The sequence below is a fragment of the Candidatus Peribacteraceae bacterium genome (genome assembly GCA_041661065.1).
Taxonomy (GTDB): Bacteria; Patescibacteriota; Gracilibacteria; order Peribacterales; family Peribacteraceae; genus CAIKAD01.
Window position 1 is genome coordinate 1 of record JBAZVD010000001.1, and the last position, 230686, is coordinate 230686.

At 60.2% G+C, this 230686-nt stretch carries 170 protein-coding genes and 5 tRNA genes (1 of these 175 cut by a window edge); 74 read left to right on the plus strand and 101 right to left on the minus strand.

Going from position 1 to position 230686, the window contains the following annotated elements; translation table 11 throughout:
- The coding region (locus WC698_00005; protein ID MFA6038637.1) for a hypothetical protein at positions 1–501 on the plus strand (501 nt) is incomplete at its 5' end.
- Between the two features lie 22 nt (positions 502–523).
- Here the strand turns inward: WC698_00005 and WC698_00010 are convergent.
- Positions 524–1813: a hypothetical protein gene (locus WC698_00010; GenBank protein ID MFA6038638.1), complete on the minus strand. Its 1290-nt coding sequence runs from the start codon at positions 1811–1813 to the stop codon at positions 524–526.
- Positions 1806–2285 carry a hypothetical protein gene (locus tag WC698_00015; protein ID MFA6038639.1) on the minus strand — a complete coding sequence of 160 codons (480 nt, stop codon included), beginning with the start codon at positions 2283–2285 and terminating at the stop codon, positions 1806–1808. Before WC698_00015 ends, WC698_00010 begins: the two co-directional genes overlap by 8 nt.
- A 208-nt stretch (positions 2286–2493) precedes the next feature.
- On the opposite strand from WC698_00015, the gene WC698_00020 reads away from it, so the two are divergent.
- Positions 2494–3054, plus strand: coding sequence for a GNAT family N-acetyltransferase (locus WC698_00020; GenBank protein ID MFA6038640.1), 561 nt, complete (start codon positions 2494–2496; stop codon positions 3052–3054).
- 381 nt (positions 3055–3435) lie between these two features.
- Here the strand turns inward: WC698_00020 and WC698_00025 are convergent.
- Positions 3436–3510 (minus strand) — tRNA-Glu (locus tag WC698_00025).
- A 219-nt stretch (positions 3511–3729) separates the two neighbouring features.
- Between WC698_00025 and WC698_00030 the strand changes: the two genes are divergently transcribed.
- Positions 3730–3894, plus strand: a complete 165-nt coding sequence (locus tag WC698_00030; protein ID MFA6038641.1) for a hypothetical protein — start codon at positions 3730–3732, stop codon at positions 3892–3894.
- A gap of 64 nt (positions 3895–3958) precedes the next feature.
- Here WC698_00030 and WC698_00035 read toward each other — a convergent pair whose 3' ends face one another.
- The 4 genes from WC698_00035 to WC698_00050 form a co-directional block, all read right to left on the minus strand.
- The gene (locus WC698_00035) at positions 3959–4255 is read right to left on the minus strand and encodes a hypothetical protein (GenBank protein MFA6038642.1); all 297 of its coding nucleotides are present in this window, start codon (positions 4253–4255) and stop codon (positions 3959–3961) included.
- Between the two features lie 369 nt (positions 4256–4624).
- Entirely contained in the window at positions 4625–5020 is a 396-nt protein-coding gene (locus tag WC698_00040) for a metallopeptidase family protein (GenBank protein MFA6038643.1), read from the minus strand.
- Positions 5021–5083: 63 nt separating this feature from the next.
- On the minus strand, positions 5084–6046 hold the full coding sequence (locus WC698_00045) for a hypothetical protein (GenBank protein ID MFA6038644.1): 963 nt from the start codon (positions 6044–6046) through the stop codon (positions 5084–5086).
- Entirely contained in the window at positions 6033–6485 is a 453-nt protein-coding gene (locus tag WC698_00050; protein ID MFA6038645.1) for a hypothetical protein, read from the minus strand. Before WC698_00050 ends, WC698_00045 begins: the two co-directional genes overlap by 14 nt.
- 99 nt (positions 6486–6584) lie before the next feature.
- Here WC698_00050 and WC698_00055 point away from each other — a divergent pair, with 99 nt between their 5' ends.
- Together WC698_00055 and WC698_00060 are read left to right on the plus strand one after the other, a co-directional pair.
- Positions 6585–7940, plus strand: coding sequence for a mechanosensitive ion channel domain-containing protein (locus WC698_00055; GenBank protein ID MFA6038646.1), 1356 nt, complete (start codon positions 6585–6587; stop codon positions 7938–7940).
- A 129-nt stretch (positions 7941–8069) separates the two neighbouring features.
- Positions 8070–9068, plus strand: coding sequence for a calcium/sodium antiporter (locus WC698_00060; protein MFA6038647.1), 999 nt, complete (start codon positions 8070–8072; stop codon positions 9066–9068).
- A gap of 649 nt (positions 9069–9717) precedes the next feature.
- On the opposite strand, the gene WC698_00065 is transcribed toward WC698_00060, so the two are convergent.
- From WC698_00065 to WC698_00075, 3 genes are all read right to left on the minus strand, one after another.
- Positions 9718–10371: a queuosine precursor transporter gene (locus WC698_00065; protein ID MFA6038648.1), complete on the minus strand. Its 654-nt coding sequence runs from the start codon at positions 10369–10371 to the stop codon at positions 9718–9720.
- Positions 10372–10501: 130 nt separating this feature from the next.
- Complete coding sequence (locus tag WC698_00070; GenBank protein ID MFA6038649.1) at positions 10502–10714, minus strand: DUF378 domain-containing protein; 213 nt, start codon at positions 10712–10714, stop codon at positions 10502–10504.
- 591 nt (positions 10715–11305) lie between these two features.
- A complete protein-coding gene (locus WC698_00075; GenBank protein MFA6038650.1) occupies positions 11306–12421 on the minus strand; it encodes a Fic family protein in 1116 nt (371 codons plus the stop codon).
- Between the two features lie 569 nt (positions 12422–12990).
- Here WC698_00075 and WC698_00080 point away from each other — a divergent pair.
- On the plus strand, positions 12991–13806 hold the full coding sequence (locus tag WC698_00080; GenBank protein ID MFA6038651.1) for an ATP-binding cassette domain-containing protein: 816 nt from the start codon (positions 12991–12993) through the stop codon (positions 13804–13806).
- Between the two features lie 13 nt (positions 13807–13819).
- On the plus strand, positions 13820–14566 hold the full coding sequence (locus WC698_00085; protein ID MFA6038652.1) for an ABC transporter permease: 747 nt from the start codon (positions 13820–13822) through the stop codon (positions 14564–14566).
- Between the two features lie 205 nt (positions 14567–14771).
- Here the strand turns inward: WC698_00085 and WC698_00090 are convergent, their stop codons facing one another.
- Positions 14772–15953: a class I SAM-dependent rRNA methyltransferase gene (locus tag WC698_00090; GenBank protein ID MFA6038653.1), complete on the minus strand. Its 1182-nt coding sequence runs from the start codon at positions 15951–15953 to the stop codon at positions 14772–14774.
- Positions 15954–15958: 5 nt separating this feature from the next.
- On the opposite strand from WC698_00090, the gene WC698_00095 reads away from it, so the two are divergent.
- A complete protein-coding gene (locus WC698_00095; GenBank protein ID MFA6038654.1) occupies positions 15959–16207 on the plus strand; it encodes a hypothetical protein in 249 nt (82 codons plus the stop codon).
- 15 nt (positions 16208–16222) lie between these two features.
- Here WC698_00095 and WC698_00100 read toward each other — a convergent pair whose 3' ends face one another.
- The 5 genes from WC698_00100 to WC698_00120 form a co-directional block, all read right to left on the minus strand.
- Positions 16223–19435 (minus strand): S-layer homology domain-containing protein, encoded by a 3213-nt coding sequence (locus WC698_00100; protein MFA6038655.1) that lies wholly within the window; start codon positions 19433–19435, stop codon positions 16223–16225.
- A 95-nt stretch (positions 19436–19530) separates the two neighbouring features.
- On the minus strand, positions 19531–20688 hold the full coding sequence (locus tag WC698_00105) for an MFS transporter (protein ID MFA6038656.1): 1158 nt from the start codon (positions 20686–20688) through the stop codon (positions 19531–19533).
- 135 nt (positions 20689–20823) lie between these two features.
- Positions 20824–21633 carry a hypothetical protein gene (locus tag WC698_00110; protein MFA6038657.1) on the minus strand — a complete coding sequence of 270 codons (810 nt, stop codon included), beginning with the start codon at positions 21631–21633 and terminating at the stop codon, positions 20824–20826.
- Between the two features lie 160 nt (positions 21634–21793).
- Positions 21794–22756, minus strand: a complete 963-nt coding sequence (locus WC698_00115) for a metallophosphoesterase (GenBank protein ID MFA6038658.1) — start codon at positions 22754–22756, stop codon at positions 21794–21796.
- Positions 22757–22856: 100 nt separating this feature from the next.
- Positions 22857–23015, minus strand: a complete 159-nt coding sequence (locus WC698_00120) for a hypothetical protein (protein ID MFA6038659.1) — start codon at positions 23013–23015, stop codon at positions 22857–22859.
- 258 nt (positions 23016–23273) lie between these two features.
- Here WC698_00120 and WC698_00125 point away from each other — a divergent pair, with 258 nt between their 5' ends.
- The 5 genes from WC698_00125 to WC698_00145 all read left to right on the plus strand — a co-directional run bounded on the left by WC698_00125 (position 23274) and on the right by WC698_00145 (position 28667).
- Positions 23274–24263 (plus strand): AI-2E family transporter, encoded by a 990-nt coding sequence (locus WC698_00125; GenBank protein ID MFA6038660.1) that lies wholly within the window; start codon positions 23274–23276, stop codon positions 24261–24263.
- A 139-nt stretch (positions 24264–24402) separates the two neighbouring features.
- Positions 24403–25392: an ABC transporter substrate-binding protein gene (locus tag WC698_00130; protein MFA6038661.1), complete on the plus strand. Its 990-nt coding sequence runs from the start codon at positions 24403–24405 to the stop codon at positions 25390–25392.
- On the plus strand, positions 25389–27257 hold the full coding sequence (locus WC698_00135; GenBank protein MFA6038662.1) for an ATP-binding protein: 1869 nt from the start codon (positions 25389–25391) through the stop codon (positions 27255–27257). Before WC698_00130 ends, WC698_00135 begins: the two co-directional genes overlap by 4 nt.
- Before the next feature lie 47 nt (positions 27258–27304).
- Complete coding sequence (locus tag WC698_00140) at positions 27305–27676, plus strand: response regulator (GenBank protein ID MFA6038663.1); 372 nt, start codon at positions 27305–27307, stop codon at positions 27674–27676.
- A 52-nt stretch (positions 27677–27728) separates the two neighbouring features.
- Complete coding sequence (locus tag WC698_00145) at positions 27729–28667, plus strand: matrixin family metalloprotease (protein MFA6038664.1); 939 nt, start codon at positions 27729–27731, stop codon at positions 28665–28667.
- A 77-nt stretch (positions 28668–28744) separates the two neighbouring features.
- On the opposite strand, the gene WC698_00150 is transcribed toward WC698_00145, so the two are convergent.
- Complete coding sequence (locus WC698_00150; GenBank protein MFA6038665.1) at positions 28745–30028, minus strand: aminoacyl--tRNA ligase-related protein; 1284 nt, start codon at positions 30026–30028, stop codon at positions 28745–28747.
- 79 nt (positions 30029–30107) lie between these two features.
- On the opposite strand from WC698_00150, the gene WC698_00155 reads away from it, so the two are divergent.
- A complete protein-coding gene (locus tag WC698_00155) occupies positions 30108–30848 on the plus strand; it encodes a VIT1/CCC1 transporter family protein (GenBank protein ID MFA6038666.1) in 741 nt (246 codons plus the stop codon).
- Between the two features lie 480 nt (positions 30849–31328).
- Here the strand turns inward: WC698_00155 and WC698_00160 are convergent, their stop codons facing one another.
- Positions 31329–31745 (minus strand): divergent PAP2 family protein, encoded by a 417-nt coding sequence (locus tag WC698_00160; GenBank protein ID MFA6038667.1) that lies wholly within the window; start codon positions 31743–31745, stop codon positions 31329–31331.
- Positions 31746–31775: 30 nt separating this feature from the next.
- Positions 31776–32753 (minus strand): hypothetical protein, encoded by a 978-nt coding sequence (locus tag WC698_00165; protein MFA6038668.1) that lies wholly within the window; start codon positions 32751–32753, stop codon positions 31776–31778.
- A 180-nt stretch (positions 32754–32933) separates the two neighbouring features.
- Between WC698_00165 and WC698_00170 the strand changes: the two genes are divergently transcribed.
- Genes WC698_00170 through WC698_00180 form a run of 3 tightly spaced genes read left to right on the plus strand, consistent with a single transcriptional unit; the run spans position 32934 to position 37261 of the window.
- The gene (locus tag WC698_00170) at positions 32934–33320 is read left to right on the plus strand and encodes an HPF/RaiA family ribosome-associated protein (protein MFA6038669.1); all 387 of its coding nucleotides are present in this window, start codon (positions 32934–32936) and stop codon (positions 33318–33320) included.
- Positions 33317–34867 (plus strand): 7TM domain-containing protein, encoded by a 1551-nt coding sequence (locus WC698_00175; protein ID MFA6038670.1) that lies wholly within the window; start codon positions 33317–33319, stop codon positions 34865–34867. The genes WC698_00170 and WC698_00175 overlap by 4 nt, the downstream gene beginning before the upstream one ends.
- 18 nt (positions 34868–34885) lie before the next feature.
- Positions 34886–37261: a tyrosine/phenylalanine carboxypeptidase domain-containing protein gene (locus WC698_00180; GenBank protein ID MFA6038671.1), complete on the plus strand. Its 2376-nt coding sequence runs from the start codon at positions 34886–34888 to the stop codon at positions 37259–37261.
- 65 nt (positions 37262–37326) lie between these two features.
- Here the strand turns inward: WC698_00180 and WC698_00185 are convergent, their stop codons facing one another.
- The 3 genes from WC698_00185 to WC698_00195 form a co-directional block, all read right to left on the minus strand.
- Entirely contained in the window at positions 37327–38022 is a 696-nt protein-coding gene (locus WC698_00185) for a 50S ribosomal protein L25 (GenBank protein ID MFA6038672.1), read from the minus strand.
- A 203-nt stretch (positions 38023–38225) separates the two neighbouring features.
- The gene (locus WC698_00190) at positions 38226–39077 is read right to left on the minus strand and encodes a glycosyltransferase family 2 protein (GenBank protein MFA6038673.1); all 852 of its coding nucleotides are present in this window, start codon (positions 39075–39077) and stop codon (positions 38226–38228) included.
- 270 nt (positions 39078–39347) lie between these two features.
- A complete protein-coding gene (locus tag WC698_00195) occupies positions 39348–41426 on the minus strand; it encodes a sodium-translocating pyrophosphatase (GenBank protein ID MFA6038674.1) in 2079 nt (692 codons plus the stop codon).
- A 432-nt stretch (positions 41427–41858) separates the two neighbouring features.
- Between WC698_00195 and WC698_00200 the strand changes: the two genes are divergently transcribed.
- Together WC698_00200 and WC698_00205 are read left to right on the plus strand one after the other, a co-directional pair.
- A complete protein-coding gene (locus WC698_00200) occupies positions 41859–44255 on the plus strand; it encodes a GNAT family N-acetyltransferase (protein ID MFA6038675.1) in 2397 nt (798 codons plus the stop codon).
- 116 nt (positions 44256–44371) lie between these two features.
- Positions 44372–44731, plus strand: coding sequence for a hypothetical protein (locus WC698_00205; protein MFA6038676.1), 360 nt, complete (start codon positions 44372–44374; stop codon positions 44729–44731).
- An 11-nt stretch (positions 44732–44742) separates the two neighbouring features.
- Here the strand turns inward: WC698_00205 and WC698_00210 are convergent, their stop codons facing one another.
- Genes WC698_00210 through WC698_00220 form a run of 3 tightly spaced genes read right to left on the minus strand, consistent with a single transcriptional unit; the run spans position 44743 to position 48143 of the window.
- Positions 44743–45951 carry a hypothetical protein gene (locus WC698_00210; protein MFA6038677.1) on the minus strand — a complete coding sequence of 403 codons (1209 nt, stop codon included), beginning with the start codon at positions 45949–45951 and terminating at the stop codon, positions 44743–44745.
- Positions 45952–45957: 6 nt separating this feature from the next.
- Complete coding sequence (locus tag WC698_00215; protein MFA6038678.1) at positions 45958–46737, minus strand: hypothetical protein; 780 nt, start codon at positions 46735–46737, stop codon at positions 45958–45960.
- 2 nt (positions 46738–46739) lie between these two features.
- Complete coding sequence (locus tag WC698_00220; protein ID MFA6038679.1) at positions 46740–48143, minus strand: pyrimidine/purine nucleotide monophosphate nucleosidase domain-containing protein; 1404 nt, start codon at positions 48141–48143, stop codon at positions 46740–46742.
- Positions 48144–48294: 151 nt separating this feature from the next.
- On the opposite strand from WC698_00220, the gene WC698_00225 reads away from it, so the two are divergent.
- Positions 48295–49998, plus strand: coding sequence for a CTP synthase (locus tag WC698_00225; GenBank protein MFA6038680.1), 1704 nt, complete (start codon positions 48295–48297; stop codon positions 49996–49998).
- A gap of 120 nt (positions 49999–50118) precedes the next feature.
- Here WC698_00225 and WC698_00230 read toward each other — a convergent pair whose 3' ends face one another.
- Together WC698_00230 and WC698_00235 are read right to left on the minus strand one after the other, a co-directional pair.
- The gene (locus tag WC698_00230) at positions 50119–50547 is read right to left on the minus strand and encodes a hypothetical protein (GenBank protein MFA6038681.1); all 429 of its coding nucleotides are present in this window, start codon (positions 50545–50547) and stop codon (positions 50119–50121) included.
- A gap of 41 nt (positions 50548–50588) precedes the next feature.
- Positions 50589–51137 (minus strand): hypothetical protein, encoded by a 549-nt coding sequence (locus WC698_00235; GenBank protein MFA6038682.1) that lies wholly within the window; start codon positions 51135–51137, stop codon positions 50589–50591.
- Between the two features lie 169 nt (positions 51138–51306).
- Between WC698_00235 and WC698_00240 the strand changes: the two genes are divergently transcribed.
- Positions 51307–52251, plus strand: coding sequence for a dihydroorotate dehydrogenase (locus WC698_00240; GenBank protein ID MFA6038683.1), 945 nt, complete (start codon positions 51307–51309; stop codon positions 52249–52251).
- A gap of 325 nt (positions 52252–52576) precedes the next feature.
- On the plus strand, positions 52577–53404 hold the full coding sequence (locus tag WC698_00245; GenBank protein MFA6038684.1) for a dihydroorotate dehydrogenase electron transfer subunit: 828 nt from the start codon (positions 52577–52579) through the stop codon (positions 53402–53404).
- A 324-nt stretch (positions 53405–53728) separates the two neighbouring features.
- On the opposite strand, the gene WC698_00250 is transcribed toward WC698_00245, so the two are convergent.
- Positions 53729–54142 (minus strand): hypothetical protein, encoded by a 414-nt coding sequence (locus WC698_00250; protein MFA6038685.1) that lies wholly within the window; start codon positions 54140–54142, stop codon positions 53729–53731.
- An 88-nt stretch (positions 54143–54230) separates the two neighbouring features.
- On the opposite strand from WC698_00250, the gene WC698_00255 reads away from it, so the two are divergent.
- Together WC698_00255 and WC698_00260 are read left to right on the plus strand one after the other, a co-directional pair.
- Positions 54231–54305: transfer RNA gene (locus WC698_00255), tRNA-Glu, on the plus strand.
- A gap of 189 nt (positions 54306–54494) precedes the next feature.
- Positions 54495–55175, plus strand: coding sequence for a hypothetical protein (locus tag WC698_00260; protein ID MFA6038686.1), 681 nt, complete (start codon positions 54495–54497; stop codon positions 55173–55175).
- Between the two features lie 55 nt (positions 55176–55230).
- On the opposite strand, the gene WC698_00265 is transcribed toward WC698_00260, so the two are convergent.
- The 4 genes from WC698_00265 to WC698_00280 form a co-directional block, all read right to left on the minus strand.
- Positions 55231–56205, minus strand: coding sequence for a caspase family protein (locus tag WC698_00265; protein MFA6038687.1), 975 nt, complete (start codon positions 56203–56205; stop codon positions 55231–55233).
- 2 nt (positions 56206–56207) lie between these two features.
- A complete protein-coding gene (locus tag WC698_00270) occupies positions 56208–56579 on the minus strand; it encodes a hypothetical protein (GenBank protein ID MFA6038688.1) in 372 nt (123 codons plus the stop codon).
- Between the two features lie 132 nt (positions 56580–56711).
- Positions 56712–57326, minus strand: coding sequence for a hypothetical protein (locus tag WC698_00275; protein ID MFA6038689.1), 615 nt, complete (start codon positions 57324–57326; stop codon positions 56712–56714).
- Positions 57327–57413: 87 nt separating this feature from the next.
- On the minus strand, positions 57414–57632 hold the full coding sequence (locus WC698_00280) for a hypothetical protein (protein ID MFA6038690.1): 219 nt from the start codon (positions 57630–57632) through the stop codon (positions 57414–57416).
- A gap of 111 nt (positions 57633–57743) precedes the next feature.
- On the opposite strand from WC698_00280, the gene WC698_00285 reads away from it, so the two are divergent.
- Positions 57744–59156: a GNAT family N-acetyltransferase gene (locus WC698_00285; GenBank protein MFA6038691.1), complete on the plus strand. Its 1413-nt coding sequence runs from the start codon at positions 57744–57746 to the stop codon at positions 59154–59156.
- Complete coding sequence (locus WC698_00290; protein ID MFA6038692.1) at positions 59153–59563, plus strand: hypothetical protein; 411 nt, start codon at positions 59153–59155, stop codon at positions 59561–59563. Before WC698_00285 ends, WC698_00290 begins: the two co-directional genes overlap by 4 nt.
- A 1-nt stretch (position 59564) precedes the next feature.
- Here WC698_00290 and WC698_00295 read toward each other — a convergent pair whose 3' ends face one another.
- The 4 genes from WC698_00295 to WC698_00310 form a co-directional block, all read right to left on the minus strand.
- Positions 59565–60764 carry a restriction endonuclease subunit S gene (locus tag WC698_00295; protein ID MFA6038693.1) on the minus strand — a complete coding sequence of 400 codons (1200 nt, stop codon included), beginning with the start codon at positions 60762–60764 and terminating at the stop codon, positions 59565–59567.
- Positions 60751–62274: a class I SAM-dependent DNA methyltransferase gene (locus WC698_00300; GenBank protein ID MFA6038694.1), complete on the minus strand. Its 1524-nt coding sequence runs from the start codon at positions 62272–62274 to the stop codon at positions 60751–60753. Before WC698_00300 ends, WC698_00295 begins: the two co-directional genes overlap by 14 nt.
- Positions 62267–65068, minus strand: coding sequence for a DEAD/DEAH box helicase family protein (locus WC698_00305; GenBank protein ID MFA6038695.1), 2802 nt, complete (start codon positions 65066–65068; stop codon positions 62267–62269). The genes WC698_00300 and WC698_00305 overlap by 8 nt, the downstream gene beginning before the upstream one ends.
- Positions 65069–65142: 74 nt before the next feature.
- On the minus strand, positions 65143–65769 hold the full coding sequence (locus WC698_00310) for a S24 family peptidase (protein MFA6038696.1): 627 nt from the start codon (positions 65767–65769) through the stop codon (positions 65143–65145).
- A 105-nt stretch (positions 65770–65874) separates the two neighbouring features.
- Here WC698_00310 and WC698_00315 point away from each other — a divergent pair, with 105 nt between their 5' ends.
- Entirely contained in the window at positions 65875–66081 is a 207-nt protein-coding gene (locus WC698_00315) for a hypothetical protein (GenBank protein MFA6038697.1), read from the plus strand.
- 160 nt (positions 66082–66241) lie between these two features.
- The gene (locus WC698_00320; GenBank protein ID MFA6038698.1) at positions 66242–67378 is read left to right on the plus strand and encodes a DUF4062 domain-containing protein; all 1137 of its coding nucleotides are present in this window, start codon (positions 66242–66244) and stop codon (positions 67376–67378) included.
- Between the two features lie 111 nt (positions 67379–67489).
- Here WC698_00320 and WC698_00325 read toward each other — a convergent pair whose 3' ends face one another.
- The 8 genes from WC698_00325 to WC698_00360 all read right to left on the minus strand — a co-directional run bounded on the left by WC698_00325 (position 67490) and on the right by WC698_00360 (position 76653).
- Positions 67490–68869 (minus strand): recombinase family protein, encoded by a 1380-nt coding sequence (locus tag WC698_00325; GenBank protein MFA6038699.1) that lies wholly within the window; start codon positions 68867–68869, stop codon positions 67490–67492.
- A 354-nt stretch (positions 68870–69223) separates the two neighbouring features.
- The gene (locus tag WC698_00330) at positions 69224–69772 is read right to left on the minus strand and encodes a hypothetical protein (protein ID MFA6038700.1); all 549 of its coding nucleotides are present in this window, start codon (positions 69770–69772) and stop codon (positions 69224–69226) included.
- A 69-nt stretch (positions 69773–69841) separates the two neighbouring features.
- Positions 69842–71305: a hypothetical protein gene (locus WC698_00335; protein ID MFA6038701.1), complete on the minus strand. Its 1464-nt coding sequence runs from the start codon at positions 71303–71305 to the stop codon at positions 69842–69844.
- A 1-nt stretch (position 71306) separates the two neighbouring features.
- Entirely contained in the window at positions 71307–72869 is a 1563-nt protein-coding gene (locus tag WC698_00340; GenBank protein MFA6038702.1) for a hypothetical protein, read from the minus strand.
- On the minus strand, positions 72838–73329 hold the full coding sequence (locus WC698_00345; GenBank protein MFA6038703.1) for a phBC6A51 family helix-turn-helix protein: 492 nt from the start codon (positions 73327–73329) through the stop codon (positions 72838–72840). Before WC698_00345 ends, WC698_00340 begins: the two co-directional genes overlap by 32 nt.
- The gene (locus tag WC698_00350; protein MFA6038704.1) at positions 73326–74099 is read right to left on the minus strand and encodes a site-specific DNA-methyltransferase; all 774 of its coding nucleotides are present in this window, start codon (positions 74097–74099) and stop codon (positions 73326–73328) included. The genes WC698_00345 and WC698_00350 overlap by 4 nt, the downstream gene beginning before the upstream one ends.
- Positions 74096–75418, minus strand: coding sequence for a DNA modification methylase (locus WC698_00355; GenBank protein ID MFA6038705.1), 1323 nt, complete (start codon positions 75416–75418; stop codon positions 74096–74098). The genes WC698_00350 and WC698_00355 overlap by 4 nt, the downstream gene beginning before the upstream one ends.
- Before the next feature lie 167 nt (positions 75419–75585).
- Entirely contained in the window at positions 75586–76653 is a 1068-nt protein-coding gene (locus WC698_00360; GenBank protein MFA6038706.1) for a hypothetical protein, read from the minus strand.
- A 106-nt stretch (positions 76654–76759) separates the two neighbouring features.
- On the opposite strand from WC698_00360, the gene WC698_00365 reads away from it, so the two are divergent.
- From WC698_00365 to WC698_00395, 7 genes are all read left to right on the plus strand, one after another.
- Positions 76760–77212, plus strand: coding sequence for an EamA family transporter (locus tag WC698_00365; protein MFA6038707.1), 453 nt, complete (start codon positions 76760–76762; stop codon positions 77210–77212).
- Between the two features lie 231 nt (positions 77213–77443).
- Entirely contained in the window at positions 77444–78358 is a 915-nt protein-coding gene (locus WC698_00370; GenBank protein MFA6038708.1) for a methyltransferase domain-containing protein, read from the plus strand.
- Positions 78276–78761 (plus strand): SET domain-containing protein, encoded by a 486-nt coding sequence (locus tag WC698_00375; protein MFA6038709.1) that lies wholly within the window; start codon positions 78276–78278, stop codon positions 78759–78761. Before WC698_00370 ends, WC698_00375 begins: the two co-directional genes overlap by 83 nt.
- Before the next feature lie 31 nt (positions 78762–78792).
- Positions 78793–80247: a HAMP domain-containing sensor histidine kinase gene (locus WC698_00380; protein MFA6038710.1), complete on the plus strand. Its 1455-nt coding sequence runs from the start codon at positions 78793–78795 to the stop codon at positions 80245–80247.
- 70 nt (positions 80248–80317) lie between these two features.
- Complete coding sequence (locus WC698_00385; GenBank protein MFA6038711.1) at positions 80318–80701, plus strand: response regulator; 384 nt, start codon at positions 80318–80320, stop codon at positions 80699–80701.
- 58 nt (positions 80702–80759) lie between these two features.
- Positions 80760–81143: a response regulator gene (locus tag WC698_00390; GenBank protein ID MFA6038712.1), complete on the plus strand. Its 384-nt coding sequence runs from the start codon at positions 80760–80762 to the stop codon at positions 81141–81143.
- Between the two features lie 85 nt (positions 81144–81228).
- A complete protein-coding gene (locus WC698_00395; GenBank protein ID MFA6038713.1) occupies positions 81229–81408 on the plus strand; it encodes a hypothetical protein in 180 nt (59 codons plus the stop codon).
- Positions 81409–81416: 8 nt separating this feature from the next.
- On the opposite strand, the gene WC698_00400 is transcribed toward WC698_00395, so the two are convergent.
- From WC698_00400 to WC698_00430, 7 genes are all read right to left on the minus strand, one after another.
- Positions 81417–81830 carry a response regulator gene (locus WC698_00400; GenBank protein MFA6038714.1) on the minus strand — a complete coding sequence of 138 codons (414 nt, stop codon included), beginning with the start codon at positions 81828–81830 and terminating at the stop codon, positions 81417–81419.
- A gap of 72 nt (positions 81831–81902) precedes the next feature.
- A complete protein-coding gene (locus WC698_00405; GenBank protein MFA6038715.1) occupies positions 81903–82574 on the minus strand; it encodes an HAD family phosphatase in 672 nt (223 codons plus the stop codon).
- Positions 82575–82606: 32 nt separating this feature from the next.
- The gene (locus tag WC698_00410) at positions 82607–83389 is read right to left on the minus strand and encodes a class I SAM-dependent methyltransferase (protein MFA6038716.1); all 783 of its coding nucleotides are present in this window, start codon (positions 83387–83389) and stop codon (positions 82607–82609) included.
- 15 nt (positions 83390–83404) lie between these two features.
- The gene (locus WC698_00415; protein MFA6038717.1) at positions 83405–84472 is read right to left on the minus strand and encodes a hypothetical protein; all 1068 of its coding nucleotides are present in this window, start codon (positions 84470–84472) and stop codon (positions 83405–83407) included.
- Positions 84465–85292 carry a hypothetical protein gene (locus WC698_00420; protein ID MFA6038718.1) on the minus strand — a complete coding sequence of 276 codons (828 nt, stop codon included), beginning with the start codon at positions 85290–85292 and terminating at the stop codon, positions 84465–84467. Before WC698_00420 ends, WC698_00415 begins: the two co-directional genes overlap by 8 nt.
- A gap of 1 nt (position 85293) precedes the next feature.
- Positions 85294–86775: an aminotransferase class III-fold pyridoxal phosphate-dependent enzyme gene (locus WC698_00425; protein MFA6038719.1), complete on the minus strand. Its 1482-nt coding sequence runs from the start codon at positions 86773–86775 to the stop codon at positions 85294–85296.
- Between the two features lie 194 nt (positions 86776–86969).
- Positions 86970–88475 (minus strand): helix-turn-helix domain-containing protein, encoded by a 1506-nt coding sequence (locus tag WC698_00430; protein MFA6038720.1) that lies wholly within the window; start codon positions 88473–88475, stop codon positions 86970–86972.
- A gap of 187 nt (positions 88476–88662) precedes the next feature.
- Between WC698_00430 and WC698_00435 the strand changes: the two genes are divergently transcribed.
- Positions 88663–89538: a helix-turn-helix domain-containing protein gene (locus WC698_00435; protein MFA6038721.1), complete on the plus strand. Its 876-nt coding sequence runs from the start codon at positions 88663–88665 to the stop codon at positions 89536–89538.
- A 277-nt stretch (positions 89539–89815) separates the two neighbouring features.
- A complete protein-coding gene (locus WC698_00440) occupies positions 89816–90088 on the plus strand; it encodes a GlsB/YeaQ/YmgE family stress response membrane protein (protein ID MFA6038722.1) in 273 nt (90 codons plus the stop codon).
- A gap of 4 nt (positions 90089–90092) precedes the next feature.
- On the opposite strand, the gene WC698_00445 is transcribed toward WC698_00440, so the two are convergent.
- The 6 genes from WC698_00445 to WC698_00470 form a co-directional block, all read right to left on the minus strand.
- Positions 90093–90503, minus strand: a complete 411-nt coding sequence (locus WC698_00445; protein ID MFA6038723.1) for a hypothetical protein — start codon at positions 90501–90503, stop codon at positions 90093–90095.
- Positions 90504–90604: 101 nt separating this feature from the next.
- The gene (locus WC698_00450) at positions 90605–143086 is read right to left on the minus strand and encodes a DUF2341 domain-containing protein (protein MFA6038724.1); all 52482 of its coding nucleotides are present in this window, start codon (positions 143084–143086) and stop codon (positions 90605–90607) included.
- Positions 143087–143401: 315 nt separating this feature from the next.
- Positions 143402–145405, minus strand: a complete 2004-nt coding sequence (locus WC698_00455) for a [Fe-Fe] hydrogenase large subunit C-terminal domain-containing protein (protein MFA6038725.1) — start codon at positions 145403–145405, stop codon at positions 143402–143404.
- Positions 145386–146363: an NADH-ubiquinone oxidoreductase-F iron-sulfur binding region domain-containing protein gene (locus WC698_00460; protein MFA6038726.1), complete on the minus strand. Its 978-nt coding sequence runs from the start codon at positions 146361–146363 to the stop codon at positions 145386–145388. Before WC698_00460 ends, WC698_00455 begins: the two co-directional genes overlap by 20 nt.
- A 127-nt stretch (positions 146364–146490) precedes the next feature.
- Positions 146491–147018, minus strand: a complete 528-nt coding sequence (locus WC698_00465; protein ID MFA6038727.1) for a hypothetical protein — start codon at positions 147016–147018, stop codon at positions 146491–146493.
- 86 nt (positions 147019–147104) lie between these two features.
- The gene (locus tag WC698_00470; GenBank protein ID MFA6038728.1) at positions 147105–149186 is read right to left on the minus strand and encodes an acetate--CoA ligase family protein; all 2082 of its coding nucleotides are present in this window, start codon (positions 149184–149186) and stop codon (positions 147105–147107) included.
- Positions 149187–149336: 150 nt separating this feature from the next.
- Here WC698_00470 and WC698_00475 point away from each other — a divergent pair, with 150 nt between their 5' ends.
- The 3 genes from WC698_00475 (at position 149337) to WC698_00485 (ending at position 151757) form a co-directional block, all read left to right on the plus strand.
- Positions 149337–149807, plus strand: coding sequence for a flavodoxin family protein (locus WC698_00475; GenBank protein MFA6038729.1), 471 nt, complete (start codon positions 149337–149339; stop codon positions 149805–149807).
- A gap of 129 nt (positions 149808–149936) precedes the next feature.
- Positions 149937–151181 (plus strand): trypsin-like peptidase domain-containing protein, encoded by a 1245-nt coding sequence (locus WC698_00480; protein ID MFA6038730.1) that lies wholly within the window; start codon positions 149937–149939, stop codon positions 151179–151181.
- Between the two features lie 240 nt (positions 151182–151421).
- Positions 151422–151757 (plus strand): hypothetical protein, encoded by a 336-nt coding sequence (locus WC698_00485; GenBank protein ID MFA6038731.1) that lies wholly within the window; start codon positions 151422–151424, stop codon positions 151755–151757.
- Between the two features lie 313 nt (positions 151758–152070).
- Here WC698_00485 and WC698_00490 read toward each other — a convergent pair whose 3' ends face one another.
- From WC698_00490 to WC698_00505, 4 genes are all read right to left on the minus strand, one after another.
- Entirely contained in the window at positions 152071–153606 is a 1536-nt protein-coding gene (locus tag WC698_00490) for a ComEC/Rec2 family competence protein (GenBank protein MFA6038732.1), read from the minus strand.
- Positions 153607–153732: 126 nt separating this feature from the next.
- Positions 153733–154545, minus strand: a complete 813-nt coding sequence (rsmA, locus tag WC698_00495; GenBank protein MFA6038733.1) for a 16S rRNA (adenine(1518)-N(6)/adenine(1519)-N(6))-dimethyltransferase RsmA — start codon at positions 154543–154545, stop codon at positions 153733–153735.
- 103 nt (positions 154546–154648) lie between these two features.
- A complete protein-coding gene (locus WC698_00500) occupies positions 154649–156931 on the minus strand; it encodes a UvrD-helicase domain-containing protein (protein MFA6038734.1) in 2283 nt (760 codons plus the stop codon).
- A 102-nt stretch (positions 156932–157033) separates the two neighbouring features.
- Positions 157034–158149 carry a DNA recombination protein RmuC gene (locus tag WC698_00505; GenBank protein MFA6038735.1) on the minus strand — a complete coding sequence of 372 codons (1116 nt, stop codon included), beginning with the start codon at positions 158147–158149 and terminating at the stop codon, positions 157034–157036.
- 234 nt (positions 158150–158383) lie between these two features.
- Here WC698_00505 and rpsO point away from each other — a divergent pair, with 234 nt between their 5' ends.
- The 5 genes from rpsO to WC698_00530 all read left to right on the plus strand — a co-directional run bounded on the left by rpsO (position 158384) and on the right by WC698_00530 (position 164017).
- Positions 158384–158653, plus strand: a complete 270-nt coding sequence (gene rpsO / locus WC698_00510) for a 30S ribosomal protein S15 (GenBank protein MFA6038736.1) — start codon at positions 158384–158386, stop codon at positions 158651–158653.
- Between the two features lie 40 nt (positions 158654–158693).
- Positions 158694–159362, plus strand: coding sequence for a hypothetical protein (locus tag WC698_00515; protein ID MFA6038737.1), 669 nt, complete (start codon positions 158694–158696; stop codon positions 159360–159362).
- A gap of 238 nt (positions 159363–159600) precedes the next feature.
- Positions 159601–161850: a polyribonucleotide nucleotidyltransferase gene (locus WC698_00520; protein ID MFA6038738.1), complete on the plus strand. Its 2250-nt coding sequence runs from the start codon at positions 159601–159603 to the stop codon at positions 161848–161850.
- 155 nt (positions 161851–162005) lie between these two features.
- Complete coding sequence (locus tag WC698_00525) at positions 162006–163040, plus strand: DUF4215 domain-containing protein (protein MFA6038739.1); 1035 nt, start codon at positions 162006–162008, stop codon at positions 163038–163040.
- Complete coding sequence (locus WC698_00530; protein ID MFA6038740.1) at positions 163040–164017, plus strand: DUF4215 domain-containing protein; 978 nt, start codon at positions 163040–163042, stop codon at positions 164015–164017. Before WC698_00525 ends, WC698_00530 begins: the two co-directional genes overlap by 1 nt.
- Here the strand turns inward: WC698_00530 and WC698_00535 are convergent, their stop codons facing one another.
- Both WC698_00535 and WC698_00540 read right to left on the minus strand, forming a co-directional pair.
- A complete protein-coding gene (locus WC698_00535; protein MFA6038741.1) occupies positions 164018–164329 on the minus strand; it encodes a zinc ribbon domain-containing protein in 312 nt (103 codons plus the stop codon).
- 105 nt (positions 164330–164434) lie between these two features.
- Entirely contained in the window at positions 164435–164857 is a 423-nt protein-coding gene (locus WC698_00540) for a hypothetical protein (GenBank protein ID MFA6038742.1), read from the minus strand.
- Between the two features lie 1013 nt (positions 164858–165870).
- Between WC698_00540 and WC698_00545 the strand changes: the two genes are divergently transcribed.
- Complete coding sequence (locus WC698_00545; protein ID MFA6038743.1) at positions 165871–168555, plus strand: valine--tRNA ligase; 2685 nt, start codon at positions 165871–165873, stop codon at positions 168553–168555.
- Positions 168556–168766: 211 nt separating this feature from the next.
- On the opposite strand, the gene WC698_00550 is transcribed toward WC698_00545, so the two are convergent.
- The 3 genes from WC698_00550 to WC698_00560 all read right to left on the minus strand — a co-directional run bounded on the left by WC698_00550 (position 168767) and on the right by WC698_00560 (position 171081).
- Positions 168767–170026, minus strand: coding sequence for a hypothetical protein (locus WC698_00550; GenBank protein MFA6038744.1), 1260 nt, complete (start codon positions 170024–170026; stop codon positions 168767–168769).
- A 107-nt stretch (positions 170027–170133) separates the two neighbouring features.
- Positions 170134–170736: a transcriptional repressor LexA gene (gene lexA / locus WC698_00555; GenBank protein MFA6038745.1), complete on the minus strand. Its 603-nt coding sequence runs from the start codon at positions 170734–170736 to the stop codon at positions 170134–170136.
- Positions 170737–170853: 117 nt separating this feature from the next.
- Positions 170854–171081: a hypothetical protein gene (locus WC698_00560; GenBank protein ID MFA6038746.1), complete on the minus strand. Its 228-nt coding sequence runs from the start codon at positions 171079–171081 to the stop codon at positions 170854–170856.
- A gap of 231 nt (positions 171082–171312) precedes the next feature.
- Here WC698_00560 and WC698_00565 point away from each other — a divergent pair, with 231 nt between their 5' ends.
- Positions 171313–171615, plus strand: coding sequence for a hypothetical protein (locus WC698_00565; protein MFA6038747.1), 303 nt, complete (start codon positions 171313–171315; stop codon positions 171613–171615).
- 31 nt (positions 171616–171646) lie between these two features.
- On the plus strand, positions 171647–172204 hold the full coding sequence (locus WC698_00570) for a hypothetical protein (protein ID MFA6038748.1): 558 nt from the start codon (positions 171647–171649) through the stop codon (positions 172202–172204).
- A gap of 72 nt (positions 172205–172276) precedes the next feature.
- Here the strand turns inward: WC698_00570 and WC698_00575 are convergent, their stop codons facing one another.
- From WC698_00575 to rplJ, 9 genes are all read right to left on the minus strand, one after another.
- Complete coding sequence (locus WC698_00575) at positions 172277–173182, minus strand: hypothetical protein (protein ID MFA6038749.1); 906 nt, start codon at positions 173180–173182, stop codon at positions 172277–172279.
- A gap of 152 nt (positions 173183–173334) precedes the next feature.
- A complete protein-coding gene (locus WC698_00580) occupies positions 173335–174903 on the minus strand; it encodes an LCP family protein (GenBank protein MFA6038750.1) in 1569 nt (522 codons plus the stop codon).
- A gap of 220 nt (positions 174904–175123) precedes the next feature.
- Positions 175124–175384: a hypothetical protein gene (locus WC698_00585; protein MFA6038751.1), complete on the minus strand. Its 261-nt coding sequence runs from the start codon at positions 175382–175384 to the stop codon at positions 175124–175126.
- 69 nt (positions 175385–175453) lie between these two features.
- Positions 175454–175990 (minus strand): hypothetical protein, encoded by a 537-nt coding sequence (locus tag WC698_00590; protein ID MFA6038752.1) that lies wholly within the window; start codon positions 175988–175990, stop codon positions 175454–175456.
- Between the two features lie 29 nt (positions 175991–176019).
- Positions 176020–176289, minus strand: a complete 270-nt coding sequence (locus tag WC698_00595) for a hypothetical protein (protein ID MFA6038753.1) — start codon at positions 176287–176289, stop codon at positions 176020–176022.
- Between the two features lie 31 nt (positions 176290–176320).
- The gene (locus WC698_00600; GenBank protein MFA6038754.1) at positions 176321–177064 is read right to left on the minus strand and encodes a heparan-alpha-glucosaminide N-acetyltransferase; all 744 of its coding nucleotides are present in this window, start codon (positions 177062–177064) and stop codon (positions 176321–176323) included.
- A gap of 153 nt (positions 177065–177217) precedes the next feature.
- Complete coding sequence (locus tag WC698_00605) at positions 177218–177508, minus strand: zinc-ribbon domain containing protein (protein ID MFA6038755.1); 291 nt, start codon at positions 177506–177508, stop codon at positions 177218–177220.
- Between the two features lie 224 nt (positions 177509–177732).
- Positions 177733–178137: a 50S ribosomal protein L7/L12 gene (rplL, locus tag WC698_00610; protein MFA6038756.1), complete on the minus strand. Its 405-nt coding sequence runs from the start codon at positions 178135–178137 to the stop codon at positions 177733–177735.
- Between the two features lie 53 nt (positions 178138–178190).
- The gene (gene rplJ, locus WC698_00615; GenBank protein ID MFA6038757.1) at positions 178191–178730 is read right to left on the minus strand and encodes a 50S ribosomal protein L10; all 540 of its coding nucleotides are present in this window, start codon (positions 178728–178730) and stop codon (positions 178191–178193) included.
- A 262-nt stretch (positions 178731–178992) separates the two neighbouring features.
- Here rplJ and dtd point away from each other — a divergent pair, with 262 nt between their 5' ends.
- The 3 genes from dtd to WC698_00630 all read left to right on the plus strand — a co-directional run bounded on the left by dtd (position 178993) and on the right by WC698_00630 (position 183229).
- Complete coding sequence (gene dtd, locus WC698_00620; protein ID MFA6038758.1) at positions 178993–179442, plus strand: D-aminoacyl-tRNA deacylase; 450 nt, start codon at positions 178993–178995, stop codon at positions 179440–179442.
- Between the two features lie 152 nt (positions 179443–179594).
- A complete protein-coding gene (locus WC698_00625) occupies positions 179595–181547 on the plus strand; it encodes an HD domain-containing protein (protein ID MFA6038759.1) in 1953 nt (650 codons plus the stop codon).
- 23 nt (positions 181548–181570) lie between these two features.
- Positions 181571–183229: a tetratricopeptide repeat protein gene (locus WC698_00630; protein ID MFA6038760.1), complete on the plus strand. Its 1659-nt coding sequence runs from the start codon at positions 181571–181573 to the stop codon at positions 183227–183229.
- A gap of 21 nt (positions 183230–183250) precedes the next feature.
- Here the strand turns inward: WC698_00630 and WC698_00635 are convergent, their stop codons facing one another.
- From WC698_00635 to WC698_00670, 8 genes are all read right to left on the minus strand, one after another.
- Entirely contained in the window at positions 183251–183760 is a 510-nt protein-coding gene (locus tag WC698_00635; GenBank protein ID MFA6038761.1) for a CARDB domain-containing protein, read from the minus strand.
- A 12-nt stretch (positions 183761–183772) separates the two neighbouring features.
- Positions 183773–185038, minus strand: coding sequence for a trigger factor (gene tig / locus WC698_00640; protein MFA6038762.1), 1266 nt, complete (start codon positions 185036–185038; stop codon positions 183773–183775).
- Positions 185029–185931, minus strand: coding sequence for a protein translocase subunit SecF (gene secF / locus WC698_00645; protein ID MFA6038763.1), 903 nt, complete (start codon positions 185929–185931; stop codon positions 185029–185031). The genes tig and secF overlap by 10 nt, the downstream gene beginning before the upstream one ends.
- A 163-nt stretch (positions 185932–186094) precedes the next feature.
- A complete protein-coding gene (locus WC698_00650) occupies positions 186095–187495 on the minus strand; it encodes a hypothetical protein (GenBank protein MFA6038764.1) in 1401 nt (466 codons plus the stop codon).
- A gap of 777 nt (positions 187496–188272) precedes the next feature.
- Entirely contained in the window at positions 188273–189568 is a 1296-nt protein-coding gene (locus tag WC698_00655; GenBank protein MFA6038765.1) for a tetratricopeptide repeat protein, read from the minus strand.
- A 142-nt stretch (positions 189569–189710) separates the two neighbouring features.
- Positions 189711–190328: a hypothetical protein gene (locus tag WC698_00660; GenBank protein MFA6038766.1), complete on the minus strand. Its 618-nt coding sequence runs from the start codon at positions 190326–190328 to the stop codon at positions 189711–189713.
- 21 nt (positions 190329–190349) lie between these two features.
- The gene (locus WC698_00665) at positions 190350–191357 is read right to left on the minus strand and encodes a carbohydrate kinase family protein (GenBank protein MFA6038767.1); all 1008 of its coding nucleotides are present in this window, start codon (positions 191355–191357) and stop codon (positions 190350–190352) included.
- A 115-nt stretch (positions 191358–191472) separates the two neighbouring features.
- The gene (locus WC698_00670; GenBank protein ID MFA6038768.1) at positions 191473–193869 is read right to left on the minus strand and encodes an Ig-like domain-containing protein; all 2397 of its coding nucleotides are present in this window, start codon (positions 193867–193869) and stop codon (positions 191473–191475) included.
- Between the two features lie 147 nt (positions 193870–194016).
- Here WC698_00670 and WC698_00675 point away from each other — a divergent pair, with 147 nt between their 5' ends.
- Entirely contained in the window at positions 194017–194607 is a 591-nt protein-coding gene (locus WC698_00675) for a hypothetical protein (GenBank protein MFA6038769.1), read from the plus strand.
- A gap of 136 nt (positions 194608–194743) precedes the next feature.
- On the opposite strand, the gene WC698_00680 is transcribed toward WC698_00675, so the two are convergent.
- Positions 194744–194818 (minus strand) — tRNA-Cys (locus WC698_00680).
- Positions 194819–195194: 376 nt separating this feature from the next.
- Between WC698_00680 and WC698_00685 the strand changes: the two genes are divergently transcribed.
- From WC698_00685 to WC698_00710, 6 genes are all read left to right on the plus strand, one after another.
- Positions 195195–195608: a hypothetical protein gene (locus tag WC698_00685; GenBank protein ID MFA6038770.1), complete on the plus strand. Its 414-nt coding sequence runs from the start codon at positions 195195–195197 to the stop codon at positions 195606–195608.
- Between the two features lie 118 nt (positions 195609–195726).
- Positions 195727–196308, plus strand: coding sequence for a hypothetical protein (locus WC698_00690; GenBank protein ID MFA6038771.1), 582 nt, complete (start codon positions 195727–195729; stop codon positions 196306–196308).
- A 145-nt stretch (positions 196309–196453) separates the two neighbouring features.
- Positions 196454–197521, plus strand: a complete 1068-nt coding sequence (locus WC698_00695; GenBank protein MFA6038772.1) for a formate--phosphoribosylaminoimidazolecarboxamide ligase — start codon at positions 196454–196456, stop codon at positions 197519–197521.
- A gap of 368 nt (positions 197522–197889) precedes the next feature.
- On the plus strand, positions 197890–199035 hold the full coding sequence (locus tag WC698_00700) for a DUF1297 domain-containing protein (protein ID MFA6038773.1): 1146 nt from the start codon (positions 197890–197892) through the stop codon (positions 199033–199035).
- A gap of 94 nt (positions 199036–199129) precedes the next feature.
- Positions 199130–199205, plus strand: a tRNA-Ala gene (locus WC698_00705).
- A 302-nt stretch (positions 199206–199507) separates the two neighbouring features.
- A complete protein-coding gene (locus tag WC698_00710) occupies positions 199508–199780 on the plus strand; it encodes a hypothetical protein (GenBank protein ID MFA6038774.1) in 273 nt (90 codons plus the stop codon).
- Positions 199781–199783: 3 nt separating this feature from the next.
- Here the strand turns inward: WC698_00710 and WC698_00715 are convergent, their stop codons facing one another.
- The 4 genes from WC698_00715 to ruvA form a co-directional block, all read right to left on the minus strand.
- Complete coding sequence (locus WC698_00715) at positions 199784–200044, minus strand: hypothetical protein (protein ID MFA6038775.1); 261 nt, start codon at positions 200042–200044, stop codon at positions 199784–199786.
- A gap of 43 nt (positions 200045–200087) precedes the next feature.
- Entirely contained in the window at positions 200088–200408 is a 321-nt protein-coding gene (gene trxA / locus WC698_00720) for a thioredoxin (protein ID MFA6038776.1), read from the minus strand.
- 150 nt (positions 200409–200558) lie between these two features.
- Entirely contained in the window at positions 200559–201842 is a 1284-nt protein-coding gene (locus WC698_00725) for a hypothetical protein (protein ID MFA6038777.1), read from the minus strand.
- A gap of 88 nt (positions 201843–201930) precedes the next feature.
- A complete protein-coding gene (gene ruvA, locus WC698_00730) occupies positions 201931–202509 on the minus strand; it encodes a Holliday junction branch migration protein RuvA (protein ID MFA6038778.1) in 579 nt (192 codons plus the stop codon).
- A 208-nt stretch (positions 202510–202717) separates the two neighbouring features.
- Between ruvA and WC698_00735 the strand changes: the two genes are divergently transcribed.
- Both WC698_00735 and WC698_00740 read left to right on the plus strand, forming a co-directional pair.
- Positions 202718–204013, plus strand: a complete 1296-nt coding sequence (locus tag WC698_00735) for a peptidoglycan DD-metalloendopeptidase family protein (protein MFA6038779.1) — start codon at positions 202718–202720, stop codon at positions 204011–204013.
- 88 nt (positions 204014–204101) lie between these two features.
- Positions 204102–204392 carry a hypothetical protein gene (locus tag WC698_00740; protein ID MFA6038780.1) on the plus strand — a complete coding sequence of 97 codons (291 nt, stop codon included), beginning with the start codon at positions 204102–204104 and terminating at the stop codon, positions 204390–204392.
- 29 nt (positions 204393–204421) lie between these two features.
- Here WC698_00740 and rsmI read toward each other — a convergent pair whose 3' ends face one another.
- Positions 204422–205177, minus strand: a complete 756-nt coding sequence (gene rsmI / locus WC698_00745; GenBank protein MFA6038781.1) for a 16S rRNA (cytidine(1402)-2'-O)-methyltransferase — start codon at positions 205175–205177, stop codon at positions 204422–204424.
- Positions 205178–205333: 156 nt separating this feature from the next.
- Here rsmI and gyrA point away from each other — a divergent pair, with 156 nt between their 5' ends.
- The 7 genes from gyrA (at position 205334) to WC698_00780 (ending at position 214643) form a co-directional block, all read left to right on the plus strand.
- Positions 205334–207970 (plus strand): DNA gyrase subunit A, encoded by a 2637-nt coding sequence (gene gyrA / locus WC698_00750; protein MFA6038782.1) that lies wholly within the window; start codon positions 205334–205336, stop codon positions 207968–207970.
- Between the two features lie 94 nt (positions 207971–208064).
- The gene (rpmE, locus tag WC698_00755; GenBank protein ID MFA6038783.1) at positions 208065–208310 is read left to right on the plus strand and encodes a 50S ribosomal protein L31; all 246 of its coding nucleotides are present in this window, start codon (positions 208065–208067) and stop codon (positions 208308–208310) included.
- Between the two features lie 81 nt (positions 208311–208391).
- Positions 208392–209900 (plus strand): RDD family protein, encoded by a 1509-nt coding sequence (locus WC698_00760; GenBank protein ID MFA6038784.1) that lies wholly within the window; start codon positions 208392–208394, stop codon positions 209898–209900.
- A 74-nt stretch (positions 209901–209974) separates the two neighbouring features.
- Positions 209975–210490: a DUF11 domain-containing protein gene (locus WC698_00765; protein ID MFA6038785.1), complete on the plus strand. Its 516-nt coding sequence runs from the start codon at positions 209975–209977 to the stop codon at positions 210488–210490.
- A 73-nt stretch (positions 210491–210563) separates the two neighbouring features.
- Entirely contained in the window at positions 210564–211277 is a 714-nt protein-coding gene (locus WC698_00770) for a hypothetical protein (GenBank protein MFA6038786.1), read from the plus strand.
- Positions 211278–211335: 58 nt separating this feature from the next.
- Complete coding sequence (locus WC698_00775; GenBank protein ID MFA6038787.1) at positions 211336–214023, plus strand: type IV secretion system DNA-binding domain-containing protein; 2688 nt, start codon at positions 211336–211338, stop codon at positions 214021–214023.
- Positions 214024–214139: 116 nt separating this feature from the next.
- A complete protein-coding gene (locus WC698_00780) occupies positions 214140–214643 on the plus strand; it encodes a hypothetical protein (GenBank protein ID MFA6038788.1) in 504 nt (167 codons plus the stop codon).
- A gap of 89 nt (positions 214644–214732) precedes the next feature.
- Here the strand turns inward: WC698_00780 and WC698_00785 are convergent, their stop codons facing one another.
- The 6 genes from WC698_00785 to dnaX form a co-directional block, all read right to left on the minus strand.
- Positions 214733–214927 carry a hypothetical protein gene (locus WC698_00785; GenBank protein ID MFA6038789.1) on the minus strand — a complete coding sequence of 65 codons (195 nt, stop codon included), beginning with the start codon at positions 214925–214927 and terminating at the stop codon, positions 214733–214735.
- Between the two features lie 61 nt (positions 214928–214988).
- Positions 214989–215150: a hypothetical protein gene (locus WC698_00790; protein MFA6038790.1), complete on the minus strand. Its 162-nt coding sequence runs from the start codon at positions 215148–215150 to the stop codon at positions 214989–214991.
- An 806-nt stretch (positions 215151–215956) separates the two neighbouring features.
- Positions 215957–216514, minus strand: a complete 558-nt coding sequence (locus WC698_00795; protein ID MFA6038791.1) for a thioredoxin family protein — start codon at positions 216512–216514, stop codon at positions 215957–215959.
- A 48-nt stretch (positions 216515–216562) separates the two neighbouring features.
- A complete protein-coding gene (glyA, locus tag WC698_00800) occupies positions 216563–217831 on the minus strand; it encodes a serine hydroxymethyltransferase (protein ID MFA6038792.1) in 1269 nt (422 codons plus the stop codon).
- Between the two features lie 94 nt (positions 217832–217925).
- Positions 217926–218582: a 5-formyltetrahydrofolate cyclo-ligase gene (locus tag WC698_00805; GenBank protein ID MFA6038793.1), complete on the minus strand. Its 657-nt coding sequence runs from the start codon at positions 218580–218582 to the stop codon at positions 217926–217928.
- The gene (gene dnaX, locus WC698_00810; protein MFA6038794.1) at positions 218569–220089 is read right to left on the minus strand and encodes a DNA polymerase III subunit gamma/tau; all 1521 of its coding nucleotides are present in this window, start codon (positions 220087–220089) and stop codon (positions 218569–218571) included. The genes WC698_00805 and dnaX overlap by 14 nt, the downstream gene beginning before the upstream one ends.
- Positions 220090–220216: 127 nt before the next feature.
- On the opposite strand from dnaX, the gene WC698_00815 reads away from it, so the two are divergent.
- On the plus strand, positions 220217–220840 hold the full coding sequence (locus WC698_00815; GenBank protein ID MFA6038795.1) for a thioredoxin domain-containing protein: 624 nt from the start codon (positions 220217–220219) through the stop codon (positions 220838–220840).
- Here WC698_00815 and WC698_00820 read toward each other — a convergent pair whose 3' ends face one another.
- Both WC698_00820 and WC698_00825 read right to left on the minus strand, forming a co-directional pair.
- Entirely contained in the window at positions 220841–221431 is a 591-nt protein-coding gene (locus WC698_00820) for a DM13 domain-containing protein (GenBank protein MFA6038796.1), read from the minus strand.
- Positions 221432–221492: 61 nt separating this feature from the next.
- Positions 221493–223337 carry a hypothetical protein gene (locus tag WC698_00825; protein MFA6038797.1) on the minus strand — a complete coding sequence of 615 codons (1845 nt, stop codon included), beginning with the start codon at positions 223335–223337 and terminating at the stop codon, positions 221493–221495.
- An 87-nt stretch (positions 223338–223424) separates the two neighbouring features.
- Here WC698_00825 and dcd point away from each other — a divergent pair, with 87 nt between their 5' ends.
- A complete protein-coding gene (gene dcd / locus WC698_00830; protein ID MFA6038798.1) occupies positions 223425–224003 on the plus strand; it encodes a dCTP deaminase in 579 nt (192 codons plus the stop codon).
- 6 nt (positions 224004–224009) lie between these two features.
- Here dcd and WC698_00835 read toward each other — a convergent pair whose 3' ends face one another.
- The 3 genes from WC698_00835 to WC698_00845 form a co-directional block, all read right to left on the minus strand.
- Positions 224010–224363, minus strand: coding sequence for a type II toxin-antitoxin system YafQ family toxin (locus WC698_00835; GenBank protein ID MFA6038799.1), 354 nt, complete (start codon positions 224361–224363; stop codon positions 224010–224012).
- Positions 224294–224566, minus strand: a complete 273-nt coding sequence (locus WC698_00840; GenBank protein ID MFA6038800.1) for a type II toxin-antitoxin system RelB/DinJ family antitoxin — start codon at positions 224564–224566, stop codon at positions 224294–224296. Before WC698_00840 ends, WC698_00835 begins: the two co-directional genes overlap by 70 nt.
- Before the next feature lie 80 nt (positions 224567–224646).
- Positions 224647–225768, minus strand: a complete 1122-nt coding sequence (locus tag WC698_00845) for a PDZ domain-containing protein (GenBank protein ID MFA6038801.1) — start codon at positions 225766–225768, stop codon at positions 224647–224649.
- A gap of 161 nt (positions 225769–225929) precedes the next feature.
- On the opposite strand from WC698_00845, the gene WC698_00850 reads away from it, so the two are divergent.
- From WC698_00850 to WC698_00860, 3 genes are all read left to right on the plus strand, one after another.
- A tRNA-Val gene (locus WC698_00850) sits at positions 225930–226006 on the plus strand.
- 444 nt (positions 226007–226450) lie between these two features.
- A complete protein-coding gene (locus WC698_00855; GenBank protein ID MFA6038802.1) occupies positions 226451–226627 on the plus strand; it encodes a hypothetical protein in 177 nt (58 codons plus the stop codon).
- A gap of 306 nt (positions 226628–226933) precedes the next feature.
- A complete protein-coding gene (locus tag WC698_00860; GenBank protein ID MFA6038803.1) occupies positions 226934–227290 on the plus strand; it encodes a hypothetical protein in 357 nt (118 codons plus the stop codon).
- 31 nt (positions 227291–227321) lie between these two features.
- On the opposite strand, the gene WC698_00865 is transcribed toward WC698_00860, so the two are convergent.
- A complete protein-coding gene (locus WC698_00865) occupies positions 227322–227789 on the minus strand; it encodes a hypothetical protein (GenBank protein ID MFA6038804.1) in 468 nt (155 codons plus the stop codon).
- A 140-nt stretch (positions 227790–227929) separates the two neighbouring features.
- Between WC698_00865 and WC698_00870 the strand changes: the two genes are divergently transcribed.
- Positions 227930–230305 (plus strand): PAS domain S-box protein, encoded by a 2376-nt coding sequence (locus WC698_00870; GenBank protein ID MFA6038805.1) that lies wholly within the window; start codon positions 227930–227932, stop codon positions 230303–230305.
- A gap of 167 nt (positions 230306–230472) precedes the next feature.
- A protein-coding gene (locus WC698_00875) for a hypothetical protein (protein ID MFA6038806.1) crosses the window boundary here: on the plus strand, positions 230473–230686 show its beginning. Its footprint extends 1133 nt past the window's final position; only the first 214 of its 1347 coding nucleotides appear in the window; its start codon is at positions 230473–230475; its stop codon lies off the right edge, out of view.

Genomic DNA, 230686 nt, shown 5'->3' on the forward strand with positions numbered 1-230686 from the left:
CCTACCCCCTCCCCCCCCATGGACACCGCAATCCCCGTTGCCGCAGAACAGAAGATGGCTGCGCTGGAAAAATGGATGGCGCCGCTCTTCGCCAAGTTCCCGCACTTGCCCGAGAGCGCCCGGCAGACGATCGCCAATATTGCGCCCTGGATCGCCCTCATTTTCGGCGCCCTCGGCCTCCTCGCGCTCCTCTCCGCCGGGGCGATGGCCACCCTCTTCTCCTTCGCTTCCGTCGTTCTGCTGGCCAATGGCATCACGCCGCTCGTCCTCCTCATCACGGTCATCGCGGGCATCATCGCCTGCGCCCTGGAGCTGCTCGCGTTCAAACCGCTCGGCGCGCGGCGGAAGAAGGGATGGAACTATCTCTTCTACGGCACCGTGCTCACCACGGCGGCCACTCTCCTCAATATGGCTGTCGGTTACGGTTCACTGGGCAGCCTGGTGGGCTCCCTCATCGGCTTCTGGCTGCTGTTCGAAGTGCGGGGCTTGTACCACTCCTGATAGGCGGAAAGAGGTGTAGCACTCAGTACGCCGAAATGCCGTCGGTATCGCAGTGCTCGGGATCTTCGATGCACTTGTCCAGCGCCGTGGTCCGCTCGGCGCGCTTGGTGGCGAACTTCACCGTGGCGTCGAAGGTCTCCTTGCTGATCGTGGATATGGTGCTGCCGAACACGGGGACGTAGGAAGTGGCGTACTCCAGTCCCTTGCCCAAGTAGACGGCGCCGTGGAGGACCTTCGCCCTCTTCACGTCAATTCTCCCCTCGGCGACCAGCTTGTTGATCGCCTCGATCTTCCGGTACACCTCTGCGGCCTCGTCGTAGACCTTCTGCAGCTTCTCGATCTGTTCGGAGACCGCTTCGTACTGCTCCGATGCCGCGTCGTACTTCCCCTTGAGCCACTCCAGGTGCTCTATCCCCCGCTTGAGCTCCTTGCCCCCCTTCTCTTCCAGGTACTTCATGCCCCTCTTGGCCATCTCTTCCTTGTACTCCTCGATGTCGTCCCCGTAGAGGTCGTCCATGGTGTCGCTTGCGAAGTCGCCCGCCCCGTCTTTGATCTGGTCCATGAGGGTGTTGGCGTACTCGTCGAGGCGCTTGGAGGTTTCCTGCTGGTCCCGTATTTCCTCCATCTTCGCCAGTTGCTGGTTGATGTCCATGCCGGGGTTCTGCCCGCGGTAGGCGATGAATATCTTGGAGATCTCCGACTTCACGTCTTCATCCTCCACGTCCGCCATGATCTCCTCCCGCGCGGCCTTCATGAATTGCGACTGGGCGGCCGGGGAAGCGAACTCGAAGAGGTCCTTCTGCTTGGCGAGGAGGGCCGCCAGCTTCTCCTTTGCGCCTGCGTCCTCCGGGTCGGCGCCGGCGGCGCTCTTGGCCGCTTCCACCTCGTCCGTGATTTCCTTCAGCTTGTCCGCGGAAATGCCTCCCGCCACCTGTTCCTTGCACTGCCGGAAGGCGCTGCCCGAGAGCTTTTTGCACCCCGCCGGGTCCTCGTTCTTCACCGCTGCGCCCATGATGCACTCCTCCCGCGTGTAGGACAGGGGGCCGCCGCGGATCTGGTCGCAGGCGCCGTAATCCCCCGTGTTCTCCGCGATCATCAGGTAGCACTTGTCGCGGGGCGGGTTGCTGCCCTTGAACCCCTCCCCCTCGATCTTCTCGCACTCCTCCACCCGTCCCTGCTGCACGGCGGCGGACTGGTAACAGTGGTCGCCATCGGGGACGAAATCGCACACTACGGCCATCAGCTCGCCGATGCAGCCCGTGAGGGCCAGGGGGAGAAGGAGCAGGAGGAAACGGGAACAAGCCTTACGCATGGGATGGTGGGGAAGGGCGGCGGATGAAGGTCCAGGCGAGCCACGCCAGGGCGAGGGCGCCGACGATGAGGGAAGAGAGGAGCAACGGCATGGCCAGCGTGCCGATGATGCCGCGTGCGATGTCCGTGTACGGCTTCTCCCGGTACGCGAGCTGGTACCCGAGCGCCAGGAACGGGAGCATCACCAGGAGCACCACCACCGGATTGAGGAAGCGGAACCGCCGCAACCCCGCGAGGCGCTTGATGCCCGCCAGTAGGTACATGGCAGCCATGCACAGGAGCGCGAAGACGGGGCCAGCCGCCGGGCCGTACGTGGCGAAGATGCCCTTGATCGTCTCATTCCCTATCACGAGCGTCGAAGGCTTTTGCATAAAGAAGACCGCGGTGAACGCCGCGAGGAAGAGGAGGGACCACAGCAGCGGGCCCGCGGGCGAATGCAGGATGCCGCGCTTGGGTTGGGTGTTCTCCGTCATGGGGGCAGGGGGAAGAGGGATCCCTCCGGGGGGTCAACGGAAAGCCTACACCGTGCAAAAGCCGGGGGGAATCTCTGTTAAGTGGATGCCGCTTATCGTACGTCAAAACCATCATCTTCCCTTTGCACAGCCTTGATCACCCCGAAGCGTTTAACTGGGAAATTCTCGCTTTCCTTGATCGTCAAACTGGTAAAATAGACGTCCAGGCATGAATCCCTCCATTCACATCGTTCCGGCCTCTCTGAAGGACATCCTGCTGCTTGTTGAACAAGTTGAGGAATTCGCCGAAGCGGGTGAGCGGACAGAAGAGGAATACCGAAACAAGATCGGAAACGCCAAGTTTCTATGTCTCATTGGATACCTCAATAAGAAACCTGCAGGCTTCTTCATAGGCTATGACCGCTATCAAGATGGCTCTTTCTACTGTTGGAGGGTGGGAGTGCTTCCCGCTTTTCGTCGCAAAGGTCTTCTGAGGTCATTGATGCATTACGCCGAGAAATGGTCCGTGGATCAGGGTTTTCAGAAAATAAAACTCATCACGCGCAATTCTCGAAGGCCGATGCTGTCATATTTAATAACAGAAAATTATCATTTCACTGAAATCATTTTGAAAGAGACCATCGACGATAATCGGATCAGAGCTGAGAAACAAATCATTGCCGAGTCGCATAACCGAACGTTGGAAGCTACTCTTGTGGCTCAAACAGTTAAACGAGCGACAGCAATGACAGCAATAGATAGGAAGGAGAAGTATTCAGTTGCTCACTGACAAGAACATTGTAGATAAGATGTGACGCCTTTCTTCTCGTTACTTCGCTCACTAGAATGAGGCTGTGAATAGCTCTGTTGATAACATAAGGACTTCTCGGCACATTCTCCTTCTCGCCGATACCGATTCCTCCCAGTCGGAGCTCCTCCGGCAGTTCGTGAACAAACGTGCTGACATAGATATCCGCCTTGCCCATGGAACGCAGCAGGGGAAATCCTGCCATTCGTTCGTGATGAAATTCGCCAACATCGTAGTGTATTCCGTCGGAGGGAACAGTGTGCCGAAGAGGTCGACCCAACCGGGTCTGGAACCGCAATTCTGGGTCTCACGGATGCCGACTTTTTGGCTTAGGCAAGCGGGTCTAAAAGCACGCGCACGTAGTGGCAGCCCCACGGGGAATCGAACCCCGGTTACAGGAATGAGAATCCTGTGTCCTAACCGCTAGACGATGGGGCCCCGTACCAGACGTTCACTGCGTTCGCGTCGGTGCGGGGCAAGCCCCGTTCCAACGCGGGAGAGTGAACGAAGGGAAAGAACACTGTCACGTAACCGAGACAGGGCAAAGGAAGTATACGGAGGGGCAAGGGCTCTGCAAAGGGAAGATCCGGAGAAGAAAGACGCAAACCGGCGGAACCACGGAGCGTTCGCCTTGCCCGATCCTGTATCATTACCCCCATGCAGAAGATCAAGATCGAGCAGCACACGTTCACGGGCGGCCTGTGGTTCGCCCTTTGGCTCTTCACCATCGGCTTCCTCAAGCTGGGCTTTTGGAAGGGCGTCCTCGCGCTCCTCCTGTGGCCGTACTTCCTGGGGGTGGCGCTGAGCGGGCTCCTGGGATAGGGCGGAAGGGGCAATAAAAAACCGGCAGCGGATTGCTCCGCTACCGGTCTGTTCCTGAGAATCCTCAGGACGCTTGTTCTGTCTTGTGGCGTTTCTTCCACACCAATCCCTTGAGGTTGGGGACGTTGTATGTGTCCATCATCAAGTTTGCAAACACGATGACATAGACGATTCGAAACATCCACGTGTCCATCAAGGACTGGAGAAAAGCCGTCGGATCCGTGTTCGCGATGATCCCGATGGGGATAGACGCGAACATCAAGACCAAGGCCAGCACAATGCAGATCATCCCTGAGAGGAAGAGCGCAATGAGCCCGTTCACTGCCACGGAAACCAACAAATCGAACAATTTTCCAAACATGATTGGAATCCTTTCTGTCCCGTAGGACACAAAAAAACAAAGAACAAGGCGCCAGTGTAATTCTTTTCACTCCCGGGGCAAGGGCATTTTCATCCGTCACGCTCCACATCTTTTCCTCCATCCGTCAGTCTGCCTGCAGTGCGGACCGCGGCATCCTTCCCCTTCCCCTCTCAGGGGGCGCCCTTCCGTCTCCTCTTCCTCCACCGCTCCTCCATCGCGTGGATCTTGTCATGGTCCAGACCGAAGTAGTGGCCGATCTCGTGCCACCCGGCTGCGCGGCATGGGAGTAGAGGGGCATGGTGGGGGTTGCCGGTGTATCAGAAACGGCGATACCGCTTCGCCGCGGTGGCATCTTGTTCATAGATGGCGTCATTTTCTGTCATTCCGTCTGTCCTTCCTCCAACGTTTTTCCATTTCATGAATTTTTTCATGTCCGAGACCGAAGTAGTGGCCGATCTCGTGCCACAGGGTTTCGCGGATAAGGGAGGGGACATCCTCCGGCGATCCGGCCACAAGCTCGATGGATTCCCGGAAGAGGGTGATCTTGTCCGGCAGCTTGCCGCTGAACTCCCTCCCCCACGCCGTGCGCGGCACGCCTTCATAGAGGCCCAGGAGCACTTGTCCGCGCCGGATGGGCACGGCGCCCGGGCGGCGCATCGGCCGCTCCTCCACCACGACCACCACATCCTTCACTTCTTCGCGGATGTGCGCGGGGAGGGCTTCCATCGCTTCGCCGATGACGGTGTTGTAGAGGTCCTGTTCCATGCAGAAGAACGCACAGTATACGGTTCCCTGCGCGGAACGGCCACCGTTTGGGCATCGAAAGCGTCACACGCCCCGCGCCATCCCTTTCCGCGGCAGCGAGATGAAGAGTGTGTGTTCGGGGTCCTTGTGCTTGGTCCAGAATCGCCCCTGCGCGGCACTGAGGATTTCCCAAGAAACCGTGAGGTCCAAATCCCCCACATGGGGGGGCAGGTTGGGGAAGGCGTGCCGGGCTTCCGCGTCCGCGTCCTTCTTCAGCAGCATCGGCTGCCCCGTGTAGGTGATGCCGATGGTGATGTCGTCCTTCTCCAGCGGCTCGGCGTGCAGCACCACGGTGGTGTTCAGGTCACCCAGGCGCACGGCGGCGCCCAGGAGCGCGGCCAAGAGGTGGCGGATGAGCGGCTCATCCAGCCAAATGTCCACGTCCGTGGAAATCTGGCCGAAGCCGATGCGCTGGAGCTTGGCGGACGCCACCGCGTTCATGTCCCCCGCCGACCTCTTGAGGAGGGCGGTGAGATCCGCGGCCGTGGGGTTGTAGTGCACCAAGCCCCCGGACATCCGCATCACCTTGAGCAGCTCGTCCAGCAGGTTGATCAAGCGGCGGATGGCCGCGTCCATGTTCACGATGCTCTCCTTCTGTGCGCCGGAAATTGCCCCGAATTCCCCGGAGAGAAAGAGTTCGGTGAGCCACCGCAGCCCCGTGACGGGCGTGCGGATGGTATCCGTGGCCATGCGCACGAAGACGGATTTTTCCCGGTCGTTCTTGAGGTGCACGGCGATGATGTGGAAGTACACGGCCTGCACGGTGAACGTGGCCGTGAGGAGCACGATGAGGATGATGATGAAGACCGTGAGGGGGAGGAGGGGGTTTTCGCCCGGTGTCAGCTCCACCAACGCGCGCGAGGCGCCCGTGAGCAGGATGGAAGCCGCCATGGCCAGGAGGATGCCAGCGAGGAGGGGGCCGAGCACCGACTTGCGGAGGATGTGCTTCCAGGGGTGGCCGGCGGAGAGCGGGTCATTGTTCTTCATGGTCTTGGGGGGCGGCGGGGGCGTCCATGAATTCGTCCAGGCCCGGCAACGCGGTGACGTCGAATGGGGCGGTGGTGGGGGCGGCGATGCTCCAGATGCCCGCGATGAGGATGCTGCAGCCGCAGAGGAGCGGGACGAGGGGCGGGAGGTCGGTCAGGATGGCGAGCAGGAGCATGCTCACGCCGAAGAATGCGAAGAAAAGGGGGGAGAAGTCGCGGTGGCGGAAGAAGCTCTCCACCAGGCTGTACCCCAGCAGGAGCGTGAGCAGGAGGACGGCGGGGATGAGGAAGGGCGTGCGCAGGAGGGAAGCGATGCCGATGCTCGAAAGCAGCCGCAGCGACGTTTCCGCGGGAAGCCAGAGGATGAAGGCGAGGAGCGCGAGCAGGAGCGTCCCCGCAGCCGTGGTGAATGTTTCCCGGCGGGAGGCGTGCGGCTTCATCGGCAGACAGTGTGCCTCCGGGGAGAGCGGCGAGTAAATGGAAAATGCGGAGTGACCGTTTTGCATTTTGCATTCCTTCCCCGCTACACTCGTCACCTCATGAACCCCCGCGTCCTCTCTTTCGCCAGCATCTTCCTCGTGGCGCTGTGCTGCGCCGTTCCCCTTGCCTCCGCGGCGCAACCCGAGGTGGATATCACGCGCCTCAAGAACTACTACACGGAATACGTCAAGAATGAGCGCAACCGGAAGGTCTACGAGCCTTCCATCGCCACGGAACGCACCCGCATCCGTTCCCTCCTGGAGAAGGATCTTAACACCCTCATCCAGCCCACGGAAACGCCGGAGGGCGAGGAGGTGGAGGAAGGGAAGGCTTTGGAACGGCAGCGGCAGATCGTGGAAGACCTCACGAGCCGCCTCAACGAGAGCACGGTGGACCTCAACCTCCTCAACGACGAGGAGCGGTTCTATAAGGAGGGAGGGACCGGCGGCTCGGGCGTGTTCATGATCACCAAAAGTTATCCGGAACTGCTGGCCCGCAGGGTGGTGCTGGAGGAGGGCATCGACCTGTTCACTCCCGCCCTTTCGGCACAGCAGACGCGCCTCGGGAAGCTGCTCCTGGAGCAGCGCAACGCCAATATGACGCTCTTCTTGGGCATCCTGTGGTACCTGGGCGCGGTGCTGGCGGTGATCTGGGTGGAGCACTTCCTGCGCACCTTCGTCATCCTGCGCATCCCGCAACGCAAGATCCGCTACGCCTTGGCCAAGATCTTCACCACCGTGGTGTACCTGAGCCTGTTCTTCTGGATCTTCCAGCGCATCTACGCCGAGTTTCCGGGCTTCACCACCGTCTTCGCGGTCATCGGCGCGGCGCTCATCTTCATGCTCCAGGACCTCATCAAGTCCTTCCTGGGATGGCTCACGTACAAGGGGGCGCTCAAGCTGGGCGACCGCGTGACCATGGGCGAGGTGACGGGCGACGTGTTGGACATCGGCGTCATCCACACCACGCTCCTCGCATCCCGCGCGCCGAACCTGGGAGACGTCTCCCGGGCCGGGAAGGTCGTCCGCCTGCCCAATTCCCTCCTTCTCACGGGCAACTTGGTGAACTACCACAGCACCTCCGACTTCGAGAATGTGGAGATCCCCCTCTACCTTGCCGATGCCAAGCAGGGCCGGCAGGCCACGGACATCCTGGAGGAGATGCTGGAAGAGGAGACGAGCAAGTACACCCAGGACGCCATGCGCCAGATGGACCGGCGCATGCGCGGTTTCTACTTCTCCCAGGTCTCCCCCGCGCAGCGCGTGCACATGGAAATGACGGACAAGCGCGAACTGAAGCTTCTCCTCTGCTTCCCGGCGCCCATCGGGCAGCGGCGGACGGTCACCACACGCATTCTCCGCGAGGCGCTCGAGCGCCTGGAAAAGGAAGGAGTGCAACTGGCGAAGCCGGCGTGAGGCCGAAGCTGCGGGTCGATCCTTCGGCTTCGCTCAGGACAGGCGACCCGTGCGCATTCTAAGATGATGCGTCCGGGCAGCGCTCCTCCGGCCTTTTCGTCCATCGCCGGCTCGCGCTATGCTCTGTCCATGCTTCTCTCCATCCTGTTCATCGTCCTCGGCCTCCTTCTCCTCATCAAGGGGGCGGATTGGCTGGTGGAGGGCGCGGCGTCCATCGCCACGGCTTTGCGCGTCTCGCAGCTCACGATAGGGCTCACCATCGTGGCGTTCGGCACGTCCCTGCCCGAGCTCACGGTGAACCTGTTCAGCAGCTTCAGCGGCGCCAACGACATCGCCATTGGGAACGTGGTGGGGAGCAATATCTGCAACATCCTCCTCATTCTGGGCATTTCCTCCATCCTCGCGCCCCTTGCCGTGCAGACCTCCACGGTGTGGAAGGAAATTCCGCTCTCGCTCCTGGCTGCGGGCATCCTGTTCGCACAGGCGAACGACATCCTCATCGACGGCGCGGATGCCTCCATCCTCTCGCGCACGGACGGGCTCACCTTCCTTGCGTTCTTCGTCATCTTCCTGTGGTACATCGCGGGCATGCGCAGGCTGGATCCCGCTGATGACAAGGATGAAGGGGAGCACCACAGCGGCTTCTGGACGTCCTGCGGCTTCATCGCCCTGGGCTTGGTCCTTCTCATCGGCGGGGGAAGGCTCACCGTCATGGGAGCGACGGCGATCGCGGAGCTCCTGGGCGTATCGCAGGCGCTCATCGGGCTCACCATCGTGGCGGTGGGGACGTCGCTCCCGGAACTCGCCACGTCCACTGTCGCGGCCGTGAAGGGCAAGGCGGACCTGGCCGTGGGGAATGTGGTGGGGAGCAACATCTTCAATATCTTCTGGATTCTGGGTGTGAGCTCGCTCATCAATCCGCTGCGGTTCGAGCCGGCCATGAACGTCGATTTGCTCATGGTGGTCATCGCCACCCTCATGCTCTTCCTGTTCACCCATACGGGGTGGCTGCACAGGCGTCTCCTCTTCTGGCGGCAGCGCAAAGGCCACGTGATCACACGGTCGGAAGGCTGGACGATGTTGGCATCGTATGCGCTCTACGTGGGGTATTTGGTGTGGAGGGGGTGATGACGAGGAATGGCTGCCAGTTGCGGGTCGATCCTTCGGCTTCGCTCAGGACAGGCGACCCGCGCTCTCCAAAAAAACGCCTCCTCGTTCCGGGGGAAGAGGCGTTGGGGGTACAGAGAGATGAGGGTTAGGCGGGGAAAGCGGCCAGGGCTTCTTCTCTGTTCGCATGGATGGGTACCGTTCTGTCGATGTGCGTAGCCGTACAAGTGATACGAGTTTTGTCATTCATCCCGAAGACTCGGAACTCGATTGCCGCTTGTTGGCATTGTTGTGACATCCATTCAAAAGCTCTGATGAGCTCTGCGCTATTCACTCGAACGTGACTGACATCCAGAAGCACTTTTCCCCGTAATTGAGGAAGGAGTTGGAGAAATCCTTCCTGGAGTAACCTCCTGTCTTCCTCGAAGAGGATCTCCTGTTTCACAATGGAAATCACATCGACGCCCTGGTGGTCTTCGAGGAAAAAATTTTCCGTTTGTCCACGAGTACACATGACGAGCCCCCTTTGCAAAAGATCGAGTGATCGAATAAATCTGTACCTAAGTAGATCGTACAATTCTCTTACGTCTTGTCCACTTCCGGGGAAGGAAGGGGAAGATAAGCTCTTCCCGTTGCGGAAAAGTCACAGCAGGGTTCCGTGTCTCCGGGATCACTTCTCCCCTTTCTTCAGCCATTTGACGCCCGCGTACACGAAGGGTGTTTCGATCACGGACATGGCGCACTTGAGGAGCCAGTACGGTACGAGGAGGCCCACGATGAACGAGAAGTTCTCGCCGAATCCCTTATCGAAGGCGTAGAACGCGGCGAACATGAAGATCACCGTATCCAGGAACTGCGCCACGAAGTTGCTCGCGTTGTTGCGCAGCCACAGCGACCCGCTCCCCAACGCCTGGCGGATCTTGACGAAGATGAAGAGGTCCGTGAATTCGGCGATGGCGAAGGCGAGGAGGCTCGCGAACGACATGCGGGCGGAGAAGCGGAAGACGGTGTCGTACGCCTCTTCCGTGGGTGCGAAGCGGGCGGAGGGCGGAAGGACGGTGGCAAGGAGGGAGAACAAGAAGAGGAGGGCCACCACCACAAGCCCGGCGCGGATCACACTGCGGGTGCGTTCACGTCCGTACACTTCCGTGATGACGTCGTTGATGGTGAAGACGAGGGGAATGGTGAAGATGGCCACGCTGGCGTTCACCTTCAGCCAGTCGAGTTGGAGCAGCGGAAACGTCTTGGCTCCCATGAGTTCCGACACCGCGATGCAGAACATGTAGAGGGCGATGAGCAGATCCATCTTCCGGATATTCTTCATGGGAAAAGGGGGGAGAGAAAACGCAGCGCACGGCGCCCGCACGCCGAACCAGCGTAGCTTTCCTATCCGTTAGGGCAAGACAAACCAAAACAGGCGCAACGGAAGCGTTTTTTTCATACGATGGAAGGGGTCAGGCCTTCGGACCGGCCATTTTGGCCACCCATCCGATGACGATGTACACCGCGGCGAGGCCCACCAGGCCGTAGACGACGCGCGAGACCACCGACATGGCGCCGAACAGGGCGGCTACGACGTCATACTCCATGACGGAGATGAGGCCCCAATTAAGGCCGCCGACCACGAGGAGCACCAAAGCCAACATCCCGAGTGTTCTTTTGTTCATAAGGGTGGGGGAAGAGGGAACCCAAGACGGGTTAACCTTACATTCTCCCCCGCCTGTGCCCCTTTGCAATACCGTCCGGCCGGAGTTGGGATGGAATAACACTTTCGTCACACGGCGGATCGTCTGTTTCTCATGTGAATGGCGCTCACATATGACGATAAATATGTTAAAAATACTGTATGAGATTAACATATGTAGTTGTGAGTGTTTACTGCTGACAACTTTCCCCTTTCTTTTGTCAGGGCGACAAAAGAAAGGGGGAAAGAAAAGCGCTCCGCCGCCGAACTCCCCACCGCCCGGCCCTGTGCCTCCTCGTCAGCCCCTCCAAGGTTTCGGGGCTGCCTCGTCGGCTGCCGTATCGAAACAGGGCCTTCCCCGTCACCCCCCGCGGCGGCGGTACCTCTCCAGTTTTTTCTTGAAGATAGCTCCGCGGCCAGCCAGCGGGGCGCGGCTCCGGCCGTTGTTTGTTTCTGTTTTGTTTGCGGCGGCGGTACCTCTCCAGTTATTTCTTGAAGATAGCTCCGCGGCCAGCCTGCGGGGCGCGGCTCCGGCTAATGTAGGTGTATGTTTTTTTCTGTAGCAATGAGGCATTCACGAGAGCGCCTTGAGGAACTCCGTGGAGTAGAAGACCTTCTGCCTCCCCTCTTTCTTCTCCTGCAGCATGCCCATCTTCGCAAGGGTCAGGAGGTACTTGGAGGCCGTTTGGCGCGCGGAGAGGCCCAGGGATTCCTGCACGAAGTCGATGGTGAGGAGAGGGCGAGAGAACATGCAGAGGATCAAATCGTGGGCGTTGGGGAACTTCTTCTTGAGCGCCTGTTCCGTCTTCTGCATCAGCGCTTCTATGTTGCTCACGGTATTGGCCGTCTCCGCCGCCTGTTCCTCCACGCCCTTGAGCATGAAGAGCACGAACGGCCCGAAGTCCTGCGTCTTGGTGGTCTGGCGGAAGAGGCGGTAGTACTCGTTCTTGTGCCGCTCGATGTAGCCGCTGAGGAAGAGCACGGGCGCCCGCACGCGGCGCTTGAGGATCAAATACAGGATCATCAGAATGCGTCCCACGCGGCCGTTGCCATCCAAAAACGGGTGGATGGATTCGAACTGGTAGTGGACCACGGCCATCTTGATGAGCGGGTCCACGTCCTCCCAATCCTCATTGATGTACTTCTCCAGGTTCGCGAGCAACAAGGTGGCCGTCTTCCCCTCCGGGGGCGTGTAGAACACCTCCTTGGTGTTCTCGTTCCACAGATGCACGCCCTTCTCGCGCAACCCTTCCTTCTTGGGTTCGATGAGCTTCTGGATCTCCAGGATGTGGTGTGCGCTCAGGCGGCCTTTGGCCACGTACTCCAGTCCCTTGAGCATCGCCTCGCGGTAGTGGAGCACTTCCTTGGCCGGCCCCTTCTGCTGCTTCTCCGGCAGCACCTCCGCCTCGAACACCTCGCGCACGGTGGTGTTGATGTTCTCGATCCCCGCACTCGCCACCGATTCGCGGACGAGCAGGGGGTGCATCAACAGGAAGAGGTTGGGGAGCTTGGTGGCGAGCGCATCCAGCTTGGAGAGCGCGATGTTGCTCAGGTTCACCTGCTTGAGGAGGGCGACCTGGTCGAAATCGTACTTGGGGGGGAGGTGGGGGAGGGCGTTGAACGGCTTGCGGGGATCGAACGTCGATGCACCCGAAACGGTGCGGGAACGGTGGAGGAGCGGAATTTTCATGGAAGAAGGGGGGTTCTGCCACATGTTACCTTCTGTAACATGAGACTTATAATATGTTAATATTAACAGTTTGAATTAACATATGAAAGAGGACATGTGCATCCCGTTCACATATCCCCTTGCGCAGTTTCAAGAGTCATTATGCCGCGTTCAATGCTTTCCGGACGTACTCCATCGTTATTCGCTTCGCGTTTATCATCATAGGGAGTTGGTTGTTCTCGAGGATTGAAGTGTGACAGCCCCCCTTTCTTTTGTCAGGGCGACAAAAGAAAGGGGCAAAGAAAAGCGCTCCGCCGCCGAAGCTCCCCCGCCCGGCCCTGTGCCTCCTCGTCAGCCCCTCCAAGGTTTCGGGGCTGACTCGTCGGCAGGCCATGTCGAAGCAGGGCCTTCCCCTTCACCCCCCGCGGCGGCGGATGCCTTCCGGCTGTCTCTCTATGGGGGGGGTCTGTTGCGTGTCTCTGGAGCATAGATCCCCCCATGTTTGTAGATTGTTTGTTTCTGTTCAAGTGAGGGAGAAAGAGGGTGTTGATGATTGTTCGATCACCTAAGCATCTGTATGCTCATTGCCCATGACGGAGCAGACGACGCAGAATGCCATCATCGAGGCGAAGGAGCTGACGAAGAAGTTCGGCACGCTGACGGCGGTGGACAATGTGTCGTTCTCGGTCAAAGCCGGGGAAATCTTTGCGTTCCTCGGCCCCAACGGGGCGGGGAAGACCACCACCATCAAGATGCTCACCACCTTGCTCCATCCCACGAGCGGCGAGATACAGCTGAACGGCTTCGATCCCCGTTATCAGCAGGATGCGGTGCGCAAGTCCTTCGGCATCGTGTTCCAAGATCCCAGCCTCGATGACGAACTGACGGCGTGGGAGAATCTGGAGCTCCACGGCGTCCTCTACGGCGTGCCGAAGGGGTTGCGGCGGGAGAGGATGGGTCAGCTCCTGAGGATCGTGGAGTTGGAAGACCGGCGCAACGACCAGGTGAAACACTTCTCGGGCGGGATGCGGCGGCGGCTGGAAATAGCGCGGGGCCTCCTTCATCATCCCAAAATCCTCTTCCTGGACGAGCCGACCATCGGGCTGGACCCCCAGACCCGGAACCACCTGTGGTCCTATGTCATGGGGCTCAACCGCACCGAGGGCATAACGGTTTTCCTCACCACCCATTATATGGAGGAGGCGGAGAAGGTGGCGGGGCGCATCGCGGTGATCGACCACGGGAAGATCGTGGCGCTGGGGACTTCCGCCGAGCTCAAGACGCAGACCGGGCAGCCCACGCTGGAGGATGCGTTCCTCGCCCTCACCGGCAGCGCGATCCGCGAGGAAGAAGCGGGGGCCTTGGACCAGTTGCGCATGCACCGGCGCATCATGGGCAGAAAGTAACCATCCCATCCTCATGAGAACCATGTACATCCTCTGGCTCAGGCAAATAAAGCGGTACAGCCGCTCGCGCTCCCGTATTGTCGGATCACTGGGACAGCCGCTCCTCTTCCTGGTGGCGCTCGGCTTCGGCTTCGGGCCCGTTTTCGAAAAAGCGGGGGGCGGCAATTACGTCCAATTCCTCGCGCCGGGGATCATCGCCATGAGCATCCTCTTCACGGCCATGTTCTCCGGGGTGGAGATCATCTGGGACCGGCAGTTCGGGTTCCTTAAGGAGACGCTCGTCGCTCCCGTGCCGCGCCTGCACATCATGATCGGCCGCACGCTGGGCAGCGCCACCGTGGCGTTCCTGCAGGGGATCGTGGTGTTCCTCATCGCCATGGTCGTGGGGTTCCGGCCCGATCAATGGGCCTTGCTGCCCGTTACCCTGCTTACGATGTTTCTCCTCGCGTTGCTCTTCACGGCGTTCGGGACGGCTCTTGCCTCGCTTATGGAGGATTTCCACGGCTTCCAGTTGATCATGAACTTCCTCGTGATGCCGCTCTTCTTCCTTTCCGGAGCGCTCTTTCCCCTGGAGGACCTGCCCCCCCTCCTCGATGTCCTCACCAGGATCGATCCCCTCACGTATGGCATCGATGCGCTGCGCGGGTCCCTCATCGGCATGGGGCACTACCCGTTGGTGTTGGATATGGGAATCCTGACGCTTCTCGTCGTCGCCCTCATGATCACAGGGAGTTGGTTGTTCTCGAGGATTGAAGTGTGATCCTCTCTTTCTTTGTCGCGACAAAGAAAGGGGGCAAGAAAACGCCCGCGCCCCGAAGGGAACGGCACGGATCTGTTTACGTAGCGATGCCTGAGCCGCACCGGCTGGAAGAGAAAAAGGGGTATCCGCTAACCTGTTCTTTTCTTCTCGTTCCGCGGCCAGCCTGCGGGGCGCGGCTCCGGCCACTGTTTGTGTTTGTTGTTTGTCACTCCACCCACAGCAACAATGATTTCAGATAGTCAGTCTCCGGGTGGAAAATGTTGATCGGATGGTCGAAGGCGTGGCGGTGCTTCTGCAGGATCTTCACGGTGCGGTCGGCCTGGCGCGCGGCGTGGAATACCGCCGTCTGGAAGAGCGTTATATCCATCTGGTAGCTGCAGGAGCAGGTGAGGAGCAGGCCGCCCGGGGGGAGCGCCTGCATGGCCATGCGGTTGATGTCGGTGTAGGCGGCCTTGGCCGGCTCGATATCGCTGCTGCGCTTGGCGAAGGCGGGAGGGTCCAGCACGATGAAATCGTACGGCTTGGGGAGGGGCTTGCGGCGCAGGAAGTCAAAAGCATTCTCCCGGTACGTCACAAACCGGTCCTCCGCGAAGCCGTTGAGGGCGGCGTTCTCCTTCGCCCGTTCCAGCGCGTCCCCGTCGTAATCTACGGCGTCAGCGGAGACGGCGCCGCCGGCGAGGGCGGACAGGGCGAAGCCCCCCACGTAGCTGAAGCAATCTAGCACGGTCCGTCCCGGCGCCAATTGCCTGACCAACGACCGCATCTCGCGCTGGTCCAGGAAGAGCCCCGTCTTCTGGCTCCCCGCCAGGTCGATGATGGAACGCACGCCGCGCTCCGCGACTTCCAGGCGCGTGCCGCCCGTCCCGCGCAGCCATCCCTCCTTCCCCTCCATCCCTTCCTTCTTGCGCGCGGGCCCCGTGGACTTTTCGTAGATGCCCCGCGGCGAGACCAGCTCCCCCAGCACGTTCACCACCCACTCGCGCAGGCGGTCCATCCCCAGCGTGGTCAACTGGACCACCAGGATGTCGCCGTACGCGTCCACGATGAGGCCGGGGATGCCGTCCCCTTCCGCGTTCACCAGGCGGAACGCGGTCACGTCGCCGCCGTCGAAGAACGTGCGGCGCATCTCCACGGCGCGCTTGATGGTCCTCTTCATCGCCTGCAGCGGGTCACCTTGCTCGAACGCCACGGCGCGGCCGCAAATGAAGGAGCGGGGGTTGTAGGTGGCGTAGCACAGGAACTCGCCCGCGGCGCTCCGCACTTCCACGATGGAGCCGTTGGGGGCGTCGGGGAACGTTTCCACGGCGTTCTTGAAGATGGCATGGTGCCGGTTCTTCAGGTGGATCTCCCGTTCAGGCTTGAGGGTGAGGATGGGGTGGTCAGCCATGGACGATGGATGATACACGTAAGGCCGGTGCCGTAGAAGCGTCACAGAACCGTATGCCACTCCTCAAGCGCCTTGCCCCCTCCTTTCTTCTGCTCTCCCTCCTGCGTCCCATGGAGAAGACCATGCACCGCGCGCAGCGCATCATGACGCTCGCCGTGGCCACCCTGGCGGTGACGCTCATCGCCTTCGTCATCATCGCCATCGCGGCGGCCCTGTGGATCGTCGCGTTTTTCCGGGATTGGCCGGCGTCCTAGTGCCGTCCGTCCGCTTCAGTTCGCCGGTATCGTAAAGGGCAGCGCGCCGCAGTTATCCACTTCGCTCGATTCCGCGAGGGCTTCGGTGGCATCCGCGCATACGCGCATGTAGTAGGTGCCCGGCGCGAATGCCTGGCCGTTCGGCTGCTTGAGGGAGAACCAGTCGGTGACGTGGTACGTCCCATGGACGAGGCCGGGGATATCCCGCATGGTCCCGTACTCCGTCCACGGCCCCGTGCCGGCGGTGCCGAACATCACCTTTGCCTTCGTCGTCCGAGTCTCATCACCCAAGCCGCGGTTACGCACGGCAACGGCAACATCCGCCGTGCCGCCGCCGCGTCCCTCCACGGTCATGGAGTAGACGTGGTAGTTGGGGAGGTTGGTGCCGGTAGGGACGGAGGCTGACGAAGAGACGGAGGAGGAGGAAGAGGCGAGAGAAGAGGAAGAGGAGAAAGAGGACGACGACGAAGAGGCGGCGGCGGGAGCCACCACGGTGAACGTCGCTTCCGCACAGTTATTGGCGGAGTTCGTGTCACCGATGAGGTCCTGCGGCCCGTCGTAGGCCACGTTCACACAGATGCGCACGCGGTGCGTGCCGGCGATGGGGGTCCAGGGGACCTTGGGAGGCAGCACGGCGCTGCTCCAGGTGATGGTGCGCGTTTGACCGCGGACGAGCGGATCCACGCCCGCATACATCACGCCGGTATAGTCATACGTGCCGTTCGCGCCGGTGTCGATGTCGTAGCGCGCATGCGACCATTTCGCGTACGCATCACCCTGGTTCTTCGCCGTGAAGGTGAAGGAATAGGTGCTCCCCTGCACAATGGGTGCGGGGTAGGCGTACAGGTTGCTCGCCGCATAATCCGGCGTTGACGAGGAGGCGCCGGCAGAACTCCCTGCACTGGAGCTGTACGACGGGCTGTACGAAGAGGAGGCCGAACTATAACCCCAGGACGAAGAACTATAGGAAGGACTCCAGGAACTGGATTGCCACGTGTTCGGATAGCTCGAAGAGTATCCCCAAGAACTCGACTGCCAGGTGTTCTGGTAACTGGAGGAATAGCCCCAAGAACTGGATTGCCACGTATTCGCCGTACTTGAGGAATATCCCCGGGACGAAGAACTGTAGTAAGGGCTCCAGGAACTCGATTGCCACGTGTTCGGATAGCTCGAAGAGTATCCCCAGGAACTCGACTGCCAGGTGTTGGGATAACTGGAGGAATACCCCCAAGAACTCGAACTTGCCGTGCTCCACGGGGCGGAAGACCGACTGCTGCTGCTCCGGGAGGAGGAAGTTCCCCACGTTTCCGCGGAGGAAGCGCTGCCGCAGGAAGTGGGGAGTGCCGTTACCATGTTCCCTTGCTCCAGGAACGTGAGGACGCGATACACCACCATGGCGGCTTCCGCGCGGTTGAGGGTGATGGAAGGCCCGAAGTTCCCGGAGGGGTATCCCGTCATGATCCCCGTGCGCTGCATGGCGGCGATGGCCGCAAAGTGCGGGTGCGAGGGGGGGACATCCGGATACGTCTGGCCGGCCGCGTTGAGGTCCGCTTCCGCAAGGCCCAAGCTCCCGAGGAGCATGTCCCCCGCGATGCGGTGGACGAAGCCCGCCTGTTCGGCGCGGGTCGCAGGCCGGTCCGGCGCGAAGCTCGCCGCAGCGTCCATCCTCCCCTCCTGCAGCAGGCCGCAGAGCGGGGTGAAGGCGAAGTGGGTGGCGGAGACGTCGTTGTATTCCTGTACGCATCCCTGCGGTTCGCCGATCAAGGAGGTGGTGCGGAGGAGGCGATAGAGCATCGTCACCGCCTGCGCGCGGGTCACCTGGTCCGATGGTCCGAAGCGGCCGTCATCGTACCCGCGGACGATGCCGAGGGCCGTGAGACGGTTGATGGCAGCCGAGGCCCATTCCGGCACCGCATCCGTGAAGGAGGGGGAGGGGCAGGAAGGCGAGCCGGTCTGGGGTGCGGCATCCGTGCCGGCGCTTGAGGAAGAGTCATCTTCCGTCCCTTCGGCGGTGGCTTGGGAGGACCAGGAAAAGGAAGAGGAGGAAGAGGAATAGTTGTACGGGGCGTAGCTGGAGAAGGAAGACGCGGAGGAATAGTTGGAGGGAGAGGAGGAACGGGAGGAAGCGGTTGTGGAAGGCGGACGGTTGATGGTGAGGGGGAGGGGGGTGCCGCAGTTATTGCCGCTCTCGGATTCACGCAGTTCCCCGGCGGTGTCCACGCATGCCCGCACCATGTGGACGCCCACGGGGAAGGGGCCTTCCTGGGTCACCCTGTCCGTCCACCGCTGTTCCCGCCGCTCACCGGCCGCAAGCGTAGGGATGGAGATCGCCGAAGGGAACAGGTCCACCCACTCCCCTTGCTGGTACATCTTGTACTGCAAGTACGCGCCGCCATTCCCCACGGCATCGCTCCCGCGGTTCTCCACGGTGACGTTGAAGTCGATGTGCCCCGTGGTGTAGCCCGTGACGCGCGAATACGGGATGACGTAATCGGGGAGGGCGGAACTGGATGATCCGTCCACCGTCCGGTAGTCGTTCCGCTCATTCCAGTAGGAGGAGGAACTGTAGGAGGAAGACCGGGCGGCGCTTGAGCTGCTCACGATCTGGTACGTGGGGGTCCGCTCGTTCCAATAGGAGGAGGAACTTGCCGTTCGCACGGAGGAAGAGTTGGAGCGGGCCGAAGAGGAAGTGTTGCCGGTGGTGCTCTCGCCGGGCGAGGTGACTGTGAAGACCAGATCGGTGCAATTGTTCACCGTGTCATTCTCCTGTAGTTGGAAGTCTGGATCGTCGGTGGGGATGGCGGCGCAGATTTTCACATTGTGCGTTCCTACGGTCGGCGTCCAGTCGAGGGGCGGGGGGACGCCCGTGTTCGCCCACTGTGCGCTGGTCTGATAGTTCGCCGAAAGGCTGGGCACGATGGTCTGCCCTCCCGTACGATCCCACGTACCGTTGTTACCGATGTCCAGCTGCAGCGATGCGTACGTGCGGGTCGTCGCACGGGTGGTGGAAATGTTCAGGATGCGGCCGACGAAGACGATGCTCCGATCAGTGCGTGCGGGGGAGGGGGAAATCTCGATGCGTTCCACGATGTAATCGGGAAACGGGCTTGTCACCGCGGCGCCGAGACGTGTGCCTGCCGTGGCGACGGCAATGGCGCCCATGGCCAGGAAGGCGAGGGAGAGGAGCGCAGGCATGCGGGCCGCGCGGCGGGTTTTTCTGGAGCCCATAGGACAAGGGGGTATGGATGTTGGTTTCTAAAGATAATTATAACACAAATTAATATAATGTCATATACCCATATTCGGCTTCCCGTAGCGGAACCTTATTCCTGCTCCTTCACAAAGAGGAGGAGCAGAAACGCAAGTGTTGTGAGGATGATGGCGAAGAGGAAGGGGGCTTGCAGGCCATAGCGGTCCCACAGCACACCCGCGATGAGGGAGGAGGGAAGGCTCATCATACCAATCATGAGCTGAAAGCCCCCCAGCGTGCTCGCCACGTATTCCTTGGGGGCGAGTTCCGCCGCGAACGTCTTCTGCACGGGGTCCAATGCCCCCTTGTGGAGGCCGTAGAACGCGAAGGCGCTGATGAGGATGAGCGGATGCCGGAAGACCAGGAAGATCACGCCCACGGCGATCCACGAGAGGATGGAAGCATAGAGAAGGGGCTTGCGGCCGAACCGGTCGGCGAGTCTCCCCGCCGGTACGGAGACAATGGTGGCGACCAGCGTGAAGAGGAGGTAGAGGAGCGGCACTTCTCCCGTGGCGAAGCCGAGGGTGTTGGCCGCCAGGAGCAGGAAGGAATAGCTGAAGGCGCCGAGCTCCAGGAGCGCGCTGGCGAGGGTGTAGAGGCGGAGGTTGGGAGAGACGTCCCCGAACCGGATGCCGCGGAACAGCGTGCCGGAGTGCATGCCTTTCTCCTTAATACTGAAGAACACCAGGAGCGCGGCTGCCACGGAGGGGATGGCCGCGAGGAGGAAGATGGTCCTGAGCGGCAGGAAGCGGATGAGGATGAGTGAGAGGGTGATACCCACCAGCGCCCCCATGTTGTCCATCGCCCGCATGAAGCCGAAGTGCGAACCGCGGTTCTCGTGCGTGGAGAGGTCGGAGACGATGGCGTCGCGGGGGGAACTGCGGATCTTCCCCGAGCGGTCCAGGATGCGGAACGGGATGATGAGGAGCCAGGTGGGCGCCAGCGCGTACCCGATGCGCGCCACGGTCCCGAAGCCGTAGCCCATCCATACGAACACCTTCCGCTTGCGGATGCGGTCCGAGAGGTACCCGGACACCGCCCCGGACACGGAGACCACCGTGTCCCCCAATCCGTCGATGAGCCCCACGGCCGTCTTGTTCGCCCCCAGCACCTGCGTGAGGAAAAGGGGCCACACGGAGTAGATCATGTCCGCGCCCGTATCGTGCAGGAACGACGCCCACCCGAAGGTGCGGACGGTGCGGCGGGTTTCCTGGGAGGTGACCTGCGTCATGGCGCAGAGTGTACCACGGCTTCGTAGCGCCCTTCTCCCCTCGCGGAACGATCGAACTGCCGTAGTCATGGGAAGACACAACAAAAAGCCCGACCGAACGGCCGGGCTTCTCTGATCTGAGACCTGTCGGATGATCTATTCTTCCACCCTCTGCACTTCTTCGCGGTCGTCAGAATAAATCGTCCCTGCTTGCAGGTTCGCTTTCACAGGGAAAACCCCTCCCACCCACCCTTCATGGTGGAAATTGATCGTCACCAACTTATACTTGGTGGTATTGCCGGGCTCTGCGCTAATGCTTGCGTTCCCCAAAGCATCCTCGGGGTTCTCGCTGCCAGAGTTGAATACACGTACCATGCCCTGGGCAGTCTGCGTTGAAGGATTCGCGATTGCTACCCAAATCTTTGCCGTGTAATCATCACCATGATCGATAACCTTGGAAATGCTTTGTAGAATGTTAACAAAGAAATCATTTGCAGGCAGGGCCTGGCTAGTTCCATCTGGAAATGCCTCTAAATCAAATGCCGCCGGCACATCCGTACCTTCATATAACATCGAATGAACATAGAAAGTCCGATTATCTTGGGCGAGGGGAACACTGTACGTAAAAGTGTGTTCGATTGTCTGGCCGGGCGCCACGTCCGGCCCCTCCCTATCGGTCACGAATTCTTCAACTTCAACCGAACCTGAAGCCGTCAGCATGGAAAAATGCGTCTTCCAATGATACGTCTTGTTCGTCGTACCGTTACTCGCCGCGATGGATACCGAGTAAGTGATGGTATCTCCTACCGTCTGTTTGGTCAGCGAGCTTCTATTTATGTTGACGTCAGTGAGGAGGGCAGGAGGCGGCGGAGGGACTTCGCCGGGAGGATCTCCGGGCCCCGCCTGGGCTACGCTTGTACTTGCCATCAACCCGGCCAACAACAACAGGCTAAGGAATCTTTTCATACACAATGATGGGTAAGAAGTAAAAGTTTCCCGATTCTACGGAGCGACTTCCGGCGGTCAAGGCTCTTGAGAAGAATTTTCTGTTGCCTTCCTCCCGCAAAAACCAGGAGGCGTTATGAAGAATGAAAAGCCCAACACACTTCTCCCATAACATCCGGGTTCAGACATGCATCCCCTTCCAGCACCAGCGGAGCGATGCGGTGGGAATGGGTTCGCTTTCCATGGGACGGGGCAGCGTCACCATGCGCCGGTGCAAACGCCGCGGTGTAAGGGAGAGTTCCAGGGCTCCGTAGCCGCTCCACCACAGGGGGGCGGTGGAGGGGCACACGGTGGTGTGGCGGAGGAAGGGGAGGAGGCCGGGGGTGCGCGTCATCCACTGCGCGCCCGGCATGCGCCCGAAGGTCCGGAGCAGGTTGCCGCTGCCCGGCCGGTGGAGGTCGCCGCCGACCACCGCGTGGAGCCGGCGCCGGTGCGGGGCGAGGACGTGGAGGAGGTTGCGTACGGAGAGGGGGTTGTGGATGAAGAGGGTCCACCGCTTGTCCCGGTGCTGCGCCAGCGTGTCCGCAATGAATTCCTCCTGGGCCCGCTTGAGGAGGAGCAACCCCGCCGCGTTCCCGCGGTAGTCCGCCACAGGCGAAGCGACGCCGAGGAGGAGGGTGTCCGCAATCATCCGCGACCAGAAGGGGGGTCCGAAGACCCGTTCCCATGCTTCGAGCGCGGGTGAGAAATCACGGGTGTCCCCGAACTGGTGCGTACCCACATCGTGGTTTCCCACGCAGTAGTGCACCGGCACGCCCAAGCCGCCCAAGTCCGCCTCGCAGCGCGCCGCCTCGCGCAACACGTCCGGGTGCGCCATGCCCGCTCCCCCGCCGCCGGTCACGTCGCCCAAGTGTACGATGCATTCCGCGCCGCTCCCGTGGAGCCATTCCAGCCCCGCTTGGTACGCACGGCGGATCTCCGCTGCGATGCGCGCATACAGCAGTTCCTGCTCCGGGGGAGGGAGCAGCTTCATCCAGCCGGGGAACAGCGCATCGCTGTCGCTCGTAGGCGCGAAGAGGTGCGTATCGGCAATGCATGCCGCCGCGCACGTTGCGCCGGAGAGCCGGGAGCTCCGGAGGCGCACTGGCCGGGAACCCTAGCAGCGGAACCGGCGGCTGTCATGGCACTCTTGCACGATAGTGCTTCTGTGCGATGGTACGTTCTTCTTCTGCCGGCTCCCGCTCTTACGGTTTCATCTTGCCGTCCCGTCCCATGCCTGCGTCGTTGCCCCCTTCCTGTTCCGGCATGTCCTGGCCCCTGCGGCGCTCCTCCTCTTCCATGCCTTGCCCCTCCCTGCGGTCTTCACGCTCCGTTCCCTGCTGTTGCGATCCTTTGCGTTCCATAGTGAATGTGGGGGAAAGAAATAGAGGTACATTCTCTGACGGCCTTTCCCCGGCCGGCTTACGATCTTGATGGCTAAAATTCCGTGGAATAGAAGCCAAAATTCGGAAAAGAGACCTCTCCGCACCTCTTCACTGCCCTTCGGGAGAGCACGCCTCCCGCCGTAAGGCGCAGCGGTGCGCATCCGTCAGGGTAGGCACGCTTCCGCGCACACCCTGGAAATCGAACGCACAGCATCAGATCGGCACTTCCGTTGGAGGGTGGCTACCGCCGTGGTGATCACCCTGGCCATTGCGGGGGCGGTCCTCTTCACCTGGTACACGGCGGACGCGCTCCTCGTGGGGTTCGCCGGGATCCTGCTCGCCATCGGGTTCAGCAGCGTGCGGGAGGCCTTGGAACGCCGGATGGGCTTGCGGCGCAGGAGCGCACTGGCGGCAACCTTCGCCTTCGTCCTCCTGCTCCTCGGTCTCATCGGATGGGTGCTGGTCCCCAGCATCGCGGGGCAGTTGCAGCAGGTGTGGGAGAACATCCCTTCCTCCGTCACCGCCCTGCAGGCGCAGCCGTGGTTCCTGCGCTTGGAGCGTTTGTTCCCCGGCCTCATGCGGTCCCTGCCTTCCGTTCTTCCCCTGGACCGCATCGCGGGATTCCTCTCCGCCACCTACAACGCCTTCTTCCAAATCGTGCTGGCCGTGTTTGTGGGCATCGCGCTCACGCTGGAGCCGAGCACGTACGTGCAGGGCTTCCTCACCCTTTTTCCCCGCGAGCGGCGAGGGCGCGTGGCGGAGGTGCTGGCTGCCCTCTACGTCACTCTCCGCCGATGGCTCCTGGGGCAGCTGCTCTCCATGATCGCCGTGGGTGTGCTCACGGCCGTCGGCCTCACGATGGTGGGCATGCCGTTCGCCCTTTCTCTGGGGGCTCTGGCTGGTCTGCTGGAATTCATCCCCACCCTCGGCCCTTTCCTGGCGGCGGTCCCCGCCGTGCTGCTCGCGTTCCTCCACGGACCGTGGCAAGCCTTGCTCGTGGCGGGCGTGTACCTCATTGTCCAATCGGTGGAGAGCTACCTGCTCGTTCCCTTTATCCACCGTTACACCGTCTCCGTGCCGCCCGTGGTGGCGGTGATTGCGCTGGTGCTGTTGGGAGTGCTGCTGGGTCCCCTGGGCGTCCTCCTCGCCATGCCCCTCACCGCGAGCATCGTGGTGCTGGTGCGGATGTTGTACATCGAAGACGTGCTGGGGGAGCGGAACGGGTGATGATAAAGAGAAATAGAGTCGCAAGCACCAATCGTCTGAACGAATGCCGTTTGGTACTTGGTGCTTGGAGCTTGGTACTTTTCCATGTGTCGTTCTGCTTTCCCTCCCGCTCTCCAGCACGCTATTCTTCTTCCTCCACATGCGTCGTCCTCCGGTAGCGATCATCGGCCTGGGAGCGGTGGTTGCCCTTGCCGGCATGGTCGCCATCGGCTTCTTTACCCCAACGCGGGGATCCCGGACACTCACGCTCGCGTATCCTTCCCTCATCTCCTCCGCCCTCATCTACGTGGCGGAAGACCGGGGCTTCTTCACGCAGGAAGGAATGGAGGTCGTCCTACAGCCCCATAGTGTGGGGAGGGATGCCGTCCGTTCCCTGGTGGAAGGGAAGGCGGATGCGGCCGTGGCGTACGAAACCCCGTTGCTCCGGCAAGCATGCGACGGCAAAGACCTTGTGGCGCTCGCCCAACTCCATACCTCGGAGCGCAACACCGGCCTCATTTTGCGGGGGACGGGTGCGGACATCGTCTCCCTGAAGGGGAAGGCCGTGGGCGTCCCCCGTGGAACGAATGCGGAGTTTGTCCTGCAGCAACTCCTGCGCTTCCACGGCCTCACGTTCCGCGACATCATCGTGAAGGATATTCCGTTGCCCGCGTCCCTCGAGGCATGGGAGAAGGGGGAAGTGCAAGCGCTCGCCCTCTGGAACCCGATCCTCTCCGATGCCGCGCAAGCGGCGCGGGAACAAACGCAGACGGTCTTCTCCGACGTGTATACGGAATCCTCCGTCCTCATGGTCCGTTCCGAAGACAGTGCCCGCCGGCGGGGTGCGCTGGAACGCCTGTTGCATGCGTTCAAGAGGGCCGAGCGGTTCATGGGGGAGCACCCGGAAGAAGGGCGGGCCATCGTGCAGCGGAACCTGAAGATCCCGCCCGAGCAGTTGGCGATATTCTGGCCGCACTTTGACTTCCATGTGACGTTGAGCAACGTGCTCATGTCCATACTGGAGAACGAAGCGGCATGGTTCCGCGACCAGGGGGAATGCCCGTTCCCCGTGCAGACGGAGATGCTCATCGATCCGCAACTCCTGCGTTCCATGGATCCGCTCGCCGTCACCCTCGAATCAAAACTATGACGTTAGCAAAGAAGATCCTCGTGCCGTTCGGCATCCTCATCGCCATCTGGGGAACGCTCTCGCTGTACTTGCTCTTCCAGTTTGCCGACCGCCAGCGAGAACTCTCCCGGTATACGGACACCTTCCTGGAAATCCATGATGTCAACCATGAGCTGGCGAACCGCGGACGCCATCTGGAAACCGACTTGCTCTCCTATGCGCTCACGGGGGACGCGCATATGCTCCCCTCCATCCGGTCGGCGGAGGCGGCGGAACGTGTATTGTTGGAGCAGCTCTCCACCCTCACGCTTGCAGGGCGGGGAAAGGAACTCACCGAGGAGTACATCCGCAGCCGGGACAAGGTCCGGGATATGCGCGTGCAAGCGGTGGAGGCCATCCGGCTTGGGGACAAAGCGGCGGCGGGGTTCACGCTGGACAAATGGATGATCCTCACCCGGGCCAGCCAAGCAAAATCGGAGGATGTGAACAAGTACCACAGCATCCTGCTCGGGCAGCACGTGGAGAACGGGCAACGGCTCATGCAGCGGGCCATGGAAGTGTCCACGTTCTTCGCCGCCCTCTGCATCCTCCTGCTTCTGATCTTCTCCTTCTACCTCCGCTCCTCCCTTATCCGCCCTCTCGCGGAGCTCACGCGGCAGGTACGGAAGGTGACGGAAGGCGACCTGCACATCTTCCCCGCGGGTTCCCTGGGTACCGACGAGATCGGGCAGCTCACGTCCTCCTTCACGGAAATGACTGCCAAGTTGCGCCATACGTACCGTTCCTTGGAGGAGAAGGCGGAGCGCAGCGCAGGGGAGCTGGCGGTGAGCCAGGAGCAGTTCACGCGCGCCTTCCGCGATTCCTCGCTGGGGATGTGCCTCCTGACGCCGGAGGGCGCCCTGTTGGAGGTGAACGCGGCCCTCGCCCGCATGATGGGGTATGCGGAGCGGGATGCGGCGCAGGTCCGTCCCTTGGACATCATCCATGCGGAGGATCAGCCCTTCATCCAAGAGCAGAAGCGCGCCATGATCAGCGGGTTGCATGACGCCATCCAGGTGGAGGTACGACTCCTGCACAAGCGGGGCTACGCCTTCTGGGCCCTTGCCAATGCCTCCCTCGTGCGGGACACGCAAGGGGTGCCGCTCTACTTCATCGTCCAGGTGCAGGACATCCACCGTCGGAAGGTGGAGGAGATGGCGCAGTCCGAGTTCGTGGCACTCGCCTCCCACCAACTGCGCACGCCCCTCACCAGCGTCCGTTGGACCTTGGGGCGTGCCCTGCGCACGTTGCGGGGGAAGGTGGATGACGGGGACATGCGTCTGCTGGAGGAAGCCCGCCGCGCCACCGTGAACCTGGCCGGCATCATTGACGCCATGCTCACCATCTCCCAAATAGAGGCGGGCAAGGTGACCGTGCGCATGGAGGATGTGTGCGTGCGGGACCTCATCCAGGCGCTGCGGGAGGAATTCAGCGGCCCCTGCAAGGAGAAGCGCCTGGGCGTCCGGGTGGACATCCCCCCCACGCTCACGCTGTGCACGGACCGGCGCTTACTGCGCGAGTGCGTGTCGAACCTCTTCTCCAACGCCATCAAGTACACGCCCCCGGGGGGGAGCATCAGCTTCGAGGCCGGGGAGAAGGGCTCGGACGTCCGCATCACGGTGAGCGATACGGGGTTGGGCATCCCCATGCACCAGCAGGAGCGGGTATTCAGCAAGTTCTTCCGCGGCGACAACGTGGTGATGCACGAGCCCAACGGCACCGGGCTCGGCCTGTACCTGGTGGCCACCGTCGTCCGTCTGTTGCGGGGGAAGGCGACCTTCCGGTCCCGGGAGGGAGAGGGCACAGTTTTTAGCATCCTTTTGCCAAAAGAATGGAGAGATCATTGACGGATACACCCGGGGTTGGAATGATGGCTCCGCATCCGTTTCCTTTCATGCCGCAACCCTACATCCTTCTCGCGGAGGACGACCTGACCATCGGGGAGATGATGAGGCTGACGCTGGAGGAGAGCGGGTACGCCGTCCGGAGCGTGCGGGACGGCGCGGAGACGCTTGCTGCGGTGGAGGAGCGTGCGCCGGTTCTGCTTTTCCTGGATCTTCTCATGCCCAAGAAAGACGGGTACGCCGTGCTGGAATCCCTCCGGGAGAGCGGCCATGCCTTCCCCGTTGTCGTTCTCTCCAACCTCAGCGATGACCGCAGCAGGCAACGGTGCACAGCGCTGGGGGCTGCGTCCTACTTCGTGAAGAGCAACATGGATGAGGAGGCGCTGCTGGATTTGGTGAAGGAGTACGCGCGGAGAGCGTGACGTTTCCCGTTGTTCGAAAAACGAGAAACGGTCTTCTGGTATGATCTCCCCCATGGTGAAACACATCGTCTCCTGGACTCTCACTCTCCTCTTCCTCACTGTCGCCGGTCTCTTTGTGTACCGGCAGTTGCCGTGCCGGAAACCCATCGTCTACAGCGTGGGGCGGGTGGATGCGCGTTTTGGCATGGGACAGGAGAAGTTCGCGCTGGCAGTGGAGATGGCGGAAGCGCTGTGGGAAGGCGCCACGGGACGCGGTCTCTTCCACAGGGTCGGCACGGGGGGCATGGTCATCCGCGCCGTGTATGACAACCGGCAGGCGGCACGGGAGCGGCTGGAGGAGATCGGCCTCCGGCTGGACCAGGGGAAGGACGCGTACACCACCCTCCATGCGCAGTATGAGGAGAAGCGCGCGGCGTACCTGCGCCTCCAGACGGCGTACGATGCCCAGGAAGCAACCTACCAGCGCGAGCGGACGGATTACGATTCGGACCTGCAGTCGGTGCAGGCGCGGGGGCCGAGCGAGGAGGACTACAACCGCCTGGAAGGTAAGCGCCAGAGCGTCAACCGCCTCGCGGACCGCATCAATGCCCAACAGGGCGCGCTGCGAGACGCCGTGGACGAAGTGAACGCGCTCGTGGGGATGCTGCGCCGCGTCGCCGAGCAGGAAAACATGTCCATCGAGGAGTACCAGGACGTGGGGGAGAGTATCGGGGAGGAGTACGAAGCGGGGGCGTACGAGCGCGTTTGGGGCACGCAGAGCATCACCGTGTACGCGTTCAGCAAACAGGACGAGCTCATCCGCCTCTTGGCGCATGAGATGGGGCATGCCCTGGGCATCGGCCACCTCAGTGAGCCGGATTCCGTGATGTACCGCCTCAACCAAACAGGCCCCATTGCCCTTTCCCCCGCGGACATCGTGGCAGTGGAGAAGCAGTGTGCAGTGGCGCCACGCCTGTGGGAGAGCGTGAAGGCGCTGTTTTCAAGGAAATAGAGCGCGGGACTTCGGCCGGCAGGCAAAATGCCGGCACTCCAACAGCTTTCTGTTCGCCCAGGACGCGCTCCGTTCCGTCAGGCAGATACAGCCCGGAGGTTGCCGAGGACGTCCGTGAGGGGGACGAGGGTGACCGTACCCGTGCGGCGGTCCTTGAGTTCCGCGCCCTGCGCCTTGAGTGTCTTGGGGGAAACCACAATGCGGCAGGGCAAGCCCATGAGGTCCGCATCGGCCATGCGCGAGCCCGCGGAAAGGTCCACGCGGTCATCGAAGAGGGTGGAGATGCCCTCCCGCTCCAGTGTTTCCCGCAGCGTCACGGCGGCGCCGTAGGCTTCCTCTTCCGTCGTCTTCACGATGGGGATGATGTGGGCGCGGGCGGGCGCGACGGCGACGGGCCACACCAACCCCTGTTCGTCCGCAAACGCTTCGGCGATGATCCCCATCAGGCGGGAAATGCCGATGCCGTAACAACCCATCACCACCTCCTTCATCGTGCCGTCTTTCGCGTTGTATGTGAGGCCGAAAGGCAGCGAGAACTTGGTGCCCAACATGAAGATATTGGCCGCTTCCGAGGCCTTCGCTTCGCGGAACTCCTTGCCTCCCGTCACGGGGCAAACGGTCTTCCCCGGTTCGTAGATTTCCTTGTTCACCGCGATGCGTTTCCCTTGGCGTTCCGCTTCGACGCTCACGAAAATGCCGTCTTCCCCGTTCTCCAGGAGCACCTGGTACTCATGGGAGTACTTGGAGAAGGTGCCGCCGGCGGCGTAGGTAAGGTAGGTCTTCTCCCCCAGCCCGATCCGTTCGAACACCCGGTCGTACGCGCCCTGCACCGTGGCGTAGTACTTCTCCAAATCACCCTGGTCCGCGTGGAAGGAGTAGAGGTCCTTCATGAGGAACTCGCGCCCGCGCAGGAGGCCGGATTTGGCCCGCAGCTCGTTGCGGAACTTGGTCTGGATCTGGTAGGCCGCGAAGGGGAGGTCGCGGTAGGAGTGTACGAATTGCTTCACTATGGGCGTAATGATCTCCTCATGCGTGGGGTTGAGCCCGTACTCCTGCTCCCCGGCGGCGGGGACGCGGAACAGCACGTCGAACACTTTCCGGTCCCACCGTCCCGTCTTCTCCCAGTACTCCCGGGGGGAGAGCGCGGAGAGGAGGACTTCCTGCCCGCCGATGCCCTCCATCTCCTCCCGGACGACCGTCTCGATGTTCCGCAGGACGCGGAGGCCGAGGGGGAGGAACGAGTACACACCGGCCATGGTCTTGGCCACGAAACCCGCGCGCACAAGCAGTTCCGCATTGCGGCTGTCGGCGTCGGCGACGGAAGTCTTGGAAGTCTTGGCGAAGAGCCGGGAGAGGAGCATGCGGCCAGCCTATCATCCGGAGCGGGTGGCGGCCATAGGCGGTTGTATCCCCCTCCCCTCCGCCTGCTACCATACGCCCATGATGAACCACCCGGACATCAAGAACCGCCTGGCGCAGCACCGGGCGCAGGAGATCCACGGCAGCGCCCTGGGCCCCTTCATCCACGACATCGTCTTCGGGGCGCACGACGGCATCGTCACAACCTTTGCGGTGGTGGCGGGCACGGTGGGAGCGGAGCTTCCCGTCTCGGTGATCGTCATCCTGGGCGTCGCCAACTTGCTGGCCGACGGGGTTTCCATGGGTGCGGGAGCGTACCTCTCCATCAAGGCGGAGAAGGACCAGTACGAGCGCATCCTCAAGGAGGAGCTGCAGGAAATCGAGCATGTCCCCGAGATGGAGCGCGAGGAGATCCGCGAGGTCTTCGAAGCCAAGGGGTTCACGGGGGCGGATTTGGACCGCGCCGTGCAGATCATCACGGGGGACAAGAACATGTGGGCCAAGACCATGATGCACGAGGAGCACGGGTTGACGGGGGAGACCACGTCCCGGCCGTTCCTCCACGCCCTTGCCACGTTCCTCGGATTCGGCTTCTTCGGCGCGGTGCCGCTGCTCCCGTACCTGTTCGGGGTGGGCGGAGAGCACCAATTCCTTGTCGCGGTCCTCTCCACGGCCGTCGCTCTCCTCTTCGTGGGTGTGACGCGGAGCATCGTCACGCGGGAGCGCGTGGTGCGGGGTGTGGTGGAAGTGTTGGCGGTAGGGACGGTTGCGACAAGTGTGGCATATATCACCGGTACTTTGCTGAGAGGAGTATTAGAGTAGGGAGTAGGTGGTAGGGGGTAGGTTGTAGGGGATTAGGTAAAGATGTAAAGTATAGTTGATGTTGAATGCAATACGGTCCCATAAGGACCTTGTCGTTTGGCAAAAGGCGATGAGTCTCGTCGAAATCGTCTATCAGTACACGGAACGTTTCCCACGGTCCGAAATGTACAATCTTGTGCAACAAATGAGAAAATGCGCAGTGTCCGTTCCCTCGAACATCGCAGAAGGGAAAAGGCGCGGAACCAAAGCTGACTATCGGCATTTTCTCCTGATCGCTTTTGGATCAGGGGCTGAACTTGAAACACAATTGGAGATATCCCGACGCTTGAAGTATGGAGACTCAGCACTTGCCGAAAAAATAGAAATCCTTCTTTCCGAAATTATGCGCATGCTCAATGCCATGATACAAAAGCTACACACACCTTCCATACGTCCCTGAACAGAAGGCTACAACCTACCACCTACAACCTACCCCCTCGTTCATCCGGCAATCCACACCCCCATGGCCGTTACCAGTGCCCCGAACAGTATGCCGCCGACGACCTCCTTGAGGGTGTGCCCCAGCCGCTCCGTCAAATGCTGCCAGTGCTGCAGGCGGTTCAGGATTTTCGCCTGTTCCCCGATGGCGTGGCGCGAGCTGAAGGCGTCGTACCAGGTGATGGAAGCGAACACGAACGCGATGGCGAACTCCACGGATTCCACGCCCAGCTTCTTCCCCACGATGATGAGGAGGGACGTGACGAACGCGGAATGCGAGCTGGGCATGCCGCCCGGGTGGAAGAGGCGCAAGTGCCCGGATCCCGTCTTCACCTGTTCCACGAGCATCTTCGTGATCTCCGCGAGGATGAGGACCACGAGGGGGATGAGGAACAGGTAGGTATGGAGCAGATTCTGCATGGGAGGAAGTATAGCGGAGGTCAGTGTTCCTCAGGCAGCGGGTTGCTGCGTAGGAGGCGGGGCGGCTGCGGCGGGTGCCGCTGCGGGCGGGGCTTGCGTAGGTTGTGCGACGGCGCGCGCTTCCTGTTCCTGCGCCGCTTCCGCAGTCCGCGCCGCCGCATCGCCGTTGAATGTGCCGGATGCTTCGATCACTTGCGCGAGTGTGTACTCCTTTCCGCTCTCCGGCTTGAGCGTTTGCCGCACCACTTCATCCGCGTATCCCAGGAACCCGCCCTCCGTCCCCTCCGGATATCGCGAGCGGAGGAGGGGGTGTTGCCGCAGGAGGGCCGCGTGGTTCGCCCGGAGCTTCTCCAGCATTGCCAAATCCTTCGCGGGATCGCCTTCCTCCTTCAGCTTGCCGGGGTTCATCCGCGCGCGTATTCCCGCGAGCTCCTTCTGGTCCTTCTCCGTCATGCCGGCAGGCAGGGCAAGCAGCCTGTCCGCCCATTCCTTCTGTCCCATGAATGTGAGCAGTGTTGCCAGGCTCTTCTTGCTGTTCTGGGGGATGCCGCGGATGAAGCCGGAGATCTTCTCCCATATCTTGCCGAACCACGCAATGACCGTTGTCAGTCCGTTCGTCGCAATATCCGCCGTCTTTTCCCATCCCTTTGCGGCGCTCTGTCCCGCCGTATCGAGGATCTGTTCCGCCTTCGCTTTCATGCTGTCTGCTTCCGCCGGGGATTCCCGCTTTTCACCCTCTTGAGCTTGTTCCGGTGGTGCCTCTTGGTTTTCGGGTAGTGAGGGGGGTTGCAGAGGTTGGGTCTTGGGGCGGTCTCTCTCGACTTCGGCTGCAATTTTGCTCTCACCAGTGCGCGTGTTCTCTATCACGACATTCCTCTGCTGTTCGCGTTGCACTTGAACAGCCTCACGGCTGCCGGCGGTGACATCTGCATTGCTCTCGGTGTCCGTGCGGTGCTCCTGCGGGGAATGCTCCAGCGGGCTTGGGTTTTCCATCGGTGCTTCGGCCATAGCGAGGTTGGGGATGGGTTTTTGTGAAGGGGGCGGATCGTGCCCCTTTCTAGGTATTATAGCGTATTTTCGCTACTATCGCAATTTCATCCCGGGGGGGAATACGGGGCGACTCCGTCGTCAGGGGCGGGTTATTTGTGCTATGGTCAGACCCACTTTTCCCCCTTCCTCACCTCCCCTATGAACGTCCAGCACTTTGAGAAAGGCCTGCATTACAGCGATCGTGATTTGATAGTCCTCGCCAAGAAACTCGGCAGGCTGGCCACGTACTGTGAACGCCTCAAGGATGAGTCTTCCGCCATCCGCGTGGAAGCGGAGCGGCGGCCGACGAAGAAGGACAAGGACCAGGTGAAGGTGATGATCACCGTGTCCCTGCCGGGGAAGAAGTTCCGGGCGGAATCGCGCCGGAAGAGCCCCATTGATGCGGTGGACCGTTGCATTGAAAAACTGGAAGCGCCGCTCAAGAAGTACAAGGAACTGCATACGGGGCGGGGGAAGGCGGCCAAATTCGCCACCAGGCGCACGCCGCGGAAGCGGCGCGCCTCCGCTCCCGCCATCGCCGCGTGAAGCCGTGGAGCGTCCGCCTCGCGGCTTCGATCCTCTTTCTCGGGTTCCTTCCCCTGGGGGGTGAGGCGGCGGGGGGACTTCTGGCACAGGTATCCCTCGGCCCTCCCCGCACCCAGGCGGTGATCAGCGCACCGGAAGACGTCCCCGCGCGCCGCCCCATCCTCCTCGACGCTTCCCAGAGCCGCATCGTGGGGCTCAACCCGCAGTACGTCTGGTTCGTGCGGGGCATGGACGAGCCCATCAGCAGGACGGTGGACGCCATCTATACTCCCGACCGCCCCGGCACCTACCTGTTCCGGCTCGTGGTGCAGACCACGGTGGACGGCAATTTGCAGCAGGACCAGACGGTCCATGAAGTGAAAGTGTACCAGCGCAAAGTGGTGCTCATCACCGACCAGAGCGTGGACCCGGCGCGCGTGGAGGCGCAGATCGCCGCCGTGAGCGGATCCCTGCTGCCCGGTTCCGGTCTTGCAGCCGGCCTGTACGTGAAGACGTTGAGCGCTCCCTTCCCCGCCTCTTCGGCGGACCGCTTCATGCAGTACCTGGGGGAACACATCGGCACGCTGCAGGGGGCGGATGCCATCATCCTGTGGACCAAGGATCCCGCCGGTTCTCTCCCCGCCCTCCAGCAGGCGCTGCGCCGCGCCAACCGGTCGCTCCTGGTCCGGGGGCGGAGCATCGTGCTGGTGACGGGAGGTTCCCTCAAAACGCTTGCGGAAACGGCCCGCGCCCCTTTTGTCGTCCTGCAGCCGGACCGGGTGGTCCTCCTCCACCCCGATGCGCTGGGCGCGCTCCTCCAATCGCCCGATGTCCCCTCCTTCCTCGAGGGGGCCGGCCAGCGCGACATAGACGTGGAGGTGGTGGACGCTTCCACGCACCCCGTGCCGCCGTGGCGCCCCCTCTCGCTCCTCGTCCACACCATGCTGGTGCGCGGCATCGCAGGCCAGACCGTGCTCCTGCTCCTCATGCTGCCGGTCATTGCCACCATCCTCTCGTTCCTCAAGCAGGTCATCGGGGTGGTCACGTATGGCCTGTTCGTCCCCTCCATCATCGCCCTCAGTTTCCTGGCGCTGGGATGGTGGGTGGGGGTGTTGTTCCTGCTCTTCATCGTGCTGGCGGGTTCCGTGAGCCGTTTCCTGGTCCGGCGCCTCCATATCCTCTTCATCCCAAAAATGGCCATCATCATCACGCTGGTGAGCATGCTCGTCCTCGTCCTCCTGGCTATCAACGTAGCCTTCGGCATCGTGGCCTCGCGCGATACCGTCTTCGTGCTCCTCATCATGTCCACGCTCTCCGAGAGCTTCCTCTCCGCCAAGGCGGAGCAGGGATGGGCGTCGGCGTCCACGGGCATCGCACAGACCGGCGGGGCGGCGCTCCTGTGCGTGTTCATCGTCCAGTGGTCCTGGTTTCAAACCCTCATTCTGGCGTATCCGGAACTTCTCCTCCTCACCATCCTGGCGAACTTCCTCGTGGGGAGGTACACGGGATTGCGGCTTTCGGAGTACGTGCGTTTCCGGGCCGTCCTGCAGCAGAGGGCGGAGGAATGAGGTATCCTCTCCTCCTCCATGTTCCCCATCGTCAAGCACGGCATCCTGGGCCTCAACGCGCGGAACCTGCTCTACCTCAAGCCCTTCAACCCCCAGCGGGCGGTGGCGCTGGCGGACAGCAAGCTGAAGACCAAGGCGTTCCTCTCCGCGCGCGGCATTCCCGTGGCCAAAGTGTACGGGCGCATTGAGAACCGCTGGCAACTGCGCGCGTTCGATTTCGCCTCCCTCCCCGATGAGTGCGTCCTCAAGCCCAATTTCGGGTATGGCGGGGAAGGCATCCTCATCCTCAAGGGGCGGCGCAAGGGGCGGTTCCTGGAGGAGGGTAGGGTGGAGGTTTCCGAGGAGCGGTTGCGGGAGCACATTGAGAACATTCTGGAAGGGCAGTTCTCCGTCAACGGGCGCGCGGATACCGCGTTCTTTGAGCGCATCCTGGCCCCCCACCAAGCCTTCGCCCCCTTCCGTCCCGCCGGCTTGCCCGATATCCGCATCGTGGTGTTCAACCTGGTGCCGGTGATGGCCATGCTCCGCGTACCCACCACGGAGAGCGGGGGTAAGGCGAACGTGCACCAGGGGGGCATCGGCATCGGCATCGATATCGCCAAGGGCGTCACCACGCACGCCGTGCAGGGCAACCGCCACCTGGCGCAGCTCCCCCACGGCGGCTCTCCCGCCGGCATCGCCATTCCCTTCTGGGAAGAGATGCTTCTCCTCGCTTCCCGCATCCAGACCATCACCAACATCGGGTACCTGGCCGTGGACTTCACGCTGGATCGGGAGCAGGGGGTTACGCTTCTGGAGGTGAACGCGCGCGCGGGGCTCATGCTGCAGGTGGCCAACCTCTCGCCCCTGCGACGGCGCTTGGAGCGCGTCAAAGGCCTCAAGATCAGCGCGCCGGAGAAGGGGGTGCGCGTGGCGCAGGACCTCTTCGGCCACAAGGTGCACCCAAAGGCGAGGGAACCCGTGCTGGACCGTCCCCGGCTGGGGGTGCAGGAAACCCTCACCATCCACGGGCAGGGCGTACGGATCGAGATTCCGGCGATCATCGCCCCCGCTGTCACCGAGCACTCCGTGTTCCGCCAGGACCTCATCGAAGAGCTTCGGAAAGCGGGTGGGGCGACGGAGGAGGAGAAGGGGGAGGACCGCACCTACCGTGTGAAGTTCACGCTGGGGGGACGCAAGATCTCCACGCTGGTCCACGTGGGGAGCGTGCCGGGCAGTGAGGCGCGCGCGGTGATCGGGCGGCGGGACCTGCAGGGGTACTACATCGACCCCACCAAGAAGCATCCGCTCGTCCCCGCCCACACGCGCGTGACGGTGAACCTGCGTCCCGTGGACCGTACGCTGTCGGAGATCGACGAGCAGCTCCTCCTCCTCAAGTACCTCAAGCCCATCAACCTGCCCGAGGAGCGGGAGCGCCTGGAGAACGATGATTCCCACAGCCCTCTCTTCCTGTATCCGGACCTCCCCGTGGACCTGGATGCCGTGGAAGAGCGCCTCCTCAAGGTCACGTGCGACGAGACGCCGCTGGGGGAGCTTCTGGCCAAGAAGCGGCGGGAACTCCTGCTGCGGGTGGCGCTCATCCGCACGCGGGGCGACACCCCCCGCTTCACCGCGGCGTCCCAGGCGCTCTTCGGGGCGCCGCACGCGGATATCCTGGGGGCGGCGCAGCACTTCCTCCGCACGCGAATCGCCAGCGACCTTCCCCCGCCCAAGAGCCAGATGCTCACGGCGGAACGCGCGGCGGAGGTCTTCGAGTGGGAACTGAAGAAGTACGGTCTGCATGAGTGGCAGGTACTGGTGCGGGCGGCGCTTGTGGCGGATTGCACGGTGGGCTGGCGGCGGCTGTACCTGCGGGAGGGGGCGCTCTTCTCCGAGGAGCACGTGCGATCACTGGTGGCGCACGAGATCGAGACGCACATCCTCACGTCCGAGAACGGCTCCCAGCAGCCATACACCCTGTTCCGGAGGGGCTTCGCGAACTACCTGGACACACAGGAGGGGCTGGCCGTGTTCAACCAGAACCGCATCCTCTCCCCCCATCACGAGAAGCGCAACGGCCCCGCGCGCAGTGTGCTGGCCGTCGCCTACGCCAAGGAGCACTCGTTCGTGGACACGCGGCGCCACCTCCAGGAGGAGCTGGGGTACCGCCCCGCCAAGGCGCTCACCAAGGCTATCGAGCTCAAGCGCGGCCTGCACGACACCGCGGAGCCGGGGTGTTTTACCAAGAGCCTCGTCTACTTCCGGGGATGGCACGCCGTGGAGCGTTTTGCGCAGGAAGGCGGGGACTTGAAGCGCCTCTACATCGGCAAGATCGCGCTGGAAGACCTGGAGCTGGCGGAGAAGGTGGAGGGAGTGGTTCCGCCGGGGCTGGTGCCGGATTTCCTGCGCCAATGATGTTCGCCGCGCCGTGACCTTTCGACAAACACTCACTGATACGAAGACGTGCCAGCGGCGCGTCTCTACTTCTTTTTTCCCTTCTCGGCGGCGGCGGGGGCGGCTTCCGCCGTTGCGGCAGGCGCTCCTTCCACAGGGGCGGCTCCTTCCACAGGGGCGGCTCCTTCCACAGGCACGGCTTCCGCGGCGGGCGGCGCAATTTCCTCTTCCTTGCGCGGCTCCTGCACCGTGGCCAGCACCGTAGCCGGATCCTCCATCACCTTCACGCCTTTGGGCAGCTTGAGGTCCTTCACGGAAACCGAGGAGTGGAGTTCCACCAAGCCGGAGATGTCCACCGTGAGGTTGTGGGGGAGGTCCGAGGGCAAGCAGCGCACCGTCACGTGCTCGTATGCGGTGACGAAGATGCCGCCCTGCTCCTTGATTGCCGGCGCCTCACCTTCGAAGTGCACGGGCACCTGCGTCTCGATCTCTTGCTTCATGTCCACCACGTAGAAATCCGCATGTTCCTCCCGGCCGGAGACCGGCTCGAATGTGATGGCCTTGAAGAGCACGGGGACCTTCTTCTCCCCCATATCCAATTCCACGAGCGTGCTCTCCCCCGCCTTCGCGAACACCCGGTGCAGTTCCCTCTCCTCGCAGCTGATGGAGACGGCCGCGATTTTGTTGCCGTAGAGCACGCACGGCACGCGGCCGTCGCGCCGCATTTTGCGGGGCTTGGCGGAAGCGTCTCGAACCTGCGCTTTGAGGGGGATCATGTCCATGAGCTGGGAAAGGGTACGGGATGAAGCTGTTGGGGTCAATACCTTTGGGGTAGTGTCAAGTGTGGTCGTTTCGGTTGTTTTTTCCAGTCCAAAGATAGAGGTGGTAGGGAGTAGGTTGTAGTACATCCGCACACGAACAATTGAGCAGTTGCTTCATTCTGGTACCCCCTACTCCCTACTACCTACTACCTACTACCTACCACCTAGAAACCCCACTTCCAGAAGTACTTCACGGCGCTGGCGATGTGCATCCTGCCGATCTTCTTGAACGGCATGAGGAAGGCGCTCATGTCGCTCAGGCGGCGCTTGCGATCCATCCCCTGCACCCGGGGTTCGTACACCACGCGCTTGCCCGCCTTCCACGTGCGGCGGCAGAGGTCGATATCTTCGAAGAACATGAAGTAGCGCCGGTCGAAGCCGCCGAGCTCCCGGAAGAACGCCGCCGGGATTAGGAAGCACCCGCCGGCGATCCATTCCACGTCGCGGGGAGCGTCCTGAGGGAGGTCCAGCTGCAGGTAGCGGGCCACGCGCTTGGGGAACAGGCGGCCGAGGAGCGTACGCTTGGCGAGCAGGTCCAGGATGCCGGGGAAGCGGCGCGGCGAGAGCCGCACGGTGCCGTCCTCATGCATCAACTTGGGCGCCAGGATGCCGATGGAAGGATCCCGCTCCATCTCCCCCACCAGCCGCTCCACGCCGTCCGGCACCAGGACCTTATCGGGGTTGTTGAAGAGCAGATAGGTCCCCCGGGCTTGGCGGCAGCCCGCTTCGTACCCCTGGCCGAACCCCAGGTTCCGCGGCGTCTCGATGATCCGCACCCGCGGTTCCCCCCGGAACGTATTCCGCAGCACGCCCACCGAGTCATCCCCCGAATGGTTATCCACGACCAGGATCTCCATCTTCCCCACGATCGTCTGCTTGAGCAGCTCGCGCACGCAGCGCACCGTCACCTGGGGGGTGCGGTAGTTGAGGATGAGGACGGAGACGAGTGGATGCAGAGGATGCAGAAGATGCAGAGGAATCAGAGGACAGCATAACAGAATTGCATAGTAGCTCATTTTGTATTTTTTCTGTTCTTCAGTTTGACCAATGGATAGCCACCTTTTCCGGCGAAAAGGTGGCGCCAAAAGCCGGCGCGCCGAACTCCCCTCCGCCCGGCCCTGTGCCTCCTCGTCAGCCCCTCCAAGGTTTCGGGGCTGACTCGTCGGCAGGCCATGTCGAAGCAGGGCCTTCCCCTTCACCCCCCACGGCGCGCCACCCCCCCCTTTTTTTATTCTTTCAATAAAGAGGCACCCCTTACAGAGCGCCTCTTGATCATTCGTATCAAATCACATAAACAACGCTGCCAGCGCCAACGTCAATGTGGAGAACAGCTTGATGAGCACGTGGAGCGAGGGGCCCGCGGTGTCCTTGAAGGGATCGCCCACGGTATCGCCCGTCACGGAAGCCTGGTGCGCCGGACTGCGCTTGCCGCCGTGGAGGCCCGTCTCAATCAGCTTCTTGGCGTTGTCCCATGCGCCGCCTGCATTGTTCAAGTACGCCGCCATGAGGACGCCCACGATGGTTCCCACCATGAGGAGGCCGGCCACGGCTTCCTTGCCGAGCGCGATGCCGATGAGGACGGGGGCCAGTACGGCCACCACACCCGGCAGGACCATCTCCTTGAGCGCGCTCTTGGTGGCGATGTCCACTGCGGCGGCGTAATCGGGATCCTCTGTCCCCTGCATGATGCCGGGGTGCGCCGCAAATTGGTCACGGACCTCCTGCACGATCACCGAGGCGGCGCGGCCGACCGCGCGGATGGCCAACGATGTGAAGAAGAAGACGACCATGGCGCCCAGGAACGCGCCGATGAACACGCGCATGTCGGCCAGGTTGACCACTTCCATATGCTTCTCCTCCATGTAGGCGGAGAAGAGGAGGAAGGCCGCCAGGGCAGCGGAACCCACGGCATACCCCTTCGTCAGGGCCTTGGTGGTGTTGCCCGCTGCGTCCAATTCGTCCGTCACCGTGCGGTACTCTTCCGCCGATTTGGACATCTCCACGATCCCTCCCGCGTTGTCCGTAATGGGTCCGAACATGTCCATGGAGAGCACATAACCCACCACTGCGAGCATTCCCATGGTGGCGATGGCCGTACCGTAGATCCCTCCCGCGGGCATGCCCGATTGCGTCCCCAGCCAGTGGCTGACGAAGAGGGCTGCGCATACCGACAGCACCGAGAGGGCGGTGGATTCCATCCCTATGGCCGTGCCCGAGATGATGTTGGTGGCGTGGCCGGTCAAGCTGGCGTCCGCAATGGCGCGCACCGGACGGTGCTGCTTGCCGGTATAGTAATCGGTTATGTACACGAATGCCGCGCTCGTAAGAACGCCGCAGAGGCCCGCAAAGGCGAACCAGAGCCAGACGGGCATGCCGTTGACGGGCGCTCCATCATTCAGGAGGAGATAGGAGGTGACGAAGAGGGCGGTCGTGGTGAGGGCGGTCGTTACCCAGAAGCCTCTGGTAAGGGCTTTCATGGGAAGCTCATTCGGCTTGGCCTTGACGGTGTACACACCGATGATGGCGGCCACCAAGCCGATCGCTCGGAGCACGAGCGGAAACATGATGCCGGGGAGGCCGAAGGCCACAGCGCCCAGCACCATGGCACCGATGTTTTCGGCGGAGATGGATTCGAACAGGTCCGCGCCGCGTCCGGCGCAGTCGCCCACGTTGTCCCCCACCAGGTCCGCCACCACCGCGGGGTTGCGGGGATCGTCTTCCGGAATTCCCGCTTCGATCTTCCCCACCAAATCCGCACCCACGTCCGCCGCCTTGGTGTAGATGCCGCCGCCGAGCTGCGCGAAGAGGGCAACAAAGCTGGCGCCGAACCCGTAGCCCACGATCACATTGGGGATGTCCTGGGGCTCATAGCCCAGGAGCAGGCGGTAGGTGAGGTACAAGCCGCTGATGCCCAACAGCGAGAGGGCCGTGATGACGATGGCGGACACCGTCCCCCCCCGCAGCGCCATCTGGAGGGCTGCATTCAGGCCTCTCTGCGATGCGCTGGCCGTCTTGAGGTTCGCTCGGGTTGCAACGATCATGCTCACGATGCCGGAAAGGCCGGAGAGGAGCGCGCCCAGGAGGAAGGAGATGGCCACTTCGATGCCTGCCGTCCATCCATCGGTGCGGGTCAGCCCGTAGAGCACCACCATGCCTGCCGCAACGATGACGGAGAGCAGGGCGATGGTGCGGTACTGGCGTTTGACGAACGCGTTGGAGCCGGTCTTGATGGCTGCGGCCACCTTCTGCATGGCCGGGGTGCCGCTGTCGGCTTCTTTCACGCCTTTCCAGAAGACGAGGGCATACAGGAGGCCTGCACCCGCGATGACGGGGGCGAGGAGCTCCAGGAAGAGTTCTCTGCTCATAGAGGTGGGGGAAAGAGAGCTACAAAAATCAACAGCGAAACGCTGAATTCAGCGCAGAGAATACGATATTGTTTATTTCATGGCAATGCCTCCTTTCGCATGGGATCAGGGAGATTATACTGCAATAGGCTGCCACTTTTTCCGGCGAAAAAGTGGCCAAAACGCCGGCGCGCCGAACTCTCCTCCGCCCGGCCCTGTGCCTCCTCGTCAGCCCCTGCAAGGTTTCGGGGCTGACTCGTCGGCAGGCCATGTCGAAGCAGGGCCTTCCCCTTCACCCCCCGCGGCGCGCCACCTCCTATTCCTCCTTGTGTATTTCATGCGTTGTTTCTTTGGTGCAAGGAGAATTTTAGGCATCATAACTTCATCTCTCCTTCCTTTACTCCTTACACACGGCACTTTGGGTATGATGGGGGTCACCTGAGACGCAAGACCTTGCCCAAAAAGAAGGAACTCGTCGGCAATCCCCGGCTGGCAACCCTCCGCCGGCGCGTCGCCAAGGCGCCAACGGTCCCGGGCGTCTACCGGTGGCTGGATAAGGAGGGGACGGTGCTCTACGTGGGGAAGGCCAAGAACCTGCGCAACCGGCTGCGCTCCTACGTGACCAAGGACACGGCGGCCGGGCCGTGGAAGCAGAGCTTCCTGGAGCAGATCACGGATTTCGACCTCACCGTCACCAACACGGAAGTGGAGGCGCTCATCTTCGAGACGAACCTCATCAAGGAACTGCGCCCCAAGTACAACATCCTGATGAAGGACGACAAGAATTACATCTACGCCCGCGTCACCGTCCAAGACCCGTACCCGCGCGTGGAGGCGGCGCGGAAGATTGAGGAAGATGGATCCAAATATTTCGGGCCGATGGCCACGGGAGGGGAGCTGTGGGCGATGCTCACGATGCTGCGGTCGATCTTCCCGTTTCGCACGTGCACGATGGAGATTCTCCCTCTCCCCCCGGCCCCCTCCCCCGAGGGGGGAGGGGGAAACAAACAGGAACAGATCCACCTCGACGTCATTTGCCACCACAAAGATCGCCCCACTCCCTGCCTCGATTTCCACATCGAGAAGTGCTCGGCGCCCTGTATCGGTCGCCGTACGCCGGAGGAGTATCAGAAAGAGTCCATTGAGGGAGTCATGAAGTTCCTCAAGGGCGATTACGAGAGCGTGCGGCCGGTGATCCGGGAGAGGATGGAGAAGGCGGCGACGGACCGGCGGTTCGAGCTGGCGGCGCAGTTTCGGGATTATCTCGAGGCGCTGGACCGTCTTGAGGGAAAACAGTTGATCACTGACACCTCGGGCGAGGATTCCGACATCATCGCCGTGGCGCTCCTCTCCGGCCGCGCCGACGTGGTGGTGATGCAGCGGCGCAACGGCCGCCTCATCGGCGACAGGACGTTCTCATTGGCAGGCCACGCGGAGCATCCCTCCGAAGTCCTGGAGCAGTTCCTCCCCCAGTTCTATGAGGAAGGGTCGGAAGTGCCGGAAGAGATCCTCATCAACGCCCCGCTACCCGGGAGGGAGGTCTTCGAGGCGTGGCTCTCGGCAAAAAAAGGCCGACGCGTGAAGGTCATTTTGCCCGCGCGCGGGCGCAAGTCCCAACTGCTTCAACTGGCGGAGAAGAACGTGCTGGAGAAAGCCCGCCAGCGGGAGGCCAAGTGGGAGGCGGAGAAGAGGAATACGGAGGCGGCGCTCGCCCAACTCCAGGAAACCCTCGCCCTTCCCGCTCCCCCGCTGCGCATCGAGGGGTACGACATCAGCCATCTCGGCGGCACCGAAACCGTGGGGAGCATGGTCGTCATCAAGGGGGGGAAGGCCGCCAATGACCAGTACCGGTCCTTCACCATCCGCTCCCTGCGGGCGGGGGAGGTGGATGATTATCAGGCGCTCAAGGAAGTGCTCCTGCGTCGCCTGCGTCACCTTCCGGAAATACGTGAATCGGAAGCCAAAAAATGGGAGTCCCGGGGGGTCACCTTCGGCAAGGCGAGGAAGGCGGACCAGATGCGGCTGGACGCCGTGGCGTGCGATCCCTTCTCCACCCTCCGAGACCGTCCCCTCCGTTACAAGGAGTGCTTCGTGGCGCGGGAGGGCGAGGGCGTGGCGGCGGTGGGACGCATCTTCAAGCACCCCAACGGCTTGCTGGAACTGGAGCACGTGTGGGTGGCGGAGAGCCATGAGCAGACCACCGTGGGGTCGGCGCTCCTCCGCATGATGCTCAAGACGCTCAAGAAGGGGAAGGCGTATGTGTGCGTGGATGCGGGAAAAGAGAACGCGTACGCGTCGTTCGGGTTCCGGTATGTGATCAAGTCGCCGCCGCTCTTCCAGGAACGCCTGGCCAAGCTTCCCCCCGATTTTCCCCCGCAGCTCGTGATGGTGTACGAGGCCAAGGCGGGGAAAGCCGATCCCTCACTCTCCTCCCGTCCCGACCTGATCGTCATCGACGGCGGCAAGGGGCAGCTCAACGCGGCGCTGGAGGTCCTCACGGCGCTCAAGGTCCCTATTCCCGTCCTCGGCCTCGCCAAAAGGGAGGAGGAAGTGTTCATCGCGGGGCAATCGGACCCCGTCACCTTCCCGCAGGACTCTTCCGCCAAGTTTCTCCTCATGCGCCTGCGCGACGAAGCCCACCGCTCCGCCAACCGCCACCGCGAGGCGCGGGGAAAGAAGTCGTCGAAGGCGTCCGTGCTCGATGCCGTCCCCGGCCTTGGGGAGGAGGGGAAGAAGGCGCTCCTGAGGAAGTTCGGGAGCATCTCGGCCATACGCGAGGCTTCAGACGAAGAGCTGAGAGAGCTCGTGAGCGAACTTCAGTTGAAAGAGCTTCGGAGACATTTGAGGTAATGTGAAATGCAAAATGCAAAATTCGAAATGAAAGGTATCATTTTGCATTTATCATTTATCATTTTGCATTCCGCCGTCCGTCTCCATACAATGATTCCCACTTCCCCACTACACCTATGAAACGCTTCTCCCTCCTCCTCGGTGCCATCGGCGGCGCACTCGGCGGTTACCTCCTGAGCAACGACAAGCTCCGTACGGAACTGCAGAAGGCCAAGAGCCCCGAAGCCGCGGCCAAGCTGCTGGGCAAGCACCTGCAGCAGGACGGCTCCAAGATCGCCAAGGAAGCCAAGGCGTTCATCGAAAGCGATGATGTTCAAAAGAACATCAAGAAGGCCAGGAAGTTCGCCACGGATAAGCTCAAAGAGGCCAAGAAGGGCATGAAGGACATGGTCAAGCAAGGCCGCAAGGAGGCCGACAAGGCGGTCAAGCAGGGATTGAAATCGGCGAAGAATATGATGAAGCGCGAGGAGGCGTGAGAACGGCCGCTTCAAACGAGTTCCCCTTTCTTCTTCCGCCGCCGCAGGATGTGCTGTACCTGTGACAGCCGTTCCACGAGGGGGCCGGGGACGTTATGGTTCGTCTCTTGTTGGATGTACTCCCACAAGTCGCAGAGGCGGTGGTAGAGGGCGTCATTAATGCGGTGCCCTTCATGCAGGTGCTGGAGTTCCACGCCGAGGATGCCCAATTTTGAGGGATCGATACTGTACCCGCGCATAATCTTGTAAAGGAATTCCACCAGGTTCTCAATCGTCTGCGCGTCTCCCGCTGCATCCGCAACTTCCACCTGGAAACCGAGCTGCATGAGGTCCTGCACCTTACGGGGGTTATCCGTGAGGAGGCGCAACGGGCCGCTCACCCCCAGGCCGCGCAAGGCTTTCCCCACGAAATGGAAGTCGCGGTAGTCCGTGGTGGCATGACCTGCATGGCGCATGGCGGTTTCGGTATCCAGCGTCTGGTTGATCCACACTCCCCCTTGACGGCCTTCCGCCAGTTCCAGCAGCCGCAACTTTTCCTCAAGGCCCGTTCCCCTTCCTTCCTGGCGTATGTAGAACATGATGCCGCAGCCTCCTTCCTCAATGGTATCCATGGCCTTTCGGAACTGCTGTCCGCAATCGCAGCGTGCTTGTGCGACGGCGATGTCTCCCAGCAGGCATTCGGAGTGCATCCGAACCATGGGTGTACGGTCCCGGAAGAAGTCATGCGTGAGGAACCAATCCGCGGGGAAATCCTCCCCCTCGCGCATGATGTGCTCCGGGGTGCGGATGTATGCCAAATGCGGCCCGCCCGTGGTGCCCGCGAGCTTGTCGTCATGCGTGAAGCCCGCCACCATCCAGGGGGATCCGTTGTACCGTTCCATGCGGTGCTGCAAGACCACGTACGGAAGGAGAGGCGTGTGGATGTCGCGTATTTCCCGCACCGCCTCGTTGATCCTCCCTGCGGCATTCCGGATGAGCGGCTTGAGAGGTTCGCAGGTTTCCCTTCCCAGGAGATGCTGCAGGGATTTGCGCACGGCGCACACGTCCCGCATGGGCACACCCGCCTCGGTCATCGTCCGGAGGATCGCAACGGCTTCCGAGGGGCAGTGTGGATCCTCCTGGGCTTTCTTGATCTCGTCCAAGAGGATGTCGCGGATGCGGGGATTCCGCGTGGAGATCGGATCGTCGTCCAGGCACATGTCGGTCATCTTCTGGGGCATGGGGAGTTAGGAGGAGAAGCCGCGCAGGGCGGCATGGAAGTAGGCGAGGGTTTTCACGAGATTGAGGGTTCCGTTGGTCTGGAGCTGTCCCTCCGCATCCACGTTGAACGGTGTTGCGAGCTTCCCGCGGAGCATGCGTATGCGTTCCTCCGCGTTGTCGGCGCCAAAGCCCCCCGCCACCCCCACTCCGAGGCGCGGGAACGCTTGTTGCAAGGCTGCCGCGAGGGCAGCCGCCCGGGGCATATCCACGGGTTTCCCCCTTCCCCCGGACGAGTCGATGAGGAGGTGGTGGATGTGCTGCGCATAGGTATCCGCCATTTCCAGTATGCAGTCCGTTTCCCATCGGGCTGCCGTTGCATCGAGGGGGAGTGATACCTGCATGTGCGGGTAGGTATCGCGCAGGCGGCGCACTTCCTCGGGAGCGGGTGCCTGTCCGTTGATCTGTACCGCGTCACAGAGGATTGCCGTCTCATGCGGGAGGACTTCAGCCAGGCTCCGGACCCGCAGCAATTGCTTTGCCCCTCTCCGCGGAGGCGTGTAGTGCAGCATCGTCATGTTCTCCCCCGCGCCTTTCAGGAGGGCGGGGAACGCTGCCGGATCCCGCAGGAGGATGGAGCGATCGAATTGCCCCGTGCGGAGCGCTTCGTGGTCCATGCCGAAACCCAACGCAAGGCGATGGCCGCTCCTCTCCCGGAAGGGGATGCGCTCCAGTTGTGCGCATACCGTGCGGACCCCCCGCTCATCAACGAAGCCCGTAGCCTGCACGTAGGGGGAGGGTTGGTCCATGGTCATTGGTTGATGGTGTAGCAGGGCTGCTCATTCCCCATCCCTCCCAGGCGTCCTTGCCGTGCGAGCGTCTTCAAGAGGTTGTCCAAGGCAACGAGGACGTTTCGGTCTCCCCGGAGGCGGTACCGTCCCCGTTCACGCACCTGCGCGACGTAGTCTGAGATGATGGTGCCGCGTACGATGGATTTGCACACGCGGCGGCACACATCCATCAACTGCCAGACAGGCTGGTCGGCGGTGAGGCGCAAGGCTTCCACGGACTCATGCGTTGTTTCGAAAGGCTCCTGGCATTCCGGAGGGATATACAGTTCCCTGTTCCAGAGAGGGGGTTGTCCAGTCTGTTCCCGATGGGTGCGGACGGCGGCTGCCCCTTCCCTGAGTTTCCGAGACACCGCGATGGGGTCGTGAATGACGGTTTCATAGTGTTTCTGCGCCTCCGGTCCCGCGGTTTCTCGGATGAACGTATCCAATGCCGTCACAAATTCCTGCGATGCCCTCGGAGCCGTGAGAATGGTCGGCAGGGGCATACCCCGGTTTCGTTCGTGCAGTTTGGTGCTGAGAAGCATGAAGAATTCCTCCAACGTGCCCGCGCCTCCCGGCAACACGGCAACGCCGTGGCTCGTCCGGAGGAACGCCTCAATGCGCGTCTCCGTGGTCGGCAGCAGGACGAGCCTCTGCAGGTACTTGTTGGGGGGTTCCGCAGCGGCGATGATTTCGGTACAGCTGTACCCGTAGGACCCGATGCCCGGGAGGTCGTTATCACGGAAACCCGTCCCATTGCCCTTGCTGCTTCCACGCATCGTACCGGGGCCGCATCCGTTCACGATACGCAGGAATTGGTGGCCGCACTCTTCGCCGATTTCCACGGAGTAGTCATAGTCCTCAGGTTGCGGTTTATGGCTGCCCCACACGAGGACATTCTCAATGGCGTGGCGCTGGTCGTCGACAAGCACTTCCACCGGCTCGAGGATCCCTTCTTCCTGCAAGAGACGGTGGACGAACTGCGTGCGTGATTGCGGGTCGCCGTTCAGGTGAAGTTGGTGCTGAAGGATGAGGGAACGTATCGCTGCCCCGATTTGTTTCCGTCGCAACAACAACAGCCCGCCTTCCCGGAAATTCACTCCCGGCGCATTCTCCACCTGTAGCGCGATGCCGCGGGGGCTATGCGCGATGTTGTAGCGGAAATCGGGGTAGTTTTCCTCCACGCATGCCGGGTCATGGCGGAGATCCTGCGCGGCGAGGATGGCCAGGATGGAGCGGCGGACATCGCCGTCCTCTCCCGTCATGTCCTGCAGCGATGCAATGGTTTCTTCTTCCAACTGCGCCAATCGGTCATCCGGTATGATGACCGTCGTGGAGAGGGGGTCGCTCATCCTGTTAGCCGAATGAAAACCATTCGTGCGCATGGGGCGCTTGAAAGTACGAGAAAATGGACACCGGCGTCAAGGGTTATGGAAGCGATAAACTCCCTTTCCTTTCGCACTTGCCAAGAGAAGGAAGGTGAGTACAATGGACGGCGGGCTCCGGAAGAACTCCCCAGGACTGCCCATTTTCTTTATGATGATGAATCCGAAGAAGCCGGCCCTCGCTCAAGCTGCGACCGGCAGGCCCGCGGAAGAGAAAACCAAAGCGCGCTTCATCATCGTCACGGGGGGGGTATGCAGCTCGCTCGGGAAGGGCATCGCGGTCTCCAGCATCGGCGCCATCATGAAGGCGTGCGGGTTCAAGGTGTTCGTGCAGAAGCTGGATCCCTATCTCAACGTGGATCCCGGCACCATGAGTCCCTTCCAGCACGGAGAAGTCTATGTCACCGACGACGGGGCGGAGACGGATCTGGACCTTGGCCACTACGAGCGGTTCATCGACGAGCCCATGAGCAAGCTCTCCACAGTCACCACGGGGCAAATCTACCAATCCGTCCTCAGCAAGGAACGCCAGGGGGACTTCCTGGGCAAGACCATCCAGGTGGTGCCGCACATCACCAACGCCATCAAGGACCGCATGAAGCAGGCGGCCAGGCAGAGCGGGGCGGACATCATGCTCATCGAGATCGGGGGGACGGTGGGGGACATCGAGGGGGAGCCGTTCCTGGAGGCCGTGCGCCAGATGCGCGCGGAGATGGGGGACGGGAGGCTCTTCCACGTCCACCTGACGCTCCTCCCCTACCTGGAAGCCAGCAAGGAGCTCAAGACCAAGCCCACGCAGCTCTCCGTGCGGGAACTGCGGAGGATCGGCCTGCAGCCGGACGTGATCCTGGCGCGCGCGGACAAGAAGATCCCGGCGGACCTCCTGGAGAAGATCAGCCACTTCTGCGGCGTGGAGCGCCGGGCGGTGATCCCCGCGCCGACGGTGCAATCCATCTACGACGTCCCGCTCAACTACCAGCAGTACGGCATGGCGCAGATCATCGCGGAGAAGCTCCATTTGGGGGAGGTGAATCCGGACATGAAGGAGTGGGAGAAGGGCAAGCAAAGGCACCAAGCCGCCGAGAAGGAGATCCGCATCGCGCTGGTGGGCAAGTATACCCACCTGGACGACGCCTACCTCTCGGTCATTGAGTCCATCAAGACCGCTGCGGTGTTCGAAAAGCGCAAGGCGTCCATCGCATGGGTCGATTCCGAAAAACTGGAGGCGGATGATCAGGAGACGTGGAAGAAGCTGAAGGAATGCGCCGGCATCGTGGTGCCCGGGGGGTTCGGGAGCAGAGGGATCGAGGGCAAGATTCTCGCCGCCAAGTATGCACGGGAAAACGCCGTCCCCTACCTCGGCCTCTGCCTGGGTTCGCAGATCATGGCCATAGAGTTCGCCCGCGCCGCGCTCAAGGATCCCCGCATCACCAGCGAGGAGTTCGACGAGGAGGGGAAGCTTTCCAAGGACAAGTACGTGGTCCATTTCCTCCCCGGCCAGTACAAGGAACGGAGCAAGGGGGGAACGCTCCGCCTGGGCGCGTATCCCTGCAAGCTGAAGAAAGGGACCAAGGCGTACGCCGCGTACCGGTCATCCCTCGGGTCGGGTGACGCCCCGGCCGTCTCCGAGCGCCATCGTCACCGCTACGAGTTCAACAACGAGTACCGGGAGAGGCTGGAGGAGGCCGGCATGGTCATTTCCGGGGATTCCCCCAAGGGGGATTTGATGGAGATCGTGGAGGTGAAGGACCATCCCTTCATGGTGGGGAGCCAGTTCCATCCGGAGTTCAAGAGCAGGCCGCACAGGCCGCATCCCCTGTTCGCGGCGTTCATGGAAGCGGCTGTGGGGTCATGAGGGTCGGTATCGTCGTAGGGACGCCATGCCATGGTGGGTATCACCATCGCGATCGTGGTAGGGATACGGCCATCCGGGGTACCGGCGAGGTCGCGGTAGGGACGTCCCGCCGGGACGTCCTTACGATGAACGACCCCACGCCCGCGGGTTGTTCCGGATATATGCCCGGATGCGGTCCATCGCGTCGGCGTCCCGGATGATGTGGTCGTGGTACCGCGGTTGCCAGGCGAAGGATGTAGGAGGGACGCGGCAGGGCGGCATGAGGAGCGGTCTGGTCATCGGATCGTGATCGGCCACATGCGGCGGTACGGTGGTAGGGATGGGACCGGCCACGGGTGGCGGTATGGTCGTAGGGTCGGGACCGGCCACGGGTGGCGGTATGGTCGTAGGGATGGGACCGGCCACGGGTGGCGGTATGGTGGTAGGGACGGGATCGGCCACGGGTGGCGGTATGGTCGTAGGGATGGGACCGGCCACGGGTGGCGGTATGGTCGTAGGGATGGGACCGGCCACGGGTGGCGGTATGGTGGTAGGGATGGGACCGGCCACGGGTGGCGGTATGGTCGTAGGGACGCCATGGCATGGCGTCCTTACGACCGTCCCCCCCGTCCCATCATCCACCACCGTCGCGGGTTCATCCGTATATAGTGGCGGATCCGGTTCCATTCGTCGATATCACGGATGATGTGGTCGTGGTACCGCGGTTGCCAGGCGAAGGCGGGATATCCGGCATCATGGATCCGTATCGTGCATGACCGTTTGATCTGATGGATGATGACGCCCAATGATCCGGATTGCCAATTACGTTGGTGATGCGGTTTTCGCGTACCATTTTGTTCCCCATGGATTCGTTTCCGTATCACGATGATCCCATGCATGTGGTCCGGCATCACGATCCATTCATCCAGGATGACGTAGGGACGTATGGCGGGCGTTTTCATCCATTCCTCGGCGACGATGGATCCGACATCCGACAAACCCATGAACCCGTTCCGCACCGCCCCGAACCAGGGGATGCGGTCCTTTGTATTGATGGTCACGAAGTACGCGCCGGACGAGGCGTAGTCCCACGGTGCGCAGCGCGCCGAGTCGTTCCGGTATCGTCCCTCGTACAGCGGTGATGCCCCGTCGTCTTCCATGGCATGAATCTACAAACGACGGATTCGCGGCACGATCCCCTCCCGCGCATCCCGTTCGCATCACAGCCGTTTTCTCTGTTGGGGCAGCGATGAAAGACGTTCCATGGACCCGTGGAACGTCTCGAAAAGATTCCCGTTATTCCCTCATTCTGTTACCCTGTTATTCCGGATGGACCTCCAACAAACCGTCTACGGCGTCATCTTCCGTAACCCCACGGTCCTCGCCTCGGGCATCCTGGGCGTGACGGCTTCCAGCTGGCGGAGGGCGGTGACGGAAGGTGGAGCGGGCGCGCCCACCACCAAATCCATCTGGCTCAAGGAGCACAAGGGCCACCGCAACCCCACCATCATTTCCACGGAGCATTGGACGCTCAACGCCGTGGGCGTGCCGGATGCGGGGCCGGAGAAGGGGAAGCAGGAGATCACGGCCTACATGGTCAACAAGCCCGCCCCGCTCATCGTGAACATCATCGCGGAAACAGCGGAGAACTACGGCAAGACCGCCGCCGCCATCGTCCCCCTCCAGCCGGACATCCTGGAAGTGAACATCAGTTGTCCCAATGTGGAGGATGAGTTCGGCAAGCCGTTCGCCTGCAGCGCGCCCGATGCGGCCGCGGTCACGCGGGCGGTGAAGAAGGTAGCCGGCACGGTCCCCGTCTTCATCAAGCTCTCCCCCAACGCACTCTCCATAGCGGAGATCGCCCGCGCCTGCGCGGCGGAAGGGGCGGACGGCTTCACGGTGATCAACACGGTGGGGCCGGGGATGGCGATCGATTTGAAGACCCGGCTTCCTATCCTGTCAAACAAAGTGGGCGGCGTGTCCGGTCCCGCCATCAAACCCATAGCCATCCGCTGCGTGGCGGACGTCTATACGGCGACGGGGGGCAAGCTTCCCATCATCGGCACGGGGGGCGTGCATACCGGGGAAGACGCCATAGAGATGATGCTTGCCGGCGCCTCCTTGGTCGGCATCGGGACGGCGGTATGGAAGAGGGGGATAGATGTGTTCAAAAAGGTCTGTGACGAAATGTCCGCTTTCTGCGACGCTGAGGGCATCAAAGATGTTAGAGAGTTGATTGGGGGGATGCATAAGGCATCCGCAAAGGCTTCATAAACCCCCGAATGAGAGCAGGAATACTTGCCCCCGCGCCATCGGAAGCAATAATGGTCAGCTCCTTCTTTCTCTTGTCAGGGCGACAAGAGAAAGAAGCAAAGAGAAGCGCTCCGCCGCCGAACTCCCCCCTGCCCGGCCCTGTGCCTCCTCGTCAGCCCCTGCAAGGTTTCGGGGCTGACTCGTCGGCAGGACATGTCGAAGCAGGGCCTTCCCCTTCACCCCCCGCGGCGGCGGAACGCCTCCAGCTCACAGCGGTTGTTGGAGAAATGCAACATCGTATGCTCATCATGCATTATTCTCTTAACCCACATATACTCATGAAGCCATGTCATGTAAAAATTGCGTGAACCATCAGAGGACACTTCCGCAGACGTATCGTATTGTTTCCATAAAGCGGGAGACGGCAAACGTCACCACCCTCACGTTCCCGGTATCGCTGGGGGCGAAGCCCGGGCAGTTCGTGATGCTGTGGGTGCCGGGGGTGGATGAGATCCCCATGAGCGTGGCGAACGATGACGGCAAGGAACTGCGCGTCACGTTCTTCGCCGTGGGGGAGGCAACCCGCGCGCTCGCGGAGAAGAAGGAAGGGGAGTTGATCGGCTTGCGCGGGCCCTTTGGGACTTCCTATGCGTGGGAGAAGGGACAGCACCTTGCGCTGGTGGCGGGAGGGTACGGAGCGGCGCCCATGTACTTCGCCGCCGCAGAAGCGACGCGGAACGGGTGCACCGCGGATGTCATCGTGGGGGCGAGGGGCAAGGAGCACCTCCTCTATAAGGAGGAGTTCCGGAAGCTGACCCGGACAACGCTCCACCTGGCCACGGACGACGGTTCCGAAGGGCACAAAGGGAATACCGTGGAAGTGTTACGGGAACTGTTCGAAAAGGGTGCTTCCTTTGACGGCGTGTTCGCCTGTGGACCGGAAAAGATGCTTGTCGCCGTAGCGGACGTTGCAGCGGAGAAGAAGGTTCCCTGCCAGCTCTCCATGGAGCGGTACATGAAGTGCGGCTACGGTTTGTGCGGCAACTGCACCGTGGATCCCCTGGGGCTGCGGATGTGCGTGGAGGGTCCCGTTGTACGGGGGGATGTGGCGCGGACGATCATGGAATTCGGCCAGTACCATCGTGATGACCTGGGGAAGAAGAATCCCCTCTGACCATTCCACAACCCAAAAAATCCGGTGATATTCTTTGCGTCGGGGGAAGGGGATGCGTATCGTTCGACTTTAACGTGCCGTTGGGGAGGATTTTACTCTGTTTAGCCTGATTTGGCACTCTTCTATAGAGAGTGCTAGACAACGGTCACGAGCATCGCTACACTTCCTACGTTCTTATTTCCTCCCTCCAACCATTATGATCGGCGGACCCGGTGGTTGTGGCTGCGGCTCCTGCTTCTCCCTCGGCGGAGGAGGAGGCTGCTGCTGATCACCCATTGCCTCTTGGCAAAAAGCGGCCGCAAGGCCGCTTTTCTTTGTATGCCCTTACGTCCTATGCCGCAGGAGCGAGGCGTCCAGATGGCGCTGGAACCAGCGCTGCATCCGGTGCCAAGGGGTGCGTTCAACGGCTTCCTCGTGCAACCGTACCACGTACATGGTGTAGAGCAGGAGCGCGGCCAGAATCATGAGCATGCCGACGAAGAGCACGCGTGCCGTCTGTTCCTCCGCGGAGGCGTAGGCGGGAGCGGCTTCGTGGAGGGGGAGCGTCTGCGTCAGCTTTCCCACCTCGACCGTCTGCTGCGGGTAGGGGGGGATCTCCTGCGTCATCAGCACCTGTGCGCGCCATGTGACCGTGGTACCGGCGGAAACCAGGCTGATGCCCAACACCAGGAAGACTCCCGTGATGGCGGGGAGCACACGCGTAAGGAAAGTGAAGGTGTTTGTGTTTGACTGTTCCATGTAAACATTATACTACAAACGAGGTGCTTCTACAAGGAGGGTCTGTTATACTCATTGAGGCTTCCAACAGCCTTGTCGTATTCATTTTGGCCCCATCGTCTAGCGGTTAGGACAGCGGGTTTTCAATCCGTTAACCGGGGTTCGATTCCCCGTGGGGCTGCCATCACGTGCGCGTGCTTATAGACCCGCTTATAGAAGCCAAAAATCGAGTTCTCTTGGTTCCAGACCCTGTTGCTTCCGACCCGATCGCTTCGAGAATTTCCTCATCCCTCAAACAAAATCTTCAGTTCGATTCCTTCTTGGATCAGGTAGTCCTCATCGGAGCATAGGACGTGAACGGTATACTGACCTTATGTTCGGTAAAAATTTCGAGGAGCGGCCTGTAGATAAATTCCCATCGCTCCAACGACGCTATGAGACGCTCGAGCAATACGAGGGGCTACATCTTTCCTTGGTTCATGAGATGCTGACCAAATACGGGAACGGTGTATTCGATGTCGATAAATTCATGGTCGCAACCCTCTATCGTTCAGTGAATCTTGTTGATGGGATCATCGTACTCTCGGACCACTGGAATGCCGTTTGTGCTTTGCCTCTCCTCCGGCTTCAAATAGAGAACCTCTATAAGCTCTACTACATCGCCCGAGATCAGGAAAATCGTCACGTCATGTTACATGCTTGGCAAAAAGGGGTGGAATGGCGAAAGCTCAAGAACAACGAAGGCCATGCTCTTACCGATAGATTTCTGTGTGAGTTTGCCGGAGAACAGTATTCATGGCTCCCAGCGCTTTACCGAAAAACCTGCAAACAGGTTCATCTCTCGATCACTCATTTTGGACACGCAATGTCTGGCTACAACTCGAAGGAAGACGTCGCGAAAATATCCTTCGCCATCGGTTCTGAACATTGGGCGGAATCATTGATTGACCAATTTCTATACGACGTGGGAAATGTGACCGATACGCTCCTCAAAGTCGTTGTCGGATGGATTGAGTTGAAAGGGAAAATCGTGAAGAAACGCAAGCATTCGTAGGGAAAGATCGTAACACATCTGGTTTAAGATGGAGTTAAGTGGGTTTGTCGCACTGCTATATCCTATTTTTTTGTGCCAGTCTTCTGTAGTGCTCTCCAAGGGCAGTGAGCTTACAAGATTTACTTTCCATCGCGGCATTCCACATATGGGGAGCACCAATAGGGACAAGTAAATTAAGTCGATTGTACTGTTGAAGGATTTTAAATATTTCCACATTCGATGGATTGGGTGGGGACATCCCTGGGTCTCTGCCTTTCATCTCTGGCTCATAAGTAGGATCGAGTTGATACTCAAAGCCTGGGTTTGGAAAAAAATAAAAAATGCGTTGTAAATCCGCGAGTGCAATCGGTGCCGTCACTTTTCGCAGTGAAACAAATTGCTTCACATTAGTTTTAAACACTGGCCTTTGTTCCCATGCGCCAAGTGACTGATCGATATGGGCATAAATACTGCCCGGCGTAATATCACCAGTAAGATTTGCGGCACTACCATTCAGCGCATCAACAAAAAGAGTTGTGAATACTCCTCTTCCATTCTCCTCAGTCGCGTATTGGTCTTGTGTTGATGCAGTCAGGACTGTCAGTCCCTCAGACAAAGCTGCGGTATTGCCATTAATAGGATTAGTGCCAGCGATTCCTGCATGACAACTATCCAATACAATAATTTTATTGATCGCAGGGGAATTGTTTGCGTAAGTCAGTAAATCATTCAGGGAGATACCCTCATCTCCTCGTCTTGAGTCAGTTACAATAAGATATCCGCCCGTTGCTTCGATGTATCCATGTCCTGCGAAGTAGAATAATGCAACTTCGGCATCACCATTAAAAAGTTCTTCGATACTGTCTTTCAAAGTACTCCGATCTACTCGATCCGTTGCACTTGTTCCAGTGAGCAATTTACAATCAAAGTTTACAATGCCTCCATCGTGTCGCTCCAAGACCGCCCTCACTGAATGAGCGTCGTCTACGCAGCCAAAAAGCTGACCTACTGAGTCGTAATAATTAATCCCGACGATTAAAGCCTTTCGCATATTTAGAGACTATTAATGAAACGCTCAATCGTGTCCCAAGTCCATTCCACAGTGTTAACGCCGGGAAGATAAGTCCTGTCATCTCTATATGCCCAAACTCCAAGGATGCTTTTCTTCTCTTCTCTCGCACATTGAAGTTCCCATGCTTGCCCACTTGAGTTCAATGAATTGTTACTGACGAGAGTAATGACTCCATCGGAGCGCCTGATGCGTGTACGAACGTGCTCCTTCCAGTTGGAGTTGTAAGCATCCTTCACGGACATGTCGACATATTCGAAGGGGCAATTTATGTGCAAAGATTGTCCTTTAAGAAAATCCCTCTGCCGTTCGTCTTCAATGGCAAAGGCAACGAAGATAACTTTTGTATCTGCCATAAAACCTCGGGAAAGAAATCAAGGCCTAAAGGATAGCGGAAGTTGTTCGGGTGTACAAGAGTCCACTACCGATGGCAGGAATGGTGCATCACCTTCATGAAAATCAGGAGGATCTGAGATCTTGGAAAGTCATTATCGATAATCCTCCACCACCATCGAGTACGTTCCCATCGTATTCGCCTCAATGTAGTAGGTTCCGGCACCGTAGAAGATGTTCTCGTCCTTCGTGGAGCCCGTGGTGTTCATGAGCATATCCAACTTGAAGGCGTTGTCCGGCGACTTGAGCCAGGCTTGGCAAAGCTGCCCGTTGCAATCGTACTTGATGCGGAACTTGTCCCCAGTGATCGTGAACGGCTCAGACTTCTTGATACCGTTACCCTTGAAGGTAAAGACCTGCACGTACGACTTCTCCTGTGCGACGGCCTGCTCGGTGTTTGCTGGTTGTTCCACAGTGCTACTGCCCTTCCTCGCTGCAGCGCTCCCCATGCTCCCGCCGGAGATTCCCAGCAGCACGAGGACGACGAGGAGCTTCACAACGCCGGAGAGGTGGAAGTTTCCCTTCTTCTGGATAAACTCCATGGTAGGCGGGAGAAGGATGAGTGCGGCACCGAGCATCGCGAGACCGCCGATGGGTTTCTGAGCGATGAGAGGAATGGCGGTTAGGAAGAAAAGGACGCCGAAGATCCATCCGAGGATCCAGCGTAGTGTGATCTTTCGGGAGGCCGACGATGTTTCGTGTGCGGACATGGGGGTAGGGGGGAATGGGATAGAGTATAGGATTCGTATTGCTATATAGCAATACACACAAATTCATGTCTGGACTAGCGTAGGAAGTCAAGCTCGAACGATATGCAGGACTTCCCCGAACTCATGGGCATGGGCGATGTGATGCGGTACCTCAAGGTATCCCGCCAGTACGTCGATCACCTCGTGGAAAGCGGTCAATTGCGCTGCCGTAAGCTCTCCACGGGAAAAGTATTTCTGCGGAGCGATGTAGCTGCGTTTCAAGAGGAACGACAGCGAAAAAAGAGGATGCCTAAGCAACAACGGCATGCCTAGTTTTACGTGCATAGCGATAGCGACTGTTACTACGCTTTATTCTCTCCGAGAGGTAAATTATAGTTTGCTTGTATGCAGCCTATGCGTGTTTTGCTAGACACCAACGTGATCATCCAATCCGAGGACAATGTCGAATTGTCGCAAAATACGCAGGATCTTCATCAACTAACGAAGAAGCACCGTATTCAACTGTTCGTGCATCGGCAGAATCGATCAGATCTGCTTAAGGATAAAGATGATCGCAGAAGAAAAATCACGCTCGCAAAAATGGGTAAGTATCCCGTTCTTGAATTTGCCCAAGCGCCAAGTGCTGAGTTCAATATTGAGCTTGGTCGTACATCAACGCTGGGGTCAAACGATTTTATTGATGACTGCCTTCTCTTTGCTCTCAAAAGCCATGCCATCCGTTATTTAATTTCTGAAGACAAGGGAGTGCATGTAAAAGCAAGGAGAGTGGGCCTCGAAGATCGAGTCTTCTACATCACGGAATTTATTGATCTTGTAATTAAGGAACAGTTCGAGAAGGCAACGCCAATGCTCCCGGCGATTGAGGAAGTGGAAATTAGCGTTTTGAATCTCAATGACGCCATCTTCGATTCTTTGAAATCTGATTACCCTGGCTTTACAGGCTGGTTTCAAAAAAAAGCTGAAGAGGGAAGAAGATCTTGGATCATGAGACGAGGAGAATCTCTTGCCGCCGTTTGTATCTTTGACCCGAAGAACCACGATTGTAACAATGGCATGAAGATCTGCACATTCAAAGTGTCCGATTTATTGCAGGGCATGAGAGCCGGGGAACATTTGCTAAAGCAGGCAATCATGTTCGCTATCAAACGCGGCATTTTGATGATGAGAGTAGAGGTATTCGCAGATAAAAGTTATTTGATTTCTTGGCTGGAAGATTTTGGTTTTCGTCAGATTAATTCCTCGATGAAAGGAGGTCGCGAAGAATTAGTGTTTCAAAAGAACTTGGAGCCAATCACCGCAATGGACAGTGATCCGCTTGAAACGGCCATCGCACATTATCCATTTCTTCCGGAGCCCCCGCATGTGCATGCATTTGTTGTACCGATTCAGCCTCAGTTTACGCACATATTATTTCCAGAACTCGTAGTTCAAGGCTCTCTCTGGCTGTCATCCTGCGGACATGCGATTAGGAAGGCATATGTCTGCAACTCAAATATTACTTCCATTCGCAAAGGTGATTTATTGCTATTTTACGAAAGCCAACAACGAAGGGCTATTTTTGCGAGAGGAGTTATCGACGACGTGCTGAGGAGCAATGATTTGGATGAAATGTCGACATTTATTGCCAAAAGATCCGTCTATTCAACTGATGATATCCAAGAAAAGATTTCGAAAGGTGAAACGCTTGCTCTCAAGTTCTATCAATCCTGTCTTCCTATGAACATTGTACCGTATCAAACTTTGGAAGATATGCGGATCTTGAATGCTGCTCCACAGTCAATTGTTCAATTGGCTGATTCGGCATACAGTTCTCTCCACCGAATATTATGATTTTTCTTCCGATTAAACCTAAGTACGCTTTAAAAATTCACCAACAACAAAAATTGGTCGAGTTTCGCAAGGTTGGATTCAAAAGAGCTAGTAATATTTGTGTTGTATACGCGAGCAGTCCGGTGAAAAAGATAATCGGCTATTTTGTCATTGAGGAAGTTACCGAAGGAACGCCGGGCATGATTTGGAAAAAATATAGTCGGCAGGGTTGCATCAGCAAAGCGGAGTTTTATGAATACTTTGCTTCATGCGAAAAAGCGTTTGCTATCAAGATAAAGAGTTACCATGCCTTGGAGGAAGAAATCGACCCAAGGGAACGCATACAGGACTTTCACATACCGCAATCATTCCGTTATCTCTCGGATTCGGAGCAAAAACACTTAATTCCTGAATTGGCGTTTGCATGAATCACGTCACAGCAAATGACTTCTGAATGAGGGCATTGAATTGATTATCAAGCTCCCGTACCTGTTGTTTCATAGATGATTTTAATTGCCCTACACTTGCACAGGCTTGCACGTACTTCATTTGCATATCCATTGGAGGGACAAGAACTTCGGTCTTCATAACTCCATCTTGGGCTATCGTTGTCATTGTTGCTGTATTTGCGTTCTTCATTATTTGATGTCGATAATATGCAGTTTTAGCAAAATCTCTAAAGAATTCGGGGAGAACTAGCTCAAGATTTAAGGGCACTCGAATTATATGACATTCAAAAATGGTTGTTTCGGGTAATAGTCTGGGAACAATAGAGCATTTACCAATACCCTCTGTATTAAGCGAAGATCGACAAAAGAGCGCATCTCCATAAATCAACGTGTATTTTGCCTTTTCCTTCTCACTAGAAATAACCCGTCGCAAATTACTGAAATTCACATACTCTTGGTCAATAATATCTCCTATCCAGACGATCGGAGTCCCATTCGGGGATAATTGATCTTTCTTGGCGAAAAACCCATTTTGCCCTTTTGCGTTACTTATCTCAGCCAATTCTCTACGCGGCCACCCTCTCGGATTCGTCACCGGATCCCCGAACATCTCCAGGAATACCGCCTGCACATACTCATCCAGCAACTTCATCGCCTCCTTCCGCTTCCGGCGGAGTGCATCAGCTTTATCGAGAACTGATACAATGCGCGATTGTTCAGCAAGTGAAGGAATTGGAATTTCGAGCTTGTTTAAGAAGGGCAAATTGACTCCTTTCACCGTAGCTCCTCTGCCATTACGGATGATCAAATTCGCGATGGTTTTAAACCACCAGAACAAATATTTTTCAGATAACATACCTGCTTCTTTTGGTATAACAGCCCGCAAATCTTGGTTGATTGCAGTATCCTTTTCCAAAATGCAGACTTTCCCCAATCCCACCCTCGAAGCAATAATCACTGAATTCTTAGGGATAACGTTACTCGTACTATTTTTCAGAGCTTCTTCAGTAATCTTAAACTCAGTATCTGATAGCACATCGCAGTTCATATCTCTAACTGTCGCCCACAAGATATTACCTTGGTAATAAGTCTTGTTTGACTTCGATGGTGTACCCCCTCCAATGAAGTTACATACATCGCCCAGCTTCCTGATCTGCCATTTTGTTCTATTTGTTTGCATGTTTTAGAGCGGAAAGCCCTGCGACAATTTCCTTCTCTAACTTCTCAATCTTCCCAAGTATTACCTCCGGCTTCTCATACTCCACTGCCACATAATCGGTCTCCTTGTAGCGGTTCACGCTGAGATCGTAATCGTGTTCTTCGATTTCCTTCCGCTCCACCCAGAAGGACTTCTCCTTTCTATCGCTCTGCTTCATCTCGCCGCGTCTGTTCCACTGCGAAACAATATCGGGGATGTCGTTCTCTGTGATCTTGTCACGCTTGTCGTCCAAGCTGAATCCATCAGCCTCCATGTCGTAGAACCACACCTTCTCAGTCTCGCCACCCTTCACGAAGATCAAGACAGCTGTGCTGACACCGGCATAGGGCTTGAAGACGCCCCCTGGCATGGAGATCACGCCCTGTAGCTCACATTGCTCGATAAGGAGCTTGCGTGCGAGCTTGTGGGCATTATTGGAACCGAAGAGTACGCCGTCGGGAACGATCATCGCGGCACGCCCCCCGATCTTCAGGGAATTCACGATGCGGTTGATGAAGAGCAACTCCGTCTTCGTCGTGGGGAGCATGAGGGATTCGTTGATATCCCCCTTATCGAGGCTTCCCTTGAACGGAGGGTTCGCCATGATGACGTCGTACGTGTTGTCATCGTTGAAGTTCTTCGAGAGGGTGTCGCGCTGCATGATGTTCGGGTGGCTGATGCCATGCATCATGAGGTTCATGAGGCCGACGCGTACCATCGTCTCATCTACGTCATAGCCGTAGAACGTCTTCTCCTTCAGGTGCTTCCACTGCCGCTCATCCGTGAGCTTGTCCCCCACAAGGCCGCGCCTGAGGCCGTTGCCATCCGTCACGCGGTGCTTCTCGCTCGTGTATTGCGTGAGGATGTGCTGGTAGGCGCCGAGGAGGAAGCCGCCGGTGCCACACGCGGGATCGCAGATCGTGTCGCCGAGCTTCGGATCCACGAGCTCGCACATCATTTGGATGATGTGACGCGGCGTGCGGAACTGGCCAAGTTTGCCGGCACTCGTGATCTCCGAGAGGAGGTATTCGTACAGGTCGCCCTGTGTATCCTGAAACCCTTGCCCTTCGATCTGTTCCCGTGAGATTTCCTCGTAAATTTCGTCAATAATCGTCACGGCTTCCACAAGGAGGGAGGGCTTGCTGATGATGAAGACCGCATTACTCATGTGCTTGGCGAAGGGGCTGTCCTGATCCCCCAAGGTCTTGAGGAACGGGAAGACCTTCTTGAGCATATGATCCAGCATTTGGCCGCCCTCCATCTGTTTGAAGTGGCTCCAGCGCAGTTCGTCGTTCTTCCCCGCGAAGAAGGACACGTACTTCTCTCCCGTGAACTCATCATCCTGCTTCTTCTTGAGGTCGAGCTCATCGAGCCGCTTCATGAAGAGGAGATAGGAGATCTGTTCGATGGCCGTGAGGGGGTTGGCGATGCCGCCGCTCCAGAACTTGTCCCAGAGCCGGTCAACGGAAGCGCGCAGTTTGGAGCTAAGCATGGAGGAGGGATGTGGCAAGCTGCAGGATCTCGGTACGTTCCTGTGGCTTGAAGAGGCCAAGGAAACCTTTGGCGTGGAAGCGGGTGAATGGCTCTCTCGTGAGGTCTTTCTTGTCCAGCCTTCCGTTCTCGATGATGAAGGTTTGGAGCGCTTGCAGGAACTGGATCTGCTTCGCGGTGAGTGTGTTGTGCGCCACGATGAATTCGGCAAACGCTTCCGTGACTTTGTCCGCGAAGGTCACCAGGTCACCGATGCCCATAATATGCCTGATGAGGTCGAGGAAGCGCACGCGTCGCGCGTCGTAGGCTTTCTGCAGGTTCTGCTCCGTTGGATACGGCTCGTACTGCTCCAGGGTATCGGCAAGCTGCTCCAGCTCCTCCTTCGTCAGGCTCTTGCCCTCTTTGACCTTTTGCAGGATGGGGTTCTCTTCCTCCAGCCGCTTGATGAGCGCCTCCACCTTCTCGCGGTACTTCTGGATGGTCACGCGTTCGTTCGCGGGACCGAATTCGATGTATTTCTTCTCGGCTGTCAGGTCTTTGAGGTTGAGCTTCTCCTGGTCGATCTTGAATCCCTCCTCGCGGTATCGCATGAGGGGGGCGAGCCTCGTCACGATCCGTCGCAGCTCTTCCTCGCTCGCCTTGTGGACGAAACTCTCGTTGAGTACCGACTCGATCAGCTCTTGCTCCCGCGCAACGACATTCACCGTGAGCGGCAGGTCAGATACCTTCTCCACGATGACCTCTTCCAGCGTTGCGATCTTCTCTTCGTTCTTCTCCAAACGCGCGATACTGAGCTGCAGCACGTTGAGGTCGAGGCTCATGGCCTTGAAGTCCTCATTGCTGCGCGCGCGCATGAGCGGGGCGATCTCCTTCTGTAGGTAGAGGCTCTTCTCGCTATTGAGCGTCTTCCAGAACGCATCATCCAGCCGTTCCAGCTTGGACTTGGCGTCCAGCACCACCACGTTATTCTCCGGCAGCCTCGCGATGTCCGCGCGGAGGGCTGCGATGGTATCCGTGGTGATCTCCTTCTCTCCCGCCTTCTCCGCTGCCGCCAGCTTCTGTAGGCGCGTCTCGAAGATGCGGACGGGGAGGGGTTTGGTGGGGCGGTCTTCCTTCCCCTTCGGGTTCATTTCGAAGTAGGCGAAGTTCTCCCAGCAGTCCATGATGAGGAAATTGTCCTTCTTCGTGCACCACGGCTTCATTGCCTTCGGCTCCAACAAACGTGTCCCACGTCCGATCATTTGCCAAAACTTCGTGTACGAAAAGACAGGTTTGGCAAAGACAAGGTTTACGATTTCTCTCACGTCGATGCCTGTATCCAGCATGTCCACGCTGATGGCGATGCGCGGCATGTCGTTACTCTTGAACTGGTCGAGGAGGCCGCCCTTGCCGTGGACACGCGCATCATCGGAGACGAGCACCTTGGCGATGTTGCCTTTCTGTTCAGGATACAGGGCATCGAAGATTTCTTGCAGGCGGTAGGCGTGCTTCTTCGTCATCGCGAAGAAGATCGTCTTCCCCGGCATTGTGCCGCTGTCGTCCTTAACGCACTCCTCCATGAATTCCTGCACGATGAGCGCGTTTGTGCCCTTGTTCGTCACTTTCTTCTCCAGGTCTGTCCCCTCAAAGTTGATGTCCTCGGGTTCCTTGCCTTCCGCGAGAAGCCTCTTCTGTTCCTCCAGCGAGAGCTTGTCATGATGGATACCCTCGGATTGGAACTTCGTCTGGATGGAGAATGCCTGGAAGGTACTGAGATACGGCGGTTTGTTGTTCACGGCCTCTTCGTAGGTGTAGGCGTAGGTAGGATTCCCGTCTTCGCACCGGAAGAGATCGAACGTGTTGTGGTCGATGGCGTCCGTAGGCGTGGCCGTGAGGCCAAGCTGCAGGGAATCGAAGTAGTCGAAGATATTGCGGAAGACGTTGTAGATGGAACGGTGGCTCTCGTCGGCAACCACGAGGTCGAAGAAGTGGGGGCTGAGCTTGCAATCCACCTGCTCGATAATGTTGAGCATCGTGGGATAGGTCGCAATGTAGATGCGCCGATCAGTGGCGATCTCCTGCTCTCCCTGCTTCGGCCAGAGCGGAGCATTGGGGAGGAACTCCCTGAAGGCATCCCGTGCCTGATCCCTGAGCGCGATCCTGTCTACGAGGAACAGTACGCGCTGCGCCCGGTTGCTGCGCATGAGGACATCGAGGAGAGAGACACAAGTGCGCGTCTTCCCCGTACCGGTAGCCATCACGAGGAGGAACTTGCGGTTACCCTTCTCCACGCCTTCCAGCACCGTACGGATGGCTTCGATCTGGTACGGACGTCCTGAAATATCGCGGTTGATGAGCTCCTGCGACATTGGCTTGGCAGTCTCGCGGAGGAACTTCATCCGCTCCAAGTCTTTGCGCGTGGGGAAGCCGTGCACCTTGCGGGGCGGGTAGCGCTCCGTATCCCAGAAGTAGATGTCGTGGCCGTTCGTGTAGAAGACGAAGGGCATCTCCCGCCCCGTGTTCTTCACGATGTTCACCGCGTACTGCTTCGCCTGCTCCTGCCCAACGCGCGCATCCCGTGAAGTCTTCTTCGCCTCCACAACGGCGAGGGGATAGCCGTCTTCTCCGAGAAGGGCGTAATCCGAGAATTGGTGTCCTTGGAATTCATGGAGCGGCTCCTCGATGCCTTCGGGAAGCCCGACCCAGATATCCAGCTCGCTGATGACCTGCGTGGGATCCTTCACATCCCACTGCGCCTTCTTCAGGCGTTTATCGATCAATTCTTGCCGTGTTTCTGCTTCGGTTGGCTTTGGCATAACGAGAAGCAGCGCGAGGCTGTTCTCCGATATGGTAGCAGCTGACGATTTGAAGCCCTATAGCTCTTTCAATATCATTCTTCGATTGAATGTGTGAGCACGCCCTTTACTATTCCCTCAACCCTGAAATCTCCAGCAGCAGGAAAAGGAAGATAACGAGTATCTTTGTTGAATGACACTAAAAAGATCTGATTGCCTCTCACTGCTATCTTCTTAATAAGAGCTTCTCCGTCATTTACACAAACAACAACGTCTCCATTCTTATAATCATTCGTTCGACGTGTGATAACCAAATCACCATTCTTGATGTAAGGAAGCATGGAATTCCCCTTTGCCCTGACGATAAAAGCTTCCAGTGAGGAAAATCCGAGTAGCTTGCTGCCGATAGCAATCTTCTGCACGGGGTTACCGTCGAGTACCGAGCCCCGAGGTCCACACTCCGCGAGACCATAGACATTCAAATACGCGATGAGTCGATCAGGAGATTCTGTGAGTACCTGGTAGTCACGTGGGTTGGAAGGATTGCGCCTTAGATAGCCCTTCATTTCGAGTTGCTGGAGGTGATGCTGAACGAGACTTGGTGAAGAGAGACCGAGAGACTCCTGCAGATCTCGGATTGTCAAAGGATCATCAATATTTTCCTTTAGCAATTCCAAGAGCTTCTCCTGAGTGGGATGGAGAGGGGAAGTTGTCGCAGGCATGAGCCAATTCTAACATGCAGGAGTAGTTCGTACAATAGAATACCTTGTGCTGTTCTTGTGTTTGTACTATTTTGTCCGGTAGCCAACTTTCTTCACCCCTTTACCATGGCTACTGATGCCGCAGGAATGAAAGGATACCGCTCCCGCAATGACGACGGCGAGCTCCGTGACAAGCGCGACGACACGCTTATGCGCACCATCGAGAAACAATACCACCGCGACTTTGACGTCCGAGGCGACATGAAGCTCGGTAACTTCCTGAAGAGAGAAGGATACGACTCTCTCAATGATCTCCTCCATAAAGAACGTTAATCCCTCCCCTTCTTCTATATGAAACGCATGACAATGCAATGCAGCGACTGTGGTTACGAAGAGCGTATCGACGTGCTGACACCCGAAGAAACAGTAGCCAACAACTTGCCACCTCGACCGCCCCGCTGTAGAAAGTGCCACAGCTTCAACGTCACGCTCAATGACTAATTCAGCGATCAAGCCCCGAGTTTTCATTAGTTCCGTTGTTACGGATTACGACCGATACCGCGCCGCAGCGAAGGCGGCAGTCATCTCAGCCGGAGGAGAACCATTATTGGTGAATGAAGACTTCCCAGCCCACGCACTTTCTCCAAGAAACGTTTGTCTGGATGCTGTTGTTGGATCAGACATCTACATACTGTTGCTCGGGTCGAGAGGTGGATCGAGGGCACCATCTGGGAAGCTCATGGTTGAGGAAGAGTACGAGGAAGCCAAGAAGCGCGGGATACCAGTTCTCATCTTCCTCGAAGAAACGGAGCGGGATAGCGGAGCCTCCTTGCTCGAGAATAAGGTTAGTGATTATCTGCATGGGGGCTTGCGGAAGAAATATTCTTCCGAAAGCGAGCTGCGCGAAGCAGTGAAGAACGCCCTTGCCCCCCTAATTGGGCAACTTATTATCTCCTCAATGGATCCGAACCTTGTGCAGCAGGCCATTCTAGAACCTCCGAAAATGGGACAAGAGGCCACTGTTACACTTGCCCTAGCCCCTACTCGTGACAACGAAGTGATCGATCCCGTAACACTTGAGAGCCCTCAGTTCGCGGATGGAGTGTATCGGCTCGCACACGAACCAGAGATCAGGCTTCTTTCGTACTCAAAGAGCAAGACACATTCGATACAAGGCAGGGCTTTCATGATCCGGCAGGGGGGGAATTCTAGCCCTAAAGAGGAAGCTATTGTGACAGTGCACGAAAACGGACTCATTACGGTGACCGCTAATGTCACTGGACGCAATGAGCGTAACCAAGAAATTCTTTCGGGGTATGCTATCTCCGAAGAGGACGTCCGGCATATCCTTCGTACAGTGCTTTCCTTCGCGAGAGCATTCTATGACCAGCATGATCCGTATCAGCGTTACCACAGCTTTCTCTACGCTGTGAGCTTGGCGAATGCGGGACATCGCAGGATCGAGAAGGACGTCTCCCCTCGAAAGTCATATACGATGTCATATCAAAATAAAGATGTTATCCTGGCGTTTGATGAGCCCCGAAAAATCGATCGTTCGGTGATGAGCAATCCCGAGCACGAGGTAGATAGAGTAATCACGTTGCTTCAGCGTCAGCTCAACCAAGATTGAATCTCGTAGTTGCGATATTTCTCAGCACTCCGTACCAGTGGATCATGGCATCGAAGAGAGTTATTAAATGGCCAGCGGTCTGCCATTCCTTTTCCTTCTCGTGGATCAACTTCATGAGGCAAGAACTGATTGCTTGGACGAAGTTTTCTTCTCCCTTGTTTGCTCCAACGTAACAATCCCGCCCTTCAGGGTGAGTTTGTTTCGGAGGCAATTGAGTAGTTCCCGCTTCTCCTCCGTCTTTCCATCCTTGAGGAGGTACTTCGCGTACGTCCGCACGTCCACCTTCGGCACCTTTACGCCCATAGCTTGGCCGAGGATGCCGCTTGAGAACCGCTCGTAGCGGGCAACCTCCTCCTGCAGCTTCTTCTTCATGCCCACCTTGTCCAGATCGATCGTATCGATGAGGGCAAGAAGCTGCTCCAGAAGAACGTCCTCCCGGATGGACGGCTCCCGGCAGTCACGGGTCTTGGAATCACAGCAGACGTAGTAGATGTAGGTCTTGATGCTCCCGTCCTTGAGCGTTTTTCTCTTCTCCTCTGCCGTGACCCCTGAACCACATCCCCCGCACGTCATCATCCGCGTGTAGGCGAACTCCTTCGTCCCCCACGCCTTCTTCGGCGCGAGGTCCAGCACCTTCCCGGCGTCCTCAAAGAGCTGCTTCCCCACGAGCGGCTCGTAGTTCCCCACGTACCAGTTCCCACTCCCGACCGGATATTCGAATTTCCCCGTATAGAAGGGGTTTCTGAGCATCCGGTAAATCATGCTGAGCGTGACGGTCCTCCCCAGCTTCGTCGTGAATCCCACCTCCTGCATCCAGCAGTGAAGGTGGCGTCCGGATGCGTGCTGGTAGGCGACTTTCTCAAACGCTTGCCGCACGAGGGGCCCCCGGATCGGATCGGGAATGACCCTGTTCTTCTTGTCCTCCGGACGCTTCTCCAGCGCATAGCCAAGAGCGGGGATGCAGGGACGGTGCCCCGTCTCGCAGCGGGACTTCATCCCCCGCTTCGTGTTGATGCCGCGGTTGTCATTCTCCAGCTTCGCCTGTGAGCAGAGGATCATGAGGAGGAACTTCTCATTCGGGTTATTCGTAAACCTCTGCCCGTGCGTCCGTATCTCTTTCAGGAGCCCCTGGTCCATCATGTCCACGAGCGCTCCCAGGTCTCCGGCGTTCCTGCTCAGGCGATCTGCAGCCCACGTCAGGATGCCGTCAAATTGGCCTCCACGGATGTCTTCCAGCAATTTGTTGTACACAGGCCTCCCGCTCGATTCCTTCGCGCTGTGGCTCTCCCTCCGGACATCCACGATCTCGATCTTCTCTCGCTTGGCAAGCTCCAGCATCGCCTTCACTTGGGAATCGATGGAAAGTGCCTGCCGCTCATCCTGCTCGCTGCTTTTACGGGCGTACAGGACGTAACGGACGGTTCCGATCTCGGGCGGAGGGGAGAGGTCGATGTGCGTTGTCTGTAGGGAGGGAAGCGTGGCGATTGCCATAGGGGAAGGGGGAAGTTGCCCTACAAGCAATGCCCCAACCTTCCTCCGGTATCCAGGCAATCGACCCGCCTGCCTTCCCCGTATACCTCTTCCAATGGTCGTTTCTATGGAGTTTCCTAAAAAATGCGCGACCCGTCTCCCTATGAGCCCCAAAGCTACCGTTTTCGCACATTGGGATATCTCTCTGTGAGGGCGCGGTAGTTCTTCATGATCGCGAGCACCTCTCCCCGCGAGAGCCCCGAGGCAAAGCAAACCACGGGGAGATCAAACATGTTCGTGACGCCGGATGCCCGGACGGTTTCGTATGCCCTCAACATTTCTTCTGTGATAGCGGGATTGACGGGTTTCATACGGCTAGCGATGAATATCCACGCATACGATGCGTGTGTCCGGATGCATGCGGAGGGCTTCCTTCACTTCCTTCAACCAGATCCCGTCATTCTTCCGATCCATCCTCCACTTCATCCACCCATCCACGATAAAGGCATCTCGCTCGTGCCAGAGGCCGTCTGGTGTCACCATTGCTGCCGGGAGGATCTCCTTGAGGTTCTTCTTCTCAAGGAGCGCCAAAGCCGCAATCACATCATCCGGGAAACAGTTCCACCTCCCCCCAATTTCGTAGAAGTCCCACTTCGCTTGGGGATTCGCGGTCTTCACGGAGAAAAGCCCTTTTCGGTCTATCCCCCCCGGGTTGCCGTTCCAATCCTTCATGAAAGAAACGAGCGCCTTCCGGTCGCTTCGCCGCACGCGATAGTGCTTCGCCATTACGGATATCTCATCGGCATCGAGGTACTCCTTGTACGGGGGCACCTCGTGCTCGATGCCGTAGAGCCGGAGCGCATCAGAGACGTGCTCCTTGATGTCCCCCTCCTTGGGGATGAATATATAGACGCAGAAGTGCATAGGAATGATGGGAAAGGGCTTCCATACAGCAATGCCGCAACATTCCTCCCGTATCCAGCCCCAGAAACCTCACCAAAACCTCGAAGGGGGCTCCTCTTCCTGTTCAAGGTAGTTATTGAAGTACATGCGGCAGTAGGAGGAATGCGTGAGCTGGCTGATGAGAAGAACGAGGGCGTCGACGAGATCGTCGTGGAGTTCGCTCCCGAATCCCGTGAGCTGCGAGATGAGTTCCTCGCACCCGTGCTCCGGGAAGAGCACCCTGCCGGACTGGATGAACGTGGAGATGAGCGCGAGGCGGCTGCGCTTGTCGCCATGAACCTTCACGCCCCGCGCGCGTAGCCTCTGATGCCGAAGGAGTTGCGTCATCGCGCCTTGGTAGCCGACATCCTCCACGTACACCATGGGCGCCAATCTCCCCTTGATGGCGTCGACGAGGCTTAGTACATGCTCGATCGTCCCGAGCGCCGTCAGGCGGGCATTGATGGGGTTCGGGAGGACGTAGAGGTAGCCCTTGCGGTTATTGCCCACGTATACCTTTCCGCACACGATGGAGGTGAAGTCTGCACTATCCTCCTGGGAGATGGCCAGATCGATGCCGATAGCCGAGAGGACGGGCTCTTCGTACGGCTCGTGCTCGTAGTACTGTATCCACTCGGGACGGATCACGACCCCGTAGTCCGAAATGATCCGAAGGAGGAATTCGCGCTGCCATGCGATTTCGCTCCCGACGCGCCTCCTCTCCGCCTCGATGGCCGCCTCCGTGGGATACTTCCCCGGCCAAAGGCACTGTCCATTCTTGGCGAGGAGTGGATATTCTCGGTAGGTGCCTTGGAGCGTCTCCTCCGCCACCTCCCGCTGGAGTCGCTTGAGGAGGCAGTCCTCATGAAGGAGGTTACCCACGAACACAATCCTCGTGTGAGGGTCACCCGCCGGGATGAGTTCGCCCTTCACGAAGTTGTAGGTCTTGTCCCTGCCCTCTCGGGTCTTCACGGAGGGCAAATCCTCGATATCGTCGCAGATGATCAAGTCCGGACGATTCTCCTTGTGGCGTAGACCCCGCACGCTCTGATCAATCGAGACCGCCATGATCTTCGCGTCGTAGTTGGAAATGACGAGGCAGCTGTTACGCCACTCATCCTCCTCCTCCCTGAAGGGGCCGAGGTCGCCTCTGAGGAGGGAGTTACTCTCGAGTTCCTCCTTGATGTTCTTGAGGTGCTGGCGTGCCTGCGCCTGCGTCTGTCCCACGAGGATGACGAACTTCTTCCCGGGCTTCCCAAGAATCGACCAGAGGACAAAGGACATGTTGAGGATCGTCGACTTCGCAGAGCCCCGGAACGCCGTGACGACGACCGTCTGGTAGGTCTCCTCCTCCGTAATCTGGAACATCTCCCTCTGGAAAGCCGCCGTCTTGAACTTCACGTAGTGCGGGAAGTAGCAGTGAAAGAAGAGGTGGTGGCTCTGGCGCGTGAGGGCCCTGCGGACAACACGGTCCTTAAGGAGCTTTCGCCGAAGGTCAGGGATGAGTTCTCCCATATCAGAAGACCTCGGAAAGGGCGTTCCTTGGGGGCAAATCCCCAAGGGCCCTGCTACCCCACCATTTGACGCCGTCATCCGGATGCCTGTCATCATCGCCTCCCACGATCCAGATCATCCCCATGCTGGACCCCGGCCCCTCCTCGAGGACGTAGGCGAGGAGGATCGCGAAGGCGTCGGCGAGGTCGTCATGAGCCTCGATGCCGAAGTTGAGGAGCTGGTTGATGAGTTCTTCGCAACCTTGCCGCGGAAAGAGAACGCGCTCGCTCTGGATCAGGTGGCTTGTGAGGGCGAGCCGCGCACGCTTGTCCTGATTCTTCACCTTCGACCCCTTCACATCGTAGCCGTCCCTATCGAGAGTCTCGATGAGCATGCCCTGGTATCCCACTTCCTCAATGCAAAGCTGCGACTTCTCCCCGCCGCCGACGGCTCTGGAAACCTGCTTCGCCCGTTCCAAGGTCTCAAGCGCCGTGAGGTGCTCATTGACGGGGTTTGGGAGGATATAGAGGAGAAGCTGCCCGTCCTCGCGGTACACCTTGGCCGAGACCATGGCCGTGTAGTCGGCACTCTCATTCTTGGAGATCGCAAGGTCGATCCCCGTCGCGCTGTACCGGAATTCCCGTTCCTTATCCTTCTCCGGCGGGAAGGTGTCGTAGTACCGGATCCAGCCGGGGTGGATGACACGGTCGGCATCCGCAAGGATCCGAAGGAGATACTCCCGGTGCCAGGCACTGTCACTCCCGATCCGCTGACGTTCGGATTCGATATCCGCTTCCGTCCGGTACTTCCCCGGCCAGAGGCGCGTCCCATCCTCAAGGAGGAGCGGGTACTCGCGGTAGCTTCCCTGCAGCTTCCCACCCTCAATTTCCCGCTGGAGGCGCTTCAGAAGGCAATCTTCGTGGAGGAGGTTCCCGATGAAGACGATACGGGTACCCGTGTCCCCGGCGGGGAGGAGTTCTCCCTTCACCCACTGGTACGTACGGTCTCTCCCGTCCTTCGTCTTCACGGACATCAGGTCCTCGATATCGTCGCAGATAATGAGGTCGGGGCGATGGGGTCCGTGGCGTAGCCCTCGCACCGCCTGGTCTATCGAGACCGCCATGATCTTCGCACCGTAGTTTGAGATGACGAGGCAGGAATTTCTCCATTCATCCTCCTCTTCCCGGAAGGGTCCCAGATCCGCGCCGAGGATTTTGTTGTTCTCCAGCTCTTCCTTGATGTTCTTGAGGTGTTGCCTCGCCTGTGCCTGGGTTTGCCCGACGAGGATCACGAACTTCTTCTTTGGAACACCCAGGATCGCCCAGAGGGTGTAGGAGAGGTTCATGATCGTGGATTTCGCAGAACCTCGGAAGGCCGTGATGGCTATGGTGCGGGGATCAGGGTGTTCCGTGAGCGAGAACATCTCCCGCTGGAAGCGGGCTGTGGGAAACTTCACGTAGTGCCAGAAGTAGAAGTGGAAGAACCAGTAGTGGCTCGCCACGACGGTTTTCCTGCGAAGTTTCCTGTCTTTAAGCATCCGGAGCCGAAGCTCCTTAGCCGATGGTGTTTTCCGGGGTTTCTCCATGGGAAGAGGGGGGAAGGGAAGAAAAGGAATCTGAAGGTTCATCTTCGGTGAACGATGCGAGCCGTAGCGCCTCTGTGATCGCGGCCTCCTGCTCGGGGGTGAGCTGGTCTGTCTCATGTTTGAGACGTGCCGTCACCTCAAGCTTGTTGTTGTAGTTGGGGTTTCGGTGCTTGAGCCAGTACATGACGGCGCCGAGGTTGCCGTCCCGGATCTGGGAGAGGAGTTGGCTCTCTGCCATGTCGGAGACGAGAGCCGTGCCATCATGGAGTGCCTCGTCTGCGGAGGAGGCGAAAGCGGGGTCTTCCTTTCGCCAGCGGTAGTACGTGGCGCGGCTGACGCCTGCCTTTTCACAGACAACCTGGACGATGGGGAGCTTTCTCAGCTGTTCGAGGAGGGTGGCCTGTTCCTGCGCCTTCCGTGCGTCAATGACAGCCTTGCGGGTTGCATGCCGGTTCGTCATGGGCGGGAGGGGGAAGAGATAACCTTCGCGCCGATCCCCGTTGCCCTTTCAAAGCGGTCACAGATGACCCTGCAGTACGCGGGAGAAAGCTCCAGGCCAATGCAGCGCCGCGACGTCTCCTGACACGCCAACAGAGTCGACCCGGATCCGAGGAAGGGGTCGTAGACGATGTCCCCAGTGCGCGTCCCGTTGAGGACGAGCCGACGCAGGAGCGCCACGGGCTTGCAGGTGGGGTGCAGGGTGCTTCGGTGTGGCTTTGGATGCACAAGAACGGTTCGGTCAGCGCAGCGGATGCGCTCGTGGGAGCCGTGCCACCCATAGGCGATGAGTTCGTGCTGCGGGTGGTGATCGAGCCTTCCCGCGATGGGCTGGGTCTTCACCCACACGAGGAGCTGTGAGAAACGGAACCCGGCCTCCTGCATGCCCTCCCTGAGGGCAAAGACCATCCGGTCGCAGTTGAAGCAGTAGATCGTGTTCTTCGGTGCAAGGTGCTGCTTCACCGCCTCCAGCCACTTCTTCGTGAAGGTGCGATACTCCGCATCGGACTGGAGGTGGTCGTTTTCAATGGGTGCGTGGCGGGTCTTCCTGCCCGCGAAGTCCTCCTTGGAGGCGACGTAATCGATGCCGTAGGGAGGGTCCGTGAGGATTTGGCGCACCTTCGCCTTGCCGATGACTTGCGTCACAAATGCCGCATCCATGGCATCCCCGCACCCAAGAACGTGCTCTCCAAGCTTGAGGATCGTGCCGGTGGTGATCTGGAGCTTCGTCATTTCTTGAGGGGGGAGGGGGTAAGACCAAGCGCCTTCGCTCTCTCCAGGATGAGGTCACAGAAAATGGGTTCAACATCGCAGAGGAACGCCCTCCGCTTCATCTGGTGGCATGCCACCATCGTGGAGCCGCTCCCCGCCGTGAGGTCTAGGATGATGTCACCGGGCTTTGAGCAGCGACGAAGAGGCTTCTCGTGGAGCGTCGGAGGTTTCTGGGTCGGGTGCTGGTACTCCGTGGAATGGAGCCTCTGGCATGCCCAGATCTGGAAGAGGGAGAGGATGTCATCGATCTGGCGGGTACCCGCCCCCACTTCTTTGTCGAGGATCTCGGAGAGGTTGGTGGGGGTCGGGGCGAGGTGGGGCGTCCCCACGGTCCCGTACACGGCGATCTCCATGGCCTTGTTGAAGGCGATGCCGGGCGTGAGGGAGAAGTTCCCCTTCACCCACGCGCAGAGCCTCCGGTGTGTGACCCCAAGCTCCCGGTAAAGTTCCTGTATGAGCCACGTCCAGTTCTCATCGCACCAGAAGAAGCAGTGGAGATCCTTCTTCCCCGCCGCGAGGGCGTTGCCGAGGATGGCCTTGAGGAATGAGCGGTAGTCCTCCTCGTTCTTGCGGTCGTTCGTCTTGCCCCCATACGCCTTGCGCTGGCTGACACCTTTGCTGTAGTCGAGGCCGATATTGAAAGGCGGATCGATGTAGAGCATGGAGGCCGCATCCTTCCCCATGAGACGCCGGACGACTGCCGGATCTTGGCTATCTCCGCAGATGAGGCGGTGGGGGCCGATTGCCCACATGTCCCCGATCCGCGTTTTCGGCTTCTTGATCTTCTGCAGCTCCTTCTCCACGTCGAAGTGGTCGTCCTCCGTTTCAAGGAGCCCGTCCCATGCGCTCGCAAGTTCATCCGCGGTGAAGCCGACGTCGAGGAGGATGTCCGAGTCGAAGGTCTTCAGCACCTCCCAGTCCCACTCCCCCGTATTCCTATTGAGCCGCAGATTCAGCTCCTTCTCCCGCTCAAGGGAGGGAATGTGGACGTAGACCACGGGGACGGTCCGGTACCCGAGTTTCCGCAGCACCTCGAGGCGGAAGTGGCCTCCAATGACGATGTTCTTTCGATTTCGCGCCCCATTGACGACGATGGGCTCGACAACGGAGAAGCGCTTGATACTTTCGATCAACTGCTCCTCTTGTCCCGGGCTATGTGTCCTCGGATTGTAGGCGGCGGGATGCAGGGCACCGATCGGAACCCAGACGATCTGGAGATCCAGCGGGGCTTTGCTGGGGATACCTGAGCCTCTTTTCTTTCTGCGGCGATGTTGTGCCATACGAATGGAGGAAAAAAGTATGGCTATACCGCTGGAGGTCACTGATTTTTATAAACAAGGGAAAGTAGTGAACCCCTTTCCCCCTTCGCTTTCGTTTGCGGAAAAAGACCCTTGCGTTTTTCTTTCCCTATTTTCTGCAAGCAGAAATATCTGTCACCTTCAGAAAATCAGTGACCTTTTCTGTGATATTCTGGCATGAAGCCGACGTTGTCCCAGCGTGTGAGTTCGGGATTGATGCGCCAGAGGCTTCCAGACTTGATGAGAATCGGCTTTGTGTTGTATTCCATGCAGATCTCCTGAATGCGGTGGATGCGGTTATGGATAGAACTGCAGCCCGTCTTGAGACTCGATCCTCTTGGAGCGAGGTGCTTGGCGAGTTCCTTCGCGCTCATGCATGGAGCTCCGGGGCGCTTCCCGATCCGGCGGAAGAATTGGATGATGCGAATACTCTGCGGCGTGACGCCGTCCTCTTCCTTGATCCAGAATCCCGCCTGCGTGAAAAGAAAGATGCCGGCCTTGTGGGGCAGGTAGAGCGCGATGGCTTCGTCAATGAGGTCTGCTTCCTCGGGAAGGATCTCAAAGCGCTTCGCAGTCTCGCTCAGCAGGACATGTTGGAAGAAGACTGTGGGAACGGATGCAGCCGCCTCGGAAGCTGGGAGTGCGGCATCCCGCCCGAAAGGGAGTAGGGGTTCCTTAGCGTTCCACGTTGGGCGTCCGATCGTTTCGGGTGGAAGCTCCATGCTTTGTAGGATGATTTCCTGCGCCGGGGAGGAGTCCTTGTTCGAGAACTGCTCCTTCTCTACCAAGGGGGCAGGGAAGTCCTTCAGCAGAACGTGCTGTTCAAGCATCTCGAATGCGGAGGGTGACTGCGGCACGATGCTGGAAATCCGTTCCATGGAATCCTGTGCGGCTTTCAGCATCCGTTCCAGCGTCCCATTCTCAAGGATCAGACGCGTGTTCTCCATGATCTTCTGGTATCGCTCAATGGAACTCGCGATGCCTGCGCGGTGACGCTCATACCATTCTGTTCCGCTTCGTACTGCTTGCGTGACAGTCTCCATCGTCCGCACAATGCTCGTGACGTCAATTGTGGGGAAACGGATCGTGGCAATTTGTTCGATGGACTTGCGTCTCCATTTCTCCGCCTCTTCTATCCCCTTGAGCATCTCTGAGAGGTCAAAATTGTTCAGCCAGAGGTTATCATCATGCTCGCCGCTTTTGTCGGGGGAAGACATGGTGCAATTGTACCATCAGCTCATCAGCGCATAGTTGACATTTGTTATCAATGATGGAATTATATGTATTCCAGAGTCCGAATATTCTGACTCTGCGATCCTTCAAATGTCGCAGCAAAACCCGGAGGTTACGATGAAAACTGCAACCCTATTCTGCACGCTTGCGATGCTTTTCTACGCCCTTGAGATCGCTCTCACGGACTGGAAGCTCGCGAACATCTCCCCGCGGCTCCTTACGCTCTTTTACGCAATCGGAGTCGCCGTGTGCGCCGCCGTCACGCTGTCAATCGGTCATGAGAAAATCCGAATGCCTGAAGGCAACCAATGGCTCTTCGTGTTTCTCATGATTGTCGCGTCCTTCATCGCGGCGGAGACGCATTTCGCGGCTCTGAACAGCCAGTCGGGTGCGGTCACGCTCACGATGTTCTACTGTCTCATGCCTGTCGCGGCGAGTTTCTACATGGCGATCTTCAAGTGGGAACTCCCGAATGTCCGCGTCATACTCGCATGGCTCGTTGCAGCTTTCGCCCTCTATCTCCTCAGTACGGGGGAAAAGTAGTCTTCCCGGACGCATGCTGCGACAAGAAACCACCAGAGAGTCTGGTGGTTTTTTCTATGTCATGCGACAGGGAAATATGCCTACAGCAGAAATTTCTCGCAATCGAGCCTTTAGTATGCAATTATTGGCAACATATGAAGGTCATGAATTTCAAGAATTGCACTATTGGGCATAGAGGAGGGCTATATTTGCATTTGACAATACTTGAATTTGGTATAAATTACTACATCCATGCCTAACCTTCTCGCTCTCCAACGCGATTCATCTCCGGATGTGCATTCCCTTCGGGAGTGGGGACAGATCGAAGATCCGGGAGAGGTGCAAAGAGTGCTTGATCGCATACAAGCCACTACCCACCTCGACGTCTACAAGTGCGCTGAATTGTACGAGCTTGCCTATCCGGGATACGAAGGTGATCTGGATTATTACCTTGAAAAGGGAGTGAACGGGCACGTCTTATATCTGGGCGTTGGTGCCGGACGTATTTTTTCACATCTCGCTCAGGAGAATCCCGATGCAATCGGGATTGATAATTCCCCGGAGATGCTCGAGCTCCTCCGCCGCAGGCATCCGCATGTGCAAAACAGGCAAGTCATGTTGGCCGATGCGGTCACAGAGCAATTTCCCGAATCACATTTCGATTCCGTGGTTGCTCCCTATTCATTCTTACAGGTTGTGGAGGAGAAACAACTTTCACCACTGCTGAAGAATGTCCACAGAAGCCTCAAGCCCGGCGGCCAGTTCCATACGGACACCTTTTCGCCCTATCTCATCCCTTTCCAAAAGCCGGGGCTGGAAGCGAGTATCCGCCGCATCGGCATGGACACGCGCGTTGCGATATTCGTCCTCTACGATCACTTGAAACAAGCCATGAAAGAGATGGCGCTGATTTGCCGGGACGGAGATGAGAAGATGACCGAAATGGATCTGCAATATTACTTCCCCCGTGAGCTTATCGCAGCCATGGAAGATGCGGGTTTCGAGGATGTGAAAGTGTCCGGTGGGTATCAGGGTGAACCTTTCAATCCTATCGAGAACGAAGTGCTGGTCTACGAGGCGCGGCGTGCCGTCGAAGAGCCCGTTCATCGGCAGTCACCATCCGGCAACGGGCGGAAAACCGTTGGTGGAAACGGATCGCATTCCTGATGCCATCGCCATGCTCCTGATCGATACATATTTGGCTCCGAGCAAGATCGAGGGAATCGGCCTCTTCGCAAAGGAACCGATTTCGAAGGGAACGAAGGTATGGGAGTTCACTCCCGGCTTCGATTTGGAACTCTCACCGGAAGAGGTCGATAGGCTGGCAGCAGGTTGTCGTGAGAGGATATTGAATTATGCCTATTTCAATGCACAGAAGATGCGACATATCCTCTGCTCGGATGACGCGCGGTTTATGAATCACAGCGAAGAGCCGAATGTCATCGATGTTGGGTTCGGCAACGGAGACGGCAAGGAGGGGGAATCATTCGCTGCACGGGATATTGATCCCGACGAGGAGTTGACGGAGGATTATCGGACGTACGACCAGAGTGGAAGCATCTTGCGCTGAATGGTCCTCTGGGTGGTACACTACAATACCGATGTCCCCGGTAAGCGTCGCATCTGCGAGTTCCGGCAAGCGTCCACCGCGCCTCGGCGGCGGCTGGGTGGCTTTGGGGGTCGTTCTGATCTCCATAGCCGTATCGTGCGGCATGACGTACGTCCTGTACGGTTCGATGCAGCGCGTGTTTCGGGCGGGACTGGATGAGCGTCTCATGGGGCTCGCCTCTGTTGCTTCCACAAGCTTCGATCCTGCCGAACTGGACCAAATCGAGGGTGAGGAAAGTGTGGATACACCCGCCTACGAACGCGCAGTACTCCAGCTTCAGCGCATCCGTTCGCAGACTGCCAATATCCGCTACGCTTACATCCTGCGACGCACGGATGATCCGAATACAATGGAATTCGTCGCGGATGCCGATTCACTCCATCCAGACCAAGAAGTTGATCTCAATGGAGACGGGGTCATCAATGACGAGGATGCCCTCACGTACCCCGGCGATCCTTATGACGTCTCTGAGTTTCCGGAGTTCCGGAGGGATGCCTTTGTGCGTTCTTTCGTCGATCCGGAATTTACGGTGAGCCAATGGGGACTCTTCCTCGCGGGGACGGCACCCATCCGTTACATCGATGACCCTCAGCGTTCGACTGGCTATGCAATCGGATTGGATATGTCTGTCTCACATTTCTGGGCATTGCTTCAGCGCATCTTCATTCCATTTATCGGTTTCGCACTATTCTTGATTGCGCTGATCGGGCTGCAGGCCTTCGCAATTCATAAGCTCTGGAAGAGACAAGTGACGCAGATGGCCGAGATCGACCGCCAGAAGGACGAACTCATCAGTATCGTCAGCCACCAGCTCGCGAGCCCGATTTCCTCGATCCAGTGGAGCATGCAAGACATGCTCGACGGGGAATTCGGCGAGCTTTCGGATGCATTGAAGAAGCACCTCCAGGAAGACATGAAAGTGACCGGCAACCTTCTCGACTTGGCGGGGCTTCTCTTGGACGTGTCCCGTATTGAGCTTGGCCGCCTCAAGATGAACAAACAGAAGCAAAGCCTCTCTGAATTTTTCCAGGAAATTATTGTCGTCATTGAGAATAAGGCCAAAGAGAAGGGCATCACCTTCTCCTACTCCCTCCCCAAGACGTTGCCGGAAGGCACGTTTGATAAGCGGTTGACACACATGACCGTCGAAAATCTCCTTTCCAATGCAGTGAAATACACGCCGGTCAGCGGGACCGTCAATCTCAAGGTGGAGATGAGGGGGAACATCCTCTCGTGCACCGTGAAGGACAGCGGCATCGGCATTCCGAAGAAGGACCAGGCACAGCTCTTCGGGAAGCTCTTCCGGGCAAGTAATGTTCAGAACGTCGATGGCAACGGCTTCGGCCTGTACGTGGCGAAGGGGGCAGTGGAGCAGCAGGGAGGTAAAATCCGTTTTGAAAGCGAGGAGGGCAAGGGCACAACATTCTTCGTGGAATTGCCCGTTTGATGCCTCTTCACTCCAATCGCGTTTTCTGCTACAATATTCACGTAGATTCAGCTTTCCTCCCCTGTTCCCCATGGCTCCCGACACCAATACCAAGAAGCAGATCCTTGTCGTCGAAGACGATAAGAACATGAATGACTCCCTCCAGCGGAAGTTTCAGGGTCTCGGCTGTGAGACCGAGGGGTGTTTCGACGGGGAGCAGGCGCTGATCAAGATGGGCGAAAAGACCTACGATGGAATCATGATGGATCTCATGATGCCGATCAAAGACGGTTTCGCCGTATTGGCGAAGAAAAGCACCACTAAGAACCCCACGACGCCTGTCTACGTATTGACGACTCTGGGGGAGGAAAAGTGCGAACTTGCCCGAGAATTGGGCGCAAAGATGACGTTCATCAAGTCCCAAATGACCGCCGCGCAGGTTATCGAGGAGGTGAAAAAGGATATGGGACTGTGAATGGCCTGTAGGCACACTTGGTTGTTTGGTATGATCGGGGTACTTCCCCTTCTTTCGTATGCCTGCCGTCACTCAAGCAAGAAAAGTCCTTGTGGTGGATGATGATCAGACTCTTAACGGCTCCTTGCAGCGAAAATTCCAGAAATTGGGGTTTAATGCGGAAGGTGTTTTCGACGGAGAACAGGCGATCAATCGCATGGGCAAAGATCTCTTTGCTTGTATTCTCCTTGATTTGAAGATGCCGATCAAAGACGGTTTTGATGTGTTGCAGGAGAAGGACAAAACATTGAATGCCAATACCCCGACATTCGTACTCACGTCACTCGACGAAGAACAGTGCCGACGCGCGCGGGAACTCGGAGCGAGAGAGACCTTCGACAAGATGCACATGTCCCCCATGCAGGTAGCCGAGGAAGTAGAGAGGGAACTCGTGGTGGCATAGATGGATTTACCGCTTGCACAAGCGAATAATGAAGCGATAACTTACAAAAGGTTGCTTCCAGTACATTCTCCTTTACACTCCGCCAATGCAAAACGTATCCATCGAAACTCTGCCCTTCACGAAGGATTCCGATGTCTTCCACGCTTTTCAGGTTTTTTGGAAAGATGAAATCGGTGAAGAGCTGAGCTATGAACGAGCACAGGATTACGGTCCGAAGATCTTAGCCATGGTAGCTTTGGCGGCGAGATCAAGGCACATACGCTGATCCGGCTTTCACCCGTGCAAGTCCTCCGAAGGGATGTACTTCTTCATCTCCCCCCACAACGTTTCAAGATTCAGCTTGTTCTTGTCCAGGCAGGCTGTCGCCCCAAGCTCATGGCAATGGCGCTGTTCCTGGTCGGAGAGTGCGTAGGAAAGTGTGATGACAGGGAACGTATGGCCTTTACTGCGGACATACTGGAGGGCATCAGGTCCTTCCGTTTTCGACCAGTCGACGGCGAGGAGCAGCAAAACCGGCGGTTCCCTATCGACCATCTCTTTCACCTGCTGCGTTCCATGAGCAAGGCGGATATCTATGTCAGCACGTTTGTTCACGAACTGCCGGAGGAGTTCCGACTGGGAGGAATCAGTATCGGCGAGAAGGAGGATGTGCCGATGGGATTCCTCTCTGGCTCCTACATCATTCATGATTCCATTCTAACAGCCTCTGTGCATAGAAACTATTGCCGCCGCCAGGAACACAGATGCCTGCGACGAAGTTCATGGAACAGGGGGGAGTCCGGAGCCATGTGCGACTTGCAAGAAGGCGAGTAGCGCGTTCAGGTCTTGGAAGATGGCGGACGCGTTCTGAAAATCGGTCCATGCATGACCGCGTGCCGGTATCGCGATGGAATACACACCAGCCGCGTTGGCTGCCGCGATCCCCTTGGGGGCATCATCCGCCATCACAGCGGTCTCAGGTTTGTTTCCGGCTCTTTTCAATGCTTCCAAAACGAGATCCGGGGATGGTTTTCCCTTCTGCACCTCGTCCACGGATACGAGGACATCAAAGCTGTCCCGGATTCCCATTTTTGTAATACCCCGCATGATGTAATCCTTCGTTCCCGAAGAAGCGATGGCAAGTTCCCATCCCAGATTCCTCAGAAACTCGATAAGCTCTCGCGCTCCCGGCATTAGCTCCAGCCTATCAGCCATCAGGCGCTCCATTGCCTGGTTCCTCGAGCACATAAGCTCTTCCGCGCTTTTCTTCAGGTGATACTGCCGTCTGTAAGTTTCCATGACGGTGCGGACGGGCATGCCGAGGCATTCATCAAATGTTGTTTGAGTGAGTTGGATGCCAACAGAACGGAGCAGTTCCGCTTCCGCCTGGAACGCCAACTGTTCGGTATTCACCAAGAGCCCGTCGTAATCGAAGATGAAGAGAGGTGACATAGGAAAAGGCAGGATCGAGAATCACGATTCGTTCAGTGAATGTCAACGGGCATTTTCTTGCCAACATACGTCTCGATGAAAAAGATCTCCTCTCCGTTGCGGTTTTTGGAGAACGTATATCCCAGCTTCAGGATGTTCTCTTTCGCCAGGGCAGTCAGTTTCGTGTTCCGGATTTCCTGCTCCTTCGGCTCTCCGGCACGCCACGGCTGGAAACCATTCTCTTCCATGACGGCGCAGGTGTGGCGTATCGCGTTCTGGAAATCCGCAGTTGCCGTCGCGATGATTCCATTCCCGCGCAGATAGGGCGGTGCCCCCTTGATCATGGCATCGAGGAGATCACGACCAGTGGAGCCGGCGGTGCTCGCCACCCAGTGGTGCGATTGCACATCCTTCGGCATTTGCGACAATTGCTCGGTGGTGACGGGAATGGGCGGAAGGGCTGAGAGGACCAGATCGAATCGCTCGCCAGCATGGAGAGGCTCGTACAGCGTACCGACGCGGAAGTCGATAATACGCTCGCAGGCATGCCGCGACGCGTTCCTATGTGCCATCTCTACTGCGCACGGATTGATGTCATAGGCGACGACTTTGGCGACACGGTCTCGATAGTAATCCGCCATGATGACTGCGGAATAGCCGTGGCCGGTGGCCATATCTAGGACGGCGATACCGTTTCCCGAGTCATCGACGAGGGGGAGTACATAGTCGTGCAACTGGGAGACCAGATGGTCTTTATAGTAATCTCTGCCAATGACTCCTTGGTCGGTTTGGTAATCGTACTCTTTGCCACGATAGTTCCGGTGAATGGTTTCCATAGAGGGTAGAAATGGTTAAGAAACATGATTTGCTCGCAAGAATTTGTGGATGTCTGCCATATCAGCGAAGGACAATCGCGCGAGCGAGGATCGGAGATTCTGCGGCGTATGTGGATTGAGCGCGAGAGCGGCACGTACTGACCATTCTTCATAGGAAGTCCGGTAGGCGTTGTGGAGCTGGGATATGGATGCGGAGTCCCAGATTTCGCAAAGTAAATGTGATGTATCATCAAAAGCGTTACGGACATTCCATGTGTTACGGTGATCTCCCCGCACTGTTTCCAGAATTTCCTCTTCCCATCCTTTTCCGACCGTTTCCCCGATCACACGCAGGATTCTTTCCCGCAATTGCTCGATAATGACCCATGCATTCATCGATGTTTCATGATCGACGTAACAACGGGAATCCATCTTGCTCGCGAGGAGATCCCCGTACTGACGAGCCAGCACTTCTGTGTCCTTCGCTGGAATGAGACCTTGCGAGCACATTTCATTCAATTGGTTTCCAGGATGCGTTTCGGATGATCGAAGCAGCCGACGTGATACCCAGTCCAGCGTCTGGACGTCTCTCAAGCCGCCTGGACGATATTTCAGCGAATCGTGTATTTCCTCCTTTCGCAACTGCCTGGTGCGATAGAGCCAGTTGTAAGTGAAATAGCTCCGCTGGTTCTCCTGATCATTCTCCGGCTGCAGGGCAAAGGTTAGAATCCTGTCGTAGAGTGCGCGATTCCCTGCAACAAATTTGGAGAAGTGGACATCCGATGCTATCAATTCCGAATGGCATATGAGCCATTTCCATTCTTCCTCTGGCGCGATGGCATACAGTTCCAGAGGATGTCCCACCAGAGGCACATCCTCGCAAATGCACTGGCGAATTTGCTCTTTCGTTTGTTCGCCGATGTTGCAGGTCATCATGAGGACGTCCAAATCCGAATCTGTCGTCAGCTTGTCCTTGGCGATGCTTCCTGTCACGGCTAGAGCGAACTCTTGCCCGAAATCAATCAGGCTTTTTGCCGCTTTTTCCCGGAAACGTTCTAGGGTTTCCCGGCTGTATTGTTGCCGCTGTTCGAAGATGTCAGACATGGGAGTGCAATTCGGTAAAGAATGTTTCGCATGCTCGGGTATCGTTCCAGGAGTAAGGAACCTCCCCGGAGAAATATTTCGGATATGAGGAAAGATACTTTTTTACCGCATTCTGGGAATACACGGGTTCTCGAGCGTTATTCAGAACAGCCGCGCACAGCTCCCGGAAAGCCGAAACGTCTTGAGCGGGGGATTGCTGTGCGAAATACGCGAGAAAATACATGAATGCCACAAGTTCGAATTCTCGCGCCTCGGGCCCCTTGATGCCCACATCGAAATCAATAAAACGAAGACTACTGTCGGGCAGGACGAGTTCGTTCGGCCCCCACCTGTCCCCGATTGCCACTCCTGATCCGTGGCACTGCATCAGTGTCGCAAACGCATTTTCGGATGCGGCTGTCGCATCTTTATCTCCCATCTTCCATAAATCGGCGAGTGTGCGTGCGCCTTGACAATACGCGATGATCTGCATTTTCCTGTGGGAGCAGATCGGCGAGATGACGGGGACATTCATTTGCAGGAGAGCGTCGGCGAACGCATGCTGTTCTCCAGCCGTGCGCAGGAAGAAGCCGTTTCCCGGTACGTCGAGGAATCCCACTCCCCGGTATTCGTTGATGATCGCGGGTAGCTCCCGTGCCCTCCCCTCCTGATTCTCCACACGAAGAAGATACGGTCTCCCATCTGCCGTATGGAAGAGGACGTTACTGTTCAAGTTCCCTTGCGGTACTTGTTTGTCGGAAGCGGCCACGGGCATTTGGAACAGCTCTTCCAGTTCTTCCACGCTCAGCGATTCTTTGCAGGGGGTTAGACGGGTGGACATATCAGCAGAGAGGATGGGCGGAGAATTTCTTCAGGCTGTTTTCCAGTTGCTCTATTGCAAAGTCGATTTCTGATTCCGTAATGACGAGGGGTGGTTTGATGATGAGGGCATCGTGCGATGCCCTCGCAAAAACGCCTCTCGAGATCAGATCGCGGTACACGGCCGCCGCAAGCGCCGGTGAAGGCTGTCCTGATTTATCTAGCAGCGGCAGTCCGCAAATGAGGCCGTCACCTCTGAGCGCACCTGCGATATTCTCATATTTTTCAGTAAGCTCGCGGAGCCGCGTGCGCAAACCTTTCGCTTTTTCCGGCACCCGGCGCAACAGACCATCATGCAGTTCTTCCGCGAGAGAAACTGGAAGGCAAGCGGGGATGTCCTTCCATTGTATGCCCGTGAGCCTTTCGAGCACGGCCTTTGCGGCGACCATCGCACGGAGATCGCTTCCGTTCGTGCTCTCCCCTGTACCGCTCTCCTGGGAGAACTTTGTGCTGCAGATAGAAGCAGCGAGAGGGCCGTATCCCCCCGTCAGCCCTTTGGAAACGGCGAGCATATCGGGGGCCACGCCCAGTTTCTCCGCCGCCGACATCGTTCCAAGCCAGCCGAAAGCGGTTTGCACTTCGTCAAAGGCCAAAGGAATATCGCATTCTGCGCATGTCTCTCGTAACGACTGAAAGAAGGGAGGAGAGGGAGTGACTACTCCGTAATTCATGAGGAGAGGCTCGATGATGACAAGAAAAAGTTCTTCCCTGTGCTGCCTGATCTGCTCCATGATTTCCACTTCACCGTCCGACAGAACCTCATGATGGTCGAAGCTAGCCGTTGTCGGCGTTTCGAAGAACATCACCTTTCCCTGGTCCGACCCGGCAGTTTGAAAAGGAAGTTTCAGTCCTTTCTGTATCCATGAAATCTTACCGGCGTTCCCTGTTTGTCCGTGGAAACCGCCCTTGAAAGAACCCACCATCTTTCTGGAAGCATCGTCCCCGTATTTCGTGCAACAGTAATTCCATGCGTTCGTGAGAAGTGATTCGATTGCTGCCGCACCGGAGCACAGACGATGGTTTACGCGGGCGTCGGCAATGCCTCCAATCGAGGAAATCTTTTCCGCGAGCAATTTCGCGTAGGCATTCGTGAACCTTGAACTGAGGAAGGAAGGATATCCGCTCAGGTTGAAAGCGTTGATGTTTGCAAGAACCCAAATGTCATTCTGTCCCAGTACCGTGTTCACCGTTTGCGACGCCATGTCGAGGATGGGTCCATCCTTGGTCTCGACGACCGCTCCGTATGCTGCAGTGGGTTCACAGCCGGTATGCGGAATCAGATTCTTTGCAAGAAAGGACGATGGCGTCTGTTCTCCGCCGTTGCACATGCCGATATACCTATTTCTCAGATCCGTAGTGAGCGTGAGCATTCCATCAGAACGGAGGAATGAAATTCCGTCTTGGAATTCGGTGGCAGCCGGTGCGTATGTGGCCTCGAATTTCATGAAGAGGGTGGTATCGACACGTAGATGTGAAGCGCGTTGGCGTCCACCCATCATGTTATGTATGTTTCACAAATAGAAAATACGACATAATACAAATAAAAATGCCTGTACCGAGTTTTCCTTTTCACAAAGGGATAAAATAGGTTCCGTGACCCCGTAGAACCCCCCTATTTATCCCTCCTCTGCCCGCAACCTCAGTTGTTTGCGGTTCCTGGCTTCCCATACTGCACCACGGGAGCAAGGAAGTGGTCATGCCTCCATATCTGCCTTTCTCTGTCCGGAACATCGATGGGGATTTTCTTCACTTCGATGCGGTGGAAACCGAGTTTTCGCAGTAAGCCGAGGAATCTGTTTCCAAGGTGGTCAGCGGCATCCACAAAGAATGTGAGGATGCCATCCGGTTTAAGGAGGTTTCTTTCGACGATGCGCTCGATGAACATGACACCATCCCGATGCACTTCCTCTAGACTGAGCGGGTAACCATCATAAGCGATCCCGTCGAACTGGACGCCCCGGAAATCATTCAGTGCATCGTGCCAATCGCGCTCGATCACAATAAGCCCTTTCTTCTTCCTGGCCTCAGCTGCGATATGCGAGTTGATCTCCACAACGGTATGCGTACCCAACTTTCGCGTATTCCGGTACTTCTCGATCTCTTCATCAAGGAGGCCAAGACCATATCCGACATTCAGAATATCCCCTCCATTACGGGTTACAATTTCGGCGAGCGTTTGCATGTAGGGAACTTGATAGGTGGACATCACCTCATGGCCAAGGACCCGCATAACCGTCTCACCCTCCTTGGTTTTCTCGATTGTAGGTTCCGCGGCGATGAATTTACGCCGGAAGTCGGGGATGTAGAGCTCCCGTCGCGACTGCATGGTTTCTTCAAGCACTTCGGGATAGTCCGTCATGTACAGGGCGTCCCGGTGCATCCAGAGGAGCTTGAAGATCGCCCGGAGGATGGAAACGATTGCTTCGTCCTGGATGATGAGGGCGAACGCCGTTTTGGAGTTGAAGCTCATGCAGTGCAAGCAATCATCGTAGAGGTTGATTTCTGTATTAATCATCGGAAAGAACTCCTTCGAGATGAGCTTGGTCTGGCGCAATTCCTCATTGTCGTTTCGCTGGTAAGCAATTGCCTTGGGGCTCTCAAGAGCGATGTTCTTGATGAAGATCCCTTTCTGCACGCGGTCGGGGACGTACTCCTGGACGAAGAAATCCTGCAGCTCCTTCCCCACATCCTCGATCACGGAGAAGAATCCCATAATCTCATCTCCCCTGCATTCCTTCAACATTGTGCGGTAAGACTGTTTGACGCCGCGATAGCCTTCAAAGAAGCGCGCCTTGGAGAGGAATATCTTCGGGTTGAAATCGTACTGGTCAACGAACTTCTGGATCGTCTCCTCATAGACGGTGAACTGCTTGAGATATCCCTTGAGCCATTTCCGAAGGCTTTCGATATCAGAAATAGCGTAAAGAGGTTTGTTATTGAGAAGGGTCTTTTGCACCATCTTTTTCACGATCAACTGCTTCAGGCTGTATTGAATGGTAGAGACTCCAATACTGGTCTCGTGCGAGAGCGTGCTCAAGTCCATCGCGCCCTTGGAGAGCAGAGTTGAGTAGATCGCGACTTCGTTCTCCGTCCAGCCTGTTTTGCTCAAGACGCTGCGAACGCCGAGGGGGAGGAAATTGCTCATTGCGGGGGATTATAGTGATAATCAATAGTGTTTACAAATCCAATTCGTATCGAAATTATGTCTTCGATAAGCCAAAGTTCAAAGACACAGAGATATTCTTTCGTAATATGCATTGTTTCCGAAGCTTCAAAGGATAAAGGTATGTAACCCCCTCCGAAATCACATTTCTTCGCGAGAACCGTCACTTATGCTCACATTTCCTGCCGCCATCGAACAGAGCCTGTTGGATTCGGGACTCTCCTCCACGGAAATCCTCATCCTGTGCCATCTCATCGGAGGAGACGCGCTCTCATTGCGGCAGCTGGCCATGAAGACCGGGAAAAGCACCGGGGTCTTGAGCCAGGCGATGAAGAAGCTGATGCGGAAGGAAATTGTCTCCCGCCAGATTCTCAATGAATCCCCCTGTTATCTCCTGCAGACGCTTGAACATGTCTCAAACTGGCTGCAGCAGGACACGCGACAGAAGGAGAATACGCTCCTCCGTCGCCATCGGAACTTCATGGATTTCTTCTCCACTCTTACGCGTAATCAGGATCGCCCTGACCTCCTGCACTTCGACGAGCAAGAAGGGATCTGCTCAGCGTATATGAAGTTGCTCGCATTGGGTGTCAACGAACTGCTCTGTTTTCTTCCTATGCAGTATCAGGAGGAAGATCATCCTCTGCGGGAATTTCAGAAGCACTTCGCGCGGGAACGGAGGAGGAGGGGCATCTTCCTTCGGGTCATCGCAAACGATTCGGCGCTTGGGAGGCGCTACAAGTCACGAGACCCGTTCGAGTACCGCAACACCGCCCTCGTATTCGAGGAGAAACTCACCATCCCGTTCGAGTACGTCATCGCCGGGGACGCTGTTGTTTGCTTCGATCACAAGGAGCAACGCGCCTGCCTCCTCCGCTACCCCCAGCTCGCGATGATCTCACGCGCGATGTTCCTCTCTCTGGCCGGACCATGTCCGATGTTTCCCAGCCCCCTCACTTCTCCAGCGGTGCGATTCGGCCAGCGGCTATCGGCATTGGTGCGGGGGGAAATCCATCCGGATCTGTCGCAGAGCCCACTTACGTGAGACTGCCTAATACGTTTGTTATAATGGCTTGTTCAAGCCAAAATGAAAGTTTTGTCCAGGATGAGACACACCCCTGTTGTACTGTCTCATTTGTCTCATTTGATGACTGACCCGCTTGCTTCACCCTAGTAAAAGACACCCCCCTCAGAAATGCTACTGGTGCCCCTTGGGATCCGAAGTGCTGGGTTCGTGACCCCGTCGTTCTGCCATCCGGCAATACGAACGGAACACCGACAAAATTCGTAAGATCCGGATTTCCCGAACGACATAAAGACATATGGTCAACCTCATCGTCTGGATCATCCTCGGCGGCATCATCGGCTGGCTGGCAAGCATGATCATGCGCACGGATGCGCAGCAGGGCCCCCTCCTGAACATCGTGGTGGGGATCGTGGGCGCGTTCCTGGCAGGCTGGCTCATCACGCCGCTCGTGGGCGTGGATACCATCAACCAGAACAACTTCAGCATCCCCGGCCTCATCGTTTCCCTGCTGGGGGCAGTCGTCCTCCTGGCCGTGGTCAACTTCTTCCGGCGCGGGGCGGTGCGTTAAAACCTTACTTTTGGAGGGTGATGACGATCTTCGTCTGCCCGTCATCGATGGAGAACGCGACGCGCATCTCCTTGCCGTCCTTGACGGCCGTTATGGTGCCGCCGCGGTCACCGGCATTGTCTCCCTCCAGGCGCCAGCCCTTTTCCACGAGCGTCTTGCGGTAGTAGGCGATGGGGCTGGTGATGCCGTTGATGGTCGTCATCTCCACGCGCAGCATCCTATCGTCTTCCGTGCGGTTCACGACGCTGGCGTCGGAATTGAGCACGTAGTCCGGGACTTCGGCGGGGAGGCCCGTCACCTTTGGTTGGATGGGAGCGGGCGGTTCGGCCGGTTGCCGGGAGAGGGGATTCCAGCAACCTTGGAGGAAGAGCGTCGTCACGGCAAGCGTGGCGACCAGTGGGAGAGTGAGTCTCACGGAACGCGTCATGGAGGTTATTTTACGCCCTCATGGCACCGGAGCAAGAGATCGCACTTGCCCACTCTTCCCGGACGTCGTACGGCGCGGCATCCCGGGCTTCAATCCATCAGGTCCTTATCGGAGAGGGAACCGTTGGAATGGGGCTCCCGCATCCGCAGGTGGGTGTGGTTTGAGGAGGGGTCCGCGCCGTGCATGAAGTGGCGGTGGATGCGGGGCGGAACGGCACGGCTGCGCACGCGGATCGTCCGCTTGCGGTGCCAGAGGAGGATGCCCAGGGTGGCGTTGCTGGAGATGAGGATGACGATGATGACCCAGGAGTAGACGGGGATGCCGCTAGCGCCCGCGGCCGCATGGCCGGTGTCGCTCACCATCACTTGGATCATGGGCAGCACCACGTCCGTCCGCACCTCGTCCGCACTGAAGTCGGAGGGCGGCTCGATGATGATCTCCTTCTTCTCCACCGGACCGTCCTTGGTGTGCACTTCCAGTTGGTGCGTGCCCGTTTCCACCTCATGGAAGGTGGCCACGCCGCTCTCGTTGGTGACGGCGATCTTGGGTGTGGAGAAGAGGATGACGGGCGTGTCGCCGTAGGGGTTGCCCAGGGAATCGAACACGCTCAGGTTGAGGGAGGCGATCACGGTCTTCCCCTCCTTGCGGAACAGGGCGGTGCGGTATTGCTGCGGCTCCGGCAGCTGCTTGGGTTCCGCCTTCTCGGTGCGTTCCGTCACGCGGTCCACCACCGTGCGCACGTTCCTGGTGCCGTCCGACACCGCGTCCGCCAGGCGGTCCCCCGCGCCCACCGTGACCTGCGCCACGCGCTCCGCAACCGTTCCCATGCCGCGCTCCGTTCCATAGGCGGCCAGCGCCCCCAGGTCGCGCACTTGGCGCGCGAGGGTCTTGCCCGCCTCCGCGGAGAGGGCGAGGGCTTCGCCGGAACGGTCCACCACGGCTCGCGGAGCACTGAGGACGGTTTGGAAGGCGATGCGTCCCGTCTGCTGCACGCGCTGCGTCCCTTCTTCCATGGCTTCCGCGCCGCGGCGCTCCATGCGGGTGGCGCGGCGTTCCAGCGTGCGGAAGGCGAAGAGGGCGTTGTTCGTGGTGCGGATACCGGCCTTCTCCACGGCTTGCACGAAGGCGATGACCGGCCCGCCCACCCTTTGCTGGAGGTCATTCACCCGCAGCGCAACGGCCGTGCCCGCATCGCGCGCGGCGCCCGCCACGCTCTGTCCCACGCCTTCGCGCAGCAGGGTCTCTGTCAGGCTGTAGGCGAGGCGCGACTGCGTGAGGGCTTCCGCCGGCCTGCCGAGGGCCACCTGCACGTTCTCGGTGGTGTTGCTGAACCTGCGCGCCACCATGCGTTCCGTGCGGTTGAGGGTGCGCTGCAGGTTCTGCGCGATCCGCGTCGTCTCCTCACGGGCGATGGCCAGGGTGTCCTGCAGGGCGGTGCGGAGGATGGGAACGATGATGGGGGAGACGTTGCGGAGGGATTCCGGCAGCCAGTACTGCGCTCCGCCGAAGGTGATCACCTGCGTCCGGATGCGCTCCTGCATTTCCAGCGTGCGCTGCGGCCGGGTGGCGGTGCGCACCTCGCGCTCGCGCTTCTGCCGGCGCTCCTGCTCCCCGCGTTCCCTCTCTTGGCGCTGTGCCTCCCGCTGTTGCTCTTCCCGGAGGGATTCCCGCAGTTCCTCGGCTTCCGGCAGCGCCTCCTGTTCCGGCGTGGGCTGCACGGGCGTGACGACGGACGGTTCCTCCATGCCGGCTTCCCCGCGCCTGCCGCCCAGGTCGCTCACTTCCTCCAGTTCCTCAATGTCCTTTCTCTTGTAGTAGAAGCCGAAGTTGTACGTGTACACGGCGCCGCCTTCCGTCACTTCCACGAAGCGGAAGTCGGATTCCGTGGATTCATGGTCGGCATCCGGGGGGGTGGCTTGGAGGGTGTAGTACCCTTGGCTCGTGAACACCTCGAAGAGATAGACGCCGTCCCTGCCCGTCACGTCCGTCATGGCCACCGCATCGCCCGTGGTGCTGATCCCCGTGAGCGAGAGGGTGACGCCCGAGAAGCGGTTCCTGTCATAGTCCTCGATCCTGCCGTTCTTGTTCCAGTCGAAGAACACGCTCCCCGTGATCTGCGAGACGCCGGTGTAGCCGAAGTCCGCCATGAGGGTGGCGCCCGTCCCCAGCACCGCTCCCGTGGAGGTGGGTGTGGTGTTGTCCCATCCCGCCGGGACGGTCGCGGTATCCAGGGTGACGGTGTAGCCCTCGCTCGTGCTCTCCATGACGTTGTGGAAGGCGTAGGCGCCCGTATTGCTCGTCACGCGCTCATACGCGATGACGCTGCCCGTGGCGGTGGTGCCGGTGAGGCGGATGGTGACGCCGGAGAGGCCCGCCGCCTCGGCTTCGCCCTTGAGGCCGTCGCCGTTCACGTCGTTCCACACCACGCCCGTCACGTGCCCGCCGAAGTTCCAGCGGAGGGTGTTGCCGCCGTCGCGGTTGGTGCCACCCGTGGCGTCTATGCTCCTGCCGCCCGTGGCGATGCCCCACGCCACATCCGCGTGGCGGACGGTGGCTGTGTCTCCCAGCACGACCAGGTGCCATGCGCCCGTGGCCGAGAGGTTGAGGAGGTCCGTTGCTTCGCCGTGCCAGTCTACGTTTCCGTTGACCGTAATCACGGATCCCGGCAATCCCACGGGATTCACCTGCCCCGCAGTCCCGATCGTCAGATCCCCAACGGTCGTGATCTCCTGCCCGTTGAAGTCAACGGTTCCGGAAGAGACGAGGAGCGAATCCGTGGTACCGGAGCCGGTAAATGTCACTACGCCTTGCGTCTTATTGATCACCACGTCTTCCACGCTCTTCCCGAGCAGATCCACGCTCTGCGCGCTCGAGCCCGAGAGGGTGATGGTGCCGGTGCCTTTGGTCCAGGTGACAGTGCCATTTCCTGCGATTGTCACGTTCTTTTGGAAGATGATGTCGGGGTTGGCGGAATTATCGATCGCATAGGTGTAACCACTTACATTGCTCCTGAATGTCACATCCCCTGCAAACACGTATGTACCGGCAGCCCAGGTGAAGGTGGAGTTGGCAGATGCAATATTGCGTATCGTTATGGAGGAGGAATCGTAGCGTCCGGCAGCAAGGCGGCCGGTGGTGTTGCCGTAGTTCCAAATGAAGCTAACGCAGTCAATGATGCTGCCTGCCGCGCGCGTAATGCCGTTTCCGCTATTATTTGCGTATTCAATCAGCTCGCCGTTTCCCGTGATATGTCCGGCACTGCCCATGTGCACTATCTTCGTTATGAAGGCTTGCGAGGAGAGGATGTTGACTGTCCCGAAGGTATCCGTTACCCCGTCCGTTTGGGCGGTTTGGGCGATGGTGAGTGTGGCACCCGTAGCAATGACGAGGTTCTGCAGAAAGCCGCCCGCTCCTGCTTTGGCGTAGAAGCTGCCGTTCCCAACCACGGCAACCGTGGATGAGTTCCTGTTGAACGTAGTCACATGCTGCCAATCGAAGTTCCCGCCCACTGTCCACGTCCCGTCTCCCATATCCACCCTCCCCCTATCCATCGTCACATTCCCCTCCACGGTGATGTTCTTGTCATTCGTGGCGAAGTCCAAGGTCCCGGAGCCCGTTGTGGCGAGGGCACCGCTCATGGTGATGTCGTTGGTCACGGGTTGGAGCGTCCCGGAGCCCGCATGTACCACGTTGTAGAACCTGCTCCCTTCATCCGTTCCACCGGAATTGAGGGTCTGCGTCGCTTGCGAAGCAGAGTCAAAGGAGACCGTGCCGCTGTTATGGGTGAACGTCCCTCCCGTCTTGGCCCAGTTGCCGGAGACGGTCATGGTTGCCGGTGCCGTAAAGGTGCCGGAGCTGAGCGTCACGTTCCCGTTGATATCCACATTCCCGGCTCCTCCCGTAAAGGTGCCGCCATTGACGGTCAATCCGCTTGCCGTAAGGTTCTTGCCGTTGGCGTTGAAGGTGCCCGCCGTTGCGGCCAGCGTCACTCCGCTTCCGATCTGCAGGTTATTGCCCGTAAGGGTCACCGTGGAAGCGCCGGAGTGGGTCAACTCGTGGAAGACGCTCACAGCCGCTCCCGTGCCGCTATTGATTGTTTGCGTTGTGGAACCGTTGAGGATAACGGTGGATTGCTGCGGGCGCACCGTTGCGTAGGTGTAGTTGATACTGCCTCCCAGGAGCACGGTGCCGGAACCGAGTTCCACGTATGCGTGCGTGTACTGGCCTGCAACGGAGATACCTCCCGTAATGCGGTGGGTGCCGTTCTTGAAGAGGATCTTCGCTTGGTACTTGTTGGGATAATCTGCACTGCTGTATCCCAGTGTCAGGTCGCCGTTGACCGTCAAATTGTATCCGTTGGTGTCCAGTGTCCGCGCCTCGGCCTCACTGTCGGCGGTAAAGTGTGCAAAGAAGACCATTTCCCCTCCCACAATCCAGTCATCGGTCATCTGCACCGTCGAGGTGTTGCCGTACTTCACGTGGAGCGGAGAATCGAGCCGTATGGCTTTCTGCGTGAGAGGTACGTCGTTCGTATTCGGGTAGAGCGAGAGTTTCACGATGTTGATGGTGCTGGAACCCACCACCATGTCCAAAGGATCGTTCTGCGTGGGGTAGTAGAGGACGAACGTGTAGTCCCCTGTAAGGGTGGAAGCGTTCCCCATCGTAAGCTTCTTGGAGTAGATGCTGCTGACGAGCGTGGAGGTGATGCCGTCCATAATCCGGATTTCCTCGAAGTCATTGGAGGTATCTCCGGGGCTTCCCACGGTCCCGTCCGCGCTCAACTGCCAGATGCCGGTGGAAGTGAGCAGTGAAGCCGTGCTCCCAACGAACAGGTCCCCGTCCACCCGTACGGTCTTGCCATTGTCCCTCACGTTACCCGCAACGATGGTCACGCCGCTGGCCGTAAGATTCGATTGGAGCGTCCACTGTCCGCCCGTCCCGTTGAACTTCACTTTCCCAAGGGATGATCCGGTCGCGGTGATGGTCTTTCCCGTGGTGGTGGCGGTAAAGGTCCCGGTGCCCGTTGCGGAGAAGGCATTGGGAACGGCATCGAAGTTCCCGGAGATTGTGTACGCATTTGTGTCCACGGCCATCGTGCCGTTCACGTCGAGGTCCGTCGCCGTCACCTCCCCTCCGGGCTGGTACGCATCACCCGTCCAGACCAAGAGTTCTTTACCCAAAGCCACAGTCACATTGTTGCTTGCCACGCTGTAGATGGTAGCAATGTCACTGTCGCCGCTTCCATCGGCCGTATCCAGGGCGGTATTCGTGATGGCGGTCGTACCGCTCTGGCTCATCACGATGAGCCTGTTCTGGTAGAGATCCACCCCCGTCATATGCGAACCGGAAGCAAGGGCCACCGTCACCGCATCCTCCGCCTCATCATCCACGAAGAGCGTTACGATGCTCCCTCCCGTCATCACGGAGGTGGAGTGGATGACGAACTCACCTTCATCATCCGTTTCATCGCTCCCGCTCACGGCTCCGCCGTTCACGCTCACGGAGACCGTCTTCCCCGAGAGGGGAGTAACGCCTTCATCACTGTAGAGGTTCCCCGTAAGGTTCTTCCCGAAGTTCCAGTTGTGGTTATTCCCCCCGTCCCAGCATCCGCTCGTAATCACCGTGCTCCCGCCCGAGGCATCGCTGTAGGCGACATCCGCGGTGCTCGCGGTGGCCGTCCCCGCCACATTCAAGGTCCATTCTCCCGTTGCAACCAGGTTGAGCCTGTCCCCCTCCTCCCCTTCAAGGCTCATATTCCCTCCCACCGTCACGACCGACCCATCCAAGCCGCTTGCCGCCACCTGCCCCGTGGTCCCGATTGTCAGATTCCCAACGGTCGTGATCTCCTGCCCGTTGAAGTCAATGGTGCCGGAAGAGACGAGGAGTGAATCCGTGGTGCCCGAACCCGTCAATGTCACCGTGCCATGGGTCTTGTTGACCACAATATCCTCAACGCTCTTCCCCAGGAGATCCACACTCTGTGCCGTAGAGCCGGAGAGGGTGATGGTGCCGGTGCCTTTGGTCCAGAGGACGGCACCCGTATCCACTATCACGTCGCCCAGGAAGGTGATGTTGGGGTTGGCGGACCCATCGATGGTGTACTGGCGGCCGTAGGTGCTGCCGAACGTCACATCGCCCGAGAACACGTACGTCCCGGCATCCCACCTGAAGGTGAAGCTGGAAGAGGGGCTGATATTGCGGAACGTCACGGACGGGGAATCGTAGCGTCCGGCGCCCGGGACACCGGCGTTGTTGGCGCCATTCCAGATAAAGGACGCACAGTCTATGACGCTGGTTGCCGTGCGCTTGATGCCGCCGAACCTGGTACCCGCGTTTTCGATGAGTGTGCCGTTCCCGGTGATATGCCCGGCAATGCCCATTTCCAATTTAATAGTGGTGAAGGACACGGCGGGAGCGATGTTGACGGTGCTGAAGATGCTCACGATCCCCTGCGCTTGCGTGTCCAGAGCCACGGTGAGCGTGGCGCCCGTGTTCACCGAGAGTTTCTGCAGGGTGCCGCCGTCGCCGGGCTTGGCGTAGAAGCTGCCGCTCCCCGACGCTGCGACCGTGGAAGAGTCACTGTTGAACGTCGTCACGTCCGCCCAATCGAAGTTCCCCGCAAGCGTCCATGTCCCATCCCCCATATCCACCCTCCCCCTATCCATCGTCACATTCCCCTCCACAGTGATGTTCTTGTCATTCGTGGCAAAGTCCAAGGTCCCGGAGCCGGTTGTGGCAAGGGAGCCGCTCATGGTGATGTCGTTGGTCACGGGTTGGAGCGTCCCGGAACCCGCATGGACCACGTTGTAGAACGTGCTCCCCTCGTCTGTGCCACCGGAATTCAAGCTCTGCGTAGCTTGCGAAGCAGAGTCAAACGTCACCGTTCCACTGTTATGGGTGAATGTTCCTCCGCTCTTCGCCCAGTTCCCTGTAACCGTCATCGTTGCCGGTGCGGTCAAGGTTCCGCCGTTGAGCGTCACGTTCCCGTTGATATCCACATTCCCGGCTCCTCCCGTAAAGGTGCCGCCATTCACCGTCAATCCGCTTGCCGTGAGGTTCAAGCCGTTGGCATTGAAGGTGCCTGCGGTGCTTGCGAGCGTCACCGTGCCGTTGGCGCGCAGGTTATTGGTGGAAATTGTGACGGTGGCGGCACCCGAATGTGTGATGTTGTTGAAGGTGCCTGTCGCATCCCCTCCGGAGATTACCGTCTGCGTGGCGGAAGCCTTGTTGAAGACCACGGTGGAGGTATCCGCGATGAACTGCGAGGGAGCCGTTCCTGTGCCGTAGTTGGTCCAGTCGCCGCCCACCGTGATGGTGGAGATCCTGCCGCCCGAGCCCGTTGCATCCAGCTTTTTGAGCCCGGTGTCGTTACCCAAGCCGATGATGATATTGCCGCCTACGGTGAGGTTGTACCCCTCTGTGTCCCAAGTAAGTATTCTTGCCAAATTATTATTTCCATAAAGATATAATTGCTTGGTTCCGTTTATTACTACATCCCCCGCTTGAGTAACGCTGACAGCACCCATAACCCGTATATTGCAATCATAACCGTTTGTAAGTGCAGGTATTGCTTGGTTGCCAGAAAGGCCGTAGAAATTCAAATTGCTAATAGAAATAGTTGAACCAGCGTCAAGACTGAGTGGATCTGTTCCATTCAAATGCACTGAGATATTGCCGGTTAGGACTCCTGAACCAACCGTTAAGAGCGTCCGGACAGCAATTGTGTCCGCTAATGTTGTCGTGTTGCCATTTTGCCCGCAAGTCAGGTTATTGAACCCGGTAGAATAAGCGCCTAGCGTGTTATTATACGTCAGAGTGTTATTCCCATTCAAAACTAAGGTAGCCGAGTCATATTGCGATCTGGAGAGCGTCCCATCCGCCTTGAAGTCCCCGTTCCCGCTCAGTGTGAGGGTGGAACTGTTGGCATTGAACCGGGACGTAGTGGAGGACTGGTCAAATGTACCCGTAACGGTCACGGGGAAGTTGCCCGTGGAATCCGTATCCACTGTCCCGTTCGTCACAGTGAGCGTTCCGGAAGCGCTCAAGGCATCCTGCAAGGTCCACTCGCCTCCCACGCCATCAAACTTGATGTTCTGGAACACACTTCCGTTGCTCTTGAGGCTCTTCCCGGCGCTCGTTGCCGCAAACGTCCCCGTGCCCGTAGAGGTGAAGCTCCCGCCCGTCGCATCCCAGTTCCCGTTCACGGTGTAGGCGTTGCTCCCGAGCGTCAGAGTCCCGTTGATATCCCAATCCGTAGCCGTCACCTCCCCTCCGGGCTGGTACGCATCGCCCGTCCAGACCAAGAGCTCTTTACCCGAAGCCACCGTCAGGTTCCCGCTTGCAACGGCGTAGATAGCGGCAATGTCACTGTCGCCGCTCCCATCGGCCGTATCCAAGGCTGTGTTCGTCACCGCAGAGGAACCGCTCTGGCTCATCACGATCAGCCTGTTCTGGTAGAGATCCACCCCCGTCATATGCGAACCGGAAGCAAGAGCCACCGTTACGGCATCCTCCGCTTCATCATCCACGAAGAGTGTCACAATGCTTCCTCCTGTCATCACGGAGGTGGAGTGGATGACGAATTCTCCCAAAGCATCCGTTTCATCACTCCCGCTCACGGCTCCCCCGTTCACGCTCACCGAGACCGTCTTCCCGGAGAGGGGAGTGACCCCCTCGTCACTGTAGAGGTTCCCCGTAAGGTTCTTCCCGAAGTTCCAGTTGTGGTTATTCCCCCCGTCCCAGCATCCGCTCGTAATCACCGTGCTGCCGCCCGAGGCATCGCTGTAGGCGACATCCGCGGTGCTCGCCGTGGCCGTCCCCGCCACGTTCAAGGTCCATTCTCCCGTTGCAACCAGGTTGAGCCTGTCCCCCTCCTCCCCTTCAAGGCTCATATTCCCTCCCACCGTCACGACGGATCCATCCAAACCGCTTGCCGTCACCTGGCCCGTAGTCCCGATCGTCAGATCCCCGACCGTCGTAATCTCCTGCCCGTTGAAGTCCACGGTTCCGGAAGAGACGAGGAGTGAATCCGTGGTGCCCGAACCCGTCAGTTGGACCGTCCCATGGGTCTTATTGACCACAATATCCTCCACGCTCTTCCCATTAAGGTCCCATTGCTGCGCGGCAGACCCCGAGGCCGTGAGGATCCCTGTTCCCTTGGTCCAGTTCAAGCTGCCGCCGCCCGTATCCTCGTCAATGATGTTCCCTTCCAGGATCCAGTTCACCGCCGTTCCCGCCGCGTTATTCACCACAATGTTGGCCGTGGAATCGAGGTCATAGGTGAAGTCGCCCTTTACGCGGATAGTGGCGGGGCCGTTTGTGTTGTTGGCGAGCGTCGTGGTTGTGGTTCCTGCCGCTTCCAGTTCAAGAGCATCGAAGACGTACGTTCCACCACCTTGCAGCGTCATGGTGCCTCCGTTGTAGAGCTTAAAGTCGGTTGTGTATGCACCCGGTGCCCAGACAGCGGAAGCGTACGGGCGAGAAATGACGATCCTATTCGGGCTCAGAGTGGCGCCCTCTTCGAAGGTTACCATGCCATGTCCAGCTTGTGGGCCGCTAAAGAGGATGTCTCCCGCGCCGGTGATTTCTGCGGTTGTTTTGAGTGCGAGATCCGCAAGGGAATAGAGAGCCAGGAAGTTCGTTGATACAGTCACGGAACCGTAGACGGTCATGACGTTTGTGACGCCGGTGTAATCCGCCGATGTAGCAGGGATGGTGATGACGGCACCGCTGCCGATGAGGAGGTTGTAGAGGTAGCCCGAGTCCTTTGCGATGAGGTTCTTCCCAACCCCCTGCAATACAACCGTTGATGCGTTCTCGTTCCACGTCGTCACATCCCCGTAATCGAAGTCCCCGGCAAGCGTCCACGTCCCGTCTCCCATATCCACCCTTCCCCTGTCCAACGTCACATTCCCCTCCACGGTGATGTTCTTGTCATTGGTCGCAAAGTCCAAGGTGCCGGAGCCGGTGGTGGCCAGGGAGCCGCTGAGGGTGATATGGCTTGTAACGGGTTGGAGCGTGCCGGAACCCGCATGGATCACGTTGTAGAACCTGCTCCCCTCATCCGTCCCGCCGCTGTTCAAGGTTTGCGTTCCCGTTGCCCCGTCGAAGGTGATTGTTCCACTGGAGTGTGTGAAGGTCCCGCCGTTCTTTGCCCAGTTCCCTGCCACTGTGAAGCTGCCCGTGGGGGCTGTGAGGGTGCCGGAGCTGAGCGTCACGTTTCCGTTGATATCCACATTTCCGGCTCCTCCCGTAAAGGTGCCGCCATTGACGGTCAATCCGCTTGCGGTGAGGTTCAAGCCGTTGGCGTTGAAGGTGCCGGCGGTAACGGTGAGGCTGTCTGCGGCGAGGGCGCTCCCCATGGTGAGGGTGTTGGCACCCTTATTCACCACGATATCCTCCAGTGTGAGGCCGGTAACATCCCAGCTTTGCGCGGTTGCTCCCGATGCCGTGATGGTGCCCGTCCCCTTGGTCCAGGAGAAGGCGCCGCCGCCCGTGTCCTGGTTCACTACATTGCCTTCAACGATCCAATCCACGCCCGTCCCCGCCGCGTTATTCACGGTAATGTCCCCCGTGGTGTCGAGATCGTACGTCAGGTTGCCCTTCACGCGGGTCAGGGAAGGCCCGTTGACGTTATTGGCGAGCGTAAGGGTGCTGGCGCCCGTCGTTTCCAGTTCGAATGCGTTGAACGTGTACGCCCCCGCCTCCAGGCTCAGGACACCGTTGATGCCGTCTTGGTTGTTATAGATCTTCACGATGCTTGCGTACGTACCGGGCGGCAGCGTGGGGGAAGTGGCGACGGGACGTACATTGAAGTAGGCGACATCGAAGGTGGCGGTGGAGGGGAACGAGAGGATTCCCTTGCCTGCGCCCACGCCGTAAATGACGAGTGAGGAGGTGCCGGAGATGCGGCCATTTGCCCCCAGAAGGACGATGCCGTTGCTCACGGAGAGTGTGCTGTTGAGGCTGAGGGTTCCGTATACGGAGAGCGTTCCGGTAAGGTAGGTGTCTGTTGTTTGCTGGGTGACCGTGGCGCCGGTGCCGATGACGAGGTTCTTGAGGCCAAGCGAGCCGGTGAAGGGCGTGAGGAACGTGTTTGCGCCGCGCATCGCGATGGTGGAATTGTTCCTGTTCCAGGTGGTGACGTCCTTGACATCGAAGTTCCCCCACACCGTCCACGTGCCGTCGCCCAGGTCGGTTCTGCCGTTATCCATCGTCACGTTCCCTTCCACCGTCACGTGTTTGTCATTGGTGGCAAGATCGAATGTTCCCGCCCCCGCGGCCAACACCAGCGCCCCGCTCACATTCAGGTTATCCGCGGGCGTCACGGTGCCGGCGCCCGTCATCTTTACGTTCCCGAAGCTGTTGCCGTTGCTCGTGAGGCCCATGCCCGCCGCCCCCGCAAACGTCCCCGTGCCCGTCGTGGTGAACGTCCCTCCCGTGGCGTCCCAGTTCCCGTTGACGGTGTAGGAGTTGCTCCCGAGCGTCAGAGTTCCGTTGATATCGTAATCATCGGCAGTCACCTCCCCTCCCGGTGCAAACGCATCGCCCGTCCAGACGAGCAGTTCCTTTCCGGAAGCCACAGTGAGATTCCCGCTTGCCACGCCGTAGATGGCGGCAATGTCACTGTCGCCGCTCCCGTCTGCGGTATCCAAGGCTGTATTCGTCACGGCGGCCGATCCCGACTGGCTCATCACGATCAACCGGTTCTGGTAGAGGGCAATACCCGTCATGCTCCCGCCGCTCCCCAGCACCACTGTGACGGCGTCCTCCGCGTTGTCATCCGAGAAGACCGTCACAATGGTGCCGCCCGTCATGGCAGGGAGGTTGGTGATTACGTACTGCCCGCCCGCGTCCGTCGTTCCGGAACCCGCCACGGCTCCCCCGTTGAGGCTCACGCTCACGGTCTTGCCGGAGAGGGGAGAGACGCCCTCGTCGCTGCTGAACTTGCCCGTGAGGGTGTTGTTGGAGGGGTTGCCGAACTCGGTCTGGCCGCCGCCCATGTTCCGGTACTCGAACTTGATCCAGGCGGCGGAGCGGGCGATATTGCTGAAGCGGACTTCGTCCATGAGGCCGTCCCAGAATCTGGTGTAACTGGTTGCCGTTTCATCGGATGGCATGGCTCCGATAAGAGTTCTTGTACTGACGAGGCCGTAATTCACGTTTCCGGCATTGACCGGGGTCCCTTCGGCTGCGCCGTTGACGTAGAGGTGCAGTTGGCTTCCATCATGGACGCCCGTGATGTACTGCCAATTGCCGTCGGTTATGGGTGTCGTCGACACGACATTCCGAATCGCTACGTCGTCCCGCACTTCCCAGTACCACTTGTGGCTACCGGTGTCCCGCGTCCACATGCGCCAGCCGGGGCCGTCCTCGTTCACCGTACTTACGGCCACGTCGTACTGATCCATGGTGTCGTTTTTCGCCCAGAAACTCACACTGAAGTTGTTGCTGAATTTGAACGTATCCGCATCAATGTTCGCCAGAGCTATATAATCGCTTGCCCCATCGAAGTCCTGGCCGATCCAAATCCATCCTGTTGCATCATCCTGCCCGGCCTGGTCGCCGTGGTTGGCGTTCGCCGTGGAGTCCGCGTAGAGGTCCGCCACGGTCCCTTCGTCCGTCGCCGCTTCCTTCAAGTGCCACACCCCCGCGAAGCCGTTCTCCCACACCCCTTCCTTCCACTGCCCGTCCCCGGCTTCACTGTTCCCGTAGTACAGGAAGATCTCGGTATTCTGCGCGCCGTACACCACGGGCACCTTGACCCAGAAGTTGCCTGAACCGGAGCCCGCGCGGATGCGGAAATCCTCCCGTTCATAGGGCAGGTTCATCCCCGTGCTCGTCGCAAAGCGGATATCCGCCCCGCTGCTCTGCGCGTTGGCCCCCACGGAGGTATCTGCGCTCAATTGCACGAGGAGCGGGAAATCATGGAGGTCCTCGTCCACGTAGGTGTGGGGAATGGTGATGCGCTTGTTGTAATCCCAGTTTTGCAGGTCAAAGTTCCAGTGCTTGTTCTGTCCCTTGTCCGTGGAGTGCGCGGCCGTGATCATTTGCCCGTTGGAGGCATCGCTGTAACGCACCTGCACATAATCGGCCTCAGCCGTTCCCGAAACGTTTAGCGTCCAGGAACCCGTTGCGGAGAGGTCCAACAGGTCATTCTCCTCACCTGTGAGGCTCAGGTTCCCGCCCACTGTGATCGTTGACCCGGGTAACCCCACAGGATTGATCTGCCCCAATACTCCAATACTCACATCCCCAATACTCGTAACGGCCTTCCCGTTAAAGTCCACCGCTCCCTGTGTCACGTCCAAGCTGTCCACCGTCCCCGTTCCCGTAAACTGCACCGTCCCCGCGGTCTTGTTGATCACAACGTCCTCCATACTCTTGCCTCCCAGGTTCACTTGCTGCGCCGTGGAGCCCGAGAGTGTGATGGTGCCGGTGCCTTTGTCCCAGATAAGGATGCCGGCGGTCTGTGCCAATGTGAGGTTGCCCTGTACCACGATGTTCGGGTTTCCGGTGCCGTTGGCCACCCGGATCGTGCGGCCTACCTGCTCGGCGTTGATGTTCACGTTCCCCGTGAAGACGTAGGAACCGGCAAAGTTGATGTACTTGGTCCCCGCCGAGCCCCCTGACGTGCCGAACGTGCCCGCCTCGTACCGCCCCGGCGCAAAGACCCCGGCGGACGTGCCCGGCGAGTACTGGAAGAGCGCGATGGTGATGCGTGCGCCTTCGGCGAATTCCACAAGCCCCACGCCCGATTCCGGCCGGTAGATGCGGTATTCGCCAGCGCCGCTCACCAGTGAGCTGCGGCCGTGGTAGGCTGCACAGGACACCCAGCAGAGGACAATGTGACCGGAAGCGATATCCAGGGTTCCCTGTTGCAGCAGTGTATGGCGGACGTACGCGTTGCCCACGCCGCCCGTCATGGAAATGGTGGCGCCGGTCTGTACGGTGAGGTTGTAGAGGTAACTATTTTCCTTATATGTGTAGACTTTGCCCGTGCCGGGGAGGATGACCGTTCCAAGGTCCTCGTTCCATGTCGTCACATCCTTATAGTCGAAGTTCCCGGAAACGGTCCATGTGCCGTCTCCCATATCCACCTGCGCGTTATCCATCGTCACGTTCCCCAGGACCGTGATATTCCTGTCATATGTGTCGTTATCGAATGTCCCCGCCCCCGCCGCAAGCGTTATGCCGCTCGCGGTCTTAAGGTCGTTCGTCACGGTCTGGAGTGTTGCCGCACCCGTCTGCTTGATGTTGTAGAAGGTGCTCCCTGCGTCCGTTCCACCGGAATTCAGGCTCTGCGTGCCCGTCGTGCCATCAAATGTGACTGTCCCGCTGCTATGGGTGAAGGTCCCACCCGTCTTGTTCCAGTTGCCGGAAACGGTGAAGCTGCCCGTGGGTGCGGTGAGTGTGCCTCCCGCAAGCGAAACGTTCCCGTTGATATCCACATTCCCCGCTCCTCCCGTAAACGTCCCTCCGTTCACCGTCAATCCGCTTGCCGTAAGGTTCAAGCCGTTGGCGTTGAAGGTGCCCGCTGTGCTCTTGAGGGTCAATCCGCTTCCGATCTGCAGGTTATTGCCCGTAACGGTCACCGTGGAAGCACCCGAGTGCGTGAGGTTATGGAATACGCTTACCGCCGCCCCCGTGCCGCTGTTCACTGTGTGCGAGGCGGAACCGTTGAGGATAACGGTGGATTGCTGCGGGCGCACCGTGGCGTAGGTGTAGTCGATATTGGTTCCCACGAGGATTGTGCCGGAGCCGAGTTCCAGGTATCCATGCGTATACTGGCCGGCCACGGAGATGTACGTTGTAAGGCGGTGCGTGCCGCTCTTGAAGAGGATTTTCCCGTAGTATCTATTGGGGTACTGCGCGTCGCTGGCGCCGAGTAGCAGGCGTCCATTCGTGGTCAAGTTGTAGCCGTTCGTATCCAGTACGAGGCTGGTTTCTTCCGTTGTGCTATTTCCACTACCGTGGATCCATAAGAACCCTGTGGTCCAATCGCCCGTCATCATAACCGTACTGGAGCTCTGGTAGCCCAATTCCACCTGGTTCGTGGTAGCAATCGCTTTCTGCGTAAGGACACCGGAATCCTCCGGATATATGGCAAGGGTACCCGTGATGCTGATGGTGCTGGAGCCGATTTGCATATCGATGAAGTCATTCGCAATGGGATACATCCACAGTGCATCCTCGCCCGTGAGCGTGGAGGCGGCGCCCAACACCAAGCTCCTGGTGTAGGTGCGGTTTAAGAGGGTGGCTGTAACACCGTCGGCCACCTGGAACGTGCGGAAGATATCGTCCCTGCTCCTGTTGAAGACGTTCCCATTGGCATTCATCTCCCAGATACCCGTGGAGGTGAGCGTGCTGCCCACATGGACGAAGATGTCCCCGTTCACCGTCACCGTCTTGGCGTTGTCCACGAGGCTTCCGGACGCCACCCTCACGGATTCCGCCGTTATGTTGCTGTTCAGCGTCCACCCGCCACCCACCCCATTGAAGACCGCCTTCCCGAGCGTACTGCCCGTGGCTGTAATGCTCTTACCGGCCGCCGTTGCGGTAAAGGTCCCCGTACCCGTTGCGGAGAAGGCATTGGCAACGGCATCGAAGCTCCCGGAAATTGTGTACGCATTTGTGTCCATACTCATCGTGCCGTTCACATCCAGGTCGGTCGCCGTCACCTCCCCGCCCGGCGCAAACGCATCGCCCGTCCAGACCAAGAGTTCCTTCCCCGTAGCCACAGTCACATTGCCGCCCGTAACAGAGTAGAGGGCGGCAATGTCACTATCGCCGTTGCCATCCCCCGTATCCAGGTGCGTGTTCGTCACCGCCACGGACCCCGATTCACTGCGCACGATCAACCTGTTCTGGTAGAGGCTCACACCAGTCATGTTGGAGCCGGAGCCGAGCACCACCGTTACCGCATCCTCTGTTTCATCATCCGTGAAGAGTGTTACCACGCTCCCCCCCGTCATGGTGGCCGTGGAGTGGATGATGAACTGCCCCGCCGCATCGGTATCGTCGCTACCGCTCACAGCCGCGCCGTTCACACTCACGGAGACGGTCTTCCCCGAGAGGGGAGTGATGCCCTCATCACTGAAGAGGTTCCCCGTCACGGACCTGCCGAAGCTCCAGTTGCTGTTATTGCCGCCGTTGGTGCTGGCAGTAGCCACGACCGTGCTCCCTCCCGCCGCATTGCTGTAGGCGACGTTCACATGGCTCGCGGAAGCCGTTCCCGTCACATTGAGCGTCCAAGTGCCCGTGGCCTGCAGGTTGAGCTTGTCGGAAGTCTCACCCGTGAGGCTCATATTCCCTCCCACATTGAGCGTCGTCCCCGCAAGCCCCGTGGGATTCACCTGTCCCGTGGCTCCAATGGTCAAATCGCCGACGGTCGTGATCGCTTTCCCGTTGAAGTCCACCGTCCCTGAGCTCACAAGCAAGCTGTCCAATGTGCCTGTCCCCGTAAACTGCACCGTGCCCGCCGTCTTGTTAATAACCACGTCCTCCACGCTCATGCCATCAAAGTCCACGCTCTGCGCGGTGGAGCCCGAGAGGGTGAGGGTACCGGTGCCTTTTTGCCACACGATGTTCCCGGCCGACTGTAACAACGTGAGGTCGCCGCGAACATCGAAGTTGGGGTTGTTAGCGGCATTGTCGAGTGTCATGGTGATGCCTGCGTTGTTGCTCATCAGGTTGAAGTCGTTCGTAAAGACGTACGTTCCCGCGGAAGGCCGCCAGCCGTAGCCGTTCTCGGTGTTGTAGACGCGGAACATGCCGGCGCCGTAGGTACCCGGCGGCACAATGTCCGCTGCGGGATCGGTGCCATAGAGACGGAAAACATCTATATCAATGATCGCCGTTGCGGGCTTATTGAGCAGGCGGGCGTTGGTATCACGGAGAACGAATTGGCCTGCACCCGAAATATGGGCCGCGTCGCCCAGGACCACGTTCCCCTTGGCGTAGAAGTTCATGTTCGTGGTCGTGGAGACGGTGAACGTGCCATGGATGGCCGTGGCGCTTTCCACGTAGAGCGACGCATCACTATTCACCGGCAGTGTTACCGATGCGCCCGTTCCGATGGTGAAGTTATTAAGGCTCGCGCCGCCCTTGGCGCTCAAGGTGGCGTTGCCGTCCATCACCAGCGTACTGAGGTTCCTGTTCCACGTGGTCACATCCGTAAAGTCCACGTTCCCGGAAACCGTCCACGTTCCATCGCCCAGGTCCGTCCGCGTGTTATCCATCGTCACATCGCCCAGCACCGTGATGTTCTTGTCGTAGGTGGCGTTATCGAAGGTTCCTGCTCCCGCCTGGAGGGTCAATGCGGAGCCGATCTGGAGATGGTTCCCTGTGGGCTGCACCGTGGCGGCGCCGGAGTGGGTGAGGATGTAGAAGACGCTCACGGCCGCCCCCGTGCCGCTGTTGACGGTCTGCGTCCCGGAAGTTTTGTTGAGGATGACGGTGGAGGTGCCTGGCGTGACGCTGATGCCGGTGAAGTTGATGTTGCCGTTCACCCTCACCGCCGAGGAGCCGAAGTCGATGGAGTTGTTGGCAACCTGCGAGTTTACTTTCTTGATGTCGCCCCTGACAACGTGCGTTCCGGCGCCGAAGAGGACGCCGCCGGCGGATGTGGTGCTGTATCCCAGGGAGAGCATATTGCATGTCACGTCATTCCCGTTGGTGTTGAGCGTTGTCTTCCTGTCCCCCGTCGCGTTGTACACATACATGGTGTTGTTCACGACTACGTCCGATCCCAGGGTCACCGTAGCGTTGTTCGTGATGCCGGAGTAGTAGACGTTCGCGTCGAACGTCCCGCCGGCGACGGCGATGTCCGCGGACGGCCGGTAGATGAGTCCGCCATTCGTCACCGTTGCCCCGTTCTTCACCAGGGGATCCCCGTCCGATTTGTACATGCGTAGGTTGTTGCCGCCGAGGGAGAGGGTCCCGCCGCCGGAGAGCGTGAGGACGTTCGTGAGGCCGGTATCGGTGCCGAGGGTCGTCGTACGCCCGGCTGTCGCGGCGGCGATGTTGTAGAACCTCTGTTCGTCCCCGGCGGTCCTTACGGTGCCGTTGCCCGTGAGGCGAACGGTGCTGGTGCCCGCCGTGAAGCTTCCCGCGAACGTATCCCAGTTGCCGCCCACGGTGATGGTTTTGTCGCTTGCGTTGAACGATCCGCTCGCGAGGGTGAAGTTGTTCGTCACGCTCAACGCATCCTGCAGCGTCCATCCGCCTCCCACGCCGTTGAATTTGATGTTCTGGAAGCTGCTTCCGTTGCTCGTCATGGTCTTCCCCGCGGCGGTTGCCGCAAACGTCCCTGTTCCCGTGGTGGTGAAGGTGCCTCCCGTTGCGTCCCAGCTGCCGTTCACCGTGAAGGCGTTGGCCCCCAGCGTCAACGTGCCGTTGATGTCGTAATCATCCGCAGTCACCGTACCCCCGGGAGCAAAACCGTCCCCCGGCCAGAGGTAGAGTTCGTAGCCCGAGGCTACGGTGACTGTTGATGCCGATGCCGATGCAATGAGTGCGGTGATGTCTGCATCCCCGTTGCTTGCCGCCACCGCCAGGTGGTTGTTTACCAGCGCCACGGAGCCCGATTCGCTGCGGAGGATCAAACGGTTCTGGTACAGGTGCACGCCGCTCATGGTGGCCCCGGAAGCCAGCACCACCGTTACGGCCTTTTCTGCGCCGCCATCGGCGTAGAGGGTGACCACCGACCCGCCCGTCATGTGTACGCCGTAGATGGCAAAGGAGCCGTCCGCGGCCGTTACGCCGGAACCCGCGGCGGGCCCGCCGTTCACACTCACGGCCACGTGCCTCTCCCCCAGCGCCGTAACACCCTCATCGCTGTACAGCAAGCCCGTGATGCCGCGCCCAAACTGCCAGTGGATGTTCCCGCCGCCGTTCAGGTTGGTGCCGCCCAGCGCATCTATTTCCCGTCCGCCGGAGGCATTGGAATTGGCGACGGTCACGTGGCGGGCAACTGCGGAGGCGCCGTTGACGGTGAGCGTCCATTCTCCCGTCGCCGCCAGGTTGAGCCTGTCATTCGCCTCCCCCGTCAAACTCAAGTTCCCGCCCACGGTCAACGCCGTCCCGGGCAACCCGGTGGGATTCACCTGTCCCAGTATTCCAATATTCAAATCCCCCGTAATCCCTACCGTTTGCCCGTTGAAGTCCATGGTGCCCTTCGTAAGGGTAAAGTTCCCATTCACGGTCAGCCCCGCCCCCGGCGTCCAGCTTCCCGCCCCATGGTTGAACGTCACATTGTTGTAGCTGTTCCCGTAATTGAGGGCATCCGTCGTCCCGTTATACTCCACCGTCCCGGAATCGGTATCCTTCGGTAGGCTTGCAAGGCTCTCCGTCCCATTCAGCTGCAAGGTTCCCAGGTTGCTGAAGGTCCCCGTAGCCGCAAGGTCCGTTCCGCTTGCGGAGAGGGTCTTCCCCGTATTGATCTCCCAATTCCCGTTGACCGTAAAGGTGCTGCCGCTCAAGGTGGCATTCTCGGTCACGTACGCCTTACTCGCCCCCGCGCTTAGGTTGGGGTAGAGCGCAATGGCAGCCGCACCCGTACCGGCAATGATCCTCCCACCCAAATTGATATCCCCAAGCGCACGCACGGTGACGGTGTTATTGCTCTTCACGGCCCCCGAGAGGGTGACGCTCGCCGGGGAGGACTCCGTCGCCAAACCCACATTAATGTAGTTCGATGCCCCCGCCGTGGCATCCAGCCCCTCCAGTGTGAAGGCCGTGACGGAACCGGCGGAGAAGGAGAACCGGGTGGCGAGTGCTGTTATTGTCCCTGATGTGTGGGTGAAGGTTGACGTTGCGGAGTTATTGTCCGCGTCGGGGTAGAAATGGACGCTGTTCGCGCCGCCGTTGGCGGTAATGCCGGCGTTCTGCGTGATGTCGCCCAGGGAGCGGATGTAGATGATCTCATTCCCCACAATGGTGCCGGAGAGCGTGACGCTCGCAGGAGAGGTTTCTGCCGCCACCCCCACGTCTATCCTGTTCGTATCCCCCGCCGTGGCATCCAACCCCTCCAGCGTGAATACCGTTACCGAACTTGCGGGGAAGTAGAAGCGGGTATTCGTCGCCGTGATAGTTCCGGACGTATGGATGAAGGTGGAGGTGGCGGAGTTGTTATCCGCATCGGGGTAGAAGTACGCCACGCCTTCACCTGCATTGGCAGTGATATTTCCGTTCTGCGTGATATCGCCCAGGGAGCGCATGTCGGCATTCTCGTTCCCCGCAATGGATCCCGAGAGCGTAAGGCTTGCGGGTGCCGTGGTGGAACTGTTGCCGACGTAGATGCGGTTCGTCGCCCCCGCCGTGGCATCCAACCCCTCCAGCGTGAATGCGGTCGTGGAGCCGGAAGGGAAGGAGAAGAACACCTCCGTCGCCGTGATCGTCCCCGATGTGCGGGTGAACGTGCTTGCGGGGGAGTTGTTGTCGATATCGGGGTAGAAATTGACGTTGCTGTTCCCGCTGTTAGCGGTGAGATCCCCGTTCTGCGTGATGTTTCCCAGGGAGTAGATATAGAGAGTGGAATTCGCTGCAATGGATCCCGAAAGGGTCACACTTGCGTGGGCATTGGTTGCATTGGAACCGATGTAGACGTTATGCGTCGTCCCCACCGTGGCATCCAGCCCCTCCAGCGTGAAGGCCGTGGTGGAGCTTGCGGGGGAGAAGAAGTAGGTGGTCGTCGCCGTCACCGTACCCGAGGTATGGGTGAACGTGGCCGTTGCGGAGTTATTGTCCGTGTCGGGGTAGAAGTACGCCACGCTTTCACCTGCATTAGCAGTGATATTTCCGTTCTGCGTGATATCGCCCAGGGAGCGGATGTAGATATCGGAGTTTCCCGCAACGGCGCCCGAAAGCGTCACACTTGCGGGGGTATTGGTTGCATTGGAACCGACGTAGACGTTATTCGTCGTCCCCGCCGTGGCGTCCAGCCCCGCCAGCGTAAAGGCCGTGACGGAGCTTTCGGGGAAGTAGAAGTACGTATCCGTCGCCGTCACCGTACCCGAGGTATGGGTGAAGGTGGAGGTGGGGGAGTTATTGTCCACATCGGGGTAGAAGGACACGGGACTGTTCCCGCTGTTCGCGCTGATGTTTCCGTTCTGCGTGATGTTCCCCAGGGAGCGGATGTACACATAATATCCGGTCACAATTCCCGTGATCGTGACGCTCGGGGGGGAATCGGAGGCAGTGGTGCCGACGTACAGGTAATTCGTGGTACCCGCGGAGGCATCCGCACCCGCCAGCGTAAAGGCCGTGGTGGAGCCGGAGGGGAAGTAGAAGTACGTATTCGTCGCCGTCACCGTCCCGGAGGTATGGGTGAAGGTGGAGGTGGGGGAGTTATTGTCCTTATCCGGGTAGAACTTCACGTCGCTGTTCCCGCTATTTGCCGTTATGGCCCCATCCTGCGTGATATCCCCGTTGGAGTAGATGTAGACGGAGTTGGAGCTGGAAGTGACTGCTCCTTTGAGGGTCACCGAAGCGGGAGCAGCGGTGTTCCCCACGTTGATCGTCCCCACCCCCGTCACGGTCCCCAGGACAAAGTTCCCCGCCGTTCCCGTGGCGTTGACCGCAATGTTCCCGCTCGTGGTGGTGGTGGTGATGCTCCCGGAGGCTGCGCTGATGCTGTTGGCGGTGAGGGAGAGGTTGTTGCTCGCCGCCGTCAGGGTCCCTCCGGACATATTCAGCGCCCCCGAGACCGTCATGGAGTTGGATCCGGCGCTGATCTTGCCGTCATTGGCTCCTCCGCCTGTGTATCCTGCCCTCACGGTGATGGAAGCGACGGAAACGGTCGTATCCACCGTACACCCTCCCACCTTCCCTCCGGCTCCGTCGAAGTACACGGCCGTGGCGGGTCCGGGCACCGATGCCCCTCCCGCCCCTCCGGACATGTACGCCCAGCTCGCAGCTGTGTTCCAGTTGGCGGTATTCCCCGTTGTTGCCCCCACCCAGTAGCGCGCGCCGGTATCGAAGTTCCAGTTCGTATTGCTTCCCCCGTCCATATTCGTCCCGTCCGAGGCTTCCACCTGCGTTCCCCCCGAGGCATCGGAGTAGGCCACCGTCACATGGCTCGCCGAGGCCGTTCCCGTGACATCCAACGTCCACGCACCCGTGGCCGAGAGATTCAAGAGGTCTCCCGCAGCCCCGGTGAAGCTCAGGTTCCCTCCCACGGTCAGGGAGCTCCCGGCTAATCCCTCCGGATTCACTTGCCCCAGTACTCCAATACTCAAATCCCCAATAGTCGTAATTTCCTTCCCGTTAAAGTCCACCGTCCCGGAGCTCACAAGCAAGCTGTCGAGCGTACCGGTTCCGGTCCATTGGACCGTCCCGTGCGTCTTATTGACCACCACATCCTCCACGCTCTTCCCCAAGAAATCCACGGTCTGCGCGGTTGCACCCGAGAGGGTGATGGTGCCGGTGCCTTTGGTCCAGATGATGGGGCCCGTTTCGTTGCCGGTGATACTGCCCGCAACGTGGAAATCGGGGTTATTGGTGGCGTTATTGAGCGTGAGGGTGCCTCCACCGTAGTTCCGTATGCTCAAAGCACCGTTAAAGCGGTACGTCCCTGCTTGCGGAGTCCAGGTATATGAAGGCGCGGTATCGTCCTTGTGAATGATGAAGATGGCAGAGTCGTAGGTACCGGGGGGGATGACGTTGGCTGTACTGGGATGGTAGACGCGGAACTCTTGGACGTTGATCGTATCGTTTCCACCGCGGCTGAGGTTATTACCGATGATGCCGAACCGATCCGCTCCCGTGATGATGCCATTGGGACCGGTGCGTACGGAGCCGTAAGCCCATGCGTCTTGCGTGCAGGTGAGCGTGCCGTAGATGAAGAGCGGGCCGAATATCCACGCGCCGCCGCCCTGCACCGTGAGCGTTGCGCCGGTATTGACCGTCATGCGGTAGAGCTTGTTTGCGGATTTGCTCACAAGATCTGCAGTTGCGCCAAAGATGAGGGCGCTGTTGTTTCTGTTGAAGGTTGCTACGTCCTGGTTGTCAAAGTTCCCGGAAAGCGTCCACGTCCCGTCTCCCATATCCGTCTGCGTGTTATCCATCGTCACGTTCCCCAACACCGTAATGTTCTTGTCGTAGGTGGCGTTATCGAAGGTTCCCGCCCCGCTCTGCAGCGTGAGGTTGTTATTCACCTTCAGGTTGCTGCCGGAGACGGTCACAATGGCGGTGCCGGAGTGGGTCAAGTTGTAGAACACAGCCGCGGTCCCCGTGCCGCTGTTTATGTACTGCGTGTCGTAGTGGTCGTTGAGGACAACGGTGGATGTACCCGGGGCCACAATGGACCTGCGGAAGTCGATGTTCCCGCCCACCACAATGGTGCCGGAACCCAGGTCATAGAATGCGCGGGAGTAGGTGCTGTTGCCTGTCAGGTGGCCGCCAATACGGTGGTTGCCGCTCTTGAAGAGCACCCGCCCGCGGTACCCCTCCGGGTAGTCGGAGGAGGCATAGCCCACCAAGAGGGTGCCCCCCACGGTGAGGTTGTACCCGTTCGTGTCCAACGTCTGGGCTTCCGCTTCCGTATCGGAGGTGAGAGCACCGTAAATGGTAAGATTACCATCGCAGTTCCAATCCCCCGTCATGCGTATTGTTGAGTAGTTGGCGTAATAAATGTAAACGAAGGAGGAGACACGGAACGCCTTTTGCTCCGTGGTAACGGAAGAGACCGGATAGATTCGGAGTGTGCCGTCATTCACATCCGCGCTCGCGGGAATGTCCAGGAAGTGGTCGGCGGGGGGGTAGGTGACGTAGAGCGAACTTGCCCCTTGCAAGAGGGAGTTTGCCCCCATCACCAAGGCCTTGGTGTTCACATTCGCCGTCCGCGTGAGTGTGGCGCCCGTGGCGATGCGCAGGACGTAGAACGGATTGGCAGCAAAGGAGGGGTTGCTGATGTTGGCGCTGGCGCTCACTTCCCAAATGCCCGTGGAGGTCAGGCGCCCGGCGGCGTTCGCCACGCTCAGGTCCCCGTCCACCCGCACGGTCTTGCCGTTGTCCGTGAGCGTCCCGTTCGTCACCGTGACGCCGCTGGCCGTGAGGTTATCCTGCAGCGTCCATCCGCCGCCCGTGCCGTCGAAGGTCACGGTCCCGAAGGCGTTGCCGTTGCTCGTAACGGTTTTGCCGGCGGCCGTCGCCCCAAAGGTCGCTGTGCCCGTTGTGGTGAATGCCCCTCCCGTGGCATCGAAGCTCCCGTTCACCGTGAAGGCGTTTGCCCCCATGGTCAACGTGCCGTTGATATCGTAATTATCCGCAGTCACCGTACCCCCGGGGGCAAAACCGTCCCCCGGCCAGAGGTAGAGTTCGTAGCCCGAGGCTACGGTGACTGCAGACGCCGATGCGGATGTGAGGAGCGCAGTGATGTCCGTATCCCCGTTGCTTGCCGCCACCGCCAGGTGGTTGTTCACCAAGGCCACGGAGCCCGAATCACTGCGGAGGATCAGGCGGTTCTGGTACAGGTGCGCGCCGGAGAGGGCGGTGCCGGAGCCGAGGATCACCGTTACGGCGTTCTCCGTCTCGTCCTCAACGTAGAGGGTCACAATGGTGCCGCCGGTCATGTTGGGAACGCCCGCAATGGAGTAGCTTCCATTGGCGCTCGTGATGCCGGAACCCACTGCGGGGCCGCCGTTCATGCTCACGGCGATGCGCTTGCCCTCTAAGCCCGTTACCCCTTCGTCACTGAAGAGCCGGCCGGAGATGGCCTGCCCGAAGTCCCAGTTGGTGTTGCCGCCTCCATCGGTATTGCTGGCGTCCTGCGCATCGATTTCCAGCCCGCCCGAGGCATCGGAGTAGGCGACGGTGACGTGACGGGCAACTGCGGAAGCCCCGTTGACGGTGAGCGTCCATTCCCCCGTTGCCGCCAGATTGAGCTTATCATTCTCCTCACCCGTCAGGCTCAAGTTTCCGCCAACGGTAATCACGGAACCATCCAAGTTGGCTGCCGTCACCTGGCCCGTCGTCCCGATGGTCAAATCCCCAACAGTCGTGATCTCCTGACCATTGAAGTCCACGGTACCGGAAGAGACGAGGAGTGAATCCGTGGTGCCGGTGCCGGTCAACGTCACCACACCATGCGTCTTGTTGATCACAATGTCTTCCACGCTCTTCCCGAGGAGGTTGACGCTCTGCGCCGTTGCGCCCGAGAGGGTGATGGTGCCGGTGCCTTTGGTCCACAGGAGGGGAGCGCCCGAGGTGGCCAGTGTCACGTTGCCCCGCAGGTCGAGGTTGGCGTTATGGGTGGCCATATCCAGCGTGAGGTCGCTGGTGCCGTCCGTGCTGAACTGGAAGGGACCCTCCACCGTGTAGGTGCCGTTTTGGAGAGTGGCGACGCAGTTGGTGACCGAGGTGGACCAAATCGTCAAGCCGCCGCCGTACCTCCCCGGCACCAGTATCCCCGTGGCTCCTGGACGGTAGTACCAGAAGTTGGCGTCGAGTGTGCCGTCCAACGTGAGGAGTCCGTAACCGCTTGCGGCACGGTACACCGCAAGCCTTCCGATCCCCGACACCCGTCCCAGGCGGTTGATGTGCATGTAGACCGAGGTATCGCCGTAGAGCATGCCGCTGCTATGGTTGATGGTCAGCGTGCCGTACACTTGCAGGGTCGTGTCGATATTGATGTTGGTAGAAGCATTGAATGCGATGGTCGCGCCAGTCTGGACCACCAGCGTATTGAGCGTGGTACCGCCCGTCTTGATGGCGAGCGTACCCGACCCCGCCATTGCCACCGTGCCGGAGTTCCTGTTGAACGTCATCACATCCGTGAAATCGAAGCTGTTGCCAATGGTCCACGTCCCGTTCCCCATATCCACCCTCCCCCTATCCATCGTCACGTTCCCCTCCACGGTGATGTTCTTATCGTAGGTGGCGAAGTCCAGCGTGCCGGAGCCCGTGGTGCTCAAGGAGCCGCTCAAGGTCAGGTTGTTTGTGCCAGGTTGCAGCGTGCCGGAACCCGCATGCACCACGTTATAGAACCTGCTCCCTTCATCCGTTCCACCGCTGTTGAGGATCTGCATGCCCGTTGCCGCATCGTACGTCACGGTGCCGCTTGAGTGCGTAAAGGTGCCTCCAGACTTGTTCCAGTTGCCGGAAACCGTGAAGGCTCCGGAAGGCGCCGTGAGCGTTCCTCCGGCAATGGTCACATTCCCGTTGATATCCACATTCCCGGCCCCTCCCGTAAACGTCCCTCCGTTCACCGTCAATCCGCTCGCGGTGAGGTTCTGGCCGTTCATGTTCAAGGTGCCGGCGGTTGCGGCAAGCGTCACAGTGCCATTGGCGCTCAGGTTGTTGGTGGAGACCTGAACCGTAGCCGCTCCGGAGTGGGTGAGGTTGAAGAAAGCGCCGTTCCCGCTCCCCGTACCGCCGCTCGTGAGTGTTTGGGTGCCGGAGGCCTTATTGAAGACCACGGTGGAGTTATCGGCGATGAACCGCGAAGGCGCCGATCCCGTTGCGTAGTTGGTCCAGTTTCCGCCCACGGCGATGGTGGTGGCGTCCGCCCCGTTGCGCGATGCATCCAGCACTATGGCGGTGGTATCGTTACCGACGCCGATCGTCACATCGCCTCCTACCGTGAGCTCGTTCCCGTTCGTCTTGAGCGTTACGGTGGAGGAGGTGGCATAGTTGACAAGCAGGCTTCCTCCCACTGTCCAGTCATCCGTCATGGTGAGCGTGCCGCTCCATCCGCCGACTTTAACATTCCCGGAAACCGCCAATGCGCCCTGTGAACGGGTGCCACTTCTGATGACCAAAGGTCCGGTAATATCCGATCCCGTGCCCTGGACGACGAAATTGTCCTCGGAGGGAGAGCGTACCTGCAGGTACACATTATCACGGGTTTCCGTAAAGTTGACGAGGGCGTTCTCGCCCAGGATCAGCTTCTTGCACGTGGGAACGCTGACGTTGCTGCTGAAGTGGTCGGTGACGGTCATTGTCACGCCATCCGCTATCTGGTACACCGCAAAGGAGGGATAGTCGAAGTCATACACCGAGAGTTGGCCATTCGCGACGCTCGTCCACGTGCCGGTGGAAGTGAAGGTGTCGAAAGCGGTATGGACGTAGAAATTCGTAAAGTTCACCGCGTTGCCGCCGTCCGTCAGCGCCCCGTCGAGGAGGTTGAGCGTCGTTGCGGAGAGGGCATCCTGCAGCGTCCACCCCCCGCCCGTCCCGTTGAATACCATGATCCCGAAGCTGCTCCCGTTGCTCTTGAGGGTCTTGCTGCTTGTGGCGGCAAACGTCCCCGTGCCCGTGGTGGTAAAGGAGCCACCCGTTGCGTCCCAGTTGCCGTTCACGGTGTAGGCGTTGCTCCCCAGCGTCAACGTGCCGTTGATATCGTAATCATCCGCAGTCACCTCTCCCCCAGGCTGGTACGCATCACCCGTCCACACCAAGAGTTCTTTGCCCGTAGCCACAGTCACATTGCCGTCCGCAACAGAGTAGAGGGCGGAAATGTCACTATCGCCGTTCCCATCCCCCGTATCCAGCTGCGTGTTGGTCACGGCGGCAGAACCGCTCTGGCTCATTACAATCAACCTGTTCTGGTAGAGGGTAACCCCCGTCATACTGGAGCCGGAACTGAGCACCACCGTCACCGCGTCTTCCGTCTCGTCATCAACGAAGAGCGTCACAATGCTCCCTCCCGTCATGGCTGCCGTGGAGTGGATCACGTACTGCCCTCCCGCATCGGTATCATCACTCCCGCTCACAGCTGCGCCGTTTACGCTTACGGAGACGGTCTTGCCGGAGAGGGGAGTGGAGCCCTCATCACCATAGAGCGTGCCCGTAATATCCTTCCCAAAGCTCCAGTTGCTGTTATTTCCCCCATTGGTGCTTGCCGTAGCAACGACCGTGCTCCCGCCGGAGGCATCGCTGTAGGCAACGTTCACATTGGCCGCTGTTGCCGTTCCCGTCACATTGAGCGTCCAAGTGCCCGTGGCCTGCAGGTTGAGCTTGTCGTTCGTCTCACCCGTCAAACTCATATTCCCTCCCACATTGAGCGTCGTCCCCGGTAATCCCGTGGGATTCACCTGTCCCGTGGCTCCAATGGTCAAATCCCCAATAGTCGTTATTGCCTTCCCGTTGAAGTTTACCGTGCCCGAGCTCACGTTAAAGCTCGTCATGGTGCCGGTTCCCGTGAAGGTGATGCCGTTGTGGGCCTTGTTCACCTCAACCGCTTCCACGCTTTGACCCAGGAATTTGACGTTCTGTGCGCCGGTGCCCGAGAGGGTGATGGTGCCGGTACCTTTGGTGTAGGTGATGGCGCCTCCGTCCTGTTGGAAAGAAAGCGGGCCTTTGACGATGAAGTTCGGATTGTTGGTGGCGCTAACCACGCCCAGCGTTCCGATGGTTTGTGTGCGAATGAGAAGGTTCGCGAACGTGTAAGTACCTGAAGCCGGTGTCCATATTTTTCCGGCTTCAGTGGAATTGATGATGACCTGCTTGTCGTCCGCGGAATAATCGCCCGGGGCGAAGAGGGCGGTCGCGCTGGGATTGTTCAACGTGAGCGGGCTTGTCAGCCTGGCGCCGGTATCCCAAACGGCGAGCCCGCCTGTTGTGGGGTTGGACAGGGTTACTCCGCCGATGCTCCCCAGGCGCTTTACGCTGACTTGGGTGGTGCTGGTCATGTAATAACCGTTGGTTCCTACCGCGAGCGTTCCGTACACCGTGGCGTTTCCATTGACGTAGACCGTAAACGCGCCCGCGGTGGTGAGGGTGGCTCCGGTTGCAACTTCTATGATGTTCAATTGCCGTGATTGCGCATTGGCGTAGTAGCCTGTGGTACCGGCGAATCTGAAGATAGAGCTGTTCCTGTTCCAGGTGCCCACGCCGTCCGCATCCACGTTGCCGTAGACGGTCCACGTGCCGTCGCCCAGGTCCGTCCGCGTGTTATCCATCGTCACATCCCCCAGCACCGTGATGTTTTTGTCGTACGTGGCGTTATCGAAGGTTCCGGCGCCGCTTGGGAGGGTGAGGTCATTGTTCACTTTGAGGTTGCTGCCGGAGACTGTGAGCGTGGCTGCGCCCGACTGCGTAAGGTTGTAGAAGGCGCCGCTGCCCGTATTGCCGATGTTCACGGAGCGGGCAGTGGAAGCGTGGCCGATGATCACCGTGGAATCGGCAGCTACGAACTGTGAGGGGGCGGTCCCGTTGCCCCTGTTCACCCAGTTGCCGCGGACGAGGATGGTGGAGGTGCGGCCTTCGGAACCCGTTGCGTCGAGCTTCTTGAGGCCGGTGTCGTTACCCCAGCCGATTTTGATGTTGCCGCCAACCGTCAGGTTGTAGCCGTCGGTGTTCCAGGTGTTTGCGGAAGACGCAGAGCCATTGCCATCCAGATTGATATTGTTTGTTCCATTGAGCGTGATGTTGCCGGTTTGGATGACGGATGTGTTGTTTGCGGATACGTTAATGCTGCAGTTATACCCCTTCGCGAGCGATGGTATGGTTTGAGTGATGCCTCCCATAAATTCAATATATCCACCTGCGATATTCGAATCCGCATCAACGGATAATGGATGTGCGCCAAACAACATAATGCGGGAGCCGGAGAACGTACCGGAACCGATGGTCAGCACATTGCGGATGCGCAAGTAAAAGCTGGTTTTCGTCGTCGTGTTACCGTTTTGTCCGACCGTCAAATTGTACAGGCCATTGGGATACTCAATATTGGTGTAGTCCATGGTATTTACCCCGTTGAGCACGAGCGACGCATCATTGTACTGCGTGGCATCAATGGTCCCATCCGCCGTAAAGTTCCCGTTGCCGCTCAAGGTGATGACGGAGGCGTTGGCGTTGAAGCGGGAGGTGGTGGAGGATTGGTCGAAAGTGCCCGCGACCGTCACGGCATAATTCCCTGCGGCGTTCGTGTCCACGATGCCATTGGTCACGGTGAGTGTGCCACCCACATTCAACGCATCCTGCAGCGTCCATTCGCCTCCCACGCCGTTGAACTTGATGTTTTGGAAGCTGCTTCCGTCGCTCTTGAGGGTCTTGCCCGCGCTTGTAGCCGCAAAGGTGCCTGTTCCCGTAGAGGTGAAGCTCCCGCCCGTGGCATCAAAGCTCCCATTGACCGTGAAGGCGTTGGCCCCCAAGGTCAATGTGCCATTGATATCGTAATCATCCGCAGTCACCGTTCCGCCCGGCGCAAACGCATCGCCCGTCCACACGAGGAGTTCCTTCCCCGTAGCTACAGTGAGATTCCCACCCGTCACGCCGTAGATGGCGGCAATGTCACTGTCGCCGCTGTTATTTGCCGTATCCAGCTGCGCGTTCGTCACCGCAGCGGAGCCGGATTGGCTCATCACAATCAACCTGTTTTGATAAAGGGAGACTCCCGTCATGCTCCCTCCGGAGCCGAGGACAACCGTCACGGCATCCTCCGTCGCATCATCCACGAAGAGGGTCACAATGGTGCCGCCCGTCATAACGGCGGTGAGGTTGATAACGTACTGCCCCCCCGCATCCGTCACACCGCTTCCGCTCACCGCCCTTCCCCCCAGGCTCAGGGAGATTTTCTTCCCCGCCAGGGGAGTGGAGCCCTCGTCACTGTAGAGCGTCCCCACCACCGTCCTCTCGAACGCCCAGTTGCGGTTGGCCCCTCCGTCCGTGCTGTTCGTGGCCACCACGGTGTTCCCGCCGGAGGCATCGCTGTTGCGCACCGTCACGTGGCTCGCCGCGGCCGTTCCCGTTACGTTCAAAGTCCAGGCGCCCGTTGCGGAGAGGTTCAGCTTGTCCGCGCTCTCGCCCGTCAGGCTCAGATTCCCGCCCACCGTGATTGCGGAACCGGGCAAACCCCTGGGGTTCACTTGCCCCAATACTCCAATACTCACATCCCCAATAGTCGTAATCTCCTTCCCATTGAAGTCCACCGTCCCCTGCGTCACATCCAAGCTATTGAGGGTGCCCGTTCCCGTGAATATCGCGCTGCCGCCGGTTTTGTTGATGGTTATGTCGTCGATCGCCTGTCCGAACGGATTGATGGCTTGCACTTTGGAGCCGGAGAAGGTGAGCATACCGTCACCTTTGGTCCAGGTGATGGGGGCGGCGCCCAAGCGGCTGTAGATAAGGCTCCCCGTGAGGATGAGGTTGGGGTCGTTCGTGGCATTGTCAATCGTGAGGTTGTTGGTTTCGTCGTTATTGTACAACGTGAGGTTGCCGTTGATGCGGTACGTACCGCTGCTGAGCCGCGTCGTCCAATCCATCGTCCCAAAACTGAAGCTCGAAAGCATCCAGTCCCCGTTGTAGGTGCCCGGGACGTAGGTACCCCCCAGGTCGTGCCGTATTTCCAGATCCGTATTGAAGAGGCCGTTGAGTTCCAAGATGCCGTATCCCGGACTGCAGTTGTAGGGGATGAAGGAAACGCCGCGCACCTCGCCGCCTGCATGAATGTATATTTTGGATCCCGATGGCATTCCTCCCCAAGCGCCCGTATCCAATGTCCCGTAGATGTGCAGGTTCTTGTAGGGTCCGCTGAGGTAGTACCACCCCAGGTTCACAGTGGCGCCGGTCCCGATGGTGAGGTTGGCCAAGTAGGGCTTGGCGGTGAGCGTCCCCGTTCCGATCATGTGGAGGACGGAATTGTTGACGTTCATCGTCGTCACGTCCTTGTTGTCAAAATTCCCGGAAACCGTCCACGTCCCGTCACCCATATCCGTCTGCGTGTTATCCATCGTCACGTTCCCCAGCACCGTGATGTTCTTGTCATATTTCGCCGCGTCAAACTTCCCCGCGCCGCTCGGGAGCGTCAGATTATTGCCGATCTGCAAGTGGGAGCCGGAAACCGTCCACGTGCCCGCGCCGGATTGGGTGAGGTTGTGGAACACGCTGTAGGCCGCCCCCGTGCCGCTGTTGATGGAACCCGTGCCGGAGGTCTTATTAAGGATGACGGTGGAAGTCTGGGGGCGGACGGTGATGTTGCGGAAGTCCATGCTGCCGCCCACGAGGACGGTCCCTGAACCGAGCTCCAGGTAACTGTGGCCTTCCGTAGCGGACTCAGGCGCAATGTTCCCCGTAATGCGGTGTGTGCCGTTCTTGAGGAGCAGCTTCGCGTAGTAGTTATTGGTGTAGCCCGGCAACGTGTTTCCGAGGGTCAGGTTGCCGTTGACCGTCAACGTGTATCCGTTGGTATCAAACACACGTGCCGACGCTTCCGTAGTGGAAGTGCTAGAACTGAACACGACAAGGTTCCCTCCTACGTTCCAATTCCCCGTCATGCGCACGGTGTTGGTGTTGCCGTATGCCACAACGAACCCACCGTTGATCTGCAAGGCTTTCTGCGTAAGAGGCACGGTGGACGTATACGGGTAGAGCGAGAGTGCCGTGATGTTTATGGTGCTGGAACCCACCACCATGTCCAAAGGATCGTTCTGCGTGGAGTTGTAGAGAACGACTCCATAATATCCTGTGAGTGTGGAAGCGGTTCCCACCGTCAGTTTCCTTGTGTACATGTGGTTTACGAGCGTTGTCGTGACGCCATCCGCCACCCGGAATGCTTCGAAAGGGTTGGTTATTCCGGCGTTCGCCAGGGTACCATTGCCGCTCATCTCCCAAATCCCCGTGGAGATGAGGATGCCGGAGATGTTCGCGACGTTGATATTCCCATCCACCCGCACCGTCTTCCCGTTATCCACCACGTTCCCCGCCAGGATGGTGGCGGAGCTCATGGTAAGGTTCGATTGGAGCGTCCACCCTCCTCCCGTCCCGTCGAACTTCACCTTGCCGAGCGTACTGCCCGTGGCCGTAATGCTCTTCCCCGTGGTGGTGGCGGTAAAGGTCCCGGTGCCCGTTGCGGAGAAGGCATTGGCTACCGCATCGAAGTTGCCGGAAATTGTGTACGCATTTGCGCCCATCGCCATCGTCCCGTTTACGTCCAAGTCGGTGGTTGTCACTTCCCCTCCCGGTGCATATGTATCCCCCGTCCACACGAGGAGCTCTTTACCGGAAGCCACAGTGAGATTCCCGCCCGTTACATCGTAGAGGGCGGAAATGTCACTGTCGCCGCTGTTATTTGCCGTATCCAAGTGCGTGTTCGTCACGGCAGCGGAGCCTGATTCGCTCCGTACAATCAGGCGGTTCTGGTACAGGTTGATGCCCGCCATGTTGATGCCGGAGCTGAGGACAACCGTCACCGCATCCTCCGTCTCGTCGTCCGTGAAGAAGGTGAGCACATTGCCGCCGGTAAGGCTCAGGTTCTCCAGCACGTATTGGCCGTTGGCGTCCGTATCGTCGGAAGCGGCAACAGCCTGGCCGTTGACGCTCACGGAAACCGTCTTCCCCGCCAGGGGAGTGGAGCCCTCGTCACTGTAGAGCTTGCCCGTGACCATGCCGGATGATTCCGCCACGGTGGCCTCCTCGCCCAGCATGTTGCGGTACTCGAACTTGAGCCAAGCGGCGGTACGGGCGACGCTGCTGATGCGGACTTCGTCCAGACTGCCGCTGTAGTACGAACCTGCGGAGTTGCCGTCGCGTCCCAAGGCGATGCCGCCGGCTGCGTAATAGATGTTCCCGCTGTTGATGTCCTCATCGGAGAGAGGGGCGGCGTCGTCCACGTAGAGCTTTGCCACGGTATCGTACGTGACGGCGGCGTAGTGCCACGCGCCGTCGTTATAGGAGACCGGCGTGGCACTTTGGAGGTTGTTCGCCGAGGATTCCCACAAACCGTTCAGCACGTTTCCGGTGGAGGTGGTCGCCAATTCATAGCCGTACAGCCTCTTCCGCAGCATCCTCTGCGTTTGCGCGGCGGTTGTATTGAACCAGAGCGAGTAGGTGATCTGCGAGGGCTGCAAGGAGGCGGGATCTTGGAGGTCGATGTAATCACTCTGGGAGGAAGTGAATTGGCGCGCGCCTCCCGCCAAGCCCGCTACGGCGGATGTTCCGTGATCGATGCCGTTGTTTTGCGCAAGGCTGTCCTGAACGTTGCCGTTCAAGTGCCACACTCCCTCGAAGCCGTTCGTCCACACCCCCTCCTTCCACTGGCCGTCCCCCGTGGCGGCGTTGCCGTAGTAGAGGTAGATGGTCGTATCCTGCGCGCTGTGGATGGTGGGCACCTTGACCCAGAAGAGGCCGGAGCCGGAACTTGCCCGCACGTGGTAATCCTCCCTCTCATAGGGGAGGAGCATGCCGGTGGATGTGGCGAAGCGGATATCGGCTCCGCTGCTCTGCGCGTTCTCCGCCAGGGAAGCGTCCGATGTGAGCCGCACGAGGAGCGGGAAATCGTGCAGGTCCTCGTCCACGTACTCGTGGCTCACGGTGATGGCGCGCACGTTGGACCAGCCGCTCACGTCAAAGTCCCAGTTCTTGTTATACCCCTGGTCCGTCACGCTCGTCTTTGCCGAGACGGTGGCGCCCGCGGAGGCGTCGCCGCCCTTCACCGTGGCATAGCTCGCCGTCGCCGTCCCCGTCACGTTCAAGGTCCAGGAGCCCGTTGCCGAGAGGTTCAGCAGGTCACCGGCTTCCCCCGTCAAACTCAGGTTCCCTCCCACGATCAGGGATGACCCCGGCAGTCCGGCGGGATTCACTTGCCCCGTAGCCCCAATGGTCAGGCCACCAACGGTGGTGATGGCCTTGCCGTTGAAGTCGATCGTCCCCGAGCTCACAAGCAAACTGTCCAATGTGCCTGTCCCCGTGAGCTGCACCGTCCCATGGGTCTTATTGATCACCACGTCCTCCACGCTCTTCCCGAGGAGGTTCACGCTCTGCGCGGTTGCGCCCGAGAGGGTGATGGTGCCCGTGCCCTTGGTCCAGGTGAGGGTGCTGCTCGTTTCCGTAACGATCACGTCACCCAGGAAGGTGATGGCGGGATTATTGACGTTGTCGATGACGAGGGTGTTGCTCTGGGCGTTGAAAGAGGCGTTCCCTCCGATGATGAAGTTGCCCGAGGGGAGACGCAGTGTGCTTGCCTGGTCTTCGTTGCTTACTCGAAGTATGCTGTTGTATTTTCCGCTTGCCAGCGCGATGGCGGCGGCTCCGGGCTTGTAGATGTTGAAGTAGGCGACATCGAAAACACCGCCTTCGGCGAACGAGGTGATCCCGACGCCGCTGCCCGGTGAGAAGAGCCAGAATTGCCCCGCACCCGTGATGCGTCCGGTGGCGCCGATAGCGGTGTGGCAATCGTTCAAACAGCGGAATTGCTTGTCGTCTGCGATGGTGAGGGTGCCATTGATGGTGACGGTCCCGGCTGCGCCCGTCGTCGTGCTCCGGTCGGAAATGCTGGCGCCCGTCCCTACCGTGAAGTTGTGCAAATAGGCGGCGGTCTTCGTCATAAGGGTCCCGCTGCCTGTCATGATCGTCGTAGAACTGTTACGGTTCCAGGTCCCTACATGTTCGAAGTCCATACTCCCTCCCACCGTCCACGTCCCGTCGCCCAGGTCCGTTCGCGTGTTATCCATCGTCACGTCCCCGCGCACCGTGATGTTCTTGTCATTGGTCGCGTTATCAAAGGTGCCCGCGCCCGCGAGGAGCGTGAGGCCGCTGCCGAGGAGGAGATCGTTCCCCGCGAGCCTTACCGTGCCGGCGCCCGTTTGGCGTATGGCCCAGAAGGTCTTCCCCGTGCCGGTGCCGCCGCTGTTCACGGTCTGGGTTCCCGCGCCGCTCAAGACCAGGGAGCCGCTGTGTGCGAGGAAGGTGCCCGTGCCCGTGTTGGTCCAGTTTCCGCCCACCGTGAGGGTGGGGCTTGCCGCCGTCACGTCCAAGGTCCCCGCGGTAAGCGTCAGGTTGCCGTTCACCGTGGTGGCGCCGCTGAGGGCGAACACCTCCGCGCTATTGTTGAGCGTGAGGTTGTTGTAGGTTACGTTTTCGATGAGGGTGTAGGCGGGCGAGGAAGCGTCGTAGCGGTAATCGTCGGTGAGCAGCACGGTGGAGGTCTCCGGCGTCCAGGTGCCGCGGACGACCAGGGGCATGGCGGCGGGATACGCAGCTTCTACCGGGAGCGTGCTCTCCCCCCGGGATCCGTTTCCGTTCGCCCCATACTCCCCGTCTCCCCACAGGTACACGCGGCTGCCGCCGCTCTTGAGCGCCACGCTGTTGTAGCCGCTCCCCTTGATGGAGGAAACCGGACCGCCGCCTGCGCCTCCGTCGCCCAGCTTGCCCGCGCCCCCCACGCCGACCACCTCCACCGGATGGTACCGATTGGCGTAGGAACCGTCTCCCAGCTGTCCCTCCCTGTTCCACCCCCACGCGTACACGCGGCTGCCGTCGCTCTTGAGCGCCAAGGCGTGGTTGCTTGCGGCGATGGCGGAAACGGGTCCGCCGCTCGCGCCTCCATCCCCCAGGATGGATCCCGTATCCGTGAGTCCGCGCACGACGACGGGGTAGTTGCTATCGGTGGTGGTTCCCTGCCCCAATTGCCCGTAGGCGTTATCCCCCCACGCGTACACGCGGCTGCCGTCGCTCTTGAGGGCAAGGGAGAGGTAATCGCCGGCCGCGATGGCCGAAATGGGCCCGCCGTTGGTGCCGTCCCCCAAGTTTCCCGTGTTCCCCACGCCCTTCACGAGCACCGGAGACGTGCGTTGGGTGTTGGTGCCGTCGCCCACGTCGCCGTAGTAGTTCCATCCCCATCCGTACACGCGGGTGCCGTCGCTCTTGAGCGCCAGGGTGTGCGTATAACCTGCCGCAATGGCGGAAATGGGCCCGCCATTGGTGCCGTCGCCCAGGTACCCAGTATTGCCAACGCCCTTCACGAGCACCGGTACTTTCCGAGAGGTGGTGGAGCCGTCTCCCAGCTTGCCGTTCGTGTTGCTGCCCCATGCATACACTCTGGTTCCGTCGTTCTTGAGGGCGAAGGAGGTTGCCGCACCGGCCGAAACGGCGGAAACGGGACCGCCGTTGGTGCCGTCGCCCAGGAAACCCGTGCCCGCCACGCCCAGCACGGCGACGGGGACCCACCTGTCGGTGTTGTCGTTCTGCCCCAACTGCGCGCTGTTGTTCAACCCCCACGCGTATACCCTTGTGCCGTCGCTCTTGAGAGCAAGCGCGTGTTGGCGCCCCATGGCGATGGCGGAGATGGGACCGCCGTTGGTGCCGTCGCCCAGGAAGCCCGTTCCTCCCACCCCCCGCACCGCGAGAGGGAAGGGATGAAAGACGCCATCGGCGGTATTCTGCCCCAATTGTCCGCTGGCGTTATACCCCCAGGCGTACAAGCGCGTTCCGTCGCTCTTGAGCGCCAACGAGTAGTTTGTTCCCGAAACGATTTGGGAAACATCCATGAGGGCAATGGACCGCACCTCGGGTATGTTCTGCACGGCGCGGGGGATGAAACCGGAGGAGAAGTACGGCTGCCCCAGCTGCCCGTCCATGTTCAATCCCCAGGCGTAGACCCTCGTTCCGTCCTGCTTGAGCGCGATGTTGTGGTACATCCCGGCCGAAATGGCGGAAACGGGTCCGCCGCTTGCGCCGCCTTCGCCGAGGGCGGATCCCGTGCCCGTGAGCCCGTACACCGGCGCCGGAATGGCGCGCTTGGCGAGGGGGGCGGTGCTGTTCCCCAACTCGCCATACGTGTTATTTCCCCAAGAGTAGACGGCGGAACCGTCGCTCTTGAGCGCAAGGCTGCGGTGGTAACCGGCATCAATGGCGGAGATGGGCCCGCCGTTGGTCCCGTCGCCCAGGGAGCCCGTATCCCCCAGACCGGGTACCGCTATGGGAACCGCTTGGTCGTAGTAGGAGTCATCTCCCGCCTGCCCATAGGTGTTGTATCCCCACGCGTACACGCGGGTGCCGTCGCTCTTGAGGGCAAGGTTGTGGTAGTGGCCGGCATCAATGGCGGAGATGGGCCCGCCGTTGGTCCCGTCGCCGAGCTTGCCCGTGCCTCCCAGGCCCAGCACTTCCAGGGGGAGGGGATTGGGAGTGTCCTCGCCGCCGGTGTTCTGCCCCAATTCGCCATCGTAGTTATACCCCCACGCGTACACGCGGCTGCCGTCGCTCTTGAGCGCCAGGGTGTGGTAGGCGCCCGCTGCGACGGCGGAAATGGGCCCGCCGTTCGTTCCGTCGCCCAGGTAGCCCGTGTTCAGGAGGCCGTGGACCTCTACGGGTACGTAGCGGTTCGTACTGCTGTTATCGCCGATTTGCCCGTAGTAGTTATACCCCCAAGCGTACACGCGGCTGCCGTCGCTCTTCACCGCATAGGCAGTACTCATGCCCGCCGCGATGGCGGAAATGGGTCCGCCGTTCGTTCCGTCGCCCAGGGAGCCCGTGCCTCCCACGCCCAGTACGGCGAGGGGGAAGAAATGGGGGTTATCGTCATTGCTATTCTGCCCCAATGCGCCCTCATCATTGTGTCCCCACGCGTACACCCTTGAACCGTCGCTCTTGAGCGCCAGTGCGTGGTCATAGCCCGCCGCGATGGCGGAAATGGGCCCGTTCTCGCCCTCACCCAGGTACCCCTGCCCTCCCGGCCCCAGCACCGCAACGGGAGTTGAATGTTGCATGGTGGTGCCGTCCCCCAGCTGTCCGTACTGGTTATTCCCCCACGCGTACACGCGGCTCCCGTCGCTCTTGAGCGCCAGGTTGAACAATCCACCGGCGACGATCTCCTTGAAGTCAAAGATTTCGTTTGAACCCCACTGCAGGTTCCACGTGCCCGTACCCGCGTTGAGGGTGTGGTTGAGGGAGATTTCCAGCTGGTTTGTAGCCGTCACCGTGTTGGCGCCGCTCTTGCTCGTAGTGCCCGCCTCTTCCCCATTGCCGAAGACGAGATGGTTGAACGACCAATCCGTGGCGCCCCCAAAGTTCCCCGTGCCGAGCAACCGGAAGGTCCCATTCGTCAGGTTGATGGTGCCGTTCCCCGTCGCGTCGCCGCCGCGCACCTCCACATCCACATCGCCTGTCAGGGTGCCCGCCGTCACGGTGAGGTCCCCGTCCAGGGAGAGGTCATCGGCGGGGGAGAAGGTGCCTCCGTTGCCGTTCAGCGTCAGGTTCGTGAACTTGCCGCCGCTGGAGGTGATGGTCTTGGTGCCGCTCGTGGCGGTGAAAGTGACCGTATTGGAGCCCGTGGCCGTGCCGTGCGTGGCGTCCCAGTTGCCTCCCACGGAAACGGCATTCGCGCTCATTTGGAAGTTCCCGTTGATGTCGTAATCCGTTGCCGCCACGGTTCCCCCCGGCGCGTACGCATCACCCGTCCATACCATCAATTCCTTTCCGGAAGCCACAGTCACGTTGCCGCCCGCAACAGAGTAAATGGCGGAAATGTCACTGTCGCCGCTTGCCGCGCCTATGCCCAGATGGGCGTTGGTGAGGGCGGTGGCGCCGGATTCGCTGCGCACGATCAACCTGTTCTGGTAGAGGTTGATGCCGTTCAGGTTGGCGCCGGAGCCGAGGATCACTGTCACGGCATCCTCCGTCTCATCGTTCACGAAGAGGGTGACCACGGTGCCGCCCGTCATGGCGATGTTGCGGATGGTGAACGCGCCGCTCCCATTCGTGGTTCCGCTGGCCGTTGCCGCCGCGCCGTTGACGCTTGCGCTCACCTTTTTGCCGGAGAGGGGAGTGACGCCTTCGTCGCTGTACAAGGTGCCCGCGATGGCGTTGCTCTGCACGGGCCCTTGTGAGGCCTGCGAGCCGAGCATGTTCCAGTACTCGAACTTGAACCAGGCGTCGGAGCGTACTGCGGTGGATACGCGAACTTCGTCCATGTGCCCGTCGTGGACGGGGGCCCCCACGATTTCGTCATTGCCGATGCGCAGGATTTTATCGTCTATGTTGGTGCCGCTGCCCGCCATGGCGCCCGTGCGCACCAGCGCGCCGTCAATGTAGATCTTCATGTTTCCCAGTGGCGCCATGCTGACGCCGATGTGGTGCCAAGCGGTGTCGTTCAGGGAGCCGCTCGGGGCTGCGTACCAGTCCATGGTCGTTCCGTCCCATGTGAGTACGGAGAGGGTGTCCGTGTTGCCCACGTCGTAGCCCGATCCCACGGTGTCGTCGCGGAAGATGAGGAGCGGTTGGTTGGTGGCGTGGCTGCCCTTGGTAATGAGGTCATCATCATCGCCCGTGCCGTTGAACTTCGCCCAGCAGCTGTAGGAAGTTTCCGTCTCCTCTATGGCGTTCACGTCCCCGAAGTGGATTAAGTCGCCCCCGGTGAAGTACTGCCCCTTGTGCACTTGCCCTTCGCCCTGCACGGGTGTGTAACTTGCGGATCCCTCGCCCCCCTGCCCGTGCGTGCCGTAGAGCGTGGAATCGCGGAATTCGTTCGCCGTGCCGTTGCCGCTCTCCTTCAAGTGCCACACCCCCCGGAAGTCCGCATCCCACACCGCCGCGGGCGTGCTGCCGTCCCCGGCGTCGCTGTTGCCGAAGTACATGGTGATGGACGTATCCTGCGCCCCGTACACCACGGGCACCTTTACCCAGAAGTTCCCGGAGCCGGAACCCGCCCGTACGCGGAAGTCCTCCCGCTCGTAGGGGAGGAGCATGCCCGTGCTCGTGGCAAAACGGATGTCGGCGCCGGAGCCCTGCGCATGGGCCCCCACGTCGGTATCCGCATCCAAATGCACGAGGAGCGGGAAGTTATGCAGGTCCTCATCCACGTACGCGTGGCTCACCGTAATCACCTTGCTGTAGTCCCAGTCGTCCGTGGCGAACGTCCAGTTGACGTTGTGCCCCAGGTCCGTGGAGTAGCGGTCCGCCGTCACCATGCGCCCGCCCGAGGCATCGGCGTAGCGCACGTTCACGTAGCTCGCGGTGGCCGTTCCCGTTACATCCAAGGTCCAGGCGCCCGTAGCGCTCAAATTGAGGAGGTCCCCGTCCTGGCCGGTCAAACTCAGATTCCCTCCCACCGTCAATGCCGTCCCCGGCAACCCCACGGGATTCACCTGCCCCAATACTCCAATACTCACATCCCCAATACTCGTCATGGCCTTGCCATTAAAGTCCACCGTCCCCGAGCTCACAAGCAAGCTGTCCACCGTCCCCGTCCCCGTGAACTGCACCGTCCCATGGGTCTTATTGATGACGATATCCTCCACGCTCTTCCCAAGCAGGTTGACGCTCTGCGCGGTTGCGCCTGAGAGGGTGAGGGTGCCCGTCCCCTTGGTCCACACGACGGGGTTGGTGGCGTTGGTTACAACCACGTTGCCGCGGAGGTCGAAGCTGGGGTTATTGACGCTGTTATCGAGCGTCAATGTGCCGGTAGTGTCCGTCTTCACGCTGAACGTCCCCAGCACCGTGTACGTGCCGTTTTCGAGAACGGCCACCGCACCGGCCGATGCTGACCAGATCGTCAAGCCCCCGCCGTAGCGCCCCGGTGCAAGGCGCCCCGTACTAAACGGCATGTAGTACCAGACCAAACAATCGACCGTTCCATTGAGCGTGGTGAGGCCGTGGCCGAGGCCCGAGCTGTACAATCCCAGTATACCGGCGCCATCCACAATGCCTCCCGCATTGATGACGATATCGCCGCTCGGCGTTGAGGCCACGTAGAACATGTGGCCACTTTCGAGGGTCAGATGGCCGTTCACGGTCAGTGCATGGTGAATATAGGTGCTGGTGCCTCCGGTGTCCTCGTACGTGGTGTGCGCCCCTTCGGCGATCGTCACGTTGTACAGGGAGGCGTTACTCTTGGGGATGTAACTCGCCGTTCCCGTGAGGAGTACCGTTGCGCTGTTTCCGTTCAACGTCGTCACATCCTTATAGTCGAAGTCCCCGGAAACCGTCCACGTTCCATCCCCCAGGTCCGTCTGCGTGTTATCCATCGTCACGTTCCCGAGGACCGTGATGTTCTTATCCTCCTTCGCCGCATCAAACTTCCCCGCGCCCGGGAGCAGCGTGAGCCCCGATCCTATCTGCAGGTTGTTGCCGGAGACCGTCCATGTGCCTGCGCCGCTCTGTGTCAAATTGTGGAAGACGCTGCCTCCCGTGCCGCTGTTGATGGAGCCCGTGCCGGAGGTCTTGTTGAGGATCACGGTCGAGGTCCCCGGCCGCACTTCTATGGCGCGGAAGTCCAGGTTCCCTGCGGCCAGCAAGGTGCCCGTGCCCAGGTCCAAGATGCCCGTGCGTCGGTCGGCACTGCTGTACGTTGTGTACACAATTGATCCGAAACGGTGGTTGCCGCCGCGCAGGAGGAGCTTCGCGGGATAATCGAGAGTGGTGCCGTTGGTCAATCCCAACCGGACGTAGCTGGACGTGCGCAGGTTATAGCCGTTGGTATCCAGCACCTGTGCGTATGCCTCCGCCGCCGTGGGCGGCACAGTCCTGGAGGCGCCGAACAGAAAGAGGGAGCCGATGGACCAATCGCCCGTCATGAGGATGATGCCGTTGTTTCCCGATCCGCCGGTGGAGACGCCGCCCGTGATGGAAATCGCCTTCTGGGTGTACGTCACGCCGTTCAGGTACAGCATGATGGTCCCCGTCACGTTCCCTTGGATATCCAGGAAATCCGCGGTGACAGTGGGATACGTGATGGAAGGCATGCCTCCCGCGAGCACGGCTCCCGTCTGCACCACCATCTTCGTCATATTGCAGTAACCGCCGTTATCGGTGGATACGGTGGCCGTAACACCCGTAAGGATGCGGAGCGTACCGAACCGCGTGTCGGCGTGGTACGGATTCTTCACCGTGCCGTTCGCGCTCATTTCCCAGATGCCTGTGGACGTGAGGAGCCCGGTGACGTACGCGACGCTGATGTTCCCGTCCACACGCACCGTCTTTGCGTTATCCACCACGTTCCCCGCTACGAGCGTGGCGGAGCTCATGGTCATGTTGCTCAGGAACGTCCATCCGCCTCCCGTCCCGTTGAACTTCACCTTGCCCAGGGAAGATCCGGTTGCCGTAATGCTCTTGCCGGCTGCCGTAGCGGTAAAGGTTCCCGTGCCCGTTGCGGAGAAGGAGCCGGGAACGGTATCGAAGTTGCCGGAGATTGTGTACTCATTCGTCCCCATGGCCATCGTCCCGTTTACGTCCAGGTCGGTCGTCTGCACGCCGCCTCCCGGTGCATACGTATCTCCCGTCCATACCAAGAGCTCCTTACCCCCGGCCATATACAGTATGTTGTTGACGTCTGATATAAAGTAGATGGCCGTAATGTCACTGTCGCCGTTTGCCACGCCCACCGTAAGGGCGGCGTTGGACAGGGTGGCGGAGCTGCTGTTGTTGCGCACAATGAGCCGGTTCTGGTACAGGTGTATGCCGGACATGCTGCTGCCGGAACTGAGGGTCACCAGTACGGCGTCCTCCGTCTCGTCATCCAGGTATACCGTCACCACCGTGCCACCCGTCATCGTCATGCCCGTCATGGTGGCGGAGTAGAAGCCGCCCGCCACGGTGATTCCCGTGCCCGCCGCCGCCTGGCCGTTGACGCTCACGGAGACTTTCTTGCCCGCGGCGATGGGCGTTACACCTTCGTCGGTATAGACGGTGCCGGAAATCACGGGGGATACGGTGGTGCCCTCCCCGAACGTCCAGTTGTTGTTGTTCAGGCTGTTCAAGCTTGTGCCGTCCGTGGCATCAATAGCCGTGGCATTGAGGTTGCTGCTGTCCTTCACGTCCAGGTAGCCGATGAGCCGCGTTCCCCGGGGGTCTATCTTCCACTGTGTGCCGGTGGAGGAGGAGCGCAGGCGGAGCAGGTTGGAGAGGGCGCCGCTCATGCTCCAGCGGTGGAGGACGGTCTGCGTGGTGCCCGCCGCGAACGTGAGGGTATCCAGGCTCGTTACGCCCTTGGAGAGGTCGTAGAAGGTGCTGGATCCGCCGATGGCCTGGTTGGTGCCGTTGAGGACAACGCTTCCGGAGCGGGAGACCAGCGAGCCTGTGCCGCTCACCGTCCAGTTCCCTCCCACGGTGATTTGCCGGTTCTCGAGCGTGAGATCCAGAATCCCTCCCGTGAGCGTCAAGTTCCCCGTCACCACCGTCGCTCCCGTGAGGATGAAGGTTTCGGTGTTCCGGGCGAGGGCGAGGTTGTTGTAGGCCACACCCGAGATGCGGGTGGGGGAGTAGGTGGAATCCCCCGCGTAATCGCCGCTGAACTTCACGGTGGAGCTCTGCGCGGTGAAGGTGCCGTTGACCACGAGCGGCGCGAAGACGGAGACGTACGATTGGATGGGGTAGGTGATGTTGGGAAGCGGGTTTGCGGCGATTTGGCCGTACAGGTTTTGTCCCCACCCGTACAGCACGCTTCCGTTGTTCTTGAGCGCGTACGAGTGGTAATGCCCTTTTTCTATTTGGTTGATCGGCCCGCCGTTTGTGGTATCCCCCAGTTCCCCCGTATTCCCCACGCCCTTTACCACAACGGGCGCACTCATGTCGGTCGTCCCGTTATTCCCCAGTTCCCCGTTGCTGTTGTACCCCCACCCGTACACCTTGGTGCCGTCGCTCTTGAGCGCCGCAGACCCATAGTAGTGTGCGGAAATGGCGGAAATGGGTCCGCCGTTGGTGCCGTCGCCAAGGTACCCCGCGGCCCCCACGCCCAACACTTCGATGGGTATTTGCTTGGTGACGAGCGTATTGTCCCCGATTTCCCCGTCATTGTTGTATCCCCACGCGTATACCCGTGTGCCGTCGCTCTTGAGCGCAAGGGTGTGGTGGTGGCCCGCGTTGATGAGCGCAATGGGCCCGCCGCTTGTTCCTCCCTCGCCCAAGTAGGATCCCGTGGAGGTGAGCCCGTACACTTCTCCAGGGTAATAGCGGTCGGTGAGCATGCTGTTCCCCAACTGGCCGTAGTTGTTTCTCCCCCAGGTATACACACGGCTCCCGTCGCTCTTGAGCGCAACGGAGTGGGTGTTTCCGGCTGTAATGGCGGAAATAGGCCCGCCGTTTGTGGTATCGCCCAAAGAGCCCGTGTTGAGGAGTCCCTTCACCACCACGGGGGTGGTGCGCTGGCTATTGGTACCGTCCCCCAGCCGTCCGTACGTATTGTACCCCCACGCGTACACCCGTGTGCCGTCGCTCTTGAGAGCCAGTGAGTGGTTGCTTCCGGCTGCAATGGCGGAAATAGGCCCGCCGTTGGTTGTATCTCCCAGTTCCCCCGTATTCCCCACGCCCTTCACCACCACGGGGATGGGGTTATTGGTCGTGCTTCCGTTGCCCAACTGCCCGTTGGTGTTGAGCCCCCACGCGTACACCCGTGTGCCGTCGCTCTTGAGCGCCAGGGAGTGTTCACCGTTGGCGGATATTTGGCTTATGGGCCCGTCCGATTCCCCGCCGAGCGCGCCCGTGCCGGCCGTGTTCCTCACTTCCACGGGTGTGTAGGTGCTCCCGTACAGACCGTTGCCCAGCTGCCCGTAGAGGTTTTTCCCCCATGCGTACACGCGCCGGCCGTCTCTGCGCAGGGCAAGCGTGTGGTAATCCCCGGAGCTGATCTGCGAAATATCCAACAGGGAAGAGAAGGGAACCCGTGTTTGTTCGTTCCTCCCTTCCATTTCCCTGGGATACCTTGTGCTGGCAAAGCCGCTCAAGCCCAAGAACGGCCCGTTGCCACCCCACACGTACAACCGTGATCCGTCGTCCTTACGGGCGTAGGAAAAGTATTGGGCGCCCCCCATGTCGCCAATGGGGCCGCCGTTCGTCCCATCCCCCAGTTCGCCCGCCCCCAAAAGCCCCAGGGCGATAACGGGTGTACTGCGGCCGGTAAAGGTATTGTCCGCGAGTTGGCCGTAGCTGTTCTGTCCCCATCCGTACACTTGCGATCCGTCGTCCTTCACTGCGAAGGTGGTGTAGTAGCCGCCGGAGATCTTGCCGATGGGGCCGCCGTTGGTGCCATCCCCCAGGAAGCCGGTGTTCCCCACGCCGATGACGACGATGGGTACGTCCGTGTCCGTTGTGGAATTGTTCCCAAGCTGCCCATAGTAGTTATACCCCCACGTGTACACCCTTGTGCCGTCGCTCTTGAGGGCGGCACCGTGGGAGTACCCTGCGGCGATTTGGCTTAGGGGTCCGCCGTTGGTGCCGTCTCCAAGGTATCCCGTGCCCCCCACGCCGTGTACTTCGACGGGGAAGGAACGGTTGATGAGGGTGTCATCCCCCACTTGCCCGTAGTTGTTGTACCCCCACGCGTACACGCGGGTGCCGTCGCTCTTGAGGGCGTAGTTGGTGTAGGAGAAGGTGGAGACGTGGGAAACGGGGCCGCCGCTCGCGCCGCCCTCGCCCAGGAAGGAGCCCGTCCCCGTGAGGCCCACCACCGCCACGGGGCTCGTGCGCTGGGAGCTGGATGCGTCCCCCAGTTGGCCGTACGTGTTCCTCCCCCACGCGTACATCCTGGTGCCGTCCGCCTTGAGGGCGATGCTGTGGTACATCCCTCCGTCAATCTCGCCGATGGCGCCGTCATCCCCCAGGTAGCCCGCCCCGCCAACGTTCTTCACGGCCACGGGCGTGGTGCGCTGGGTGGTGGATGCGTCCCCCAGCTGCCCGTAGCTGTTCCTCCCCCATGCGTACATGCGCAAGCCGTCGCTGCGCAGTGTAAGGGAGTGGTACTGCCCTACGGCGATGCTGGAAATGGGGCCCGTATCGCCTTCGCCCAAAAAGCCCGCCCCGCCCACGCCCTTCACTTCCACGACGGAGGCGGCATTGGTTGTGGTGCCGTTGCCCAGTTGCCCGTAGGTGTTGGATCCCCACGCGTACACGCGCCGCCCGTCCTTGCGCAGCGCGAGGGTGTGGTAGTTTTTGGCAGCCACCTGCTTGATGTCCGTGAGCACGTTTCCGCCCCACTGCAGGTTCCAGGTGCCCGTGCCCGCGAGCAAGGTTTGGTTGGGGTTGATGACGATCTGGCCGCGCGCGGTCACGCTATTGGCGCCGTTCTTGGTGGTGGTGCCGGATGTGAGCCCGTTGCCAAAGGTGAGGTTGGCGAACGTCCAATCCGTCGCGCCACCGAAGTTCCCCGTCCCCTCCACCCGGAACATTCCACTCGTCATAGTGATGGCGCCGTTCCCGGTCACGTCCCCGCCCTTCACGGTCACGTCCACCTCTCCGGTGAGCGTCCCCACCGTCATGGTGATATCCCCATCCACCTCCATGGCATTCATGACCTGCCATGTACCGCCATCACCGTTGAAGACCAGATTGTTCCACTTCCTGCTTCCCGTACCCGTGATGGTCTTGGTCCCGCTCGTGGCGGTGAAAGTCACCGTATTGGAGCCCGTGGCCGTCCCGTTGGTGGCGTCCCAGTTGCCTCCCACGGAAACGGCATTCGCGCCCATTTGGAAGTTTCCGTTGATGTCGTAGTCCGTGGCCGTCACCGTCCCCCCCGGCGCAAACGTATCCCCCGTCCACACCAGGAGCTCCTTGCCCGTTGCCACCGTTACGGCGGAAGGGGAAGCGGAAGAGAGGATGGCCGCCACGTCCGTATCGCTTTCCGCGCTCAGTGTGGCGACCGCAAGGTGGCTGTTGGTCACGGCGGCGCTTCCCGATTCGCTGCGGAGGATGAGTTTGTTCTGGTAGAGGTGCACGCCCGTCATGCTGGAACCGCTCCCCAGCACCACCGTTACGGCGTCTTCCGTCTCGTCGTCAACGTACAGGGTCACCACGGTGCCGCCCGTCATGGTCAATCCGTTGATGCTGTAGAAGCCGTTGCCATCCGTGGTGCCGCTGGAGGTCAACGGCCCGCCGTTGAGGGCCACCGAGATCTTCTTCCCCGAGAGGGGAGTAACGCCTTCGTCGGAGAAGAGGCGGCCGGAAACGTTGCTCATCGCCTCCGTGTCGAACGTCAGATCGCCCGTTGCCATGTTGGCGTACTCGAATTTGATCCAAGCGTTGGAGCGGGCCACGGAAGAGATGCGGACTTCGTCGAGGAAGCCGTCGAAGTACTCGGTGCCGGCAATGGAGCGTCCCATGTAAGCCTCGGAAGCGGCGGGTGTGTAGTTCAGGGTGGTTCCGTTGGCGCTGGCCTTTGCCCCGTCCACATAGATGCCGAACAGTCCGCCGCTCCCCACCAGTTGCACGTGGTGCCACGCGCCGTCGGATACCGCGGACGTGGTGCCGATCTTGTTGCCGTAGTTGTCATCCACCCACCCCGTGACGGTGCCATCCGCCATGGACCACAAGCCGAAACCGCCGTAGGGGTCAACGTGGGAGAAATGGTTCGCTATACCTTCATAGTTGTGGACGTGTGTTTGCCGGTACATCCAGGTGGAGATGGTGAGTGGCGGGGCAATCCGTTGCCATGATGCGGTGGCGACGGAATCATTTGTCCCGTCGAAGTCCTGGCCGTTCCAAACCAAGCCCGCCGCATCGTCCGGCCCCGCCTGGTCACCGTGGTTGGCGTTGGCCGTGGAGTCCGCGTAAAGGTCCGCTACGGTCCCTTCATCTGCCGCTGTTTCCTTCAAATGCCACACCCCCTTAAAGTCCGCGTCCCACACGCCTGCGGCGTTCTGCCCGTCATGGGCTTCCGCGTTGCCGTAGTAGACGTAGATGGTGGTGTCCTGCGCCCCGAAGACCGTGGGGACTTTGACCCAGAAGTTGCCGGAGCCGGAGCCGGAGCGTACGCGGTAATCTTCTCGCTCGTAGGGGAGGAGCACCCCCGTGGAGGTGGTGAAGCGGATATCCGCCCCGCTGCCCTGTGCCTTGGCGCCCAGGTCGGCATCGGCGGTTATGCGGACGAGGAGCGGGAATCCCGTAAGGTCCGTATCCACGTTGGCATGGCTGATGGTGATCTTCTTGCGGTACGGCCAGTTGACGATCCAGTCGTTGCCCGTGTCGTCATTCGCCACTTGCCAGGTCCTCGCTTCCGTCATCACCGGCTCGTGGGGCGCGTCGCCCTGCGGGTCCAGCGTGAGCGGGCCCAGCAGATAGAACTCCGGGGAGATGTCCGGGGCGTCGTACCTATAAGAGAAGGAGGCGGTCTCCCCGGCTTTCCAGGAACCGTCCCATGCGATTGTTTGTTCTTGCCGGTCGCTGACGGCTGAGGGCTGACGGCTGACGGCTGATCGCTGACCACCGGCGGGGGTGATGGAAGAGAGCACGAAACTTTCCGGCACCGTCTCCGTCACCGTTCCCGTAAAGTCCTCGAAGAACTGCACGGAAACGGTCATGGGGGAGGGGGCCAGCGGCCACAGGCGCGTGGCGGCTTCCCTCTGCACGATGAAGGGGAAGCCCGTCCCCACCTCCACGGTGGACGTAAGGGAGCGTGTGCCGTTGGGGGTGGTGGCCGTGAGGAGGAAGCCGTAGCTCCCCGCCTCGGCCATGGTCATGAAGGCCTTGTAGTCCGGTTCGATGAATCCGGCTTCCTTCACTCCGCACGTGCCCGTGACGCTGATGGAGCTGTCTTGGGTGGAGAGCGTGAAGTCCTGGCCGGAGGGGGTGGTGACCCGGAGGGTGAGGGAAGCGTCGCACACGATCTTGCCGTCGTTATCCAAGACGCCGAAGTGCAGTTCCGCCTTGTCTCCGGGCAGGTAGCGGTCCCGGTTGGCATTCATGGCCAGCACGCCCCAGGCGAAGTCCTGTTCTACCGTCTCCTCCGTCCCCGTGAGGGGGTTCCGCACCGTCACCTGCAGCCGGTAGAGCCCCGGCGTAAAGCGGCGGTCCGGTTCCAGGACGAGGACCAGCGAGCCCGTCTCGAAGTGGTACTTGGGGGAGAAGCTGCGGCCGAATTTGTCCGTCAGGTTCACTCGGAAGAGGGGAGCGGAGGGGGTTTGTTCCGGCACCACGGCTCCGGAGGCGCCTTCCGGCTGCAGGGCGCTGTCCTTCGCCTGCTCGGCGACGGCTTCCGCAACTTGCTGCTTCACCTCGCCTTCATCCCACACGGTCTGCACCATCGTCGCCGAGGCCAGGTCCGCAATGGTGGGGCTCTCCTCTTGCAACACCGCACCCAAAGAGACGGTTTCCGGTCCCTCTTCGTTCATGCGTTCCAACTCCTCCGCCACAATGTTCTGCACAACCGCGTTGCGCACTTCCGTGCTCAGGGCGGATTCCACGATGTCCTCCAAGTGTTGCGCTTCCAGCGCAGCCTCCGCCACGGAAGCCTGCCCTTCGTCCTCCTCCAACGCGGCGATGATCACTTCCTCCACGCGCTGCGTCTTGGTCCTTCCCTCGGGCACGCCCGCGGAGAGCGCGATGTCGTTCACCGCCACGGAATCCTGCACCAGGGCCGCGGCGATCTCCTCTTTCCGCTCCTCCACCATGGTCTTGATCACCTCCTTCCTATAGGAGGCATCGTCCATCACCGCTTCTACCAGCTGCTCGAAGGCCTTCTCTTGCTTCAAATGGCCGTTTTCATCCAAGAGCACCGCTCCGCTGCCTTCCGCCTGTCTCGTGAGCAGCGTAAAGGCGGGGGGGGTGTTGGCGTCGAAGCTCTCGCTTCCCTTCGGGGTCAGGGTGAGGTCCGCCGTAAGGGAACCCGCTTGGGGGACGGGGAGGGAGAGCACCTGCCAAGCGCGCCCCTCTTCCGTGACGAAGTTGTACCGGCTCTCGTCGTTCGTGATGGCGGCGATGAAGGAGCGCGGGGAGAAGAAGGAAAGGAAGCGGAAGAAGCGGTTGATGAGCGAGCGGATTTCCCCCAGGAAGGAGGACGCCAGCCCTTGGGGGGCGGTGGTATCGGGGGCGGCGCCGAAGAGGTTGCCCAGCAAGTCCTGGCTCCTGTTTACCAAGGGCGCAGCAGGCGCCGCGGAAGGGCTGCGAGCCGCCGAGGACCGCTCGGAGACGGACGGAAGTTCCGCAGGGGCTTTCGTGTCCTGAAAGCCGATGCCGAAGATGTTCGCGAAGAAGTTGGGGCGGAAGGCGAGGGGTTGGGGGGAAGCAGAAGATGCAGAGGATGCAGAAGATGCAGAGGAGTCAGAGGATGCAGAAGAGAGAGAGGATGCAGAAGAAAGAGAGGATTCCGACGAAGAGGAAGCCGAAGAAACCGAGGAATCCGAGGAAACCGAAGAGGAGACGTCCGTTGAAGATGTTTCCGCACTTGACGCGGATGAGGTCTCTTCGGAAGAGGAAGCGGAGGTGACGGATGATGCCGACGATTCCGATGAATCCGAAGATTGGTCGCCGGAAGAAGAACCAGCTTCCCCTCCTTCGGACAATGCGCTCGATTCCAGGGAAGACTGCGCCCCTCCTCCATCGGAGGAGGGGGTGGGGGTGGAGGAGGAAGAACTCGTCTCATATCCCGTCACTTCCTTCACGCCCTTGGCTTGGAGGGGGCCGAAGGTGGCGAAGAGGGGGGTTTGCGAGGGGGTCTCGTAGGTGTAGCGCAGGGTGACGGGGACGTCGGCTTCCCAGCGGCGCTCCCACACGATGGCCGTGGAGCCGTCGCCGTCGTTCCTGCGGTTGGCCAGCGGTTCCACCGTCATCACTTCGAAGCCGGCGGGGACCGTTTCCGTGATGCTCCCCACGAACGTCGCGGAAGGCGTAACGATGATCGTCATGTCCTCGGTATTACCCGCAAAGGTGCGGGTGACGGATTGGCGGCGGATGTCGAGGAGGCGGCCTCCGTCGGAAACGCGCACCGCCGTGGTGAGGGTCTGGCCCGTGGCCGTGGCGGGGGTCACCGTGAGCGCGTAGGAGCCGGGGGCGGAGAGGGGAGTGGTGACGGCGTAGTCCGGGAGCACCGTGAACTTGCGCGTCGCGCAGGACTTCTGGAACGGCATGTTCCTCTCGGCGATGCTGAAGGTGCGGAGCGCGCCGGAGGGGTCCTTCACGCTCACGCCCAGGGCGGATCCGCACAGGGGGAGGGAGCCGTCGCTCACCGTCATTTGCCCTTCCAGGGCCTCTCCCGGCACGTACGTGCCGCGGTCCGTATTCGCCGCGGTGTACCCGAGGAGGAGCGTTTGGTCGAACAGCAACGCCCGGCCTTCCTCACCGCCGTTCATCGTACGGAACATGCGCTGGATGGCGCGCGTTTCGCCGGGGGTGGTGTCCAGGCCGACGTTCAGCCGGTACTGCCCCGGCGTGAAGCTGCGCGGCATGGTGATGCGCAGCACGTACCCTCCCTCCTCCCCGCTCGCATCGCCCACTTCCCACTGCGACAGCACGTCCGCATCGGTGGCGGAGGTGAGGCCCAGAACGAGCCGCGCGGCAAGTTCGTCCTTGGTGGAGATCCCCTTGCTCTTCCCGATGCGGACCAGGATGTGCGTGTTGGCGTTGGCGAGCAGGGTGGCCTCCGGGATGTCGATGGTGATGGGTGGGGTGGAAGAGGATGCCGACGATTCCGACCCGGCTTCGCCCTGCGGCTCCGCCGCGGTGGAGGAGTCCGAGGAAAGTGAGGAGCCTGTTGCGGAGGCGGAGGATTCGGCGGAAGAAGATTCCGAGGTTGCCGAAGATTCCGAAGACAGTTCGGACGAGGAGCTGGCGGATTCAACGGAGGATGCGGCGGAAGAGGATTCCGATGAAGAGGATTCCGACGTTGCCAAAGATTCCGAGGAAGAGCTGGCGGATTCAGCGGAGGATGCTGAGGCAAACTCGGATGAAGATGACGCTGAAGTGACGGAGAATTCGGAGGATGCAGAAGATGCAGAAGAAATGCTGGCGCTGAGTGCCGAGCCGCTGGCTGCGGCATGCTCCACCTGTTCCGTGGTGATGCCGCTCTCCGCCGATCCCGTTTCCGCGGATCCGGTTCCCGTGGCCACTTGCGCGCGGAGGGACGAGGGTGATTGCGCGCTGAGCAGCATTGCGGCCGTGAACATGCACCCGAAAGCCACCTCTACGGCGAGAGGGATACGGGTTGCATTCCGTTGCATTACAGAAATGCGGTGGCCAGGGGACGGTGATTTGGGTTTGTTCAAATCATATTATTATATCATTTTGCCTCTATATACGCATGGGAGGGGTCTATTACGCAAAACTACTTCCCCAAAGAGGCAACTGATTTCCATAGGATCATCCTGCTGTCAAATGGGGATCGGAGAGGGGGAAAGGAGATGGATTACGCTAAATATTGACAATAAATCAAAAAATACCGAGAGCGATAGCAGTGTGTAGCTTTCAGCGATCAGTCGTCGGACTCCTCCACCGCGGCGGAGCCGCAGGGCGAAGCCGGGTCGGACTCCTCCTCGTCACTCCCCTTTTTTCTTCGCGCTGAAACTCCGATACAGGAGAGCGTTCCGTTTCTCTTCCGGTTGCGCTTTTGCGTATGCCATGAACTCCTGCACCACGGGGTTACCGTGGGCGGTGCGGATGGGGAGATTTTTGTCAATCACGTACAAGCCCGCGATGCGTTCCTTGACGATGGCGAACGTGTTGGGGATCGGTTGCCCGCCTCCCCCGATGCAGCCGCCCGGGCAGGCCATCATTTCCACGTAGTCCAGGGACCCGGGGTCCTTTTTCAATGCACGAAGCAGCGGCCACATGTTCTTCGGCATGGCCACAACGGCCACGTTCACCCTCTTTCCACCGATCTCCAAGGAACCGCGTTTACTGCCTTCAAAACCGCGCGCAGGCATAAAATCCATTCCGGGAATATCCTGCCCCGTCAGCATCCAGTACGCGGTGCGGAGCGCGGATTCCATCACGCCGCCGGTGGCCCCGTAAATGGCGCCCGCGCCGGAGTATGTGCCTTCCGTGTCCACCGTCCCCGGCTCCAGTTTGGGCAGGTCGATCTTGCGCGTCTTGAGCAGCGCGATGAGTTCCCGCGTGGTGAGCACGAAGTCCACGGGCTTGTGGCCGTTGATGGCGAGGTGCTCGAAGCCGGCTTCGTACTTCTTGGACGTGCAGGGCATCACCGAGATCACCCGCACCTTCGCGGGGTCGATGCCGCTCTTCTCCGCCCACCACGTCTTGTACGCGCCGCCGCTGTGGATGTGGGGCGAGCGGGCGGCGGTGAGCTGGGGGAGGAGGTCGGGTTTGTAGAACTCCGCAAACTTCACCCATCCCGGGCAGCAGGAGCTGAACATCGGTCCTTCCGGAGGCGGATCTTTCCGCTTCCCTTCCTCAAAATCCCACTTATGCCGCAGGCGCCGCACCAGTTCCTCCGCTTCCACCATGGTGGTGATGTCCGCGCCCATGGAAACGTCGAACACCTTGTCGAAGCCCAGTTGCCGGTACGCGGTGACGAGCTGCCCCGTGAGGTCCGTGCCGTACGGTACGCCCCATCCCTCCCCGATGCTCGTGCGGATGGAGGGGGCGGACTGCACGATGGTGGTGATGGAGGGGTCGCGCAGCGCTTCCTCCACTTGCTCCAGGTGGCTCTGCTCGCGGACCGCTTCCACGGGGCAGTGGGCGGTGCACTGGCCGCAGTAGATGCAGTCGTTGGCGGGGTCGTGGTTGTATCCCACCCGCGTCTTGGAGCCGCGTCCCTCCAGCGTCAAGTGGCTGATGCCGATCAATTGGCAGATTTCCACGCACTTGTTGCAGCCGATGCAGAGCGCGGGGTCAAATTCCGCCGCCGTTCCCAACCGGTGGATGCCGCGCTCGGGGTCATCCCGCTTGTACAACTTGCCGCCCACCCCGAAACGCTTCATTTCCTCCAGCGTCTTGCTGTAGTAGCCGTGGCGAATGCGCGGGGAATGTGCGCTGTACTCGCCGAAGAGCAGTTCCATGTTCTGCGTGCGGAGCGCGATCACTTGGGGGGTGTCCAGGAGCACGCGCAGCCCTTCCGCCGCCTTGAGCGTGCAGGAGGTCACCACCCGCGTACCGGCGTCGCTCCGCTCCCCATTGGGGGGCAAGCCCGCTCCTGTTTCTTCCACTTCCACCAGGCACGTACGGCAGTTGGCGTCCACGGGGAGATCGGGATGTGTGCAGTAGTGGGGGATCTGGAAGCCGCTGCGCAGCGCAACGGTGAGGATGTCCTCACCCTCCCTGGCGACGAACGACTTGCCGTTGAGGAAGACCGTGACTTCTCTGCCGAGGGTGTCGAGGGGAATGGAGTTCGTAGGACGGAGGGGATAGGACTTAGGACTTAGGATAGTGGAAGATGGAGGGCGGCGTTTTGCCTGCCAGCCGTAGTCCCGCAGTGCGGGACGCAGGCTGGGCTCCACCTTTTCCGCCGGGAAAAGGTGGAAGATGCATGAATAATTGCCGTTTGAGGAACGAGATAGACCATTATGAATGACCGAATACATTCTGATAATACGAGAGTATGGGAACAGGCACACTGCGTCCCAACGCGCAGAAAGAGGTTTTCTCCAGCACGTCCAGTATGGGCTGCATCTTCTTCCACGGGATGCGCTTTTCGCCCTCCACCAAGCGGACGAGCTGGTAGGTCCCCTCGCGGCACGGCGTGCATTTTCCGCAGCTCTCCCGTTGGTAGAAGGTGAGCCAATGGAGGAGGAGGGAGCGCGGATCTTCCGTGCACAGGTGAAGGATGATGGCGCCCGTGCCGTGCACGGTTTGGTGGGCGAGTTGCTCCGCGTTGAGCACCACGCCGCTCGCCCCGCCGCCCACCTGCGCGAAGAACGCCTCCTGCGGCACGTTGCCCGACTCCTGCAGCACCTGCAGGGCCGTGAGCGTCGTCGGCAGGCGGTACACCCCGGGCTTGGGTGCAAGGCCGGAGACGGAGTAGAAGCGCTTGCCGTCGTACCGGCCTTGGGAGACGAGGGCGGCATCGTAGAGCGTCTCCACGTTGTGGACCAGCGTCGGCTTGCCGTACAGGCCCTGCATGACCGGGTACGGGGGACGGAGGCGCGGCTCGCAACGCTTGCCCTCGATGGCGTTGAGGAGGGCGGTCTCCTCACCGCCGATGTAGGAGGGTTCTTCCCGGAAGATCCGCATGGTGAAGCCCTCATCCTTGGCGGCGGCCGTCTGGGCATCGAGGCGGGTTTTCAGCTTGTCCTCGTACTCCGCATTCATGTTGAAGATTCCCTCCTTGGCGCCCACCGCTTGCATGGCGAGCTTCATCCCCGCGAACACCTCTTCGGTATGATTCTCGAGAATGTGGAAATCTTTGAACACGTTCGGCTCGCGCTCCGAGGCGTTGCAGATGACGTATTTCACGGTGGAAGAGGCGGCACGCACGGCTTCCCATTTCTTGTATGCCGGATACTCCGCGCCCCCGCGTCCGAGGATAGTGGCCGTTCTCAACTGTCCGATGATGTCGAGCGGGATGGGGATAAGCGTAGACTAAATTGAAAATGCAAAATGCAACATGGAAAATGATGACAATTGCTCTCATAGGAGAGTCTATCCCGTCATTTTGCATTTCCAATTTTCAATTTTGCATTTCTCTTTGTATTCCTCGTATGCGCAGGAGGAGAAGGGCGATGGCGCCGCCGGCGAGCGCCGTGGCAAATTGCGGCCAACCCATCATTACGGAGAGCTTGGCGACGAGGGGGGAGGCGAGCAGCCCGCCCATCACGAACCGTACGGAGGCGACGAGGAACAGGAATTTGACGCCGCTCGCGGCCACGATCCCCAGGATGACGCTCCTCGGCTTCAGATAGTGGAAAACCGCTACGTACAGCGCATTTCCGATCATGATGAAGGGGATCATGGGCGCCAGCGCCACGGGCAGGAGCCCGCTCATGAGCGCCATGGGGCTGGGGAAGAGGCTCAGGATCACGGCCTCGGTGGGCCCCACGAGCACGCACGTGAGGAGGAGCATGGCGTTCACGAGCGGTCCCGTGAGGAACTGCGAATGCACCATCGTGAGGGGGACGAGGGTGATGAATGTGAAGAGCGCGAACAGGAGTATTTTTTTCTGCGATACGTAGATGAGGGTGCGGGTGGCGGTGCTCATGGCGGAAGAGTAAATGCAAAATGCAAAATTTGAAATTATAAATGGCATATTCATTGCATTTTGCATTTCCAATTTCCAATTTCTCATTATTCCACCACCACCTTCGCATCCAGGATCGTCAGGTCCTTCTCCGTCACCAGCACCGGATTCAGGTCGATTTCCCGTATGGCAGGGCACTCCACGGCCAGCACGGAGAGGGAGGAGATGAGGGCGGCCAAGGCATCGATCTGCAGCTGCGGTTTGCCGCGCAGCCCCAGGAGCAGCTTCCAGCTCTTCAGGCTCGCCAGCATGGGATAGGCCTCCTCGGGGGTGATGGGAGCCACGCGGAACGCCGCATCGCGGAAGAGTTCGGTGTAGATGCCGCCCAGCCCCGCCATCACCAGGTGGCCGGCGCCGGGATCCTTGAGCGCGCCCACGATGAATTCGCTCCCGGGCGGCAGGCTCTGCTGGATGAGCACGCCCGCGACGTTCGCCCGGGGTGCGCGCTTCTTGGCATTGGCGGTGATCTGCTTGAACGCCACCGCCACGTCCTCCGCCGATTGCAGGTGGACGCGCACGCCCCCCATGTCCGTCTTGTGGAGGATGTCCTTGGAGCTCACTTTGGCGGCCACGGGGAAGCCGATCTCCCGCGCGATCGCCACCGCCTCCTCCGCCGTCCCCGCCACGCGCCCCTTGGGCAGGGGGAGGGAGTAGAGGGAGAGCAGCGCGGCGGTGAGGGATTCGCTCAGCAACCCCTCTCCCGCTTCCTTGAGCAGCCGGTTGGCCTCCCCCACGCGCTTCTTATCCACACGGAGCGCGGGTTCGGCCTGCGGTGCATCCGGCGGACCATTCTCCGGTTTCCGCAACGCCGACAGCATGGCCACCGCGGTCTCCGGCGTGGGGAAATTGGGGATGCCGTTGGACTGGAGGAATGCGACAGCTTCCTGCACCCCTTCCCCTCCCATGAAGGAGGTGACGAAGGGGAAGAGGGGATAGCTCTTCCGCACGTCCACCACGGTTTTGGCGATCGCCGTGGAGGGCGTCATCGCTTGCGGCGTCACAATCACCAGCGTGCCGTCGATCTCGGGGTCCTGCGCGGCTGCCTTCAACGCCGCCTCGAAACGGTCTTCCCGCGCGTCCCCCAGCACATCAATGGGGTTCCGGACGCTGGCGGTGGGGGGGAGGAGCTTCTTGAGTGCATCCGCGCGTTCCGCTGAAAGCGGGGCGAGCGTCAAGCCTTCCCGTTCCGTGGCGTCCGCCGCAAGCACGCCCGGCCCCCCCGCATTGGTGATGACGGCGATTCGTGGGGAGAGGAGCGGGGGTTGTTCCGCGAGGGTGCGCAGGAGGTCCAGGAAGTGTTCCGCAGATGCGGCGCGCCGTATGCCTCCCTGGATGCAGATGGCCTGTACCGCGGCGTCCGACCCGGCCAGCGCCCCCGTGTGAGAGGAAACGGCCGTGCGCCCCTTCTCCGTGGTGCCGGCTTTGAGGAGGACGATGGGCTTTGCGGTGCCCACCTTTCGGGCGAGCGCAAGGAAGCGGCGGCCGTCCTTGATGCTCTCCAGATACAAGCCGATGACGCGCGTTTCCTCGTCCTCCGCGCACAATTCCAGGAAGTCACACTCATCCATGGCGGCCTTGTTCCCCATGCTCACGAAGAGGGAGAGCTTGAGCCCCATGCCCGCCGCGCGGTCGATGAAGGCTTCCCCCAGAGCGCCGGACTGGCTGAGGAAAGCGACGGGACCTGCGGGCGGGAGCACGTTCCCGAACGAGGCGTTCATCCCTATGGACGGGCGCATCACCCCCAGGCAGTTGGGCCCCACCAAACTGATGTCGTACTTCTTCACGATCATGCGCAGCTCCTCCTCGCGCTTGTGGCCTTCCTGCCCGCCTTCGGCGAAGCCGGCGCTGATGACGATGAGGGAGGGGATGCCTTTCTTGCCGCACTCCTCCGCGAGCCCCACCACCGTTTCCGCCGGCGTGACGATCACCGCCATGTCCACCGTGCCCGGGATGTCCCCCACGGAAGCGAAGGCTTTTCTGCCCGCGATGACCCCTCCCTTGGGGTTCACGGGATGCACGTCGCCCCCAAAGCCCTGGGTGAGCAGGTTCTTGAGCACGAGGTGTCCCACTTTGCGTTCATCCGTGGAGGCGCCGATCACCGCTATGGATTTGGGGTCGAGGAGGGACATGGGCGTAGTGTACCTGTCTTTCGTCTTCGTATCTCGTATCGCGTATTGCGTCGTACGTATCGTGCTTGCTCGGCTTGATAGAGAACGAAAGAACGGAGTTACGAAATAACGATGACATTTCTCCCAAGGAAATACATACTACGCATGCCCATGACTTCCCTCCACATCTTCTACGCTTCCACATCCGGCCACACGGAGTTCGTAGTGCGGACGCTCGAGGCGTTCCTCAAGGAGTCCGCCCCGCAGGTGGCGGTCGAAACCGGGCGCGTGGAGAAGGCCAAGCCCGAGGATCTGCGGCGCGGCGATGCCCTCCTCCTCGCTTCGGGCACCTGGAACACGGGCGGAGTGGAGGGGCAGCCCAACCCCCACATGGCGGTCTTCTTGGAAGCGGTGAAAGGCGTGGACCTCAAAGGCAAGCCCATGGCGTTCATCGCGCTCGGCGACAGCCGGTACTACTACACCGCGCGCGTCGCGGAGCACTTCCAGCGATTCCGCATGGCGAAGGAAGGCAAACAGCTCCTGCCGCCCCTCATCATCGTGGATGAGCCCTATGGGCAGGAAGAGAGGATCCGTGCGTGGGGGAAGAAGCTGGCGGAGGTGATGGAACAGAATGCAAAATGAGAAATGAAAAATGACGGATGGAAGCATTCTTAATGTGTTCTTAATATCCTGTGGAGAGAATAAGGGGAGTCATTTCGCGCAGATTCGTTGACCCTCGGAAGAACAGAACCGTACAATTCTCCCTCTCCTATGAAACCGCTCACCTCCCGCCTGCTCTTCACCATCGGCACCGTTTCCCTCGCCGCGTCCCTCCTCATTGTGAGCGTGGGGAATGCGGAATGGAGCTTCTGGAATCCCTTCGCCGGCAGCGCTTCCAGTTCCTCTTCCGTTGCGGAGGGGCAACTCCCCGCACCACCTTCGCTTCCCGGCCTTCTCCCTTCTTCCAACGAGGAACAGACCGTCAGCGTGGTGGAGAAAGCCGAGCCCGCCGTGGTGAGCGTGATCATCACGGAAGAATTGCCGGTGATCGAGCGGGAGATGCAGACCATTCCCTCGCCGTTCGGGGATTTCTTCGGCGGCACGGAGCTCCAGGTGCCCCGGTACGTGCAGCGGGGGACGCAGAAGCAGGAGGTGGGGGGCGGCACGGCGTTCTTCGTCACGGAGGATGGCCTCCTGCTCACCAATAAGCATGTGGTGGAGGATGACAAGGCGGAGTACACGGTGCTCCTCAACGACGGGCGCAAGCTGCCCGCCACGGCGGTGGCGCGGGACGCCACCAACGACATCGCGCTCCTCAAGGTGCAGGGGAGCGGCTTCACGCCGCTCACGGTGGCGCCCGACGATCAGCTCCGGCTGGGGCAGACGGCCATCGCCATCGGCAATGCACTGGGGGAATTCCGCAATACGGTGAGCGTGGGGGTGGTTTCCGGCCTGCAGCGTTCCATCACGGCGGGCGGCGCCCCGGGCGGAGCCGTGGAGCAGCTGGAAGAGATCATCCAGACGGATGCGGCCATCAACCGGGGGAACTCGGGCGGGCCGCTCCTCAACTCCCGCGGCGAGGTGATCGGCATGAGCACGGCGGTGGCGGCCAGCGCCCAGAACATCGGCTTCGCCATCCCGGCCGCCGAGCTGCGGAGGGTCGTGGCCAGTTATCTGCAGTACGGGCGCATCGTGCGGCCGTATCTGGGTGTCCGGTACGCGCCGGTGACGGAGGAAGTGAAGCGGAAGAACAACATCACGTACGACTATGGTGCGCTGGTGGTGCGCGGGGAAACCGCCGAAGATATGGCCGTTCTGCCGGGCTCTCCCGCCGACAAGGCGGGGCTCAAGGAAGGGGACATCATCTTGGAAGTGGACGGCAAGAAGCTCCTCCCTACGGTTTCGCTCCTCCGCCTCATCCAAACAAAGGCGCCGGGTGACAAGATAACCCTCAAAGTGTCGCGGGCGGGGAAGGAACTGGCGGTCACGGTGACGGTGGAAGAGTGGAAGGAGTGAGGAGTCCGACGATTCCGAAGAGTCCGAGGATTCTTATGCAGATGCTCTGAGCATGGAATAACGATGTTCGTCGGCATCGTCGGCATCCCCCTATTTGCGGAATCTTCCCTATCACCGGCATCTTTTCCGATTCCGTCGAGGTTGATATCCCCGTGCCCACGGGAGTTCCGTAAGAGCCTCCTCGTTCTTCCGTCACAAAAAACGCACAGCTCATCATTGAAGGTACTTTCTCCCATTCCCATGTCACGCATTCCCCACGACCTGCCCCGGCGCGATGGCGGGGAGGACCAGCCGGCCTCTCCTTCCTTCATCGATATCCTTGAGCGTTTGCTCCGTGCGCACGATGATTCCTCGGACGACATCCCGGACACCGCCTCGGAAACTTCCTTTGAACCGCGCATGGAGAGGTTTCCCGGTCGGCCGTTCATTCGTTTCCAGGACAAACCCATGGATGACGCTCACTCCCGGGACATCCAAAGCGAGCAAGGCCTCTTCCTGGAATACCGCACGGACGCTTGGGTGGTTTCCGGCACGTGCTTCATCTCACTCCGTAGGGAAAGTGCCGAGGGTTATTGAATAATCCCGAATCACATTTGTATCCAAGGCAACGGCAATCGGTAACGCGTGGAGTGGCGGTGCGTCTCAAAGATGCACTTCCCTTTCCTCCTGATTATGCCTGCACCACGCAACCGATCCGTTATGGAATTCCCCGCCTTCTTCCTCAGTGTCGCGGCCGCTACCATCGTGTTCACGAGCGTCATCGTGTATGCCTACGCCGCGTTCTCCTGAGGGGACATACTATTAAAGGCGGCCCCTTGCGGAGTCCGCCCATAATCCCGGCTGCAAATGTTGACGGGGGGTGGAAGATTTTCTTACAGAGCTTTCCCCCTCACCCTGCCCTCTCCCCCGGGGGAGGGGGGGGCGGATAGAGTGGCCGGTTTTTCCAAACGAGCAGGGCGACGAACACCCCGTAGAGGAGCGCCAGCGACCCCAGCCCCAGCGAGGCGGAGAGGGAGGCGGAGGGCAGCGAGGCCAGGGCATGGGTGATGCGGAGGATCAGTTCCAGCACCCCCCAGGCGCCGTATCCCACCGCCTGGCCCAGGGGGAAGGACACCGCGCTCACACACACGCTCAGGAAGCCCAGGAGCATGGCGAGGGGGAGGAGGGGGGCGACGAGGAGGTTGGCGATGGGGGAGACGAGGGAGACGCGGTGGAACAGGAAGAGGATCCAGGGGAGCGTGAAGACCTGCGCCGAGAGGGTGGCGGTCAAACTTTCCCGTATGCCGAGCACGGAAGGGAAGAAGCGCGTGAGGGGGAGGAGCAGCGTTCCCGTTTCCGCCAAGCCCACGATGGCCAGGAAGGAGAGTTGGAAGCCCGCGTCCCACCACAGGTACTGCGGCTTCCACAGCAGCATCACGAATGCCGTCCACAGGATGAGGAGGCGCACCTCCGCTTTCCTCCCCGTCTGCAGCGCCAGCAACCCCAGCGCGCCCATGATGGCCGCGCGCACCACCGAGGCGCTGGCCCCCGTGAAGAGCGTGAAGGCCAGCAGGGCGGCGAGGGAGGGGAGGAAGCGCGCCCGCAAGGGCAACCAGAAGAGCAGCCCGCCGAAGAGGGCGAGGATGATGGTCACGTTGTAGCCGGAGATGGCCAGGATGTGTGTGAGGCCCGTCACCTGGAAATCCTCCTGTACGTCATTGGGGATGCTCCTGCGGGAACCCGTGAGGAGGCCGGCCAGGAACGAGGCGTGGGGTTCCGGCTGTATCTGCCCTATCCGCTGCTCGAACTTCTCCTTGAGGGCGTACAGGGCGCCCAGGAGCGGCAAGCCTCCTCTCCCCGTCCGTTCCCCGGGGGCTGCGGCGGGCTGCTCCAGCTCCGCCGAGGTGACCAGGGCGCTGATGCCCTGCAGTTCCAGGTAACGGTCGTAGCGGAATTCGTTGATGGTCCAGGGTTTCCGCAGCGTCCCCCGCACGAGCAGGCGGTCCCCGTAGCGGTACCGCGGCCATCCCTGCGTATCCCGCACCAGGACCGTGCCCCGCGCGGCCCGCACCGTGCCGGACCCCGTGCGGATGCGCTCCACGCTCACGGCGTAGTGCGTGAGGGAAGGGCGCCGGTCCGGCTCATCGGTCACGGTTCCCGTGAGGACCACTGCGGATCGGTCCGTTATGCGGGAGACGTGTTCCGGCGGCGAGGGGAGGGTGATGCGGGCGACGGCGGCGCATGCGCAGACTATTCCCAGGAGCGAAGCGAGCGCGGGGAGGGCGAGACGGTACCGTGGGAAGAGCGAAAGCGCGGCGGCGCACAGGCCGAGGGAGAGGAGGATCCAAAGACCACCCTGCAAAGCCAGCCCCTGTTGCCATTGGAGCAGGAACACGGCGGTGAGGAAGGAGAGCAGGAACGCGTAAGCGAGGAGGGAGCGGCGCATGGGTACCAGGATGCGTCTTCGCCACCGCTGTAGCGAGGGTGAAATTTCCAGAAACTTGCAAGGGGACGCGGTATGGAAGGAGGGTGAGCCACGAAAGCCGTTCCATGCACGGGCAGAACGCCCCCTTCACATCACCTCTGCCAATCGTATCCACTCTCCAACGGTCAGGGTCTGCGGTCTCCTCTCCGGATCAATCCCTATCCCCTTCAGTTTCTCCATTCCCTCCGGCAGTTTGCCCAGGGTGTTGCGGAGCATCTTCCTCTTCTGCCCGAAGCCGGTTTTGGTGAGCGTGAAGATCTTCTCCACCACCGCCGGCTCCGCGAGGGGCCGTGCGAAGCACTCCACATGGAGGATGGCGGAATCCACCTTCGGGGGAGGCAAAAAGGCCTCCCGCCCCACGGTACCCACGTACCGGGGCGTGCCGAAGAGGCCGACGAGGATGGTCAGGATCCCGGCATTCCTCCCGTCGCAGATCGTCTCCGCCACCTCCTTCTGGATCAGGAGCGTCATCGTCGTCGGCGGCGCCTGCGATTCCAGGAAGACGTGGCGCAGCAGTGGAGAGGTGATGTGGTAGGGGATGTTGGCGACGATCTTGTACGGATCAGCGGGAAGGGGGGTATGGAGCGCATTACCCCGCGTCACCGTCACCTTGGTCAGAAGCTCCTTCCCTTCCCCCGAGAGGAAACTCTTGAGGAGCGGCAGCATCCTCTCGTCCAGTTCCACGGCGGAGACTTTGCCGGCCCGCCTGGCCAGTTCCCGGGTCAAGACCCCGATGCCCGGACCGATCTCCACGATGCGGTCTTCCTCCGTGATCCCCGCCGCTTCCACGATGAGCGCCAGCGCCGTCTCATCCACCAGGAAGTGCTGGCCCAGGTCCGTGTTCAAACGGAGGCCGTGATGGTGGAGGAAGCGCGTGACCTCGTCGCGGAGCTCGTTCATGGATGGAGCTTGTCATGGAAAGGCAGTCTGCTCAAGGTTGTGACTCGCTCGTTCATTTTCTTTTGTCACATTCCATGGGGGGGGTGGCAAGCCGGCGTTTTGCTTATCCGATGATCTGCAGCGGCGCGATGCTGAGGGCGAAGTCCTTGCGCTTGCCGTTGTCGAACTGGATGGTGACCACGTCCCCGCGCTTCGCCACGATCTTCCCCTCCCCGAAGGAAGGGTGGCGCACGCGGGTGCCCCGTTCGTACTGCGGATGGTCCTGGTTCACGTCATCCGCGAAGGAAAGGTCCTGGTTGAAGGCGGCGTCCACTTCATGCTGGCGGAACGGTTCCAAATGCTTCGCCGTTGCCCGTTGGACGCCGCTCTCCGTGGCCCACGCGAAGGCGGAGAGGAGTTCGTCGCTGCGGCGCTCCGTGACGCCGTCGGGCAGGTCATCCAGGAAGCGGCTGGGGGCGTTGGCCATGGTGGTGCCGTAGAGCATGCGGCTGCGCGTGAGGAACAGGTGCAGGTGCGTCTTGGCGCGCGTCATGCCCACGTACATCAGGCGTCGTTCCTCCTCCAGCTGCTCGCGGTCGAAGAGGCTGGATGAATGGGGGAACACTCCCTCCTCGCACCCGCCCACCATCACGTGCTCGAACTCCAGCCCCTTGCACAGGTGGAGCGTCATGAGGGTGAGGGCGTCGTCCTTGATCTCGTTCAGCTTGTCCACCTCGGAAACGAGCGACACTTCCTCCAAAAAGCTTACGAGCGACGTCTGCGGGTCCAGGGCGTCGTACTTGTTCGTCACCGAGACCAATTCCTGCACGTTGCCCCACCGCTCTTCGCCTTCTTCCGTGCCGTCCTTGAGCCACTTCTCCATGCCGATATCCCCCAGCAGCCGCAGCGTGAGCTGCGAAACCGTGAGGGTCTCCTTGAGCGTCCGGTACTTCTCTACCAGCGTCACGAAGGAGCGGATGCGGCCTTGGACGCCCTCCGGGAGCGCCCCGATCTCCTCCACCCTCTCGAGCGTCTGCCACAGGGAGAGGCGGTTCTGCGCGGCGAAGGCCTGCATGTGGCCCAGCGTGGTCTGGCCGATCTTGCGGGCGGGGACGTTGATGATGCGGAGGAGCGAGAGGGTGTCGGCCGTGTTGAGGAATACGTGCAGGTAGGCGAGCACGTCCTTCACCTCGCGCCGCGCGTAGAATTTGACGCCGCCGATGATGCGGTAGGGGACCCCGCGCCGCATGCAGGCTTCCTCGAACAGGCGGGACTGGGCGTTGGTGCGGTAGAGGATCACCTGCTCGTTGAACGGCACGCCGTCCGCCTTCATCTTCTCCGCCGCCAGCACGGCCTCCTCCGCCTCCTTCTTCTCGTCGCGCACCTCGTGGACCACTACGTGCGGCCCCTCCTTGCGCGCGCTCCACATCTCCTTCTCCGGACGGTTCGGGTTGGCCTTGATCACGGCGTTGGCCGCGCTCAGCACCACCTGCGTGGAGCGGTAGTTCTGCTCCAGCTTGATGCGCAGCGCGTCCGGGTACTCCTCCTCGAATTCCAGGATATTGCGGATGTCCGCGCCGCGGAACGCGTAGATGCTCTGGTCCGGGTCGCCGATCACGCACAGGTTGCGGTACTTCTGCGCCAGGAGGGAGATGAACAGGTACTGCGCGTGGTTCGTATCCTGGTACTCGTCCACGTGGAGGTAGCGCCACGTCTCCTGGTAGCGGTCCAGCACTTCCGGCAGCTCCGTAAAGAGGCGCACCGTCTCCAAAATCAGGTCGTCGAAGTCCAGCGCATTCGCCTTCCGGAGGGCGGATTGGTAGGCGGCGTACGCCATGATCACGCTCTGCATCCGCGGCGTGGTCGCCTGCGCCATGGCGTCCTTGGGGGAGATCGCCTCGCACTTGAACCGCCCCACGTATCCCAGCGCCGCTTTGGGCTTGAGTTCCTTCTCGTCCACGCGCATCTCTTTGAGCACCCCCTTCATCAGCTTCTCCTGGTCATCCGCGTCGTAGATCACGAAGGAACGGTCCCGCCCCAATTTCTCGATCTCCCGGCGCAGGATGCGGGCGCAGATCGAATGGAACGTGCCCATCACGGGGAGACGTCCCGCCCCGTGTATCCCCCCCTCTCCCGGCGGGAGAGGGGGCTGGGGGGTGAGGGCGGTAATCTGAAGAAGATTTGTTATTCTCTCCTTCATCTCGCCGGCTGCTTTGTTCGTGAACGTCACCGCCAGTATCTGCCACGGCGGAATGCCCTCCCGCATCATGTGCGCGATCCGGTGGGTGAGGGCTTTGGTCTTGCCGCTCCCCGCGCCCGCAAGGATCAGCGCAGGCCCCTTGATGTTCACCACGGCTTGCCGCTGCGGCTCGTTGAGGGCGTGGAGGATGGGGTCGCGGTCGGGCATGGGCGGCTATTCTATCTGCATCGTTCTTCCCTGTCCTCCTCTTTGGAGAGGAGTGATGTGGCAAATTCCTCCACGCGCAGTCTGACCGCATCCACCGTGGGTTCATTCTCCGGCCCCGAGCGCATGCTTGGCTGACACCCGTTCGAACGTCTCCTCTATGGTCCCGGAGGTGATGCCGCGGTCCACGCGCAGTTCCTCCAGTTTGGTGAGCTGCCGGTCCAGCTGGCGCTCGCGGGTGCCCGTGAGTTCCTCGTAACCTTTATGCACCAGGTCGAACCGGTCCTGCACCGTTTCCATCTGCTCCTTGAACTTCTCCCACTGCTGCTTGAAGCCGCCGAGCACCGTGAGCATCTCCTGTGATTTGTTCTCCACGGAGAAATTATCGATGGACTGCCGGATCACGGCGAGGATGGCGTACAGGCTAAGTGGGGAGCAGAGGATGGTCTTGCCTTTCATCGCCTCGTCCACGAGCGAACGGTCGATCTCGTTGATGAAGGAGAAGATCTGCTCGTTGGGGATGAAGAGAAGGACATAGTCAACGGTGTGCTCCTCGGGGTTGATGTAATCGCGGGTTTGGATTTCCTTGACGCGGTTCTTCACATCCTTGAGGAAGGCTTTCTTGTGTTTCTCCCGTTCCTCCTCCGTCTTCGCCTCCGCATACAGCTGGTAATTGTTGAAGGGGAATTTGACGTCCATGTTCAGCGTCAGGTTCTGCGGGAGCATGAAGGTGAAATCCGGCTTGGAACCCACGGAGGCGATCTTCTTCTGCTTGATGTAGTTGATCCCCTCCACCAAGCCGGCGATGCGCAACACGTCTTCCGCCATGCGCTCTCCCCACTGCCCGCGGTTGCTGTTGCTCGTGAGCGCATTGCGCAGGTTGCCGGTGGTATCCGAGAGTTCCTTGATCACTTTGGCGGCATCGCCCAGCCGCGTATCGATCTTCACGTTGCCGTCGCCGATGGAGCGCATGAGCCGCTCCACGCGGTCCAGATCATCCTTCACGGCCTTGAGGGAACCGTCGATGAGCTCCTTCTTTCCGCTCAGCTTGGTTTCGGCAAGTTGCAGGATGTGCTCCGTCTGCTTGGTTATCACCCTAGCCGATATCAGCTCCGCCACCGCTTGGGCATCCTGCGATGATTTGCGGAGGGAGAAGTAGATGGCTGCTCCGCCCGCGGCGATGCCGATGAGGAAGCCGATGATGAACGTTGCGATTTCCATAAGGGTATGCATCCTAGCCTCCGGTGCACGGATGTTCACTTTCGGGAATGGGGAAGTGTGGGGTGGTACGTCTGCTTCTTTCCGTGGTACTTTTGTTTTCCCTTGCCGAAGCCAAACGGGATTTTCTCTTGCATTTTCCGAAACCTTGAGTAAAATTGCAATCCGTTCTCGCTTCCTCAGTCGTCTCGTGGAGACGCTCGGGAGGCGCGGCGGTTTATTCCCCTGCACCCGCTTATGGCGATCAAGCGTTCCACGAAGAAGACCCTCATCACCAAGCACCGTCTGCACAATAAGGACACGGGCTCGCCCCAGGTCCAGATTGCCATTTTAACCAAGGAGATCCAGCTTCTCACCAAGCATTTGCAGGAGCATAAGAAGGACCACTCCGCGCGCCGCGGGCTTCTGGGCAAGGTCGCCCAGCGCCGAAAACTGCTCCTCTACCTCCGCATGAACAAGCCGGACCAGTACCAGGAAGCGCTGGAGAAGCACGGGTTGAAGAAGTGATCCAATTGCGGTCCTTTCCCGGAAGGGTAGTCTTTTGCCCATGTCCATCATTGAGGCATCACCGACGATTGGGGAAACGGAAGCACTGGTGCGCAGGTACAAGGAGCCGCTCACCGACCAATTTAGGGAGATGGCCAGGGTTGTAGGACAGGCGCGTGTGGAGGTTCCCAGGGGCTTGTTTGGCCACGAGTCGCAGCCTCTGCGCGTAGGTATTCCTCACGGCAATATCATGTCCGCCATCGGATATACCAGGGCGGCGCTGCTCAGGACGCACTCGCGATTCGAAATGGTGACGGGAAGCGACCGCATTCTCCATACCCTCGAAGAGGAGTTCCGGTTGATGCTCCAGAGGTTGCTGCAGGAGGGAGGGAATGCGCGCATCATCGTCGTAGGGGAACCGGGGAAATTCCGTCAGCTCGCTCAAGAATGTCCTCAAGCCCTGCGGGTTGAACAGGGAGCGAGTGACAAGCCCGTGGCGCATTTCTTCACCTCGGACGAAGGCGTGTGCCGGGTAGAACAGCCCCATCCGCCGTTGGAGGATGCCATGGATGCCGCGGGTCTCCCGGCCGTGTATTATCCGAATACCTCCGGCAGGACGCAGGGAGAGAGGGGAGTGTTCAACCTTTACTGGGAGCGTTTGACAGGGGAAAAACAGGAGCAATCCCGCCGCCGCTGGTGGTTGTTTGGCGGGATGAAAAATCAGGCTTGAAGCGGCAGGAGCCCTTCCCTTTCCCATCCGCCCGCTGTACACTTTCCTTGCGTTCTTTCCCTCATCTCCGTCTCCCGTTTTTCCCCTTCTCCAAGGGGATTGGGTTTACGTCCGATCCTTCGTCAGGCTCCCGCATGCAGCCACGAAAGCTCAGGTGTGAATCCAAATTGAAGCGGGGACCCTGCTGACGGAAGGCGTCCTTCCCCCTTGGGGAAGATCCAGCCCTTCCCCCCTTTCTATGTCCGACCAGAACTTCCTCTCGCCCCAGCGCGAGTTCTCCCTTGAGCTCGGGGACAAACAGCTCACCGTGCGCATGGGCGCCCTCGCCAACCAGGCGAACGCTTCCGTGCTGTGCCAAATGGGCGATACCATCGCGCTCGGCAACTGCACCGTGTCCGCCACCGAGCGGGCCGGAGTGGATTTCCTGCCGCTCCAGGTGGTGTACCAGGAGAAGTACTACGCGGGCGGGGTCATCGCCGGGAGCCGCTTCCGCAAGCGCGAAGGCCGCCCCTCCGACGACTACGTGCTCCTGGCGCGCCAAATCGACCGCGGTCTGCGCCCCATGTTCCCCAAGCACTTCCACCGCGACATCCAGGTGTTCTGCACGGTGCTGAGCTACGACTTTGAGAACGAGCACGACGTGGCCTCGGCCAACGCGGCCAACCTCGCCGTCGCCCTCTCCGATTGCCCCTCCGACGGCCCCCTGGGTTCCGTCCGCATCGGCTTGATCGGCGGGGAACTGGTGCTCAACCCCTCCCGCGAGGCGCGGACAAAATCGGATTTGGACATGTTCCTCACGGCGTCCCTGGAGCGTGTGGTGATGATCGAGGCGGGGGCCAACCAGGTGCCGGAGGCGGACGTGCTGCGCGCCATCGAGTTCGGCAAGAAGTGGGCGCAGAAGATCGCCAAGTTCTTCGCGGACGTCCAGAAGGAGATCGGCAAGAAGAAGTTCGAGGCCGCGCCGCCCTTCACCCATGAGGAAGCCTACAGCTTCCTCAAGGAATGGGCCCTCCCCGTCGTCACCGACGCCATCAAGAAGCCCATGGCCAAGAACGCGCGCCGCGCGGTGTTTACGGACCTCATGGTCAAATCTGAAGAGAAGCTCAAGGGGAAGTACCCCGCCCCCGCCGGCCAGATCGTGCCGGAGGAGCTGCAGAAGCTCTACGCCAACGGCAAGGTCTTCGTGGACAAGATCGTCAAAGCGGAGATGCGCCGCCTCGTCCTGGAGGAAGGGGTGCGCATGAGCGGACGGAAGGTGGAGGAGATCCGCCCCCTGGCCGCCACGGTGGACGTCCTCCCGCGCCGCGTGCACGGGTCCGTGCTCTTCGAGCGCGGCGAGACGCAGTGCCTCACCACCTGCACGCTGGGCGCGCCCGGCGACAAGCAGATCGTGGAGGGCATGGAAGGCGAGCACAAGCTGCGGTACTTCCATCACTACAACTTCCCGCCGTTCTCCGTGGGCGAAACGAGCAACAGGCTCTTCGTGGGCAACCGCGAGATCGGGCACGGCAACCTGGCGCAGCGGGCGCTCCTGCCCCTCCTCCCCAAGGAAGAGGACTTCCCTTACACCATCCGCACCGTCACGGAGATCCTCTCCAGCAACGGTTCTTCCTCCATGGCCGCCACGTGCGGTTCCACGCTGGCCCTCATGGCGGCGGGCGTCCCCATCGCCGCCCCCGTTTCGGCCATCGCCCTGGGGCTCATCTCCGACGAAGCCAAGAACAAGTACGTGATCCTCACGGACCTGCAGGATGAAGAGGATTTCGGCGGGGACATGGATTTCAAGGTCACGGGCACGGAGCGCGGCGTCACCGCCATCCAGATGGACATCAAGATCAAGGGTTTGCCGGACGCCGTGTTCGCGGAGGCGCTGGAGCGCGCCAAGAAAGGCCGCGCGCAGGTGTTGGAGGTGATGCTCAAGGCGCTGCCTGAGCCGCGCAAGGAGCTCTCGCCGTTCGCGCCCCGCATCGAGACCATCCAGATCGATCCCGAAGACATCCGCCTGGTCATCGGCAAGGGCGGGGAGACCATCCAGAAGATCACGGGCGAGCTGGGCGTGGAGATCGACATCGAGGACAGCGGCCTCATCTTCATCACCTCCGTCAACGGCGAGGCCATGCAGAAGGCCAAGGCCTGGATCGCCGGCATCGTGGAGAAGCCGGAGGTGGGGAAGGTGTACAAGGGCAAGGTGATACGCATCATCGCGGGCGTGGGAGCCATCGTGGAGTTCCTGCCCGGCAAGGACGGCATGATCCACATCAGCGAACTCCAGTGGAAGCGCACCGAGCAGGTGGAGGATGTGCTCAAGATGGGGCAGGAACTGGAGGCCAAAGTCATCGAGTACGACCCCATGGACGGCAAGACGCGCCTCTCCCTTCGCCAGATGACGGAGCCGCCGGCCGGTATGCCGCCGCCCCGCCCCTTCAGCGGGCCTCCCCGCGGGGGACGTCCCGGAGGCGGATTCGGGGGAAGGGGACCGAGGAGATGACAACAGGACCAAGAACCAAGGATTCATGATCAATGACCAAAGCTGCAACGAAGCACTTTGGTCATTGGTACTTGGTTATTGGTCGTTCTTTCACGGTTATCTAAGCCATAAAGTACCAGTTAACAAAACTACAAAAGAGTTGTATAATACTAGTTATGATCCACTTCACTCCCCGCACGTATACCTTATCTTTGGCGTTCGCGGCTTCCGCGCTCGCCCTCTTCACCGTGGTTACCGCGGGGGGAGCGGAGTACGTAGGGGCGCTGGGACGCCATCGGTCCGCCCCTCCGGCCGCGTGCGGCGACAACATGGTGGTGGCGCCCGAGGAGTGCGAGGACGGCAACGTGCGCGACGGCGACGGCTGCTCCCGCCTGTGCATGCGGGAGTACTGCGGGGACGGCAAGATCAGCCGCTACGAGCAGTGCGATGACCGGAATTCCCGGGACGGCGACGGCTGCTCCGCTTCCTGCAGGAGGGAATTCTGCGGGGATGCCATCACCCAGAAGAACGAGGAATGCGACGACGGCAACATCGGGAGCGGGGACGGCTGCACCAGCCGCTGCGTCACCGAAGCGTGCGGCAACGGCCGCGAAGACGGCGGCGAGCAGTGCGACGACGGCAACCTGCTGGACGGCGACGGGTGTTCCACGTTCTGCATCCTGGAAACGGTGGTCTGCGGCAACGGCGTCGTTGACTTCCACGAGCAGTGCGACGACGGCAACCCCCACAGCAACGACGGCTGCTCCGCCACCTGCCGCACGGAATGGTGCGGGGACGGGATCCGGCAGTGGAGCGAACAGTGCGACGACGGGGACAAGGTCAACAATGACTTCTGCGGGAACGACTGCCGCACACCCGTGTGCGGCGACGGTATGGTGGGGGGAGGGGAGGAGTGCGACGACGGCAACGGCGTTTCGGGGGACGGCTGTTCCATGAGCTGCACCACCGAGAACGTGTGCGGCAACGGGCGGTTGGACCGCAGCGAGGACTGCGATGACGGGAACAGGGTGGACGGCGACGGCTGCACGTCCGGCTGCCGTTCGGAATTGTGCGGCAACGGCAAGGTGGAGGCGCCGGAAATGTGCGATGACGGGAACAACGTGGACAACGACGGCTGCACTGCGCGTTGCCTCCGTGAGGCGCGCTGCAAACCCGGGGAACGCTGCAAGAATTCCTCTGTTGCACGCTGATGTTCCCTCCGCTCTCCCGCATTGCCGGCGCGCCACATCGTCTCCTCCTCCTCGCGGCGGCGGTCCTCGCCCTGTCATCCCTCTCCCTCCTCACGCGGAGTACCGCATTGCTCTTGGGATACGACAGCATCAATCCCGTCCCCCTGGGGACTCGGTGCGGGGATAACGTGCTGACGTACAGGATGGAAGAGTGCGATGACGGCAACATCAGGAACGGGGATGGGTGTTCATCCCGCTGCCGGCTGGAAGGCTGCGGGGATGGGCGCAGGCAGAGCGCGGAGCAGTGCGACGACGGGAACCGCGTGGACGGTGACGGTTGCAGCAGGACGTGCCAAGTGGAGCGGTGCGGGAACGGCAAGAAGGAGGGCAAGGAGCAGTGCGATGATGGGAATACGTTATCGGGGGACAGGTGCTCGGGAAGCTGCATCATCGAGCGGTGCGGGAACAGGATTGTGGATGCCCGCGAAGGGTGTGACGACGGCAACGCGGCGGATGGCGACGGATGCAGCCGTGCATGCCGCATCGAACGGGCAGCGCTCTGCGGGGATGCCTGGGTGCAGTATGGGGAGAGCTGCGATGACGGGAACACCGAGAACAATGACGGGTGCAACTCCGAGTGCTATGAGGAGTTCTGCGGGGATGGAGTGGAGCAGACGAGCGAGGGGTGCGACGACAAGAACCAGAACGACAACGACCGTTGTGGCAACGATTGCCTTCTCCCCGTCTGCGGTGATCACGAGCAGGAAGGCATGGAGCAGTGCGACGACGGGAACAGCGTGGCCGATGACGGTTGCTCGCCCCAGTGCCGCAAGGAGAACCTGTGCGGCAATAACCGCCTCGACCCCGGGGAGCAATGCGATGACGGGGCCCGCGTCAGCCGGGACGGCTGTTCCGCCTTCTGCATGACAGAAATCTTCTGTCCCTCCACGCAGCAGTACGGGCCCTGCCCGCCTCCCTCGAGGGTTAATAATCGGTGATCAGGACGCCACGGCGGGGCAGGCGGCGCCATCCCCGCCGCACGCCGGTTCCGTTTTCTTGGGCGCCGGCTCCGTCTTCCCCTTTTCCTTCGTCCCATTGGGGGTGGAAGCGGGGGCATTGGTTGGAGGGCGGGGGCGGCTGTCTGTCTTATAGAACCCCTTCCCCTTGAATTGGATGGCGGGCGGCGTGAGCATCTTCTCCGTCTTCTTGCTCTTACAGACGGGGCAGGCGGGCTTCGCTTTGCTGCCGAACGGCCGTTCGAACTCGAACGTGGCGGAACAATCCCGGCACCGGAAATCGAAGGTGGGCATGAAAGTTCATGAGCATTATAGAATAATTGGGTGTTTTTGGGGAGGAATCCGAGGAATCCGAAGAAACCAAGGAATCATAGGAATCCGACCCATCTGGAACAGCCATCATGCGGCGGCGGATGATGATCCTTTTCCGTGCCGCACCCCGATGAGAAAATCCGTGCTGTCCGGGATCACATCACCAATGGTATTGAAGAGCTTTACCGCAGCGGAGCCGATGTGTCCCTTCCCGATGTTCTTGAGGCCTTCCCGCACATCTTCCCGTACACGCGCGAAATCCCCTTCGAGGGGCGGTACGGGATCCGTACGCCCTTCCACTTTGCGGACGCCATCTTCGACGAGCGATTGGATCGTGTTCTGGAAGAAGTGCATGCCCAACCCCACTGCATGCGTGACGGTTTCCACCCCGTCGAGCTTCTTTCCCTCCGGAAAGTAGTCCTTGCGTACATCCCACAGGCGCTCTGTGCTCGATTTGTAGAAGAGGAGATGCCGTTCCTGCATGCCGACGGTGGAAGAGATGGTGTGCATAGGGGAGTCAGCAGTATACGATGGATCCGGAGAAGGGGGGAGCAAGAAGACGAGTAAAAAATCTCTTGCATAGGTAGGTTCCCTTCTGTAGTCTTCCGCAGCTTTCGCGCCGAAAGGCGCAAGGAAAGTCCCCGTTCTTTCATCCATTGAAATGACCGCCCGAAACGGCGGTCGTTTTTTTATACCTCACCCCCAACCCCTCTCCAGTTTCGCAGAGCGAAACTGGAGAGGGGCGTACGGCTTCACAGGAAGGTCTCCGAAGACGAAGAGTGTGCCCCCTCTCCCTGCGGGCATGGCGTACATCGAACACTCACTCTTGCCCCGTCGAAGCGCGATGCTTCCTGGTGCGGAGGGAGAGGGGGGTAGAGGGTGAGGGGGAAACCCAATCGAGGAACAATTTCCCATAGCAAGAGGGGGGATCCGAGTGATCCCCCCTGGGTTTATCGCGGTGAGCGATGCTCACCGCCGTGCTCCACTGGGTGGAGCAACCTTTGCATCCGTCTTGTCGTGTTTCATCGGGCCTTCTCAATCTTCTTCTTCTCGCTTCGGCTTTTGCGAGGGCTCCCGCGAGAAGTCCACCAGAGACATTTGCGCATGGAAGTGTCCTCCATGTGCGCGGCCTCGTAAGACGGAACCGACGGACCGCAGTCCGCCGCCTGCCCAAACCGTTGGGCATTGGCAGCATTGTCCACAATCTTTGACGTTCCGTCAATGGCGTACTTGTGCCCAGCCACAGAGAAGCCGCTGTCCTTGCGAACAGCGGCTTGCCCAACTCGTAACGACTGTTTCTTATTGGTCGCTACGTGATCGTTGGGGCGATGAGTAGCTTGCGCATATGTAGGATTCCTTATGCGCGCGGCCTCGTAAGACGGCATCGACGGACCGCAATCCGTCGCCTGCCCCACCGTGGAGCATTGGCAGTATAGTCCACAATCTTTGACGTTCCGTCAATACTCCTCCCGCTCCCCTGAACAATGTTCGAGTTCGCGTCTTCCTGTAGTACACTCCCGCCGATGTCTTTGTCCAAGGCATATGATCCAAAGGCCGTGGAAGACCGCATCTACGCGATGTGGGAGGGGAGCGGGGCGTTTACGGCGGACGTGAGCAGCAAGAAGGAACCCTTCGCCATCAGCATGCCGCCGCCCAACGCCACGGGGCAGCTCCACCTGGGCCACGCGGTCATGCTCGCGCTGGAGGACATCTTCATCCGGTTTGCGCGCATGCGCGGCAAGGAGGCGCTGTGGCTGCCCGGCACGGACCACGCGGCCATCGCCACGGAGAGCGTGGTGATCAGGAAGATCCGGGAGGAGGAGGGGATTCCCGACCCGCGGGCATCGCTGGGAAGGGAGGAGCTGGTGCGCAGGATCGCGGATTTCGTCTCCAAGAGCCAGAATACGATCCGCTCTCAGATCCGCAAGATGGGCGCGAGTTGCGACTGGTCGCGGGAGCGCTACACCATGGACCCCATCCTCAACCGCTGCGTGAACGAGGTGTTCGTGAAGATGTACGAGGACGGCTTGATCTACCGGGGGCACAGGATCGTCAATTGGGATCCCAAGATGCAGACGACCGTCTCGGATGATGAGATCGAGTACATCGAAGAGAAGGCGCCGCTCTACACGTTCCGGTATGGCCCCTTCCAAATCAGTACCGCCCGTCCCGAAACCAAGTTCGGCGACAAATACGTGGTGATGCACCCCGAGGACGAGCGCTACAGGCAGTACAAGGACGGCGATACCTTTACGGCGGAGTGGATCAACGGCCCCGTCAAGGCCACCGTCATCAAGGATAAGGTGATCGACCCCGCCTTCGGCACCGGCGTGATGACCATCACCCCCTGGCACGACCACGTGGATTTCGACCTCGCCGAGCGCCACGGCCTCCAGAAGGAGCAGATCATCGGGTTCGACGGCCGGCTGCTCCCCATCGCCGGGGAGTTTGCAGGCCTTCCCATCGGGGAAGCCCGCCCCAAGGTGGTGGAGAAGCTCAAAGAGAAGGGATTATGGGTCAAGACGGATGAGGACTACGTCCACCGCGTGGCCGTGAGTTACCGCGGCAAGGGCTTGGTGGAGCCGCAGATCAAGGAGCAGTGGTTCATCGATGTCAACAAGCCCGTCGTCACTTGGAAGAGGAAGAAGCTCAGCCTTAAGCAGATCATGCAGGAGGTGGTGCGTACCAAGCTGATCAAAATCATCCCCGACCGGTTCGAGAAGGAGTACTTCCACTGGATCGATAACCTCCGCGATTGGTGCATCAGCCGCCAGATCTACTGGGGACATCGCGTGCCGGTGTGGTACCGGAAAGCCGAGGGATCCGCGGATATGCACGTCGGGGTGCGTCCCCCGCAGGGTAAAGGATGGATGCAGGACTCCGATACGCTCGATACGTGGTTCTCCTCGGGCCTGTGGACCTGGAGCACGCTCGTGGATCCCGCCCTGGCCGATCAGTACGACCTTTCCCTCGACGATTTGCTCAAGAAGAGTCCGGACTTCCAAAAGTTCCACCCCACGCAGGTGATGGAGACGGGCTACGACATCCTCTTCTTCTGGGTGGCCCGCATGATCCTCATGACCACGTACGCCACGGGAGATATCCCCTTCGAAACGGTCTACCTGCATGGCCTCATCCGCACCCGGGAGGGGAAGAAGATGAGCAAATCCGATCCCGAGACGATGATTGACCCGTTGGATATCATCCCCAAGTACGGGGCGGACGCCCTCCGCCTGAGCATGATCGTCGGCCAAAGCCCCGGCGCCGATTCGCGGCTGTATGAAGAGAAGATCGCCGGGTACAGGAACTTCATCAACAAGATGTGGAATGCGTCGCGGTTCGTCCTCATGCAGTGCGAGCAGGCGAAGACAGAGCCTTCAGCGGTCAGTTTTCAGCGGTCAGCCGATTTGTCGTTGGCGGATCGGGCGATCCTGTCTGCCTTGCAGGATCTCATTGCGGATGTCACGGAGAGCCTGCAGGAATACCGGCTGAGCGAAGCGGGGGATAGGCTCTACGGTTTCGTGTGGGATTACTTCTGTGACTGGTACCTGGAGCTCTCCAAAGGCGAGGCGAATCCCGCCGTTCTCGTCCATGTCCTCCGTACGCTACTCATCCTCCTCCATCCCTACGTGCCCTTCGTCACGGAGGAGCTGTGGGGGCAGGTGAAGCCGGCGGAGGCGGGGATGCTCATCAAGGAGCCGTGGCCGGAGGCGGTGAAGAAGCTCCAGGACGCCGCGGCACAGCAGGAACTGCAGGTGCTCATCGACGTCATTACCGCCGTGCGGAAAATGAGGAGCGAGCAGAACGTGGAGGCGGGGAGAACGGTGAACGTCACAGTGTACACAAATGTGTACACAAAACTCCTGGGAGAACAAGCGAGCCATATCAAGAGGCTCGCGCGTGTGGGAGAACTTACCATCGAAAAGGAATTCAAGAAGCTCCCCAACGTCGTCTCTGCGTTCCTTCCGGATATCGAAGTCCATCTTTCCCTGGAGGGTTTGATAGACCTGGAGAAGGAAGGGATAAGGTTGGCCAAGGAGAAGGAGCGCCTGGAGCAGATCATCGCTTCCACGGAGCAGCGGCTCAACAATCAAGATTTCGTCACGCGTGCGCCGGCGCAGGTGGTGGAAGGGGAGAGGGAGAAAGTGCGTACGATGAAGGAGAAGGTGGAGAAATTAGGAGAGAGGTTGAAAACAATAGAGCGTTAAACGATTCTTCATATACTTTCTATATGGGGAGGGGGTTGCGCGCCGCGGGGGGTGAAGGGGAAGGCCCTGCTTCGACATGGCCTGCCGACGAGTCAGCCCCGAAACCTTGCAGGGGCTGACGAGGAGGCACAGGGCCGAGCGGGGGGAGTTCGGCGCGCAGGCGTTTGGCGCCACCTTTTCGCCGGAAAAGGTGGCAAAGATGATAAGTACATTATTCGTAGATCGGCATCCCTAATCCCTTCTTCGTCGTGCTCTTCACCCGCATCGCCGATCCTCTTGTCACAGCGTTGCGCCCGAAACGTTCGTGGAGCTCATCCAAGGAACCTTGCAGGTTCTCCTCGCGCAGGACGTGCTGAGGGTCCTCAAACAACGAGAACTGGCGGGTGCCGCCGGGTGTGAGCTTCCACAGCGCCAAGCCCGCCTGCGTGTACTTCCCGTTGTGTTCGTACAGTTCTTTGAAGCATCGGCGCAGGAAGGGCTGCAGCGTCTCCTCCGTCTCCAGGGGTCGGGGGAGGGGGCAGTGGGTGCTCTTGTACGCGTAGGAGGCGTCCCGGAGCCATACGGAGAGGCCCCTGGCCGCCTGCCGCATGCGCCGCATCTTAAGGACGGCGTATTCCAGATGACGGAGCATATGAGCCCACAGAAGGTCCCCGGAGCCTGAGGCGGGGAAGCTGCGGGCGCGGGAGATGGATTGTTGCGGGTCGGTGTCCTCCCGTACGGGATAGACCCTCTCCCCCAGCAGTTCCCGCTGCATTTCCACGCCCGGCCTCCCGAAGAGCTTCCTGAGCTCCTCGGTTGGCGCTTGGGCCACGTCCCACGCCGTGAGCCACCCGTTGGATTCGCAGTGAGCGATGCGGCGGGGTCCGATGCCGGGGATGGCGGCGGCGGGGCGGTCTTTCAGGAATGAAAAATTGGAAATGTAAAATTGGAAATGACAGCTTCCTTCCGGAGTAACGATCGTTATCCCTCCAGGCTTCCTGTACTCGCTCGCCATTTTGGCCAGGAGCTTGCTGGGGGCAATGCCGACGGAGACGGAGAGGCCGGTGCGGCGGAGGACAGCCGACCGTACACCCCTTCCGAATGTCTCCAGGGAAGTGGACGGGGGCACGTCGCTCGCGAGCGAGCGTGCCGGGGGAACACCTCCGGGGAGCATCCGCAAATCTACGAACCACTCGTCAATGGACATCTGTTCCGCCACGGGGAACGTCTCCCGGAGCACGGATTCAATCTGTTGCGAGGCCAGGCCTGTCTCGCGGAAGTCGGAGGGGAGGCGGAGGGCGTGGGGGACGAGCGCCAGCGCGTCCTTCACCCGCATGCCCGTCTTTACGCCCATGGCCTTGGCTTCGTAGCTTGCGGCAATCACGCAGCCTCCCCCCATGCCCAGGGCGAGGAGCGGTTTGCCCTTCAAGGAAGGATTCTGCCGGACGAGGACGGACGCAAAGAAGGAGTCGGCGTCGATGTGGGCGATCATAGGTATCGTGTATTCGTTGATTCGTTTATTGGTTTATTCGTTCGCAAGCGTGCCCCTGAGGTTTCCTCGAATAAGCGAGTAAACGGATAAGCGAAAAAGGCGCGTCGTCAGTACTTGCGGATGAGCCCACGGACCACCCCCGCTACTTTCAATTCCTCCAAGGCATACAGATCCGGATACTTGGCATTCTCCGCCTGCAGGTAGAACTTCCCCTTCTCCTTCATGAGCCGCTTGAGAGTGAATTCGCCGTCCAGCACCCCCACCACGATATCTCCCACGCGCGGCTCCGCACCGCGCTCCACGATCACCATGTCGCCTTCATTGATGCTCGCGTCGATCATGCTGTCCCCTTTCACCCGCAGGAGGAAGGTGGCGGCCTTGTCACGCACCAGGTAATCATCCAGCGTCACCGTCTCCTCCGCCTGCTCCTCCACGGGGGCCGCGAAGCCGGCGGCGATGGGGCCGAAGAGGGGGAGCGTGAGCGGCGCGAAGCCCGTACCCTCCTGCTCCAGAATCTTGATGCGGCCCTTGGGGTCCTTCTCTATGTGCCCGCCCCGCGTGAGGGCGTTGACCACCTTGGCGATGGCGTTCTTGCTGCGCACGCCGAAGGCGATGGCCAGATCCGCGAGCGAGGGTGAGTACCCGCGCTTGGTCTGGAATTCCCGTATGTAGCTGAGAACGGTCCGTTGGTGGGGCGTGATATCGGCCATAGGGGGGAGAGGGGACAATCGTCCACCATCATAGGTGTACGGATGTCCACGGTCAATAGGTGATGGGAGATTGGCTTGTGGGATTGGCGTTTTTGCGGAGGATTGGGGGCGTTTATCTTACGGCTCTTCCGTCATGATGATGTGACTATCGGTTTGCATCTGGTCAAACGCACGCCATGAACGAGATTGCTCGGCGAAAAGAGCGCGCTCGGCTTCCTGGACTAATTGGAGAAAGGGAAGCCCCTGGGCTTTCCCGCTTGCCATCAACTCCTTCGCTTTCGAGGCCAGCGCGTCGCCCAATGAAGAGCAGCGGATCATCTCCAGTGTCTCTGTCACTCCTTGCATCTGAGCCGCCTGGGATTGTGTTGTATGGTTATGCCCAAGAAGAGTTTCAGACTTCTTCTCGAATGGGAGGGAATGGGGTTCCATGGATCAAGGAGGAGAAGTGGAATATATCGCGTATTGTTCATTCTACTTTGCAGCCAGTATGCGTGCAACATCGTTGTCGAAGGGTGCATGCAGCGGTGGCGAGGACCGCTTGCTTCCACTTTTCGTCTTCCCTACTATTCGTTGCCTATGGCCGAAGAGATCACCAACAAGATGCTACTGGATCACATACAGGCGATGCGGAACGGTCTTGAGCAGAAGATCGAGGGCCTTGATGGAAAGATCGAGGGCCTCGACCAGAAGATAGATCGTGTTGAGCAACGCCTGGACGCGAAGATAACGAATCTTGCCATTGTTGTGCAGGAAGGGTTTGAGGACGCCCGCTTGCACCGTCAAGCGTTGCAGGAAGACTTGGAAGCCACTATGCGGGTGCAAAGCAAGCATGCGGCAACGCTTTCCAGGATTGCGCATCCACATTCCGCCTCCTCTTGACCCAATAATCCGATAATGACAACATGCTCCCATGTCAGAAAATCCTGAATATACCGCAGATAAGGATAATCTGGTGAAGGCTTACGAAGAGGCTATTCCGAGAGAGTACGGGGATGAGGTACTGAGAATCTTCCAACGCATCGTGCGAGAAAGGCAGGATCTCGATGCAATAGAGATCCTCAATCTTGCTCTGAAAGAGGCGTATCCGGAAGCAGTGGCGCGTGAACAAGCGAGTCTTCATCGGCCAGTCACGAGCGACGGAACACCTGAGGCTGCGCCTGTTCAGGATGCTGCGGTAACCGGGTACAGGAAAAGATATCGTGGCCGCGTGATTCGGAACATCGTTCGGGCGTACGTTGAGCGCCGCCCACAGCTGAGAAGTATCGTCCGAGCTTGTGATATGCGTCTGCTTCGCCACCCTCCTCTCCCATCTACCTATCGGAACAGTATTGCCGATGATGCTTTGAATAAGATCCTGGCGAAGGAACAATCGCCTTCGGTCTCTCAAGACAGTATTGCCAATACTTGGAATAAGATCCTGGCGAAATCACATTCAATACCGGAAACGGAGGAATCCGGATCCAACTGATCGGTACCTGCTCGCGGAGTATTGAGGCATGCTTCCTCGGTTTCCTCGGTTTCTTCGGTTTCCTTGGTTTCCTCATTCCTCAATCACCAACAAATCCTTGTGCTTCTTCAGCTCGAAGTACGTCACCGTCCACACGGCCTCCTTGAACACGTGGAGGTAGGCGAAGAAGTAGCTGGCGATGAAGAGGAGGAGGACGCCGATGCCGATGGCGATGAGGAGGGTGTAGAGGGGGGAGAGGACGTTGGCGAGGAGAAGGCCGATGCCCACCGCGATCGTGGGGATGAGGAGCACCAGAAGGGCGTTGAAGGCCACGCGGATGGTGATGACGAGGAGCAGGAGCCACAGGAACATCACGTGGTTCAGGTAGCTGAGGATCAGCTTAAAGCTGGATCCCAGCCCCGCGAAAATGCTCACGCGCTTCACCACCACGGCCGGCTCCGCGAAGCTGGCCATGAACTTGAGGATGTTGGAAATGATCCAGAAGAGCACCACGAAGCCGATCATGGCGTACTTAAAGTCCCCCGCGATGTAGCGGAGGATGAGGGAAATGATGGTCACCGTGTTGGCCAGGCTGGCGAGCACAAAGAGCTCGTGGAGACCCAGCATGGGGAAGAAGTTGTAGATCGCCAGCACCAGGCCGCCCTTCACCTCCTCCTTCCGGTGGGATTTGGCCGTGAGGCCGATGATGGCGCCGCGGGCGAGGTTGGGGAAGATCCACTCGATGGCCAGGAGCACGAGGAACACGGTGACGATGGCCACGAGTGCGGCAGTGGGGACGCGTGCCTGCAGCCAGAGCACGTCATCGAAGAAGCCGATGGGCCTCCCCTGCATGTAGGAGACGAAGAACCATGCTTGGTAAATGAGGAGCTTGGTGGCGAAGAGCGTCTCCAGAAACGACGAGGCGATGCCCCAGCGGCGGAGGGGCTTCTCCCGCTTCGTAATGGCCCAAGCTTCGGCGATGATCTCGCGGGGGGTCATAGGGGAAGGGAGCTGGGTCAGCCGGGAAAGGAATCAAGAATACAGGGCTCCAAGAATACAGGGTTCCAAGAATACAGGGAGGATATCAAGGATTCAGGTTATCAGGATTCTTTCCTTGGGGATTCCTGCCATCCTGCGATTCTGGACATCCCTCATGGCGTGGCCAAAGAAGAGGAGGATGCCGATTCCTTCAGCACCTCATGGAAGGGCCGGAAGGCGTAGTCCTCCCCCAGCAGGATCGTCACCTGTCCTTGCTGTTCCAATGGCAAATCCACGGGGAGGGGGGCGAGAGGGAAGCCCAGGAGGTCGGAGAAGAATGCCGCGGCAGCCGTTTCTTCCCCTTCAGAGCCGGAGGACTCTTCCGCACCTCGAACGGCCGGGGAGACGGCGGAGGTGGGCAGGATGCCGCGTCTTGCCTTGGAATCGGGCGAGGGAGGGAGTTCGGCGTTCTCCACGCGGTCCACCGTAAAGCCGTAGCGGATGAGTTCCGTGGCGATGCGCGCCGCCATTCCCGTCTTGGCGCCGGCGTTGAGGACGGAGATGCGGGGGTTCTGGAGGTACAGGGTGCGGGTGTTGAGCAGGAGGGAGAAGAACGTGCGGATCTGCCGCCAGCCGGAGTTCTCCAGGGGGGAATCCGGGGGGGTGACGACGGGGAGGAGCACGGCCGCACCGCCGAAATCCTCGCGCGGGGGGGTGTAGAGGAAGCCTCCGGCCTCCGCGAAGCCCGTGTACAGTCCGTTGCGGTCATTGAGCTGCATGCTGATCACGCGGGAGCGTTCCAGCCGCTCGCCCATCTTGGCCGCGCCCAGGAGCTCCTGGCCGTTCATGGTGGTTTCCACGTTCGCGGAGAGGATGCGCAGGAGGGCCAGAATCTTGCGGGGGCTCTTGACGATGCCCACGGTCTTCGCGCGCTCCCCCAACGCCTGGATGATCTGCTGCTGGCGGGCGCTGCGCCCGAAGTCGCTCGTGGTGTGGCGGCTGCGGGCATATTTGAGCGCCGTTTCGCCGTCCAGGTGCGTGGGGCCCGCATGGATTTCGAACGTCTGGTAGGTCCAATCCGGCCCCGGGTACTCCCGGTCCACGATGTCGTAGGGCACCTCCACGTCGATGCCGCCCAGGGCGTCCACCACATCCACGAAGCCGCTGAAGTTGACCATCACCGCATGGTGGAGCTGCACGTGGAGCTTGCCTCCCACTTCATTGAGCAGTTCCTTCAAGGCCAGTTGCGCCGCTTCCGCCTTCTCCATGTCCTGCCGGCGGATGAGGGAAGCCTTGTAATCCCGGTAGAGGAGGTTGATGCGCCCTTCCCCCATCACGGCGGACTTCACGTACAGGTCGCGCGGGATGCTGAGCATCACCACGCTCTTCGTCTTCGGATCCACGCTGGCCACCATCATGGTGTCCGTCAAATCGAAGCCGTCGTGGTCGTCATCCCCTTTTCCCAGGAGGAGGAAGTTGGTGAAGCCGTTCTCGTCCCGCGGCAAATCCGCGCCCGCGATGTTGAGGAAGGTGCGGATATTCACCACATTCAAGGCAACGAGCGCCTTGGCCACCCCGGCGAGGACCGCGAGAGAGAGGAAGATGGCCAGGAGCACCAGCAGCATGCGCTTGAGGATCCCGGTGCGCCGCTCCTGCGTCTCGGCCAGCTGTTGCCGTTCCCTGCGTTTGCGCAGCAGGAAGAGGAAAGGGGAGACGAGGGTGAGGCCAACCGCTCCCGCCATACGCCAGAGGAAAAGGGATCGTAGCCTGGGAAACGAGCGGGGCTGCTCAGCCTCGCCAATCCGACGTGTCTGGAAAGACATCGGTTGGGATTGTAGGGCATGGGCGGCGTTTGTGGAAGCGATGAGTGATGGGAGAAGGAAACCAAAGAAACCAAGGAAATCAAAAAATCCAACGATTGATTTCCGTAGAGACGCGCCGCGGCCTCCGGTGGCTCGAAGATCAATGGACTAAATCGAAGTCGCAACAATCGTCTCCCCCGATATACATATTATCAATACCCTGGTTCTCTTGTTTAAAGATTTCGGCAAGTAAGTCATCAAGGAGGGCGTGTAATTGCTCCAGGGTCTGGACAGTTCCGTTGTTGATGCGCTCCTGAATCGTGGCAGCACATTTGTCGTGCTGTTCTTGTTCGTACGCAAACTGAATGAACGTTAAGAACTCCTCTTTGTCATGGGTGAATTGTTCACTGTTGCCGCTCATAAACGGGTAAGGAAAGGGGGATGCTTGCAGTGTATGCCGATCACTTTCATCAAACAATAACCCATATCATCATTTCCCGGCCCGATACACCAATCGCCACGTCTGGTAGCCCGAGAGGAGCGCGTAGAACACGTTGAGCCACAGGAACACCCAATCCCGTACCACGTAGCTGAAGAGCGCGATCAAGGCGCCGCCGATCGTGAGTGCAGCGGCGCGCCGCACGGTGCCGGTTTCCATCACGTACCCCACGCTCAGGCCGCAGAGGCCGATGATGAAGAAGACCGTGGAGAGTCCTTCGAAGAGGAACAGTGACCAGGCAACGAAGGCCAGGCTTGCGATGACCATGACGGGGGTATCGATCGTGTCCCTCGTATTGAGCATCATGAAGACGCTGCTGCCGTTCACGAGGATTTGGAGGAAGACGAAGAACACGGGTCCTCCCGCCCGCCAGTTGAGGAAGGCGTAGGCGAACATGAAGAGCCCGCCCACCGCGAAGAGCCAGTTCTTAAGGGAACGGACGGGTTGCGTGAAGCGTCGTTCGGGGAGGGCGGCGCCGAGGAGGAGGATCACCGATCCGGCGATGCCGGCGAGGAGCGCGGGGGTCATGAGAGGGCGGATGCGGAATTGTTCAGTTCTTACCCTTCAACGGGTACGGAAGCATCAATCTGTTCCTGCCGCGTTTCCCGTATGGCTTCTAATGTTTGGGCGCGCGGAAGGTCTATTGCTTGCACGAGCAGTTGCCTCAGCTTCTCACGGTCGATCATTCCGTCCACGGTGCACTCAGGGAAGTGGGCTCTCAGGAACTCCTCGCATTCCGTAGCGGCTGCATCCCCATGCTGCCCGCGGACGAAGTCTACGCAAGGCTGGATCTCATCATTGCCGGATTCCGAACCGTTGGTTGCCATGGCGTCATTGTAGCGCGTGTCCTCGGTATCGTTAAGAGGCCTTCACGTACTGGAAATAGACCCACAGCAAGCCAAAAAGTATCGGCTGGTGCATCAGGTAGATCTCCAGGGCATGGCGACCCGGCGTCGTCATAATCTGCCAGAATCGATGATCCCTCACATGCCACCGTAACCATCCCCGATTGTACAACGCATTCCCCACCGCTACCCCGAGGAGGATCGTCGCCATCCAGGGGAAAAGGGGGAAGTAATCCACCGAGACGAAGCCCGCGGGCATCCATCCGAACGGGAGGAAGATCCCGTACCCTTCCGGCACGGTTCCCGTCACCCGTCCCAGGAAATAGACGGCAATGGCCAGAATTAGGTTCCCTTCCCTGAGCGGCATGAGGAAGGGGAGGAGGAGGATGGAGACGCCGATCATGTGGAGCACTCCGAAACGCACGTAGGCTTCCGGCACCACGAAGAAGGTGACGGCCGTCACGAGCATTCCGCAGAGGAAGACGAACAACCCGCGCCGCGCGTACTTCATCAGGATGTTCCGACGTGATGCTCCCTTAGCTTCCATCCGACCGTACGATACGGCGAAGCTCATCCCCACGAGGAGCAGGAAGAGGTTCGCCGTGGAGCGCTGGAGAATCAACCAGCCCCCGGAAATCGCGCCAAAGGGCAGGCCGTAGAAGAAGGAGAGGTCGAATGCCGCGTGGTAGACGACCATCATCACGACCGCGATCGTGCGCAGGAGGTCTATTTCGAGATGGCGGTTTCGTGTGTGCATTGTTGGGATTGTACGCCCGGAGGAGCCGTCAGTATCAGCTTTCAGCGGTCAGTGATTGGCGCAAGTGTCATGGGATCAATGAAAAAACCCCGCCTTTCGACGGGGTTTTCTTTGCGCGTACTGATAGCTGACAACGGAAAGCTGAAAGCTGAATTACGACGCCATGGCGTCCTTCTCCTTGAAGAAGCAGTCCTTGCAGAGGACGGGCTTGCCGCCTTCCTCAACCGGACGCGGCTTGAAGGGCACCTCGCACTGGCTGCCGCACTTGGCGCACACCGCGGGGTACATCTGCCGCGTGGCGAGGCGCTCGTTCTTGCGCTTCTGGCGGCAGTCCTTGCAGCGCTGGGGGGCGCTGAGACCACGGGAGTTATAAAATTCCTGCTCACCATCCGTGAAGGTGAAGGAACCGCCGCAATCGCGGCACTGGAGCTGCTGGTCAGCCATAAAAAGAAGAAAAAAGAATAAAGGTCGCAGTTTCCTTCTTCCAGGCTAATGACCGGAGTTTGAAGGAATTGCTGGGGAGACTGTAGGGGTATTGGGAGCACATGTCAATGGATGGTAGAACAGGGAGGAAACCGAAGAAGCCGAAGAATCCGAGGAAACCGACGAAGAAAAACCGGGGAGAATCCTCCTCGGTTTCTTCGGTTTCCTTGGTTTCTTGGGATTCCTTATTTGAGCGTCACTTTCGCTCCAGCCGCCTCCAGCTTCTCCTTCAACTTCTTAGCCTCGTCAGTGGGTACGTCCTCCTTGAGCACCTGGGGCGGAGCATCCACCTTGGCCTTGGCTTCGCCGAGGGGGAGGCCGGTGATTTCGCGGACCACCTTGATGACGGCGATCTTCTGGGCGCCGGAATCGGTGAGCTCCACGTTCCAGGAGGTCTTCTCCTCGTCGGCTGCTGCGGCTCCTCCGCCTGCGGCGGGGGCGGCGGCAACGGCTGCGGGGGCGGCTGCGGAAATGCCGTAGGTCTCTTCCATGTACTTCACGACGTTATTGACCTGGATAACGTTCAGTTTCTCGAGGGCAGAGATCACTGCCTTCTCGTCGGCGTTGAGGGTGACGGTCGCGTCTGCCATGATGGGGAGGGGGAATGAAGAATGAAGAATGTAGAATGTAGAATGATGAGGAATCAGGAGGATGGAGCGGTGGGCATCTTCTTCGCCTTCTCGGACAGAGCACGGGCGAAGGCGGAAAGGGGAGAGGCGCACATGCCGGCGAACGACGTGAGGGGGGAGCGGATCATCCCTGCGAATTGAGCCAGCAGCACCTGGCGGCCGGGGATCTTGGCCAGGGTGGTGGCATCGGTTTGGGAGAGGAGCTTTCCCTCGAACAAGCCGCCCAGGAACTTCACTTGCGGGTGGTCCTTGGCGTACGAGAAGGCCACTTGGGCGCCGGTGATGGGGTCGTTGTAGCTCAAGATGCAGGCCACGGGCCCGCTCATCATGGCTTCCGGCAGCTCCGGCATGCCTTGCTCCTTTGCGGCGATGGACATGAGGGTCTTCTTGGCCACCTTCATCTCCGCGTTCCCCACGCGCAACTTCTTGCGCAGGTCGCTCACCTCGGCCACGGTGAGACCGATGTAATTGGCGAAGATGACGGATTGTGCCTTGCCAAGCTTATCCTTAAGGTCCTTCAGTTGTGCCGCTTTCTGGTCTCTCGTGAGTGCCATGGTTTAGGGATGAGGGATGGGGACGAAGGGACTGAGGGAATTGCGGTATAAAAAGAAGGTCTCCCTTCTTTTGTCCGGGAGACCAGCGAGGAACACGGCACGAACCACCAAGCCGGGGCCGAGTGACCGATGCTGTATTCCTCGGAGGGGCTTATTTCGGCCTGCGGCCTTGTGCCCTCGGTCTTCGGACAGGGGGTAGTGTATCCCTCCCCGGCAGTATGTCAAGAGGATTAGGCCAGTTTCAATCCTCTATACTCCTCCCATGCGTCTCGTCCTCCAGCGCGTTTCCCAGTCATCCGTCACGGTAGACGGAAAAGTGATCGGCAAAATCGGCAAGGGGTACCTCATCCTCCTCTGCGTCATGAAGGGGGATATGGCGGCGGAAGCGGAGAAGTTGGCGGAAAAGGTGGCGGGGTTGCGGCTGTTTGAGGGCACCGACGGCAAGATCAACGACCGCTCCCTCTTGGATATCAAAGGCGAAGCGCTGGTCGTCTCCCAGTTCACGCTGGCGGGGGATGTGCGCAAAGGCCGGAGGCCGGATTACACCGCCGCTGCGGCGCCCGAGGAAGCCAAACGGGTGTATGGCTACTTCGTCGAAAAGCTGCGGACGCTGGGAGTTCCCAAGGTCCACACGGGGGAGTTCGGTGCGATGATGGAGGTGGGCCTCGTGAATGAAGGTCCGGTGACATTGGTCCTGGATACGGAGGAGTAGGGGGAGAGGAAAACCATTCCTGCATCCTTTCTTCCTGTATTCCTTTCCTTGGGTTCCTGACGCCTAAAAAGCGTACACTCTGCTGTCTCTCCTTTTCCGGAGCGTGCTAGAATGCGCTTCTCCTTTAGGTTTCCACGCCTATGTCCCTCTGGATGTCCACCGTAGCGCCCCTGCTCAAGAAGCTCAACGGCCCGAGCGCGGGGTACAGCGAATCACGGCTCAAGGCCGCGTTCCAGCTTGCGGAGCAGCTCTACAAGGGGAAGGAACACTGGACGGAGGTGCCGCTCGTGGCGCACGCGCTGGGGGTGGCGCAGCTCTTGGCGCCCTTTGAGCCGGATGAGGACACCGTCATCGCGTGCCTCCTGCAGCACGCGCTCCAAACGCGCCAGATCTCCCTCCCGGAGATCGAAGAGCAGTTCGGTGCCGAGGTGCGCCGGCTCGTTTCGGGCATCCATCTCCTCTCCCACGTCACCATGCGCGGCAGCCGCAATTCCGTGGAAGATTTGCGCGTGATGCTGGTGTCCGTGAGCGACGACGTGCGGGTGATCCTCGTGGTCCTTGCCGAGCGGCAGTACGCGTTGGACCACCTGTTCCTGCTCCCCGCGGACGAGAAGAAACACCTCGCCCGCGACGTGCTCAACCTCTTCGCCCCCGTGGCGGCTCGGCTGGGTATCCACAGCTTCAAGCAGCGGCTGGAAGCGCTGGCCTTTCCCGTGGTGTACCCCGACGATGCGGAAGCCATAGCGGTCCAGCTCCAGCAAACGCGGAAGCGGTACGGGATCTTTCTCCCGTCAGCGGCCGAAGAACTGCGCGCCGCGCTGGCGCTGCAAGGGATCGCTTCGGAGGTGTATGCGCGGGAGAAGCAGCCGTACAGCATCTTCCACAAGATGCACCTAAAGTCCGTCTCGCAGGTGGACCGTCTGCCCGACATCTTCGGGCTGCGCGTCCTGGTGAACACGGAGGAGGAGTGCTACCAAACGCTGGGTTTTCTCCACCGCATGGGGGTGCCCATGACCAACCGTTTCAAGGATTACATCTCCTTCCCCAAGCCCAACGGGTACCGCAGCCTCCACACCACGCTCTCCAAGCTCCCCGGCGTGCCCGAAGGGGTGCTCGTGGAGGTGCAATTGCGCACGTTCAACATGCACCGCGAGGCGGAGTTCGGTATCGCCGCGCACTGGAGCTACAAGGAAGGTGGCACGGCGGCGCAGGCGTTCCAGCGCGTGCAGCTCCATCAGGTGCTCACCCAGCAGCAGACGCTGGAGGAGGGGGGGTTGCCGCCCCAGCTGGCGGACCACATCTTTGTCCTCACGCCCAAGGGCGACATCGTGGAGCTTCCCGAGGGGGCAACGCCGCTCGATTTCGCGTTCCAGATCCACACCGAGGTGGGGTTGGGGTTCAAGTCCGCCCGCGTGAACGGCTCCATCGTTCCCCTCTCCTACGAGCTGGAGAACGGCGACGTGGTGGATATCCTCACGCACCGCGTGCCGCAGCCTTCGGAGGAGTGGCTCCAGCTCCTCAAGATGGCTTCGTCCCGTTCCCGCCTCAAGCGGCACCTCTACGCCCTGCACCGCGAAGATTACGTGGCGCAGGGGCGGGAGGCCGTCAACGCGGAACTCCGCAAGTGGCATAAGCCGCCGCTGGATAACGACCTTACCCTCCTCAAGTTCTACGACGGGCGGGAACTGCAGTTCACCGAGCGGGAGGACTTGCTCTTCAAGATCGGCCAGGGGTCGGAGAAGGTGGGGTCGCTCTTCCTCCACGTGGATGCGCTGGCGAACGCACGCTCCATCCCCGTGCCGCGCCGCCTGAGTCAAGTGCGCCCCTCCGAAGCGGTCATCGAGGTGGAGGGAGGGGTGCCCATGCCCGTCCGTTTCGCCAAGTGTTGCGCCCCGCAGGAAGGGGAACGGGGGGACATCGTGGGGTCCATCTCCCGCAAGGGCGAGGTGATCGTGCACCGGAAGACCTGCGGGATGATCCGCCAAGCGAATCCCGAACGGAAAATCAGCGTGTGGTGGCGCGGCGGAGGCAAGCAAGCCGTGCCCGTACGCAAGGTGAAAGCCGGTTCCTCCCGTGGGAGTCGCAAGAAGCTTCGGATGCGGTAGCGCCGCCTTGTACAATGCCCGGCATGGTCGCACTGACGCGGTCCCGGCTCATCCTCTTCCTTCTGCCGCTTGCCGTATTCCTCGTGTACGGGCAGTCCCTTTCGAACGGTTTCGTGCTGTGGGATGACGACAAGTTGATCACGGAGAATCCCATCGTCCGGTCCCTCTCCCCCCATACGGTGCGGGCAGCCTTTACGTCCTACGATCCGGAACTCTACGTGCCCTTCACCATCGTCAGTTACCAGGTGGAGCACGCGCTCTTCGGGTTTCAACCGGCCGTGTTCCACGGCACAAGCCTTATCCTCCATATCATCGCCGCTTTCCTGGTCTACGCTTTTCTGAGGAAGGTGGGGGTGAAGGCGGCGCTGCCGTGCGCGCTTCTCTTCGCCGTCCATCCGCTCAACGTGGAAGCGGTGGCGTGGGCGAGCGCGCGGAAAGACGTGCTCAGTGCGGTCTTCGCGCTGGCCTCCCTGCTCTCCTACCTCCGGTACCGGCAAGGAGGAGGCCGTCCGGCATTTTGGTCGGCGTTCCTCTGCCTCCTGCTCTCGCTCCTCGCCAAGCCTGCCGCCATCGTGCTCCCCTTTGCCTATCTCCTCCTCGATTGGAAAGAGGGCGGAGGACGGGGAAGGGATGCTTGGCGGGAAAAAATTCCCTTCTTCCTTCTCAGCGCCGTATTCCTGCTCATCGGCCTCGCGGGGAAGGAGGCCAACGTGCAGGCGCTGCCTCCGGTGCACACCGCGCTGCTGGCAGCCAAGAGCGCCGTGCTCTCTCCGTCGCTCTTCCTCTTCCCGCGCTTCTCGCTCCTCTTCCTCCAGCACACCCCCGTGACGCCGCGTTCCCCGGAGTTCTTCCTCCCCCTCCTCCTTCTTGCGGCGCTGGGCGGCCTCACGCTCCGGTCCCTGCGGCGGACCCGTTCCCTGGCGTTCGGGCTGGGCTTTGCGCTCCTCTTCCTCCTTCCTTCCTTCGTGACGTTCTCCAAGGCCGGCGCGGTGTACGTCACCTCTGACCGGTACATGTACCTTGCGCAAGTCGGCTTCCTCTTCCTCCTCGGCCTGGCGCTTGACCGGTTCCTCTCTTCCCGCGCATTGCGCGCCGCCACGATTGCCGCGGTTACGGTCACTCTTCTTGCCGCGGGGTGGGGGGCGTGGCGGAGGAGCCTCTTATGGAACAACAGCGCCACGCTCCTGCAGGCAGCACTGGCGCGCAATCCCGGGAGCGCGGCGCTGCCGCACAACTTGGGCGAACTCGCCGCGGGGGAAGGGGATACGGAGGGTGCCATCCTCCGGTACCGGGAAGCGCTGCGCGCGGATCCCGCCTATGCACCGTCCTTCATCGGGCTCGGGCGCATCGCCCAGGCGCAGGGGGAAGCGGACCGCGCTCTCCGGCTCTTCCGGAGCGCCATCCAAGCGGATCCCCGGTCCGTCAATGCCTATCTCCATTTGGGAAACCTGTACCGGGACCGCGGGGATGTGGACGGCGCCATCGCGGCGTTCCGCCGGGCGCTGGAGATCAAGCCGAACTTCGCCCAAGCGCGCATCAACCTGGCGGATGCCTACGGCAAGAAAGGGATGTACCGGGAGGGGCTGCTGGAATACAAGCGAGTGATGGAGATCAACCCCGAATTCCGCAAGGAAATCCTGCAGAAGTTCCCGCAGCTCGAGCAGCTGGACATGGGAGAGTGAGTGCTTATTCCCCGTTTCAGCTTATTCCTTCGTGAGCACCGTCACCGTCGTTTCGCTGCAGTTGTTCAGGGTGTCCGCCTCCTGCACTTGGAAATCCGCGTCTTCCGTGGGGATGGCTGCACAGATCCGAATCCGGTGCATTCCCACCTGCGGCTGCCAATCCACCTGAGGGGTCTCCCCGCCGTTCTCCCATCGCACTTCCTGCGATGCACCTGCAGGGAGGGCGGCAAGGATGACCGGAATGCCGAGGGTATCCCAATCGCCGTCATTGTCGGCATCGATGCTCACTTGGACGTAACTGCCGCGCGTGGCCCCCGCCGCCCCCAGGTTCCGCACCACGGCATGGATGGTGTAAGGGTTGCCGGCTTGCACGGGGGAGGGGAGCACGCGGATCTCCTCCACCACGTAATCAGGCAGGGAGGCGGAAGTGGCGCTCCCCAGCAACCCTTTTCCGCGCGCCACCGCCAAGGCGGCCGCAAGAAGGAGCGTGAGTATGACGATGATGGTGATGTGCGTGCGGCGGGAGAGCATGGAGGTACCCTATCACCGGAGCATCTCTTCCACCAACTTCTCCACCATCCTCCGCCACTTGAGCTGCTCGTACTCCTCGCTGCCTTTCGCGAGGCGGCCCACGGCCTGTTCGCGCTGCTCCGGAGGGACGGAGCCCAGGATGCCGGAGACGACGGCGCCCATTTCCTCCTCCGTTACGGCAATCTTCCGTTCCTCCATCAGTTCCTCGATGCCGAAGCGCAGCAGCAGTCGCCGCTTGGCCTGTTCCTGCAGGTCCTTGCGCATTGCTTCCGGGGCTTTTTTGGTCTTCTCCATCCAATCCTGCAGCGTCATGTTCTGCTTCCCCAGCTCGTGTTCCATCTCTTCCAAAATCGAGCGCTCCACCTGTTCCAGCAGTTCCGGTGCCAGGTCCGCCTGCGTCGCCTTGACCACGGCATCGTACAGCTCGCGCTCGCGGCGTTGCCGGTCCGTTTCCTCCTCCTGCGCGCGCAGGGAATCCGCGATGCGCTTCTTGAGGTCCTCGGGGGTCTTCCCCAGGTCGTGCTTCTTCACGAATTCCTCCGTCAGTTCCGGCGTACGGGTCTCCTCCACCTTCGTCACCCCCACGTGGAAGGTGACGGGCTTTCCCCGCAGGTGTTCCGCGTGGTACTGGGCGGGGAAGGTGAGCGGGAAGCTCTTCTGCTCGTCCTTCTTGAGCCCGTGGAGCGCCTCCTCAAAGCCCGGCAGCAGGGACTTGCTCCCGATGATGTTGGCGTACCCGGTGGCGCGCGTGCCCGGCACATCCACGCCTTCCTTGTCCGTGGCGTGGAAGTCCATCGTCACCTGGTCGCCTTCCTTGGCGGCCCGGTCCACTTCCGTGTACGTCCGTTCCTGTTCCAGCAAATACTGCACCATCCGTTCCACGTCCTTGGCGTCCGCCTTGGGCTCCGTCTTGGAAATGCGGATCTTGTCGGCCCCCTTCACTTTCACCGCGGGTTTCTCCACGAAGGTGAGGGTCACCTTCAAGGGCTTGAGGGTCTCCACCTTGATGGAGGGGGGGATGATGGGCTTGATCTTGTGTTCCTCCACGAGGGTGCGGAGGAAGGGGGAAACGAGGGAGCGCACCACGTCATCGAGGACGTCCTCCGGATTCGCTTTGTTCCGCACCATGTCCAGCGGGGCTTTGCCCGGGCGGAAACCCGGCACAGAGACGCCGGAAGCCTTGCGCTTGAGGGAGATTTCCTCCGCCTGCGTCACCTCCGCCTCATTGAAGGTGAGGGTGGCTTGCGTGCGGCCGGCGGCGAGTTTCTTCACTTCCACCTGATCAGCAGCGCGGAAGCGACGAAATACGAGGAATACGTCCCGATGACGATTCCGAAGATCAAGGCCAGGATGAACCAGCGGATGCTCTCCGCGCCCAGGAAGAAGAGGGCCGTGAGCATGATGAGCGTGGAAATGCCCGTCCCCATGGTGCGCGCCACGCTCTCCTTTAGGCCGCGGGTGGCCGTCTGGGCGAAGCTCTCCGAGCGGTTCTCGTAGCCCAAATTGGCGCGGATGCGGTCGAAGATCACGATGGTGTCGCTCGTGGAGTAGGCCAGGATGGTGAGGAGGGCCGTGACGAAGAGGGTGTCGAATTCGAAGCTCGTGAACTGCCCGATCACCACGAAGACGCCCGCCGTCACCACGACGTCATGGAGGAAGGCCACCACTGCAAGGAACCCGAACTTCCACGGGTTGAGCTTGCGGGGCAGTTTGCGGAAGGAGAAGGCGAGGTAGGTGATGATGGCCACGGACGCCATGCCGATGGCCGTGAACGTCTTGTTCTTCAGGCTCTGGCTCACGCTGGGCCCGATGGTGTTGAAGTGCAGCTCCTTGGCCCCCGGGAACGTTTGCTCCACATGCGCGAGCAGCGCCACATGGTCCTCGTTCTCAATGGGTCGCATGCGGATGATGAACGAACTGCCGCCGCCCACGCTCCTCACCGCGGACACGGCGTAATTCCCCAATTCCTCCCCGTCCTTCGGCTCGTACGTCGCCACCACCTTCGAGAGGTCTTCCTTGGTCTTTCCCGCGGGGAGTTCCAATTCCATCAGCGTACCGCCGGTGAACTCAATGCTGAACTTGGGGCCGGGATTGAAGAGGAGGAAGCCCGACACCGCGATCGCCACGGCGGACAGGCCCAAACAGAAGAGGGAGATGCGTTGGAAAGTCATCGGGGGGAGAGTAGCGGGGAATCCGGACAATTGCCAGATCGAGTTGGGTGGTTTGTTATGGACGTAGCGACCATGGGAAATTGGCAATGAAGAAATGTGAAATGAGCAATGGGAGCTGCATAGGTCCAGCCGGAGGAAATGATGTTTTTCTCATTTTGCATTTTCAATTTTCCATTTCTACCGTCACCGTCGCCACCTGCCCCGTATGGGAAACGGACCATAGGAACCGGTCGCCCGGAGGGGCGAACGTGGCCAGAAGGGTGGAGGGGAGGGTGAGGTTGAGGGTGTTCTTGAGGAAGGACCGCGCCGCCGTGCGTTCCAAGACCCCGCCCATCACCGTGGTGCCGGGACCCGGGGGAAGGGTGCCGGGGAGAGGGGGCGTCTTCCCCGTCACCTGCCCCGCCCATGCCGCATCATTCGTCACGAGCAGGCGCCTGCCGTTCGTGGCGGTCCACAGTCCTTCCCCGGTATCCGAGCGGAAGGTGGCCCGCACGGCCCACGCACCGGATTGGGTTCGCGTCTGTTCGATGATGCCGGGATCATCTTCGATCGTCGTGATGGCAAAGCCCTCCGGCAGTTCTTGGCGGGTGATGCGCTGCGTGGAGAGCGCCTGCTTGACGCTGCGGTGGAGAAGGTCGATGTGCCTGGCTGCGTCCGGGTCCTGCGTGTGCGTCTGCAGCAACAAGCGCAGGCTGCTTCCCGTCCGGCTCCGGAGCACGCTCACGGAAGCTTCCCTTCCCAGCAGGGGGAGCAAGTCATAGGCCGCGCTCGCTTCCGTCCCCATGAGGTGTTCCCATTGCCGTTGCAGCGTGCCTTCCAGCAGGAGGGAGGCGGAGGGAGAGGGGAGCAAGGCAATGGCTTCCAGCGTATCCCGCGGGTAGGTGAGCGCCACGGAGAAGGCCGGGGAGGGGGTGAGGGCGGGGGGAGCCGCGGAGAGCTTGGCAATGCCGGCGATGGGATAGATGAAGGAAATGGCCGCGCTCGCCGTTCCCCATTGCACCAGCAGGGAGGAGCGGTCCCGGAGGTGTTGCATCAGCAGGCGGTCCTCTTCGGTGATGCCGGAGAAGCTGACGTTCTTCGTGAGAAACACCCACGACCCGTCCTCGGGAGCCAGGCGGGCGAGCGTGCGGTAATCGGGGAGCTCGGAGAGAGAGGGGACCTCCGGCCGGGCAAGCAGGGCGAGCGCGCCGGAAGAGCCGCGAATCACTCGGCTGGCGGTATCCAGAGGAAAGCGGGAGCTGATGGTGCGCACCACGTCGCCTTCCAGGAACACCACCCATCCGTACAAGCCGTTCGCGTGGCGCAGGATTCCCACATCCGTTCCCCCTTCCCGTGGGAGAGAAATTTCCCCGAGGATGGGGAAGCGGGGGGTAAGCCGTTCGGCATCGGCGAGGGTAAGGTTATGGAAGAAGGCCACGGTCTCCTGCAGAGGCAGGAGCTCCGACGCGGTTTTCTCCCGGGGAGAGAGGAACAGAGCCGTACCCACCAGCACCGTGCCCGTTACGGCAAGGAGGGCAATAAGGATGGGGACGAGGGGGTGGGTGAAGCGGAGTCGGAACATCATTTTCGGCCATTCTAGCGGAAAAAGCGCTCTTGTCTCCTGTATACAAAATGTATTCGTGAAACAATTCATCATAGTACGCCACTGCAAAATCTTGCGCGAGTTTCTATACGGAGTACGATGCCTTGATTTGCTCCCTACCCCATTCGATCCTGATCAGGGTAGGCAGCAAATCACCACACAAACACACACGCCCCGGGGCGTACACACACAGAAAGAGAGAAGAGTACCAAGACACAGATCATTCACACCAACACAAGAACCGAGAATAGCAACACCCCTCCCAAGGGGTTGCAGAACCTATTTTCGGGAAGCAGCGGCTGTAGGAGAGTCCCGTATCACACATCTCCAGCCGCTGAGTGGGGAGAGTGGTGGCCGTCATCGGCGGCTGCCTGACCCGAATCCTTTCGGCTCACTTCAGGAACCTTCCGCGCATCCGGGGATGCACGGACCGCTCCCGCGGCTACCACTCTCTCTGCTCTGCAATGTCACGTTGCGGAAGTGAGGACGCTCCAGCGACGTGCCTCCTGCTTCTCCCCAGTGCCTCCCAAGAGACTTACGTCACTTCGCGGCAGGCCGGTACGGGGACTTCGGAGGGTTCCGAGGAGAAACAAGAAACCCGAGCAAGGCAGAGAGCGGGGGCTCCTCCCCCCACTGTCCTCCTCTCCAGAAACGGGGCTCAGCGCTCGACTCATGTGATTCGGCGTTGATAGTCCACAGAGAGGAAAAGACAAAAACAAAAAGATCGGTCTTAAAGCCGGTCTTTTTGTCAGGGGACGATTACAGGTTCAGCAGCTTCCCCTTCACATCATCCAGCGTCCCGTCCAGCTCCAGCGCACGTCCGTAGGCGGCGCGGGCTTCTTCCGTCTTCCCCGCAGCTTCCGCAGCAGATCCTAAGAGGGCATACGCCGCAGCGGATTCCGGCCAGCGGAGGGTGGCTCTTTCGGCAGCCTCGAAGGCATCCTCCTGCCGCTGCGCCCGGAGGGCGAGATCCACGAACGCGGTGATGGAGGCCAGGTCGGTTCCCGATGCCGTAGCCAAAATCTTCTCCTGTTCAAAGGCCAGCTGCACGTCTCCGGCTTTCTCCGCTTCCGTGGCGATGGCGCGACGCACGTCCTTCTCCGGCTTGAAGCCGTTCGTGAGCGCGTATTGCAGGAACGTGAGGGCGTTCTTGTGGTCCTCCATGGCGCCGTAGGTCCGTCCCAGGAAGTACTGGATTTCCGGTTTCTGGGGATCCAGGGTGTAGCTCCGTTCGAAGGAAGCCAGTGCCTCCTGTGTGCGTTCCGTGATCAGCTGGCAATACCCCTGCACGATCCACGCGTCGCGGTAATCATCCTGCTCCGCCGTGACCCGGCCGAGGAGGGGGAGGGCGAGGGCGCATTCCTGCACCTGCGCCAGGCTGCGGGAGAGGAGGGTGGAGAGGTGGATGGGTGGGCTCTGCGGGAAGAGCGCGAACTCCTCGTATGCGTCGAGGAGCGTGCGGGCGTAGGTGCGCAGGACGGGATCCCAGCCGTCCAGCGTCAGGCGCAATTCCGCCTGGGCTTGCGGATGTTCCCCCTGCACGATGGCGAGGAGGGCGGAGCCGTAGTGCCGGTGCGGCGATTCGCCGGCTTTGGCCAGCAACTCCTGCGCGCGGGGGAGGTTCTCCTGGTGGAGGGCGAGGGTCGTGGAGAGGAGGAGGAGGTCCTCCGCGCGGGCGCCTTCCCTCCGCAGCCGCTCGATGGTGTTGGAGACCGCCTTGGTATCGCGGCGCTGGAGCTGTGCGAGGGCGAGCTTCTTCAGCGCCGTCACGCCGCCGTCCGCGGCCACGGCCGCTTCGTACGCTTCCTGCGCGCCCTTCCAATCCCCGGCGAGCGCGCGGCTATCGCCTTCCCGCACGTGCGTGAGCGCCGCACCCCCTGTTTCTTCCTCGCCTTCCATGGAGAGCCCTTGGAGGTTGGCGGTCAACGGGTTCCGTTGGGGGCGCATGCGGAACGCCTGTGCGGCGCTGCCCAAATTGAGCCACAGGTACGCCAGCAGCCCCGCCACCAGAAGAAGTGCGAGGGCGAGGGGGAGGAGGACGCGAGCGACTTTCATGCGGGCTGAGGGTAGCGCAGGGCGGGGGGAAGCGCCACTTGCACAGGAACAGGTAGTAGGTAGTAGGTTGTAGGTTTTAGTACATCCGTAACAGGAACAGTGGGGCAGCTGCTCTGTTCTTGTACCACCTACTCCCTACCCCCTACTTTCCCAGAGACGGGCTCAATTCCCCGTCTTCTCCGTGCGATGTTTCGCCTCCCACGCCGGCGCGGGCGGCTGCTTCGGCGATGTGTTTGGGGATCACGGCTTCCACGGCGCCCCATTTGGCGTCTCCTCCCTGAGGGAGGAGGACGGTCACTTGGTCGCCCACTTCCGCGCGGTAGAACGTGACGGAGGCCAGGAGCACCCGGAGGGCCTTGCCCTCGGCGAGCACCTTGTACTGGCCGTCTTCCTGGATGAGCAGGCCCAGCACGGTGCGGCGGGGGACGGGGGCGATCTGCTTGTAGATGAACTTCCCTTCGTCGGTGATGGTGAGCTTCATGCCGTCGCCCTCCACCAGCTTGCTCTTGCTGGCGTAGTTGGCGGGGACGGGGTAGGTCTGTCCGTTGGCGTCCACCATGTTCTGCCCGTCGAACACCCCCTCCACCACGCGCCCGCTCACGGGGCCCGCCGAGGAGATGGCGTTGGCACGCATCATGTGGCGCTCGCGCGAGGAATCCACCACACCCGTCATTTCCCGCAGCATGGCATGGGCGGTTTTGAGCGAAGACATCGCGCTATCGATGAGTTCCTGAATGTGCACGAGGGAGTCGTCGGACATGGTCGGGTGAGGGGATGGATATCACGAATGCAACGGATGTGACTGCACAGGAAGTTGAAGGGAGGAGAGCCGCTTCGTCATCTCGGTGTTGGTGAGGAGTCCCGCCTGTGCGCCGATAGATCCAAGGACACTCGTAGCATTTATCGTACCTGTTCTGAGCGCAGTTGGCAAGTCCAAACCGTTCAGGATGGCCCACGTGAGGCCGGTGCCGAAAGCATCCCCCGCGCCCGTGGTATCCGTCACTTCCACATCTTCCGGGGGCGGGCAATGAAACACCTGCGTGCCGTCCGTGGCCGTGGCGCCGTCCTTCCCGTCCGTGACGCACACCGTCTTCACTCCCGCTTTCAGGAGCGTTCGCAACGCGTCTTCCACGGTGGCCGTGCGCGTGAAGCCCAGGGCCTCTTCCTTATTGAGGAGCAGGATATCCGTGTGCGCCAGCAGGGCGCGGTTCTCTTGGGCGTCCCAGCCGGCGTTCACCTGCGTGCCGCCGGGGTTCCAGGTGAGGCCTATGCGCCCCTCGCCCCCCGTCATGGCCGCCAGGTCGTCCATGATCTCGCGGCCGGCCTTCTGCAGGTGCGTGAGGTAGATCCAGTCCCGTTCCTGCGCCTCGGCCCGGTCGAAGGTGACGTCATGCAGGTGCACGGTGCTGCCCGCGTTGTACAGGATGATGCGCTCGCCGCTCTCCACGGAGAGGATGATGGAAGAGCTGCTGTTCTCGTCCTCCACCACCGTGGCAGGGGAGGCATCCACGCCGTTCTCCCGCAGGTTCTTGAGCATGCGCTCGCCCCATTGGTCATTGCCCACCACGCCGCAGAACGCCACGGCACAGCCCAGGCGGCTCAGCCCCACGGCGGTATTGGACGCTCCTCCGCCGCAGGTCTCGATGATCTGCTCCACGCCGATCTTGGCCCCCACCGGGAAGCGCAGTTCCCGCTCCTGCCCGCCGGCCCCCGCGGACGCCGCTCCTCCCGTGCGCACGAAGAGATCGAAGGTCGCGCCGCCGATGGTCATGACCTGGAGATCCTTCATGGTTGATGCGTGGGGGGGATTCCTCGGAGAACATGCGCGTATTCCGTATTGCGTATTGCGTATGACGTATGGTTGCTCATGAAGCGAAGATACGTAATACGTAATACACGATACGTTATACGGAATGATAACGGTTCTCCATCATCCGCAGGAACCGATGTGCCTTGCGGAGCTTCCGGCGGCTCTGCCATTGGAGCAGGAAGAGGAACAGCGTCACGCTCCCCGCGATCCACCACGCGAGGTGGGGGAGTCCGCTCCCTGTCTGGTTGGGGGGGCGGAGGGAGGGATCCTCCTGGAACGGCGGTATTTGGTCCGGGGAGGCGTAGTGCACGCCGTCGCCGCCGGGGGTGCCTTGGCCCGTGGCCACCAGGTCGTCCCGCGCCTCGCCCGTGGTATCCACCGGCGTGATGCGCACGGCGTAGGTGACGCCGGGCAAAAGGTCCCGCAGCACCAGGGAACGCTTCTCATCCTTCTTGATGTCGCCGCCGGGGACGGTGCGCTTCTCCGAGAACTGTTCCGCGTCCACGCCGTATTCCACCAGGAACGACTGGAAGGTGATGTCCACGGGGAGGGACCACTCGATGGCCAGCGCCTCATCCTGGGGCGTCACGATCAAGCGGATGCCCAGCACGTGCGCCGTAACAGGGTTGCTCTTGTCGCCCTCCCGGTCCCCCTGCACCGCGGTGACCGCGAAGACGAAGGGCATGCCGGTGCTCAAGCCCGTCACCGTGGCGGCGGACTTGGAGGCGTCGGGCGTATCCAGCGTGTAGGCGTAGTCGCCCACCTTCTCCCCCACGTACACGCGGTAGTAATCCACCGTATCATCCGCCACGGGGTCCCACTGCAGCTCCACGGCGCCGTTCTTGGGTTCCGCCCGCAGGTTCTGCACCGTGGACATCTTCTTGGCTGACACCGTGAGAGGGACGAGCAGGTTGGCCGCGTTCCCGGCTTGGTCCTTGGCTTCCACGGCCGGCTGGTATTCCCCCGCGCGTGGCGCGGTGAAGAGCGATTGGTACGTTCCCGGGCGGTTGGCGTCCTCCTGCAGGGAGATCCGTTCCTCACCCAGCTTGAATTCCATGCTCTTGAGCGCGGGTTCGCTCTGGACCACGATCAGGATGTTCTCGCCTTCCTGCGGCTGCTCCGGCGTGAGCGTGGCCGAGGTGACCACGGGCGGGTCGGTGTCGCGCACGAGGTGGAGGGTTGATTCCCCCCCGCCGTCGTCCATCACCACGAGCGTGTACTCGCTGTGGGTGGGGTCCAGGGACACGACGATGGCGAAACGGCCGCTGTCGTCACTCTCCCCGGAAGCCGCCTGGGTTCCGCCCTTCACTTGGATGTTGGTGTACGGCTGGGTCGCCCCCTCCACGGTCACGCTTCCGCCGTTTACGGTGCCGTTCTGCAAGGGGGAGGTCACCGTGAGGTGCTGCACCAGCGGGCCCGTGCTGCTGGAGACCACCACCCTGGCTTCCCCGCGGATCACGTGGGCGGGGTCCGTGGTGTCTTCCACCGTCACCGTGTGTTTCCCGGTCGTCCGGAAGCTGACGGAGAAGGGGATGAAGCGCGTCCCCAAATGGCGGGAAGTGAACGTGGCTTGCCCCACCCCCTCCACGCCGCTGAGGCCGGGGAGTGTGGCCTGGGGGTCGGTGCTGGTGATGCGCACGGTCCCGATGTAATCCTGCGCGGTGTTGCCGTTGGCATCCACGGCGCGGATGGTGATGCCCGTGATGTCCTGCATGGCGAGCACGGCATCCGTGAGGGTCACTTCGAAGTGGTCGGCAATGTCGAACGTGGGATCAGCGGCGGCGGCCGTCGGCAAAAGTTGTGCGGCGAAGGGGGAACCCCCCACGGCGCCTCCGATCGCCGTCACCGTTCCTTCCTGTGCCAACGCCATGCCGCTCAGCAGGTCCACGGCGCGGAGCGCCACGATGCCCGCCCTCGTCGCCTTCACCGCAAAACGCACGATGCCCTGTGCGTCCGTTCCCGTCGCTTCCGCTTCGATGATGGCTCCCACGGAAGCGCTCCGCAGTTCCACGGGCCGTCCCGGGAGGGGATTCCCGTACCGGTCGGTGACCGTCACTTGCACCGCCGCCGCATCACGGCCGTCCGCCGTGACGGAGGCATCGAGGACGCTGAGGGTGGAAGCCTGCGTGTCCACCGTGTCCGGCAGAACCTCGAACGACGCTTCGGGCGAGAGGCGTTGGCCGTTCTTCCCCACGAAGGCGTGGTACGTGCCCGCTTCCTCGGCGCTCGTTCCCGGCACGCGGAAGTGCGTGCTGCCCGCGCGGTCCAGCGTGAGGGGGAAGATCAAGTAGTTCTGCGCTGGCGGAATCACCACCAGGTCCACGCTCCCCATGGCGGCGAATCCTTCCACCTCCGCCTCCAACCCCAACCCCGCAATGGAGTCCTGCACGCGCAGCAAGCCGCTGTCCGCGGGGGCGACCACGGCGCTCAGCGCATGGAGCGGCAGCAACAGTGCAACCAGGAAGGCCAGGGACCGGGTAGGGGAGTTCATGTGTTTCTCTCTATCCTACCAAAAAACAGCGTTTTCCTCAATCCTGCTCCTATGATTAGGAATAAGAATGGAAATGTGTCCAGAACTTTTCCCCTGCCCCTTGGGCTGCGGTTATCGTGAGAGGCGGAGAATGGCTATGATACGGCCATGCGATCCCACTCCTCCCCCCTTTTCCGCCTCGTTTCCGCAGGGTTGGCCCTGCTCCTGCTCTCCGCATGCGGTGGCGGGGGAGAACAAGCGGTCTGTACGCAGCAGTTCTGGAACGGCCGTGTGGGCATCTGCCTTCCGGACGGGTGGACCGTGATGGAGCGGGAGCGGCTGGACCAGCAGGGGATCCCCCGGGATGTGTTGGCCGCGTTCCAGGTGGAGAAGCCCGTCTCGGGCCAGTACCCCACGGTGGTGATCACGGAGGAGCCGCTCGCGCAGCCGATGGACACCGATACCTACAGCCGCGCCAGCATGCGGGCGGTGAGCGCGCTGCCGGGGTATGAGCTCATCGATACGCGTCCGGTGCGCATCGACGAACGGGAATCGGGCATCCACATCTACACCGCGCAACCCGCCGCGGACCAGCCCAAGACGCGCTTCTACCAAGTGAGCGCCGTCTCCTCCTCGGGCACCGGGTATACCGTCACGGCGTTCGCGCCCCTCTCGGTCAGCCGGTCGCTGGAAGGGGAGGAGCTGGCCATGGTGCAGTCCCTCACGTTCGTGGATCCGGGGGAGGGGAATGAAGAATGACGAATGAAGAATGACGAATGTGGAATTTGGGTGGAGGTGCCGGTGGGAATTGCCCCGGCTTCGCCTTCGGCTACGCCGCGGCTGGAGCTTATTCCACGAAATAATCGCGGCGTAGTTGCGAAGCAACGAAGTCGGATGGAGGTGCCGGTGGGAATTGCACCCACGCATGGGGGTTTTGCAGACCCCTGCCTTACTACTTGGCTACGGCACCTCGTGGCTCTTCGCATCTCAGTATAGAGTTTTTTTGCACGGCCTGAAGGGCAATGGATGAAGGAGGGAAGACTCTGGAAGAATGCGTGGGAAGCACAGCAAAGTGTCTTTGTAATTTATCATTGATAGTAAGCCAAGATCTTCTCCTCCCCACCCTAACCTTTGACGTGCCCTCTTGACTCCGCAACACTACGTCCCGTCATGCGATTGTCGCTCCTCACACTCGGGCTTCTCCTTCTCGCTCTTCGAGCGGAAGGGTCCTGTGCGTGAGACATGAACACACCGCACGCGCCCCTTCCCCGAGGCGTCGCGGTTTTTTCCTTTTCCTCTTTCCCCCTTTCACAATGTCCCATCCTTTCGAGCCCCATGGCGGAGGAGTGCCAGACAATGACCGCAGGAACTACACCTATGATCCGGAAGAGCAGCGTATGCTCCAGGAGGCACGCACACTCTCCGGCGAACAAGAGGGGAACAGCACTCCTGCTGAAGAAAATATGCCACGTACCGAGGCGCAACAGATTGCCGGCAACATTGCCCGGATCATCGTGGGTCAGAGTGATCTTCCGCCGCACTTCCCTGAAAATTTTCCCTCAGAGAGCCAGAAGAATGCCGCCATTGCCACTCGTGTGGTCGCCATGCGTTTGACGTATCAACTTCCTCTTTCGCCCGAACGTGGAAAAGAACTCACGGATGCTTTGGAGAGGGAAGCGGCAGCGCATGATCCTGCGGTCCAAGAGGGCATACGTCTGGCTGTGGAGGGGATTATGAGACTTGTGGAGAACGCACGATGATGATTGCCAATCATCGGAAATAGTTCGGAAGGTTACTCCGGTAGCCCATCCTGCATTGAGAAAGTCCCGTTTTTGGCCTATACTATGGACGTAACAAACATCACTTCCCGCTCCTCTCATGCGTAACCATCAGCGCGATGTCACTATTGCCCTCTGCAGCGTTGTTGCAGGAATCATGCTCACGGCGGGAACGTTGCTCGCCAACAATTCCACGTTCGGCGCTTCCGCGCTCAGCGACCTGTTCGCCATGCGGTGGGAAGTGACTCCTACGGGAGTGATGGAACGCTCCGATGCATTGCGCCGGCCGGGTTCCACGTCCTTCACGAAGCCCGCGGCCGCCTCCGCTTCCGCGGCTTCCGCCTCATCGTCCTCTGCCGTCCCCGCCGTTCCCGTTGCGACGGAGTGTGAGGTGGCCAGCGACATCGCCGCCGCCTTCACCGCCGCCATCAACCGCCACGTCCCCCGCGATTTCGAGTTCAAGACCATCCGCGACGGGTTGCTGTATGCCGCGGAGAAAGTGGTGACGGATTACTGCGCGGTCTCGTCCTCTTCTTCCAGCACGTCTGCCCCCCAAGCCGTCACTCCCGTCGACAACCAGTGCGAGCAGTACGGCGTCCGCAGCGCTCGGTACACCACGTGCAAGATCGAGGAGAACGCCGGCAGGCCGTATCCCATCCCGTCCAAGGAGTCGAGAATTTAAGGGAATCCGAAGAAACCAAGGCAACCGAGGGACCTTCCTATCCTTGGGTTCTTTGGTTTCCCTGGATTCCTTGGTTTCCTTGGTCCCACTCCATACACTATTCATTGAAATCCCGCTCTCCCTCTGCTACAGTCACCCAAATACCATGCCGCGCCCGTCGCATCGCCGGCCCCTGCTTTCTCCGAAGAAGGATCCACGGAACTTCGTCATCGCCACGATGGGGAGCCATTCGGCGTTGCAGATCCTCAAGGGGGCGCGGGACGAGGGGATGCGCAACCTGGTGGTTTGCAAGAAGGGAACGGAGCAGATCTACCGGAACTTTCCCGTGGCGGACGAGATCATCACGGTGGAAGACTGGAGTGAATGGGACGAAGGTTTGGAGAAGGAGCTCATCAAGCGCAACGCCATCCTCATCCCGCACGGCTCCTTCATCGCGTACCTGGGCCCCGACCGCGTGAAGCGGATGAAGGCCATGTACTACGGCGCCAAGGAGATCCTGGAGTGGGAGAGCGACCGTGACATGGAGCGCGAGTGGCTGCTGAAATCCGGCTTGCTGCTCCCGCGTGTCTTCGACAAGCCCGAGGACATCGACCGCCCCGTCATCATCAAGTTCCACGGCGCGGGCGGGGGGTTCGGGTACTTCGTGGTCAAGTCCGCGAAGCAGTTCTACGAGGTGAAGAACCGCAAGTATCCCGAGGAGAACGACTTCGTGATCCAGGAATACATCGTGGGGGCGCCGCTCTACGTCCACTACTTCTATTCGCCGATCACCAGGGAGCTGGAGATCATGAGCATGGACAAGCGGTACGAATCCAACGCGGATTCCATCGGCCGCATCCGCGCGGAAGACCAGCTGGCCGCCAACATCCACACCTCCTACACCATCGTGGGCAACATTCCCATCGTCATCCGCGAATCGCTCCTCCCGCAGCTCTTCCAAATGGGGGAGAAGGTGGTGAAGGTGAGCAAGAAGCTCAAGGGCGCGGGCAAAGGGCTCTTCGGGCCGTTCTGCCTGGAGGCCATCATCACGCGCAAGCTGGAGATCTACGTGTTCGAGATCTCCGCACGCATCGTGGCCGGCACCAATCCCTTCATCGAAGGGTCACCCTATACGGCGCTCAAGTACGATGTGCCGATGAGTACCGGCCGTCGCATTGCGCGGGATATCAAGCAGGCGATCGAGAAGGGGAGGCTGGGGGAGATATTGGGATGACGCGTATTGCGTATTGAGTATGACGTATCATTCTACGGTATTCTCGTGGTCCCTTGACTGAAATTCTGCCAGTGTTACCATATATTCATGAATTATGAATCCATCAACGCTGCGCCGGAAGGGCAGTATGTTCCAAGGGCAAGTGCGGACTCCGGTCAGATGGGGGCAGAAGAATCCCGGGAGTATGTGAAGGCGATACAATTTCTTCTTTCCTTGGGGCAAGCGAACGGTGAAAGCGCACAGCGTGGAGGCGCGAACGATGCCGGCGGGGAATGGAAGTGATGTTGCGGGTTCCTGCGCGTGCACCATGAGCAATAATCCGTTCCATTTGGCATTTTGCATTTCAAAATTTGCATTACAATCTATCCATGGACACCGCCTCCCTCCTCTCCGGCTACGATTTGAAGAATCTGACGGTCGGCGTCCTCGGCGGCCACAGCGCGCTGGACGTGTGCCATGGCGCCAAGCAGTGGGGGTTCAAGACGGTCTGCGTTGCGCGCAGCGGGCGGGAGAAGACGTACGCGCAGTACTTCAAGACGAAGGGGAGGGGGGAAGAGGAGCGGGGCTGTATTGATGAGGTGATCCTGGTGGATGCTTTCGACGATGTACTCAAGCAGGACGTGCAGAACGCCCTGCGGAATGCCAATGTCCTCTTCATCCACAACCGTTACTTCTGGGTCTACTTCGACGATTTCGCCAAAGTGGAAAACGAGTTCCACGTTCCCATCTTCGGGTCCCGCACGCTCCTCAAACTGGAGGAGCGCGACCAGCCCTACAACCAGTACCACCTGCTCAGGGACGCGGGCATCCGCACACCCCGCATCTTCGCGAAGCCGGAAGAGATTGACCGGCCGGTGCTGGTGAAGGCGAACGAGGCGGCGCGGGGGTACGAGCGTGCGTTCTTCCTGGTGACCGGCAAGGACGAGTGGGAGAGGAAAGGCGCGCAGTTGCAGAAGGAGGGGAAGGTGACGGACAAGTGGCGCAGCGCGGCGATGGAGGAATTCGTGGTGGGGGCGCCCGTCAACTTCAACTTTTTCTACTCCCGGCTCAGCGGAGAGCTGGAACTGCTGGGCACCGACACGCGCCGCCAGACGAACCTGGACGGTTTCCTGCGCATGACGGCGGAAGAGCAGGCGGAGGTGCGCAAGGCCGTCCCCCTCAAGATGATCGAGACGGGGCACATCGCCTGCACCGTCAAGGAGTCGCTCCTGGAGAAGGCGTTCGACCTGGGCGAGAAGTTTGTCAAAGCCACGCAGAAGCTCCCCAAGAGTTTGGATCCCTCCGGCAAGGGGATCATCGGTCCGTTCGCGCTCCAGGGGTCGGTGGTGGCGGAGGAGGGGAAGGAGGACATCGTCATTTTCGACGTGAGCCTCCGCATCCCCGGCTCCCCCGGGGTGATGGCGACCCCGTATTCCGGTTACCTGTACGGCCAATCCATGAGCGTGGGGGAGAGGGTGGGGATGGAAATACGGAAGGCGGTGGAGGAAGGCAGGGTGGAGGAAATCATCACATGAGAGGGTGGCCTGCCGGCCGTAGACCCGAGTGTGCGAGGGCGGAGGCCGGAGGAGATTGTGACGTGTGAGGGTGGACGGGTACACTTCTGCACGTGGGGCATTAGCTCAGTTGGTAGAGCGTCTGGTTTGCAACCAGAAGGTCGCCGGTTCGAATCCGGCATGCTCCACCAACCTCCGCAGGAGGTTGTCCACCGTAGTCTCGCCGAAGCGAGCGGAGGTGGACTTCTCCGGGCAGGACCTCCTGGCTACGGTTGGCAGGCCATGACAACTTGCACACTTTGATCGAGTTTGCTCAAAAAGCGCCACTAGGTGTTTTTTTATTGTTGCACATAGAGCGAGAGTGCACACTTTGCGCGACTTTGGTGCATATTGTCGCGTGTCCTGCTTCCTAAGGTCAGCCGGATCGGAAACACCCGTGCTGTTTGTAGGACGAGGGGAAGCGTACAATACCGGGTTGCTTCCCCCCTTCCCCATGCCCGCAGCATCTTCCGCCAAGAAGAAGGAAAAAATCATCGGCACCGTCGAGCACTACTTCGACCGTATCGGCGTGGCCATCGTGGAACTCAAGGCTCCCCTCAAGGTGGGGGACGCCGTGGTCTTCCGCAAAGGCGAGACGGAATTCACGCAGCCCGTCGCATCGCTCCAGGTTGAGCACGCGCAGGTGGACAAGGCCAAGAAGGGCGACCAGGTGGGCATGAAGGTGGATGCTCCCGTCAAGGAGGGGACGGAAGTGTTGGCGGCCTGAAGCCTAAAACTCCATTCCGGTGTCCGTCCTCCCCCGCATACCGGGGATGAGGTACTTCAGCGGCCCGAAGAGGACATCCGTCGTCCCCGTGAGTTCCGCAAGGCTCCAGAAGAAGATGAACACCGCGATGATGATGACCAGGATGTACACGCCTCCCACGTTCTTCATCCACTGTGCTTCCCCGATCATGTCGCCCACCTGCTCGCGGTATTTGATGAGGCAGAAGGAACCGACGATACCCACGATTGGCAGGATGATTCCCATCGGCCGGTATCATTCCTGAGGGAGGGGGATGAATCAATACATATTACGCTATCGCCCCGTCAATCTCCTTCTTCATGTCCTCCTTCGGCCTTGCGCCGATGAAGGCTTTCTGCGGCTGGCCGTCCTTGAAGAGGATGAAGGTGGGGATGCTCATCACGTTGAACATGCCGGCCACGTCGCCGTTCTCATCCACGTTCATCTTCACGAATTTCACGTTGGGGCCGTACTCCGCGGCGAGCTCGTCGATCACGGGGCCCATCACCTTGCAGGGTCCGCACCAGGGAGCCCAAAAGTCCACCAGCACGGGGACGGGGGACTTGAGCACTTCACTCTCAAATTGCGCATCGGTGATGTCGTTGGCCATGAGGGGGAGGGAGAAAGTTGGAGTGAAAGTATAGAAGGAAACCGTTCGTTGTTCCAGTGAAGAATGCAGGATTGAAGTGGTGGGGGAGCATGAGAAATGCAAAATGCAAAATGAGAAAAGGGCATTTTGCATTTCAAATTATGCATTTCTTCATTCCTCCCGTCCTCTCGACAAAATCTCCTTCGTGATCTTCTTCCCCGCCTCCACCCCCGGCTGGCCGTACGGGTCCAGGCGGTAGAGCTTGCCGAGGAAGATCACTTCCGCAAGGAGCAGGAAGAGCAGTTGGCCCAAGTGGTAGCTGTCCAAGCGCGTGAGGGAAATGGTGGCGTAGGGACGCTTGACGCCCGTGAGGGCGCGGCTGGTGCCCTCGTAGCAGGCGTCCAGGAGCTGTCCCGTGGTCTTGCCCGCGATGTACTTCCACGGCCCGGGGAGGCTCTCCGGCAGGTACAGGCGGGGCTTCTCCAGTTCGCGCACGAACAGGTGCCACGTGCGGCGCGGGCCGGCCATCCACTGCTGCAGGAGCGAGTGCTGGTCCTGCGTCCCCACGGCGGCGAGGGGGATGGGGTTCGAGGTCTCCTTCTTCCCCAGGCTCTCCGCGATGAGCTGCTGGTTCCAGCGCGCGAGCTGCGCCAGCCTTTGGCCGTACGGCATGATCACGCGCACGTTGTAGCCGCGCTTGGTATCGAGGAGGTACTGGATGCTGGCGAGGAGGGCGGCGGGATTCTCCTCCAGTATCGGCTGCTGGCAGAGCGTATCCATCTCCTTCGCGCCGCGCGCGAAGCTGTCCAAATCCCCGTCCAGCAGGCCTAGGGGCAGGAGCCCGATGGGAGTGAAGATGGAGAAGCGGCCGCCCACGCCGGGGGGGATGGGGAGCATCTGGATGCCGTGGTCCAGGCAGAAGCCGTGGAGGAACCCCTGTTCCGGGTCCGTGATGGCGATCACGCGCTCCGCCGCGCGCTCGCGCCGCGCCTTTTGCAGGTGCTCCCAGCACAGGAAGAAGATGCTCATGGGCTCCAGCGTGTCGCCGGACTTGCTGGCGATGACGAGGAGCGTGGACTTCCAATTGATGATGGAGAGGTAGTTGTCCAGCACCGCGGGGTCCAGCATATCCAGCACGATGAATTCCACCGTGTTGGGCCCCTCGAACGCCTCCTGGATCAGCCGCGGCCCCAACCCCGATCCTCCGATGCCGATCCACACCACCGTTTCGATCCCCTCCGCCTTCACGCGGATGGCCGCTTCCTTCACCCGCTCGATCAACTGCTTGTTGTACGGGTCCATGGACCACGCGTGCTCCCCCCGTCCCCGCTCCGAAAGCCACTCCTCCACATAGCGCCGCACGGGGCTGCGCAACCCGGAGAGTTCCTGGTCCGGTATCCCCATGGAAGGGGTGATGGACTTGGCGAGGGTTTGGGAGATGTCGAGGTGCAACATCGCGTCTATCCTATACCCCTCTCCCCTCCGGGGGTAGTGACGCAACGACCGTAGGGACGTCCCGGCGGGACGTCCATACAACGTGCATCTACAGCGCCCTGAGGGCGGCAGCCACGCGCTCCTCCGTTGTCCGCAGGTCCGCGGGAAGATCCCGCAGCACCCGGGTGACGGCGGGGGCGTCGTAGCCGAGCGAGGTGAGCGCGGCGATGGCGTCCTGGTCGAACTCGTGGGGCAGCTCTTCCGCCGATACCTCCCCCAGGAGCAGGGGATTCTTCTCCATCAGGGACTTGAGTTCAATGAGCACCTTCTGCGCCGTCTTCTTCCCCACGCCTTTCACGTGCTTCAGCATCCCCTCGTCCTGTTCCTGCACGGCGCGGAGCAGCAACGCCTTGGGAACGGCGCACAGCTCCAGCCCCAGCCGCGGCCCGATGCCGGAGAGCTTGATCAGCTCCTCGAACAGCACCAATCCCGCGCGGTCCAGGAAGCCGAAGAGATCGAAACGCTCCTCGCGGATGTACGACGAGATCCACAGGCTCCCGGGCGTAAAGTCCGGCAGCTTCTCCCACACGTCCAGCGGCACGCTCACGCGGTACCCCACGCCCTGCACGTCCATGATCACCTCGCCGACGCCGAGCTTCTGCACCGTTCCTCGCAGGTGGGAGATCATGGGGGGGAGGGTAGCAGATCCTCCGGAGAGAGAGGAAGTTGTAGAAAGGTTTGGGGCAGGAATTTATGGAATCCGATGAAACCGAGGAAACCAAGGGGAAGATAGTCAGTCGTTCTTTGGTTTCTTCGGCTTCCTCGGTTTCTTTGGTTTCTTTCATAATCCGGTAAACTACCAAAATATCACAAAATATGGTATAATAACCATACAAATGCACCCTACCCGCCGCCTTCTAACGCTCCTCGTCCTGTGCGCGGCTGCCGCAACGTTTTCGGGCGGTGCCGCCGTGCTGCGTGCGGATATCCGAGGGGAGATCGAGGGGGAATTTGAGCAGGTGCTCGCGCGGGCGAAGTCCAGTTACCTCCAGCGCCGTGGCGTGGCCACTTCGCAGAAGAATACGCAGCAGACCGCGGCGGAAGCCCACAAGCAGGTGGTGGCCGTGGGCAAGGAGAAGCAGCGGGTGCGCTTCGCCATCGTGCAGGCGCGCGGAATGGCGCAGGACTTGCGCAACCGCATCGCCAAGCTGGAGGCGGAGCAGCACCGCCTGGACCGCATTGCGCAGACCGATGAGGAACGTTTCCTCTCGCTCCTGCGCAGCAACAAGCTGCAGGCCTTCGTCACGGTCCAGCAGCAGAACGGCATCAAGTTCCTGTTCCGGCGTCTCCTCAGCCTCTCCTTGGGCGCGGGGGTGGAGCGGGAGTTCCAGGAGAGCTTCGTGGCGCGGGCGCGGGAGGAGTTCCTCGTCTCCCTCCTGCAGGCGCGGGAAATGGCAACGGCGCGCCTCGCCACCTTCCGCAAGCAGGTGGTGACGGCGGAGGAGAACCTCACCACGCTCACGGTGCGTCATGAGCAGCTCATCGCGCAGTACCGGGAGGCCGACAAGGTCTACGAAAAGGCGCAGAGGGAAGCGCTGGTGAGCGAGGAGCAGCTCCTGGCGTTCAAGGCGGAAATGGCACGCGTGCAGGCGGACGTGCTGCGGCTCCAGGCGGAGATGGCGCGGTTCGACGCGCGCATCCGCGCCAAGGCGGAGCGGGAGTTGATCGAGAAGGGGCTCATGGATCCCCGCCAGGGCGGCGCCTCCGGAGTGTCGCGCCTCGCCAAATTGCACTTCACGTGGCCGGTGTTCGGTCCCGTCACCGCCACGTTCCACGATGCCGCGTACTTTAAGCGGTTCGGTGTGCCGCACGAGGGGGCGGATATCGCGCAGGGGCAGGGATCACCCGTCTCGGTGGCGGCCGACGGCGTGGTATTCATCGTCCGCGACGGCGGCGCCAAGGGATACACCTACGTCCTCATCGCCCACCGCGACGGCTACGCCACGCTCTACGGCCACCTCTCCTCCGTGGCGGTTGCGGCGGGGGACGACGTGGTCCAGGGGCAGACCATCGGCCTCTCGGGCGGCCAGCCGGGCACCCCCGGCGCCGGCCTCCTCACCACCGGCCCTCATCTCCACTTCGAAGTGATCAAGAACGGGACGAACATCAATCCGCTCAGCGTGCTGCCGTAGGCGGAAAGGGAAATTGAAAATGAAAAAAGATGGGTATAGAGTTGCCCGTCCTGGTTGCTCTTTGTTTTAAACGAAAGGGAGGTGATCCATGGTCCAATGGTTTTTTGTTCTCGTGTTGGGGGCGGCATTCATTGCAGGTTTTGTCTTCTTCGGCGAGGGGGCGGGGGAATGGAGGCGATGGTGGCACAAGGCGGAAGCCGCATTGGGCGTCCTCCTCATCACGGCCTCCGGCTTCTGTCTCTGGAAGAGCGTTTGCGCGAGCAGAGAGGAGGGATGGGTGTTCACGGGTTTCATCCTCCCATGCGCCGTCGGGGCATGCGTAGGATTCGGGATCGTGTGGATCTGGAATAGGCTGGATATATTGTTGCGGGGTAACTAGGAACGGGGAAGCATGATGCTTCCCCTTTTTCACCTTGCGCCGATGACCACCACGAACTCGCCCTTCAGGGTCAGTCGGGGGATCGCCTCGGCAATTGAGTACACATTAGTGTACACAACATCCTCGTGCATCTTCGTCAGCTCCCGCGCCACCACCACGGGACGTTCCGGCTGGTCCTTCAAAGCCTCCGCCAGTTCCGTGAGCGTCTTCACGATACGATGCACGGATTCGTAGAAGACGATCGTCCTCTCCTCGTCCTTGAAGGAAGCGAGGAGCGTCTTGCGCCCCTTCTTGAGCGGCAAAAAACCCAGGTACACGAAGTGGTTGATGGGGAGGCCGCTGATGGAAAGCGCCGTGAGGAACGCGGAAGGTCCCGGTACGGATTCGATCTTCACGCCGGCTTCCCGCGCGCGGGACACGATCGCATACCCCGGGTCGCTGATTCCCGGCGTGCCGGCGTCGCTCACGAGCGCGAGATGTTTCCCCGCCTTCAGGAGATTGAGGATGTGCTCCACTTTTCCCGGATCGCTGTGGCCGTGGAAGCTGAGTAGGGACGTCCCGGCGGGACGTCCGTACGGCGATCCGATGCCGAGTTGTTTCAGAAGATTCCCCGTCACTCTCGTATCTTCACAAATGATCGCGTCACACGCTTTCAGTGTCTCGATGGCGCGGAGGGTGATATCACCGAGGTTGCCGATAGGTGTGGAAACCACCGATAGCATGAGGACATCATAGAGGAAACCGAAGAGTCCGACGATACCGAGGATTCCGACGAACATCGGCATCTGGAAGGCCGGAGTTCCTTCCTTACGTACCTCGGAATCCTCGGAATCTTCGGAATCCTCGGATCAAGAGATCACAAAAATAGGCAATTCCACCCCTTTTCTCTTTTCGAAAAAACGCTATGATCCACAAGAACCCCTTCCCCCGCCGTTTTCCTTATGGCCGACAAGAACGCGAATCCCGGTAACGCACAGCAACCCCTTTCCGGCGGCGGAGAGACCATTTCCGGCATCGGCAAGCTGGCGCCCCGCCCCATCGTGACGGAAATGGAGGAAAGCTATTTGAGCTACGCGATGAGCGTCATCGTCTCCCGCGCCCTACCCGATGCCCGCGACGGCCTCAAGCCCGTGCACCGGCGCATTCTGAAGGCCATGCAGGAGGAAGGACTCACGCCCAGCCACCGGTACTCCAAGTGCGCGGGTGTGGTGGGTGAAGTGCTCAAGAAATACCATCCGCACGGCGACTCCTCGGTGTACGACGCACTCGTGCGCCTCGTTCAGGATTTCTCCATGCGTTACCCGCTCGTGGACGGGCAGGGAAACTTCGGATCGATCGATGGGGACAGCGCCGCAGCCTATCGGTACACCGAGTCCCGGCTGCAGAAGATCGCCATGGAGCTCCTCGCGGACATCGACAAGGACACCGTGGATTTCATGCCGAACTACGATGCGACCCGCAAAGAGCCTGTCGTCCTGCCCTCCAAGATCCCGAACCTCCTCCTCAACGGCACCGTGGGCATTGCCGTGGGTATGGCCACCAACATCCCGCCCCATAATCTCAGCGAACTGATCGATGCCACACTGTTCCTCATCGAGAACACGGATGCCACGGTGGAAGACCTTCTGCAGTTCGTCAAAGGGCCGGATTTTCCCACGGGAGGCATCGTCTACAACAAGGAAGCCCTCCGGCAGGCTTATCTCACCGGACGCGGATCGGTGGTGCTGCGTGGCAAGGCGGAGATAGAGGAAGACAGCAAAGGACGTTACCAGATCCGCATCAACGAGATCCCGTACCAGGTCAATAAATCCGCCATGATCGAGCGGATGGCGCAGCTCGTGACGGACAAGGTGATCGTGGGGATTTCGGATATCCGCGACGAATCCGATCGGGACGAGAGGGTGCGCATTATCATCGAACTCAAGAAGGACGCCTACCCGCAAAAGGTCTTGAACCAGCTCTTTAAGCTCACCGACCTGCAGACGAGCTTCGGGTACAACATGATCGCGCTGGCGGACGGCATCCAGCCGCGGCTTCTCAACCTGCAGGAGCTCCTGGAGATCTTCGTGGGCCACCGCCGCATCGTCATCACACGGCGCGTGACGTTCGACCGCGACCGCGCCAAGGAGCGCGCACACATTCTGGAAGGCCTCAAGAAGGCGCTGGACCACATCGACCAGATCATCGCCACCATCAAGAAGAGCGAGACGAAGGAGATCGCCAAGGAGAACCTGGTGAAGAAATTCAAGCTCACGGAGATCCAGGCGGACGCCATCCTCCAAATGCGTCTGCAGACTTTGGCCGGCCTGGAACGGAAGAAGATCGAGGATGAGCTGGCGGAGAAGCGGAAGTTCATCGCGGAGTGCGAGGCGATCCTCAAGGACAAGAAGAGGATCGACAAGATCCTCAAGGGGGAGCTGGAGGAACTCCGGAACACGTACGGCGATGCGCGGAAGACCACCGTGGTTCCCAGCGCGGTGGGGGAATTCTCCGCCAAGGACACCATCCCCAACGCCCCCATGATCGTCACGCTGACCATGGGCGGGTACGTCAAACGGCTCAGCCCCATGCAGTTCCGCGCGCAGCACCGCGGCGGCAAGGGCGTCAAAGGCATGACCACGAAGGACGATGACGAGGTGCTCTCGCTCCTCCACGCCATGAACCACGACGACATCCTGTACTTCACCAACACGGGGCGCGTGTTCAAGCTCCCCGTCTACGAGCTGCCCCAGACCAGCCGGGCGGCCAAAGGCCAGGCGATCGTCAACCTCCTCCAGCTCCAACCCGAGGAGCACATCACGGCCATGCTGAAGGCGGATATGAGCGGCAAGAAGTACCTCTTTATGACGACCTCCAAAGGAACGGTCAAGCGCACAGCGGCGAGCGAATTTGAGAACATCCGCCGGTCCGGACTCATCGCGCAGAAGCTCCCTCCGGGCGACGAACTCAAGTGGGTGCTGGCCACGAGCGGCAAGGACGAGATCTTCATCCTCACCCGCAAGGGGAAGGCCATCCGCTTCAAGGAAGACGACGTGCGCGACATGGGGAGGGCGGCGGCCGGGGTCCGTGGCATTATGCTGGGACAGGGGGACATCGTGGTGGAGGCGGCGCTCATCCAGAATCCCTCCTCCAGCCAGCTTCTCGTCGTCATGGAGAACGGCTTGGGGAAGATGACGCCCGTTACGGAGTACCGTTTCCAGGGACGCGGGGGCACGGGGGTCAAGGCCGCACAACTGACGCCGAAGACGGGGGACATCGTGGGCGGGTTCGTGCTGGAGAAGGGGACGGACGGCGACCTGCTCTGCATCAGCAAGCAGGGGCAGATGATCCGCATGCGCCTCTCCGATATCCCCAGCCGCGGCCGCGCCACCCAGGGCGTGATCGTCATGCGGCTCAACGCGCGGGACAAGGTGGCCACCATGAGCGTTGTTATGGAGGATAAGGAAGCCGAGGAGGCGGTTCTCCAGGCCGCAGCGGAGCTTCGCGTGGAAGAGGTGGAGGCGATCGAGAAGGAGGAGCGGAAGGTGAAGAGGGCGGCGAGGGCTGCTGCGAAAGAGGCGGAATCTGCCAAGAAGTAGTCGTAAGGACGTCCCGTCGGGACGTCCTTACGACGTGCTATACGCCCAGTTCTTCCCTTGCAACACTTCTCCACTCCTGTAAACTTCCCCCATCATGAAAACCGGTATCCATCCAGAAATGATCAAGGACGCAAAAACGACCTGCTCCACCTGCGGGACGGTGTATCTGATCCCCTCAACGGTCAAAGAGCAGAGCGTGGAAGTGTGCCGCAGCTGCCACCCCGTCTATACCGGCAAGGCCAACAAGGAGGCGCGTGGAGGCCGCGTGGAGCGGTTCCGCAAGAGGATGGCGGCAGGGAAGGGCACACCGGAAAGCGCCCCCAAAGCGCACAAGAAGTAGATTTGGGAGCTGCAAGGGGGGAGGAGGGTGTTTGTTAAAAGTACAATAATATGTTATAATAATCTTAAGAAACATCCCTCAATGTTGCACACGGTCCTCATCCACCAGACACCCCCTTCTGCGCAAACTGCTGCGCAAAAGGTTCCTGCCGCGGCTCTCCCTGTGCATCCGGCGCCTCCTCCGCGGGATGGGGAATATGAATTGGAATATGCGGGCTTCTGGATCCGTACGGGTGCCTACCTCATCGATCTCCTGTTCCTCTCGCTCGTCATGGGCATCTTTACGGTTGCCCTGTTCCTGGGATCCTTCAGCCCCTCCTTCGAGCAGACCTTGGCATATGTGACGGCCTTGTGCGCGGTGACGCCGCTGTACTTCATCATCATGGAAGGGAGTCCCCTGCAGGGGACGGTGGGGAAGCGGGTATCGGGCTTGCGGGTGACGAACGCCCAAGGCGCGCGCATTTCCATCTTCCGTTCCATCCTCCGCACCCTCGCCAAGTCCCTCTCCGGCTTCTTCCTCGGCATCGGGTACCTGATGGTGGGCACGACCGAGCGCAAGCAGGGGCTCCATGACAAGATCGCCGATTGCTACGTGCTCTCGTACCGCAAGTCGCGGTTCTGGGGGGGATTCTTCCTGCTCCTCATCCTGTGCGGAGCGCTGAGCGCAGGTGGCGGAACGCTGGCCTCCCACAAAATGCAGCGGACACTGGGGAAAGGGTTGGTGGAGGTGCTCACCCGGGGCGGTTCCCTGCCTCTCCTCCCACTCATCGAGCAGTGGGCGGGATCCGGTTCCTTCTTCCATGAACCGGACGAAGAAACGCTGCCCGGCGCCGGAGAGGGGGGAGCGAAGGAGGTGATTGACCTTGCGGCACTCCCCGGTATCAGCGTTGCGGATTACGAGGAGATGCTCGCGATGCCCGCCCGGCCGTTCACGGACGGGTTGCGGGGGCAGGCGGGGCCGTTTGCCCTGCAATTGAGGGGACTCCTGTGGGGAACCACGGCGCAGCATGAGCTCACGGTGCGCATGGCGTCCTTCCTCCCGCCGGCGGTCCGCCGTTTGGGGCAGGTCTTGGTATCGCTCACGAGCGTCAAGGACACGGGTGGCCAGGAGATGGCGGATACGCAGAGCTTCCCGGATGAAATGTTCAATGATGTGGAGGCGTGGGGGGAACACGGCGGCGCTTTTGAAGGGACGTACGACAACGTCCGTCTTCTCCGGAGGGTGAAGGATGCGGAGATCGGAGCCATCGAAGGGAAGGTGGTGGTCCGGCTGCCGGTGGGCATGAGGGTCGCGTCGTTCGAAGCGGGGGAAACGGGGGTGACGCGCACGTTGGGGGACGTGGAAGTGACGTTCCGGGAGGTTACGGAGGATGGACTGACTTTTGCACTCAAGGGCACCACGTACAGGAATGCCTTCATCCTGGGCCTCAACGGGGAAGGGGAGGTGGTGGAGATGGAGAGCTCCGCCATGAGCGGCGGGGAAGACGAGGGGACAATGCAGGTATCCTTCAAGGGTGAAACCAAAATGCTCCATGTGGTGGTGGCAAAGAGCATCCTCACGCGGGAACTGCCGTTCGTGATGGGGCGGTGAAACAAGGCGCGGCATCCGTCCCTTTCCGTTTGGCGGGGGGCGCCGTACAATGAAGGGTGCTTCCCCCTGTCCCCATGGCCCAGACCCGTTCACGCGCGCTGCTCTGGATCCTCCTGACCATTCTCTTTTTCCTGGCTATCCTGTTTGGTAAGAGAGCGTTCTTCTCCGCGCAGTTGCTCCTGCAGCGGACCGACCTCTCCATCTCGCAACAGGGTCCGCTGGAGGTGTCGCGGGGAGGGACGGCGGTCTACACCCTTTCCGTTCGCAATGCCGGCCCGGATGCCGCAGCGAACGTGGTGGTGAGCGACGTCATGCCGCCCGGGCTGCGCTTCGAAGCCTCCGCTTCCCACCCTACTTGCGCGGTGTTCGACGGCATCGTCTTCTGCGGCGGCTGGCCGCAGACGCAGGGATTCACGCTGGAGAAGGACGAACAGCGGGAATTCCCGGTGGCGTTCACGGTCCCCGCCGCCGCCGGTTGCCGCATCACCCTCATGAACAACGTCCTGGTGCAGAGCACGGGGCAGCGTGACGCGTATGAGGGGGATAACCGCTCCATGAGCACCACGACCGTTGTCTGCGACGGGAGGTAGGGTTTCATCACGCCTCCCCGTTTTTGCGCTCCGGCGCTGGCACTCCAATCCGCGGAGTGCTATGCTTTTTGGCATGAATGACCGGCAAAGCAGGCTTCTGGCGGCCATCATAGACCAATTCATCCACACCGCTCTCCCTGTGGGCAGCAAGAAACTGCTGGAGTGCGGAAATTTTGCCGTTTCTTCGGCCACCATACGCACGGAAATGGGGGTACTGGAGGATGAGGGGTACTTGGAGCAGCCGCACATCAGCGCCGGGCGCATCCCCACGGCCAGGGGGTACCGCGCCTTCGTGAAGGAGTTCATGGAACCCACGGCCGCGGAACGTAAGGTTCGCCAGAAGTTCGAAGGGCTCCGCGAGCAGTACTTCCAACGCAAGGACCAGGAATACGCCTACGAGGCGGTGGCGCTCCTCGCCAACATGATCCCCAATGTCGCCTTCGCCACCGTCCCCCACAAGCCGGGCGTGTATTTCATGGGTCTGGCCAACGCGCTCCGTCAACCGGATTTCCAGCTGAACCCGCTCCTGGCCAGCGGCGTGGTGGAAATACTGGAGAAGCGCCTCACCGGCCTCCTGGGGCGGGTGGAGGTGGATGAACGCGTGCGGTACTACATCGGGGAGGAGCATCTGCTCCCCCAACTCCTCAGTTGCAGCCTCATGGTCACGGCGTACAGCCTGCGGGGGAACGGAGGAGTGGTGGGAATCCTGGGACCCCTGCGCATGGATTACGCGTATAACACAGTGGCGTTGGAGCTGGTGGCGGATATGCTGAGACGGGCGGCGTAGGAAAAACGGACGTTGTAAGGACGCGGCATGCCGCGTCCCTACGTGTATAATGCTCTCAATGGTAAACGTCCTGCTCCGGATCCGCCCTTCCCTGCCCGATCCGGACGATACCCTCAGCGCCGCGCGCGGCCCCCTGATGATGGAGGCGGTGCTCTCGGCCATGCACTCGCTCAAGGGCCCCGACGCCACGGTGTGCTTGGAAATGGGCGTGAGCGAAGGGAAGATCTCGCTCTACGTCCGCTCCACCCGGCGCGCCGCCGCGTTGATCGAGAGCCAGCTCTACGCCCACTATCCCGATGCGGAAATCGAGGAAGTGCCGGCGGATCTGCTCGATCCCAAGGAGGGGGAAGTGGCCGTATCCACCGACCTCATGCTCGGCGGGCCCGAAGTGCTCCCCATCAAACGCTATCCGCAATTCATCGATCTCGTCACGCGGCAGCACGTGGACACGGTGGCGGGGATGGCTTCCTCGCTCGTCCGCTACCCCGCACCGGGCATGCGCGGCCATATCCAGGTGGTCCTCCGGCCCCTGGGGCCGCGGTACCGGCGACGCGCCCTTGCCTTCATTCCACTCCTCGTCAAAGGCCTTTCCAAGCAGCTGCCCTGGTACGCCAAGCTCTTCTGTTCCGTGCACCTCGCCCGCGGCTGGCGGCGGCTCTTCCTCTTCCCGTTGGACATGGTCATGGGCGGCTTCCGGACATGGTTCATCAACCCCATGGCCTTGGCGATGATGACGGAAGAGGATGCGCGTGCGGGAGAAGCGGATGAGGACCACCGCGTGAGCATGCGCAGCCACGAGCGGGAAGACGCAGAGACGGCCGCCGTGGATAAAATGAACAGGCTCCTCTTCCTGGGAAACGTCCGCCTGAGCGTGGTGGCGCCCGCCGCAGCGCAGGCACAGGCGGAAGCCAAAGTGGACGAAATCACCTCCGGCTTCCGCCCCTTCACGTTGCCGCAGTGCAACGGCTTCCAGGAGAGCGCCAAGAAGACGGGCACCACCCTTCATCACGGCTTCCGTGCACAGCCGTACGTCCTCTCCGTGGAAGAGGCGGCCACCTTGTGGCACGTGCCCAATATCCTCGTCAAGACGCCCAATTTCGACTGGGTGATGTACCGCAAGGTGGAACCGCCCGTCGATTTGCCCATTGTGGGCGACCCCCCGGATCCCGACCTCACGGTGCTGGGGGAGGCGGTGTTCCGCGGCGAACGGAAGAAGTTCGGCATCCGCACCGATGACCGCCGCCGCCACATGTACATCATCGGGAAGACGGGGATGGGGAAGTCCGTCCTGCTGGAGAACATGATCCGCTCGGACATCCTGGCGGGGAAAGGCGTTGCGGTGATCGATCCGCACGGGGACTTGGTGGATGCCGCGCTGCGGTTCATCCCCTCCGGCCGCACGAACGATGTGATTCTCTTCGACCCCGCGGACCGCGAGTTCCCCATCTCTTTCAACATGCTCAACTGCCCCGATCCCGCGCAGCACACGCTCGTGGCGTCCGGGTTGATGAGCATCTTCAAGAAGCTCTGGCCGGACGCCTTCTCCGGCCGCATGGAGTACATCCTCCGGAACACGCTCCTTGCGCTCATAGAAGCCGAAAACAACTCCATGTTGGGCATCCTCCGCATGTTCGTGGACGATCCCTTCCGTGCCAAGATCCTGGAGCGCGTCACCAACCATCTCGTGAAGACCTTCTGGGAGGACGAGTACACCAGTTGGTCCGAGAAGTACCGCACGGAGGCCATTGCGGCCATCCAGAACAAGATCGGGCAGCTCGTCTCCACGCCGCTCATCCGCAACATCGTGGGACAGGTCACCTCCACCGTGGACATCCGGCACGCCATGGACACGGGGAAGATCATCCTCATGAACCTCTCCAAGGGGAAATTGGGGGAGGATAACGCCGCTTTCCTGGGTTCGATGATGGTCACCAAGTTCCAGCTGGACGCCATGAGCCGGGCGGACGTTCCCGAGAGCGAGCGGAAGGATTTCTACCTCTACGTGGACGAGTTCCAGAACTTCGCCACGGAATCCTTCGCCACCATCCTCAGCGAGGCGCGCAAGTACCGCCTCAACCTGACCATGGCCAACCAGTACGTGAACCAGCTCCTCTTCGGCGAGAAGAACAACACCACCCTCAAGGACGCCATTTTCGGCAACGTGGGCTCGCTCCTGTGCTTCCAGATCGGTTCGGACGATGCGGAACCCCTCAGCGAGCAGTTTGAGGAGGTGGTGTCACCCAAGGATATCCTCAGCCTCCCCAAGTACCACGCGTACCTGCGTCTGATGATCAAGGGAATCCCCAGCAAACCCTTCTCCGTGAGCACGCTGCCGCCTCCGGAAGCGGAGGAGGATCCCAAGCGTGTGGACGTGATCCGCAAGCTCTCGCGGGAGCGCTACACCGAGCGCGTGACCATGGTGGAGGAGAAGATCGGCAAGTGGCTGTCCTCGAGCAAGGCGGCAAAAACGCAGGCTAAGGTGGCGGTGAAGGCCAAGGAGAAGGAGGAGGAAGAGCTCAAGAAGGCCCGCAGGAAGGGGATGAGCCTGGAGCAGTACCGCAAATGGCGCGACAGGGAGCTGTGGACGAACGAGTTCAATGCGTTGCGCAAGAAGCAGTTCGTGGGCGAAACGCTCACGGTGGAGGAGCAGAAGAACTTCTCCGATCTGGAGAAGAAATTGGTGGATTCAGGCGGCGTGCCGCCGCCGAGCAAGACGTTGATGGCGGCGAAGGAAGCGCAAAAGTAAAGAAATCTCCGTAGATGCCAATACCACCAAAGATTTAGAAAAATGCTTAGATTGTCCGATTAGATGTATTTAACATAACTTGACACAAACAAGATATCAAATATAATACTTTCACTATGAATTCCATCATCAAGAATGAATCAGCGGGAGAGCCACGACGGATCACGAAAGCTGACTTGATGCAGTTTCTTGCCCACGAGTGCGATGATGAGATGCGCGAGATCATTGCGCGTGAAAGGAATGTGGCGGGGAGCCCAGTACAGGAGTGGTTTGCGCGTTTTCAGCAGAAGTGCGCCAATCCGTTGAACGTCGATTGGGGTGCAATTGCTTTTGCACAGGATCCGGATGAAGTGCCCGAAACTTCCGAAGATGATGAAAGTCAAGATTGGGAAAGCTTGCTCGAAGATCTGAAACTCTCACCGGAAGCGGCCAGCAAACTCATTGATGGAGTTTCCCCAGAACCTGTTGATGAGCAAAGAATTCGCAGTGTATTTGAAGGGAAAGGTGATGAAGTTGAGAAGAAAGAAGTCTCTGAGCTGATAGAGTATTACAGGGCATGGCATGACGCCGCTGTGCGGGTTGCAGAAAGTCAGTCGAAGAGCGAAGAAACTCGTGGATGATAGAATGCCACTGTAGTCCGCCGCAGCGGACGAAGGTGGGCGGCGCGTCAACCACCTATTTCCAACAATACTTCTTTATTAGGGGATTCTCAGTAGCGCCATGAGCCTTCCATTACAGGATCGGGTTGTGTTGTCGGAGGGATGGCTGCATGGTCAAACCGGTTGCCCAGGAGTGCGCGGGTTGCCTCGGCGACGCCCTGCACAACCAACAGGCGATCCGCCACTGCGGGGTTTGCCTCGCCGCTTTGCCTTTCGGAAATCATCTCAATGTCGCCATTGTGCATAAAATAATCCTACCCCTACAAGATCGCGATGCAACAAGAATTGCACCTGTGACATGTACGGCTACTGCGCTTTCTGTTCGGTTGCCTCCAGTTCTTCAAGAACTTTCAAACGAATGTACAGCCCAGCTTGTTCCACTAGCGGAATGTCCGCGGGCTGCAAAACGTTCTGCGTCTGTTCTGGAGTTGTTTGCATCGAATCGGCAGATTCGGGGTGGTTTGGCATAGCAATGCAAAGCTACTATCAGCATTCCGGACAGTCAAGGACCATCCTTAACATCCTCGGCATCTGCCAGGGCAAAAATAAAAGACCGAACACTATGTCCGGTCTTTATCTGGATGTGTGTCTCTGTGTTTGAGAAGGCTCGTTTGGCCTCGGAAACGACAGAGTGATAATGGCGGGGGAGGATCCCCATCGCTGCCCTGCGCGTGGTTCTTGTGTATCCTCGCAACCGAACGAGGTCCCCGGGACGGCCAGCCATAAGACCCGAAGGGTCAGAGGAGACACAGGGGAGTGGAGGGAACGGCCGTCCATGCGTCCTCGGCACGGGCGGGCGATTTTGCAGAGCAGAGAGGAGGCAAGCCACGGTAAGCTAAGACGATCACTGTGCCCAGAAAGCGCAAGTGAAGCGAATTGTGACTAGGAGGAACGTTTAGCTAGTCCATGGCTTTCCTCCTCTCTGCGGTACCGGTGGTGGGAAGGAGCGGGAGAGTGGGTACCCCGGGGTACTGTGGGTGTTTGTCTCTCCTTTGTGTGTGGATGATTCCTGCCATCAGCAGAAATCATGTCATCTTATCGAACATGTAGGATCAAGCAACTATCTACGGTGGCGGGAGCAGGAGTGTATGACTCGAATACAATAAGTGTACAAATATGGACACAAAAATAATGGCTTACGGAAGCTGAAATAATGTTCATTGTTCAAAATAATTGTCTCGTATCACTTCACCATTCGACACGAGGCGCTTTCCGGCATGGGATAACGAAGCCAGGCGAAAGGTTCACGCGGAGTGTCTCACGAAGCGGTCCTTCTACTCGTCGTACGCGATGTGCTTCACCGTAGCTTCCGGCGGATTGCGGTAGAGGCGGATGAGGGTACCCTTGCCGTCCACATGGGCGTAGGAATTGACGTACCGCACGCCGTACTGTGCGCGGAGGGCTTTGGCAGTGTCGTAATCCACCCTGTAGACGGGGACTACGAACTTTCGTGCTTCCGACCACTCCTCCAACAGCTTATCCATCCCCTGGCACTGCCGCGACCACGTGCCGCAGAAGAAGAGGAGCGCGCTCTGCCCTTCGTCCAGCACGCCATCCGTGTACGGCGCGAAGAGGAACGAACCGGATTTGGCGGAGGAACTGGAAGAGGGGAGAGGCCTGTTGCCTTCCGCGCGCTCTTTCCATTCCAGCCTCTTGGCACGCAGGAGGGCGCGGTGGCTGGAGCCCCGTCCCGTGGTTTTCACCACGCTGCTCGCAGTGGAAGAGGAGGAGCTGGCATTGGAGAGCGTTTCGATGCGGCGCGCGGAACCCGCGGCGGGCGCGAGGAGCGTAAGGACGAGGGCGGCGGAGAGGAGGGAGAGAGTGCGGTGCATGGCGGAAGTGTAGCGGATCGGGAGCACATGGAACAGCGGTCCGGACGATCACTCCCAGTTGTTCGGGTCGATCCCCGGGCAGGGGAAGCTCTTGCAGAGCTCCGCCACTTCGCCTTTGACGCGCGCGAGCACTTTCTCATCCCCAGCATGCGCAAGCACCTCGTCCATCCAGTCTCCGATCTTCGCCATTTCCGCTTCCTTCATCCCGCGGGACGTGACGGCGGGAGTGCCGACGCGGACGCCCGAGGGGTTCATGGGGGAGTTCGTGTCGTAGGGGACCAAATTGCAGTTGGCCACGATGCCGGCGCGGTCCAGGGCACGCGAAGCGTCCCGTCCCAGGATGCCCTTGCTCTTGAAGGTCTCGAACAGGATCAGGTGGTTGTCGGTGCCGCCCGTAACGAGCCGGAAGCCGTGGCTGAGGAGGCGCTCCGCGAGGGCTTTGGCGTTCGCCACGATCTGTGCGGCATACGCCTTGAATTCCGGTTTTTCCGCTTCCTTGAAAGCCACGGCGATGGCTGCCGTCGTCTGGTTGTGCGGGCCGCCCTGCAAGCCCGGCATGATGGCCTTGTCGATCCCTTGCGCATACTGCGCTTTGCACACGATGAGCGCTCCGCGGGGGCCGCGCAGCGACTTATGGGAAGTGGTCATGCCTGTGTCCGCCATGGGGAAGGGGCTGGGGTGCGCGCCGCCCAGGATCAAGCCCGTGATGTGGGAGATGTCCGCATGGAAGATGGCGCCCACTTCATCGCAGATGGCGCGGAACTTCTCCCATTCGATGATGCGGGGATAGGCCGTATACCCGGCTACGATGAGCTTAGGCTTGGCTTCCCTGGCCAGCTTGAGGATGGCGTCGTAGTCTAGACGTTCGGTTTTGGGATCGAGCTCGTAAGGGACTGAATGGTACTGCTTACCCGAGAAGTTCACTTTCCATCCGTGCGTCAGGTGCCCGCCCTGGGGCAGCGCGAGGCCCAAGATGGTGTCGCCGCTCTGGAGGACGCCGTGGTAGACGGCCATGTTTGCGGGACTGCCCGAATACGGCTGCACGTTCGCATGGTCCATGCCGAACGCCTTCTTCGCGCGTTCAATGGCCAGCGTCTCCACTTGGTCGGTGATCTGCTGACCCTCGTAGTAACGCTTCCCGGGATAGCCTTCCGAATAGATGTTCGTGAGCGCGCTCCCGGAAGCTTCCAACACCGCGCTGGAAGCGTAGTTTTCTGAGGGAATGAGGCGAATGACGTTCCATTGTCTCTGCTCTTCCGCGATGATCAAATCCCGGATTTCCGGATCAGTCTGCTGCAGAGCGGAAAGGTAAGCCATGGATGTGATGGGGGAGAGGAGTTCCAAGCCTACCCCACGCTCGCGAACACGCGCAAAGATGTCGCATACAAGTGTTGCTCGTCCGGGGAAGATTTCAGGAGGGAGACGTGGAAATCCTTCCTTCCGGCGTCACCACTCCATCCATCCTTTCATCATGCTCATCCATAGGGACGCGGTCCACCATCTGCTCGCGGAACGCGATACCCAGGAAACGTGTGGAAGGATTGGTTTTCCGCTGCCCTGCGATCCATCGGTCATAGCCGCCCTTTCCCCGCCCCAACCTTCCACCGGAACGGTCAAAGGCGCGGCCCGGGGCGAGGACAAGGGTGATGTGCGAGGGATCGGCTTGCGGAGCATCCCGCGGCGGTTCCGGCAGGCCGTTGCGTCCCTTCCGCACCTCGTCCAATGACGCGACCCGGTGGAACGTCAGAATTCCCGCATCGAAATCGAAGAGAGGGAGGAAGAGGGGAATCCCCGAGCGGAGGAGTTCCTCCAGCGCCGGGCGCAGATCCACCTCATCAGTAAGGGGGAGGTAGGCGCAGAGGCTCGCTGTGTCCGGAGGAAGGGACTGCAGGATATGTTCGCAAACCGCAGAACTCTCATCGGCCTTCCGCCGCGCATCGAGACGGGAGAGTTCCTTGGAGATGTTCTGCCGCAACGCAAGTTTCTGTTCAGGTGTTGTCACGGAGAGGGAGGGAACGGGTTCATCGGCATCCTCGGAATCGTCGGCATCCTCTTCAAAAGATCTCATTCACCGCTTCCGCCAAATCCACCAGGGACTCGTCCGCCATCGGCCGCACGTCCTTCTCCTCATCCAGCACGCACTCCAGGCGCAGGGGACGCTTGAAGTGGTCGTGGAGAAGCTGCTCCAGCATGTGGATGCCCTCCTTCTGCGCCACGCGCTCGCGGTGGAAGTTACTGGCGAAGCTGAGGGTCACCGTCTTGCCGGCCACCGCCGTCACACGCCCGTTCTTGAGGGACATGCGGAGGGCGGCGGGGACGGCCTTGGCCGCGATCTCCGGCCAGACGGCCGCCATGGCATCGAGTGTCACCTCGGGCGCTTCGATGAGGGTCTCCTTCCCCGGCGCCTTCTCCTTCGTTTGCCCTGCACCGGTGCGGAGCGCCTGGTTCTTGGCCTCTTCCGCGGCTTCCGCCCGTGACTCCTTTTGGGGCGCCGGTGCGGGCTTGTTTTCCGCCGGCTCCTCCTTGGCTTTCTTGAGGAGGCGGAATTCCTTCTTGGGCGGGGGCGTCTCATCCGCTTCTCCACAGAGGCGCAGGAGGGCGGATTCCAGCACCAACCCGGGGACGGGGGCGATGCGGATGTCCCGGATGACGGTGAGGAGCACATCCAGCATGCGCACGTGGCCTTCCGCGGACCCCCGCGCTTCCACGGTGGCGTGGAGCCGGGTGCGCACTTCCGCCAGGAGCTGCCGGACGAAGGTTTCCAGCGCGATGCCGGCTTCCTCCAAGTGTTGCACGATGCGCAGCACTTCCTCGCGGTCCCCGTTTTCCAGCGCCTGCAGCAGCGGCAGCACGTGTTCCTGTCCGGATTCTCCCAGGCGCCGCTGCACTTCTTCCGCCGTCACGTTCGCCAGGGAGCGCAGCTGGTCGAGCAGGGAGATGGCGTCCCGCATGCCCCCCTGCGCGTGGCGGGCGATGGCGCGCAAGGCGGCGCGGTCCGCCGTGATGCCCTCCCGGTCGGCGATGTACTGGAGCCGCCGGATGATGTCTTCTTCCCGGATTTGATGGAAAGAGAAGCGTTGGCAGCGCGATTGGATGGTGGAGGGGATCTTCTGCAGTTCGGTGGTGGCCAGGATGAAGTATGCGTAGGGCGGGGGCTCTTCCAGCGTCTTGAGGAGCGCGTTGAACGCCCCTTTGGAGAGCATGTGCACCTCGTCGATGATGTACACCTTGGCGCTGGCGGCCACCGGGGAAAACTGGACCTTCTCGATCAAGTCGCGGATGTTATCCACGCCCGTATTGCTCGCGGCGTCGATTTCCACGAGGTCCACGATAGTGCCCTCAACAACGCCGTTCTCGGTCTGCCGCTTGAGCACTTCGTCCTCCATCCGCTGCGTGAGCAGGTGCTTGGCGAGGATGCGCGCCACGGATGTTTTGCCCGTGCCGCGGGAACCGGCGAAGAGGTAGGCGTGCGCCACCTGGCCCTGCGTGATGGCGTGTTCCAGCGTGCTCACCACATGTTCCTGGCCCACCACATCGGCGAGGGTTTGAGGCCGGTATTTCCGGTAGAGCGACATGGGGGAGAAGTATAGCGTCGTTCCGGAAGGAGTGCATAGCGGTTGGTTCTATTGGGAGGATTCCGAGGATTCCTCAGCTCCATGGTTTCATTGATCAACGGCCCGATCTCTGTCATCATAGCCGCCTATGAAAAAGTTCCTCATCGCCACATTTCTTTCCCTCCTCCTCGCCGCGTGCGTGGATACCACCGGCCTCTCGGCGGAGTCCAGTAAGCAGCCGAAGGGGAACCCCAATGCCACGGTGACGCTCACGGAGTACAGCGATTTTGAATGTCCCGCCTGCCGCGCGGCGCACGTGCTCATCCTCAAGCCCCTCCAGCAGAAGTATGCGGATACGGTGAAGTTTGAGTTCCGCCAGTTTCCCCTCATGACCATCCACCAGCTTGCCTTGCCGCTTGCGGAAGCCTCCGAGTGTGCGGCGGACCAGGGGAAGTTCTGGGAGTTCGTGGACATGGCCTACGAGCGGCAACTGGAAATGGACCAGGAAGGGCGCTCGGTGGCGCAGGGCGACATCACCACCTGGTCGCAGGACCTCAATTTGGACCAGGACCTCTTCACGCGCTGCACCGCGTCCCGCATCAAGAAGGATGGGGTGATGGCGGAGTTCGAGCAGGGCCGGCAATTGGAGGTGGGAGGGACGCCCACGTTCTTCGTCAACGGCGTCCAGATCCCCTTGGAGACGCTGGACGTCGCCGCGGTGGAGAAGGCGATTACCGACGCGTTGGCGAAGGATGAAGGGAGGAGGCTCTGATTACTGTAACTGTGCGAATCCGTACAGCCGCTTGAGCCGGGCATCGAACACCGCAACGGTGCGCAATTCTTCCGTCTTCACGCTCTCGGGCAGGAGGTATTCCTGCGCCCCGTATGGTGATTCCAGGCGCCCTATGTCCACGCTCGTTTCATCCGGAAACACCCCGTCCCGCGGGTCGAGCATGGTAGTGAGGAGGAGACGGAGATCGGCGCCGGGGGAGGTGAGGAAATCGGGGGAGAGGGACAACGTGCGCCCGTGCAGGAAGGCGAGCCCCCCCACCGTCTCTTTCATGGAAACGAAGGAGCCGAGTTTTCCGCCTTGTTTGCTCAAGGATTCCTCCTGGGCGTGCTGCAAAGCTTCCCGCCGCACCTCGTCCACCGCGGCCAGCGTGCCGGCATCCAATGTGTCCTTCTCCCGCAGCAGGATATCCACCATGCGCTCCGTGAGCTCATCCCAGTAGCGCTCCGCGTAGAGGGGGTTTTGCATCAGGTCCTCCCGGCGAACGCTTTGCACTTCCGTTGTCGGGCGGGCGGTGCACGCAGCGAGCGGCAGGAGGAGGGCGAAGAGGAGCGAGAGGCGGCCGAGGCGCATGGGGAAAGGGGAAAGAGGGCGTATTCTAGGGGGGAGGAGCCTGGCTCTCAAGATCCCGTTTTCAGTTCAAGGAAGCCTCCGGCACGCGATGGGCTTGTCCGGTGGGGATATGCCGTACTGTACCGTTCTGGGTGAACAAGATGCCGCGCTGCTCCATCTCCCGGCAGAGGCGCTTCATCTGCGGATGGATGTTCTTCACCACATACCGGTGCTGCGAGTACGGGACTCCTTCCGGAATGAAGCTGGTGTAGTACCACCATTTTCTGTTGTCCCTCTGTCGCTGGCAGAGATCCGCCGCCGTTTGCCAGCTCTCCTCCCCGATGTAGGTCCACTGCGGCGCCCCCATGTCCTTCTGCTCACGCACGGCGGCATGCGTGTTGTTGGCGCCGCGCAGTTCATTGGCTTCGAATCCCTTGCGGTGGCCTTTCTGTATGTAATCGGGGGTGAACTGCTTGGCTTCCTGTTCCTTGCGCAGTTGCGTCTTGGGGTCCCACCACAGGTGTTCCTGGCACCATACGAGGTTGTACCAGGCGGTGCAGTTGGTCCAGAACGTGGTGTACCCCCGCCGCAGGCATTCCTCGTGGAGCTTGCGCTGGGAGGCGGGGAGCATGAGCATGAGGGAGCGCATCTGCTCCACCAGTTCCTGGTCGGTGGGCTTTTCCTTCTTCTCCTGACGTTTCCCTGCAGGGCGGTGGGTGCGCAGGTATTCCTGCATGGAGCGCAACTTCCCCTCGTCCTCGGGCGTCATGTCCTTCGCCTTCTTCCACTCCTCCCCGATCAGTTCCTCCGCTTCGTCCCAGTCCTTGACATCCAGTGCGTGGCGGATGCGGAGGAAGGCGTCCCGTTCCTTGTCGATGTCGGAGAACCGCCGGCGCGCTTCCCCCACGTACGCTTTCCTCTTCTCGTAGTCCCATCCCAGGAAGATCTCCAATGCCACGAAGGAGAAGCTCCGCGGCGTCCCTTTCTCCTTTCGCAAATCTTCAATGTTCATGTACTCCATGCTCACGTTCGCCCAGTTGCGGATGAGTCCGTCCAGGTCCGTCTTCCCCCTCCCTTCCACGAAATCCCTGATGAGTGTTTCACGGGCGTTGCCCTGGAAGATCCGGCGCATCCACGTGCCCACTTTCCAGGAAGCCAGGAACCCGTTCTGCGCAGCACGGGTGAGTTTGGCTTCCGCCATCTTGTAGAGCCGCTGCATTTCCGCGGAGCTTTCGGCACTCTTGCCGTCCTTCCTGAGAACGGTGAGGAAGGCGATGGCCTTGTCCACGGCGCCGCGGCGGATGTTGAAGTGCTGTTCCGGGAACTTCGCATCGCGCAGTGCGGCGAGTGCGGGGTTGCTCGCCCATTCCGCTTCCGTGATCTTGAGTTCCGTGGCCAGGCTTTCGGCTTTCTTCAGGTCTTCCGCGACTGCCTTCCAATTTTCCACGAAGCGGGGGAGCTGATGGTTGATGAAGCTCTCCTTCTCCAGCCACCCGGTGGCATTGCTCTTGAGCCGCTCCTCCCAGCGCCTGCCGCTCTCCGCCGTGATCCACCCGTTCTCCACGGCGTCCCCGATGGAAGCCAGCGCCCTGGCGCCCGCCTCTTCCGCCTTCCGGATGAAGAGGGGGACGTACTCGGCCTTGTGCTGGAGGAGCGCCTGCGTCTTCTCCTCCTCCGATTGCGTATAAGCCAATACCCCCTCCTCCAAGCCCGTTCGCTCGTACTCCTGCACGTCCTCCCATGTCATCGCGGTTCGGCGATTGGCAGCGCATTCCGCCAGTGCCGCGCGGCACTCCGTGCGAATCCGTTCCCGCGCGCGGTACTCCCGCTCTTCCCTGTTCGCCGCCTCCCACGCGGCCGTCTCCCCGTTTTCGAGAGAGGGGAAAGAATCCATCGCCGGTGGTGCGTTTTCGGGGAAGGCCGGCATGAGGGACATGCATTGTAGCATGCCGGGGAGGGTTTTGCCGCCATCTTCCTCACCGTACCGGCCACTCCTGTGGTACCCTGTGCCTCTATGATTTTGTCAGACCGCGACATCAAGAAGGCGTTGGAATCGGGCAAGGTGAAGATCGAAGGCGCCGGAGGGGAATCCCACATCCATGCCTCCAGCATGGATCTGCACCTGGGCAACGCCTTCAAGCTCTACGAGCACAGCAAGTTCGCCATCCTCGACCCCAAGAAACCGGAGACGTTCACGGGCAACATGCGCCTGATCACGGTGGCGGAAGGGGAGCCGTTCATCGTGCAGCCGGGGGAGTTCGTCCTGGGCGTGACGCAGGAGAAGATCACCGTGCCGGATGACTTGGTGGTCCGCGTGGAAGGCCGCAGCTCGCTGGGGCGGCTGGGCATCATCGTCCACTCCACCGCGGGGTTCGTGGATCCCGGCTTCTCCGGCACCATTACGCTGGAGATCAGCAATTTGAACCGCCTGCCCGTCGCCCTGTATCCGGGCATGCGCGTATGCCAAATCGCCTTTGAGCAGATGAGCAGCCCCGCGGAGACGCCCTACCACAGCAAGCCGGGAAGCAAGTACCAGGGGCAAATGCTCCCGGAGGAGAGCCGGCTGGACCGGGACGCGGAGTTCGGGGGTTGAACGCCGTCATTCCACCCCCAGCACTCGCCGGTGGTCGCCCGTCCTGATCAGGAACACGATCAGCTTCTCGTGGTCTTTCATGTACACCAGAAGCCAGTCCGGCGCGATGTGACACCCCCGCGTTCCGTGCATTGTTCCGTGCAATGCATGATCACGATAATGGACGGGGAGCGGTTGGCCGGATGCCAGTATGCGAAGGACGTGTTCCAGTTTCCGAAGATCGACGTTTGCCCGCTTCAGGCGGCGCATATCCTTACGGAAACTTTTCGTAGGTTTGAGGGTGTATCTCCTCAGTCTTTCAAGATGTCTTGCATCATTTCTTCCACGGAAGAATAGCTCTTCCCATGCTTCTTTGCCCATTCGATCTCCTTGAGAATTTTCCGCTCCTTCTCCGGCGTGAACCCGTTCTCCGTCACCACCCGGAAGGGGATGCCCCGCGTGGCGATGATGCGGACGAGGTAAATGTTGATGGCCGTGCTCAGGTCCAGCCCAAGCTTCGCCAGGATCTTCTGCGCATTCCTCTTGGTGGCCGGGTCCGTGCGGACTTGGATGGTTGCGGTCATGCATCCAGTGTAGGGGAGGATCATGACGATGTCAATACATTGTCGTTACATTGTCATATCCGATGCGGGAGGACGTCGTTTCAGTGGCCTTTCCCCATGTCGATGAAGAAGCGGGCTTTGAGCAATCCTGCATCCATCCCCGGTACGGGAGTGACGGCAATGCTCGTTGCGCCGATGTGGTAGAGGTTCACGTCTATGCGGTCGGCGCAGTAGGCCACGATATCCTGTGGCTGGTCATCGAAGCTCAAATAGGCGCTCACATCCCCCACGCCCCTCTCCTCTTGGATGAGGATGGCATGGCGCTTCGATTCCATATTATAGGCGAAGACATCGGCCCCTTCGCTAAAGGATCCCCATCGGGGGAGGAGCAGGATGAGGGGAAGAGTAGCGGGGACAAGGGGATCACTATTCGTCACCAGCTGGACCCTGCGCGCATCTTTGAACTCGATGGTGGCGAAGGGCGTCCCCTTGGGGAGAAAGGCGCTGATGATGGGGTCCATGCCCGTGAGGGTGCCGGTGGGTGGAGTGCGGAAATCCACCACCATGCCCTTCACGTCCTTCCACTGCACCGCGGCGAGGGCTTCCCGCAGGGGTTTGGACGTGGCGCGGTTGAATGCTTCCAACTTGAGGTGGAGCAGGCCATCAATCAGCTGCAGCGCGTACTCCGCTTTCTCCACCGCTTTCTTCCTCACAATCGTGATCGAGAGTATCCCTCCGCCTTTCTGCCGGCCAATCTCCAGCACCACGCTTGTCCCCTCCGGGCCGTTGAGGATGTCGGTGATGTTCTCGTTCGTGTACTTCTTGTAGACCTCCTTTCCATCCACTTTTCTGATCTCATCGGCGGGGAGTATCCCCGCCTGGTCTGCGGCGCTCCCGGGAACGATGGCGCTGACGTAGAACGCCTGGGCATTCTTGCTGATCCTGAGCCCCACATCGATGGAGGGGGCTTGGGGAGCAGAAGAGGCGGCGGAGGACGCAGGCTTCTTCCGGCGCGCCAGGCGCGCTGCCTTCTGCGCGGCGGCCTTCTGCTTGCGGGTGAGGCCGGAGGCCGGTTTGGAGGAGGAGGAAAATTGGAAGGGTTTGAGCCGGGAAGAAACGCTTATGCACTGGGAAACGCCGCTGTACGCTTGCGTGGGTTCCGTACCTGCAATGAGGGTGCCCAGGACGATGAAGGAGAGGAGTGCGGCTGCGATGGCGCGCATGGGGGAGGGGGGAAGACGCTTCCACTCTAAACAGGGGAAGTATCATGCAATAGGTATCGGCGATGAGAAACTTCTGCGGAAGTCAAAATCATGGCATACAGAAGCCAAAAAAGACGTTCCATGACCCCGTGGAACGCCCTATGCTATCATGGCGCCCGTCCGGACGATTAGCTCAGCTGGTTAGAGCGTACGGTTCACATCCGTAAGGTCACTGGTTCGAATCCAGTATCGTCCACCACTTCTTGTCCAGCTTCGGCGGGCAGGGAGCGTTCGGCCTGTCCTCCGAAGCCCGAAGCGAAGCGGAGGGCGAAGGGGGATTCACATCCGTAAGGTCACTGGTTCGAATCCAGTATCGTCCACCATTCGACTCGCTTCGCTCGCTCATGGTGAACCGACTCCAACTCGGTGCCAATCTTTGGAGTTCGAAGAGTCGAATGACAGTGAGCGAGGCCGCAGCCGAGTCGAACTGCCTCGTTTGTTCGAGTTTGAACGTCATCCACTAAGGTCCACCATTCGGGATTTCTCCGAACTGAAAAGCTGGTAATTTGATACAGGCTATATCTCTGATGCCAGAGTTGCATAATACACTATATATGCTAAAATCAATATATCCTTATCCCGACGAGGGATTAGGAGAATGTCTGATGATCGATCTTTCCCACAATCTGAAAGGAGCCACGCCATGGCCGAGAACGACAACCCTCTGATCATCCAGTACACGAATCTGCTGAACCAGTACCGCGACCCCAACGCGCCGGAAGTGAAAGCGTTCGTCGAGCAGCACAAGGATGATGTTGTGTTCGTGGGGCGAGCGAAAAAGCTCAACAAGATGTTCAAGCTGAAAGAGGATCTTGGATAGCGCCCGAAAAAATGATCATCAGGCAAGGCCGCATACTCGTTGTATGCGGCTTTTCAACAAAGTTTGAGAGTCCTCCCGAAAGCTCTTTGACGAAACTGTATTGCATGATCACGTGGCGTGTCTCATCTCGAGGCATTTCGGGTATCTCGCTCCACCAACCTTCGCAACGCGAACGATATCCCGTGACACGCGAGCCACGGGAGCATACCGAGCAAAAGGATCTTTTGGCTTCCCCTTCCCCTCCGTCTATTCCCCATCTTTCATGACCTTGTCACGGCAAGAGGGGAAGGCTTAGCATGCGCCCCTATGGAACACTACAACGAAGCTTCTCCGGAACAGCCGGATATTCTTCCGGAACAATTGAAGGCAGCGTTATCAGAGAAGGGGGTAACCCCACAACAAATAGAGGATTTTCGCCGCAATCTACAAGGGGTAGGGGATGTTCAGGGCATACATCCCAAGATGCAGAGAATGATGATTGAACTTTTTAGCATATGTCTGGATAGTGCGCTTCATTCTGATGTTCCGGACCTTGGGAGGCTCAACTCTCCCAAGCAATCTGATGAGAATCTCGAGCCCGACAATGAGGCAGAACCGGGGTTTTCTCCACGTGCGTCTCGGAAGAGTATGCTGGATCGGCTTCGTCGCTTGTTCCGTCTCTAATTCCATTGCAACGGTTGCTCAAGAGTCGCGGTCATCGATATTGCTCCGTGAGGAACACCGGCATACGCTCGTGCTTGGTCATTTCGGCGTACTGCGGCGAGGCGGCTTGGGTGAGCATGTAGACGTGGGGGAGATCCTTCTCATCCTTCACCATAATGCCCCTCATGCCTTTCTCGACGGGGAACCACACGCCCTTCTCCACCCCCTGTGCAGCGGGGATTTCCACGGGTTCGGGATGCAGCCGGTTCCATTTGCCGGCGTCCACGCTCTCGGCCTTGGCCCACCCCGTCTTGGGCAGGCGCGATTCCCTGTTGTCCCGGTTTCCCCAGGCGTAGATATCCAGCGTGCCGCGGAAGAGGGCGGGGAGGCGCGGGACGGGGTCGCGGAAGTGGAAGCGAAGCACGCGCTCCTCGGATCCCACGCTTATGGGCAGCAGGCCGTACTGCAATGTCAGTTCCTGCGGGATGCTGCGCCAGTGGACCGTGATGCCGCCGCACATGGATCCTTCATCCTACGCCGGGGGAGAGGGGCGGGCACGCGGATGGCGGAGTTCATGAGCGGGAGTCCGCAAGGGGCGGGAGCATCAAAAGGAACACCTTCACTTCCCTTTTTCTCAGGAAGAGGTTTAATAGCTTCCTCATGCCCTCTGCACGCAAGAGCCGCCGCCCCCAAGCCCACCGCAACCACGGCGGGTTGTTTGGCTATGCCGCAAAAAAGCGGGGCACGGACAAGGTCCGGAAAGCGAAGAAGCGCTACCCCACACCCGCCGAGGAGTGGGACGAGCAGTTGCATGTCGTTGCCGAGGCGTTACCGCAGATCGTATGGACGGCGGATCCCAGCGGGTACCAGGATTATTTTAACAGCCGTTGGTTCGAGTACACCGGCCTCACGGAGAGGCAGGCATACAGGGGCAAAACAGCACTCCACCCCCGGGATTTCCCCGTCTATGTGGAACGCTGGTCGAAAGCGTTGAAGTCCGGGAAGGCCTATGAGGCGAAATACCGGTTCCGTCGCGCTTCCGACGGCATGTACCGCTGGCACCTGGTGCGCGGGCTTCCCCTCCGGAACGGGAAAGGGAAGGTGGTGAAGTGGGTGGGGACCTTCACGGATATCCACGACATCAAAGAGACGGAGGAAGCGCTGCGGGAGAGCGAGAGGCGCCTTGCGCGCACGCAGAAGATCGCCCGCCTCGGCAGTTGGGAACTGGACCTCGTCAAGGGTACGTTGGCCTGGTCCGATGAAGTGTATCGGCTCTTCAATCTGCCGCCTCACACGTTCGAGGCTACCTACGAGAAGTTCCTGAAGATGGTTCACCCGGACGACCGCAAGGCCGTAGACGATGCGTATACGGGATCCCTGCGGGAAGGAAGGGATACGTACGAAATCGAACACCGGATCGTCCGTCATCGGACCGGGGAAATACGCTGGGTGTATGAGAAGTGCCACCATTCCCGGAATGCAGATGGCAAGATCGTCCGCTCCGTGGGGATGGTGATGGACATCACCGAGCGCAAGAAGACGGAAGAGGAAATGGCTCGGCTCGCCTCGTTCCCCAGGCTCAATCCCCATCCCGTTTGCGAGGTGGACCTGGAGGGGCGCCTCCGGTACGTCAACCCCGCTGCCAGGAAGCTGTTCCCCGGCATGCTGAAGAGCAGGCTCAAGCACCCTTGGCTGGCGGGGCTGCAGACGTACACGAAGCTTTTCCGAACGCAACGCACCGGCCTTACAACGCGTGAGGTGACCGTGGGTCCCCTGTGGTTCGAGCAAACGCTGCACCTCGTCCAGCCGAACTGCATCCGCATTTACGGTGTGGACATCACGGAGCGGAAGAGGGTTTCCGAGAAGGTGCAGCGGCTCAATGAGGAATTGGAGAAAAGGGTGGAGGAGCGCACGCGGGAAATCGAGATTCTGCGGAACCGCGACCGCACCACCCTGCGACGCCTCAATGACATGATCAATAACGTCCACGTGGGCATGATCGCCACCGACGAAAACGGGGTTCTTCTCCATGTGAACAACCATTACTGCGACATGTTCAACATCATCGACAGGAGCAACCTCATCGGCAAGCACATCAGGGATCTGCTCCATGAAGTGAAAGGTTTCTATGTGCAGCCTGAGGAGGCGGAGCGGACGGTGGAAAGGGCCCTGCGGCATTTGCCCGTGCAAGGGTCGGAGATGCAGTTCAAGGACGGCCGCATCATCCTGCGGGATTACATCCCGATCTTTGATGAGGGGGTATTCCGCGGCAACGTGGGTGTGTTCCGCGATATCACGCGGGAGAGGCGCATCGATGCGGCGAAGTCGGATTTCATGTCCTTTGCTTCCCACCAGCTCCGCACGCCCCTCACGGCCATCCGCTGGGCGCTGGGAAGGCTCCGGCGCGCTCTCCCTCCGGAAGCAAACCGCTCCAAGGAACTGGTGGAGCTGGTGGAGGCCGCCCACCGGGGCGCAAAGAACATGGCGGAAACCATCAATACCATGCTTTCCATTGCGCGCATTGAGGCGGGAACGGTGTCCTTAACCGTGTCGGAGGTACGTTTGCGTTCCCTGTTGCAGCAAGTGAAGGGTACCTTTGAGCAAGAGTGCGCCCAACGGAACCAGACCGTCATCATCCGCTGCCCCCCCGCCCTCAAGATCCATACGGACCTCAAGCTCTTCAGTGAAGTGGCGGTGAACCTGCTCAGCAATGCGGTGAAGTATTCACCGGAAGGCACACGCATCACCATCGTCGCGCACACATCGCGGAAGGGGATGCGTTTGGACATCCATGACCAGGGGTACGGCATCCCCGGGCACGAGCAGGACAGGATATTCGGGAAGTTCTATCGGGGGGAGAACGCGGTGCGGACGCTGGCGGAGGGCACGGGGCTGGGGCTGTATCTGGTGTCCCTCCTCGTGCGCACGCTGCAGGGGAAGGTGACATTCGTGTCCAAGGAACGGAAGGGGAGCACATTTACCGTGGTACTGCCTTTGCGCCTTCCCCAAGCCGCCCCGGAGCAACCCGCGGTTTGAATTGATTCGCAGGCAGCGACTGCAAGAGCATATGGCGTCTGGAGCATATCGGTTGTAAAGTATTCTATCTATCGTCTTTCTTCCGCATGCCTCACTCCGAATCAGAATCCGGGTTTCCTCCTGCCCTGGGTTCGGCATCCCCTTCGCATCTGTACCCCGCCAGAGCCGTGGGCGAAGCCTTGTCCGTGGTGTACGGCATCGTGGAGGAGCGCGTGAAGCAGAGGATGGTCCATACGGGTAAGGACATACAAAGCCTCTTGGCCCCCCAATTGTGCATCAGTGTTCCCGCCCTCATCCATCGCATCATCGACGATATCGTCTACGTGTTGGGGACACATGCCATCCTGAAAATGAAAGGCGAGGAAGGGTTGATACCCGTCG

What these genes read in the sequence shown, in the direction of transcription:
- WC698_00010 (MFA6038638.1), bottom strand. Translation starts at nt 1,813, where the DNA reads ATGCGTAAGGCTTGTTCCCGTTTCCTCCTGCTCCTTCTCCCCCTGGCC.
- WC698_00015 (MFA6038639.1), bottom strand. Translation starts at nt 2,285, where the DNA reads ATGACGGAGAACACCCAACCCAAGCGCGGCATCCTGCATTCGCCCGCG.
- WC698_00020 (MFA6038640.1), top strand. Translation starts at nt 2,494, where the DNA reads ATGAATCCCTCCATTCACATCGTTCCGGCCTCTCTGAAGGACATCCTG.
- WC698_00030 (MFA6038641.1), top strand. Translation starts at nt 3,730, where the DNA reads ATGCAGAAGATCAAGATCGAGCAGCACACGTTCACGGGCGGCCTGTGG.
- WC698_00035 (MFA6038642.1), bottom strand. Translation starts at nt 4,255, where the DNA reads ATGTTTGGAAAATTGTTCGATTTGTTGGTTTCCGTGGCAGTGAACGGG.
- WC698_00040 (MFA6038643.1), bottom strand. Translation starts at nt 5,020, where the DNA reads ATGGAACAGGACCTCTACAACACCGTCATCGGCGAAGCGATGGAAGCC.
- WC698_00045 (MFA6038644.1), bottom strand. Translation starts at nt 6,046, where the DNA reads ATGAAGAACAATGACCCGCTCTCCGCCGGCCACCCCTGGAAGCACATC.
- WC698_00050 (MFA6038645.1), bottom strand. Translation starts at nt 6,485, where the DNA reads ATGAAGCCGCACGCCTCCCGCCGGGAAACATTCACCACGGCTGCGGGG.
- WC698_00055 (MFA6038646.1), top strand. Translation starts at nt 6,585, where the DNA reads ATGAACCCCCGCGTCCTCTCTTTCGCCAGCATCTTCCTCGTGGCGCTG.
- WC698_00060 (MFA6038647.1), top strand. Translation starts at nt 8,070, where the DNA reads ATGCTTCTCTCCATCCTGTTCATCGTCCTCGGCCTCCTTCTCCTCATC.
- WC698_00065 (MFA6038648.1), bottom strand. Translation starts at nt 10,371, where the DNA reads ATGAAGAATATCCGGAAGATGGATCTGCTCATCGCCCTCTACATGTTC.
- WC698_00070 (MFA6038649.1), bottom strand. Translation starts at nt 10,714, where the DNA reads ATGAACAAAAGAACACTCGGGATGTTGGCTTTGGTGCTCCTCGTGGTC.
- WC698_00075 (MFA6038650.1), bottom strand. Translation starts at nt 12,421, where the DNA reads ATGAAAATTCCGCTCCTCCACCGTTCCCGCACCGTTTCGGGTGCATCG.
- WC698_00080 (MFA6038651.1), top strand. Translation starts at nt 12,991, where the DNA reads ATGACGGAGCAGACGACGCAGAATGCCATCATCGAGGCGAAGGAGCTG.
- WC698_00085 (MFA6038652.1), top strand. Translation starts at nt 13,820, where the DNA reads ATGAGAACCATGTACATCCTCTGGCTCAGGCAAATAAAGCGGTACAGC.
- WC698_00090 (MFA6038653.1), bottom strand. Translation starts at nt 15,953, where the DNA reads ATGGCTGACCACCCCATCCTCACCCTCAAGCCTGAACGGGAGATCCAC.
- WC698_00095 (MFA6038654.1), top strand. Translation starts at nt 15,959, where the DNA reads ATGGATGATACACGTAAGGCCGGTGCCGTAGAAGCGTCACAGAACCGT.
- WC698_00100 (MFA6038655.1), bottom strand. Translation starts at nt 19,435, where the DNA reads ATGGGCTCCAGAAAAACCCGCCGCGCGGCCCGCATGCCTGCGCTCCTC.
- WC698_00105 (MFA6038656.1), bottom strand. Translation starts at nt 20,688, where the DNA reads ATGACGCAGGTCACCTCCCAGGAAACCCGCCGCACCGTCCGCACCTTC.
- WC698_00110 (MFA6038657.1), bottom strand. Translation starts at nt 21,633, where the DNA reads ATGAAAAGATTCCTTAGCCTGTTGTTGTTGGCCGGGTTGATGGCAAGT.
- WC698_00120 (MFA6038659.1), bottom strand. Translation starts at nt 23,015, where the DNA reads ATGGAACGCAAAGGATCGCAACAGCAGGGAACGGAGCGTGAAGACCGC.
- WC698_00130 (MFA6038661.1), top strand. Translation starts at nt 24,403, where the DNA reads ATGCGTCGTCCTCCGGTAGCGATCATCGGCCTGGGAGCGGTGGTTGCC.
- WC698_00135 (MFA6038662.1), top strand. Translation starts at nt 25,389, where the DNA reads ATGACGTTAGCAAAGAAGATCCTCGTGCCGTTCGGCATCCTCATCGCC.
- WC698_00140 (MFA6038663.1), top strand. Translation starts at nt 27,305, where the DNA reads ATGCCGCAACCCTACATCCTTCTCGCGGAGGACGACCTGACCATCGGG.
- WC698_00145 (MFA6038664.1), top strand. Translation starts at nt 27,729, where the DNA reads ATGGTGAAACACATCGTCTCCTGGACTCTCACTCTCCTCTTCCTCACT.
- WC698_00150 (MFA6038665.1), bottom strand. Translation starts at nt 30,028, where the DNA reads ATGCTCCTCTCCCGGCTCTTCGCCAAGACTTCCAAGACTTCCGTCGCC.
- WC698_00155 (MFA6038666.1), top strand. Translation starts at nt 30,108, where the DNA reads ATGATGAACCACCCGGACATCAAGAACCGCCTGGCGCAGCACCGGGCG.
- WC698_00160 (MFA6038667.1), bottom strand. Translation starts at nt 31,745, where the DNA reads ATGCAGAATCTGCTCCATACCTACCTGTTCCTCATCCCCCTCGTGGTC.
- WC698_00165 (MFA6038668.1), bottom strand. Translation starts at nt 32,753, where the DNA reads ATGGCCGAAGCACCGATGGAAAACCCAAGCCCGCTGGAGCATTCCCCG.
- WC698_00170 (MFA6038669.1), top strand. Translation starts at nt 32,934, where the DNA reads ATGAACGTCCAGCACTTTGAGAAAGGCCTGCATTACAGCGATCGTGAT.
- WC698_00180 (MFA6038671.1), top strand. Translation starts at nt 34,886, where the DNA reads ATGTTCCCCATCGTCAAGCACGGCATCCTGGGCCTCAACGCGCGGAAC.
- WC698_00185 (MFA6038672.1), bottom strand. Translation starts at nt 38,022, where the DNA reads ATGGACATGATCCCCCTCAAAGCGCAGGTTCGAGACGCTTCCGCCAAG.
- WC698_00190 (MFA6038673.1), bottom strand. Translation starts at nt 39,077, where the DNA reads ATGAGCTACTATGCAATTCTGTTATGCTGTCCTCTGATTCCTCTGCAT.
- WC698_00195 (MFA6038674.1), bottom strand. Translation starts at nt 41,426, where the DNA reads ATGAGCAGAGAACTCTTCCTGGAGCTCCTCGCCCCCGTCATCGCGGGT.
- WC698_00205 (MFA6038676.1), top strand. Translation starts at nt 44,372, where the DNA reads ATGAAACGCTTCTCCCTCCTCCTCGGTGCCATCGGCGGCGCACTCGGC.
- WC698_00210 (MFA6038677.1), bottom strand. Translation starts at nt 45,951, where the DNA reads ATGCCCCAGAAGATGACCGACATGTGCCTGGACGACGATCCGATCTCC.
- WC698_00215 (MFA6038678.1), bottom strand. Translation starts at nt 46,737, where the DNA reads ATGGACCAACCCTCCCCCTACGTGCAGGCTACGGGCTTCGTTGATGAG.
- WC698_00220 (MFA6038679.1), bottom strand. Translation starts at nt 48,143, where the DNA reads ATGCGCACGAATGGTTTTCATTCGGCTAACAGGATGAGCGACCCCCTC.
- WC698_00225 (MFA6038680.1), top strand. Translation starts at nt 48,295, where the DNA reads ATGATGATGAATCCGAAGAAGCCGGCCCTCGCTCAAGCTGCGACCGGC.
- WC698_00235 (MFA6038682.1), bottom strand. Translation starts at nt 51,137, where the DNA reads ATGGAAGACGACGGGGCATCACCGCTGTACGAGGGACGATACCGGAAC.
- WC698_00240 (MFA6038683.1), top strand. Translation starts at nt 51,307, where the DNA reads ATGGACCTCCAACAAACCGTCTACGGCGTCATCTTCCGTAACCCCACG.
- WC698_00245 (MFA6038684.1), top strand. Translation starts at nt 52,577, where the DNA reads ATGTCATGTAAAAATTGCGTGAACCATCAGAGGACACTTCCGCAGACG.
- WC698_00250 (MFA6038685.1), bottom strand. Translation starts at nt 54,142, where the DNA reads ATGGAACAGTCAAACACAAACACCTTCACTTTCCTTACGCGTGTGCTC.
- WC698_00260 (MFA6038686.1), top strand. Translation starts at nt 54,495, where the DNA reads ATGTTCGGTAAAAATTTCGAGGAGCGGCCTGTAGATAAATTCCCATCG.
- WC698_00265 (MFA6038687.1), bottom strand. Translation starts at nt 56,205, where the DNA reads ATGCGAAAGGCTTTAATCGTCGGGATTAATTATTACGACTCAGTAGGT.
- WC698_00270 (MFA6038688.1), bottom strand. Translation starts at nt 56,579, where the DNA reads ATGGCAGATACAAAAGTTATCTTCGTTGCCTTTGCCATTGAAGACGAA.
- WC698_00275 (MFA6038689.1), bottom strand. Translation starts at nt 57,326, where the DNA reads ATGTCCGCACACGAAACATCGTCGGCCTCCCGAAAGATCACACTACGC.
- WC698_00280 (MFA6038690.1), bottom strand. Translation starts at nt 57,632, where the DNA reads ATGCCGTTGTTGCTTAGGCATCCTCTTTTTTCGCTGTCGTTCCTCTTG.
- WC698_00290 (MFA6038692.1), top strand. Translation starts at nt 59,153, where the DNA reads ATGATTTTTCTTCCGATTAAACCTAAGTACGCTTTAAAAATTCACCAA.
- WC698_00295 (MFA6038693.1), bottom strand. Translation starts at nt 60,764, where the DNA reads ATGCAAACAAATAGAACAAAATGGCAGATCAGGAAGCTGGGCGATGTA.
- WC698_00300 (MFA6038694.1), bottom strand. Translation starts at nt 62,274, where the DNA reads ATGCTTAGCTCCAAACTGCGCGCTTCCGTTGACCGGCTCTGGGACAAG.
- WC698_00305 (MFA6038695.1), bottom strand. Translation starts at nt 65,068, where the DNA reads ATGCCAAAGCCAACCGAAGCAGAAACACGGCAAGAATTGATCGATAAA.
- WC698_00310 (MFA6038696.1), bottom strand. Translation starts at nt 65,769, where the DNA reads ATGCCTGCGACAACTTCCCCTCTCCATCCCACTCAGGAGAAGCTCTTG.
- WC698_00315 (MFA6038697.1), top strand. Translation starts at nt 65,875, where the DNA reads ATGGCTACTGATGCCGCAGGAATGAAAGGATACCGCTCCCGCAATGAC.
- WC698_00320 (MFA6038698.1), top strand. Translation starts at nt 66,242, where the DNA reads ATGACTAATTCAGCGATCAAGCCCCGAGTTTTCATTAGTTCCGTTGTT.
- WC698_00325 (MFA6038699.1), bottom strand. Translation starts at nt 68,869, where the DNA reads ATGGCAATCGCCACGCTTCCCTCCCTACAGACAACGCACATCGACCTC.
- WC698_00330 (MFA6038700.1), bottom strand. Translation starts at nt 69,772, where the DNA reads ATGCACTTCTGCGTCTATATATTCATCCCCAAGGAGGGGGACATCAAG.
- WC698_00335 (MFA6038701.1), bottom strand. Translation starts at nt 71,305, where the DNA reads ATGGGAGAACTCATCCCTGACCTTCGGCGAAAGCTCCTTAAGGACCGT.
- WC698_00340 (MFA6038702.1), bottom strand. Translation starts at nt 72,869, where the DNA reads ATGGAGAAACCCCGGAAAACACCATCGGCTAAGGAGCTTCGGCTCCGG.
- WC698_00345 (MFA6038703.1), bottom strand. Translation starts at nt 73,329, where the DNA reads ATGACGAACCGGCATGCAACCCGCAAGGCTGTCATTGACGCACGGAAG.
- WC698_00350 (MFA6038704.1), bottom strand. Translation starts at nt 74,099, where the DNA reads ATGACGAAGCTCCAGATCACCACCGGCACGATCCTCAAGCTTGGAGAG.
- WC698_00355 (MFA6038705.1), bottom strand. Translation starts at nt 75,418, where the DNA reads ATGGCACAACATCGCCGCAGAAAGAAAAGAGGCTCAGGTATCCCCAGC.
- WC698_00360 (MFA6038706.1), bottom strand. Translation starts at nt 76,653, where the DNA reads ATGTCTTCCCCCGACAAAAGCGGCGAGCATGATGATAACCTCTGGCTG.
- WC698_00365 (MFA6038707.1), top strand. Translation starts at nt 76,760, where the DNA reads ATGTCGCAGCAAAACCCGGAGGTTACGATGAAAACTGCAACCCTATTC.
- WC698_00370 (MFA6038708.1), top strand. Translation starts at nt 77,444, where the DNA reads ATGCCTAACCTTCTCGCTCTCCAACGCGATTCATCTCCGGATGTGCAT.
- WC698_00380 (MFA6038710.1), top strand. Translation starts at nt 78,793, where the DNA reads ATGTCCCCGGTAAGCGTCGCATCTGCGAGTTCCGGCAAGCGTCCACCG.
- WC698_00385 (MFA6038711.1), top strand. Translation starts at nt 80,318, where the DNA reads ATGGCTCCCGACACCAATACCAAGAAGCAGATCCTTGTCGTCGAAGAC.
- WC698_00390 (MFA6038712.1), top strand. Translation starts at nt 80,760, where the DNA reads ATGCCTGCCGTCACTCAAGCAAGAAAAGTCCTTGTGGTGGATGATGAT.
- WC698_00395 (MFA6038713.1), top strand. Translation starts at nt 81,229, where the DNA reads ATGCAAAACGTATCCATCGAAACTCTGCCCTTCACGAAGGATTCCGAT.
- WC698_00400 (MFA6038714.1), bottom strand. Translation starts at nt 81,830, where the DNA reads ATGAATGATGTAGGAGCCAGAGAGGAATCCCATCGGCACATCCTCCTT.
- WC698_00405 (MFA6038715.1), bottom strand. Translation starts at nt 82,574, where the DNA reads ATGTCACCTCTCTTCATCTTCGATTACGACGGGCTCTTGGTGAATACC.
- WC698_00410 (MFA6038716.1), bottom strand. Translation starts at nt 83,389, where the DNA reads ATGGAAACCATTCACCGGAACTATCGTGGCAAAGAGTACGATTACCAA.
- WC698_00415 (MFA6038717.1), bottom strand. Translation starts at nt 84,472, where the DNA reads ATGTCTGACATCTTCGAACAGCGGCAACAATACAGCCGGGAAACCCTA.
- WC698_00420 (MFA6038718.1), bottom strand. Translation starts at nt 85,292, where the DNA reads ATGTCCACCCGTCTAACCCCCTGCAAAGAATCGCTGAGCGTGGAAGAA.
- WC698_00425 (MFA6038719.1), bottom strand. Translation starts at nt 86,775, where the DNA reads ATGAAATTCGAGGCCACATACGCACCGGCTGCCACCGAATTCCAAGAC.
- WC698_00430 (MFA6038720.1), bottom strand. Translation starts at nt 88,475, where the DNA reads ATGAGCAATTTCCTCCCCCTCGGCGTTCGCAGCGTCTTGAGCAAAACA.
- WC698_00435 (MFA6038721.1), top strand. Translation starts at nt 88,663, where the DNA reads ATGCTCACATTTCCTGCCGCCATCGAACAGAGCCTGTTGGATTCGGGA.
- WC698_00440 (MFA6038722.1), top strand. Translation starts at nt 89,816, where the DNA reads ATGGTCAACCTCATCGTCTGGATCATCCTCGGCGGCATCATCGGCTGG.
- WC698_00450 (MFA6038724.1), bottom strand. Translation starts at nt 143,086, where the DNA reads ATGCAACGGAATGCAACCCGTATCCCTCTCGCCGTAGAGGTGGCTTTC.
- WC698_00455 (MFA6038725.1), bottom strand. Translation starts at nt 145,405, where the DNA reads ATGTATTCGGTCATTCATAATGGTCTATCTCGTTCCTCAAACGGCAAT.
- WC698_00465 (MFA6038727.1), bottom strand. Translation starts at nt 147,018, where the DNA reads ATGAGCACCGCCACCCGCACCCTCATCTACGTATCGCAGAAAAAAATA.
- WC698_00470 (MFA6038728.1), bottom strand. Translation starts at nt 149,186, where the DNA reads ATGTCCCTCCTCGACCCCAAATCCATAGCGGTGATCGGCGCCTCCACG.
- WC698_00475 (MFA6038729.1), top strand. Translation starts at nt 149,337, where the DNA reads ATGACTTCCCTCCACATCTTCTACGCTTCCACATCCGGCCACACGGAG.
- WC698_00480 (MFA6038730.1), top strand. Translation starts at nt 149,937, where the DNA reads ATGAAACCGCTCACCTCCCGCCTGCTCTTCACCATCGGCACCGTTTCC.
- WC698_00485 (MFA6038731.1), top strand. Translation starts at nt 151,422, where the DNA reads ATGTCACGCATTCCCCACGACCTGCCCCGGCGCGATGGCGGGGAGGAC.
- WC698_00490 (MFA6038732.1), bottom strand. Translation starts at nt 153,606, where the DNA reads ATGCGCCGCTCCCTCCTCGCTTACGCGTTCCTGCTCTCCTTCCTCACC.
- rsmA (MFA6038733.1), bottom strand. Translation starts at nt 154,545, where the DNA reads ATGAACGAGCTCCGCGACGAGGTCACGCGCTTCCTCCACCATCACGGC.
- WC698_00500 (MFA6038734.1), bottom strand. Translation starts at nt 156,931, where the DNA reads ATGCCCGACCGCGACCCCATCCTCCACGCCCTCAACGAGCCGCAGCGG.
- WC698_00505 (MFA6038735.1), bottom strand. Translation starts at nt 158,149, where the DNA reads ATGGAAATCGCAACGTTCATCATCGGCTTCCTCATCGGCATCGCCGCG.
- rpsO (MFA6038736.1), top strand. Translation starts at nt 158,384, where the DNA reads ATGGCGATCAAGCGTTCCACGAAGAAGACCCTCATCACCAAGCACCGT.
- WC698_00515 (MFA6038737.1), top strand. Translation starts at nt 158,694, where the DNA reads ATGTCCATCATTGAGGCATCACCGACGATTGGGGAAACGGAAGCACTG.
- WC698_00520 (MFA6038738.1), top strand. Translation starts at nt 159,601, where the DNA reads ATGTCCGACCAGAACTTCCTCTCGCCCCAGCGCGAGTTCTCCCTTGAG.
- WC698_00525 (MFA6038739.1), top strand. Translation starts at nt 162,006, where the DNA reads ATGATCCACTTCACTCCCCGCACGTATACCTTATCTTTGGCGTTCGCG.
- WC698_00530 (MFA6038740.1), top strand. Translation starts at nt 163,040, where the DNA reads ATGTTCCCTCCGCTCTCCCGCATTGCCGGCGCGCCACATCGTCTCCTC.
- WC698_00535 (MFA6038741.1), bottom strand. Translation starts at nt 164,329, where the DNA reads ATGCCCACCTTCGATTTCCGGTGCCGGGATTGTTCCGCCACGTTCGAG.
- WC698_00540 (MFA6038742.1), bottom strand. Translation starts at nt 164,857, where the DNA reads ATGCACACCATCTCTTCCACCGTCGGCATGCAGGAACGGCATCTCCTC.
- WC698_00545 (MFA6038743.1), top strand. Translation starts at nt 165,871, where the DNA reads ATGTCTTTGTCCAAGGCATATGATCCAAAGGCCGTGGAAGACCGCATC.
- WC698_00550 (MFA6038744.1), bottom strand. Translation starts at nt 170,026, where the DNA reads ATGATCGCCCACATCGACGCCGACTCCTTCTTTGCGTCCGTCCTCGTC.
- lexA (MFA6038745.1), bottom strand. Translation starts at nt 170,736, where the DNA reads ATGGCCGATATCACGCCCCACCAACGGACCGTTCTCAGCTACATACGG.
- WC698_00560 (MFA6038746.1), bottom strand. Translation starts at nt 171,081, where the DNA reads ATGCAAGGAGTGACAGAGACACTGGAGATGATCCGCTGCTCTTCATTG.
- WC698_00565 (MFA6038747.1), top strand. Translation starts at nt 171,313, where the DNA reads ATGGCCGAAGAGATCACCAACAAGATGCTACTGGATCACATACAGGCG.
- WC698_00570 (MFA6038748.1), top strand. Translation starts at nt 171,647, where the DNA reads ATGTCAGAAAATCCTGAATATACCGCAGATAAGGATAATCTGGTGAAG.
- WC698_00575 (MFA6038749.1), bottom strand. Translation starts at nt 173,182, where the DNA reads ATGACCCCCCGCGAGATCATCGCCGAAGCTTGGGCCATTACGAAGCGG.
- WC698_00580 (MFA6038750.1), bottom strand. Translation starts at nt 174,903, where the DNA reads ATGGCGGGAGCGGTTGGCCTCACCCTCGTCTCCCCTTTCCTCTTCCTG.
- WC698_00585 (MFA6038751.1), bottom strand. Translation starts at nt 175,384, where the DNA reads ATGAGCGGCAACAGTGAACAATTCACCCATGACAAAGAGGAGTTCTTA.
- WC698_00590 (MFA6038752.1), bottom strand. Translation starts at nt 175,990, where the DNA reads ATGACCCCCGCGCTCCTCGCCGGCATCGCCGGATCGGTGATCCTCCTC.
- WC698_00595 (MFA6038753.1), bottom strand. Translation starts at nt 176,289, where the DNA reads ATGGCAACCAACGGTTCGGAATCCGGCAATGATGAGATCCAGCCTTGC.
- WC698_00600 (MFA6038754.1), bottom strand. Translation starts at nt 177,064, where the DNA reads ATGCACACACGAAACCGCCATCTCGAAATAGACCTCCTGCGCACGATC.
- WC698_00605 (MFA6038755.1), bottom strand. Translation starts at nt 177,508, where the DNA reads ATGGCTGACCAGCAGCTCCAGTGCCGCGATTGCGGCGGTTCCTTCACC.
- rplL (MFA6038756.1), bottom strand. Translation starts at nt 178,137, where the DNA reads ATGGCAGACGCGACCGTCACCCTCAACGCCGACGAGAAGGCAGTGATC.
- rplJ (MFA6038757.1), bottom strand. Translation starts at nt 178,730, where the DNA reads ATGGCACTCACGAGAGACCAGAAAGCGGCACAACTGAAGGACCTTAAG.
- dtd (MFA6038758.1), top strand. Translation starts at nt 178,993, where the DNA reads ATGCGTCTCGTCCTCCAGCGCGTTTCCCAGTCATCCGTCACGGTAGAC.
- WC698_00625 (MFA6038759.1), top strand. Translation starts at nt 179,595, where the DNA reads ATGTCCACCGTAGCGCCCCTGCTCAAGAAGCTCAACGGCCCGAGCGCG.
- WC698_00630 (MFA6038760.1), top strand. Translation starts at nt 181,571, where the DNA reads ATGGTCGCACTGACGCGGTCCCGGCTCATCCTCTTCCTTCTGCCGCTT.
- WC698_00635 (MFA6038761.1), bottom strand. Translation starts at nt 183,760, where the DNA reads ATGCTCTCCCGCCGCACGCACATCACCATCATCGTCATACTCACGCTC.
- secF (MFA6038763.1), bottom strand. Translation starts at nt 185,931, where the DNA reads ATGACTTTCCAACGCATCTCCCTCTTCTGTTTGGGCCTGTCCGCCGTG.
- WC698_00650 (MFA6038764.1), bottom strand. Translation starts at nt 187,495, where the DNA reads ATGATGTTCCGACTCCGCTTCACCCACCCCCTCGTCCCCATCCTTATT.
- WC698_00655 (MFA6038765.1), bottom strand. Translation starts at nt 189,568, where the DNA reads ATGAAAGTCGCTCGCGTCCTCCTCCCCCTCGCCCTCGCACTTCTTCTG.
- WC698_00660 (MFA6038766.1), bottom strand. Translation starts at nt 190,328, where the DNA reads ATGTCCGACGACTCCCTCGTGCACATTCAGGAACTCATCGATAGCGCG.
- WC698_00665 (MFA6038767.1), bottom strand. Translation starts at nt 191,357, where the DNA reads ATGAAGGATCTCCAGGTCATGACCATCGGCGGCGCGACCTTCGATCTC.
- WC698_00670 (MFA6038768.1), bottom strand. Translation starts at nt 193,869, where the DNA reads ATGAACTCCCCTACCCGGTCCCTGGCCTTCCTGGTTGCACTGTTGCTG.
- WC698_00675 (MFA6038769.1), top strand. Translation starts at nt 194,017, where the DNA reads ATGCGATCCCACTCCTCCCCCCTTTTCCGCCTCGTTTCCGCAGGGTTG.
- WC698_00690 (MFA6038771.1), top strand. Translation starts at nt 195,727, where the DNA reads ATGCGTAACCATCAGCGCGATGTCACTATTGCCCTCTGCAGCGTTGTT.
- WC698_00695 (MFA6038772.1), top strand. Translation starts at nt 196,454, where the DNA reads ATGCCGCGCCCGTCGCATCGCCGGCCCCTGCTTTCTCCGAAGAAGGAT.
- WC698_00700 (MFA6038773.1), top strand. Translation starts at nt 197,890, where the DNA reads ATGGACACCGCCTCCCTCCTCTCCGGCTACGATTTGAAGAATCTGACG.
- WC698_00710 (MFA6038774.1), top strand. Translation starts at nt 199,508, where the DNA reads ATGCCCGCAGCATCTTCCGCCAAGAAGAAGGAAAAAATCATCGGCACC.
- WC698_00715 (MFA6038775.1), bottom strand. Translation starts at nt 200,044, where the DNA reads ATGGGAATCATCCTGCCAATCGTGGGTATCGTCGGTTCCTTCTGCCTC.
- trxA (MFA6038776.1), bottom strand. Translation starts at nt 200,408, where the DNA reads ATGGCCAACGACATCACCGATGCGCAATTTGAGAGTGAAGTGCTCAAG.
- WC698_00725 (MFA6038777.1), bottom strand. Translation starts at nt 201,842, where the DNA reads ATGTTGCACCTCGACATCTCCCAAACCCTCGCCAAGTCCATCACCCCT.
- ruvA (MFA6038778.1), bottom strand. Translation starts at nt 202,509, where the DNA reads ATGATCTCCCACCTGCGAGGAACGGTGCAGAAGCTCGGCGTCGGCGAG.
- WC698_00735 (MFA6038779.1), top strand. Translation starts at nt 202,718, where the DNA reads ATGCACCCTACCCGCCGCCTTCTAACGCTCCTCGTCCTGTGCGCGGCT.
- WC698_00740 (MFA6038780.1), top strand. Translation starts at nt 204,102, where the DNA reads ATGGTCCAATGGTTTTTTGTTCTCGTGTTGGGGGCGGCATTCATTGCA.
- rsmI (MFA6038781.1), bottom strand. Translation starts at nt 205,177, where the DNA reads ATGCCGATGTTCGTCGGAATCCTCGGTATCGTCGGACTCTTCGGTTTC.
- gyrA (MFA6038782.1), top strand. Translation starts at nt 205,334, where the DNA reads ATGGCCGACAAGAACGCGAATCCCGGTAACGCACAGCAACCCCTTTCC.
- rpmE (MFA6038783.1), top strand. Translation starts at nt 208,065, where the DNA reads ATGAAAACCGGTATCCATCCAGAAATGATCAAGGACGCAAAAACGACC.
- WC698_00760 (MFA6038784.1), top strand. Translation starts at nt 208,392, where the DNA reads ATGTTGCACACGGTCCTCATCCACCAGACACCCCCTTCTGCGCAAACT.
- WC698_00765 (MFA6038785.1), top strand. Translation starts at nt 209,975, where the DNA reads ATGGCCCAGACCCGTTCACGCGCGCTGCTCTGGATCCTCCTGACCATT.
- WC698_00770 (MFA6038786.1), top strand. Translation starts at nt 210,564, where the DNA reads ATGAATGACCGGCAAAGCAGGCTTCTGGCGGCCATCATAGACCAATTC.
- WC698_00775 (MFA6038787.1), top strand. Translation starts at nt 211,336, where the DNA reads ATGGTAAACGTCCTGCTCCGGATCCGCCCTTCCCTGCCCGATCCGGAC.
- WC698_00780 (MFA6038788.1), top strand. Translation starts at nt 214,140, where the DNA reads ATGAATTCCATCATCAAGAATGAATCAGCGGGAGAGCCACGACGGATC.
- WC698_00785 (MFA6038789.1), bottom strand. Translation starts at nt 214,927, where the DNA reads ATGCACAATGGCGACATTGAGATGATTTCCGAAAGGCAAAGCGGCGAG.
- WC698_00790 (MFA6038790.1), bottom strand. Translation starts at nt 215,150, where the DNA reads ATGCCAAACCACCCCGAATCTGCCGATTCGATGCAAACAACTCCAGAA.
- WC698_00795 (MFA6038791.1), bottom strand. Translation starts at nt 216,514, where the DNA reads ATGCACCGCACTCTCTCCCTCCTCTCCGCCGCCCTCGTCCTTACGCTC.
- glyA (MFA6038792.1), bottom strand. Translation starts at nt 217,831, where the DNA reads ATGGCTTACCTTTCCGCTCTGCAGCAGACTGATCCGGAAATCCGGGAT.
- WC698_00805 (MFA6038793.1), bottom strand. Translation starts at nt 218,582, where the DNA reads ATGAGATCTTTTGAAGAGGATGCCGACGATTCCGAGGATGCCGATGAA.
- dnaX (MFA6038794.1), bottom strand. Translation starts at nt 220,089, where the DNA reads ATGTCGCTCTACCGGAAATACCGGCCTCAAACCCTCGCCGATGTGGTG.
- WC698_00815 (MFA6038795.1), top strand. Translation starts at nt 220,217, where the DNA reads ATGAAAAAGTTCCTCATCGCCACATTTCTTTCCCTCCTCCTCGCCGCG.
- WC698_00820 (MFA6038796.1), bottom strand. Translation starts at nt 221,431, where the DNA reads ATGCGCCTCGGCCGCCTCTCGCTCCTCTTCGCCCTCCTCCTGCCGCTC.
- WC698_00825 (MFA6038797.1), bottom strand. Translation starts at nt 223,337, where the DNA reads ATGCCGGCCTTCCCCGAAAACGCACCACCGGCGATGGATTCTTTCCCC.
- dcd (MFA6038798.1), top strand. Translation starts at nt 223,425, where the DNA reads ATGATTTTGTCAGACCGCGACATCAAGAAGGCGTTGGAATCGGGCAAG.
- WC698_00835 (MFA6038799.1), bottom strand. Translation starts at nt 224,363, where the DNA reads ATGGGCAAAGAAGCATGGGAAGAGCTATTCTTCCGTGGAAGAAATGAT.
- WC698_00840 (MFA6038800.1), bottom strand. Translation starts at nt 224,566, where the DNA reads ATGACCGCAACCATCCAAGTCCGCACGGACCCGGCCACCAAGAGGAAT.
- WC698_00845 (MFA6038801.1), bottom strand. Translation starts at nt 225,768, where the DNA reads ATGCGCGCCATCGCAGCCGCACTCCTCTCCTTCATCGTCCTGGGCACC.
- WC698_00855 (MFA6038802.1), top strand. Translation starts at nt 226,451, where the DNA reads ATGGCCGAGAACGACAACCCTCTGATCATCCAGTACACGAATCTGCTG.
- WC698_00860 (MFA6038803.1), top strand. Translation starts at nt 226,934, where the DNA reads ATGGAACACTACAACGAAGCTTCTCCGGAACAGCCGGATATTCTTCCG.
- WC698_00865 (MFA6038804.1), bottom strand. Translation starts at nt 227,789, where the DNA reads ATGTGCGGCGGCATCACGGTCCACTGGCGCAGCATCCCGCAGGAACTG.
- WC698_00870 (MFA6038805.1), top strand. Translation starts at nt 227,930, where the DNA reads ATGCCCTCTGCACGCAAGAGCCGCCGCCCCCAAGCCCACCGCAACCAC.